The organism is Longispora urticae, assembly GCF_053902585.1.
Genome location: NZ_JAQZSH010000041.1, coordinates 1 through 227865, shown reverse-complemented (window position 1 = coordinate 227865; position 227865 = coordinate 1). Strand labels below are relative to the sequence as shown.

At 73.6% G+C, this 227865-nt stretch carries 210 protein-coding genes, 1 tRNA gene and 2 pseudogenes (1 of these 213 only partly in view); 103 read left to right on the top strand and 110 right to left on the bottom strand.

Annotated features, from left to right (window positions below; translation table 11 throughout):
* Positions 1 to 1909: the 3' portion of a helix-turn-helix transcriptional regulator gene (locus tag PT931_RS28750; RefSeq protein ID WP_456248835.1), read on the top strand. 848 nt of this gene lie to the left of the window's left edge; only the last 1909 of its 2757 coding nucleotides appear in the window; its start codon lies beyond the left edge, outside the window; it ends in the stop codon at positions 1907 to 1909.
* Here PT931_RS28750 and PT931_RS28745 read toward each other — a convergent pair.
* A complete protein-coding gene (locus PT931_RS28745) occupies positions 1796 to 2476 on the bottom strand; it encodes a DUF6328 family protein (protein ID WP_456248834.1) in 681 nt (226 codons plus the stop codon). The two genes, PT931_RS28750 and PT931_RS28745, sit on opposite strands and share 114 nt — an antisense overlap.
* Positions 2477 to 2724: 248 nt before the next feature.
* Here PT931_RS28745 and PT931_RS28740 point away from each other — a divergent pair, with 248 nt between their 5' ends.
* The 6 genes from PT931_RS28740 (at position 2725) to PT931_RS28715 (ending at position 10296) form a co-directional block, all read left to right on the top strand.
* A complete protein-coding gene (locus PT931_RS28740) occupies positions 2725 to 3663 on the top strand; it encodes a hypothetical protein (RefSeq protein WP_456248833.1) in 939 nt (312 codons plus the stop codon).
* Between the two features lie 4 nt (positions 3664 to 3667).
* Positions 3668 to 4816 (top strand): sensor histidine kinase, encoded by a 1149-nt coding sequence (locus tag PT931_RS28735; protein WP_456248832.1) that lies wholly within the window; start codon positions 3668 to 3670, stop codon positions 4814 to 4816.
* Positions 4813 to 5487, top strand: coding sequence for a response regulator (locus PT931_RS28730; protein ID WP_456248831.1), 675 nt, complete (start codon positions 4813 to 4815; stop codon positions 5485 to 5487). Before PT931_RS28735 ends, PT931_RS28730 begins: the two co-directional genes overlap by 4 nt.
* 189 nt (positions 5488 to 5676) lie before the next feature.
* Positions 5677 to 6879, top strand: coding sequence for a hypothetical protein (locus PT931_RS28725; RefSeq protein ID WP_456248830.1), 1203 nt, complete (start codon positions 5677 to 5679; stop codon positions 6877 to 6879).
* A 168-nt stretch (positions 6880 to 7047) separates the two neighbouring features.
* Complete coding sequence (locus PT931_RS28720) at positions 7048 to 8139, top strand: glycoside hydrolase family 19 protein (RefSeq protein ID WP_456248829.1); 1092 nt, start codon at positions 7048 to 7050, stop codon at positions 8137 to 8139.
* A 171-nt stretch (positions 8140 to 8310) separates the two neighbouring features.
* On the top strand, positions 8311 to 10296 hold the full coding sequence (locus PT931_RS28715; RefSeq protein ID WP_456248828.1) for a GTP-binding protein: 1986 nt from the start codon (positions 8311 to 8313) through the stop codon (positions 10294 to 10296).
* Positions 10297 to 10437: 141 nt separating this feature from the next.
* Here PT931_RS28715 and PT931_RS28710 read toward each other — a convergent pair whose 3' ends face one another.
* Together PT931_RS28710 and PT931_RS28705 are read right to left on the bottom strand one after the other, a co-directional pair.
* Complete coding sequence (locus PT931_RS28710) at positions 10438 to 12828, bottom strand: FtsX-like permease family protein (protein ID WP_456248827.1); 2391 nt, start codon at positions 12826 to 12828, stop codon at positions 10438 to 10440.
* A 1-nt stretch (position 12829) separates the two neighbouring features.
* The gene (locus PT931_RS28705; RefSeq protein WP_456248826.1) at positions 12830 to 13576 is read right to left on the bottom strand and encodes an ABC transporter ATP-binding protein; all 747 of its coding nucleotides are present in this window, start codon (positions 13574 to 13576) and stop codon (positions 12830 to 12832) included.
* Positions 13577 to 13686: 110 nt separating this feature from the next.
* On the opposite strand from PT931_RS28705, the gene PT931_RS28700 reads away from it, so the two are divergent.
* The 3 genes from PT931_RS28700 (at position 13687) to PT931_RS28690 (ending at position 16731) form a co-directional block, all read left to right on the top strand.
* Entirely contained in the window at positions 13687 to 14928 is a 1242-nt protein-coding gene (locus PT931_RS28700) for a sensor histidine kinase (RefSeq protein WP_456248825.1), read from the top strand.
* Positions 14929 to 14945: 17 nt separating this feature from the next.
* Positions 14946 to 15632: a LuxR C-terminal-related transcriptional regulator gene (locus PT931_RS28695; protein ID WP_456248998.1), complete on the top strand. Its 687-nt coding sequence runs from the start codon at positions 14946 to 14948 to the stop codon at positions 15630 to 15632.
* Positions 15633 to 15729: 97 nt separating this feature from the next.
* Positions 15730 to 16731 (top strand): acyltransferase family protein, encoded by a 1002-nt coding sequence (locus tag PT931_RS28690; RefSeq protein WP_456248824.1) that lies wholly within the window; start codon positions 15730 to 15732, stop codon positions 16729 to 16731.
* Between the two features lie 77 nt (positions 16732 to 16808).
* Here the strand turns inward: PT931_RS28690 and PT931_RS28685 are convergent, their stop codons facing one another.
* Positions 16809 to 17294 carry a hypothetical protein gene (locus PT931_RS28685; RefSeq protein ID WP_456248823.1) on the bottom strand — a complete coding sequence of 162 codons (486 nt, stop codon included), beginning with the start codon at positions 17292 to 17294 and terminating at the stop codon, positions 16809 to 16811.
* A gap of 158 nt (positions 17295 to 17452) precedes the next feature.
* Here PT931_RS28685 and PT931_RS28680 point away from each other — a divergent pair, with 158 nt between their 5' ends.
* Both PT931_RS28680 and PT931_RS28675 read left to right on the top strand, forming a co-directional pair.
* A complete protein-coding gene (locus PT931_RS28680) occupies positions 17453 to 18121 on the top strand; it encodes a PH domain-containing protein (protein ID WP_456248822.1) in 669 nt (222 codons plus the stop codon).
* Between the two features lie 205 nt (positions 18122 to 18326).
* Positions 18327 to 18674: a hypothetical protein gene (locus PT931_RS28675; RefSeq protein ID WP_363723525.1), complete on the top strand. Its 348-nt coding sequence runs from the start codon at positions 18327 to 18329 to the stop codon at positions 18672 to 18674.
* Positions 18675 to 18744: 70 nt separating this feature from the next.
* Here PT931_RS28675 and PT931_RS28670 read toward each other — a convergent pair whose 3' ends face one another.
* The 8 genes from PT931_RS28670 to PT931_RS28635 all read right to left on the bottom strand — a co-directional run bounded on the left by PT931_RS28670 (position 18745) and on the right by PT931_RS28635 (position 24936).
* The gene (locus PT931_RS28670; protein ID WP_456248821.1) at positions 18745 to 19566 is read right to left on the bottom strand and encodes a M48 family metallopeptidase; all 822 of its coding nucleotides are present in this window, start codon (positions 19564 to 19566) and stop codon (positions 18745 to 18747) included.
* Positions 19567 to 19604: 38 nt separating this feature from the next.
* Entirely contained in the window at positions 19605 to 20243 is a 639-nt protein-coding gene (locus tag PT931_RS28665) for an HAD family hydrolase (protein WP_456248820.1), read from the bottom strand.
* Positions 20244 to 20532: 289 nt separating this feature from the next.
* The gene (locus PT931_RS28660; protein WP_456248819.1) at positions 20533 to 20679 is read right to left on the bottom strand and encodes a hypothetical protein; all 147 of its coding nucleotides are present in this window, start codon (positions 20677 to 20679) and stop codon (positions 20533 to 20535) included.
* Between the two features lie 77 nt (positions 20680 to 20756).
* Positions 20757 to 21209, bottom strand: coding sequence for a S26 family signal peptidase (locus PT931_RS28655; protein ID WP_456248818.1), 453 nt, complete (start codon positions 21207 to 21209; stop codon positions 20757 to 20759).
* A gap of 3 nt (positions 21210 to 21212) precedes the next feature.
* Positions 21213 to 23048, bottom strand: a complete 1836-nt coding sequence (locus PT931_RS28650; protein ID WP_456248817.1) for an ABC transporter ATP-binding protein — start codon at positions 23046 to 23048, stop codon at positions 21213 to 21215.
* Positions 23045 to 23566 (bottom strand): hypothetical protein, encoded by a 522-nt coding sequence (locus PT931_RS28645; RefSeq protein ID WP_456248816.1) that lies wholly within the window; start codon positions 23564 to 23566, stop codon positions 23045 to 23047. Before PT931_RS28645 ends, PT931_RS28650 begins: the two co-directional genes overlap by 4 nt.
* A 40-nt stretch (positions 23567 to 23606) precedes the next feature.
* A complete protein-coding gene (locus PT931_RS28640; protein ID WP_456248815.1) occupies positions 23607 to 24149 on the bottom strand; it encodes a MauE/DoxX family redox-associated membrane protein in 543 nt (180 codons plus the stop codon).
* A gap of 145 nt (positions 24150 to 24294) precedes the next feature.
* Positions 24295 to 24936: an HD domain-containing protein gene (locus tag PT931_RS28635; protein WP_456248814.1), complete on the bottom strand. Its 642-nt coding sequence runs from the start codon at positions 24934 to 24936 to the stop codon at positions 24295 to 24297.
* Between the two features lie 334 nt (positions 24937 to 25270).
* Here PT931_RS28635 and PT931_RS28630 point away from each other — a divergent pair, with 334 nt between their 5' ends.
* The 8 genes from PT931_RS28630 (at position 25271) to yidD (ending at position 33236) form a co-directional block, all read left to right on the top strand.
* Positions 25271 to 26275: a glycosyl hydrolase gene (locus PT931_RS28630; RefSeq protein ID WP_456248813.1), complete on the top strand. Its 1005-nt coding sequence runs from the start codon at positions 25271 to 25273 to the stop codon at positions 26273 to 26275.
* A 166-nt stretch (positions 26276 to 26441) separates the two neighbouring features.
* Complete coding sequence (locus PT931_RS28625; RefSeq protein WP_456248812.1) at positions 26442 to 27245, top strand: Cof-type HAD-IIB family hydrolase; 804 nt, start codon at positions 26442 to 26444, stop codon at positions 27243 to 27245.
* On the top strand, positions 27242 to 28231 hold the full coding sequence (locus PT931_RS28620) for a Gfo/Idh/MocA family protein (RefSeq protein WP_456248811.1): 990 nt from the start codon (positions 27242 to 27244) through the stop codon (positions 28229 to 28231). Before PT931_RS28625 ends, PT931_RS28620 begins: the two co-directional genes overlap by 4 nt.
* Positions 28228 to 29136, top strand: a complete 909-nt coding sequence (locus PT931_RS28615) for an MBL fold metallo-hydrolase (RefSeq protein ID WP_456248810.1) — start codon at positions 28228 to 28230, stop codon at positions 29134 to 29136. Before PT931_RS28620 ends, PT931_RS28615 begins: the two co-directional genes overlap by 4 nt.
* A 53-nt stretch (positions 29137 to 29189) precedes the next feature.
* Positions 29190 to 30416 (top strand): serine hydrolase domain-containing protein, encoded by a 1227-nt coding sequence (locus PT931_RS28610; protein ID WP_456248809.1) that lies wholly within the window; start codon positions 29190 to 29192, stop codon positions 30414 to 30416.
* A gap of 62 nt (positions 30417 to 30478) precedes the next feature.
* On the top strand, positions 30479 to 31678 hold the full coding sequence (locus PT931_RS28605; protein WP_456248808.1) for a sensor histidine kinase: 1200 nt from the start codon (positions 30479 to 30481) through the stop codon (positions 31676 to 31678).
* Positions 31679 to 31689: 11 nt separating this feature from the next.
* On the top strand, positions 31690 to 32322 hold the full coding sequence (locus PT931_RS28600; RefSeq protein ID WP_456248997.1) for a response regulator: 633 nt from the start codon (positions 31690 to 31692) through the stop codon (positions 32320 to 32322).
* A gap of 173 nt (positions 32323 to 32495) precedes the next feature.
* Positions 32496 to 33236, top strand: coding sequence for a membrane protein insertion efficiency factor YidD (yidD, locus tag PT931_RS28595; protein WP_456248807.1), 741 nt, complete (start codon positions 32496 to 32498; stop codon positions 33234 to 33236).
* Here yidD and thpR read toward each other — a convergent pair.
* The 3 genes from thpR to PT931_RS28580 form a co-directional block, all read right to left on the bottom strand.
* Positions 33175 to 33669 carry an RNA 2',3'-cyclic phosphodiesterase gene (thpR, locus tag PT931_RS28590; RefSeq protein ID WP_456248806.1) on the bottom strand — a complete coding sequence of 165 codons (495 nt, stop codon included), beginning with the start codon at positions 33667 to 33669 and terminating at the stop codon, positions 33175 to 33177. The two genes, yidD and thpR, sit on opposite strands and share 62 nt — an antisense overlap.
* Positions 33670 to 33671: 2 nt before the next feature.
* Positions 33672 to 34577 carry an NAD-dependent epimerase/dehydratase family protein gene (locus tag PT931_RS28585; protein ID WP_456248805.1) on the bottom strand — a complete coding sequence of 302 codons (906 nt, stop codon included), beginning with the start codon at positions 34575 to 34577 and terminating at the stop codon, positions 33672 to 33674.
* 166 nt (positions 34578 to 34743) lie between these two features.
* Complete coding sequence (locus tag PT931_RS28580; RefSeq protein WP_456248804.1) at positions 34744 to 35598, bottom strand: exonuclease domain-containing protein; 855 nt, start codon at positions 35596 to 35598, stop codon at positions 34744 to 34746.
* Between the two features lie 52 nt (positions 35599 to 35650).
* On the opposite strand from PT931_RS28580, the gene PT931_RS28575 reads away from it, so the two are divergent.
* The 3 genes from PT931_RS28575 (at position 35651) to infC (ending at position 39181) form a co-directional block, all read left to right on the top strand.
* Complete coding sequence (locus tag PT931_RS28575; RefSeq protein ID WP_456248803.1) at positions 35651 to 36883, top strand: hypothetical protein; 1233 nt, start codon at positions 35651 to 35653, stop codon at positions 36881 to 36883.
* Positions 36884 to 36944: 61 nt separating this feature from the next.
* Positions 36945 to 38330, top strand: coding sequence for a hypothetical protein (locus PT931_RS28570; RefSeq protein ID WP_456248802.1), 1386 nt, complete (start codon positions 36945 to 36947; stop codon positions 38328 to 38330).
* 311 nt (positions 38331 to 38641) lie between these two features.
* Positions 38642 to 39181: a translation initiation factor IF-3 gene (gene infC, locus PT931_RS28565; RefSeq protein WP_456248996.1), complete on the top strand. Its 540-nt coding sequence runs from the start codon at positions 38642 to 38644 to the stop codon at positions 39179 to 39181.
* Positions 39182 to 39267: 86 nt separating this feature from the next.
* On the opposite strand, the gene PT931_RS28560 is transcribed toward infC, so the two are convergent.
* Complete coding sequence (locus PT931_RS28560; RefSeq protein WP_456248801.1) at positions 39268 to 40749, bottom strand: peptide MFS transporter; 1482 nt, start codon at positions 40747 to 40749, stop codon at positions 39268 to 39270.
* Positions 40750 to 41031: 282 nt separating this feature from the next.
* Here PT931_RS28560 and PT931_RS28555 point away from each other — a divergent pair, with 282 nt between their 5' ends.
* Positions 41032 to 41379: an RNA polymerase-binding protein RbpA gene (locus PT931_RS28555; protein ID WP_197004060.1), complete on the top strand. Its 348-nt coding sequence runs from the start codon at positions 41032 to 41034 to the stop codon at positions 41377 to 41379.
* Positions 41380 to 41620: 241 nt separating this feature from the next.
* Positions 41621 to 41746 (top strand): hypothetical protein, encoded by a 126-nt coding sequence (locus PT931_RS28550; RefSeq protein ID WP_456248800.1) that lies wholly within the window; start codon positions 41621 to 41623, stop codon positions 41744 to 41746.
* A gap of 65 nt (positions 41747 to 41811) precedes the next feature.
* On the opposite strand, the gene PT931_RS28545 is transcribed toward PT931_RS28550, so the two are convergent.
* The 3 genes from PT931_RS28545 to lnt are packed head-to-tail and all read right to left on the bottom strand — an operon-like array spanning position 41812 to position 44715.
* Entirely contained in the window at positions 41812 to 42279 is a 468-nt protein-coding gene (locus tag PT931_RS28545; protein WP_456248799.1) for an FxsA family protein, read from the bottom strand.
* Between the two features lie 7 nt (positions 42280 to 42286).
* The gene (locus tag PT931_RS28540) at positions 42287 to 43054 is read right to left on the bottom strand and encodes a polyprenol monophosphomannose synthase (protein WP_456248995.1); all 768 of its coding nucleotides are present in this window, start codon (positions 43052 to 43054) and stop codon (positions 42287 to 42289) included.
* Positions 43055 to 43074: 20 nt separating this feature from the next.
* Positions 43075 to 44715, bottom strand: a complete 1641-nt coding sequence (gene lnt / locus PT931_RS28535) for an apolipoprotein N-acyltransferase (protein ID WP_456248994.1) — start codon at positions 44713 to 44715, stop codon at positions 43075 to 43077.
* Positions 44716 to 45189: 474 nt separating this feature from the next.
* Between lnt and PT931_RS28530 the strand changes: the two genes are divergently transcribed.
* Positions 45190 to 45528, top strand: a complete 339-nt coding sequence (locus tag PT931_RS28530) for a YciI family protein (protein WP_456248798.1) — start codon at positions 45190 to 45192, stop codon at positions 45526 to 45528.
* A 1-nt stretch (position 45529) separates the two neighbouring features.
* Here PT931_RS28530 and PT931_RS28525 read toward each other — a convergent pair whose 3' ends face one another.
* Positions 45530 to 46690: an RNA polymerase sigma factor gene (locus tag PT931_RS28525; protein ID WP_456248797.1), complete on the bottom strand. Its 1161-nt coding sequence runs from the start codon at positions 46688 to 46690 to the stop codon at positions 45530 to 45532.
* Positions 46691 to 46796: 106 nt separating this feature from the next.
* Positions 46797 to 47471: a response regulator transcription factor gene (locus tag PT931_RS28520; RefSeq protein ID WP_456248796.1), complete on the bottom strand. Its 675-nt coding sequence runs from the start codon at positions 47469 to 47471 to the stop codon at positions 46797 to 46799.
* A gap of 37 nt (positions 47472 to 47508) precedes the next feature.
* Here PT931_RS28520 and PT931_RS28515 point away from each other — a divergent pair.
* A pseudogene (locus tag PT931_RS28515) lies at positions 47509 to 47775 on the top strand (carbohydrate-binding protein); the annotation flags it as partial.
* A 208-nt stretch (positions 47776 to 47983) separates the two neighbouring features.
* Positions 47984 to 48751 carry a trans-aconitate 2-methyltransferase gene (locus tag PT931_RS28510; protein WP_456248795.1) on the top strand — a complete coding sequence of 256 codons (768 nt, stop codon included), beginning with the start codon at positions 47984 to 47986 and terminating at the stop codon, positions 48749 to 48751.
* Between the two features lie 40 nt (positions 48752 to 48791).
* On the opposite strand, the gene PT931_RS28505 is transcribed toward PT931_RS28510, so the two are convergent.
* From PT931_RS28505 to kdd, 7 genes are all read right to left on the bottom strand, one after another.
* Positions 48792 to 49217, bottom strand: coding sequence for a DUF1761 domain-containing protein (locus PT931_RS28505; RefSeq protein ID WP_456248794.1), 426 nt, complete (start codon positions 49215 to 49217; stop codon positions 48792 to 48794).
* A 69-nt stretch (positions 49218 to 49286) separates the two neighbouring features.
* Positions 49287 to 50594 (bottom strand): glutamate mutase L, encoded by a 1308-nt coding sequence (locus PT931_RS28500; protein ID WP_456248793.1) that lies wholly within the window; start codon positions 50592 to 50594, stop codon positions 49287 to 49289.
* Between the two features lie 112 nt (positions 50595 to 50706).
* On the bottom strand, positions 50707 to 51078 hold the full coding sequence (kal, locus tag PT931_RS28495) for a 3-aminobutyryl-CoA ammonia lyase (RefSeq protein ID WP_456248792.1): 372 nt from the start codon (positions 51076 to 51078) through the stop codon (positions 50707 to 50709).
* On the bottom strand, positions 51075 to 51875 hold the full coding sequence (gene kamE / locus PT931_RS28490) for a lysine 5,6-aminomutase subunit beta (protein ID WP_456248791.1): 801 nt from the start codon (positions 51873 to 51875) through the stop codon (positions 51075 to 51077). Before kamE ends, kal begins: the two co-directional genes overlap by 4 nt.
* A complete protein-coding gene (kamD, locus tag PT931_RS28485) occupies positions 51872 to 53425 on the bottom strand; it encodes a lysine 5,6-aminomutase subunit alpha (protein ID WP_456248790.1) in 1554 nt (517 codons plus the stop codon). The genes kamE and kamD overlap by 4 nt, the downstream gene beginning before the upstream one ends.
* 3 nt (positions 53426 to 53428) lie before the next feature.
* On the bottom strand, positions 53429 to 54907 hold the full coding sequence (locus PT931_RS28480) for an amidohydrolase (RefSeq protein WP_456248789.1): 1479 nt from the start codon (positions 54905 to 54907) through the stop codon (positions 53429 to 53431).
* Positions 54908 to 54912: 5 nt separating this feature from the next.
* Entirely contained in the window at positions 54913 to 55941 is a 1029-nt protein-coding gene (gene kdd, locus PT931_RS28475; RefSeq protein WP_456248788.1) for an L-erythro-3,5-diaminohexanoate dehydrogenase, read from the bottom strand.
* Positions 55942 to 56043: 102 nt separating this feature from the next.
* On the opposite strand from kdd, the gene PT931_RS28470 reads away from it, so the two are divergent.
* Positions 56044 to 57447 carry a KamA family radical SAM protein gene (locus PT931_RS28470; protein ID WP_456248787.1) on the top strand — a complete coding sequence of 468 codons (1404 nt, stop codon included), beginning with the start codon at positions 56044 to 56046 and terminating at the stop codon, positions 57445 to 57447.
* Between the two features lie 103 nt (positions 57448 to 57550).
* On the opposite strand, the gene PT931_RS28465 is transcribed toward PT931_RS28470, so the two are convergent.
* Positions 57551 to 58408, bottom strand: a complete 858-nt coding sequence (locus PT931_RS28465) for a polysaccharide deacetylase family protein (RefSeq protein ID WP_456248786.1) — start codon at positions 58406 to 58408, stop codon at positions 57551 to 57553.
* 164 nt (positions 58409 to 58572) lie between these two features.
* On the opposite strand from PT931_RS28465, the gene PT931_RS28460 reads away from it, so the two are divergent.
* The 3 genes from PT931_RS28460 to PT931_RS28450 are packed head-to-tail and all read left to right on the top strand — an operon-like array spanning position 58573 to position 60771.
* Positions 58573 to 58788, top strand: coding sequence for a DUF1059 domain-containing protein (locus PT931_RS28460; protein ID WP_456248785.1), 216 nt, complete (start codon positions 58573 to 58575; stop codon positions 58786 to 58788).
* A 49-nt stretch (positions 58789 to 58837) separates the two neighbouring features.
* Positions 58838 to 59443 (top strand): PadR family transcriptional regulator, encoded by a 606-nt coding sequence (locus PT931_RS28455; RefSeq protein ID WP_456248784.1) that lies wholly within the window; start codon positions 58838 to 58840, stop codon positions 59441 to 59443.
* Positions 59440 to 60771, top strand: a complete 1332-nt coding sequence (locus PT931_RS28450) for an FAD-dependent oxidoreductase (RefSeq protein ID WP_456248783.1) — start codon at positions 59440 to 59442, stop codon at positions 60769 to 60771. The genes PT931_RS28455 and PT931_RS28450 overlap by 4 nt, the downstream gene beginning before the upstream one ends.
* Positions 60772 to 60871: 100 nt before the next feature.
* Here PT931_RS28450 and PT931_RS28445 read toward each other — a convergent pair whose 3' ends face one another.
* Together PT931_RS28445 and PT931_RS28440 are read right to left on the bottom strand one after the other, a co-directional pair.
* Positions 60872 to 61324, bottom strand: coding sequence for a DUF4442 domain-containing protein (locus PT931_RS28445; RefSeq protein WP_456248782.1), 453 nt, complete (start codon positions 61322 to 61324; stop codon positions 60872 to 60874).
* A gap of 13 nt (positions 61325 to 61337) precedes the next feature.
* Positions 61338 to 62513, bottom strand: a complete 1176-nt coding sequence (locus tag PT931_RS28440) for a lipase family protein (RefSeq protein ID WP_456248781.1) — start codon at positions 62511 to 62513, stop codon at positions 61338 to 61340.
* Positions 62514 to 62631: 118 nt separating this feature from the next.
* Here PT931_RS28440 and PT931_RS28435 point away from each other — a divergent pair, with 118 nt between their 5' ends.
* Positions 62632 to 63441: an SAM-dependent methyltransferase gene (locus PT931_RS28435; protein ID WP_456248780.1), complete on the top strand. Its 810-nt coding sequence runs from the start codon at positions 62632 to 62634 to the stop codon at positions 63439 to 63441.
* Between the two features lie 49 nt (positions 63442 to 63490).
* Here PT931_RS28435 and PT931_RS28430 read toward each other — a convergent pair whose 3' ends face one another.
* The gene (locus PT931_RS28430) at positions 63491 to 63940 is read right to left on the bottom strand and encodes an Lrp/AsnC family transcriptional regulator (protein WP_197004079.1); all 450 of its coding nucleotides are present in this window, start codon (positions 63938 to 63940) and stop codon (positions 63491 to 63493) included.
* A 104-nt stretch (positions 63941 to 64044) separates the two neighbouring features.
* On the opposite strand from PT931_RS28430, the gene PT931_RS28425 reads away from it, so the two are divergent.
* Positions 64045 to 64701, top strand: coding sequence for an O-methyltransferase (locus PT931_RS28425; RefSeq protein WP_456248779.1), 657 nt, complete (start codon positions 64045 to 64047; stop codon positions 64699 to 64701).
* A gap of 206 nt (positions 64702 to 64907) precedes the next feature.
* Positions 64908 to 65558, top strand: a complete 651-nt coding sequence (locus PT931_RS28420) for a LuxR C-terminal-related transcriptional regulator (RefSeq protein ID WP_456248778.1) — start codon at positions 64908 to 64910, stop codon at positions 65556 to 65558.
* 57 nt (positions 65559 to 65615) lie between these two features.
* On the opposite strand, the gene PT931_RS28415 is transcribed toward PT931_RS28420, so the two are convergent.
* The gene (locus PT931_RS28415; RefSeq protein ID WP_456248777.1) at positions 65616 to 66539 is read right to left on the bottom strand and encodes an RICIN domain-containing protein; all 924 of its coding nucleotides are present in this window, start codon (positions 66537 to 66539) and stop codon (positions 65616 to 65618) included.
* A 113-nt stretch (positions 66540 to 66652) separates the two neighbouring features.
* On the opposite strand from PT931_RS28415, the gene PT931_RS28410 reads away from it, so the two are divergent.
* Positions 66653 to 69718 carry a tetratricopeptide repeat protein gene (locus PT931_RS28410; protein WP_456248776.1) on the top strand — a complete coding sequence of 1022 codons (3066 nt, stop codon included), beginning with the start codon at positions 66653 to 66655 and terminating at the stop codon, positions 69716 to 69718.
* Between the two features lie 145 nt (positions 69719 to 69863).
* On the opposite strand, the gene PT931_RS28405 is transcribed toward PT931_RS28410, so the two are convergent.
* On the bottom strand, positions 69864 to 70748 hold the full coding sequence (locus PT931_RS28405) for a hypothetical protein (RefSeq protein ID WP_456248775.1): 885 nt from the start codon (positions 70746 to 70748) through the stop codon (positions 69864 to 69866).
* 165 nt (positions 70749 to 70913) lie between these two features.
* The gene (locus PT931_RS28400; RefSeq protein WP_456248774.1) at positions 70914 to 71237 is read right to left on the bottom strand and encodes a hypothetical protein; all 324 of its coding nucleotides are present in this window, start codon (positions 71235 to 71237) and stop codon (positions 70914 to 70916) included.
* Between the two features lie 170 nt (positions 71238 to 71407).
* Here PT931_RS28400 and PT931_RS28395 point away from each other — a divergent pair, with 170 nt between their 5' ends.
* On the top strand, positions 71408 to 71980 hold the full coding sequence (locus PT931_RS28395; protein ID WP_456248773.1) for a dihydrofolate reductase family protein: 573 nt from the start codon (positions 71408 to 71410) through the stop codon (positions 71978 to 71980).
* A gap of 88 nt (positions 71981 to 72068) precedes the next feature.
* On the opposite strand, the gene PT931_RS28390 is transcribed toward PT931_RS28395, so the two are convergent.
* Entirely contained in the window at positions 72069 to 73217 is a 1149-nt protein-coding gene (locus tag PT931_RS28390; protein WP_456248772.1) for an acyl-CoA dehydrogenase family protein, read from the bottom strand.
* A 135-nt stretch (positions 73218 to 73352) separates the two neighbouring features.
* On the opposite strand from PT931_RS28390, the gene PT931_RS28385 reads away from it, so the two are divergent.
* From PT931_RS28385 to PT931_RS28360, 6 genes are all read left to right on the top strand, one after another.
* Positions 73353 to 74096, top strand: coding sequence for a HipA family kinase (locus PT931_RS28385; RefSeq protein ID WP_456248771.1), 744 nt, complete (start codon positions 73353 to 73355; stop codon positions 74094 to 74096).
* Entirely contained in the window at positions 74093 to 74458 is a 366-nt protein-coding gene (locus tag PT931_RS28380; protein ID WP_456248770.1) for a DUF3037 domain-containing protein, read from the top strand. The genes PT931_RS28385 and PT931_RS28380 overlap by 4 nt, the downstream gene beginning before the upstream one ends.
* Before the next feature lie 83 nt (positions 74459 to 74541).
* Positions 74542 to 75012: a Dps family protein gene (locus tag PT931_RS28375; protein ID WP_363723616.1), complete on the top strand. Its 471-nt coding sequence runs from the start codon at positions 74542 to 74544 to the stop codon at positions 75010 to 75012.
* A 69-nt stretch (positions 75013 to 75081) separates the two neighbouring features.
* A complete protein-coding gene (locus tag PT931_RS28370; RefSeq protein WP_456248769.1) occupies positions 75082 to 76383 on the top strand; it encodes a GH1 family beta-glucosidase in 1302 nt (433 codons plus the stop codon).
* Between the two features lie 9 nt (positions 76384 to 76392).
* On the top strand, positions 76393 to 77061 hold the full coding sequence (locus PT931_RS28365; protein WP_456248768.1) for a hypothetical protein: 669 nt from the start codon (positions 76393 to 76395) through the stop codon (positions 77059 to 77061).
* Positions 77058 to 77930 (top strand): Gfo/Idh/MocA family protein, encoded by an 873-nt coding sequence (locus tag PT931_RS28360; RefSeq protein WP_456248767.1) that lies wholly within the window; start codon positions 77058 to 77060, stop codon positions 77928 to 77930. The genes PT931_RS28365 and PT931_RS28360 overlap by 4 nt, the downstream gene beginning before the upstream one ends.
* A 2-nt stretch (positions 77931 to 77932) precedes the next feature.
* On the opposite strand, the gene PT931_RS28355 is transcribed toward PT931_RS28360, so the two are convergent.
* A complete protein-coding gene (locus PT931_RS28355) occupies positions 77933 to 78358 on the bottom strand; it encodes a VOC family protein (protein WP_456248766.1) in 426 nt (141 codons plus the stop codon).
* Positions 78359 to 78447: 89 nt separating this feature from the next.
* Here PT931_RS28355 and PT931_RS28350 point away from each other — a divergent pair, with 89 nt between their 5' ends.
* Complete coding sequence (locus tag PT931_RS28350) at positions 78448 to 81681, top strand: NACHT domain-containing protein (RefSeq protein ID WP_456248765.1); 3234 nt, start codon at positions 78448 to 78450, stop codon at positions 81679 to 81681.
* A 10-nt stretch (positions 81682 to 81691) separates the two neighbouring features.
* Positions 81692 to 82414, top strand: a complete 723-nt coding sequence (locus tag PT931_RS28345; RefSeq protein WP_456248764.1) for an SOS response-associated peptidase — start codon at positions 81692 to 81694, stop codon at positions 82412 to 82414.
* A gap of 97 nt (positions 82415 to 82511) precedes the next feature.
* On the opposite strand, the gene PT931_RS28340 is transcribed toward PT931_RS28345, so the two are convergent.
* The 4 genes from PT931_RS28340 to PT931_RS28325 all read right to left on the bottom strand — a co-directional run bounded on the left by PT931_RS28340 (position 82512) and on the right by PT931_RS28325 (position 87699).
* Positions 82512 to 84017, bottom strand: coding sequence for an RtcB family protein (locus tag PT931_RS28340; protein WP_456248763.1), 1506 nt, complete (start codon positions 84015 to 84017; stop codon positions 82512 to 82514).
* A 94-nt stretch (positions 84018 to 84111) separates the two neighbouring features.
* The gene (locus tag PT931_RS28335) at positions 84112 to 85323 is read right to left on the bottom strand and encodes a PucR family transcriptional regulator (protein ID WP_456248762.1); all 1212 of its coding nucleotides are present in this window, start codon (positions 85321 to 85323) and stop codon (positions 84112 to 84114) included.
* Positions 85324 to 85355: 32 nt separating this feature from the next.
* Entirely contained in the window at positions 85356 to 86792 is a 1437-nt protein-coding gene (locus PT931_RS28330; protein ID WP_456248761.1) for a sigma-70 family RNA polymerase sigma factor, read from the bottom strand.
* A 154-nt stretch (positions 86793 to 86946) separates the two neighbouring features.
* Positions 86947 to 87699, bottom strand: coding sequence for an NBR1-Ig-like domain-containing protein (locus PT931_RS28325; RefSeq protein ID WP_456248760.1), 753 nt, complete (start codon positions 87697 to 87699; stop codon positions 86947 to 86949).
* Positions 87700 to 87836: 137 nt separating this feature from the next.
* On the opposite strand from PT931_RS28325, the gene PT931_RS28320 reads away from it, so the two are divergent.
* The 3 genes from PT931_RS28320 to PT931_RS28310 all read left to right on the top strand — a co-directional run bounded on the left by PT931_RS28320 (position 87837) and on the right by PT931_RS28310 (position 91320).
* A complete protein-coding gene (locus PT931_RS28320) occupies positions 87837 to 88787 on the top strand; it encodes a hypothetical protein (RefSeq protein WP_456248759.1) in 951 nt (316 codons plus the stop codon).
* Positions 88788 to 88838: 51 nt separating this feature from the next.
* On the top strand, positions 88839 to 89603 hold the full coding sequence (locus PT931_RS28315; protein WP_456248758.1) for a phosphotransferase: 765 nt from the start codon (positions 88839 to 88841) through the stop codon (positions 89601 to 89603).
* Positions 89604 to 89670: 67 nt separating this feature from the next.
* A complete protein-coding gene (locus PT931_RS28310) occupies positions 89671 to 91320 on the top strand; it encodes an FAD-binding dehydrogenase (RefSeq protein WP_456248757.1) in 1650 nt (549 codons plus the stop codon).
* A 69-nt stretch (positions 91321 to 91389) separates the two neighbouring features.
* On the opposite strand, the gene PT931_RS28305 is transcribed toward PT931_RS28310, so the two are convergent.
* The 4 genes from PT931_RS28305 to PT931_RS28290 form a co-directional block, all read right to left on the bottom strand.
* Positions 91390 to 92916, bottom strand: a complete 1527-nt coding sequence (locus tag PT931_RS28305) for an alkaline phosphatase D family protein (RefSeq protein WP_456248756.1) — start codon at positions 92914 to 92916, stop codon at positions 91390 to 91392.
* On the bottom strand, positions 92916 to 94004 hold the full coding sequence (locus tag PT931_RS28300; protein ID WP_456248755.1) for a hypothetical protein: 1089 nt from the start codon (positions 94002 to 94004) through the stop codon (positions 92916 to 92918). Before PT931_RS28300 ends, PT931_RS28305 begins: the two co-directional genes overlap by 1 nt.
* A 198-nt stretch (positions 94005 to 94202) precedes the next feature.
* The gene (locus PT931_RS28295) at positions 94203 to 96539 is read right to left on the bottom strand and encodes a M4 family metallopeptidase (RefSeq protein ID WP_456248754.1); all 2337 of its coding nucleotides are present in this window, start codon (positions 96537 to 96539) and stop codon (positions 94203 to 94205) included.
* Positions 96540 to 96677: 138 nt separating this feature from the next.
* Positions 96678 to 97091, bottom strand: a complete 414-nt coding sequence (locus tag PT931_RS28290) for a DNA-binding protein (RefSeq protein ID WP_456248753.1) — start codon at positions 97089 to 97091, stop codon at positions 96678 to 96680.
* Positions 97092 to 97189: 98 nt separating this feature from the next.
* Here PT931_RS28290 and mug point away from each other — a divergent pair, with 98 nt between their 5' ends.
* Positions 97190 to 97741, top strand: a complete 552-nt coding sequence (gene mug, locus PT931_RS28285) for a G/U mismatch-specific DNA glycosylase (protein WP_456248752.1) — start codon at positions 97190 to 97192, stop codon at positions 97739 to 97741.
* 14 nt (positions 97742 to 97755) lie between these two features.
* On the opposite strand, the gene PT931_RS28280 is transcribed toward mug, so the two are convergent.
* Positions 97756 to 98358 (bottom strand): class I SAM-dependent methyltransferase, encoded by a 603-nt coding sequence (locus PT931_RS28280; protein ID WP_456248751.1) that lies wholly within the window; start codon positions 98356 to 98358, stop codon positions 97756 to 97758.
* Positions 98355 to 101105, bottom strand: coding sequence for a M36 family metallopeptidase (locus tag PT931_RS28275; RefSeq protein ID WP_456248750.1), 2751 nt, complete (start codon positions 101103 to 101105; stop codon positions 98355 to 98357). Before PT931_RS28275 ends, PT931_RS28280 begins: the two co-directional genes overlap by 4 nt.
* Positions 101106 to 101222: 117 nt before the next feature.
* Here PT931_RS28275 and PT931_RS28270 point away from each other — a divergent pair, with 117 nt between their 5' ends.
* Positions 101223 to 101867 (top strand): phosphoribosyltransferase, encoded by a 645-nt coding sequence (locus PT931_RS28270; RefSeq protein ID WP_456248749.1) that lies wholly within the window; start codon positions 101223 to 101225, stop codon positions 101865 to 101867.
* Between the two features lie 7 nt (positions 101868 to 101874).
* On the opposite strand, the gene PT931_RS28265 is transcribed toward PT931_RS28270, so the two are convergent.
* Genes PT931_RS28265 through PT931_RS28255 form a run of 3 tightly spaced genes read right to left on the bottom strand, consistent with a single transcriptional unit; the run spans position 101875 to position 103230 of the window.
* The gene (locus tag PT931_RS28265; RefSeq protein WP_456248748.1) at positions 101875 to 102267 is read right to left on the bottom strand and encodes an ASCH domain-containing protein; all 393 of its coding nucleotides are present in this window, start codon (positions 102265 to 102267) and stop codon (positions 101875 to 101877) included.
* A 6-nt stretch (positions 102268 to 102273) separates the two neighbouring features.
* Entirely contained in the window at positions 102274 to 103047 is a 774-nt protein-coding gene (locus tag PT931_RS28260; RefSeq protein ID WP_456248747.1) for an arylamine N-acetyltransferase family protein, read from the bottom strand.
* Positions 103048 to 103056: 9 nt separating this feature from the next.
* A complete protein-coding gene (locus PT931_RS28255; protein ID WP_456248746.1) occupies positions 103057 to 103230 on the bottom strand; it encodes a hypothetical protein in 174 nt (57 codons plus the stop codon).
* Positions 103231 to 103620: 390 nt separating this feature from the next.
* Between PT931_RS28255 and PT931_RS28250 the strand changes: the two genes are divergently transcribed.
* Positions 103621 to 104670, top strand: a complete 1050-nt coding sequence (locus tag PT931_RS28250) for a methyltransferase (RefSeq protein WP_456248745.1) — start codon at positions 103621 to 103623, stop codon at positions 104668 to 104670.
* 62 nt (positions 104671 to 104732) lie between these two features.
* On the opposite strand, the gene PT931_RS28245 is transcribed toward PT931_RS28250, so the two are convergent.
* Both PT931_RS28245 and PT931_RS28240 read right to left on the bottom strand, forming a co-directional pair.
* The gene (locus PT931_RS28245) at positions 104733 to 105593 is read right to left on the bottom strand and encodes a class I SAM-dependent methyltransferase (RefSeq protein WP_456248744.1); all 861 of its coding nucleotides are present in this window, start codon (positions 105591 to 105593) and stop codon (positions 104733 to 104735) included.
* Positions 105587 to 106123, bottom strand: a complete 537-nt coding sequence (locus PT931_RS28240; RefSeq protein ID WP_456248743.1) for a hypothetical protein — start codon at positions 106121 to 106123, stop codon at positions 105587 to 105589. The genes PT931_RS28245 and PT931_RS28240 overlap by 7 nt, the downstream gene beginning before the upstream one ends.
* 279 nt (positions 106124 to 106402) lie before the next feature.
* Between PT931_RS28240 and PT931_RS28235 the strand changes: the two genes are divergently transcribed.
* Positions 106403 to 107755 carry a lanthionine synthetase LanC family protein gene (locus PT931_RS28235; protein WP_456248742.1) on the top strand — a complete coding sequence of 451 codons (1353 nt, stop codon included), beginning with the start codon at positions 106403 to 106405 and terminating at the stop codon, positions 107753 to 107755.
* A 111-nt stretch (positions 107756 to 107866) separates the two neighbouring features.
* On the opposite strand, the gene PT931_RS28230 is transcribed toward PT931_RS28235, so the two are convergent.
* The 3 genes from PT931_RS28230 to PT931_RS28220 all read right to left on the bottom strand — a co-directional run bounded on the left by PT931_RS28230 (position 107867) and on the right by PT931_RS28220 (position 110428).
* A complete protein-coding gene (locus PT931_RS28230) occupies positions 107867 to 108247 on the bottom strand; it encodes a hypothetical protein (protein ID WP_456248741.1) in 381 nt (126 codons plus the stop codon).
* 125 nt (positions 108248 to 108372) lie between these two features.
* On the bottom strand, positions 108373 to 109734 hold the full coding sequence (locus PT931_RS28225; RefSeq protein WP_456248740.1) for a sensor histidine kinase: 1362 nt from the start codon (positions 109732 to 109734) through the stop codon (positions 108373 to 108375).
* Position 109735: 1 nt separating this feature from the next.
* Positions 109736 to 110428 (bottom strand): response regulator transcription factor, encoded by a 693-nt coding sequence (locus tag PT931_RS28220; RefSeq protein ID WP_456248739.1) that lies wholly within the window; start codon positions 110426 to 110428, stop codon positions 109736 to 109738.
* Between the two features lie 112 nt (positions 110429 to 110540).
* Here PT931_RS28220 and PT931_RS28215 point away from each other — a divergent pair, with 112 nt between their 5' ends.
* The 6 genes from PT931_RS28215 (at position 110541) to PT931_RS28190 (ending at position 114847) form a co-directional block, all read left to right on the top strand.
* Entirely contained in the window at positions 110541 to 111512 is a 972-nt protein-coding gene (locus tag PT931_RS28215; protein ID WP_456248738.1) for a glutathione S-transferase family protein, read from the top strand.
* Between the two features lie 40 nt (positions 111513 to 111552).
* A tRNA-Gly gene (locus tag PT931_RS28210) sits at positions 111553 to 111625 on the top strand.
* Between the two features lie 116 nt (positions 111626 to 111741).
* On the top strand, positions 111742 to 112539 hold the full coding sequence (locus tag PT931_RS28205) for an HAD family hydrolase (protein WP_456248737.1): 798 nt from the start codon (positions 111742 to 111744) through the stop codon (positions 112537 to 112539).
* A 57-nt stretch (positions 112540 to 112596) separates the two neighbouring features.
* Positions 112597 to 112917, top strand: coding sequence for a hypothetical protein (locus PT931_RS28200; RefSeq protein WP_456248736.1), 321 nt, complete (start codon positions 112597 to 112599; stop codon positions 112915 to 112917).
* An 8-nt stretch (positions 112918 to 112925) separates the two neighbouring features.
* Positions 112926 to 114026 (top strand): DUF6745 domain-containing protein, encoded by a 1101-nt coding sequence (locus tag PT931_RS28195; protein ID WP_456248735.1) that lies wholly within the window; start codon positions 112926 to 112928, stop codon positions 114024 to 114026.
* 326 nt (positions 114027 to 114352) lie between these two features.
* Positions 114353 to 114847: an HIT family protein gene (locus PT931_RS28190; RefSeq protein WP_456248734.1), complete on the top strand. Its 495-nt coding sequence runs from the start codon at positions 114353 to 114355 to the stop codon at positions 114845 to 114847.
* Between the two features lie 740 nt (positions 114848 to 115587).
* Here the strand turns inward: PT931_RS28190 and PT931_RS28185 are convergent.
* The 5 genes from PT931_RS28185 to PT931_RS28165 form a co-directional block, all read right to left on the bottom strand.
* Complete coding sequence (locus PT931_RS28185; protein ID WP_456248733.1) at positions 115588 to 116514, bottom strand: STM4011 family radical SAM protein; 927 nt, start codon at positions 116512 to 116514, stop codon at positions 115588 to 115590.
* Positions 116511 to 118088 carry a radical SAM protein gene (locus PT931_RS28180; RefSeq protein ID WP_456248732.1) on the bottom strand — a complete coding sequence of 526 codons (1578 nt, stop codon included), beginning with the start codon at positions 118086 to 118088 and terminating at the stop codon, positions 116511 to 116513. The genes PT931_RS28185 and PT931_RS28180 overlap by 4 nt, the downstream gene beginning before the upstream one ends.
* Complete coding sequence (locus tag PT931_RS28175) at positions 118085 to 118912, bottom strand: STM4013/SEN3800 family hydrolase (RefSeq protein WP_456248731.1); 828 nt, start codon at positions 118910 to 118912, stop codon at positions 118085 to 118087. Before PT931_RS28175 ends, PT931_RS28180 begins: the two co-directional genes overlap by 4 nt.
* Positions 118909 to 120333 carry an STM4014 family protein gene (locus PT931_RS28170; RefSeq protein WP_456248730.1) on the bottom strand — a complete coding sequence of 475 codons (1425 nt, stop codon included), beginning with the start codon at positions 120331 to 120333 and terminating at the stop codon, positions 118909 to 118911. Before PT931_RS28170 ends, PT931_RS28175 begins: the two co-directional genes overlap by 4 nt.
* Positions 120334 to 120480: 147 nt before the next feature.
* Positions 120481 to 121413 (bottom strand): STM4015 family protein, encoded by a 933-nt coding sequence (locus tag PT931_RS28165; protein WP_456248729.1) that lies wholly within the window; start codon positions 121411 to 121413, stop codon positions 120481 to 120483.
* Positions 121414 to 121526: 113 nt separating this feature from the next.
* On the opposite strand from PT931_RS28165, the gene PT931_RS28160 reads away from it, so the two are divergent.
* The gene (locus PT931_RS28160; protein WP_456248728.1) at positions 121527 to 121907 is read left to right on the top strand and encodes a DUF1304 domain-containing protein; all 381 of its coding nucleotides are present in this window, start codon (positions 121527 to 121529) and stop codon (positions 121905 to 121907) included.
* Positions 121908 to 121925: 18 nt separating this feature from the next.
* Here PT931_RS28160 and PT931_RS28155 read toward each other — a convergent pair whose 3' ends face one another.
* Positions 121926 to 122585 (bottom strand): response regulator, encoded by a 660-nt coding sequence (locus tag PT931_RS28155; protein WP_456248727.1) that lies wholly within the window; start codon positions 122583 to 122585, stop codon positions 121926 to 121928.
* Positions 122582 to 123793 carry a sensor histidine kinase gene (locus tag PT931_RS28150; protein WP_456248726.1) on the bottom strand — a complete coding sequence of 404 codons (1212 nt, stop codon included), beginning with the start codon at positions 123791 to 123793 and terminating at the stop codon, positions 122582 to 122584. The genes PT931_RS28155 and PT931_RS28150 overlap by 4 nt, the downstream gene beginning before the upstream one ends.
* 301 nt (positions 123794 to 124094) lie before the next feature.
* Here PT931_RS28150 and PT931_RS28145 point away from each other — a divergent pair, with 301 nt between their 5' ends.
* Positions 124095 to 125546, top strand: a complete 1452-nt coding sequence (locus PT931_RS28145; RefSeq protein ID WP_456248725.1) for an alpha/beta hydrolase family protein — start codon at positions 124095 to 124097, stop codon at positions 125544 to 125546.
* 113 nt (positions 125547 to 125659) lie between these two features.
* Here PT931_RS28145 and PT931_RS28140 read toward each other — a convergent pair whose 3' ends face one another.
* From PT931_RS28140 to PT931_RS28125, 4 genes are read right to left on the bottom strand one after another with little or no spacing between them, the layout of a single operon-like run.
* Positions 125660 to 128755: a GH92 family glycosyl hydrolase gene (locus PT931_RS28140; protein ID WP_456248724.1), complete on the bottom strand. Its 3096-nt coding sequence runs from the start codon at positions 128753 to 128755 to the stop codon at positions 125660 to 125662.
* Between the two features lie 2 nt (positions 128756 to 128757).
* Positions 128758 to 129564, bottom strand: a complete 807-nt coding sequence (locus tag PT931_RS28135) for a carbohydrate ABC transporter permease (protein WP_456248723.1) — start codon at positions 129562 to 129564, stop codon at positions 128758 to 128760.
* Positions 129561 to 130448 carry a carbohydrate ABC transporter permease gene (locus PT931_RS28130; RefSeq protein ID WP_456248722.1) on the bottom strand — a complete coding sequence of 296 codons (888 nt, stop codon included), beginning with the start codon at positions 130446 to 130448 and terminating at the stop codon, positions 129561 to 129563. Before PT931_RS28130 ends, PT931_RS28135 begins: the two co-directional genes overlap by 4 nt.
* Positions 130449 to 130450: 2 nt before the next feature.
* Positions 130451 to 131719, bottom strand: coding sequence for an ABC transporter substrate-binding protein (locus tag PT931_RS28125; protein WP_456248721.1), 1269 nt, complete (start codon positions 131717 to 131719; stop codon positions 130451 to 130453).
* Positions 131720 to 131879: 160 nt separating this feature from the next.
* Between PT931_RS28125 and PT931_RS28120 the strand changes: the two genes are divergently transcribed.
* Complete coding sequence (locus tag PT931_RS28120) at positions 131880 to 133046, top strand: ROK family protein (protein ID WP_456248720.1); 1167 nt, start codon at positions 131880 to 131882, stop codon at positions 133044 to 133046.
* Between the two features lie 4 nt (positions 133047 to 133050).
* On the opposite strand, the gene PT931_RS28115 is transcribed toward PT931_RS28120, so the two are convergent.
* Positions 133051 to 134790 carry a hypothetical protein gene (locus tag PT931_RS28115; RefSeq protein WP_456248719.1) on the bottom strand — a complete coding sequence of 580 codons (1740 nt, stop codon included), beginning with the start codon at positions 134788 to 134790 and terminating at the stop codon, positions 133051 to 133053.
* Between the two features lie 127 nt (positions 134791 to 134917).
* On the opposite strand from PT931_RS28115, the gene PT931_RS28110 reads away from it, so the two are divergent.
* The gene (locus PT931_RS28110) at positions 134918 to 135367 is read left to right on the top strand and encodes a GNAT family N-acetyltransferase (protein WP_456248718.1); all 450 of its coding nucleotides are present in this window, start codon (positions 134918 to 134920) and stop codon (positions 135365 to 135367) included.
* Between the two features lie 94 nt (positions 135368 to 135461).
* On the opposite strand, the gene PT931_RS28105 is transcribed toward PT931_RS28110, so the two are convergent.
* Positions 135462 to 135917: an Lrp/AsnC family transcriptional regulator gene (locus tag PT931_RS28105; protein WP_456248717.1), complete on the bottom strand. Its 456-nt coding sequence runs from the start codon at positions 135915 to 135917 to the stop codon at positions 135462 to 135464.
* 88 nt (positions 135918 to 136005) lie between these two features.
* On the opposite strand from PT931_RS28105, the gene PT931_RS28100 reads away from it, so the two are divergent.
* Positions 136006 to 136890, top strand: coding sequence for an SMP-30/gluconolactonase/LRE family protein (locus PT931_RS28100; RefSeq protein WP_456248716.1), 885 nt, complete (start codon positions 136006 to 136008; stop codon positions 136888 to 136890).
* Positions 136891 to 137034: 144 nt separating this feature from the next.
* Here the strand turns inward: PT931_RS28100 and lpdA are convergent, their stop codons facing one another.
* The 6 genes from lpdA to PT931_RS28070 all read right to left on the bottom strand — a co-directional run bounded on the left by lpdA (position 137035) and on the right by PT931_RS28070 (position 143370).
* The gene (gene lpdA, locus PT931_RS28095; protein WP_456248715.1) at positions 137035 to 138435 is read right to left on the bottom strand and encodes a dihydrolipoyl dehydrogenase; all 1401 of its coding nucleotides are present in this window, start codon (positions 138433 to 138435) and stop codon (positions 137035 to 137037) included.
* A gap of 20 nt (positions 138436 to 138455) precedes the next feature.
* A complete protein-coding gene (ispH, locus tag PT931_RS28090; protein ID WP_456248714.1) occupies positions 138456 to 139412 on the bottom strand; it encodes a 4-hydroxy-3-methylbut-2-enyl diphosphate reductase in 957 nt (318 codons plus the stop codon).
* A 40-nt stretch (positions 139413 to 139452) separates the two neighbouring features.
* Positions 139453 to 140493, bottom strand: coding sequence for a family 2 encapsulin nanocompartment cargo protein polyprenyl transferase (locus PT931_RS28085; RefSeq protein WP_456248713.1), 1041 nt, complete (start codon positions 140491 to 140493; stop codon positions 139453 to 139455).
* A gap of 141 nt (positions 140494 to 140634) precedes the next feature.
* The gene (locus tag PT931_RS28080; RefSeq protein ID WP_456248993.1) at positions 140635 to 142038 is read right to left on the bottom strand and encodes a family 2B encapsulin nanocompartment shell protein; all 1404 of its coding nucleotides are present in this window, start codon (positions 142036 to 142038) and stop codon (positions 140635 to 140637) included.
* A 249-nt stretch (positions 142039 to 142287) separates the two neighbouring features.
* Complete coding sequence (locus PT931_RS28075) at positions 142288 to 142710, bottom strand: SRPBCC family protein (protein WP_456248712.1); 423 nt, start codon at positions 142708 to 142710, stop codon at positions 142288 to 142290.
* 294 nt (positions 142711 to 143004) lie between these two features.
* Positions 143005 to 143370 carry a hypothetical protein gene (locus PT931_RS28070; RefSeq protein ID WP_456248711.1) on the bottom strand — a complete coding sequence of 122 codons (366 nt, stop codon included), beginning with the start codon at positions 143368 to 143370 and terminating at the stop codon, positions 143005 to 143007.
* 317 nt (positions 143371 to 143687) lie between these two features.
* Between PT931_RS28070 and polX the strand changes: the two genes are divergently transcribed.
* Positions 143688 to 145409, top strand: coding sequence for a DNA polymerase/3'-5' exonuclease PolX (gene polX / locus PT931_RS28065; protein ID WP_456248710.1), 1722 nt, complete (start codon positions 143688 to 143690; stop codon positions 145407 to 145409).
* 383 nt (positions 145410 to 145792) lie between these two features.
* On the opposite strand, the gene PT931_RS28060 is transcribed toward polX, so the two are convergent.
* Positions 145793 to 146560: a TauD/TfdA family dioxygenase gene (locus PT931_RS28060; RefSeq protein WP_456248709.1), complete on the bottom strand. Its 768-nt coding sequence runs from the start codon at positions 146558 to 146560 to the stop codon at positions 145793 to 145795.
* A 156-nt stretch (positions 146561 to 146716) separates the two neighbouring features.
* Between PT931_RS28060 and PT931_RS28055 the strand changes: the two genes are divergently transcribed.
* From PT931_RS28055 to PT931_RS28030, 6 genes and pseudogenes are all read left to right on the top strand, one after another.
* Positions 146717 to 147127, top strand: coding sequence for an NUDIX hydrolase (locus PT931_RS28055; RefSeq protein WP_456248992.1), 411 nt, complete (start codon positions 146717 to 146719; stop codon positions 147125 to 147127).
* Positions 147128 to 147252: 125 nt separating this feature from the next.
* Positions 147253 to 148380 carry a helix-turn-helix transcriptional regulator gene (locus tag PT931_RS28050; protein ID WP_456248708.1) on the top strand — a complete coding sequence of 376 codons (1128 nt, stop codon included), beginning with the start codon at positions 147253 to 147255 and terminating at the stop codon, positions 148378 to 148380.
* Between the two features lie 4 nt (positions 148381 to 148384).
* Positions 148385 to 148786: pseudogene (locus PT931_RS28045) on the top strand (hypothetical protein); the annotation flags it as partial.
* A 30-nt stretch (positions 148787 to 148816) separates the two neighbouring features.
* Positions 148817 to 149314 carry a HEPN domain-containing protein gene (locus tag PT931_RS28040; protein ID WP_456248707.1) on the top strand — a complete coding sequence of 166 codons (498 nt, stop codon included), beginning with the start codon at positions 148817 to 148819 and terminating at the stop codon, positions 149312 to 149314.
* A gap of 127 nt (positions 149315 to 149441) precedes the next feature.
* On the top strand, positions 149442 to 150260 hold the full coding sequence (locus PT931_RS28035; protein ID WP_456248706.1) for a methyltransferase domain-containing protein: 819 nt from the start codon (positions 149442 to 149444) through the stop codon (positions 150258 to 150260).
* Positions 150261 to 150392: 132 nt separating this feature from the next.
* On the top strand, positions 150393 to 152024 hold the full coding sequence (locus PT931_RS28030) for a catalase (protein ID WP_456248705.1): 1632 nt from the start codon (positions 150393 to 150395) through the stop codon (positions 152022 to 152024).
* A gap of 81 nt (positions 152025 to 152105) precedes the next feature.
* Here PT931_RS28030 and PT931_RS28025 read toward each other — a convergent pair whose 3' ends face one another.
* Positions 152106 to 152858 carry a TetR/AcrR family transcriptional regulator gene (locus PT931_RS28025; protein ID WP_456248704.1) on the bottom strand — a complete coding sequence of 251 codons (753 nt, stop codon included), beginning with the start codon at positions 152856 to 152858 and terminating at the stop codon, positions 152106 to 152108.
* A 93-nt stretch (positions 152859 to 152951) separates the two neighbouring features.
* Here PT931_RS28025 and PT931_RS28020 point away from each other — a divergent pair, with 93 nt between their 5' ends.
* On the top strand, positions 152952 to 154139 hold the full coding sequence (locus PT931_RS28020; protein WP_456248703.1) for an FAD-dependent monooxygenase: 1188 nt from the start codon (positions 152952 to 152954) through the stop codon (positions 154137 to 154139).
* A 174-nt stretch (positions 154140 to 154313) separates the two neighbouring features.
* Here PT931_RS28020 and PT931_RS28015 read toward each other — a convergent pair whose 3' ends face one another.
* Positions 154314 to 155918 carry a discoidin domain-containing protein gene (locus PT931_RS28015; RefSeq protein WP_456248702.1) on the bottom strand — a complete coding sequence of 535 codons (1605 nt, stop codon included), beginning with the start codon at positions 155916 to 155918 and terminating at the stop codon, positions 154314 to 154316.
* A gap of 150 nt (positions 155919 to 156068) precedes the next feature.
* Here PT931_RS28015 and PT931_RS28010 point away from each other — a divergent pair, with 150 nt between their 5' ends.
* The 4 genes from PT931_RS28010 (at position 156069) to PT931_RS27995 (ending at position 161524) form a co-directional block, all read left to right on the top strand.
* Complete coding sequence (locus tag PT931_RS28010; protein ID WP_456248701.1) at positions 156069 to 157238, top strand: GNAT family N-acetyltransferase; 1170 nt, start codon at positions 156069 to 156071, stop codon at positions 157236 to 157238.
* Positions 157239 to 157474: 236 nt separating this feature from the next.
* Positions 157475 to 159238 carry a S8 family peptidase gene (locus tag PT931_RS28005; RefSeq protein ID WP_456248700.1) on the top strand — a complete coding sequence of 588 codons (1764 nt, stop codon included), beginning with the start codon at positions 157475 to 157477 and terminating at the stop codon, positions 159236 to 159238.
* A gap of 664 nt (positions 159239 to 159902) precedes the next feature.
* Entirely contained in the window at positions 159903 to 160814 is a 912-nt protein-coding gene (locus tag PT931_RS28000; protein ID WP_456248699.1) for a GNAT family N-acetyltransferase, read from the top strand.
* 131 nt (positions 160815 to 160945) lie between these two features.
* A complete protein-coding gene (locus tag PT931_RS27995; protein ID WP_456248698.1) occupies positions 160946 to 161524 on the top strand; it encodes a SecDF P1 head subdomain-containing protein in 579 nt (192 codons plus the stop codon).
* Between the two features lie 117 nt (positions 161525 to 161641).
* On the opposite strand, the gene PT931_RS27990 is transcribed toward PT931_RS27995, so the two are convergent.
* Positions 161642 to 162268, bottom strand: a complete 627-nt coding sequence (locus tag PT931_RS27990) for a dihydrofolate reductase family protein (protein WP_456248697.1) — start codon at positions 162266 to 162268, stop codon at positions 161642 to 161644.
* Between the two features lie 11 nt (positions 162269 to 162279).
* Positions 162280 to 165510 carry an AfsR/SARP family transcriptional regulator gene (locus tag PT931_RS27985; protein ID WP_456248696.1) on the bottom strand — a complete coding sequence of 1077 codons (3231 nt, stop codon included), beginning with the start codon at positions 165508 to 165510 and terminating at the stop codon, positions 162280 to 162282.
* Between the two features lie 235 nt (positions 165511 to 165745).
* On the opposite strand from PT931_RS27985, the gene PT931_RS27980 reads away from it, so the two are divergent.
* Positions 165746 to 166834 (top strand): carboxylate-amine ligase, encoded by a 1089-nt coding sequence (locus PT931_RS27980; protein ID WP_456248695.1) that lies wholly within the window; start codon positions 165746 to 165748, stop codon positions 166832 to 166834.
* A 106-nt stretch (positions 166835 to 166940) separates the two neighbouring features.
* Here the strand turns inward: PT931_RS27980 and PT931_RS27975 are convergent, their stop codons facing one another.
* Positions 166941 to 167426, bottom strand: coding sequence for a hypothetical protein (locus PT931_RS27975; RefSeq protein ID WP_456248694.1), 486 nt, complete (start codon positions 167424 to 167426; stop codon positions 166941 to 166943).
* Positions 167427 to 167739: 313 nt separating this feature from the next.
* Here PT931_RS27975 and PT931_RS27970 point away from each other — a divergent pair, with 313 nt between their 5' ends.
* The gene (locus PT931_RS27970) at positions 167740 to 168606 is read left to right on the top strand and encodes a SigB/SigF/SigG family RNA polymerase sigma factor (protein WP_456248693.1); all 867 of its coding nucleotides are present in this window, start codon (positions 167740 to 167742) and stop codon (positions 168604 to 168606) included.
* A 148-nt stretch (positions 168607 to 168754) separates the two neighbouring features.
* Here the strand turns inward: PT931_RS27970 and PT931_RS27965 are convergent, their stop codons facing one another.
* Positions 168755 to 169069, bottom strand: coding sequence for an STAS domain-containing protein (locus PT931_RS27965; RefSeq protein ID WP_456248692.1), 315 nt, complete (start codon positions 169067 to 169069; stop codon positions 168755 to 168757).
* A 209-nt stretch (positions 169070 to 169278) separates the two neighbouring features.
* Here PT931_RS27965 and PT931_RS27960 point away from each other — a divergent pair, with 209 nt between their 5' ends.
* A complete protein-coding gene (locus PT931_RS27960) occupies positions 169279 to 170316 on the top strand; it encodes an asparaginase (RefSeq protein ID WP_456248691.1) in 1038 nt (345 codons plus the stop codon).
* A gap of 95 nt (positions 170317 to 170411) precedes the next feature.
* Here PT931_RS27960 and PT931_RS27955 read toward each other — a convergent pair whose 3' ends face one another.
* Positions 170412 to 171584, bottom strand: coding sequence for a cytochrome P450 family protein (locus tag PT931_RS27955; protein ID WP_456248690.1), 1173 nt, complete (start codon positions 171582 to 171584; stop codon positions 170412 to 170414).
* Positions 171585 to 171749: 165 nt separating this feature from the next.
* Between PT931_RS27955 and PT931_RS27950 the strand changes: the two genes are divergently transcribed.
* The 5 genes from PT931_RS27950 (at position 171750) to PT931_RS27930 (ending at position 175104) form a co-directional block, all read left to right on the top strand.
* A complete protein-coding gene (locus tag PT931_RS27950) occupies positions 171750 to 172217 on the top strand; it encodes a ribonuclease domain-containing protein (protein ID WP_456248689.1) in 468 nt (155 codons plus the stop codon).
* Positions 172218 to 172503: 286 nt separating this feature from the next.
* Positions 172504 to 173016, top strand: a complete 513-nt coding sequence (locus PT931_RS27945) for a hypothetical protein (RefSeq protein ID WP_456248688.1) — start codon at positions 172504 to 172506, stop codon at positions 173014 to 173016.
* Entirely contained in the window at positions 173013 to 174164 is a 1152-nt protein-coding gene (locus PT931_RS27940; protein WP_456248687.1) for a sensor histidine kinase, read from the top strand. Before PT931_RS27945 ends, PT931_RS27940 begins: the two co-directional genes overlap by 4 nt.
* Complete coding sequence (locus PT931_RS27935; protein WP_456248686.1) at positions 174143 to 174790, top strand: response regulator; 648 nt, start codon at positions 174143 to 174145, stop codon at positions 174788 to 174790. The genes PT931_RS27940 and PT931_RS27935 overlap by 22 nt, the downstream gene beginning before the upstream one ends.
* Positions 174791 to 174867: 77 nt before the next feature.
* Positions 174868 to 175104: a hypothetical protein gene (locus tag PT931_RS27930; RefSeq protein WP_363723767.1), complete on the top strand. Its 237-nt coding sequence runs from the start codon at positions 174868 to 174870 to the stop codon at positions 175102 to 175104.
* 89 nt (positions 175105 to 175193) lie between these two features.
* On the opposite strand, the gene PT931_RS27925 is transcribed toward PT931_RS27930, so the two are convergent.
* Positions 175194 to 175613: a low affinity iron permease family protein gene (locus PT931_RS27925; RefSeq protein WP_456248685.1), complete on the bottom strand. Its 420-nt coding sequence runs from the start codon at positions 175611 to 175613 to the stop codon at positions 175194 to 175196.
* A 259-nt stretch (positions 175614 to 175872) separates the two neighbouring features.
* On the opposite strand from PT931_RS27925, the gene PT931_RS27920 reads away from it, so the two are divergent.
* Positions 175873 to 176580 carry an RraA family protein gene (locus PT931_RS27920; RefSeq protein ID WP_456248684.1) on the top strand — a complete coding sequence of 236 codons (708 nt, stop codon included), beginning with the start codon at positions 175873 to 175875 and terminating at the stop codon, positions 176578 to 176580.
* 134 nt (positions 176581 to 176714) lie between these two features.
* On the opposite strand, the gene PT931_RS27915 is transcribed toward PT931_RS27920, so the two are convergent.
* Complete coding sequence (locus PT931_RS27915) at positions 176715 to 179063, bottom strand: lamin tail domain-containing protein (RefSeq protein WP_456248683.1); 2349 nt, start codon at positions 179061 to 179063, stop codon at positions 176715 to 176717.
* A 312-nt stretch (positions 179064 to 179375) separates the two neighbouring features.
* On the opposite strand from PT931_RS27915, the gene PT931_RS27910 reads away from it, so the two are divergent.
* Both PT931_RS27910 and PT931_RS27905 read left to right on the top strand, forming a co-directional pair.
* Positions 179376 to 179846 carry an OsmC family protein gene (locus PT931_RS27910; protein WP_456248682.1) on the top strand — a complete coding sequence of 157 codons (471 nt, stop codon included), beginning with the start codon at positions 179376 to 179378 and terminating at the stop codon, positions 179844 to 179846.
* Positions 179847 to 179952: 106 nt separating this feature from the next.
* Positions 179953 to 181827 (top strand): FAD-dependent monooxygenase, encoded by a 1875-nt coding sequence (locus PT931_RS27905; RefSeq protein WP_456248681.1) that lies wholly within the window; start codon positions 179953 to 179955, stop codon positions 181825 to 181827.
* 134 nt (positions 181828 to 181961) lie between these two features.
* Here PT931_RS27905 and PT931_RS27900 read toward each other — a convergent pair whose 3' ends face one another.
* From PT931_RS27900 to PT931_RS27890, 3 genes are all read right to left on the bottom strand, one after another.
* Entirely contained in the window at positions 181962 to 182504 is a 543-nt protein-coding gene (locus PT931_RS27900) for an AAA family ATPase (RefSeq protein ID WP_456248680.1), read from the bottom strand.
* A gap of 62 nt (positions 182505 to 182566) precedes the next feature.
* Positions 182567 to 182932 carry a hypothetical protein gene (locus PT931_RS27895; RefSeq protein ID WP_456248679.1) on the bottom strand — a complete coding sequence of 122 codons (366 nt, stop codon included), beginning with the start codon at positions 182930 to 182932 and terminating at the stop codon, positions 182567 to 182569.
* Positions 182933 to 182953: 21 nt separating this feature from the next.
* Positions 182954 to 184315 carry a hypothetical protein gene (locus PT931_RS27890; protein WP_456248678.1) on the bottom strand — a complete coding sequence of 454 codons (1362 nt, stop codon included), beginning with the start codon at positions 184313 to 184315 and terminating at the stop codon, positions 182954 to 182956.
* Between the two features lie 242 nt (positions 184316 to 184557).
* Between PT931_RS27890 and PT931_RS27885 the strand changes: the two genes are divergently transcribed.
* The 3 genes from PT931_RS27885 (at position 184558) to PT931_RS27875 (ending at position 185916) form a co-directional block, all read left to right on the top strand.
* Positions 184558 to 184890: a hypothetical protein gene (locus PT931_RS27885; RefSeq protein ID WP_456248677.1), complete on the top strand. Its 333-nt coding sequence runs from the start codon at positions 184558 to 184560 to the stop codon at positions 184888 to 184890.
* A gap of 94 nt (positions 184891 to 184984) precedes the next feature.
* Positions 184985 to 185263: a hypothetical protein gene (locus tag PT931_RS27880; RefSeq protein ID WP_456248676.1), complete on the top strand. Its 279-nt coding sequence runs from the start codon at positions 184985 to 184987 to the stop codon at positions 185261 to 185263.
* Positions 185264 to 185343: 80 nt separating this feature from the next.
* The gene (locus PT931_RS27875; protein ID WP_456248675.1) at positions 185344 to 185916 is read left to right on the top strand and encodes a hypothetical protein; all 573 of its coding nucleotides are present in this window, start codon (positions 185344 to 185346) and stop codon (positions 185914 to 185916) included.
* A gap of 44 nt (positions 185917 to 185960) precedes the next feature.
* On the opposite strand, the gene PT931_RS27870 is transcribed toward PT931_RS27875, so the two are convergent.
* The 5 genes from PT931_RS27870 to PT931_RS27850 form a co-directional block, all read right to left on the bottom strand.
* Positions 185961 to 187598, bottom strand: coding sequence for an ABC-F family ATP-binding cassette domain-containing protein (locus PT931_RS27870; protein WP_456248674.1), 1638 nt, complete (start codon positions 187596 to 187598; stop codon positions 185961 to 185963).
* An 82-nt stretch (positions 187599 to 187680) separates the two neighbouring features.
* The gene (locus PT931_RS27865) at positions 187681 to 188253 is read right to left on the bottom strand and encodes a hypothetical protein (protein ID WP_456248673.1); all 573 of its coding nucleotides are present in this window, start codon (positions 188251 to 188253) and stop codon (positions 187681 to 187683) included.
* Between the two features lie 64 nt (positions 188254 to 188317).
* Positions 188318 to 188902, bottom strand: coding sequence for a hypothetical protein (locus PT931_RS27860; RefSeq protein ID WP_456248672.1), 585 nt, complete (start codon positions 188900 to 188902; stop codon positions 188318 to 188320).
* A 212-nt stretch (positions 188903 to 189114) separates the two neighbouring features.
* Entirely contained in the window at positions 189115 to 190101 is a 987-nt protein-coding gene (locus tag PT931_RS27855; RefSeq protein WP_456248671.1) for an LLM class flavin-dependent oxidoreductase, read from the bottom strand.
* Between the two features lie 109 nt (positions 190102 to 190210).
* Positions 190211 to 190561, bottom strand: coding sequence for a MazG-like family protein (locus PT931_RS27850; protein ID WP_456248670.1), 351 nt, complete (start codon positions 190559 to 190561; stop codon positions 190211 to 190213).
* A 47-nt stretch (positions 190562 to 190608) separates the two neighbouring features.
* On the opposite strand from PT931_RS27850, the gene PT931_RS27845 reads away from it, so the two are divergent.
* The 4 genes from PT931_RS27845 (at position 190609) to PT931_RS27830 (ending at position 195590) form a co-directional block, all read left to right on the top strand.
* Positions 190609 to 193110 carry an ABC transporter permease gene (locus PT931_RS27845; RefSeq protein ID WP_456248669.1) on the top strand — a complete coding sequence of 834 codons (2502 nt, stop codon included), beginning with the start codon at positions 190609 to 190611 and terminating at the stop codon, positions 193108 to 193110.
* 77 nt (positions 193111 to 193187) lie between these two features.
* Positions 193188 to 194027: a siderophore-interacting protein gene (locus PT931_RS27840; protein WP_456248668.1), complete on the top strand. Its 840-nt coding sequence runs from the start codon at positions 193188 to 193190 to the stop codon at positions 194025 to 194027.
* A 175-nt stretch (positions 194028 to 194202) separates the two neighbouring features.
* Positions 194203 to 194559: a DoxX family protein gene (locus PT931_RS27835; protein WP_363723797.1), complete on the top strand. Its 357-nt coding sequence runs from the start codon at positions 194203 to 194205 to the stop codon at positions 194557 to 194559.
* 491 nt (positions 194560 to 195050) lie between these two features.
* The gene (locus PT931_RS27830; protein WP_456248667.1) at positions 195051 to 195590 is read left to right on the top strand and encodes a hypothetical protein; all 540 of its coding nucleotides are present in this window, start codon (positions 195051 to 195053) and stop codon (positions 195588 to 195590) included.
* A 90-nt stretch (positions 195591 to 195680) separates the two neighbouring features.
* Here PT931_RS27830 and PT931_RS27825 read toward each other — a convergent pair whose 3' ends face one another.
* The 4 genes from PT931_RS27825 to PT931_RS27810 all read right to left on the bottom strand — a co-directional run bounded on the left by PT931_RS27825 (position 195681) and on the right by PT931_RS27810 (position 198950).
* Positions 195681 to 196739 (bottom strand): endonuclease NucS domain-containing protein, encoded by a 1059-nt coding sequence (locus tag PT931_RS27825; RefSeq protein ID WP_456248666.1) that lies wholly within the window; start codon positions 196737 to 196739, stop codon positions 195681 to 195683.
* A gap of 217 nt (positions 196740 to 196956) precedes the next feature.
* Positions 196957 to 197586 carry a hypothetical protein gene (locus PT931_RS27820; protein WP_456248665.1) on the bottom strand — a complete coding sequence of 210 codons (630 nt, stop codon included), beginning with the start codon at positions 197584 to 197586 and terminating at the stop codon, positions 196957 to 196959.
* An 87-nt stretch (positions 197587 to 197673) separates the two neighbouring features.
* The gene (locus PT931_RS27815; protein ID WP_456248664.1) at positions 197674 to 198405 is read right to left on the bottom strand and encodes a hypothetical protein; all 732 of its coding nucleotides are present in this window, start codon (positions 198403 to 198405) and stop codon (positions 197674 to 197676) included.
* A complete protein-coding gene (locus PT931_RS27810) occupies positions 198405 to 198950 on the bottom strand; it encodes a SigE family RNA polymerase sigma factor (protein ID WP_456248663.1) in 546 nt (181 codons plus the stop codon). The genes PT931_RS27815 and PT931_RS27810 overlap by 1 nt, the downstream gene beginning before the upstream one ends.
* 143 nt (positions 198951 to 199093) lie before the next feature.
* On the opposite strand from PT931_RS27810, the gene idi reads away from it, so the two are divergent.
* Entirely contained in the window at positions 199094 to 199612 is a 519-nt protein-coding gene (gene idi / locus PT931_RS27805) for an isopentenyl-diphosphate Delta-isomerase (protein ID WP_456248991.1), read from the top strand.
* 88 nt (positions 199613 to 199700) lie between these two features.
* On the opposite strand, the gene PT931_RS27800 is transcribed toward idi, so the two are convergent.
* On the bottom strand, positions 199701 to 200414 hold the full coding sequence (locus tag PT931_RS27800) for a PIG-L deacetylase family protein (RefSeq protein ID WP_456248662.1): 714 nt from the start codon (positions 200412 to 200414) through the stop codon (positions 199701 to 199703).
* Between the two features lie 287 nt (positions 200415 to 200701).
* On the opposite strand from PT931_RS27800, the gene PT931_RS27795 reads away from it, so the two are divergent.
* From PT931_RS27795 to PT931_RS27785, 3 genes are all read left to right on the top strand, one after another.
* The gene (locus PT931_RS27795; RefSeq protein ID WP_456248661.1) at positions 200702 to 201739 is read left to right on the top strand and encodes a prenyltransferase; all 1038 of its coding nucleotides are present in this window, start codon (positions 200702 to 200704) and stop codon (positions 201737 to 201739) included.
* 176 nt (positions 201740 to 201915) lie between these two features.
* Positions 201916 to 202353: a D-aminoacyl-tRNA deacylase gene (gene dtd / locus PT931_RS27790; RefSeq protein WP_456248990.1), complete on the top strand. Its 438-nt coding sequence runs from the start codon at positions 201916 to 201918 to the stop codon at positions 202351 to 202353.
* 170 nt (positions 202354 to 202523) lie between these two features.
* A complete protein-coding gene (locus PT931_RS27785) occupies positions 202524 to 203699 on the top strand; it encodes a serine hydrolase domain-containing protein (RefSeq protein ID WP_456248660.1) in 1176 nt (391 codons plus the stop codon).
* Positions 203700 to 203749: 50 nt separating this feature from the next.
* On the opposite strand, the gene PT931_RS27780 is transcribed toward PT931_RS27785, so the two are convergent.
* Complete coding sequence (locus PT931_RS27780; RefSeq protein WP_456248659.1) at positions 203750 to 204592, bottom strand: hypothetical protein; 843 nt, start codon at positions 204590 to 204592, stop codon at positions 203750 to 203752.
* 187 nt (positions 204593 to 204779) lie between these two features.
* Here PT931_RS27780 and PT931_RS27775 point away from each other — a divergent pair, with 187 nt between their 5' ends.
* From PT931_RS27775 to PT931_RS27765, 3 genes are all read left to right on the top strand, one after another.
* Entirely contained in the window at positions 204780 to 205871 is a 1092-nt protein-coding gene (locus PT931_RS27775; RefSeq protein WP_456248658.1) for a winged helix DNA-binding domain-containing protein, read from the top strand.
* Between the two features lie 169 nt (positions 205872 to 206040).
* Positions 206041 to 210264: an nSTAND1 domain-containing NTPase gene (locus tag PT931_RS27770; RefSeq protein WP_456248657.1), complete on the top strand. Its 4224-nt coding sequence runs from the start codon at positions 206041 to 206043 to the stop codon at positions 210262 to 210264.
* Positions 210261 to 214388, top strand: a complete 4128-nt coding sequence (locus tag PT931_RS27765; protein WP_456248656.1) for an nSTAND1 domain-containing NTPase — start codon at positions 210261 to 210263, stop codon at positions 214386 to 214388. Before PT931_RS27770 ends, PT931_RS27765 begins: the two co-directional genes overlap by 4 nt.
* A gap of 6 nt (positions 214389 to 214394) precedes the next feature.
* Here PT931_RS27765 and PT931_RS27760 read toward each other — a convergent pair whose 3' ends face one another.
* From PT931_RS27760 to PT931_RS27745, 4 genes are all read right to left on the bottom strand, one after another.
* The gene (locus tag PT931_RS27760; protein WP_456248655.1) at positions 214395 to 215969 is read right to left on the bottom strand and encodes an HD domain-containing phosphohydrolase; all 1575 of its coding nucleotides are present in this window, start codon (positions 215967 to 215969) and stop codon (positions 214395 to 214397) included.
* Positions 215970 to 215985: 16 nt separating this feature from the next.
* Entirely contained in the window at positions 215986 to 216732 is a 747-nt protein-coding gene (locus PT931_RS27755; protein ID WP_456248654.1) for a hypothetical protein, read from the bottom strand.
* A 55-nt stretch (positions 216733 to 216787) separates the two neighbouring features.
* Positions 216788 to 217438, bottom strand: a complete 651-nt coding sequence (locus PT931_RS27750; protein WP_456248653.1) for a YidC/Oxa1 family membrane protein insertase — start codon at positions 217436 to 217438, stop codon at positions 216788 to 216790.
* Positions 217439 to 217666: 228 nt separating this feature from the next.
* Positions 217667 to 217933: a DUF6412 domain-containing protein gene (locus PT931_RS27745; RefSeq protein WP_456248652.1), complete on the bottom strand. Its 267-nt coding sequence runs from the start codon at positions 217931 to 217933 to the stop codon at positions 217667 to 217669.
* A gap of 132 nt (positions 217934 to 218065) precedes the next feature.
* On the opposite strand from PT931_RS27745, the gene PT931_RS27740 reads away from it, so the two are divergent.
* Positions 218066 to 219370, top strand: a complete 1305-nt coding sequence (locus tag PT931_RS27740) for a DUF2252 domain-containing protein (RefSeq protein ID WP_456248651.1) — start codon at positions 218066 to 218068, stop codon at positions 219368 to 219370.
* Positions 219371 to 219460: 90 nt separating this feature from the next.
* Here the strand turns inward: PT931_RS27740 and arfB are convergent, their stop codons facing one another.
* The 8 genes from arfB to PT931_RS27700 all read right to left on the bottom strand — a co-directional run bounded on the left by arfB (position 219461) and on the right by PT931_RS27700 (position 224668).
* Complete coding sequence (arfB, locus tag PT931_RS27735; protein ID WP_363723829.1) at positions 219461 to 219886, bottom strand: alternative ribosome rescue aminoacyl-tRNA hydrolase ArfB; 426 nt, start codon at positions 219884 to 219886, stop codon at positions 219461 to 219463.
* A gap of 118 nt (positions 219887 to 220004) precedes the next feature.
* Positions 220005 to 220328, bottom strand: coding sequence for a hypothetical protein (locus tag PT931_RS27730; RefSeq protein ID WP_456248650.1), 324 nt, complete (start codon positions 220326 to 220328; stop codon positions 220005 to 220007).
* An 8-nt stretch (positions 220329 to 220336) separates the two neighbouring features.
* Positions 220337 to 221299, bottom strand: a complete 963-nt coding sequence (locus tag PT931_RS27725; protein ID WP_456248649.1) for an SPFH domain-containing protein — start codon at positions 221297 to 221299, stop codon at positions 220337 to 220339.
* A gap of 90 nt (positions 221300 to 221389) precedes the next feature.
* Entirely contained in the window at positions 221390 to 221959 is a 570-nt protein-coding gene (locus tag PT931_RS27720; protein ID WP_456248648.1) for a copper resistance CopC family protein, read from the bottom strand.
* Positions 221960 to 222037: 78 nt separating this feature from the next.
* Entirely contained in the window at positions 222038 to 222820 is a 783-nt protein-coding gene (locus PT931_RS27715; protein ID WP_456248647.1) for an HAD-IIA family hydrolase, read from the bottom strand.
* A 91-nt stretch (positions 222821 to 222911) separates the two neighbouring features.
* Complete coding sequence (locus PT931_RS27710) at positions 222912 to 223232, bottom strand: hypothetical protein (RefSeq protein WP_456248646.1); 321 nt, start codon at positions 223230 to 223232, stop codon at positions 222912 to 222914.
* A gap of 329 nt (positions 223233 to 223561) precedes the next feature.
* On the bottom strand, positions 223562 to 223768 hold the full coding sequence (locus tag PT931_RS27705) for a DUF397 domain-containing protein (RefSeq protein WP_363723839.1): 207 nt from the start codon (positions 223766 to 223768) through the stop codon (positions 223562 to 223564).
* A 30-nt stretch (positions 223769 to 223798) separates the two neighbouring features.
* Positions 223799 to 224668: a helix-turn-helix domain-containing protein gene (locus PT931_RS27700; RefSeq protein ID WP_456248645.1), complete on the bottom strand. Its 870-nt coding sequence runs from the start codon at positions 224666 to 224668 to the stop codon at positions 223799 to 223801.
* 117 nt (positions 224669 to 224785) lie between these two features.
* On the opposite strand from PT931_RS27700, the gene PT931_RS27695 reads away from it, so the two are divergent.
* Positions 224786 to 225487: a (2Fe-2S)-binding protein gene (locus tag PT931_RS27695; protein WP_456248644.1), complete on the top strand. Its 702-nt coding sequence runs from the start codon at positions 224786 to 224788 to the stop codon at positions 225485 to 225487.
* A 157-nt stretch (positions 225488 to 225644) separates the two neighbouring features.
* A complete protein-coding gene (lanM, locus tag PT931_RS27690; protein WP_456248643.1) occupies positions 225645 to 227858 on the top strand; it encodes a type 2 lanthipeptide synthetase LanM in 2214 nt (737 codons plus the stop codon).
* The last annotated feature ends 7 nt before the right edge of the window (positions 227859 to 227865 follow it).

Here is a 227865-nt window from a genome sequence, read left to right as displayed (position 1 = left end):
CCTCCTCGGCGGCGACTTCGCCATCACCGACCTCGCCGTGGTGGCCGGCCGGCCCGTCGCCGACCTGGTCGACGCCCTCGCCGAGGCCCGCGCCGCCGGGGTGCTCACCGAGTCCCTGGCGTTCCGGCACCCCCTGATCCGCACCGCCCTGTACGAGGACCTGCCCGCCCCCGTCCGCGCCGCCTGGCACCTCGACGCCGGACGCGCGCTCGCCGGGGCGGGGGCGTCCGTGGACCGGGTGGCCCGCCAGGTGCTGCCCGCCGTGCGCGGCACCGCCGACACCGACCCGGTCGACCCGTGGGTGCTCGACTGGCTGGCCGGCGCGGCCCCGGTCCTCGTCGGCCAGGCGCCCCGGGTCGCCGTCGACCTGCTCCGCCGGGCCGCGCCGGGCCGCGCCGACGGCGTCCTGGCCAGCCACCTCGCCGACGCCCTGTACCGGGTCGGCGAGGTGGTCGAGTCCGAACGGGTCGCCGGCCGCGCCCTGCTGCTGGCCACCGACCCGGACGTCCTCGTCGACCTGCACCGGACCCTCACCCAGTGCCGGGCCCTGACCGGCCGGTCCGCGGACTCGCTGCCCGCGCTGGAGGAGGCCCTCGCGGCCGCCGCCCCCGGTACCCGGCACCGGGCCCGGCTCCTCGTCCTCACCGCGCGCACGCAATGGGGCACCGGCCACGTGGCCACCGCCGAACGGGTCGCCGCCGACGCGCTGGAGCAGGCCGCCGCCATCGGCGACCGGTGGGCCACGAGCTGGGCGCTGCACGTGCTGACGATCGTGGCGATGACCCGGGGCGCGGTCGCCGACGCGCTGCCGCTGTTCGAACGGGCCCTCGCCGCCGCCGAGTCCGAGCCGGGGCTCACCGACCTGCGGCTGCTGCTCGGGATCAACCAGGCCGGCGCGTACGGGGAACTCGACCGGCAGGCCGAGGCGCTCGCCGCCGTCCAGCAGGTCGGCGCGCTCGCGGACCGGACCGGCAACGTCGTCCGGCTCGCCCAGGCGCACAGCGCGCTCGGCCAGCTGTCCCTCGACGCCGGCCGGTGGGACGACGCCCTCGCCGAGGTGGACGTGCTGCCCGCCGACCTGAAGGACCCGGCCGTCGCGTGCTGCGACCACGGCGTGGCGGCCGTCATCGCGTTCCACCGCGCCGAACCGGACCTGGCCCGCCGGCACCTGACCGCCGCCCTGCCGCACGCGGAACGGATCGGGGACCGGCTCGTCGGACCGCTCGCCCTGGCCCGCAGCCTCGACCGCGAACAGGCCGGCGACCCGGCCGCCGCGCTCGCCGTGCTGGCCGACGCCCGCGACCTGCTGCCCGAGGCCGTCCGGCTCGCGGTGGTCCTCGGTGACCGCGACCGGGCGGGCGACCTGACCCGGCACGCGGAGACCCTCGCGGCCGAGCAGCCCGTACCGCACCGGCGCGCCGTCGCCCTGCACTGCCGGGGGCTGCTCGACGGGGACCCGGCGGCGCTGCTGACGGCCGCCGACCGGTACCAGGACTCGGGGCGGGCGCTGCCCCGGGCCGCCGCGCTGGAGGCCGGGGCGGCGGCGCTCGCCGAGGGCGGGGACCGGACGTCGGCCCGGGCGGCGTACGCGCGGGCGTTCGACGCGTACACGGCGCTCGGCGCGGGCTGGGACCTGGCCCGGTTGCAGGCCCGGCTCCGCGCGCACGGCATCCGGCGCGGGCCGCAGGGCAGCCACCGGAAGGCGTACACGGGCTGGGACAGCCTCACCCCGACCGAGGTACGGATCGCCGCGCTGGTCGTGGAGGGGCTGTCCAACCCGCAGATCGGGGCGCGGCTATTCCTGTCCCCCCGGACGGTGGGAACGCACGTCTCGCACATCCTGGCGAAGCTGGGGGTGCACTCGCGGATCGACATCGCGCGGGAGTCGGGGCTGCGGGCCTCCAGCTGAGTCCCCGGGCCGGTCCTGGTCGTGCGGCGCCGCCAGCTCCCGCCGGGCGTGCCGGGCCCGGCTCCACAGCGGCACGATGTACCACCACAGGCAGAACCACCCGACGGTACCGGCCGTGAACCACGACGCCGGCCCGGTGCCGAGCACCACGTCGAGGATCAGCAGCATCGACGAGCTCAGCGACAGCATCAGCAGGGCCAGTCCGAACTGGACGAACAGCCCGCACGCCCGGACCAGCTGCCGCTTGAGCCGGCGCTGGAAGAACAGCCGGTGGAAGGACGCCGGGGCGATCAGGAGGGCGGTGGCCGCCGCGCCGAGGATGAGGCTGGCCACGTACAGGTTCCGCTCGAACACGGTCAGCGCCCCGAACCTGGGCGTGAATGCCAGGGCCAGCAGGAACGCGAGCAGCAGCTGCACCCCGGTCTGCGCGACCCGGACCTCCTGGAGGATCTCGCTGTAGTTGCGGTCCAGCCGCTGGGTCGGCGTCTCACCCCGGGCCCGGAGGTTCCAGTCGTCGTGCGGGTCGGGCGGGCGCGGTACCGGATGGTGGGTCAGCCAGTGGTTCATGGGGTGCTCCCGGGTGCTGGTCGCGGCGATCTGTCCGGTTCCAGAATCGTGGGTGTCCGGGAGGGAAACATCCGTTGACTGACGGATGTTGAACGCGGGCCCAGGGCGGGGCCGGCTCCGGAGTCTCCCGGAGCGGCCGTCAGGGTCGCATCCCCCTCAGGGGGTGGTCCGAACGACCGCTCCAGGGGGGCGTCCGGGGAGCCGCGCGGACATAGCGTTCGGGGCCACACAGAACGAAGGGGTGGCTCGTGACAACGATTTTGGGGTACTTCTGGGCCGCCGTGCGCCCGGTCAACGCCCAGCAGCGGTTCCTGTTCCGGTGCGGCACGCTCCTGGTGGCGTCGGGTCTGCTGCACCTCGGGATCGCGGCGGTCGACGACGCCGCGTGGTGGGGGCCGGTGTCCTGGCGGAAGCCGGCGGTCTTCGGCCTGTCGTTCGGCCTGCTGCTCTGGGCGTCGGCCTGGACGGTGCGCCAACTGCCGGTCAGCCGGTGGGGCTGGATCCCGGTCGGCATCCTCGGTGGTACCTCCGTGCTGGAGGTCTTCCTGATCTCGATGCAGCGGTGGCGCGGGATGCCCTCGCACTTCAGCCCCGACCCCACCTTCGACAACATCGTCTGGGGCGTGATGGCGCAGTCCGTGTTCCTCGCGGCGGGCGCCCTGGCCACGCTCATGGTGTGGGCGATGATCCGGTTCCGGGGCAGCCCGGCCAGCCGGGTCGCGGTCATCGCGGGGCTGGCGGCGCTGATGGTGGCCGGGAAGATCGGCGGGGACATGGCCGCGCTCGGCGAGTTGACGGTCACGGCCACCGGGGACGTGCCGCAGACGGCCGTGGTGTTCGGTGCGGCGGGCAGCGCGAAGCTCGCCCACGCGCTGGGCCTGCACGGGCTGCACGTGCTGGGGCTGCTCGCGGTCGGGCTCGACCTCGGCGGCCTGGCCACCCGGGCCCGGGTGTGGCTGATGCTGCTCGCGGTCGCCGGGTACGGCGCGGTGTTCGGCTCCGTCATGGCCACCGCGTACGCGGGCCGGGCCTGGACCTCCCCCGCCCCCGGTCAGGCCCTGCTCGCCGCCGCCGGGCTCGCCGCGCTGCTCCTGGTCGCGTTCGCACTGGTCAGGTCGTGGTCGCGGGGCCGGGACGACGGGGCCGAACGGGCGGTTGGGGCACACCGCGCCGGTGTGGTGGGCTAGGGGCATGGAACTGTCCCTCCGGCGACGGGTCAGCCGGGCGCTCGACCGTCCGGTGTCCGCGCCCACCGTGGACGTGGTCCTCGCGGCCGTCGCGCTGGTCGGCATGGTCTGGGAGCGGCTCGCGAAGGCCCCCGAACTCGGCGGCCGGCTCCCCGTCGCGCTCGCGCTGGCCGTGGTCATCGCGGGGGGCGCCGCGTTCCGGCACCGGGCGCCGCTGGCCGCGTACGTCCTCGGGAGCACGGCGCTGGGCGTCGAGGCGCTGTGGGTGATGACGAGCGGGCTGTCGCCGTACGTGAACCTGATCTGCCTGTACTCCCTCGGCCAGTACGGCTCCCGCCGGCAGGCGCTCTGGGGTCCCGTGGTGGCGCTGGCCGGCATCCTGGCGTACTTCGCGCGGAGCGAGACCGAGCCGGCCGTCCCCACCGGGGTGCTGTTCCTCTGGCTGCTCGGCTGGGCGGTCGGCTACACGAGCGCCCGGCGGCGGGAACGCCAGGAGGCCGCGCGCCGGATCCGGGCCCGGGAGGCGGTGGCCGACGAACGGGTCCGGATCGCCCGGGAGCTGCACGACCTCGTCGGGCACACCGTGAACGTGATGCTGGTGCAGGCCGGCGCGGCCCGGTTCGTGCTCGACAGCGACCCCGGGCAGACCCGGGAGATCCTGCTGGACGTGGAGCGGACCGGCCGCGAGACGCTCGACGAACTCGACCGGGTACTGGGCGTCCTGCGGCCCGACTCCGACGCCGACCTGCGCCCCGGGCTCGCGGAACTGCCCCGGCTCGCCGAGCGGATGGCCGGCGCGGGGCTGGACGTGACCCTGGACGTGCAGCCGGCGACCCGGGACCTGGCCCGCAGCCTGGACGTGTCGGCGTACCGGATCGCCCAGGAGGCCCTGACCAACGCGCTCCGGCACGGCCGCGCGGTGCGGGCCACGGTGTCGGTGCGCTGCGACGGCCGGGTCCTGGAGGTCGAGGTGCGCGACGACGGCCGGGGCCCGCAGCCCGGGTACCGGCCCGGCCGGGGGCTGCTGGGCATCGCCGAACGGGCGGCGGTCTTCGCGGGCAGCGTGACGCACGGCGCGGGCGAGCCGGGCGGCTTCCGGATCCGGGCGGTGCTGCCGGTGCCGGCCCCGGGGGCGCGGACGGTGGCGCCGTGACCGTCCGGGTGCTGCTCGCCGACGACGACGCCCTGATGCGCGCCGGCGTCGGCGTCGTCCTGCGTGCCGCCCCCGACATCGAGGTGGTCGGCGAGGCGGCCGACGGGCTCCGGGCCGTGGAGCTGTGCCGGTCGCTGGCCCCGGACCTGGTCCTGATGGACGTGCGGATGCCGGGCGTCGACGGCATCGAGGCCACCCGCCGGATCGTGGCGGCCGGGCTGCCGACCCGGGTGCTGGTGCTCACGACATTCCGGCACGACGAGTACGTCTGGGGCGCGTTGCGGGCCGGGGCCAGCGGCTTCCTGCTCAAGCGGGCCTCGCCGGAGCGCCTGGTCGACGCCGTGCACACCGTGGCCGCCGGGGACACCCTGCTGGACCCGTCGGTGACCCACGACCTGGTCGAGCACTTCGTCCGCCGGGGCGGCGCGCCCGCGGACCGGGGCGAGGCGTCCCGCCGGCTGGCCGGGTTGACGCCCCGGGAGGACCAGGTGCTGCGCCTGATCGCCCTGGGCCACTCCAACGAGGAGATCGCCGACCTGCTGGTCATCGCCGAGTCGACGGCGAAGTCGCACATCAAGCGGATCCTGGCCAAGATCGGGGCGCGGGACCGGGCCCAGGCGGTGGTCCTGGCCTACCAGTCCGGCCTGGTGACCCCGCACCGGAACCCCTAGACCCGCTCTCCGGGTACGCCGCCCGGCCGGCTCAGGACCAGCATCCGCGGCCCCTCGCGGGTCGGCCGGTCGACCTCGTCCCGTGCGCCCGACCCGGCCGGTGGACCACCCGGCCGGAATCTCCGTCCGGCGGGACAACCAAAGCACCGGCCCCGGGCGTCTCTCCGCGGAGACCACCGAGGAGCCAGGGTGAAACTGCCAGAGGACGAACTACGCGTGACCTTCGACGGTCCGACCCCCGCCGCCCGACCGGCCGGGGTTCCCGTCCGCGCCCGCCCGGCGCTCGCCGTCGCCGGGATCGCCGCACTGCTGGTGGCCCTCGCGGTGGCCGGCCCGTGGTCCGCCGACCCGGCCCGACACACGGCGGCGTCCCCGACCCCCGCGTACGTCACCTCCCCGGACCCGGGCCAGCCCCGGCCCGCCGCGCCGCCACCGGCCAAGGTGGACCTCGTCCTCGGCACGGGAACCGCGTGGATCGTCCGGGCCGCCGACGGGCGGGAGACCGTGCTGCCGCCCGAGCCGGTCCACACCGTCTACCGGGTGCCGGAGGGCCTGCTCGCCGTGACCGTCGGCCAGCACCTGCGGGTGTGGCTGGTCACGCCCGCGGACCGCGTGCTCCTCGTCGACGAGGACGACGCGGACGGCACCCGCGCCTCCGAGATCCTCGGCTCGGCCGCCGGGCGGGGCGGCCCCGATGTCGGCGTCTCCCCGGAGGGCCGGCGGGTGGCCTGGCGGTCGGGCACCGAGGTGCGGGTGGCGACCGTGACCCGCGGCGGGCTGACCGGGGTCCGGTCGGTGGCCGTACCGGTCGGGACCAGGGTGACCGGCTGGCACGGCCCGTACGTGGTGCTCGGCCGGATCGGGGAGGTGCCCCCGGGCGCGAACGGCGTGCTGCAACAGTTCGACCGGTACGACGCGTGGAACCCCGACCTGGGCGGCTTCACCCCGACGTGGAACACCGGGGTGCGCGGCGTGTGGGGGCTGGCCTCCGACGGGAGGATGCTGGTCGGCTCGACGGGCGGGGCCGGCGGGTGCCTCGCGCTCCTCGATCCGCTGCACGGCCTGCGCCCGGTCCGCGAGCGCTGCGGCACCGCCATGGACCACCGGTTCGACGGCGTCGTGTCCCCCGGCGGCCGGTGGCTGCTGGGGAACGGCCCCTCCGGTCCGCTGGTGCTGGACGTCGACGGGACGCTCGCCGACGGCCGGGCCGCGCGCGCGTTGCCCCCGGGCAGGGCCTGGGGCTGGCGGGACGCGGACACGGCGTTGGCGGAGGCCCGCGCGGACGGGCTGGGGGCCGGGGAGGGCGTGCTGACCCAGTACCCGTCGGAGGGTCCTCCGGTTGTGCTCGGCGGCACGGGCCGGGGCGGGCTACAGGTCGTGGCGCGCCCCTGAGCCGACCCCGCTGAGAGAGCGTTCTCTCAGAAGACGTGTCAACCCCCTTTCTGGAAACAAAGTTTGCAGATACGGTGATGCATGCGCATTCATCGTTGACTGCGCTCTACCGGGTCGATCCCCCTCGTCGATCTTGTGCGGCCCCCGCCGCACGAAGGAGTGATCACAGTGTCCAGACAACGCCTCATGGCCATCCTCACCGGACTGACCGTCGTCGGCACCCTCGCGGTCATCATGCCCATGACCAGCGCGAACGCCGCCGTCGACTGCACGACCGCCTGGAGTTCGAGCACCGTGTACGTGGGCGGCACCCGCGCCTCACACAACAGCCGCAACTGGTCCGCGAAGTGGTGGACCCAGGGCGAGACCCCCGGCGCGGCCGCCGTGTGGGCCGACCAGGGCGCGTGCGGCGGCGGCACCCCGACCCCCACCCCCACGGCCGGGAGCTGCAACTATCCCGCCTGGGTCCAGGGCCGCGCCTACGTCACGGGCAACATCGTGCGCTACACCGACGGCAAGTACTACATCGCCGAGCACGACAACCCGGGCTACGACCCGACGGTCAGCACCTGGTACTGGGACCCGTACGCCTGCACCGGCACCCCGCCGACCACCGCCCCGCCGACCAGCACGCCGCCCGGCAGCTTCGTCGTCTCCGAGGCGCAGTTCAACCAGATGTTCCCGAACCGCAACAGCTTCTACAGCTACGCCGGGCTGACGGCGGCCCTGAGCGCGTACCCGGCCTTCGCGAAGACCGGCACCGACACGATCAAGCGCCAGGAGGCGGCGGCGTTCCTCGCCAACGTCAACCACGAGACCGGCGGCCTGTACTACATCGTGGAGCAGAACACCTCCAACTACCCGCACTACTGCGACCCGAACCAGCCCTACGGCTGCCCCGCCGGCCAGGCCGCCTACTACGGGCGCGGCCCCATCCAGCTGAGTTGGAACTTCAACTACAAGGCGGCCGGTGACGCCCTGGGCATCGACCTGCTGCGCGACCCGTACAAGGTGGAGCGGGACTCGGCCGTGGCGTGGAAGACCGCCCTCTGGTACTGGATGACCCAGAACGGCCCGGGCACCATGACCCCGCACAACGCGATGGTCAACAGCCGGGGCTTCGGCGAGACGATCCGCAGCATCAACGGCAGCATCGAGTGCAACGGCGGCAACCCGGGCCAGGTCCAGAGCCGGATCGACGCCTACACCCGGATCACCGGCATCCTGGGCGTCGCCCCGGGCGGCAACCTGAGCTGCTGAGACTCCCCTGACGCCGGCCCGCCCGGGGCACCCGAATTCGGTTGCCCGGCGGGCCGGCGTTCTGCTGTACTCGCCCCCTACCCGCCACCGATCTACAGGAGAGACCCGTGCGCCGAGCTTCCCTGCCCTTCCAGATGGTCGTTTTCACCTATCTAGAGGACATGGAACTTCGTGCGGACCTTGAACCTGGGAATCCTGGCGCATGTCGACGCCGGTAAGACGAGCCTGACCGAGCGGCTGCTGCACGCCGCCGGGGTGATCGACGAGATCGGCAGCGTCGACGCCGGCAGCACCCAGACCGACTCGCTCGCCCTGGAACGCCAGCGCGGCATCACCATCCGGTCGGCCGTCGTGTCGTTCGTCATCGACGACGTCACGGTCAACCTGATCGACACCCCCGGCCACCCGGACTTCATCGCCGAGGTGGAACGGGTGCTCAGCGTGCTCGACGGCGCCGTCCTGGTCGTCTCCGCCGTGGAGGGCGTCCAGGCCCAGACCCGGGTGCTGATGCGCACCCTGCGCCGGTTGGGCATCCCCACGCTGGTGTTCGTGAACAAGATCGACCGGGCCGGCGCGCGGTACGGGGACCTGGTGGCGGACCTCGCCGCGAAGCTGGCCCCCGCGACGGTCGCGATGGGCACCGCCGAGGACCTGGGCACCCGCGACGCGCGCTGGACGCCGTTCGGCCCCGGGGACGCCGCCTTCACCGACCGACTGGTGGAGGTGCTCGCCGACCACGACGACGCGCTGCTCGCCGCGTACGTGGACGGGCCCGGGGTGCCCTACCCCCGGCTGCGGGCCGCGCTGGCGGCGCAGACCGGGCGGGCCCTCGCCCATCCCGTGTTCTTCGGCTCCGCGATCACCGGGGCCGGGGTGGACGCGCTGGTCGCCGGGATCGCCGCACTGCTGCCCGCCACCGAGGGCGACCCCGACGGCCCGGTGTCGGGCACGGTGTTCAAGGTGGAACGCGGGCCGGCCGGGGAGAAGGTCGCCTACGTGCGGATGTTCTCCGGCACGGTCCGGGTCCGCGACCGGCTGCGGTTCGGGGACGGCGCCGGCAACAAGGTCACCGCCATCGGGGTGTTCGACCGGGGGCCGGCCGTGCGGCGTGACGCCGTGGTCGCCGGGCAGATCGCCACCCTGTGGGGGTTGGGGGACGTGCGGATCGGCGACCCGGTCGGCGTACCCGGAACGGTGCTCCGGCGGCACTTCGCCCCGCCGACGCTGGAGACGGTCGTCGTCCCCGTCCGCCCGGCCGACCGGGGCGCGCTGCACGCCGCGCTCGCCCAGCTCGCCGAGCAGGACCCGCTGATCGACCTGCGCCAGGACGAGGTCCGCCAGGAGATCTCGGTGTCCCTGTACGGCGAGGTGCAGAAGGAGGTCATCCAGGCGACCCTGGCGGACGGGTACGGGGTCGACGTCACGTTCCGCGAGACGACCACGATCTGCGTCGAGCGGCCGGTCGGCGGCGGCGCGGCGGTGGAGGTGATCGCGAAGGGCGACAACCCGTTCCTCGCCACGGTGGGGCTGCGGGTCGAGCCGGGGCCCCTCGACAGCGGGGTGGACTTCCGGCTGGGCGTGGAACTGGGCTCGATGCCGTACGCGTTCTTCGCCGCCGTCGAGGACGCCGTGCGCGAGACCCTGGGCCAGGGCCTGGCCGGCTGGCAGGTCACCGACTGCGTCGTCACCATGACGCACTCCGGCTACTGGGCCCGGCAGAGCAGCGCGCACGGCGGGTTCGACAAGTCCATGTCGAGCACCGCCGGGGACTTCCGGAACCTGACCCGGCTGGTCCTGATGGACGCGCTCCGGCACGCCGGCACCGAGGTGTACGAGCCCCTGCACCGCTTCCGGCTCGAACTCCCCGCCGACCTGCTCGGACCGGTACTGCCCGTCCTGGCCCGACTGCGCGCCGTCCCGGGCACGCCGGAGGTGCGCGGCCCGGTCTGCCTGCTGGAGGGCGAGATCCCGGCCGCCCGGGTGCACACGTTGGAGCAGCTCCTGCCGGGGCTGAGCCGGGGTGAGGGCGTGCTGGAGTCCGCGTTCGAGCGCTACCAGCCGGTCACGGGCCCCGCGCCGACCCGGGCCCGGACGGACCACAACCCGCTCCACCGCGAGGAGTACCTGCTGGCGGTGCTGCGGCGGGTCGGCCGGTGAACCGGGTCCACAGCGGCGGAACGTGACCGGGTGCCGGCCGGGTCGGGTGGCGGAACGGGGCCGGGGCCGCCGGGTGCCGGTACCCGTCGACGGGGTCTGGTGGTGGGAGCCCCCGGGGCGTGCGCTCCGGGGGCTCCCGGGTCACTCGCGGTCGCCGGCCAGGGCGACGGCCCGGCGGCGGAGGGCCAGGCGGGCCGGCAGGACGCTCGCGCCCACGGCCAGGGCCAGGCACCCGGCGACCACCGCCCCGACCGTCCCCCACGGCACCAGCAGCGGCACCGGGGCACCCAGCGCCTGCGCGAGGCCGGAGCGCACCCCGAGCAGCGCGGCGACCGCCACCGCCATGCCCAGGGCCGCGCCGATCCCCACCACCATCGCCGACTCGGCGGCCACGGACCGCAGCACCTGGCCGACCGTGCCGCCCGACAGCCGGAGCACCGCGAAGTCGCGGCGCCGGCCCGCCGTGGCCATGACCAGGGTGTTGGCGACCGCGATGCCGGTGTAGCCGACGGACAGGCCGATCAGGGCCAGCACGAAGATCCGCACCAGGACGTCGTCGCGCGCGGAGCTGTCCGACTCGTAGTCGACGCCCCGGACCGCCGTCGCGCCCAGCCCCGCGACGGTCGCCCGCAGGTCGGCGAGCGGCACACCGTCCACATAGGCCAGCGGGGTCAGCGCCGACGGGTCGTGGGCGCGGACGGTCGCGCGGGGCACGAACAGCTCCGCCTCGTCCGAGGAGTCCAGGACGGCGACGACGCGCAGGGTGACGGTCCGGCCGTCGGCGAAGGTGACCGGCAGCCGGTCACCGACCCCGGGGCGCGCCTCGTCCGGCCCGCCGACCACGACCACCGTGTCGGGCGCGCCGAACCCGGCCAGGGACCCGGCGCCGACGGCCGGGCGGAACGCGGCGGGGTCCACGCCGGCCGCCACCCGGCTCCGCCCGGCGAGGTACACCTCGGTCGGGGTGTACGCCGTGGACCTGCCGGCGGGCAGCGCCGCGAGCACCGCGTCGGACAGCCCCGGCGTGCCCTCGGGGCGCACCACGGACTCGTGGGCCACGGCCGCCGTCCCCCGGCTCCGGTAGGCCGAGGACACCGTCGCCACCTGCCCCAGGATCAGCGCCGCGAACCCGACCGTGACGATCACCGGCGCGGCGATGGACGCGGTCCGCCGCACGGCCGTCAGGCTGCTCTCCCGGGCCAGGGTGCCAATCGCCCCGGCCAGCCGGCCCAGCGGCCAGGTCAGCGCGCGGACCACGGGCGGGATCACCACCGGCGCGAGCAGGGTCATCGCGACCATCAGGGCCATGGCCGCCAGCATCGACAGCAGCATCAGGTCCTCGTTCTCCGCCGCCGGGGTCGCGACGGCCAGCACGGCGCCCAGCACGGTGGCGGCACCGCCGCAGAGCCACCGGGCCCGGGTCATCGGGCGGGTGTCCACCGTGGCCTCGCGCAGCGCCTCGACCGGTCCGACCGCGCCGGCCCGCCGGGCGGCCGAGCCCGCGCCCAGCACCGCGACGGCCAGGCCGACGACGTACGCCACGGCCAGCGGCCACGCCGGCACCCGGGTGACGAAGCCGGGCGGCTCGAACCCCACGTCGACCAGGACCGCGCCCAGGGGCGGCGCGACCAGGGCGCCCACCAGGACACCGACGGCGGCGGCCAGCGCGCCGACGCCCAGGGCCTCGCCGTACACGGCCCGGCGGATCTGGCGCGGGGTCGCGCCCACGGCCCGGAGCAGCCCGAACTCGCGGCGGCGCTGGTTCGTCGCGAACGCGAACGTCGACGCGACCACGAACACCGTGGAGAACACCGCGAGCAGCACCATGGCGACCAGCACCTGCTCGCCGATCTCGCGGGTGCCGCTGACCGCGTCGTCCTCCAGCGCCGACCGGCCGTCGCCGGACAGCACCGTGCCGGCACCGGCCACGGCCGCGGTGATCGCGGGCAGGTCGACGTGCGAGGTGCGGACCCCGAGGAGGGGTACCCGGCCGGCGAGGCGGGCGGCGACGGTATCGGCGACGTACAGGCCGGGGCCGTCGATCGTGCCCGTCACCGTGTACGACGCGGGCCCGGCCGCCGTGAGCACCGTGACCGCCGCCCCGGGCGCGACCCCGGCCGACCGGCCGACGACGAGCTCGCCGTCCCGCTCCGGCGCCCGGCCGTCGAGGACCGGGTAGGGCGCCAGCCCCGCCGCCGACCAGCCGTGGCCCTGCGGGTCGCGGGGGTCCGGCCGGCCGACGGGGCGGCCGTCGAGCACCAGCTGGGCGTAGAACGCCCGGTCGGGGACCACGGCCGTCACCCCGGGCACGGCGGCCAGCCGGGCGGTGAGGTCCCGGAGCTGGTCCGGGGACCAGGGGGTCGTGCCGTCCTGGACGTACACGGCGGTGCCGGCGAGGCGTTCGGGGACCGCGGGGGTGGCCGACAGGTACACCAGGAGGGTGCTGGCGACCAGGGCGACGCCGAGCGCGAGGGTCACGAACGTGCCGACGAAGCTGACCCAGCGCTGCCGGATCGTGGCGAGGGGCGACATGTCAGGCCTCCAGCCGGGCCATGCGGGTGGCGATCGCCTCGGCGGACAGCGCCGGCAGCACGTCGGCGACCCGGCCGTCGGCGAGGAACACGACCCGGTCGGCGTACGCGGCGGCGACCGGGTCGTGGGTCACCATGATCACGGTCTGGCCGTGCCGGTCGGCGGTGGCCCGCAGCAGGCCGAGCACCTCGCGGGACGTGCCGGTGTCCAGGGCGCCGGTCGGCTCGTCGGCGAACAGCACCGCCGGCCGGGTGACCAGCGCGCGGGCGATGGCGACCCGCTGCTGCTGGCCGCCGGACAGCTCGCTCGGCCGGTGGCCGGCGCGGTCGGCCAGGCCCACCTCCGCGAGGACCGCCAGCACCCGGGCCCGGTCCGGCCGGCGGCCCGCCAGCCGCAGCGGCAGGGCGACGTTCTGCTCGGCGGTGAGCGCGGAGACCAGGTTGAAGGACTGGAACACGAACCCGACGGCCTCGCGGCGCAGCAGGGTCAGCGCGTGCTCGGTGAGCGGCCCGAGGTCGGTGCCCGCGACCACGACCGAGCCCCCGGTGGGCCGGTCGAGGCCGGCGGCGCAGTGCAGCAGCGTGGTCTTGCCGGAGCCGGACGGCCCCATCACGGCCGTGAACGTGCCGGTCGGGAACACCAGGGTCACGCCGTCGAGGGCCGTGACGGCATTGTCTCCCGTGCCGAAGGTGCGGCGGACCGCCGCGAGGCGCACCGCCTCGGCCTGGTGGGTCTGGGTGATCGTCATGCCGTCGAGCCTTCCGGGAACGGGGCCGCCGTTCACTGGCGCACGGGAGAGTCCCGGAGGTAACGCCAGCACTACCGCCGCCGGCGACCGGGCCCGCTACCGTCAGGGACGTGACCGTCCGTACCGGCTGGCAGGCCCTCACCCGGCACCCGCTCGGCTTCCTGGCCTCCGCCTGGCCGTGGCGGTCCCTGGCCTACCTCGTGTCCGGGGTGCTCACCGGCGTGGGCACCGCCGCGGTGCTGCTCGCGCTGCTCGTCTTCGGGGTCCTGCTCACCCCGGCCGTGGTCGGGCTCGTGCTGCTGGCCGCCGTCCCGCTGTCCGGCCTGGTGGTGGGCCGGTTCGAACGCTGGCGGATGCTGCTCGTGGACCGCGACCCCGCGCCCGACCCGCACCGCGCGCCCGACCGGCCCGGCGTGCGGGCCTGGCTGCGCACCCGGGTCCGCGAACAGCAGACCTGGCAGGAACTCGGCTATGTCGGCGTGTCCATGTTCGGGCTGTGGTGGCTGGACTTCGGCGTGCTGGCCGTGTCGTTCTTCCTGCCCGGGCTGTGCGTCGCGAGCATGATCTACGACCTGACCCTGCCGTGGTACGGGTACGTGTTCGACTCCGTGGCGTTCGTGCCGCTGTTCGTGATCGCCGCGTACCCGGTGACCGTGTGGGCCGGGGCGCGCGCCGCCCTGACCCGGGCCATCCTGTCGCCCCGGGAGGCGGAACTCGGCGCGCGGCTCGGCGAGGTGTCCCGGTCGAGGGCCCGCCTGGTCGACGCGTACGAGGTGGAGCGCCGCCGGATCGAACGCGACCTGCACGACGGCGCCCAGCAGCGGCTCGTCGCCCTGACCGTCCAACTCGGCCTCGCCCGGCTGGACCTGCCCCCCGGCTCCCCCGCCGCGCGACAGGTCGGCGGGGCGCACGAGCAGGCCAAACTCGCCCTCGCCGAGCTGCGCGAACTCATCCGGGGCGTGCACCCGCAGATCCTCACCGACCGGGGGCTGCCGGCCGCCGCCGCCGACGTGGCGGGCCGCTCCCCGGTCCCGGTGACGGTGGACCTGGTCCTCGACGGCCGGCTGCCCGCGTCCGTGGAAGCCGCCGCGTACTTCGTGATCACCGAGTCCCTGGCCAACGTCGCCAAGCACAGCCGGGCCGGGCGGGCCGTCGTCCGGGGCCGGGTCGCCGGGGACCGGCTGGTGCTGGAGATCAGCGACGACGGGGTGGGCGGCGCGGACGTCACCGCCGGCAGTGGACTGGCGGGGCTCGCCGACCGGGCCGCCGCCGCGAACGGCACACTGACCGTGACGAGCCCGACCGGCGGGCCGACCGTGGTCAGAGCGGAGCTGTCGTGCCTGGTGGAGTAGACGGTGCCCCGGGCAGGATGTGGGCGGGGGCCGGGAGCGGGTCGGGGCCCGGGCGGCGGTCGTTGCGGGTCGTCGTCGCCGAGGACTCCGTGCTGCTGCGCGCCGGCCTCGTCAGCCTCCTCGAACGGTTCGGCCACACCGTGCCCGCCGCCGTCGGGGACGCCGCCGACCTGGTCCGGGCCGTCGAGCGGACCGAGCCCGACATCGTCGTCACCGACGTGCGGATGCCGCCCGGGTTCACCGACGAGGGGCTGCGCGCCGCCGTGGCCCTCCGCGCCGCCCGGCCGGGACTCGCGGTGCTGGTGCTCAGCCAGTACGTGGAGCAGACCTACGCGAGCGAGCTGCTGGACTCCCGGCGCGGGGTCGGGGTCGGCTACCTGCTCAAGGACCGGGTCGGGGACGTCACCGAGTTCGCCGACGCCGTGGGCCGGGTCGCCGCCGGCGGGACCGTGGTGGACCCCGAGGTGGTGCTCCAGATGCTCGGCGCGCGCCGGGACCCGCTCCAGCGGCTGACCGCCCGGGAACGCGAGGTGCTGGCCCTGATCGCCGAGGGCCGGTCCAACGCGGCCATCGCGCGGGCGCTCGTGGTCAGCGACGCGGCCGTGGCCAAGCACATCAACAACATCCTCACGAAGCTGGACCTGCCCCAGGCGGAGGACGACCATCGACGGGTACTGGCGGTGCTCGCGTTCCTCCGGGGCTGACGTTTCCGCAGGTCGCCCCGTACCCCGTGATCGGGGCCTTACCCGATGTTGACCTTGTTCCTAGTTTGCGCCCAGGTTCGGCGGGCACGGTGCGGGTATGCGTTCAGGATATGTCGACCTGTTGCGCGCGGCCGCGCTCACGCGGGTGGTGCTGTACCACAGCATGGGCTGGGCCTGGCTCACCGTCGCCTTCCCGGCGATGGGCATGATGTTCGCCCTGGCCGGGGCCCTGACCGCCGCGTCGCTGGACCGCGCCCCCACCGGGGCGGTGCTCGGCCGCCGGCTCCGTCGGCTGCTGCCCCCGGTGTGGGCGCTCGCCGCCGTCGGGGTGACCGTGATGGTGTTCGGCGGCGAGTCGGCCTGGTCGCTGCTCTGGTGGCTGCTCCCGCTGCGCGACCCGCACGTCGCGGGCGTGCTGGCCCCGGCCCTGAGCATGATCTGGTACATCCGGGTGTACCTGTGGTTCCTGCTGCTCTCCCCCGTCCTGCTCCGGGTCCTGCGCCGGTACCCGGTGCCGACCCTGCTCACACCGTTCGCGCTGCTCCTGGTGTTCTCCGCGATCGGCGCGCGGGGCGGGTCCGTCCCGTCGGAACTGTGGGACGTCGCCCTGTACGGCACCTGCTGGCTGCTCGGCTTCGCCCACCACGACGGGCTGCTGCGCGCGGTACCCCGGAAGGCGTTCTTCGCCCTGGCCGGGGTGCTCGCGGCGGCCGGGCTCTGCTGGATCGCCACCCACCCCGGGCCCCGGGGCTTCGACCTCAACGACATCCCGGTCGGCAACGTGCTGTGGTCGGCGGCCGTGGTGCTGCTGATGTTCCGCGTCGCCCCGCGCGCCGACCCGCTGCGGGACCGGCCGCGCCTCGCCGGGGTCGTCGGGTTCCTCAACCGCCGGGCCATGACCGTGTACCTGTGGCACCAGATGGCCATTCTGGGCACGTTGTCCCTGGCCGCGGCGGTGGGGGTCACGTTGGACCGGGCCGAGGTGCTGGCGCTGGTGCTCGCTCTGCTGGCGGGGGCGGTGGTGGTGTTCGGGTGGGTCGAGGATGTCGCGGCCCGTCGACCGGTGCGGCTGCCACTGCCGGCCCTGGCGACCCGCTGACCCTCGGGCCCCGGCCACCATCCGAGGTGCCTCCCGGAGCCCCGGCCACCATCCGTGCGGCGGCCGGGGCTGTCGCGCTACTCCGGGCGGGTCCAGTCCATCACCCAGTTGACCTGCCACGTCACACCGTCGTCATAGGAGAACGCCTGCTCCCAGCGCGCGACGGCCGGCGACGGGTTGCGGTACTCGAACCGGACCCCCACCTTCTCGTCGCCCACCACGTCCTCGGCGAAGAACCGGCCCACCCCGTCGGTGAACCGCCCCTCGACGGGGACGTCCAGCTGCCCGGGCTGCGCGGTGGAACCCCACCAGATCCGCCACAGCCGGGTCGCCGGGTCGTACAGCCGCAGCGAGAAGCCCTCGAACGGGCCCCGGCCGGGCAGGTCCGCCACCCGGAACGTGTCGAGGTTGCCCAGCCCGCCGAGCAGGTGGACGCCCTCCGTCGTCGCGTCGAACTCGACCCAGTCGGCGCAGGTCCGGTCGGTCAGGTCGGTCAGCTTGCGGTTCCGGATCAGCCACCCGCCGACGATGAAGTCGAAGTCCGTGCGCCCGTCGTCCGTCATGTCCTATCCCCCTCGTGAGAAACCGTGCCCGGAGCATGCCCGCACTCCCCTGACACCTTCGGTCAGGGGAGCCCCCGGGTTCCCCGAATGCCGCCGGAGTTGTCGGCTTCGCCCCGGTAGGCGGGGCGGATGTGTAACACCTCCCCGGGCGGGTACCGATGTCCCAGCATCACGTCGACTCACCGACCAGGAAGGACACCACCCTGCCCGCCATCGGCCTGCCCCTGCCGCGCGCCCGCCCCGTCGCGGTACCCTCCCGGCTCCGGGCCCGACCGGCGCCGCCCCGCACCGCCACGGTCCCGGAACCCGCGCCCGCCGTACCCGTCGCACCGCCGTCCCGCCCCGCCGACCCGGAGGAGCCAGCCATGGTCGCGACTCCCCCGGCCCGGGACCGGGCGGAGGTCGTCGCCCGGCCGTGGTTCGCGCGCCTGGTCACCCGGATCGCCGCGTGCGCCCTGGCCGGCGCGGCCGTGCTGGCCGGCATCGGCTGGGACGAGTACGGACAGCCGTCGTTGTCGGCGGGCCACCTCGCGTGGTCGGCGACCGGCGCGGCGCTCGCCGTCGGGGTCGGCTACCTCGGCGCGCGGCCCCGGGTGCAGGTCGACCCGGCCGGCGTCCTCGTCGTCAACGTGGTCGGCGCGCGGCGGCTGCCCTGGTCGGAGATCCGCGCCGTCCGGTACGAGGGCACCCGGTGCGCCCGGCTGGACACGGTCACCGGGGAGCTGGTCCGGATGGACGCGGTCCGGGCGGTGGACCGCGAGTACGCCGACGACGCCGTCACCCGGCTCCGCCAGCTGCTGGCGGCGCACCGGGCACGGGGGAGATAGGGCCCGCGTCGTGGCGTCCGCAACGCGCGGCCCGCGTTCCCGCCCGACCCGGGCGCACGCGACCCCGCCGGTCCGGGGTCGCAGGATCCCCGCCGGCCCCGGGTCGCAGGATCCCCGCGCGGCGGTGGGTCCCCCGCGGGGCGCGGGCGTCGTAGAGTGCGACTGCGGGTGTAGTCGTCGCCCGCCGCGTGGGGAGGGTGACACCGTGACCGACGAGTCCGGGCCGACAGGCCGTGATTTGCTCGAACAGTGGCTGCGGGCGCTGACCATCCTCGGGGACGCGTCGCTGACCACCCAGGAGCGCCTCGACCTGATCACCGTGGTCAACCCGCCCGAGCAGCTGGACCTGCGGATCTCCACGCCGCTGCCGCAGGTGGACGTCGCGGCGATCCAGGAGGCGTTCGGGCGCGCGGCGTCGTTGCACAGCCGCAAGACGAGCGTGCACATCCTGGTGGAGAACCAGTTGATCGCGTGGCTGGGCGAGGCCACGGACTCCACCCGCGAGCAGGTGCTGCAACGGCTGGCGCTGAGCCTGGACGAGGCGCTGCCCTAGCGCCCGGCCCGGGAGGGTGCCCGGGCGACGCGCTCCGGCACGGGGCCCGCGCCCGGTGCCCACCCTGTGCCTAGAAGAACATCCGCCCCGGCCGGGTCCGGTCCCGCAGCGCCGCGAAGCGCTTGGTGTTCACCGGATGGCTGGCCAGCAGGTTGACGACGAAGACGAAGAACCCCCGGTCGGTGCGCGCCCGGTCGGCCATGGCGTCGAAGTCGACCTGCGGATACAGGTACTTGCCGGCCGCCAGCACCGTCATGCCGCGGTGCCCGCGCGGACAGACCGCGTACCCGTGGTTGTCGGCGGTGTACTCCTGCGACCGCGACAACGTGGCCCCCAGCGCGGGCACCATGTTCAGCACGGCGGTGCCCAGCTGCCGCCAGTAGGAGGCGTGCCCGGCGCGGACGTGGCCCAGCTCGTGGCCCGCGATGAACGCGAACGTGTCCGGGTCGCCGAGCCGGCCGCCGACCTCGAACAGGTCACTGTGGAACGCCAGGTACCGGCGGAAGCCGTGGCCGGACGCGAACGCGTTGATGACGCCGTTGCCGAGTACCACATAGGCGTCCGGGGTCTTCGCCAGTCCCATCGCCCGGGCGGCGTCGACGAGGATCCGGTGCGCGTCGGGAAACTGCGTCTCCGTGATCCGCACGCCGTTGACCCGCTGGGTCGCGTAGGTGCGGCCCCGGATGAAGTAGATCAGGAACGGCAGGCCGAAGACCGTGGCCGCGAGGCTCTCGTCGAGTTGGACGCCCTGGACCAGCAGCACGAACAGCACGCACAGCGCGCCGATGGAGACCACGACCCCGATGACCACCATCGGGATCTCCCACGGGTGCCGGTGGGGACGGGGGATGTCGTACTCGAGGTGCGCCCCGGACGGGCTCGGGTCGGACATCCGGCACTCCTGACCGCTATGTGGCTGTTCACGCCAGATTAGCGAGTTTGTCGGAGCAGCTCCGGCAGTTCCCGCATGTCGCCGAACAGCACCGTGCCCGGCCCGGCCAACGCGGCGGCGGGCGTGACGCCGCCGGTGTAGCCGAGGGAGCGCATCCCGGCCGCCCGCGCCGCCTGCACCCCGTACCGGCTGTCCTCCACGACCACGCACCGCCCGGGTTCGACGCCCATCGCCGCGGCGGCGTGCAGGAACAGGTCCGGGGCGGGCTTGCCGTGCGCGACCTCGGTGGCGCTGAAGATCCGACCCTCGAAGCGGGGGTACAGCCCGGTCCGGCCGAGCGTCAGCCGGAGCTTCTCGTGCGTGCCGCTGGACGCGACGCAGCTCGGCAGGGTGATCGCGTCGAGCGCCGCCACGATGCCCTCGACCGGCAGCACCGTCTCCAGCCCCGCCCGGTGCAGGGCGTCGAACCGGGCCGCCCACGCGTCGGCGCGCTCGACGCCGAGCTGGGCGACGACCTGGTCCTGGATCGCGGTGTGCGACCGGCCCACGAACCGGGCGATGATCTCGTCGTCGGTGAGCGGCCAGCCGAACTCGGCGAGGGAGACGGCGTTGGCCCGCAGCGCGAGGGGTTCGCTGTCGACGAGCACCCCGTCGCAGTCGAAAATCACAAGATCCACATCCGCACGGTACCGGATACCGGCAGCGCTCCGGCGCATCGCCCGCGCGGCACCCGACCGGTGGTTCACACGACTCGCCCGCCGATCGCCCGTTCGACACACGGTCGCGCCCGCCGCGCCGGCCGCTCACGGCGCCGTTGCCCGCCACCCAGGCCCAGTCCCCGACCGCGCCGCCGCCTTGCCCGCCGCCCCGGTGCCCGGCGCCCATCGCTCACGATGCCGCCGTCCACGATGCCCGCGCCCGTACGGAACAGGCCCGGCGCTCCGCGCCGGGCCTGTCGTCAGCGCACTAGCAACACGGGCGCTTGCCGGAGTTGTGCGAGGCCCAGTAGACCCCGTCGCCGCCGCATCCGGGCACGCAGCGACCCTTCGCCGGGGCGGCCTTCGCGGTGGCGGTGGGCAGGACCAGCTTGAGCACGCGGTCGATGATCTTCATTGGGCGACCTCCATAGTGGATCTTCCGATGTGTGAAAGAGTCTCCCCTTTGCATCGATCATCGTCAATGCCAATCCTTCACAGCCTTCGGAGAACCACGCCCCGGACCCGCCCGACCGCGACAAACCCCTCCTGCCGGGAGTCGTAGCTCTGCCCCGGGTTGTCCCCCACGACCACCATCCGGCCCGCACCGACGACCGTCCCCGCCGCGTCCGCGAGCGCCGGCCCCAGGCCCGGCGGAACCGGATCACCCGGCCCCGCCACCAGCCGCTTCACCAGCCACAGCCGCCCGGCCGCCCGGATCCGCCCGCGACGCCCCGCGAAGGTCCCCGGTTCGGCCGGCGGCGCGAGCACGATCACCCGCCCGGCGGCCACCCCTGCCGGCCGGACCCGCCGGACCAGCACCCGGTCGCCGTCCTCGTACGTCGGGGACATGCTCGCGCCCTCCACCGTCACCACGACGAACGCGCGCCGCACCCACAGCGCCCCGCCGAGGGCGAGCACCCCGACGCCGGCCAGGACCCACCACATCTCTCACACCCCCTGGTTCTGGTACCCGGCGGCCTGGAGGCCGAACAGGCGCGCGTACACCCCGCCGGCCGCGACCAGCGCGTCGTGGCCGCCCCGCTCGACGATCCGGCCCTCGGACAGCACCACGATCAGGCCGGCGTCGCGGACCGCGCCCAGCCGGTGGGAGATGAGCAGGCTGGTCAGGCCGGTGCGCCGGGACCGCAGCCGGGTGTGGATCTCGTGCTCGGCCTCCGCGTCCAGGCCCGCGCTGGGCTCGTCGAGGATCACCAGGTCCCGGTGCTCGCGGAGGAACGCGCGGGCGATGGCGATCCGCTGCCGCTGCCCCCCGGACGGGTTCACCCCGGCCTGCGGGGCCGCCGCCGCCGGATCGTTGTGGTAGCGGCGACTGAGCATGGTGCCGTACCCGTCGGGGAGGTTCGCCAGGGTCTCGTGCACGCCCGCCCGGTCGGCGGCGGCCTCGATCCGGGCCGGGTCACCCAGGGCCGTCAGGTCGCCGACGGCGATGTTCTCGGCGGCGGTCATCTCGTAGTTGACGTAGTCCTGGAACACGGCGCTGATCCGGGACCGCAGGACGCCCGGGTCCACGTCGCGGATGTCCACCCCGTCCCAGAGCACCGCGCCCCGGGTGGGGTCGTACAGCCGGCACAGCAGCTTGACGACCGTGGACTTGCCCGCGCCGTTCAGCCCGGCCAGCGCCACCGTCTCGCCGTGCGGGATGGTGAGGTCCACGCCGCGCAGTACCCACGGATGGTCGTCGGAGTAGCGGAACCACACGTCCCGCAGCTCGATCCCGGACCGCAACGCGGGCAGCGCGGCCGGGGTCTCCGCGACCGGCAGGTCGGGGCCGGCCCGCAGCACCGTCACGTAGTGCTCGAACAGCAGCAGCGCCTGGTGCGCGGTGGCGACCTGCTGGGCCACGGCGGCCATCGCGGCCTGCACCCCGACGACGCCGGCGATGAACAGCGCGATGTCGCCGACCGTGTGCTGGCCGCCCTGCGCGGCCCGGGCCACCCAGACCAGGCCGGCCCCGGCGACGACGGCGGAGAACAGCCCGAGACCGGCCTGGGTGGCCAGCTCCCGGCGGTCCATCCGGTGCTGGGCGGCGTTGGCCCCGCGCCGCTCCAGCAGCATCCGGCCCCTCAGGAAGGCGCCGAGGCCGAACAGCCGGACCTCCTTGGCGGCCCGCTCGGTGGCGAGCATGTCGCGGTAGAACAGCTCCCGGCGCTCGGCCGGCGTGATCTCCCAGTTGGTCCACGCCCGCTGCCGGCTCAGGACCAGCTCGGCGGCGAGGACCGGGCAGCCCGACGCGAGCACGACGACGGCCATCACGGGGCTGACCACCCACAGCGAGCCGAGGAACCCGGCCACGGTGACCAGCCCGCCGAGCACGCCGAACGCGCCGTCCACCACCCGGTTCGGGCCCCGGCCGCCGGACTCGTCGGCGAGTTCGAGCCGGTCCAGGAACGCGGGGTCCTCGAACCGGGCCAGGCCGGTGATCCGGTCCACGGCGGCGAACAGCCGTTCCTTGGCGACGAGCGCGACGGCCCGCTCCATCTCGTTGCGCAGGTACCGCAGCGCCGCCGGGACCGTCGCCGCGAACAGTCCGACGACCGCGAGCGCGACGACCTGGCCCGTCCACGCCGGCGTGATCCCGCCGGCCAGCCCGTCGACCACGGCCCGGGTCAGCCAGGCCGTGAGGACGGGCACGCCCGCCGCGACGAGGGTGCCGGCGACGTAGCCCGCCAGGGAACCGGGGGCCGCGCGCAGGGTGAGGCCGACGGCGCTACCGATCCGCGCGAGCACCTCGGCGGGCGACAGTCCGATGCGTCGGTCGGTCATGCCGGGGTCGCGACCTCGTGCCCGTACCCGTGGGCGACGACCGTCTGGCCCACGCCCAGCCGGCAGAACGCCGGGGTCGCCTCCACGTGGAACGCGCGCGCGACGGGGCCCCGGCGGCGCTCGACGACGACCCGGGCGGCCGGGGCGAGCACGGCCACCATCTCGTGGGACTCGTCGTCCTCGCGGACCACGCCGAGCGCCAGGCCCGGTCCGCGCCGGGCTGCCTCGGCGGCGAACAGCGGCAGGTGCGAGTGGCAGGTCTCGCACTGCGGGTCGAAGAAGCCGACCATCGTGCCCTCGGCCAGGCTCTCGCGGGTCAGCTCCTCGCCGTCGACCGTCACGGCCGCGAACGCGTCGATCCGCTCGCCGAGCGGCAGCATCGGCTCGGGCGCGCCCTGTTCGAGGGTGGCGAGGCGCTGGTCGTGGTCCCGCAGCCGCCGGACCAGGCCGATCGTGAGGGTCACGTTCAGCAGGACCAGCACGGTGAGCAGGGCGACCAGGGAGATCAGGAGCGGCATGGGTGTCCTCCGGGCGGGGGTGGGCGGGCGGTGGGACCGGTCAGCGGCCCCGGGAGGCCGGGGTCGGCCGGAAGAGTCCCCGGATGTCGTCCATGACGGTCACCAGGCCGCCGACGACCAGCCCGGCGACGGCCGCGACCAGCGCCTCGCCCAGCCTGAGCGACCCGCCGGACAGCACCGCGGCTCCGCCGGCGGCGGCGACGGCCACGAGCAGGAGATTGCGCACGACGTGGGCCGGCCCGAGCGGCACAGTGGACGCCCCGAAGCACCGGCAGGTGGTACGGGTCCCCCGCCGCACCGTCAGCGCGATCCCGCCCGCGAAGGCGAGCAGCAGCCCGGCCGCCACCGCGAACCCGGCGAGCGCCGTGGCCACCGTGGGGACCGCGACGAGGACGACGATCGCGGCCTCGGCCGCCACGACCACCGCCGCCACCGGCGCGACCAGGCCCGGGGGCAGCAGCAGCATCCGGCGCACCGAGCGCACGAACGCCCCGTACGCGGCCGGACCGGTGACCTTCGTGGACACCGAGGCCAGGAACACGACACCGAGCAGGCAGCGGGCGGCCAGCGCGAGGTACTGCATCGTCACCTCCCGAGCCGTGGTCCACGGGGCGCGGACGCACGCGGTGACGGGAGTATACGCACAAACATCCGCCAAGATCGATAGGTAGGTTCATCGATGCGACGGATCACCGGCGGCCCGGCGGGGTCGACCGGGCCGCCCCCGCTCAGCCCTCCAGGGCCCCCAGCTCCGTCGCCAGGTTCCGGCGCGCGTCGGCCTCCCAACGCTCCCGGCCGAGCGGCGTCCGGAACAGGGCCGGCAGGTCGCGCAGGTCCATCAGCACCGCGGACCGCCCGGCCCGGAACACCAGGTCGGGCACGAACGCGTACTCCTCGCGGACCGCCGCCGCGTACGCCGCGTACGCCGCCGGGGCGCCGGCCAGCACCGCCAGGTCCGCGTCGCAGAGCACCTCGCCGTTGGTGTCGCCGGGGGCCGGGTCGTGGGTGACGGTGAGCCGGACGAGCCGGGCGACCTCGGCGGTGACCGCGTCGGGCACCCCCGCCTCGGGCAGCGCGAGCTCGGCGAGCCGGGCGCTGCGCTCCTCGTTGCCGGACTGTTCGGGCCGGTAGACGGCGTCGTGGAACCAGGCGGCGAGCCGGACCGCGTCGGGGTCGGCGGCGTGCCCGGCCAGGTCGTCGATCCGATCCAGGACGGCCGCGAGGTGGTCGGCGGTGTGGTACCTGCGCTGGGGCTCGGCCCACCGGGTCAGCAGGTCCGCCCCGTACGGACCGGGGTCGGGCGCGCCGGGCCCCTGGTGGCGGCGGAGAGTCTCGGACCAACGGGTGAGCAGCGCGTCGCGGGTGACCATGCCGCCCATTGTGCGGGAATTGCGCCACCCCATTTCCGGTATTCATCCGGTTTTGTCAATGTGACTGAGAGCAGCGTCACACCGTCGATCTCCCGAGGGCCCTGAGCTGCGGAGATACGGAAGTGACCACGCACCGGCATCCTTGCGTCACGGACCGTCGAGAAACTACTGAGAGTAGCCAAATCCGCGCAAAACTGATCTGGTCATCGACCGTCCGTGATCGGTACCGTCGCGGTCTCAGCAACCCCAAACCCTCGCTGAGCTGCACAAAGGACCGACACAGATGCGCCAGACCCCTCGCATCGGTGCCCGAATCGCAGTGGGACTGACAGTAGTGGCACTCTGCCTCGCGTCGGCCACCACCGCGACGGCCGCCGCGCCCCGCGACTGCACTCCCGACAAGCTCCTCGTGAATCCGTGCCGCCCCCTGCTGGGCGCCCGGGCGACCGGATACACCCAGGTCTCCGCCTCGGAGAAGGCCCAGATCGAGTTCCACGAGCAGCGGATCGGCCGCAAGCTCGACGTCGCGCACACCTTCTCGCCGGGCGGCAGCCTGCCGCTGACGAACGCGGACGTGCGCGCCCTGGCCCTGCGGGACGGGACGACCCTCTTCCAGAACTGGAAGGCCGCCGACGTCTGGAAGGACGCGGGCGGCGGCAACGCCACCGTCAACGCCCGGATCGACAAGGCCGCCGACAACATCAAGAAGCTGGGCTCGAAGAAGATCTTCCTGACCCTGCACCACGAGCCCGAGAACGACGTCACCAGCGCGCCGGGCACCAACTGCAAGACCAAGGCCGACGCCATCGGGGGTACGCCCGCCGAGTACCGCCAGATGTGGAAGAACGTCCGGACCCGCTTCGACGCCAAGGGTGTCAGCAACGTCATCTGGGTCATGGACTACATGAACTACCCGACCTGGGACTGCCTGGTGCCGCTCATGTACCCGGGTGACCAGTACGTCGACTGGGTCATGTTCAACGCGTACGGCGCGAGCTGGAACCCCAACTTCGTCGCCAACGTCGACCGGTTCCAGAAGATCCTGGAGAAGAACACGGCCCCCGGGCGCAGCTACACCTCCAAGCCGTGGGGCATCGTCGAGTGGGGCATCACGCACTCGACGGCCGCCGAGGCCCGCTCGTACTTCCAGCAGGCCACCGCCGCCCTCGACGCCAACCGGTTCCCGAACCTCAAGATGTACATGATCTTCGACTCGCCCGGCTACGAGCCGTTCCCGGGCCTGCGGATCCGGTACGACGACTCCGGCAAGACGGACATGCAGGAGGAGAACCTCTACAAGAAGTTCGCCAACCACCCGAGCCTGACCGCCGGCCTCTGAGTCGACGGGCCGGCCGACCGTCCGCCCGTCCCGCCCGGCGGACCGACACCGACCGACCGCTCCACCGCGTGCCCCGAGCCCCTTCCCGGCCCGGGGCACGCGTCCGTCTGTCAGGACGCCCGGCAGGAGCCCACCCGGCCCCGGAACCCGCGTGCGATCATGACGGATGCGCCTGATCGCGACCGACCTCGACGGCACCCTCCTCCGCTCCGGCGGCGTCCTGTCCGACCGGACCGCCGACGCCCTGCGCCTGGCCCGCCGGTCCGGGGCGACCGTCGTGGTCGTCACCGCCCGACCGCCCCGCTTCACCGACGCGTACGCCGGCCTCGTCGACCTGGCCGTCTGCGGCAACGGCGCCGTGGTGTACGACCCCGCCGCCGGCCGGATCCTGAGCAGCAACTGCCTGGACGCCCCCACCGCGCGCAAGGTGGCCGACACCCTCCGCGCCGCCCTGCCCGGGGCCGGCTGCGCCGTGGAGACCGGGCACCGGGTGTTCCTGGAGCCGGCGTTCACCTGGCGGTGCGCGGCCGACACGGCGGCCTGCTGCGAGGACGAGATCCAGGTCGAGGTCGCCTCGTTCGAGGAGGCCCTCGACCGCGCCGAGCGGATCACCAAGATTCTCGTGCACCACCCGACGATGCAGGTCGACGCGATGCTGGCCACCGCCCGCGAGGTGGTCGGCCGGCAGGCCGAGGTCACCCACTCCGGGGGTCCGGGACTCCTGGAGGTCTGCGCCGCCGGGGTCACCAAGGCCAGCACCGTCGCCGCGGTGTGCGCCGAACGGGGCATCCCGGCCGCCGACGTGATCGCGTTCGGGGACGCGCCCAACGACCTGTCGGTGCTGCGGTGGGCCGGGACCGGGTACGCGATGGGCAACGCGCACCCCGACGTCCTCGCCGCCGTCGGGCACCGGACCGTGACCAACAACGAGGACGGCGTCGCCGTCGTCCTGGAGAGGCTGTTCGCATGAGCTCGAAGATCCGCTGGGGCATCCTCGCGACGGGCGGCATCGCCGCGACCTTCACCGAGGACCTGCTCACCCTGCCCGACGCCGAGGTGGTGGCCGTCGGGTCCCGCTCGGTGGAGTCCGCGCGGGCGTTCGCCGACCGGTACGGCATCCCGCGCGCCCACGGCACCTGGGCCGACCTGGCCGCCGACCCGGACGTGGACATCATCTACGTGGCCACCCCGCACCACGCGCACCGCGAGGCCACCGCCCTGTGCCTGGAGGCCGGCAAGCCGGTGCTGTGCGAGAAGGCGTTCACCCTGAACGAGCCCGACGCGCGGTACCTGGTCGATCTCGCCGGGAAGCGGGGCCTCTTCCTGATGGAGGCCATGTGGATGCGGTGCAACCCGGCCATCCTGAAGCTCGCGGAGCTGGTGGCAGACGGCGCGATCGGCGACGTGCGCACCGTGCAGGCCGACTTCGGGCTGGCCGGCCCGTTCCCCGCCGACGGCCGGATGCGCGACCCGAACCTGGGCGGCGGAGCGCTGCTGGACCTGGGCGTGTACCCGATCGCGTTCGCGCAGCTGCTGCTCGGCGCGCCGGACAGCGTCGCGGCGCACGCGCTGCTCACCCCGGAGGGCGTGGACGCCAACACGGGCATGCTGTTCGGGTACGACTCCGGGGCGAACGCCACCCTGACCTGCTCGATCACGAGCGACACGGCCGCGCGGGCGTACGTGGCCGGGCCCGGCGGCCGGTTCGAGCTGCCCCCGGTGTTCTTCCGCCCCGACCATTTCACCCTGCACCGGGAGGGCGCGGAGCCGGAGGAGTTCCGGGTCCCGTACCACGGGAACGGCATGGCGCACGAGGCGGTCGAGGCGATGCGCTGCCTGCGCGAGGGCCTCACGGAGAGCCCGCTGGTGCCGTGGCGCTCCACTCTGGACGTGATGGCCACGATGGACGAGATCCGCCGCCAGATCGGCGTCCGCTACCCCGGAGAGGACGCGTGACCGGCTACCGCGACCGGCTCACGGACCCGCTGCCGGGGCTCGGCACGATCCTCAAGGTGCTGCGCTCCGGCGGCCTGCGGCCCAAGGGCGAGGCGCTGGCCGACGTGCCGAACCTGCCGGTCCGCCGGGACGGTCTGCCGCCGCTGGCCGCCGGGGAGTCGTCGGTGACCTGGGTCGGGCACGCCTCCTACGTGGTGCGGACCCGCGGGCTGACCGTGCTCACCGATCCGGTGTGGTCGGACAAGATCCCGGCCGTGCCGAGGCGCTGGACCCCGCCCGGGGTCGACTGGGCGGACCTGCCGAGGATCGACGCGGTCGTGATCAGCCACAACCACTACGACCACCTCGACGCGCCGACCGTGAAGCGGCTGCCCCGGGACACGGCCGTGTTCGTGCCGATGGGCCTGCGGACCTGGTTCACGAAACGCGGCTTCACGAACGTCACGGAACTCGACTGGTACGAGCACGCGACGCTCGACGGCCTGCGCCTCGACTTCGTGCCCGCGCACCACTGGAGCCGGCGCACGCTCACCGACACGTGCCGGAGCCTGTGGGGCGGCTGGGTCCTCGACGGGCGGCTGTTCTTCGCCGGGGACACCGGATACGGGCGCTACTTCGGGGAGATCGGGGCCCGGTACCCCTCGTTGGATGTCGCCCTGATGCCCGTCGGGGCCTACGCGCCGCGCTGGATGATGAAGCCGGTGCACATGGATCCCGCCGACGCGGTGCGGGCGACCGCCGACCTGGGCGCGCGCCGGATGGCGACCATGCACTGGGGGACGTTCGGGCTGACCCGGGAGCCGGTCATGGAGCCGGTGCGGCGCGCGCGGGAGGCGTGGGCGGCGGCCGGCGGCGCGGCGGAGGACCTGTGGGACCTGGCGGTGGGCGAGTCGCGGATCTACTAGCGCCACGTGATCCCGGGTTCACGGAGCCGGCCCCCAACCCTTAGGTTGCCGGGATGACAGTTCACGGACACGCCGCCCCGGGCTTCGGGCAGGTCACCGACGCGTTCGCCCGCAACCTCGACGAGGGCCGGGAGGTCGGCGCGGCCCTGTCGGTGGTCCGCGACGGCGAGCTGGTCGTGGACCTGTGGGGCGGGTCCGCCGACCGCGACACCGGCCGGCCGTGGGCGCGCGACACCCTGCAACTCGTCTACTCCGGCACCAAGGCCCTCGTCGCCACCTGCGTCCTGATCCTGGTGGAGCGCGGCCGGATCACCCTGGAAGAGCCTGTTTCCGGGTACTGGCCGGAGTTCGCCGCCCGGGGCAAGTCCCACGTCACGGTGGCCGAGGTCCTGTCCCACCAGGCCCGGATGCCCGCACTCCACGCCCCGGTCACGCCCGCCGAGAGCCTCGACGGCCGGCGGATGGCCGCGCTGCTCGCCGCCCAGCCCCGGGAGACCGACCCGCGCGCGGACTTCCTGTACCACCCGCTGACCTTCGGCTGGCTCACCGCCGAACTGATCCGCCGGGTCGACGGCCGCGACCTGGGCGCGTTCTTCGCCGACGAGATCGCCGGGCCGCTCGGGCTGGACCTGTGGATCGGCCTGCCCGAGGAGCAGCACCACCGGATGTCCCGGATCTGCTACGCCCCGGACTGGTCGGACCCGCCCGCCGCCGGACCGGGCCCCGGTTCCGGGTCAGACCCTGCCGGCGGACCGGGTCCCGACAGCTCCGGCCGCACGGATCCCGGCGCGGCCCCGGCCCCGGCCACGGACCCGTTCGTCGCCTCCCTGGCCAACCCCGACGTGCTGCGCCCGGGCGACGAGTGGTTCTGGAACTCCCCCGCGCTGTGGCGGGCCGGGCTGCCCGGCGGGGGCGCGGCCGGCGACACCCGGTCGATGGCCCGGCTGTTCGGCTGCCTGGCCCTCGGCGGCACCCTGGACGGCGTCCGGATCCTGCGGCCGGAGACCCTGGCGCTGGGCCGCCGGGAGATCCGCCGGGGCCGGGAGCTGCTCGGCGGCACCGAACTCGCCTACGCCGCCGGGTACGCCCTGCCCACGGTGTCGCGCGACTTCGGTCCGCCGCGCGACGCGTTCGGGCACAACGGTTTCGGCGGCTCGTGCCACGCGGCCTGGCCGTCGCAGCGGCTGGGCGTGTCCTACGCCCCGAACCAGCTGTCCGCGCTGAGCCCGAACCCGACCCGCCCGCCGCTGGTCGACGCCCTCCACGCCGCCACCAGCTGACGGAGCGTCCCCGCGGCGCACGGTCGTCCGAGCCCGCCGCCCCCGTCTGGCAGGATCATGGGGTGCGCGGGCTCTGGGTACGGTGGATCTTCCTGATCATGGGCGGGGCGCTCCTGACCCCGTACGTGCTCCTCGGCCTGTTCGTCTCGACCCTGCTCATCGAGCTGCCGACCGACGGCCTGCTCATGCTCGGCGTCCAGCTGGTGGTCCTGTTCGGCTCCGTCCCCCTGATCATGGTCACGGCGTTCCTGCCGGCCGTCCGGGTGCTGGAGGGCGGGGCGGCGCACGCGCTCCTCGACGGCCCGCCGGACGTGGGGCCGCCGCGCGGCTGGGGCGACCGGTGGCGCACCGCGTGCTGGTTCGCCCTGCACCTGGTACTCGGCGGGATCGTCAGCGCGCTGACCCTGACCGTGCCGCCGGCCGCCGCCGTCCTGATCGGAGCGCCCGTCCTGTCCGGGGAGGGCCGGTCGCTCGTCGTGGGCGGCTACAACAGTGCCGAGTGGGGCACGGGTACCGCGCCGCTGGCCGGGATCGGCGCCCTCGCCGCGCTGGTGGCGCTCGTGGCCGGGGTCGGCGCGCTGATGGCCCGGCTCGCGCCGGTGTTCCTCGGGCCGTCCGCCGCCGACCGGCTCGCCGCCGCCGAGGAGCGCGCCCACCGGCTCGCCGAACGCAACCGGCTCGCCCGGGACCTGCACGACTCCGTGGGGCACACGCTCAGCGTCGTCACGCTCCAGGCGGGGGCGGCCGGCCGGGTGCTCGACCACGATCCGGCGTTCGCCCGGCGCGCGCTGTCGGCCATCGAGGAGTCGGCCCGGGCGGCGCTCACCGATCTCGACCATGTCCTCGGCCTGCTCCGCGAGGAGTCCGACGGGCCGGCCCCGACCGCGCCGACCCCGACCCTGGCGGCGCTGCCCGACCTGCTGGAACGGACCCGGGTCGGCGGGGTGCGGGTGCGCGCCGAGACGACCGGCGACCCGGAGGCGCTGCCGACCGTGGTGTCGCAGGCCGGGTACCGGATCGTGCAGGAGAGCCTGACCAACGCCCTGCGGCACGCCGGCCCCGTACCCGTCAGCGTGCGGGTGCACGCCGCCCCCGACGAACTGGAGATCACCGTGACCAACCCGTTCACCGGCCCCGCCGCGCCCTCGGGCGGCGGCCGGGGGCTGCCCGGCATCGTGGAGCGGGTCCGGACCCTGGGCGGCCGGGTGACGATCGGCCCCGAGGCCGGCGTGTGGCGGGTCGACGTGCGGCTGCCGCGGTGACGGCGGACGCGGTGACCACGGTCCTGATCGTCGACGACGAGGAACTGATCCGGGTCGGGCTGCGGGCCGTGGTCGACGCCGAACCGGAGCTGACCGTGGTCGGCGAGGCCGCCGACGGGGCCGACGCGCTGGACGCGGCGCGCCGGCTGCGCCCCGACGTGGTGCTGATGGACGTCCGGATGCCGGCCGTGGACGGGATCGCGGCCACCCGGCACATCCTGGACACGGTCCGGCCGGCCCCGAAGGTGGTGGTCCTGACCACGTTCGAGAACGACGACTACGTGTACGACGCGCTGCTGGCCGGCGCGCAGGGCTTCCTGCTCAAGCGGGCCCGCCCGGCGGAGATCGTGCAGGCGGTGCGGATCGTGGCCGCCGGGGACTCGCTGCTGTTCCCGGCCAAGGTGCGCGACCTGGCCACCCGCCGGACCCGGGAGCGGCGCGGGCTGGACCACGCGGGCCTCACCGAACGCGAGGAACAGGTCCTCCGGCTGATGGCGGAGGGCCTGTCCAACGCGGAGATCGCGGCGCGGCTGTTCGTGGGCGTGGAGACCGTGAAGACCCACGTCGGGAACATCCTGGTCAAGCTGGGGGTGCGGGACCGGACCCAGGCGGTGGTCGCCGCCTACTCCTCCGGCTTCGCCTGACCGACGCCGGCCCGAGTCCGGTGCCGGCGAGCCACGCGGTCCTCAGGGCGAGGTAGGGCGCCTCGCTCGGGGTGGCCCCGGGAGGCCTCCCGCCCGCGAGCGGTTCGGCTCCCCCGGGTGGGGACCCCGGGAGCCGCCATGGGGGTCGATGGAACGCGCGCTAGAGTCCCGCCATGAGATCTCGCTGGCTGTGGGCCGTGCTGGGTGCCCTCGGCGCGGTCGGGGTCGCCGCGCTGATGGTGCTGACCTGGGTGACCGGGTGGCGCCGGCACCCCGACTCCGGCCGGCTGGCCCCGCCGGACATCGACACCTCGCCGACACCCCCCGCGGTCCCGACGCCGTCGGTCGGCCCGACCCCGCACCGGGCGACCGGGGGCATGCCGGACGAGAGCTGGTCCTGCGACGACAGCTGCGCGGGCGAGGCGCTGGACTCCTGCGGCGAGGGCTGCTCGAACCAGGCGTCGAAGGCCTGCGACGACGTGGTCAACGACGCCTGCGGCGACCTCGGGGACTCCTGCAACGCGGGCGGCTGTGACTCGTCCGCCCAGTGCGGAGACGTCCAGGTCTGCTCGAACTCGGTCACCACCCTGTTCCACGGGCCGTGGCTGACCGCCGCGACACCCCCGCGACCCGGGCACGTCACCCTGGGTGCCCGCCTCGGCATCGGAGCCGTCCGGGGGTACCAGCGCTGGCTGTCCCCCCGCCTCGACAGCCACTGCCGCTACACTCCGACCTGCAGCTCCTACGGCATCGCGGCCCTGGAGGCGCACGGCCTGATCACCGGTAGCCGGCTCGCCGTGGCCCGGATCCGCCGGTGCACCGCCACGGTGCCGTGCGGCACGCCCGACCCGGTCAGCGCAGTGGCCAGCTGGCTACGTCCCGGTACGCGACGTCCGGACCCGGCAGGCTGCTGACCAGGGCGAGCCGGTCGATCGTGGACACCGGTCCGACGTAGCCCGCCAGGGCCGCCAGGGGCGCGTCCACCGGCCCGGACACCCGGCCGAGGGTGAGGTGCGCGCGGAACGGCCGTTCGTCGTAGTACACCCCGTACCGGTCGAGTTCGCGGCGCAGGGTCGCGGCCGGGCCGTCGAGGACCGGGGCGGCGAGACCCGCCCACAGCACGGTCGAGTCGCGCCCCGCGAAGCTGCCGCCGCCCGCCAACCGCAGGTCGAACGGGCCGGTCGCGGCGGCGGTCGCCTCCACCGCCGCCAGGGCCGGGGCCGGCGGCACCTCGCCGAGGAACGCGAGCGTCAGGTGCAGCGAGGCGCGCGGCGCCGGCCGGGGGCCCAGGTCGAGGCCCGCCGCGAAGGCCGACACGTGGTCGAGGGCCGCCGGCGACGGGTACACGGCTACGAAGAGGCGAACCCCTCGCGGTACGTCCGGTACGTCGGTTCCCATCCGAGCTCCCGCTTCGCCTTGGCGTTGGACACCCGCAGGTCCGAGCGGGTCATGATGGCCCCACCGTACGGGGCGACCAGGCGCAGCAGCCACCCGGGCAACCGGAGCGGCGCGGGCGCCCCGACGGCCTTCGCGGCGGCGGTGAACACGTCCGCCCAGGCCGCCGGCTCGTCGTCCACCAGGTTGTACGCCTCCCCCGCGCGCCCCTTCGTCACGGCCGCCACGGTCCCGGCCGCCGCGTCGGCCACGTGCACCCAGCCGGCCATCCCGCCGGCACGCGGCACCGGGATCTTCCGGCTCATCAGCATCGGGGTCAGCGCGTCGTCACCGCCGTAGAACAGCCCGTACCGCAACGCGATCCCCTCGATGCCCTCGGCCGCGAACACCTGCTCCTCCGTGGACCGGATCGCCGCCAGGTGCGGCCAGCACGGGGTGCCGTCGTCGCCCCCGAGCGGGGAGTCCTCGGTGACGGCGCCGACCGGGCCGAAGCCGTACGCGAAGACGATCGACTGGGTGAGGAACCGGTGCGCGCCCAGGACGCGGGCGGCGGCCAGCAGGTTCGCGGTGCCCTCGACGCGCAGCCGGTCGGTCATCGCCATGTCCGCGTGCCGCAGCGGGGGCTTCTTCAACGCGGTCAGCTCGTGCAGGACCACGTCGGCGGACAGGCCCTCGACCGCGCGGAGCAGGCCGGCGCGGTCGAGGGCGTCGGCGACGACCGGGGTCACGCCCAGCGCGGCCAGGCGCCGGGCGCCGGCGGCGTCGCGGGTGAGGCCGAGGACGCGGTGGCCGTCGTCGAGGAGCTGGCGGACCAGGGGACGGCCCAGGGTGCCCGTGGCACCGGCGAGAAAGATGTTCATGCGTACTGGACGGGACAGGCCCCGTGGATGTGACGGTGACGCCGGCCACAGGGTGATGCCCGCTCTCCGGGCTTCTGGAGCCCCGGGAGGGCCACCGGGCGGGGCCCCACCCCGCCCCCGGTGCCGACCTGGTTCGGGCCACGCGGCGGTGGCCCGAGCGGGCGGCCTACACCTCCGGCCACTCCTCGACCGTGACCGTGGCGATCGGCCACGCCGCCTCGTAGTGCCGCTCCGGGAAGCGTTCGGCGAAGTAGGCGACGGATTCGGCGTACCACTCCGCCTGGCCCGCGTGCAGGTCGGCGAGGCTCTGGTCGGCGATCGTCCGGTGGCACGCGGCGATCGCGATGGCCAGGTCCATGCACGCCTGGGTGTCCGCGTCGGCGCGGTGCGGGCCGGGGTGGGTCACGCCGTAGAAGGCGCAGACCACCTCGAGGGTCCGGCCGCCCTTGCGGTACCGGTCCACGTGCCGGTCGATGACCAGCGGGTCCACGATCGGCGCGAGGGTGCCGCCGGCCCGGTCGGTCAGGGAGCGCAGCCCGTGCCGGCGCAGCTCCGTCTCCAGCAGGGTCAGGTCGTAGACCGCGTTGTAGATGACGATCGGGATGCCCGCGTTGAGGTACCGGGCGAGCGCGTCGGCCAGCTCGTCGAGCGCCTCGGCGGGCGGACGGCCGTGCTCGCGGACCTGCTCGTTGGTGATCCCGTGCGTGGCGGTGGCCTCGGCGGGGATGTCCACCCCGGGGTCGACCAGCAGTTCCAGGGTGTGGCCGCTGGTGTCGCGGAGCGAGGCGGACACGATCCGGTCGACCCCGGTCCGCACCCCCGTACTCTCCACATCGAACGCCGCGAGGTGCCGGCGGTGCCAGCCGTCGTGCTCCCCTTGCCGCGGGGCGCGGGGCGCGGGCACGCAGTGCGGGTGGTACGTCACCCAACTGCCGGCATCGGTCCTGGTCAGCGTGCCTTCCCCGGCGGGCACTCGCTGTGCGCACGTGCCGCACTGTCCGGGATACTTGTTCGAAGCCATCGCGGGCAGCTTAGCGGAACGGACACAGGGCTCCCGACTAGACTTTCCGGCCGTGACCAGCGTTGAGCCTCCCATCACCCGGCCGTGTGCGCACTGTGGCCTGCCCGTACCGCAGAAGTCCTCGTCCGGCCGCCCTTTCCAGTACTGTCGGGACAACGACAGTGCCTGCCTGCGGGCCGCGCGCAGTGGCCGCCAGCGCGAACGCAGCTCCCCCGGTCTGGCCGGTCAGGTCACCAAGGCGTGGGAGCTCGTCGAGCGGATGGAACTCGCCGCCGCCGACCTCGCCGCGTCCCTGACCGGGGAACTCACCCCCGCCGGGGTGGAACGCCAGGCGGCCGAGATCCGCGCGGAGGCCGCGTCCGCCGTGGCCGCCGCGCACACCGAACGCGAGGCCGCCCAGACCGCGGCCGCCCGCGCCGAGGAGGCCGCCCGCGCCGCCCAGGCCCGCGCGACGGCGGCCGAGGCGGAGGCCACCACCGCCCGCAGCACCGCGGAACAGCAGGTCGGCGAGGCGGACCGGCGGGCGGCCGGGGCCGAGCGCGCCCGGATCGAGGCCGTCGAGGAGGCCGGCCGGCTCGTCGCGGGGGCCGAGGAGCGCCGGTCCCGGGCGGACCTGGCCCGGGCCGCCGCCGAGGAGGCCGCCGCGACCGCCCGGTCCGCGACCGCCGCCGCCGAGGCGCTGCGGGCCGACGCGGTGTCCGAACGGGACGCGACCCGCCGGGAACGCGAGGCGCTGCGGGCCGAGCGCGACGCGGCCACGGCGGAGGTGGCCCGGCTGACGGCCGAGGCGGACCGGCTCACCACCGAGGCCGCGCGGCTGGCCCGGGAGCACGAGGAGCTGTCGGTGGCGCACGAGGCGCTGGTCGCGGAGCTGGCCGCGACCCGGGAGGCCGCCACGACCGAGGCCACCCGCCTGACACGGGAACGCGACGAGCACGCCGAAGCGGTCACGGCGCTCGCAGCCGCGCGGGACACCGCCGAGACCCGGGCGGCGGCGGACACCCGGCGGGCCGCCGAAGCCGACGCGCGGTGTGCCGACCTGGCCGCGCGGCTCGCCGACGCCGAACACGCCGTGGCGACGGAGAAGGCCCGCGCGGACACCGAGGCCCGCCGCGCCGACGAGGCCGCCGGCTCGGGGAACGCCGAGGTCACCGACCTGCGCGAACGCCTCCGGACCGCCGAGGCCGCCACGGCCGAACGCGACGCGGCCCGGGCCCAGATCGCCAGCCTCAGCGAGCAGGTGTCCAACCTGGCCGCCGCCCTGGCGAGCCTCGGCAGGTCCTGACCGCGCCGCCCCGGGCGGTGCGCGTCGCGGCCATTGCCCCGATCTCTGCTATTTTTCCGAAATGCTTGGGCAGGACGAGAGAACCACCACCGCACCGCCGACCACGGCCCTGGAGGAGCCCGCCTGGGACCACCTCCGGACCAGCCGCCGCCTGGGCCGGGCCGCCGCCGTCACGGACTACGTCCTCATCGTGGGTGGTCTGGTGTCGTTGTGGTTCACCTCCCGGCACCTGATGGGCGACGGGGAGCGCCGGTTCGACGCGCTGACCCAGCTGTTGACGGGCGCGGGGCTGTCCACGGACCGGTACTCGCTGCTGGGTCCGCTCTTCGCCACCCCGCTGTGGTGGCTGGGCCGCGCGGCCGGCGACGCCCGGGGCTGGATCACGCACTACAACCTGGTGCTGTTCGTCGTGTCCCTCGGGCTGCTGTTCCTGCTGCTGCGCCGCCGGGTCGACGCGGTGCTGCTCCGCCGGTTCCTGCTGCTCCTGGTGGCCGGCACCATGATCGCCCCGCACGTGAACGACTTCTACGGCGAGACGTTCACCGCGATGACCGTCGGGGTGGGCGTGCTCTGCGCGGTGGCGCTGGTGACCCGGCCGGCGGTGCGGTGGGCCGGCTGGGTGGCGATGACCCTCGGCGGGGCGAACACGATGTCCAGCCTGCCGGCGCTGGGCCTGCTCGGCCTGCGGCAGAGCGCCCTCACCCACCGGCTACGCTACGTGCTCCCGGTGCTGGTCGCGGGCGTCGTGGCCCTCGCCGAGTCCTGGGCGCGCCGGGGCCACCCCCTCGACCAGGGCTACGGCGCGGAGCGGTTCGACTTCCCGGTACTCCTCGGCATCCTGGCCATCCTGCTGTCCTTCGGCAAGGGCCTGGTCTTCTTCACCCCGGGCCTGCTGCTGCCCGCCCGCCGCCGCCTGCGGGGCCTGTTCGACCCGGCCGCGGTGGACCTGTGGCGCGGCCAGGAGGCGTGGCTGGTCTTCGTCGCCGGCCTGGTCCTGGTCTACGGCGGCTGGTGGGCGTGGAACGGCGACTTCTACTGGGGCCCGCGGTTCTTCCTGATCGCCATCTTCCCCGCCTCCCTGGCCCTGGCCGCCTGGCTGACCCACCACGACTCGCGCCCGTCGCGGAACCTGGCGATCCTCGGTGTGCTGGCCCTGTCGCTGTGGGTGGGCGCGAACAGCACGGTCTTCGAGATGCTGCTGTCGCCGACCTGCTTCCCGCTGGCGACCAAGCAGGAGGACTTCTGCCGGTACGGGGTGCTGGAGAGCCGGCTGTGGTACCCGTGGCTGTCCTGGCCGGAGGGCCTGTCGGTCACCCAGTGGGCGCAACTGCACTACCACGCCCTGGTGCTGTACTGGCTGGCCCTGCCGGTGATCATCCGCTCGGTGCCCGAGGTGCTGCGCCGGCTCCGGCAGGCGAAGCGGCGGCTGCCCGAGTGGAGGCTGTGACCGGGTCGCGGGCCACGCCGCAGGGCCGGCCGGGCGGGCGGCGCCACGCTGGCGGGCCGGGCGGTTCCGCGCGCGAAATTCGGATGACAGCCGACCGCCGTTCTGGGATCGTCGGGCTCCACACGAGAGAAGGAGGTGACGCCGTGAACGCCGTGACCGCTTCCCCGGGCGCCGCCTCCCGCCGCTGATCCCAGCCGCTCGCGCCCGGGTCCCGTACCCGAATGTGCGCGAGAGGAACGATCTTTGAGACTGTGTGTACGCACCGCCCCCACCCGCCGGGCGGAGGTGCTCCGATGAGCACCGAACCACGACTGAACGACCAGATCCGTGCCCGCGAGGTCCGCCTCGTCGGTCCGGAGGGCGAGCAGGTGGGCATCGTCCCGCTGGCCCAGGCCCTGCAGCTGGCCACCGACGTCGACCTGGACCTCGTCGAGGTCGCGCCGAACGCCCAGCCGCCGGTGTGCAGGCTGATGGACTACGGCCGGTTCAAGTACGAGGCCGCGCAGAAGGCGCGCGAGGCCCGGCGCAACCAGCAGCAGACCGTCACCAAGCAGATGAACTTCCGGCCCAACATCGACGAGAACGACTACGAGACGAAGCGGGGCCACGTCTCGCGGCTCCTGCGCGCCGGGGACAAGGTGAAGATCGCCGTGTGGTTCCGGGGCCGGGAGCAGCGCCGCCCGGAGCTCGGGTTCCGGCTGCTGAGCCGCCTGGCGGAGGACATCGGGGAACTCGGGTTCGTCGAGTCCGCCGCGAAGCAGGACGGCAGAAACATGATCATGGTACTGGCGCCGCACCGCGCGGTCCGGGCCGCCGCCCAGCGGACCGAACCGGCCCCCGAGGGGACGTAGCACCAGGTGGGGGCGGCCCGGGTCGAACCGGGCCGCCCCGTACCCGTCGAAAGGTCTGTCGGGGTTTTCGCGCAGCGGGTGGCGGGCTAGTGGATGCCGCGCATCAGCCGGTGCAACTGCCGGGTGAACCCGACGGCGGCCACGCCGAGCACCACGGACGCGACGCCCAGCACCATGAAGTACGCCGGCTGGGAGTAGTCCTCCCCGATCTTCGCGACCTGCCCGCCGATCGCGTCCCCGACGGCCGTGGACAGGAACCACAGCCCCAACATCTGGCTCGCGTACTTCGCCGGGGCCAGCTTCGTCGTCGCCGACAACCCGACGGGCGACAGGCACAGCTCGCCGCAGACCTGGAGCGCGTACACGGCGACCAGCCACAGCGGGGACACCAGGTTCCCGCCGACGGCGGCCTTGGCGGCGGCGGCCATCAGCATGAACGAGAAGCCGTTGAGGACGAGGCCCATGCTGAACTTCAGCGGCGTGGACAGCCGGTGCCCGGCCTTGAGCCACAGGATCGCGAACAGCGGGGAGCCGATGATGACGAAGATCGGGTTGACGGACTGCAGCCACGAGGCGGGCATGTCCCAGCCGAACACGACCCGGTCGGTCTCGTCCCGGGCGAACCGGTTGAGCACCGAGCCGGCCTGGTCGTAGATGAGCCAGAAGGCGGCGGCGAACAGGAACAGCCAGACGTACGCCTTCATCCGGCTGCGCTCGTCGGAGTCGAGGGACTTGTCGAGGAAGATCCGGCCGAAGTACCCGATGGCGACCAGGACCGTGAAGACGGTGAGCCCGGTGACCACCCGGGAGACGCTGAGGGTGCCGGTGAGCGCCGCGACCAGCAGCAGCACGGCGACGGCCCCGACGCCGATCAGCAACCAGCGGATGACGGCCGGGCGCTCGGCGGCGGTCAGCGGGTTCGTCGGCTCGTCGCCGACCCCGTGCAGCCGCTGCCGACCCAGCACGTACTGGATCACGCCCAGGGTCATGCCGATCGCGGCCACCCCGAACCCGAGGTGCCAGTTGACCTTCTCGCCGAGGTACCCGGTGATCAGCGGCGCGATGAACGCGCCCAGGTTGATGCCCATGTAGAAGATCGAGAACCCGGCGTCGCGCCGGACGTCGTCGGGGCTGTAGAGCTTGCCGACCATGGCCGAGATGTTGGGCTTGAGCAGGCCGGTACCGATCGTGATCAGGCCCAGCCCGAGGAAGAAGGTCGGCACGCTCGGCAGGATCATCGCGTAGTGCCCGGCCGCGATGACCATCCCGCCCCACAGGACGGAGCGGCGCGCGCCGAGCAGCCGGTCGGCGACCCAGCCGCCGGGCAGCGCCATCAGGTACACCATGGCGACGTAGACCCCGTAGAGCGCGTCGGCGTCGCCGTCACCCCAGCCGAGGCCGCCGTTGGCCACCGTGGCGGTCAGGTAGAGGACGAGCAGGGCCCGCATGCCGTAGTAGCTGAAGCGCTCCCACATCTCCGTGAGGAACAACGTGGAGAGCGCCCTGGGGTGTCCGAAGAATCCTTCACCGTCCGTGGTTGCCTCGGCCGATGCCGTGATGTCGGACATTCGTTGTACCTCCTGTGGGGGTGACGCTAACCCTCAGTATCGAAGTGGCCCGGTGAGCCAGTCCGGTCAATCAGAATATTCGGCTGTAACAGGGACAAGTTTTCATTCGTTCGGTCACATTGGGGGGTGAGGGTACTCACGACTGGCCGCGAGGTACTACCCTCGACGGGGCCGGGGGCCGTAGTGACTCACCGTGAGAAATACCCTCAACGGGGAACATGAAACGGGCCACGATCGTTACACCCGTTGTACGCGCACGACAGCCGGAGGGGAAAGCCGATCATGGGCGAGCGCATGCTGCGCGGAAGCCGTCTCGGAGCTATCAGCTACGAGTCGGACCGAAACACCGAGTTGGCGCCTCGGCAGACTCGGGAGTACCTGTGCGCCAGGGGGCATCAGTTCGAGGTCCCGTTCGCGGTGGACGCCGAGGTTCCGCCGATCTGGGAGTGCAAGTTCGACGGCACGGTCGCCCGTCTCGTCGACGGTAGCGAGCCCGAGTCGAAGAAGGCGAAGCCGCCGCGCACCCACTGGGACATGCTGCTGGAGCGGCGGTCCATGTCGGAGCTCGAGGACATCCTCAACGAGCGTCTCGACGAGGTCCGCAGCCGTCGCGGTGGCCGCACGGTCTGACGCACGACGCCGTAGAGGCCCCGACCCGTCAGGGTCGGGGCCTCTCGCCGTGCCGGGGGCGGGACTGTCGCCGTTCCGGGGCGGGACTGTCGCCGTTCCGGGGCGGGACTGTCGCCGTTCCGGGGCGGGACTGTCGCCGTTCCGGGGCGGGACTGTCGTGAGACGACAGGACTCTTGACTTAATTCGAACGTCGCTCGATGCTTGATTCGGCCAAGCACATCCGAACAGGAAGGAACAGCCATGCGCGAAGTTCCCGTTGGTGGCGGCACCCGTCCCGGCACGCAGATCCCGCTGCGCCTCATCGAGGTCGAGCCCCGGCTGCCCAACGAGGTCGAGCCGGGCCGCGAGCAGTTCGAGTCGCTGTAAAGAGATCCACCGCAGGACCCACATAGAGAAAGAGCCTCCCCGCGGGGAGGCTCTTTCCATGTCCGTCAGACGATCTCACCCTCGATGGGCGCGTCCGGGCTGGTGCCGCGCTGCGTTCTGATCTTCACGGTCCGGGGGCCGAACAGGTCGTTCGTGAGCCGCGGGTCGAGCCGCCGGGTCGCCACCCGCTCCACCAGGCCCCGGAACAGCCCCCGGGTCGGCGGCGCGATCATCAGCATCCCGAACAGGTCCGACACGAAGCCGGGGACCAGCATCAGCACCCCGCCGACGAAGACCAGGAACCCGTCGGTCGCGTGCCTGCCGGGCGCCCGGCCCTCCTGGACGTCCGTCTGGACGGCCCGCCAGGCCCGGCCACCCTCGCGGCGGAGCAGCCAGCCGCCCAGCGCCGAGGTCGCCAGCACCAGCAGGAGCGTCCACCCCAGGCCGATCACCTGACCGACGGCGACGAGCGCCGCGATCTCGACGACGGGCACGATGATCAGTGCCGCGATGACCAGCCAGAGGGTACGCATGCCCGGTTCAACGCTCGGCGGACGCCTTCTTCTTCCCGCCGAGCCGGTCGCGGACGGCCCAGCCGGTGACCTTGAACAGCGCCTCCCGGATGATCGAACCACTCATCTTGGACACGCCGTGCACCCGCTCGTGGAAGGTGATCGGCACCTCGACGAGCTTGCAGCCGGTCTTGTAGGCCCGGTAGGTCAGGTCGACCTGGAAGCAGTACCCGTGCGAGATGACCGACGCGAGGTCGATCTTGTCGAGCAGGGGCAGCCGGTACGCCCGGTAGCCGCCGGTGGCGTCGCTGACCGGCATACCGAGCATGATCCGGATGTACAGGTTGCCGCCGCGGGACAGGAACAGCCGGCGCTTCGGCCAGTTCACCACGGAACCGCCCGGGATGTAGCGGGCGCCCAGCGCGCCGTCCGCGCCGGCCGCGATCGCGTCCAGGAGGCGGTGCAGCTGCTCGGGGGCGTGGGAACCGTCGGCGTCCATCTCGCACACGACGTCGTAACCGTGCTCCTTGGCCCAGCCGAAGCCCGCGATGTACGCGGCGCCCAGGCCCTCCTTGCCCTTGCGGTGCAACACGTGCACCTGCGGGTCGGCGGCGGCGAGCTCGTCGGCCACCGCACCCGTCCCGTCGGGGCTGTTGTCGTCAGCGACGAGGATGTCCACCTGGGGGACCGCACGGCGTACACGATCGACGATGAGCCGGACGTTCTCCAGCTCGTTGTACGTCGGGATCACCACGAGGACCCGGCCAACTCCGGGGTACCCCTCCTCCGCCGGGATCGACGGTGTGGTGTTCTCGGTCACGCTTCCTCCTCATCGGTGTGCTGGGCTGCGGCACGGCGACGGACGAATCCGGCCATGACCAGCCCAAACAGCGCCAGCCCCGCCAGAACGGCCTCCGGCGTGCCCCCCAGCGTAGTCGCCGGGGTCTTGACTACCGTCAGGTGTGTCGTCCTCACCAGCGCGGCGCGGGTGTTGAACGTCGTGGCGTCGTACGCGCGGCCGTCCGGGGACACGAACGCCGACACCCCCACGGTCGAGGCCATCAGGCCCGGACGGCCGTGTTCCACGGACCGCAGCCGCACCATGCTCAACTGTTGTTCGGCCTCCGCGGTGTTGAACGTGGCGTTGTTCGTCTGGGTGACGAGCAGCTGCGCGCCGCCGGTCACGGTGTCCCGGACGATGTCGTCGTAGGCCACCTCGAAGCAGATCACGTCGCCGATCGGGAACGCGCCGCCCTCGGCCGGCACGCTCATCACGCCGGGCCGGTCGCCGGCCGCGAAGTCCGAGCGGACCAGGTCCACCTTCTTGGTGATCTTCCGGACGAGCGGGCGCATCGGGATGAACTCCGCGAACGGTACCGGATGGCGCTTCGTGTACTCCTGCACCGGCCCCTTGCCGGCGACCCAGAGCAGCCCCACGTTCCGGACGTGCCCGTCCTTCGGGGCCAGCACCGCGCCGACCAGGATCGGGGCGCCGATCGCGCGCGCGGCCCGGTCGATGGCCTCGAAGGCGTCGGCGTTGACGTACGGGTCGATGTCGGAGGAGTTCTCCGGCCAGACCACGAGCGCGGGGCGGCGGATCTCCTGGCGGTCGACCTTCCCGGCCAGTTCCAGGGTGGCGTCGACGTGGTTGTCGAGGACCGCGCGGCGCTGCTCGTTGAAGTCGAGGCCCAGGCGGGGCACGTTGCCCTGCACGACGGCGATGTCCACGGCCCGGCCCTCGCCCGGCGCGACCACGGGGAGGAGCGCCCCGACCCCCATGACGGCGACCGCGCCGAGGTCGGCGAGCAGGGCCACCGTCACGAGCCGGCGGGCCGCCCCGGAACTGGCGGCGGCGTCCGCGCCGGCGGCCGGGCGCGGACCGAACGCGAGGTGCCAGGCCGCGTAGGCCAGCAGCCCACCGGCCCCCGCCACCACCAGGGTGACCAGCGGCGCGCCGCCGAGGTACGCGAACCGGACCGTGGGCGCGTCGGCCTGGCTGAACGCGAGCCGCCCCCACGGGAAGCCCCCGAACGGGGTCCGCGACCGGGCGTACTCCTGCGCGACCCAGAGCAGGGCGGTCAGGACGGGCCAGCTCCACGCGTACCGACGGAAAAGGGGGGTCGTGAGGGCCGCCGCCGCGCCCAGCAGGCCGACGTAGGACGCCTGGAGGTTGGCGAGCAGGATCCACGGCCACCAGCCGACCTGGGTCCCCGTCCAGCTCAGCAGGGGGACGAACAGCACCACGCCGGTGATCCAGCCGAACCCGAGCCCAGCCCACACGCTCCGGCCGCGCACCGCGCACGCGAGCAGGGCCACGCCGAGCGGCGCGCAGAACCACAGGCCGTAGGGCGGGAAGGACACCAGGAGAAGGCCGCCGGCCACCACGGCGGCGGCGTACGCCAGCCACCGGGGGATCCTCGCCGGCCGCTCGGGGGCGGGGGCGGCGGTCTCAGTCATCAGCACCGGCCCATTGTGCGGGTGGAAAAAAGATAACGGGGCGCGGCCCCCGCCGCGCCCCCTACATCACCCAGGTATCCCTGCCGGTCCGGCAGGATGTCCGAGGGAACCTTCGGACCAGTCCGACACGAGTTGGCTGCCCGCCCCGCACTGTTGTCTACTGGCTCCCCGCACATCCTGCCCGGAACCGACGTCGCGGCCACTCTCGCACCGCCCCGCCGACCTCCATCCTGTGGACCTGGCCGCTGGCGGACGACGCGACCTGTCGGCCGCCATGCCCACCGGATGGAGCGACGGAGCGAGCCGAGCCGCTCCGAAGTAGGACTCACAGACCGTACGCATCGCAGGCCCGTTAGCGCCAACCAAACCAGAATTTTGGCAATAGGAAACCGGCGTGTCGCCGGTGTGTCGTTTCGGAGGGCTCCCCGTTCGTCATACCCGTGACAGGCTCGACGAGAACGAAGGAGAACGATCATGCGGTACGCGATGCTCATCGTCAGCGACGAGGCCCTCGAGGACGCGGCGTCACCCGAGGAGACCAAGGAACACGAGGCCGCGGTGTGGGCCTGGTTCGAGCGCTGGGACGGGCACTTCGGCGAGGGTGGCGCGGAGCTGCAGCGGGTCGCGGGCGCGCGCACGATCCGTGGCGAGGTGGTCACCGACGGCCCGTACGTGGAGCTGAAGGAGGTCATCGGGGGCATCGTGTTCCTGGAGACGCCGACGCTGGAGGAGGCCGTGGCGATCGCGCGGACGTGGCCCGGGTTGAAGTACCCGTACGTGAGCGTGGAGGTCCGGGGGACGGTCTCGCGCTGACCTAGCGGCTCGCGCGGAGCCGGGCGTCGAGGAGTCGGCGTTCGGCGGGGTCGACGGCCAGGTCGTGCGCGGTGCGCGCGGCCCGGCCGGCCTCCTCGTCGCGGCCCAGCGCCGCCAGCAGCTCCGCGCGGGTGGCGTGCAGCAGGCGGTAGTGGCCGAGCCGGTCGGCGACCTCCTCCACCTCGGCGAGGGCCCGCTCCGGCCCGTGCAGCCGCCAGGTGGCCACCGCGCGGGACAGCCAGGTGACGGGGTCCGGGCGCAGGGCGTGCAGCCGGTCGTACAGCGCCCGGATCGCGCGCCAGTCCGTGTCCCCGGCGGTGGGCGCGAGGGCGTGCTGCGCGGCGATGCCGGCCTGCAACTGGTAGACCCCCGTCCGGCACAGCGCGACCGCTCTGCGCAGCCGGCGCAGCGCCGCCCCGATCAGGGCACCGTCCCAGCGGGACCGGTCCTGGTCGTCGAGCACGACCAGCTCCCCGGCCGCGTCGAACCGGGTCGCGGCCCGCGCCTCGTGCAGCTCCATCAGCGCGGCCAGGCCCGCCGCCTCCGGCTCGCCCGGCATCAGGTCCGCCAGTTCCCGGGTCAGCCGCAGCGCCTCGGCGCGCAGCGGCGGCCGGGACTGGTAGCCCTCGTTGAACACCAGGTAGAGCACGTGCAGCACCCCGTCGAGCCGTTCGGCGAGCCGCTCGGGATCGGGCACGACGAAGGGCGAAGGACGGTTCTTCAGGGTACGGCGCGCCCGGGTCAACCGCTGCGCCATCGTCGTCTCGGGCACCAGGAACGCGGCGGCCACCTCCGCCGTGGCCAGCCCGCCGACGGCCCGCAGGGTGAGCGCGATCTGCGCCTCGGTCGGCAGCACCGGATCGCAGCAGCCGAACAGCAGGCCGAGCCGGTCGTCCTCGGCCTGGTCCACGTCGGCGACCCGGGCGAGCAGTTCGCGGCCCCGGGCCTCGCGGCGCAGCCGGTCGACGGCGCGCCGCCACGCGGTGGTGAGCAGCCAGCCGCCCGGGTTCACGGGGACGCCGTCCGCCGGCCAGTGGTCCAGGGCGGCGGCCACGGCCTCCTGGAGCGCGTCCTCGGCGGCGTCGAGATCGCCCAGGCGGCGGGCGAGGGCGGCGCGGATCCGGGGCGCGTCGGCACGCCACACCTGGTCCAGGGCCTCCATCAGGGCAGGCTACCCCGCGTCGCGTTGGCCCCGTGCCCGTGCGCCGTCCCGCCTCGGCGCGGCTCCGGCCCGGCCCCCACCTCGGCTGGGCCCGCGGGCGGCCCCGTCAGGACCGGGAGTCGTCCGGGTGGCGGCGGGCCAGGGCGACGGCGATCTCGACGCGGGAGGCGAAGCCGAGCTTGGCCAGGATGTTGGACACGTGGCTCTGCACGGTCCGCGGCGACAGCAGCAGCTCGGCGGCGATCTCCGGATTCGACCGGCCCCGCCCGACCAGGGCCGCGACCCGGGCCTCCGTGGGGGTGAGCGCGTCCCACACGGCCGCCGGGCGGCGCTGGACGAGCCGGGGGCCGCGCCGGACCCCGTACCCGCGCAGTCGGGCGTCGGCCCGGGTGACGTCCCAGGCGGCGCCGAGCCCGTGGTAGGCGCGCACCGCCTCGGCGAGGGCCGCGCGGGCCCCGGGCACGTCCCCGGCCCGGCCGAGGACCACGGCCGCCTCCTCGCAGCACTGGCCGAGCGCCAGGGGGGCCGGGGCGAGGCGGTGCAGTTCCGCGACGGCGAGCAGCGCGTCGGCGTCGGCGTCGAGGACGGCCCGGGCCTGGCGGGCGGCGGCGACCCGTCGGGGCAGTGGTTCCCGGGCGGCGTCGGCGTCGGCGGCACCGGCGGCGGACCGGGCGAGCGGTTCGTCCCCGCAGGCCAGGGCGAGCCGGACCAGGTCGGGCAGCCACAACCACCGGTCGAACAGGTCCTCGCCGTCGGCCGGTCCGGTGGTGCCGGCGAGCACGGCCGCCGGTCCGCTTCACCGGCGGCGGCCTCGGCGGGGACTGGCGGGTCTCCGAGGGCACGTCCTACCCCGGCGGGCCGGCGCGACCGGCGGGGTGAGCGGGCTGGTCGAGGTGCGCCTGGACAGCCCGTCGGGCCCGCCGGTGGGCAGTTTCGCGGTCGCCGGCACCGGCGGGTGGCAGTCGTGGCGGACGGTGCCGGCGAACATCAGCGCCGTGACCGGCACCCACGACGTGTACCTGACCTTCGCCAGTGGCCAGCCGGCCGACTACGTGAGCGTCAACTGGATCACCTTCGGGCACTGACCGGTGGGGCCGCCCGTCCTCCCGGGGTGGCCCCAACCCCTTTTCCGGGGTACCGGAACGCGCGCCGGCCGCGGGACCTCGAGCCTCGCGCCCGGCGCGCACCGCGCGGCGCCACCTCGCCCCGCACGGCCTCCGCGCACCGGTTGTCACCGTGCCCCCGCCCGTGTACGGTCAACCAAGACGTACGTACGGTTTATAAGGAGCGCACATGTGGGACCCGAACACCTACGCCCGCTACGGTGACGAGCGCAGCCGCCCCTTCTTCGAGCTGGTCGCCCGGATCGGCGCCACCGCGCCCCGCACCGTGGTCGACCTGGGCTGTGGCCCCGGCAACCTGACCGCCACCCTCGCCGACCGCTGGCCGGACGCGGCGGTCAGCGGACTCGACAGCTCCCCCGAGATGATCGACAAGGCCCGGGCGTCGTCGGACCTGGAGTACGCGGTCGCCGACGTCAACGACTTCACGCCCGGCCCCGACGTGGACGTCCTGGTGTCCAACGCCGTGCTCCAGTGGGTGCCGGAGCACCAGGAGCTGCTCCGGCGCTGGTCACGGGCCCTGTCCCCCGGCGGGTGGCTGGCGTTCCAGGTGCCGGGCAACTTCGCCGCGCACTCGCACGAGACCCTGCGCGCGCTGGCGTTCGAGGAGCCGTGGCGCGACCTGCTCGACTGGCAGCCCCGGGTCGCCCCCGTGCTCGACGCCGCCGGGTACGCGCAGCTGCTGCTCGGCGAGGGGCTCGCGGTCGACGCGTGGGAGACGACGTACGTGCACCTGCTGCCGGCCGCCGACGTCCACCCCGTACTGACCTGGATGGAGGGCACCGCGCTGCGGCCCGTCCGGTCCCGCCTCGACGACGCGCACTGGGCGGCGTTCCGCGCCGAGCTGGGCGCGCGGCTCGCGGAGAGCTACCCGACGACGCACGGCGTGGTGGCGTTCCCGTTCGCGCGGATCTTCTGCGTCGCGCACAAGGCCGGCTGACCGTCGCCCGGCCGGCCGGACCAGCGGGGCCGGCCGGCCGCTACGTCCACACCGCGAGGATCACGGCGACGAGGACCAGCCCCACCAGGTGGTACCCGGCGGTGATCGCCACCCAGACCATCGGCCGGGCCTTCTGCGGGTCGAAGTACCCGGTCACGAACAGCACGGCGACCGCGAGCCCGAGGCCCACCACGAGCCCGAGCACCAGGCCCTCGGCGACCGTGTCCGTGCCGGTGGCGCGCGCGAGCACCGCCGTGGCGACCGTGGACACCGAGCAGGTGATCAGGGGCCCGATGTAGTACGAGGGTCCCGGGGTGGCGCCGCCGGTCATGTCCGTGCCGACGGCCCTGATCCACGGCTTCGCGATCAGGGGGACGGAGAACCACAGGCCGCCGAGGGCGAAGTACGCCAGCGCCGCGACGAGGACGGCCCACCAGTTGAGGTCGCCGAGCACACCGAAGGTCATGGCACTCCCCCGTTCCGGTCAGGGGTCCGCACCGCCGAGGATAGTACCCCCCGGAAGTCCTGTCCGGATTTATGCCTTTTCGGTGGCGACCCCGGCGAGGAGGGCGCGGGCCACGTCCGGGTGGTCCTCGGCGAGCAGTCCGGCGGCGGCCAGGACGTAGGCGCGGTCCACGTGCCGGTGGGCGGCGCGCGGCGTGGGCCAGGAACCGGCGTGGTCGGACAGCGCGGCGGCCAGCAGCGCGTCGGAGGCGTCGGCGGGCAGCGTGCGCAGGACCCCGCCGGAGCCGATCACCAGGCGGACCTCGCGCAGGTCCTTGCCGCCCCGCAGCGGCCCGTCGGCGAGCACCCGTTCGCCCCGGGCGTGCCGGCGCAGCGCCACGGTCACCGCCAGCTCGGCGAGCCGGGCGTCGACGGCCAGGTCGTCGGCGAGGAACCCGGGGTCACCGGCGCGGGCGTCGGCGGCCGGGGCGAGCACCCGGGCCTCGGCCTCGCCGATCAGCTTCTCCCGGACCGCCGCCTCGACGACGCCGGGCGCACCCCAGCGCACCCCCAGATCCCCTTCGACGGTACGGGACCGCCACAGGGTGCCGGCGACCTCGCCGTGCAGGCCGGCCTCGCGCTCGGGGTCGGGGGTGAGCACGGAGTACACGTCGGTGGTGGCCCCGCCGACGTCCACGACCACCACGTCCCCGTCGAGGAGTTCCACGGCCGACAGCACGATGTCGGGGGTCGCGCCCCGCACCAGCGAGGCGAACCGCGGCCCCCGCGACAGCTTCTTGCCGCCGATCACGTGCCGCAGGAACACCTCCCGCAGGGCCAGGCGCGCGGGCCCCGGGTTCAGGGTGCCGATCCGGGGCAGGACGTTGTCGCAGCCCACGGCGGTGCGGGCGGCCAGGAGCGCGCACGCCTCCTCCCGGGCGTCGGCGTTGCCGGCCACCACGACGGGTACCGCGATCCGGCTGATCCGGCGCGCGTTGTGCAGGATCGTCTCGGCGTCCCCGCCGTCGGTGCCGCCCACGAGGAGCAGCACGTCGGGCTTCGCGGCGCGGACGGCGGCCACCCCGGCGGCGTCGAGCCGGCCGGCGGAGACGTGCACGACCTTCGCGCCGGCCGACATGCCGACCCGGTAGCCGGCCTCGGCGGTGACCAGGGCCTCGTACCCGATGACGGCCAGCCGCAGCCCGCCGCCCGCGCTGGAACACGCCCGCAGGTCGTCGAGCCGCAGCCCCGTCGCGGCGACCGTGGCGTCCACGCCGCGCAGCACGTCGGTGTCCAGGGTGGTGGGGTGGCTGGCCGTGGCGACCAGTTCCCCGGTACCCGTGTCCACGACGGCGAGCTTGGTGAACGTGGACCCGACGTCGACGCAGCCGATCAGCACCCGACACCCGCCGGGAGGCCGCGCCACGTCCCCGTCAGCCGACCCGGGCGACGGCACACGGGGCCGGGGCCGAGGGTGCCGCGCGCCCGGTGGTGCCGGGAGGAACCGTGGCTCACTTCGCCGGGACGACCACGGTGCCGGTCGCCGTGACCGCCACGATCGGGGTCTCCAGGATCTCGGCGGCCGACTCCGATTTGTCCGGCCGGCCGCGCCCGACCACCCGGCACTCGAAGTCGATGGTCCGCGACCGGGTGCCCATCCGGGTCACGGTCGCCACGACCTCCAGCAGGTCGCCGGCCTTCATCGGCGCCTTGAACTGCACGTCGGAGTACGAGGCGAACAGGCCCTCGTCGCCGTCGAGGACGATGCACACCTCGGTGGCGACGTCGCCGAACAGGCCCAGGGCGTAGGCCCCGTCGACCAGGTTGCCGGCGTAGTGGGCGTGGCTGTAGGGGACGTAGCGGCGGTGGGTCACGGTGGTCATACGAGGGCTCCTGCTTCTTTGGTCGCTCCGACGCTCGGCACAGAACGCCTCGCGCCGTCGCTCGACTTCTCCACGAGTGCGTGCACGAGGTAGCTGGCCACCTCGCCGGGGGTGGTGCCGCGGCCGAAGATCCGGTCGACGCCGAGCTCCCCGGTGGCCAGTTCGTCGAACCGGGGTCCGCCGACGATGAGCAGGGGACGCTTCGCGGCCGGGAACGCCTCCCGGAACGCCGCCGACATCTCCTTGGTGTTGTGCAGGTGCGCGTCCTTCTGGGTCACGACCTGGCTGACGAGGACCGCGTCGGCCTTCTCGGCCCGGGCGCGTTCGACCAGTTCGGGGACGGCGACCTGGGCGCCGAGGTTGACGACCCGCAGTTCGCGGTAGTACTCCAGGCCCTTCTGGCCCGCGTACCCCTTGATGTTGAGGATCGCGTCGATGCCCACGGTGTGCGCGTCGGTGCCGATGCACGCGCCGACGACCACGAGCTTGCGGCGCAGCCGCTTCTTCACCACCGTGTTGACCTCCTTGGCCCCCAGCAGCGGGAAGTCGCGTTCCACGACGACGACCTTGTCGAGTTCGACGAGGTGGCGCACGGAGCCGTAGACGACGAAGAAGGTGAAGTTGTCGCCCATCGGCTTGGCGTGCACCAGCATCGCCGGTTCCAGGCCCATCTTGGCCGCCAGCTGCAACGCCGCGCCCTCGGCCCGCTTGTCGTGCGGGATGGGCAGCGTGAACGACACCTGGGTCATGCCGTCGCCGGTGGTGTCGCCGTACGGGCGGACGATGTTGCCGCTCACGCCTGTGCCTCCAGGATCTCCGTGGCGGGGTTGTAGTAGCCCTCGCCCTGCACGGCCACGCCCTCGAGGCCCTTGCCCCGGTCGGCGGGCCGCTTCATGATGCCGAACGTGCCGTCGGCGATCGCGTTGAGCAGCGTGTCGTCGGCGATGGCCTCCAGGAGCCCGATGGACTCGTTGAGCACCTCGTTGGCCCGGTTGCGGATGAAGCCGCCCGGGGCCGGCACGAAGTCCTCGTGCAGGTTGCCGGCCGCGCCGAGCACGTACCGGACGTTCTGCAGCGCGATGTCGCGGTCCGACAGCCACGGGGTGACCACGGCCTCGGTCATCATGCCGACGAGCAGGATGCTCTGCCCGGTCAGCGCGCCGGCCAGGTTGAAGAACCCGTCGAGGAGGTTGCCCTTGAACACGTCGCCGGTCATGTGCTTGGTCGGCGGCATCCACTTCAGGGGCGCCTCGGGGAACAGTTCCCGGGCGAGCAGGGCGTGCGCGAGTTCGAGCCGGAACGAGTCGGGCACGTCCGGGTTGATCTCGAACGCGTGCCCGAGCCCGAGCTGCCAGTCGGCGAGCCCGGCCTCCTTCGCGAAGTACTCGTTGAGCAGCTGCGACGTGGTGACCGTGTGCGCGGCCTCCACGGCGTCGGCGGTGGTGAGGTAGTTGTCCTCGCCGGTGTTGATGATGATGCCGGCCCGGGCGTGGATCTGCCGGGAGAACCGCTGGTCGACGAACGTGCGGATCGGGTTGATGTCGCGGAACAGGATGCCGTACATCGAGTCGTTGAGCATCATGTCGAGGCGTTCGAGGCCGGCGAGGGTGGCGATCTCGGGCATGCACAGGCCGGACGCGTAGTTCGTCAGCCGGACGTAGCGGCCCAGCTCCTTGGACGACTCGTCGAGCGCGGCGCGCATCAGGCGGAAGTTCTCCTGGGTGGCGTACGTGCCGGCGAAGCCCTCCCGGGTCGCGCCCTCGGGCACGTAGTCCAGCAGGGACTGCCCCGTGGACCGGATCACCGCGATGATGTCGGCGCCCTCGCGCGCGGCGGCCTGGGCCTGCGGGATGTCCTCGTAGATGTCGCCGGTGGCCACGATCAGGTAGATCCACGGCCGCTGCTTCGGGTCGCCGTGCCGCTTGACCATCTTCTCGCGTTCGACCCGGCGGCGGTCGATCTGCTTGATGCCCGCGCCGACCGCGCGCCGGGAGGCCTTGCGGGCCCGGGTCGCGTCGCCCCTGCCCGGCACCGTGAACCGGATCGACCCGGCGGCGGCCTTCTGGGCCAGCAGGGTCGGGTCGGCGAGGTTCTCGGCGGCCATGGCGTGGAACACGGGGACGGCGACCCCGTGTTCCAGGCCGATGTCCGCGCGGACGGCGTCGACGAGCCGGTTGACCCAGGGGATGCCGTCGGGGTCGGCCCCGGACACGCCGGCCAGGCGCAACAGGGCCCGCTCCACCGACACCGTCGTGTGGGTGCGGGCGATCTCCACCACGGGCGCACCGGCCCGGACGGCGAGCTGTCGGGCCCGGTCGACCAGGACCGGGTCGAGGTCGAGCTTCACTTCTCACTCCTCATGGATTGTCCTCCCACGCAGTACCGTCCGCAGGCAGCGGGGTGCGCCCTGGTCCAGATCCGGCAGGCCCTTGGCGTCGGTGTCCCACACCGCGAACGTGGCGGCCCCGCCGGGGGCCAGCACGCCCTCGTTGTCGTGCCGCACGGCGCGCCAGCCGCCCCGGGTGTGCGCGGCGAACGCGGCCTTCGCGCTGATCCGGTGCACCGGGTTGTGGTGCCGGGTCGCGGCGAGCACCGCCCCCCACGGGTCGAGCGGGGTCACGGGCGCGTCGGAGCCGAACGCCAGGGTCACGCCGACGCCGTGCAGGGCGCTGAACGGGTTGGCGGCCAGGGCGCGTTCGACGCCGAGGCGGGCGGCGTACATGCCGTGCTCGCCGCCCCACAGCCGGTCGAACACGGGCTGCACGCTGGCGATGATCCCGAACTCCACGAAGCCGGCGATGAGTTCCTTGTCGAGCAGTTCGGCGTGCTCGACCCGGTGGCCGGCCTCGCGGACCGCCTCGACCCCGAGCTGCTCGGCGGCGCGGGCGAACCCGTCGACCACGGCGCGCAGCGCCCCGTCGCCGATGGCGTGGAACCCGCCCTGCATGCCGTGCGCGGCGCAGTCCACCAGGTGCGCGGCGACCTGCTCGGCGGTCAGGTAGGCGTGGCCGTGGGTGTCGCCGTCGTGGTAGGCGTCGCGGACGCAGGCGGTGCGCGAGCCGAACGCCCCGTCGGCGAACAGGTCCCCACCGGCCCCGACCGCGCCCAGCTCCCTGGCCTTCGCGGCGGCGCAGAGCTCACCCCAGAAACCGAACACCTGGGGGTACTCCTCCCCCGCCGCCAACAGTCCGGTGAAGTCCGCCTCGGAGGACAGCACCGGCCCCCCGCACTCGTGCACGGCGGCGATCCCGAGGGAGGCGGCGTGCCGCAGGGCGAGCCGGCCGGCGGCGGTACGGTCGGTCGCCGCGAGCGCCGCGTAGGCGGCCTTGCGGATCTCGTGGTGCGCGTCGAGGCGGACCCAGCCGTCGGGGTCGTGCCCGATCCGGCCGGCCGCGTGGTGCAGCAGCGCGGTGGACGCGAGCGCGGAGTGCTTGTCGATCCGGGTCAGGTACACCGGCCGGCCGCCGGCCGCGGCGTCCAGTTCGGAGGCGGTCGGGGGTTCCGGCAGCTCCCAACCGTGTCCCATGATCAGGCCCTCGGTGCGCACGGCGCGGGCGGCGACCCGGGCGAGCAGGTCGCCGGCGCTGTGGCAGCCGGACAGGTCCAGCCCGGACAGCGCCAGGCCGGTGTCGGTCGCGTGCATGTGGGCGTCGACGAACGCGGGCGTGACGAGGCGGTCGCCCAGGTCGACGACGCGCGGGGTGCCGGGCGCGTCGGCGCGCGCGCCGAGCCACGTGATCCGGTCACCCTCGACGAGCAGGGCGTTGGCGGTCGGGTCGGCGGGGCTGTAGACCCGGCCCGAGACGTACAGGATGGGGGTGGTGTCCATGGTGTTCAGTCTGCCCGCAGCCGGCCCTCGAAAAGCGTCCTGACGCCCGGCTCGCCGCGCAGGAGTTGCAGGGCGACGTCGGCGTGCCCGGGCACGTATCCGTTGCCGACGAGCATGGTGACGTCGGCGGCCAGGCCCTCGGCGCCGAGCGCGGCGGCGGCGAACGAGGTGGCCATGGAGAAGAAGACGACGGTGCCCCCGGCGGCCGTGGCCAGGATCGCGCCGTGTTCGCAGCCGGGGACGTCCACGCACACGACGGTGACGTCGGCGGGCCCGCCGAGCGCGCCGGACACGGCGTCGGCGAGCGCGACGGGGTCCCGCGCGTCGGCGATGGCCACGTGGTCGGCGATCCCGGCGCCGGTGAGCAGCTCGGCCTCGCGGGCGTGCGGCACGATGCCGACGGTGCGCGCGCCGGCCTGCCGGGCGGCGGCCAGGGACAGCGAGCCGGACTTGCCGGCCCCGCCGATCACGGCGACGGTCGCGTCCCGGTAGCCGGCGACGACCCGGGCGGTGAGCGCGGGCGCGCCGCACACGTCGAGGACGGCCAGGGCCAGCTCGGGGTCCATGTCGTCGGGGAGCTTGGCGGCGATGGAGCGGCCGAACAGGATGGCGTGGCCCTCGGCGGGCACCTGCTCGCTGCGGCCGTCCCAGCCCTTGAGCCCGTCGGTGATCATCAGCGGGGTCAGGGTGAGCGAGACGAGGGTGGCGACCCGGTCGCCGACGGCCAGGCCGAGCGGGGAGTCGGGGCCGACGGCCTCCACGACGCCGATCAGCATGCCGCCGGAACCGGTGACCGGGTTCTGCATCTTGCCGCGTTCGGTAACGATCGCGCATACCTCGGCGCGCACGGCGGCCCCGTCCCCGGCGTGCTTCTCGGAGAGCTGGCGGAAGCTCGCGGCGTCCAGGTTCAGCCGTTCGACCCGGATCCGCACCTCGTCGGCGGCGATTTGAGGGCTGGCGTCCAGTTTCCGGGCGGCCTGGGGCAGCACCCCGGCCGGCTCGATCACTCTGTGCAGACCCACTGGCGACGACACGTAAAACCCCCTCCGACCGGAAATCCTCCGGCAGCGTACTTCCTACACGGGATATTCTCCAGTACGGTTCCGCAGGCATATATTTTTTGTAGGAGGGGTGACATGGCCGAGCAGCCTTACGAGTACCGGCGTCGGGAGATCGTCGAGCCGGACTGGACGCGGCTGCCCGGATACCGGACGGTGACCCGCGACCAGTGGGAGTCCGCCCAGTGGCAGCGCGTCAACTGCGTGAAGAACGTCAAGCAGCTCCGGGCCCTGATGGGCGACCTGCTCGACGAGTCGTTCTACGCGGACCTCGAGGCCGACCAGGCGCAGCGCGCGACCATGTCGATGCTGGTCCCGCCGCAGATGATGAACACGATGGTCCCGCACGAGGTGCCGACCACCGAGTCGTTCTACGCCGACCCGGTCCGCAGGTACATGCTGCCGGTGCTGTCCGACCGGCGCACCGACTTCCCCTCGCACCCGTACGCGACGCGCGACTCGCTGCACGAGCACGACATGTGGGTGGCCGAGGGGCTCACGCACCGGTACCCGACGAAGGTCCTCGCTGAGCTGCTGAGCACCTGCCCGCAGTACTGCGGCCACTGCACCCGGATGGACCTCGTCGGCAACTCCACCCCCACGATCGACAAGCTCAAGCTCTCACTCAAGCCGGTGGACCGCTACGACGCGCACATCAACTACCTGAAGTCCCAGCCCGGCGTGCGCGACGTCGTGGTCTCCGGCGGCGACGTGGCCAACGTGCCGTGGAAGAACCTCGAGTCGTACCTGATGCGCCTGCTGGACCTCGACACGGTCCGCGACATCCGGCTGGCCACCAAGGCCCTGGCCGGCCTGCCGCAGCACTGGCTCCAGCACGACGTGGTCGAGGGCCTGGAGCGGGTCGCCAACACCGCGCACCGCCGGGGCGTCAACCTCGCGATCCACACCCACGTCAACCACGCCAACTCCGTCACCCCGCTGGTGGCGAAGGCCGCGCGGACCGCGATCGACGTGGGCGTGCGCGACGTGCGCAACCAGGGCGTGCTGATGCGCGGCGTCAACGCCACCAGCGTCGAGCTGCTGGACCTGTGCTTCGCGCTGCAGGGCGAGGCGAACATCCTCCCCTACTACTTCTACATGTGCGACCTGATCCCCAACGCCGAGCACTGGCGGGTGTCGGTGTGGGAGGCCCAGCACCTCCAGCACGCGATCATGGGCTACCTGCCCGGGTACGCGACGCCGCGGATCGTGTGCGACGTGCCGTTCGTCGGGAAGCGCTGGGTGCACATGCTCAGCGAGTACGACAGGGACAAGGGCATCTCGTACTGGACGAAGAACTACCGCACGTCCATCGAGGCCACCGACACCGAGGCCCTCGAGCGCACCTACGCCTACTACGACCCGATCTACACCCTCCCGGAGGAGGGTCAGGCGTGGTGGCGCGAGCAGCACCCGGTCGAGGACCCGGCGGCCCAGATCGTGGCCCAGGCCTCGCGCACGGCCGCCGCGCTGGCCTACTAGAACGGCGGAACGCCCCCCGCGGATGATCCGTGGGGGGCGTTCCCGTGTCCGGCCGGGCGGCACCGCGCCGGCCCGGCGGCGCGGCGGGCGCCCGGCCTGCGGGTCAGCAGGGACCCAGGTCGCTCCACACCCACCACGCGGTCCGCGGATCCTCCAGCACCGTCCACCAGTTGGCCTGGTACACCCGCCCGGCCCGGGTCACCCGGTCGCCGGCCACGTGCGTGTCGTGCGTGCGCCAGGTCGGCGCGGTGCACGCGGGCGGGTACGGGCCCCCGGTCACGGCCGGCAGGTCGAAGCTCCAGCCGCCGGCCTTCCACTCGGGGATCATCGCCGCGTACGCGTCCAGGGTCGGCTGCCGCCAGCCCCCGCCGTCGTGGGACAACGCCACCGCCGTCGGGTACGCCTGCGCGCGCAGCCGGGTCGCGAGCACGTCGGCCGCGGAGCCGTCCCAGTCCTGCGGGTCCATCGTCCAGGCCAGGGAGGACATGCCCAGCTCGGCCGCGACCAGCGGGGCGTTGCCGAAGCCGCCGAACGGGGCCCGGAAGTACCGGATCGGCAGGGCCGGGTCCCCGGCGGCGGCCCGGATCGCCGCGTTGGTGGCCGCCAGGTCCGCGCGGATCGCCTCGGGGGTCCAGTCGGCGACGTAGTCGTGCTTCCAGGTGTGGTTGCACACCGCGTGCCCGTCGGCGACGATCCGGCGGACCAGCCCGGGGTTCGCCTGGACCTGGCTGCCGAGCAGGCAGAACGTGGCCCGGACCTTCTGCGCCCGCAACAGGTCGAGGACCTTCGGGGTCCAGTCGGGCGAGGGGCCGTCGTCGAAGGTGAGGGCGAGGACCTTCCCGCCGCCCCGGGTGGCGTAGACGACGTCGCCGGTCGGGCCGGCCGCGTGGGCGGGCGCGGCGGTGCCGACCACGGCGGCGAGGGCCGCGAGCAGGGCGAGGGCGCGCGTTCTCAGGCGCATGAGGGGGCCTTTCGACGTCCCGCCGGACGGCAGGAGTGAGGGGTGTCGATGCGTACCCTATGAGAAATGTTCTTTACAGTAAAGAACGCCAGCCCCGGGCCCGGCGCGCCTACGATCAGGACAGGGCCACCGCCCCGGACGGCCCCCGTTCCCAGGAGCCCGCCATGTTCGCACGCATGGTCGCCGACTGCACGACGACGCCCAACGAGGTCGGCTGCACCCTCGTCATCATCGGCGAGGAGGACGAGGTCATCCGGGCCGCCGCCGCCCACGCGGTCAGCGTGCACGGCGAGCACAACTCCCCGGACCTGATCGACACGATCCGCCGCGACCTGCAACCCGAACGCGCCTGGCTGGCGGCGCACACGATGCCGGTCTAGCCCGCCGCGCCCGTTGTATAGCTGCCAGGAAACTAGTATCCTGGCAGCTATGACGTTCCGCCGCTCTCCGTTGGCCCTGGCCGTCCTCGCGCTCCTCGTCGAGGAGCCCATGCACCCCTACCGGATGCAGCAGCTCATCAGGCAGCGCAACAAGGACCAGGTCGTCAACGTCGGCCACCGCGCCAGCCTCTACAAGACGATCGACCGGCTGCTGGCGGCCGGGCTGGTCGCCGTGCGGGCCACCACCCGCGACACCGCCCGGCCCGAGCGCACCGTCTACACGGTCACCGACGCCGGGGCCACCGCGTCCCGGGCCTGGATGGCCGAGATGCTCGCCAACCCGGCAGCCGAGTTCCCCGACTTCCCGGCCGCGATGAGTTTCCTGCCCCTGCTCACCCCCGCCCAGGCCGCCGAGCACCTCGGCCACCGCGCCGTCGCGCTCGCCGCCCGCCTCGAACAGATCGACACCGAGCTCCGGGAGTACGGGCCGGTGCTGCCCCGGGTCGCGCTCGTGGAGTCCGAGTACCTGCACGCCATCACCTCGGCCGAACTCGGCTGGGTGACCGCCCTCGTCGCCGACCTGCGCAGCGGAGCCCTCACCTGGAGCGAGGAGCAGCTCCGCGCGCTGGCCGCACAGTTCGGGAGTACCCCATGAGAGTCATCGTCATCGGCGCCGGCACCGGCGGCCTCTGTCTCGCCCACGGCCTGCGCCGCGCCGGCATCGAGGTGTCCGTGCACGAACGCGACCGCACCCGCACCGGCGGCCTGCAGGGCTACCGGGTCGGGATCAGCCCCTCGGGCAGCCGCGCCCTGTCGCGCTGCCTGCCCCCGGAGCTGTACCGGACGTTCCTGGCCACCTGCGCCCGCACTCCCCGGCACTTCACCATGTACACCGAGAAGTTCCGCGAGGTCCTGAGCCTGGATCTCGTGGAACAGCCCGTCCCCGAGGACAACGAGCGGTCCGTCAGCCGGATGACCCTGCGCCAGGTCCTCCTGACCGGCCTGGAGGACGTCACGCACTTCGACCGCGAGTTCACGCACTACGACCGGCACGCCGACGGCACGGTCACCGCGCACTTCGCCGACGGCAGCGCGGTGGACGGTGACGTCCTGGTCGCCGCCGACGGCACGAACTCGGCCGTCCGCCGGCAGCACCTGCCGCACGCCCGGCTCGAGGACGCCGGGATCGTCGCGGTCGGCGGCAAGGTCGCGCTCACGCCCGAGATCCGCGCCCTGCTGCCCGACCGGGCCCTCCACGGCATCTCCACCGTGTTCGCGCCCGGCGGCCAGTTCTGCATCCTGCACGTCATGGAGTTCCCCTGGGACCGGTCGGGCGCGGTGCGGACCGGGATCGGCGGCACCGACGCGGAACTCCTCGCCGCCTGGCCCGGCCTGCTGTTCGACAACACCCGCGACTACGTGATGTGGGGCTTCTCCGCCGCGACGGACAAGTTCCCGGCCGACATCGGCGACCGGCGCGGCGAACAGCTCCGGCGGCAGGTCCAGGCCATGACCGGCGACTGGCACCCCGACCTGCGCGCGCTGTTCGCCCGCACGGAGGACGACACGGTGTTCCGGGTGAACATCCGCACCTCGGTACCCGTCGAGCCCTGGACGCCCAGCACGGTCACGCTGCTCGGGGACGCCATCCACACCATGACCCCCGGCCGGGGGATCGGCGCCAACACCGCCCTGCGGGACGCGGCGCTGCTGACCCGGAAACTCACGGCCGTCCGCGACGGCAGGTCCGACCTCCTGACCGCCATCGGGGAGTACGAGACCCGGATGCGCGAGTACGGCTACGAGGCCGTGGCCGCCTCGAAGAAGCAGATGAGCGGCGCCGACCCGATCCACCGGCCGGTCCTCGGCCGGGCGGTGCTCGCCGGGATGCGCACCGGGATGCGGCTGGTCAACCACGTGCCGGCACTGAAGCGGCGGATGGCGGCGGCGGAGCAGTCGTTCCGGACGGCGGAGGACGAGTAGCGGGGGCGCCCGGCCGCGGCCACCGGTCCGCGCCCAGCGCCACGACATCGGGGAGGTCACCCGCGTGGGCGACCTCCCCGATCGAGTCGTGCTCCGGGGCTCAGACCCGGTTCGGCCGCAGCGTCCAGTGGATCGTCATCTCCCCGGTGGGGGTGCCGTCCTCCGTCCGCAGCGCGACGTGCACCGGGAACTCCGGCCGCTGCCCCGCGTCGAGCTCCGCGACGACCTCCTCGCGGGTCCGCCCCAACGTGGCCTCGGCGACCACGGGCCCCATGGCCAGCTTCGTGTACCGGATCTCCGCGCGCGCCGCCAGCGGGGTCGCCCGGGCCAGCTGGTCGGCGAAGCTGCCGATCACCACGGCCCCGGAGGCCGACTCGGCCAGGGTGAACATCGCCCCGGCGTGCGGACCGGCGACGTGGTTGTGGTGCGCCTCGTTGTCGGGCAGCCGCAGGACGGCCCGCCCGGGGGTCACCTCCAGGTACTCCAGCCCCAGGGTGCGCACGAACGGCACGGCGTCGCGCAGAGCCGACACGACGGCTTCGAAGGTCATCATGCCCGCCACGTTACTAGCCAGTAACCCGGTTGGCCAGCCACCCCACCACCGCCGGGGCCATGAACTCCAACGTCGTGATGTGCCCGCCGGCCGGGGTCGCCCACCACGTCAGGTCCGCGCCGCGGGCTCCCCAGCGGTCCCTCAGCCCCGTGGACACGTCGAACGGCAGCAGCTCGTCGGTCGGCGAGTGGTACAGCAGCACCGGGTCCGCCGGCCGCACGCCGCCGAGGCGCTGCTCGTCGAGCCGGGCCCGCCAGTCGGGCAGCGCCAGCACGTCCACCGTCGTGAACAGCGACAACTGCCGGAACGCGTACTTCACGCTGAACTCCGCCACGCAGGACTCGCGCACGTCCGCCACGGCCAGCGCGCCGAGCCGGTTGAGGTGGCTGTCCAGATCCAGCTCCGGGTACGCCGCGTCCAGGCCCACGCCCGCCGCCAGGATCAGCCCCGAGCCCCCCTTGCCGTCCTGGAACGCCGCGACCCGCGCCAGGTCGGCCGGCGGCGCGCCCACCGCGGAACCCCGGAGGTCCAGCTCCGGCGCGTACGAGCCCGCCAGTTCCGCCGCCCAGCCCGCCGCCTGGCCGCCCTGCGAGTAGCCGTGGATCGCGACCGGGGCGGCCGGGGACAGCCCGTCGAGCCGCCCGGCCGCCCGGACGACGTCGAGCAGCGCGTGGCCCGCGGACCGGCCCGCCACGTACGTGTGGTCGCCGGGGGTGCCCAGGCCCTCGTAGTCGGTGACCGCGACCGCGAAGCCCCGGTCCAGGAACATCCGCATGATGTTCGACTCGCCCTCGAGCCCGGTCGCGATCCGCCGGGACGGGGCGCACTGGTCGCCCATGCCGTGCGTGCCGACCGCGTAGCCGACGATCGGGCGGGTGCCCTGGTAGCCGCGCCTCGGCACCAGGACCGTGCCGCTGACGGTGTTCGGCTGGCCGGTCGCCGAGGTGGACCGGTACAGCAGCTGCCAGGCGGTCGCGTCGCCGAAGCCGGGGGCCCGGACCTGCCGCACCGACACGAGCTCGCCGGGGGCGCCGGCCGCGTCCGCCGGGCCGGTGGTCCACCAGCTGTCACCGGCCTCCTGGCCGGTCGCCGCGGCCCCGGCCCGGTCGGCGGCCTGGGCCGGCCCGATCTGCCCGGTCGCCACCAGCAGCCCCGCGACCAGCACGGCCGTCGTCCATTTTCGCGCCATGGTGCCTCCTCTGTGAGTTGCCCTCATGGTTAGCATGCAGTCTAGACTGCATGCTAGAGGGTAACGATGCCAATCGATGTCCAGGAAAACGGGCACCATATTGCATAGAGTTTCCAACATGGATGAAGCGGTTCAAAGCACCAACGACTGGATGGCCGCCATCCGCGCCCACGAGACGACCCGCGCCGACCGCTACCTGCGCGACCCGTACGCGAAGCTGCTCACCGGGCCGGACCCCGAGGGCACCCTGGCGGCGCTGCGCGCGCTGAACTGCCCGATCGACATCGTGGTGGTCCGGGGCCGGTTCGGCGACGAGGCGCTGGCCCGCTCACTCGACCTGGGGGTGCGGCAGGCCGTGTCCCTCGGCGCGGGCACCGACACCCGGGGCTACCGGCTCGACCTGCCCGAGGACCTGGTGCTCTACGAGATCGACCTGCCCGGCCAGCTCGCCGCCAAGCACCACGCGCTGGCCACGGCCGGCCTCACGCCGAGCTGCCGGATCTCGCCGGTGGAGACCGACGTGCGCGGGGACTGGACCGGCGAGCTGGGCGCCGCCGGCCACCGCGCCGACCGGCCCACGGCCTGGATCGTCGAAGGCCTGCTCTACTACCTGGAACCCGACGCCGCCGACCGGGTGCTCGGCCAGCTCACAGAGCGGTCGGCCCCGGGCTCGACGCTGCAGTTCGACATCCCGGACGACGGGTACCTGACCGATCCCGGGACGCAGGAGTTCCTCGCGTACCTGGTCGGGCGGGGCTCACCGTTCCTCGGGCACACCGCGGACCCGGTCGGCTGGCTCGGTCGGCACGGCTGGTCCGCCGAGGCCTACCAGTCCGACACCCTGGAAACGTGCGCGTGGCTGCCACCGGCCCCGGAGCGCCTCACCCGCACCTACCGCCACCTGTGGCACGTGCACGCGACCCGCTGAGAACCTTTTCCGGGTACGCGGGACGCGCGGCCCGAACCGGGGGCGGCGCCTACTCCTGGCCGATCCGCCCCGGCCGGCCCTCGTACGGAGTGGACAGCACCACCGTCGTACGGGTCGTCACGTTGGCCGCCGTGCGGATCTCCTGGAGCAGGCGCTCCAGGTGCGTCGGGCTGGCCACCCGCACCATGAGCAGGTAGAAGTCCTCCCCCGCGACCGAGTAGCACGACTCGACCTCGGGCAGGTGCGACAGCCGCTCGGGCGCGTCGTCGGGCTGGGAGGCGTCGAACGGCCGGATGGCCACGAACGCGGTCAACGGCAGGCCGAGGGCCTCGTAGTCGATCCGGGCCGAGTACCCCTGCAGGACGTTGCGTTGTTCCAACCGGCGGACCCGCTGGTGCACCGCCGACACCGACAGCCCGACGCGGTCGGCCAGATCCGTGTAGGACAGCCGGCCGTCCGAGCGCAGCGCCGCGACGATGGCGCGATCGATGTCTTCCATGCCGCAGACGTTACCGGTGGCGGCGATCCAGGTCACTGTGGCTTGTGCATCCTAGGAGACTGGCCCGCACCGGACAGGCGGACCCACGGAGGTAGCCTGAGGCCATGTCGAGCAGAAGCATCACCATTGACGCGAAACTCCAGGACTACATCGTCGCGCACAGCGGCATCGACCCCCTGGTCGCCGAGCTGATCGCCGAGACCCAGGCCAACCTCGGCGGCTCCGCCGGGATGCAGATCTCCGCCGAGCAGGCGGCGTTCACCACCACCCTGACCCGGCTGATCGGGGCCCGCAGCGCCGTGGAGGTCGGGACGTTCACCGGCCTGTCCGCGCTGTCCATCGCCCGGGGCCTGCCCGCCGACGGCCGCCTGATCTGCTGCGACATCAGCGAGGAGTGGACGGCCGTCGGCCGCAAGTACTGGGAGCGGGCCGGCGTCGCCGACCGGATCGAGCTGCGGATCGCGCCGGCCGCCGAGACCCTGGCCGCGCTGCCCACCGAGGCGACCATCGACCTCGCGTTCATCGACGCCGACAAGACCGGCTACCCGACGTACTGGGGCGAGCTCGTCCCCCGGATCCGGCCGGGCGGCGTGATCCTGGTCGACAACACGCTGTGGAGCGGCCGGATCATCGACCCGTCCGACACCAGCGAGAGCACCGTGGCGCTGCGCGCGTTCAACGAGCTGGTCACCTCCGACGACCGGGTGGACTCGGTGATCCTGCCGATCGGCGACGGCCTGACCCTGGCCCGCCGCAAGTAGCGACCCCGACCCGGGCGGCGCCCACCGGAAAGCGGGCACCGCCCGGGTGCGGATCGCGCGCGGGTGCCGCCGGGGCGTACCCGACGGATCCGGGTTTTCTTCTTCGTGCGTGCGCTCTTCCCGGGCGGACCTTGACCGGCGCCCCGGGGACCTGTGACCATCCCCGGAAACGTGAAGTTCGTTCCCCTCCCCCGGAGTGTGGACTGATGCGCCTGCTGCTGGTCGACGACGCACGCCTGTACGCCGAACCGCTCGCCGACAAGCTGCGCCACGAGTCCCGGATCGCGGCCGTGGACACCGCGTCGGACCCCGCGCAGGTCGCGCGCCGGGTCGCCGCCGGCCCGGTCGACGTGGCCCTCGTGAACGCGGCCATGGCCGAACTGCTGCCGGTGGTCCGGCTGCTCGCCGCGCACCGGGTGCCGGCCGTCGCGCTCGGCGTCACCGAGTCCGAGCCCGAGGTGCTGGCACTCGTCGAGGCCGGGGTGCGCGGGTACCTGCCGAAGGACGGGTCGTTCGAGGACCTGGCGAGCGTGCTCGACCACGTCACCCGGGACGAGCTGCTGTGCCCGCCGAGGATCGCCGCCGCGCTCGGCCGCCGGCTCGCCGCCCTGTCCGCCCAGCTCCCGCCCGCCCTGCCGTCGACCCCGCTCACGCCCCGCGAGCTGGAGGTGCTGGCCCTGCTCACCCAGGGCCTGTCCAACAAGGAGGTCGCGCGGGTGCTGTCGATCGAGATCCGGACCGCGAAGAACCACGTGCACAACATCCTCGACAAGCTCGGCGTCAACAGCCGGGGCGAGGCGGCGGCCCTGGCCCGTCAGGTGGCCGGAACCGCCGCCCCGCCGCTGCGCGCGGCCTGACGGTTCGCGCCCATGCGGGGGTGACTCCCGCCGCCGGGGGCGGCGGGAGTCACCGGTTCAGTGCCAGGCCTGGTTGCGGCCGCGGAGGTAGTCCCACTGGTTCACCCGGGCGCCGTTGGCCGTGCTCCAGCCGCCCACCTCGAGACTCTTGCCGGAGTGGATGTTGAGGTAGATCCACCGGCGGGCGGTGGCGTCGTACTGCTCCTGCCACAGCTGGTTGTTGCCGCCGTGGCAGTCCCACTGGTTGACGCCCGCGCCGTTGGCCGTGTCCCAGCCGCCGACCTCCAGGCACTTGCCGGAGTTGACGTTGACGATCTCGTAGCCATAGCCGCGGATCCGCTGGACCCACTTCTGGTTGTTACCGCCGTGGCAGTCCCACTGGTTGACGCCCGCGCCGTTGGCCGTGCTCCAGCCGCCGACCTCCAGGCACTTGCCGGAGTTGTCGTTCTTCACCTCCCAGGGGCCGCCCGCGCCGGCCTTGTACGTGAAGATCCACTGCTTGTCGCTCTCCTGGGACCCCTGGTAGCACACCGCGCTGCCGTTGCTGCCCGCGCCGAGGTAGCAGGTCGCCCCGGGACCGTTCGGGGCGAGCAGCGTCGGCGTGTCGTTGTCCATGGTCGAGAAGCTGAAGTTGTTGTAGTACCCGCCCTCCGAGCAGAGCGCCGTGTAGACGCCACCGGCCGGGGTGATGGTCAGGCACAGGATGTTGGGGTTCGAGCTGTTGCCGCTGATACCGAGGGCGAACCTCCGCTTACTGTTGGTATCCACGTAGATCCAGCGCTGGTTGATGTCGCCCTGGTCGCAGAGCACGGCCCGCACCTCGGTCCAGGCGGAGTTCTCACCGCGCAGACAGAGGTTCACCCCCTGGCTGCGGATCATGAAAGCGCCGGTGCCGATCGCCGAGGCCGGCTGGCCGGCCGTGACCAGCGTGCCGACCAGCATCGCGACGAGCGCGATACCGAGCGTGATAATGCGTCGCATGGAATCCCTCACTGTGTGGAGCTATGAGCGCCGTCGACGCTAGGGCCCGACGGTGGACCGGTTGTGGAAGAATTGCCAACGATCAATGCCATGAGCTGCGGTATCGTGCCGAGGTGAAGATCGGGCTGCTCGGTTCAGTGGAGGCGTGGCACGACGGCCGGCCCATCGATCTCGGCTCACCCCGGCAACGCTCCGTGCTGGCCATGCTGGCGCTGGAGCCCGGCCGGATCGTCTCCGTCGACCGGCTCGTCGACACCCTGTGGGACGGTGAGCCGCCGACCGGTGCCCGCCGGGTGCTGCAGACGTACACCTCCCGCCTGCGGGTCGCCCTCCGGCCGGCCGGGGTGGCGCTGACCCGCCGGCCGCCCGGCTACCTCCTCGACCTGCCCGACGCGGAGGTCGACCTGCACCTGTTCCGTTCGCTGGCCGCCGCCGGCAGCGCCGAGGCCCTCACCGGGGCGCTGCGGCTGTGGCGGGGCAGCCCGCTGGCGAACCTGCCGGAAGGCCTCCTGGACCGGGTCCGCGTCGACCTCGCCGAGGAGTGGGCCACGGTGCGGGAGGAGTACCTGCACACCCGCATCGAAGCGGGCCGGCACCTGGAGCACCTGGCCGAGCTGCGGCAGTTCGCCGCCGAGTTCCCGCTGCGGGACCGCCCGCTGAGCCTGCTCATGCTGGGCCTGCACCGGGCGGGACGGCAGGCGGAGGCGCTGGAGGCATACCAGGACGCCCGGCGGTTCCGGGCCGAGACGCTGGGCCTGGACCCGGGGCGGGAACTCGCCGACCTGCACTCCCGGATCCTCGCCGACGACGCGGGGCTCGCCGCCGGGCCCGCCCCGCGGCGGGTCGTGCCGCGTTCGCTGCCGCTGGGCCTGCCCGACTTCACCGGGCGGACCACGGAGACGGCCGTACTCGCCGACCTGGCCGCCCGGGCCACGGACGCGGTGGTGGTCGCGGCGATCGGCGGCATGCCGGGCATCGGCAAGACCACGACCGCGGTCCAGGCCGCGCAGGCGCTGTCGGGGCGGTTCCCGGACGGGCAGCTCTTCGTCGACCTGCACGGGTACACGGCGGGCCGCCGGCCGGTGGACAGCGCCGTCGCGCTGGGCGTGCTGCTCCGCTCCCTCGGCGTCAGCGAACGGGACGTACCGGCCGACGCCGACGAGCGCGCCGCCCGGTGGCGGACCGAGCTCGCCGGCCGGCGCGCGCTCGTCCTGCTGGACAACGCGGCCGACGCCGAACAGGTCCGGCCGCTGCTGCCCGGTACCCCCGGAGTCCTGGTCCTGATCACGAGTCGGGGCGACCTGTCGGCGGTCGACGGGGTGACGCCGCTGCCGCTGGACGTGCTGCCGTCCGACGACGCGCGGGCGCTGCTCACCGCCATGCTCGGCCCCCGCGTGGACGCCGAGCCCGACGCGACGGCCGAACTCCTCCGGCTGTGCGGCCATCTGCCGCTCGCGCTCCGGATCGCCGCCGCCCGGCTGCGCGGCCGGCCGGAGTGGAGTGTCGCCCGGCTGGTCGACCGGCTCCGCGCCGAGCACCACCGGCTGCCGGAGCTGGCCCTCGGCGACCGGGGTGTCGAAGCCGCGTTCACGCTGTCCTACACCGGGCTGCCGCTCCCGGCCCGCAGGCTGTACCGGCTGCTGGGTACCCATCCGGGCACCCACTTCGCGCCGTCCTCCGTCGCCGCCCTCGCCGCGACCGCCGCCCCCACCGCCGAACGGCTCCTCGAACAGCTCCGCGACGCCCACCTGCTCCAGCCGCACGGGCCGGACCGCTACGCCTTCCACGACCTGCTGCGGGTCTTCGCCGCCGGCCGGGCCGCCGCCGAGGAGACCGCCCCGGAACGGCACGCGGCCCTGGCCCGTCTCCTCGACCACTACGTCGAGGCGAGCCGGCGGGCGGTACGCGACGCCGGTTTCGGGTCCGGCGCGGTGCCCGCGGGCCGGGAGTCCGCGCTCGCCTGGCTCGACGCCGAACGGGCCACGCTGGTCGCCGCCGCGGAGCACGCCGTCGACGCGGGCCTCGGCCGGTACGCGCGCGACCTGTCCCTGGCCCTGTACCGCTACCTCGACGAGCACTGCCACTACCACGACGCGACGGCCCTGCACCTCAGCGGCCAGCGCGCGGTACCCGCCGACGGTCGGATCCTGCGGCTCCTCGCGCTGACCGACCTGGGCCTCGGCGCCGTCGACCGGGGCGGCGAACGGGCGGCACGGGCCCTGGAGCTGTGCAGCGCCGCGGGCGACCGGGCGGGCGAAGGGCTCGCGTTGGAGCTGACCGGCCGGTTCAGCCTGATGCGGGGCGCGCTCGACCGGGCCGTCGGCGAACTCGGCGCGGCCCTCGACCTGCACCGGTCCGTCGGCGACCTGGCCGCCGAGGCGACCTGCCTGATCAACCTGGGCACCGGGTACGGGATGCTCGGCGACCTGCCCCGCGCGGCCGGGCACCTGCAACGCGGCCTCACGCTGTGCCGGACGACCGGCAGCCGGTCGGCGGAGGCGGCGGCGCTGGCCAGCCTCGGCATCGTGCACCAGCGCCTCGGCCAGTACGCGGAGGCCACCGACCGGCTGGAGCAGGCGTTGGACCTGCACCGCGCGGCCGGCCGGCGCAACGGTGAGGCCAACGCGCTGTCCAACCTCGGGTTCGTGTACAGCAGGATGGGCCGCTACGAGCAGGCCGTGCGGCACTTCGACGAAGCCCGGCGGCTCCACCGGGAGACGGGCAACCGCGTCTCGGAGGGCCGCGCGCTGTGCGGGCTCGGCCGCGCGTACCACGGACTCGGCCGGCCCGACCTGGCCCGCGGACACGTCGAGCACGGCCTGGCCCTCAGCCGCGAACTGGGCGAACGGATCCTGGAGACCCAGGCCCTCGTCGACCTGGGCCGGATCAACCTCGCCGACGGCCGGACCGAACTCGCGACGGGCCAGGTCACGGCGGCGGCCGCACTGGCCACCGCGAACGGGGACCGCTACGGCCTCGCCCAGGCGGAGGAGGGGCTGGGCGAGGTACTCGACGCCGTCGGCGATCCCGGCGCCGGCGGGCACTGGCGGCGCGCCCTCGAGCTCTACACGGGCCTCGGCGTACCCGAGGCCGCGGAGCTGTCCGCACGCCTGGGCCGGCCAGCCGGTGAACCCGCCGGCCCGGAGCAGGCGGCGGGCCCTGCCGTGGACCATCGGTAGCCAGCTCGCGGGCCGGCGGCGCGGGGATCCGCTCCCGCACGCGCCGAACACCGGGCGGCCGGGCCCTGGTGGGTCACGCGCCGCGGCCCGGTAGGTCCAGCCCGTGGCCCGGGGCGTCGCACGCGGAGCCCCGGGCGAGCGGCGGTCAGGAGTTCCAGGGCATCTGCGGGAACCACCAGTAGCCGAACCGGGAACCGGCGCGCACGCCCCAGTACACGATCATGAAGACGCCGCCGACCAGGAACGACGCGGCGGTCACGGCGGCCGCCCTCGACGGCACGGCGACCAGCCAGCGGGCGAACCGGCCCCGGGTGCCGTACGCGAGGAGCAGGAACACCAGGGCCATCACCACGATGTTGCCGAGGGACTGGAGCACGAACGCGGACGCGCCGTATAACGGGTTGTGGGTCTCGGCGGCGTACGCGAACATCTTGCGGAACAGGCCGAACGGCCGGCCGATCAGGAACGCCCCGATCAGCGCGCCCATGAAGATCATCCGGCCGTTGCCGGACAGTCGGCGGAGCGGGTCGGGCAGCACCCGGACGGCGGCCAGGCCCAGCCAGACGAAGATCAGGCCCAGCACGGTGAAGACCACGATGGCCTGCACCGACCGGACGTTGACCGCGCCGATCTTGGCGGTGGACAGCTGGGGCATGCCGGTGCCGACCAGGGCGCCGACGGCGCCGTACACGGCGGAGACGACCACCGCGCCGATCGCGAGGTAGCCGAGCGGGCGCAGCACGGTGCCGAGGCGGGTGCCCACCTTCTCGTCCCGGGCGAGCATCGGCGCGACGGCGCTGAACGCCATCACGTTGCACGCGGTGAACGTGCCCGCGAGCCCGGAGACGAACGCGAACACGATGCCGGCGAGCCCCGAGGAGATCGCGGCGTCGGCGTCGGAGCCGAGCGCCGTGCTCATCACGGTGCCGCCGATCTCGCGGTCGACGAGTTGCGCGGACCAGGTCACCGCGATGGCGAGCCCGGCCAGGACGCTGCCGAGGATCAGCCAGCCGCGGTGCCTCGGTACCACGGAAAGGTTGTCAGGTCTTGTCTCTATGAGGCGAGTCATAGATGTCAGGCTATGGATGGCCCTGCCGGGCGGGAATAGGACAAAGGACACGCGGGGGTACCAGACCCGGCATGGACCCCGGGTCCAGGCGCGCCCCCCGACCGCGCGGCCAGGGGGCGCCCCGACCTAGCGCGGCGGCAGGCTGCTGCAGCCCACGCTGCGGCCCTCGGTGGTGGTGACGCCGGCCTCGGTCTTCGTGAACTTGATCGAGTAGGTGCCCCGGCCGCACGAGAAGTGCAGGACGAACTTGTTGTCGAAGGCGGTCCAGTGCGAGCCGTTGACGGTCCACGACGTGCTGCTGGCCGGGCCGTTCGCGCTGCACTCGATCGTGTTGTACCAGGACTCGCAGGACAGGTAGCTGGGCGACGCCTGGGCCGGGGCCGCGACGGCGAGGGCGGCCCCGAGGGTCGCGACGGACAGGCCCACGAGGGCTACGGGAGAGACGCGCACGGATATCCTCCAGTGGTGGGTACATGCCGGGCGATCCGGCGGACCACAGTATGGTCCACTATGGATAGTCAGCGGAACGCCTGGAAGATGGATGCTTCTCACAGTGCGGATCCCAGGGAAATCCCAGGTTGTGGTGCCCCCGCCGGCGACCCGCGCGGCAGAATGGGCGGGTGACCAGGACCCAGTACTTCACGGCGACCAGCATCGACGGCTTCATCGCCGACCAGCACGACTCGCTCGACTGGCTGACGACGATCGAGCGCCAGGAGCCCGACCGGTTCGCGGAGTTCTTCACCGGGATCGGCGCGTTCGCGATGGGCTCGACCAGCTACCGGTGGATGCTCGAGAACCTCAACCTGCTCGAGGAGCCGGAGAAGTGGCGCGGCTGGTACGGCGACGTGCCCTGCTGGGTGTTCACCCACCGCGACCTGCCGGCCGTCCCCGGCGTCGACATCACCTTCGTGCGGGGGGACGTCCGGCCGGTGCACGCGGCCATGGTCGAGGCCGCCAACGGGCGCAACGTGTGGCTGGTGGGCGGCGGCGACCTGGTCGGGGACTTCGCCGACCACGGGCTGCTGGACGAGATCCATCTCCAGGTGGCGCCGGTCAGCCTCGCCGCCGGGGCGCCCGTGCTGCCCCGACGACTGCTGTCGGACCGGTTGACGCTGTCGGAGGTGTCCCGGGGCGGGCAGTTCGCGTACCTGACGTACTCCGTGAATCCGGAGCTGCCGCTGGACGGATGACACGGGCCGGCCCACCCCTCCCTGCCGGTGGAGGCGTGGGCCGGCCCGCGACGCTTCCCCGCCGGTGGGCGGCGGGGCTACCCGGTCGCTACGGCTTCCCGGCCATCGACCGGGAGATCACCAGCCGCTGGATCTGGTTGGTGCCCTCCACGATCTGGAGCATCTTCGCCTCGCGCATGTACCGCTCCACCGGGTGGTCGTGCACGTACCCGTACCCGCCGAGGACCTGCACCGCGTCGATGGTGACCTTCATGGCCACGTCGGTCGCGAACAGCTTCGCCTTGGCGGCCTCCACGCTGTAGGGCCGGCCGGCGTCACGCAGTCGCGCCACGGACAGGTACAGCGCGCGGGCGGCGGCGATCTGGGTGGCCATGTCCGCGAGCATGAACCCGAGACCCTGGAAGTCGATGATCCGGGTACCGAACTGCTGGCGGCCCTTCGCGTACTCCACCGCGTAGTCCAGCGCGGCCTGGGCCAGGCCCACGGCGCAGGCGGCGATGCCGAGCCGGCCCGAGTCCAACGCGCTCATCGCGATCGTGAACCCGATGCCCTCGGCGCCGACGAGCCGGTCGGCGGGCACCCGGGCGTCGTCGAAGGCCACCTGGGCGACCGGGGAACCGGTGAGCCCCATGGTCTTCTCGCGCTTCTGCGGCACGATGCCCGGGGTGGCCGCGTCCGCGAACAGGCAGGAGATGCCCTTCGGGCCGGGGCCGCCCGTGCGGGAGAACACGTTGTAGAAGTCGGCGACGCCCGCGTGCGTGATCCACGCCTTCGTGCCGTTGACCACGTAGTCGTCGCCGTCCCGGACCGCCTTCGTGGTCAGGTTGGCCGCGTCGGAGCCGCCGGCGGGCTCGGACAGGCAGTACGCGCCGAGGAGTTCGCCGCCGATCGCGTCCGGGAGGAACCGGGCCTTCTGCTCCTCGGTGCCGAACGCGGCGACCGGGTAGCACGCGAGGGTGTGCACGGACACGGCCTCGGCGACCGTGAGCCAGCGGGACGCGAGGATCTCCAGCACCTGGAGATACACCTCGTAGGGCTGCTCGCCGCCGCCGAACTTCTCCTCGTACGGCAGGCCCAGCAGGCCGGCGCGGCCCAGGGTGCGCAGCACGTCGCGGGGGAACTCGCCGCGCGCCTCGAAGTCGCCCGCGCGCGGCGCCAGCTCGGCGTCGGCGAGCTCCTGGGCGAGACCGAGCAGGGCCCCGGCCTCCTCGGTGGGCAGAATTCGCTCGACGTTCACTGGGCTCAGGCTCCCCGGCATCGTTGAAGGGTGTCACCGTCAGCTTAACGGTCGTTAGGGAGGCCCGCCACGCGGCCGGGAAACCGGTGGGTAATACGGCGGGCGGTCCTCTACGCTCTCAGGGTGCTTCCTGAGGTGAGAGCGATCCGATACGTCACGCCACTGCGCGAGGGCGGTTCCCTGCCGGGGCTCCTCGAGACCGACGACCTCGGCACGTACGTGGTCAAGTTCCGGGGTGCGGGGCAGGGTACCAAGGCCCTGGCCGCCGAGATCATCGGCGGGGAGCTGGCCCGCCGGCTCGGCCTGCGGGTGCCCGACCTCGCGTTCGTCGAGCTCGACCTCGCCATCGCCCTGGGCGAGCCCGACCCGGAGATCCAGGCCCTGCTCAAGGCCAGTGTCGGGCGGAACCTGGGCCTGGACTTCCTGCCCGGCTCCCTCGCCTACGACCCGGCCGTGCTGCCGCCGTCCGCCGAGCTGGCCACCACGATCCTGTGGCTCGACGCGCTGATCGAGAACGTCGACCGCAGCTGGCGCAACCCGAACCTGATCGTCTGGCACAAGGAGCTGTGGCTGATCGACCACGGCGCGTCGCTGTACTTCCACCACAACTGGCCGCGCGCCGACCGGCACGTCCAGCGCGCCTTCAAGGCCGACGACCACGTCCTGGTGTCCTACGCCCGCGACCTGCCCGCCACCCACGCGCGGCTCGCCCCGCAGGTCACGCCCGAGGTGCTCCGCGAGATCGTCGCGCTGATCCCCGACGCGTGGATCGACGACGAGCCCGGGTTCGCCGACGCCGACGCCGTCCGCGAGGCGTACGTGGCGCACCTCACCGCCCGGCTGGCCACGTCCTCCTGGCTACCGGAGCTGGCCGCATGACGCCGTTCTCCTACGCACTGGTCCGGGTCGTGCCCCGGATCGAACGCGGCGAGTGCGTCAACGTCGGCGTGCTGCTGTTCTGCAAGAGCCGGGACTTCCTGTCCCTCGGGATCGCCCTGGACGAGGCCCGGCTGACGGCGTTCGCCCCGGCCCTGGACCTGGACTCGGTGCGCGCGGCCCTCGCCGGCTGGGCGGGCACCTGCGCGGGCGCGGGGCCGGCGGCCGGCAAGTCGCTCGGCGAGCGGTTCGGCTGGCTGACCGCACCCCGGAGCACGATCGTGCAGCCCGGGCCGACCCACCTCGGCCTCACCGCCGATCCGCGCGCCGAACTCGACCGGCTGGTGGAACTCCTCGTCGGATGAGGCCTGTTCCCTAGATCACTGGGTCGGCGGCGGCCGGGGCGGGTATGTCTGAGGGGTACAACCGCAACGACATAGGGGGAAGCATGCCGAAGATCAGTTCAGCGCTGTCCGACGACGCCCGCGCGGTCACCGGCGAGGCGCTGCAGGGCGCGCTCGTGGACCTGATCGACCTGTCGCTCGTCGCCAAGCAGGCGCACTGGAACGTCGTGGGCCGCAGCTTCCGCTCGGTGCACCTCCAGCTCGACGAGGTGGTCACCACGGCGCGGCTGTTCTCCGACCAGGTCGCCGAGCGGGCCTCCGCCATCGGCGTGAACCCGGACGGCCGGGCGGCCACCGTGGCGCAGACCAGCGGGGTGCCCGACATCGCGCTCGACTGGCTCGCCGACACCGACGTGGTGGCGGGCTTCGTGAAGACGTACCTGGCCGTGGTCGAGCGGATGCGGCAGCGGATCGCGGCGACCGGCGACGCCGACCCGGTGACGCAGGACCTGTTCATCGGGATCACGGCCGAGCTGGAGAAGCAGGGCTGGATGTTCCAGGCCGAGGCGGCGTAGCCCGGTACCCGAAAAATTTGAGAAGTTTTCGTCTTTCGGTGGCCGTCGCCGGCCGATAGCCTCTGATGGATGAGCGACTGGCCGCAGGTCCCGCGTTTCCCCGACGGCTTCCGCTGGGGCGCCGCGACCGCCGCGTACCAGATCGAGGGCTCCCTCGCCGCCGACGGCCGGGGAGCCTCGATCTGGGACGACTTCCCCACCACCACCGGCGACACCGCCGCCACCGCCACCGACTCCTACCGGCGCTGGCGCGAGGACATCGACCTCCTCGACGGGCTCGGGGCCAACGCCTACCGGTTCTCCGTCGCGTGGCCCCGGATCCAGGCCGACGGCACCGGCGCGCCCAACCCGCTCGGCCTCGACCACTACGAACGCTTCGTCGACGAACTGTGCGCGCGGGGCATCGACCCGGCCGTCACCCTCTACCACTGGGACCTCCCGCAGGCCCTGGAGGACGCCGGCGGCTGGCTGCACCGGGACACCGCCGAACGGTTCGCGGAGTACGCGGGGCACGTGCACGCCCGGCTCGGCGACCGGGTCAAGCTGTGGATCACGCACAACGAACCGTTCGTGCACGCCGCCTACGGGTACACGCTGGGGATCCACGCGCCCGGGAAGGCGCTGCTGTCGGGGAGCTTCCCCGCCGTGCACCACCTGCTGCTCGGCCACGGACTCGCCACGGCCGCGCTGCGCGCCCAGGGCGCGACCGGCATCGGCATCACGCACAACCTCGCGCCCGTCTCGCCGGCCAGCGACTCCCCCGCCGACCAGATGGCCGCCGCCCGGCTCGACGGCTGGCAGAACCGGGTGTTCTGCGACCCGGTGCTGCTCGGGCACTACCCCGACGGCCTGGAGGACCTGTTCCCCGGCGCGGCGGAGGTGATCCGCGACGGCGACCTGGCGGTGATCGGCGCGCCCCTGGACTTCCTCGGGGTCAACTACTACAACCCCCATCTGGTACGCGCCTCCGACGCCAGCCCCCTCGGTTTCGAGTTCGCCGAACACGAGGGCGTCGCGCACACGTCCTTCGGCTGGCCCATCGTGCCCGCCGGCCTCACGGACCTCCTCCTGCAACTCCGCGACCGCTACGACCTGCCTCCCGTCTACATCACCGAGAACGGGGCGTCCTTCCCCGACACCCTCGACGACCGCGACCGGGTCGACTACCTCGCCGGGCACCTCACCGCGCTGCGGGCGGCCATCGACGCCGGTGTGGACGTCCGCGGCTACTTCTGCTGGTCGCTGCTCGACAACTTCGAATGGGCCGAGGGGTACGCGCAACGGTTCGGCCTCGTCCGCGTCGACTTCACCACCGGCGAGCGCACGCCACGCGACTCCTATGCGTTCTTCCGCAGCCTGGCGACCCGATAACCTGGCCGCATGACCGTACGCGTGATCTGCGCCAACCCCTGCCTGATGCTCACGGTGGACGACGAACGGGTCGCGTTCGCCTCCGCCTGGCGGGTCGACTGGTCCGAACGGGGCGCCGGCAACGCGCTCGTCCTCTGGCACGCCGGCCGGCCCCGGGTCATCGCGGCGGACCCCGACCTGGGCCGGTGGCTCGCCGACGACTTCGTCCGGCACTTCACCGAGACCAAGGGGCTGCCCTGGGCCGGGCTGGAGGTCACCGTCGCGGACGTGACGTTCGAGCTGGACCTGGCCGTCGGGTTGCGGGCCGCCGGCGGGGGCGTGGAGGTGACCATCGGCGGGCCGAAGGGGATGAGCCTGGAGCGGGCGGAGGCGTACCCGTTGGGGGAGGTCTCCAATGCCCTGACGCTCGTGTACGTGCCCTGCGGGACGGGGAGCCTGAGCGTGGACGGGGTGGTCGTGGAGGGGGAGCCGACGGCGGCCTTCCTGACGGACGCGGAGGTGTGGAGTCACCTGCCGGGGGCGGTGGACACGGAGGTGTGGAGCCATCTGTCAGGTGCGGCGGACGCGGCCTCCGACGCGGTTCCGGGCGCGGCAGCCATTGTGGTGACCGGCTCCGGGCCCGGCGTGGACGGGGGGTCGGATTCCGCAGCGGTCTTGGGCTCCGGGGAGGGTCGGTGAGGTTCGGGCTGCTCGGGACCGGACACTGGGCCGCCGAGACCCAGGGCGCGGCGCTCGCCGCACACCCCGACGTCGAGTTCGTCGGCGTGTGGGGCCGGTCGCCGGACAAGGCCGCGGCCCTCGCCGACCGCTACGGCACCCGCGCCTACCCCGACGTCGACGCGCTGCTCGCCGACGTGGACGCCGTGGCCATCGCCCTGCCGCCCGACGTCCAGGGCGACCTGGCGCTGCGGGCCGCCCGCGCCGGCCGGCACCTCCTGCTGGACAAGCCCGTCGCGCTCACCGTCGAAGCCGCCGACCTGCTCGTCGCCGAGGTCGGAGCCCGCGCGCTGGCGTCCGTGGTCTTCTTCACCAACCGGTTCCACGCCAACGTCGCCGAGTTCCTCGCGCACGCGGCGACCCGGCCGTGGGCGAGCGCCCGCGCGACCCTGTACGCGTCGATCTTCACCCCCGGCGGCCCCTACGCCGACTCCGCGTGGCGGCGCGAACACGGCGGACTCTGGGACCTCGGCCCGCACGCGCTGTCCCTCCTCCTGCCCGTCCTCGGACCGGTCGACCGGGTCGAGGCGCTGGCCGGCGCGGCCGGGATCAGCCACGTACTCCTCCGGCACACCGGCGGCGCGACCAGCACCCTGTCCCTGAGCCTGGACGCCCCGACCCCCGTCAACGAGGTCGTGTACTACGGGGCCGACGGCGCGGTGCCGCTCGTGGAGGGGCGGCCGGGGTCGTCGGCCGACGCCTTCGGGACGGCGATCGGGGAGCTGATCGGACAGGTGGGGTCGGCGGCGCCACGGCACGCGTGTGACGTGCGGTTCGGGCGGGACGTGGTGGCGATCCTGGCGGACGCCGAGGCCGCGATCCGGGCCTGACGTCAGGGCTGGTCGGGGGCCACGTCGGCGGAGAGTTCACCCAGTTCCGTGAACAGGGTGAGTTGCAGGCCGGCCGGGCCCTCCAGGCGGGAGTTGAGGGAGTTCCACGGGGTCCGGGTCGGCGGGGCCAGCACGGTCGCCCCCGCCTTCGCCAGCTCCTCCGTGGTCGCGCGGGAGTCCGGCACCTGGAAGGCGACCCGGATGTGGCCCGCGACCCGGCGGCCGACCTCGACCTCGTCGATGAACGCCGCGTGCCCCGGGTCGGTGATCTCCAGGGTGGCGATGCCCGCCTCCAGGATCGTGACCCGGCCGTCCGGGGAGGAGTACGCCTCGCGCTCCGTCAGGCCGAGGGTGTCGCGGTAGAAGCGCAGGGCCTCGTCGTAGTCGGCGGCGGTGACGACGAGGCGCAGTTCACGGACTTCAGTCATGATCCGATCGTAGGCGGGCGTTCCGCGCACAGTGGACCGTTCCGGTAGAGTGTTCCTTTCCGCTTCCGCGCCCCCACCCCGGAGTAGGCATGCGTCGCGAACCTCCCGTCACCCTGCGCGGAGCGTTGAAGATCCTCGGCCACCACGACCGGCCGTGGCTGGACAGGCTGAACACCCTGCTCGGTGGGGCGATCCTGGCCGGCGGTGCGGTGACGATGGCCACGGGCGGGTTGCCGGCCCTGGCCGCGGGCGGGTTCCTCGCGGCCGTCTGGGGCTGGGTGGACCAGAAGAACGAGGCCTTCGGGGTACTGCGCACGGGCCTCGACAAGCTGTCCGACCGGCTGGCCGGCACCGGCGGCTACGAGCGGCACCAGCTGATCGCGGCGGCCCACACCACGATCGTGCTGTCCGCGTACTTCCAGTGCCTGCGCGAGCAGCTCGGAAAGAAGCAGTTCCGGGATCTGGACCTGACCGACCGCGAGAAGGTGACGCTCGGCACGAACGAGTGGCACGCGATGAACGTCTCCCAGGTCGCCCGCCTCTACGAGAGCACCGTCCCGGCCCCGTCCGCGGCCTGCGGTTTCGAGGAGAACCTCACTGCCGTTACCGCGTTCCTCAAGTCCATCGACGACCGCGTGCACGCCTTCCGGCACGAACTCGCCGGGTCCCCCGGCCAGGACCGGTGGTCGAGCCTGGGGCTGATGGACAGGGCGGTCGGCCGGTACCGGTCCCATTTCCTCACCCTGGCCGCCACGGTGCCGGAGTTCGCCATCTGGGCCCACCTCACCGAGCATGCCGCGACCCGGACCACTGTCGTCGGCCTGCGGGCGGAGGTCGGCGCCGCGCTGACCGAGCACGGTGGCGCGCTGGCCCGGGTGGAGAACCTGCTGCGCCTGTGCGGCCCGGCGCGCCCCGCGCCCACCGGCGCTCTGGAGACCCTGCGGCGGGCGAACCGCGGCGTCCTCGACGAGCCCGTGATCGACGCCGACACCGCCCGCCTGGACAGCGGGATCACCTTCCCCGAGATCGGCCGCAGCTACGTCGACCCGCGCTACCGGCTGACCCGCTACCAAACGGGCATCCAGCCGGCGGACGAGAGCCAATGGGAGGAGTGGCCGGTCCGCGGCGACGTGGACCTCCTGGTCGCCGGGCACGTGGTCTCCCCCGACGCCACCCGGCTGCCGCTACTGCTCCTCGGGCACCCCGGGGCCGGCAAGTCGCTCCTGACCAAGGTGCTCGCCGCCCGGCTGCCCTCCGCGTCGTTCACGGTCGTGCGCGTCCCGTTGCGCCGGGTCGGAGCCAACGCGCCCGTGTACCGGCAGATCCAGGAGGCCCTGGATCTGGTCACCCACGAACGGGTCAGCTGGTCGGACCTGGCCGAGCAGAGCGCCGAAACGGTCCGGGTGGTACTGCTCGACGGGCTGGACGAGTTGTTGCAGGCCACGAACAGCGACCGCACCGGGTACCTGCGGGAGGTCGCCGAGTTCCAGCGCACCGAGGCCGTCCAGGACCGGCCGGTGATCGTCCTCGTCACCTCGCGGACCGTGGTGGCGGACCGGGTGGAGATCCCGGCGGGTACCCCGATCGTGCGGTTGGAGGCGTTTGACGACGACCAGATCAGGACCTGGGTCGCAGGATGGCGCGAGGCCAACGCCGCTATGGTGCAGTCTGAGCGGCTCCGTCCGATCAGCACCGAAACCGCGTTGGGGTTGCGGCACCTCGCCCGGCAGCCTGTGCTGCTGCTCATGTTGGCGCTGTATCTCGCGGATCCACAGGCCCCGGACCTCGACTCGGGTTTGTCCGAGGCGGGACTGCTCCGGCAGTTGCTCCACGAGTTCGCCGTCCGCGAGGTGCGCAAGAAGGCGCCGGGCCGGCTGGTGGGCGAAGCCTTGGAGGAGCAGGTCGCCGAGCAACTGCGCAGGCTGTCCGTCGCCGCGCTCGGCATGTTCAACCGGGGCCGGCAGGACATCGCCGAGGACGAACTCGGCGCGGATCTCGTCGGCCTTGGCATTCCCGTGCCCGTCGGACTACGGGCCGACGAGATCGGGCAGCGGGTCCTCGGCGAGTTCTTCTTTCTCCATACCGCCGAGGCGACCGTGCCCTCGGAGGCGGCCCCCGGCCGGGTCCGGCGGCGCTACGAGTTCTTGCACGCCACCTTCGGCGAGTACCTGGTCGCGGCGCACGTGGTGGACACCCTCGCGGACGTGGCGGACGCGGCGCTCGGCGGGAAGCGGGCGCGGGAACCCCGGGACGAACTGCTGTTTGCGCTGCTGTCCAACCAGCCTCTGGCGATCCAGCGCCCGCTGCTGACGTTCGTCGGGCAGCTCGTCTGGGAGCATGGCGACGGTGACCGATCGGCGATGGCGCGAACCATAGAGATCCTGATCTCCCGGTACCGGACGAGGCGAGGCTCCGACGAGCACGCCGGCTACCGGCCCACGGAACCGGACCAGGTCCGCCAGCTGGCGGCGTATTCCGCAAATCTGGTACTGCTGCGCCTGGCGCTGATGTCGGGCGGAGGACTTCCTCTGGCGGAGCTGTGGCCGGAGGAGCCGGATCCGTTGGGGTTGTGGCGGTCCACGGTGACACTGTGGCGGTCGGGGCTGGACGCTTCGGGTTGGCGATCCATGTTGACGACCGTGGATCTGACCGGCAGCGAGATCTGGGCGGTGGACAACGACGGCTTGCCTGCTGTCTTCGATGACGGCCGATTCGCACGCCTTCTCGGCGATCGTGCCCTCGGTACCCGGATACGCATCGGCATGGCTGCACGCGACGCGGCATACACAGCACCGCATCCGTCAGGAGAAGACTGGTTCGAGGACATGGTCGAATTTCTCTTCACCGACGCCATGGTCGATTCGCGTGAATGGCCCAGTGGGCTGACCATCTTCCGTCCGCCCACCGACGTGGACATAGATGATCTGGACGAAATTACTCAGCTGATGTGCTGGTCCGTGCGCAAAAGCAGTTCGAGCTGGACCTTCGAGAAGGCTCTGGCGGCCTCCGTCTGGCTCATGGAATACGGATACCGGTTGGCTCTCGACCCGCTTGCACTCGCTCTGCTCATCACCCAGTTCCCGGCCACCTTGCGGCAGGTTCCGAAACTCCGGGATCCCCGCCTCTACGAGGGCTCCGCCGAAGCATCGCTGCTCATGTTCGGCGCAAGTCACGCGATCGAGCCGGAAGAACCACTGTTGCGGACACTCATCGCGTCGCTCGACGGGGAGAACAGCTTCCCCGAGATGACAGCGGACGAGTCGGCACACCTGTTCCGCGTGATCAGGCGATTGCAGACGCCGCCGTCGTTTCTCACCCGGTAGGCTCGGGCGCATGTGTGGGAGGTTCGTCAACAGTCGGTCGCCCGAGGATCTGGGTGTGGAGTTCGACGTCGACCAGTCGGTGCTGTCGGAGCGGCTGGCCCCCGACTACAACATCGCCCCCACCAAGAAGGTCTATGCCGTCCTCGACCGCCCCGGCGACGTCCCCGAGCGCCAGCTCCGCGTCCTGAACTGGGGCCTCGTCCCGTCCTGGGCGAAGGACCGCTCGAACGCGGCGAAGTTGTCCAACGCGCGGATCGAGACGGCGGCGGAGAAGCCCTCGTTCGCCCGGGCGTTCAAGAGTCGGCGCGCGGTCATCCCCGCCGACGGGTACTTCGAGTGGCGGCGCCAGGACGGTGGCGTGAAGCAGCCGTTCTACCTGCACCGGCCCGATAGCGCGTCCCTGCGCCTGGCGGCTCTCTACGAGCTGTGGCGGGACCCGACCCGGGAGGCAGGGCACCCGGACGCGTGGTGGTGGAGCGCGACGATCCTGACCACGGAGTCGACCGGGGAGCTGCGGGACATCCACGACCGGACCCCTCTGACGGTACGGCCGGGGGCGCTCGACGCGTGGCTCGGTACGGGGCCGAGCCATCCGGATGAGTTGCGCGCACTCCTGGCACCGTCCACGGAGGAGCTGGTGGCGCGGCCGGTGTCGACCCTGGTGAACAGTGTGCGGAACAACGGGCCGCACCTGCTGGAGGAGTACGTGGAAGCGGCCCCGACCCTGTTCTAGGCGACAGGCTTCCCCCGCAGCCGTCCACCGTCGGCAGCCGGGAGGCGCCCCCGCGCGGGCCGACTTCCGGGCGCGCGGGGACCCGTACCCGTCGAGGTCAGCCCTTGATCGTGAGGAGGGGGCGGAGTTCGGCGACCGGGGCGGCCACCCCGGCGTGCGACAGGCTCGACACCACCGGCCCGATGTCCTTGTACGCCCACGGCGCCTCCTGCTTGAGGTCCCGCCGCCACGCCGCCATCACGTCGGAACGCCGGCTCACGGCCGGGTCGCGGTGGTCGAGCGGGGTGACGACCCGGAAGTCGCGGAGGAACGCGTCGAGTTCGGCGTCACTGCCCTTCGCCGACGCGCCCCGGGGCACCCGGCGGCCGGCCCCGTGGCACGCGCTGGCCAGGGTCCGGTCGTTGCCCTGGCCGCGGAGCACGAAGCTGGCCGCGCCCATCGAGCCGGGCACGATGACCGGCTCGCCCCACTGGGCGTAGGGGCCCGTCTCCGTGTAGCCGCCGGCGGGGGTCGCGCCCTTGCGGTGCACCACGGAGCCGTCGTCGTGCTGCCAGAGCAGGTTGTGCGGGGCGTCGTAGACCAGGTTCGCGTCGAGGTCGCCGCACTCGGCCGCCAGGCCCGCGCGGGCCATCAGGGCGAGGAAGAACCGGTTGCCGACGGCGAAGTTCGCCGCGTTGCCGAACGAGTCCAGGTACCGGCGCAGGCGGGGGGCCGTGCGCTCGTCGAGGAGCATCGGCAGGATCCGGTTGTCCGGCAGCGGCATGCCCTCCGGCCACGCGGCCCGGGCCTGGTCGGCGCCCGAGGCGTTCGCCTGGTGGCCCAGGGACAGCGAGCCGCTGTGCACCATGAGGACCACCCGGCCGGGGGTCAGGCCCCAGGCGTACGCGGCCGGGCCGTCGTGCACCGCCGCCACGTACTGCAGCTCCACGAAGTGGTTGCCGCCCCCGACGCTGCCGATGATGCTGTCGTAGCTGGTGCCGCCGGCGCTGCGGACCCAGTCGGCGAACGGTTCGGCCGTGGTCGTCGGGTAGGACGGGCGGTGGATGCGGTGCTCGCGGTCCAGGTCGCCGGGGCGCAGCGCGGACCAGATCCCGTCGGCGGGCCGGTCCGGCTCGGCGAGCAGGCCGGGGAGGCCGTCGCGGAGCAGGGCCTCGCGGTGCGCGCCGGACAGGGCGATCTGGCGGCCGCCCTCGAAGAACAGGTGCCGCAGCCGGCGTTCGAGGCCGTCGAGGCGCGGGCGGACGTCGTCCACGGTCAGGGTGGTGGTCTCCAGGCGCATCCCGCAGTTGATGTCGTTGCCGACGGCCTGCGGGATCAGCGCGCCCCGGGTCCGCAGCACGGTGCCGATCGGGATGCCGGCTCCCTTGTGGACGTCGGGGGTCAGGACGACCCGGTCGAGCGTCGCCGGGTGGCCGGTGGCGGCGGAGAGGCGTTCGAGGGTGTCGGCGGTGCGGAGCACGGTGAGGATCTCGTCGACGGCGCTGGGCTCGACGGGGACGTCGGCGCGCGCGCAGATGTCGACGGGGACGCCCCAGGGGTTGGGGAGTTCCAGCCAGTTGTCGTCGGTCCGGACGAGTCGGGGGTCCTGCTTGTGCGGTGTCATGGTGCGGCCCAGAGTAGCGGGACGTTTGCGACGTCCCCACCGGTTTTCGGCCGCGCGGGCCGGGTCCGCGGCCGACGCGGCGTCGCGGGGCGGGTCAGGTGATCTGGAGGAGATGACGGGCCACGTCGAGGGCCAGACGCTGCCAGGGGGTACGCGGGTCGCGGCCGGTGCACTCGCGCACCCTGCGCAGCCGGTACCGCAGGGTCTGCGGGTGCACGCCCAGCTGCCCGGCGGCCCCGGTGGCCGTACCCGCGGCGAGGAACGCGTCGAGCCCGTCGAGCAGGTGCGCGTTGCCCGGGTCGGCGAGCGGGCCGAGGACCAGGTGCGCGATGTCGGCCGGGCGGGCGGCGGGGCGGCCGGCGAGCAGGGCCAGGAGGTGGGCGTCGCCGGTGTCGAGGAGCCGGCCGCCGTCGTGGGCGTGCGCGGGGGCGGTGTCGAGGGCGTCGACCGCGAGCCGGTACCCCGCGGGCGCCTCGACCAGGGCCGTCTCCAGCCGGCAGCCGTGCCAGGCGCGCCGCGCGACCGCCGGGTCGACGGGCCCGGGCGTCGTGGCCGCCGCCGCCCCGGACGCGGTCACCGGGGTGCCGGGCAGGAGCAGGACCAGGCGCCGGCCCCGCACCGTCAGCAGGTACCGGCGCGGCTCGTCCCCCGCCAGCCCCAGTTCGGCGGCCAGGTCCGCCCCGTCCGCCTCGGTGAGCACCCCGGCCGGGTCGGCCGGCTCCACGAGCAGCAGGGTCGGCCGGGCCGGGATGTCGACGCCCAGCTCGCGGCACCGGTCGGCCCACGCGCCGGCGGACGCCTGCCGGCCGACGAGCAGGTCGTCGAGGAGTTCGCGCAGGGCCCGGCCCCGGTCGCCGGTGAGGCGTTCGGCGGCGGAGGTGTAGCCGGAGTACACGGCCTCGGACAGGGCGTCGATGCTGGCGAGCCACAGCCGGGTGAGCGCCAGGGTGTCGGCGACGTCGAGGCTGCCCCGGCCCCGGCCGACGACGATGTCGATGGCGAGGGTGGCGGCGACCCGGTAGGCGCGCAGCACGGCCGGGAGGGGTCTGCCGTCGGCGGCCCTGGCCGCCCCGATCCCCCGGAACCGGGCCAGGTCCGCGTCGTCGAGCGCCCCGTCGCGCACCCACAGGTCCACGACCCGGGTCAGGGCCCAGCCGGCGATGGCCCGGACCTCGGCGAGCTGGGCGGGGGCCAGGCGCTGGTAGGCGGGGATCCGGCCCTGGACGGCGGCCGCCAGCTCCTCGCCGATCGCGGCCAGCTCGGCGGACACCTCCCGCTGGACGGCCAGCCGCTCCCGTACACCCATGGCTTTATCATGCACTGATAAGCGGGGCCGGCCTACTTGTAGCCGAACATCTGGGTCCAGTAGTACCGGTAGGAGCCGCCGGTGGCCCGGCCGACGCCCATCGCCTTGGACGAGCAGTTCAGGATGTTCGCCTTGTGGCCCGGGGAGTTCATCCACTGCTTCATCGTGCCCTCGGCGGTGGCGTTGCCGGCCGCGATGTTCTCCGAGGACGGCTCGTTGTAGCCGGCGGCCTTGGCCCGGTCCCAGGGGCTGACGCCGTCGGGGGTGTCGTGCGAGAAGTAGTTGCGGGCCACCATGTCGGCGCTGTGGTCGTAGGCGGCCTTGCCGAGCTTCGTGTCGTAGTGCACGGGCCCGCAGCCGGCCTCGGCGCGGCGCTGGTTGACGAGGACCAGGATCTGGTTCTCCAGCGAGCCGGTCGCGGCGGGCTTGGGCGGTGCGGTGGTCGGCTTCTTCGTCGGGCTCGGGCTCGGAGTGGGGCTCGGGGTGGGCGATACGGACGGCGTCGGGTTCACGTCCATCCGTGCCTCCTGGACCTCCGGTGCCGTGGCCTGGGTGCCGGCGTTCGCGGCGCCGTTCTGGCCGGGGCGCAGGGCGTAGGCGCCGACGCCGCCGAGGGCGAGCACGATCGCGACGGCGGAGGCCGCGCCGACCAGGCCGTTGCGGCTCGGGCTGGCGTGCCGGGCCGCGGCGTTCTCGGTGAGCGGGGTCCGGGCGGCGACGGGTACGGGGGTGCCGGCCGGGCCGGACAGGGCGGCGTCGGCGGCGGCGTACAGGGCGATCAGGAGGGTGGCCGAGCCGACCCGGGCGCCGAGTCCCCGGCACGCGGCGCAGCGCCGGATGTGGTGGTCCACACTGGACCGCTGCCGGGCGGAGAGCCGGGAGCTGCGCTCCACCAGGGCGTCGAGGCCGTCGCACCGGCCGTGCTGGCGGGCGACGAGCAGGGTGCGGACGGCGTTGCCGAGGGCCGAGCGGGTCCGGTGCACGAGGACGGAGGCGTGCGCGCGGCCGACGCCGAGCACCTGGCCGATCTCGGCGCTGGACAGGTCCCAGCGGACGGACAGTTCCAGGACGGCGCGCTGGCGGGGCTCGAGGCCCTGGGCGGCGGTCCAGACCAGGGCGGCGGCCTCGCGCTGTTCGGCGACGGTGTCCGGGTTGGCCCCGGGCGCGTTGTCGACCACGTCCGGGACGTCGGCGACCGGGGTCGGGCCGGCGTGCCGGAACTGCTCCATCGCGCGCCGGTAGGCGATGCCGAACAGCCACGATTTCACGGCCGCCGGGTCGCGCAGGCCGGACAGGTCGCGCCAGGCGACGAGGAAGCAGTCCTGCACCACGTCCTCCGCGAGGTGCCGGTCGCCCGTCAGTCGCGTGACGAAGCCCAGCAACTCCGGAGAGTGACGGGCATACAGTTCGCCAAACGCGCCGCGGTCCCCGAAGGACGCGGCGGTGGCCAGTGACGCGTCGGTCTGCATCTGGTACCTCCCGGCTCGTTACGGTCGTCGACACTACGTCGTGTGACGGGCCCGGGGATTACGCCCAGTGCGCCAACTTCTTTTTCAGTCTTCAGTCCGGGCCCGCTCAGGGCCTCCCACAGGTGTGATGACCGACTTGACCGACATCGGCGTTTCAGACCACCACGTGCACGAAGAGGTACACCGGGCGGTAGCTGGCGAAGTACGACCGGCCCGCCTCGTCGACCATCTTCCACCCGGCCCAGAAGGTGCCCGGAGTGGGCGGGGCCAGCACCGGCACGCTGATCATCACCTTCTCCCCCGGGTCGGTGTCCCCGATCGGCACCCGCTCCGGCATCAGCCCGCCGGGGGTGTGCTGCGCCTGGAGGTACCGGTTGCGCCACGCCACCGACCCGGCGTTCTCCAGCGACCAGACCTTCACGAACCGGGAGTTGACCCGCACCCGCGTCCCGTCGGGGATGGTCACGTCGCCCAGGAACTCGCTGGAGTCGCCGACGACCAGCGTCCCGGCGGCGGGCCCGGGTTCCGGAACGGTTCCGGCCCCGGGTTCCGGCGCCCGCCCGAGACTGACCGCGATCCGGGCGGTCACCCCGCCGAACGCCAGGGACACCGAGCCCTCCACCATCCGGCGCAGCAGCCCCACCACCCCGGGCTCCCCCGCCGCGTTTCCCAGCCGCTCCCAGCGGACCCGCCACTCGGCCTCGTCGCCGCCGCACACCCGGACGAACTCGCGGGTCGTCTCCCACGACGGGTACCTCGACCCGCTCGCCGCCTCGAACAGCGTGGTGTGCGAGATCCGGCCCGACCGGCCGGCCATGGTCCGGAACGACGGGTTGCCCGCGTCGGTCCTCAGCTCCCGCAACAGCCCCGCCAGCCGCGCGACGTCCTCCGTCGACCGCCTGTCCATGCGCACCTCGCACAGTTGTCAGATCGTGTCAGAACCTGTCGAACGGCACCCCGTCCCGATCATCGTGATTGGACCATGGCCCACCCGGCGTGACCAGCCGGCGGGCCTGCCACTTTTCGTGACTGGAGGCGGAGCACATGCACCGGAGACTCACCGTGGGACTGTTGGCCGTGGCGTGCGCGGCGGCGGGGCTGGCGTTCACCGCGGGCCCCGCGCAGGCGGCGGCCACCTACCCCGTGAAGACCACACTGGACGGTCGGACCGTGAAGGACCCGGAGGTGCCGGTCGGCAGCCAGCGGGTCGCGGACAGGTACCTGGCGGGCAGTTCGGTCACCATCGTCTGCCAGGACGACGGGCCCAGCTACGGCGGCAGTTCGCTGTGGGACCTGACCAGCGACGGGCTGTACGTGCCCGACGCGTACGTGAAGACGGGCTCCTCGGGGCGGGTGATGGGGGCGTGCGCGATCCCGAGGTCGTTCCCCGCCAAGGTGACCCTGAACGGGCGGCGGAACAAGGGCGACGCGGCCGACGCGCCCGGCTCCGTGGTGGACCGGTACCCGGCGGGCGGCACCGTGCCCATCGTGTGCCAGGCGGTGGCCGGGGGCGCGATCTGGGACCGGACGTCGCACAACCTGTGGGTGCCCGACGAGCAGATCAAGACCGGCACCACGGGGTACGTGTCCGGCCTGCCCCGCTGCGACACCGACGGCATGACCGGCGGCGGGGGCGGCTTCCCCGCCGACCCGAACGCCGCGTCGGCCGTGGCGTTCGCCCGCGCCCGGCTCGGGCACACCGACTGGAACAACCAGTGCGAACTGTTCGTGGAGCGCGCGCACGGCACCAGCGGCCGGTTCGCCACCGCGCTGGCGCACTACCGGTGGCAGCGCGACAACGGCCGGATCCACACGGGTTCGGTGCCGCCGGCCGGCACGGCGGTGTTCTTCACGTCCACGACCTCGGCCGGGCACGTGATGCTGTCGATCGGCAACAACAGCGCGATCAGCACGGGGCCGTCGGTGTACCAGACGAACTCGTTCCGGGAGCGCTCCGACTACCTGGGCTGGGCGTACGTGCCCGCCGGTTGGTGAGCCGGACTCCCGGGGTGGCAGGGGCGGCCCGGCGCGTCTAATGTCGGCCGGATGTCCCCGACCCACGAGGTGCTCGCCAGCGGCGGCCTGCTCACGAAGAGGTACCTGTCCTGGGACCGCGACGAGCACCGCCGGGAGTGGGCCGTGCTGTCCCTGGTGCACGCGCACACCCGGGACCTGGCCCCGCTCCCGGTGTCCGCCGACCTCGACGCGGACCCGCCGACGGTGACGATGAGCCTGCTGCCCGGGCGGCCGTTGTCGGGGGCGCTGTCGCCGGCCGAGCTCGACGGGCTGGCGGCGGCGCTCCGGGCACTGTGGTCGGTGCCGTGCGCGGACCTGCCGCCCCGCCGCGACGCCCCCGACGAGTTCGCCGGGATCGTCGCGGACCGCCTCGCCGCCGCCGACCGGCCCGCGGGCCTGGCCGGGGAGGCGTACGACGTGGCGCGGGCGTGGCTGCGGGGCGCGAAGTTCGGGCCGGGCCACACCGAGGTGCTCGGCGGCGCGGACCCGAACCTCGCCAACTACCTGTGGGACGGCGAACGGGTCCGGATCGTCGACTTCGAGGACGCGGGCCGGTCGGATCCGGAGATCGAGCTCGCGGACCTCGTCGAGCACCTGGAGGCGCGGGCCACGGACTGGTCGGCGTTCCTGGCCGGTTTCGACCCCGATCCCGACCGGTTGCTCGCCGGGCGCCGGCTGTTCGCCGCGTTCTGGCTGCACCTGTTGTTGCCCGGTGGCCTCGCGGCGGCCCGCAACCCGCCCGGCACCCTCGACCGGCAGGCGGCCAGGGTACTCACCCTCTTTATCAGTACCTGATAAATCGGTTGGGGGTTTGTGCGCACGGTGCTTGCTTCGCGGGGCCGCCGGGTCCAGGCTCGTGCGCATGGACGCTGACGTCATTGTCGTGGGAGCCGGCCTCGCCGGACTGGCCGCCGCCGCCGAGCTGGCCGACGCCGGCCGGTCGGTGATCCTGCTCGACCAGGAGCCGGAGTCCAACCTCGGCGGGCAGGCGCACTGGTCGTTCGGCGGGTTGTTCCTCGTCGACTCGCCCGAGCAGCGCCGGATGGGGATCCGCGACTCCCGCGACCTCGCCTGGCAGGACTGGCAGGGCAGCGCCGGCTTCGACCGGGACACCGACGACTGGGGCCGGCGCTGGGCGGAGGCCTACGTCGACTTCGCGGCCGGCGAGAAGCGGGCCTGGCTGCGGCAACAGGGCATCGGGTTCTTCCCCGTGGTCGGCTGGGCCGAGCGGGGCGGCTACACGGCCACCGGGCACGGCAACTCGGTGCCCCGGTTCCACGTCACCTGGGGCACCGGTCCCGGGGTGGTCGCGCCGTTCGAGCGCCGGGTCCGGGCCGGGGTGGCCAAGGGCCTGGTCACGTTGCGGTTCCGGCACCGGGTGGACGAGCTGACCGTCACCGGCGGCGTGGTCGACGGGGTGCGCGGCACGGTCCTGGAGCCGAGCCCCGCCGGCCGGGGCGAGCCGAGTTCGCGGGTGGCGGCCGGGGAGTTCGCGCTGCGGGCGCAGGCCGTGATCGTGACCAGCGGCGGGATCGGCGGCAACCACGACCTGGTCCGCAAACAGTGGCCGGCGCGGCTCGGCACCCCGCCGGCCCACATGCTGTCCGGGGTGCCCGCGCACGTGGACGGCCGGATGCTCGCGATCACCGGCGCGGCCGGCGGGCACCTGGTCAACGAGGACCGGATGTGGCACTACACCGAGGGCATCACGAACTGGGACCCGATCTGGGCGCGGCACGGCATCCGGATCCTGCCCGGGCCGTCCTCGCTGTGGTTCGACGCGACCGGCCAGCGGCTGCCGGTGCCGCTGTTCCCCGGGTTCGACACGCTCGGCACCCTGGAGCACATCATGGGCACCGGGCACGAGTACACGTGGTTCGTGCTCACCCAGAAGATCATCGAGAAGGAGTTCGCGCTGTCGGGCTCCGAGCAGAACCCCGACCTGACGGGCAGGAGCATCCGACAGGTACTGAAGCGGGTGCTGCCCGGCGCCCCCGGCCCGGTCGAGGCGTTCAAGAAGCACGGCCCGGACTTCGTGGTCGCCGACACCCTGCCCGAACTGGTCGCCGGCATGAACGAGCTCACCGACACCCCGCTGATCGACCTCGCCGACCTGGAACGCCAGATCGTGGCCCGCGACCGGGAAATGGCCAACACGTTCACCAAGGATCTCCAGGTCACGGCCCTGCGCGGGGCGCGCAACTACCGGGGCGACAAGCTCGTGCGGGTCGCCACCCCGCACCGGATCCTCGACCCCAAGGCCGGGCCGCTGATCGCCGTCCGGCTGCACATCCTCACCCGCAAGTCGCTGGGCGGGCTCCAGACGGACCTGTCCTCGCGGGTGCTGCGCGCCGACGGGACACCCCTGCCCGGGGTGTACGCGGCCGGGGAGGTCAGCGGGTTCGGCGGCGGCGGGGTGCACGGGTACCGGTCGCTGGAGGGAACGTTCCTCGGCGGGTGCCTGTTCACCGGGCGGACGGCGGGGCGGGCGGCGGCGGAGGCCACGGGGTAGGCGCCCGGACCGGACGTGGGGCCGGTCCGGACAGGTGGCGGCCGGCCCACGGGGACGGCCGCCACCACGCTACCGCCGGTACTGCGCCGGCTGACCCTTCGTCCCCGGGTCCTCGTACGCCCCGACCCGGCCCCGGTCCACGTGCCAGGTGGACACCGTGCCCATCGCGGCGTTCGGGTCCGCGCGGTCCGCGGTGACCCGCATGTGGGTGGTCCAGCGCTGCGGGGTCACCTCGTACAGGTCGTAGCCGTACCGGTTGCCCTCGAAGTACTGCAGGTGCGGGTTGCCCGCGCCCATCTTCGGGCCGTTGGTCGCGTTCCACGAGGACGAGTACGCGCTCGACGTGATCGAGTGCGCGACGAACTCGGTGCCGATCACCGGCGAGGACGTGTTGTCGAAGTCCGGCCGCAGGTCCTGCACGAACGCGCTGTGCCAGTCGCCCGTGATGGTCACGAAGTCGGCGAGCCCGGCCTGGTGCGCCCGGGTCAGGATGTCCTTGCGCTCGGCGAGGAACCCGTCCCACTGGTCGGTGAACATGTAGCCGCCGCCCGGACCCGAGCGCAGCTGGCCGAGCATGATCGAGTTGGCCCAGCAGTGCCAGCCGCCCGAGCGGTGCTCGATCCTGTCGATCAGCCAGTTCTTCTGGGCCGCGCCGAGGATCGTGCCACCGGTGATGTTCTGCGCGGACCGGTACTGGCGCAGGTCCAGCACGACGAGTTCCAGCAGGTCGCCCCACTGCCGGTACCGGTAGATCTGCGGGTCGGGCAGCGCCGAGTCCTCGCCGTCGATCCGCAGCGGCATGTTCTCGTACCAGGCCTGGTAGGCCGCCGCCCGGCGCGCCACGAACGGCGCTCCCCCGGACGAGCCCGAGTAGTCGTTGACCACCTCGTGGTCGTCCCAGGTGAGGAACCACGGGTGGGCGGCGTGCGCGGCGCGCAGCAGCGGGTCACCCTTGTAGAGGGCCTGCGCCTTGCGGTAGTCGTTCAGGGTGTACTGGGTGCCCAGTTCCGTACCCTCGTAGGTGTAGTCGCCCAGGTGCACGACGAAGTCGAGGGCGGTGTCGGCGGCGATCTCCCGCATGCCGGAGTACTCGCCGGACTGGTAGTTCTGGCAGTTCAGCGACGCGAACCGCACCTTGTTCAGCGCCCCGACCGGAGCCGTCCTGGTCCGGCCGACGACGCTCTTCTTGCCGAGCGCGGAGAACTGGTAGTGGTAGCGCTGCCCGGCGCCGAGCCCGCGCACCGGCACGTGCACGCTGTGCCCGAGCAGCACGCTCGCCGCCACCGAACCCGAGGCCACGACCTGGGTCATGCCCGGGTCGGTGGCCACGGCCCAGTCGACCTGCACGATGTCCGCGAGGGGCTGGACGTCGGCGAGCGGCTCGGGGGCCAGCCGGGTCCACAGCACGACGCTGGTGGGCAGCGGGTCGCCGGAGCCGACACCCAGGGTGAACGGCGCCGGGTCCCAGCTGGCCCCGAGCGCGGCCGCGGCGGCGTGCGCGGCGACCGGGCCCAGGTTCGGCATCAGCGGCCAGGCCGCGCCCATGGCCCCGGCGGCGAGCGCGCCCCGGAGGAGGTCACGACGGTGGACGGTCATCAGGCTGCTCCGATGGTGAGGTGGAGGGCGTCGGCGTACCCGTCGTTGGCGGTGCCGGAACCGTCGCGGGTGAACAGGAGCAGGACCCGGGCGGTCCGGCTTCCCGGGGGCACGGTGCCCTGGGCGGTGCGCTGGAGCAGGCCCGACCTGCTGCTCCGCTCGGCGGCGGTCACGGGGCCGAGGACGACCACGCCCAGCGGGGGCCCGTCGGCCGGCAGGAACTCCACGGACAGCCGGACGCCGTCGTTCTGGGTGGCGTACCCGCCGAGCCAGCCGCCGAACGTGAACCGGGACCGCCCGGCGTCGATGTCGGCGGTGCCCGGGAGCGTGATCAGCTGCGCGAGCCGGGTGCGGACCGAGTTGCCGCCGGTGAGGAAGTTGGTGCCCCGGTCCGACGGGCCGGGGTCGCTGGTCGTCGGGTAGCCGGAGGCGCCGTATCTGACCACCGCCGCCGCGCCCTCGACGGTCGTCCAGCCGGGGATCTGCGGGCTCGGCGTGCCCGTGCCGCCGGCGCTGGCCTCGCCGGAGCCGTTGACGATCAGGTTCGACACCGTCGGGCCGCCGATCGTGAGGGTCAGGGACAGGCCGTCGGCGTACCCGTCGTTGCTGGATCCGCCGGAGCGGGTGAACACCAGGGTCAGACGGGCCGTGCGGCTGCCGGCGGGCACGGCCCCGGTCGCGGTGCGCGCCCACAGCCCGGTGGCGTCGCCCCGGTCCGCCGGGGTGACCGGGCCGATCGCGGCCGTGGCCAGCACCTGGTTCGACGCGGACAGGAACTCGGCGGTCAGCGACGCGTCGTCGGCCTGCGAGGACCAACCCCCCAACCAACCACTCAGGGTGTACCGCGCCCGGCCCGCGTCGATCTCCGCGGTGTCCGGCAGGGTCACGTCCTGGGAGCTGCGGGACTTCGCGGCCGTCCCGCCGGTGAAGAACGCGGTGCCCCGGTCGGGCGGGCCGGGGTCGGTCGGGGTGGGGTAGCCGCCGCCCGCGTCGTACCTGGTGACGGCCATCGCGCCCTGGAGGCTGGTCCAGCCGCTGGAGCCGGACTCGGCCCCCGGATTGACGAGAAGGTTGGGAGTTGTGTGCACAGCGTCTCCGACAGTAGAGGTGAACTCATCCCAGCTTCCAGGCATGATGGACGCTGTTCAATTCCCTGTCGGTCAACGTTGTATGAACAACTGTCGGGTAGCCAGGCGCGGATCCGGCCATCCTGTGCACACGTGCGCCGCGCACACGCGTGCGGGGGCCGACCCGGATGGGCCGACCCCCGCACGTTCGTCGAACGGCTACGACACCGTGAGGGCGGCGTCGTCGATGACGAAGTTGGTCACGAGGGAGACGTCCTCGGTACCGGTGAAGGTGATCGTCACGGTCTGGCCCGCGTACGCGGCCAGGTCGAACGTCTTCTGCGCGTACCCGGTGGCCTTGTTCAGGTTGCTGTACGTGGCCAGGGTGGCGCTACCGACCTTGACGGTCAGCTTGTCGTACTGCACCGAGGTGGTGGTCTCGGTGGTGTCGATGTGCAGCCAGAACGACAGGCTGTAGCTGGCGCAGCCGACCGGGACCGCCACCTGCTGCGACAGGGTGGTGGTGTTGGTGCTGCCCTTGCCGCCCAGCAGCGCGAGCTTGGTGCCGCCGTGCGCCGGCTGCGCGGTGGTGCCCGCGCGGATCACGCCGGTCGACGCGGTCCACGGGGTGGCCGTGGCGTCCTCGAAGCCCGGGTTGCCGAGCTTCTGGCCCGCGCCGGTGCAGCCGGGGCCGCCGTTGACGGTCAGGCTGTACGTCGCGGTGTGGGTGGCCGTACCGGTCCCGGTCACCGTGATCGTGTAGGTGCCCGGCGCGGCCGAGGACGTGGTCGCGACGGTCATCGTGGACGACGCGCCCGAGGTGACCGACGAGGGGCTGAAGCTCACGGTCACGCCGGCCGGCGCGCCGCTCGCGGTCAGGTTCACGGTCTGCGCGTTACCCGAGGTGGTGGCCGTGTTCACGGTCGAGGTCGCCGAGGCGCCCGGGTTGACAGCGCCCGACGCCGGGTTCAGCGCGAGGGAGAAGTCGTTCGACGGCGTGCCGGAGCACGTCGGGTCGGCGGTCTGCGCCGGAACGCTGACCGCGTCCCACGCGGCCTTGGTCTTGTTGAACAGACCACAGGTCGAGTCGAGGTTCTTCGCGGCGGTCAGGGTGCCGGTCCGGTACTTCGCGTGGGTCTGGCCCGACACCTTGGTCAGCATGGCGCCGTAGAAGATCTTGCCGGCGTTCTGGATGCCCATGCCCGTGAGGGTGGTGTTGTTGCAGGTCGGGCTGACCGGGCCGCCGGCCGGGTTGGTGCCCTGCGACATCAGGTAGAACCAGTGGTTCAGCGGGCCGGCCGCCGCGTGCACCTCGGTGTTCGGGATGGCCGAGGAGTAGCAGTTCGGGTGGTTGTTGACCAGCGACGGGTTGGCCATGTTGCGGATCGGGCCGTTGCCGGAGAGGTTGATCTTCTCGCCGACCAGGAAGTCCGGGTCGTCGTACGGGGCGGCCTGGTTGGCGTACGCCTCGGTCAGCGCGCCGAAGATGTCACCGGTGGCCTCGCCGAGCCCGCTCTCGTGGTTGGCGCCACCCGGCGTGTTCGAGTCGATCGCGTGCCCGTACTCGTGGCCGACGACGTCCATGGAACCGATCCACGAGCCGGCGTTGTTCTTGCCGATGGACACGAACGAGCCGTTCCAGGTCGCGTTGATGGCGTTGAGGCCCACCTTGACCGGGAACCCGGTGCCGTTGCCCTTGAAGCCGCTGCGGCCCAGCCAGGACGAGAGCATGTCCCATTCCTTCTGCGCCGCGTACAGGGCGTCGACGCAGCCGGTCTCCTTGCTGGTGCCGTCCCCGTTGCCCCAGTTGTCGTCCGGGCCGGAGAACACGGTGTTGGTCGAGTAGTCCTGACACTCGACGCCCGTGCGGGTCGGGTCCTTCATCGTGTACGTGGCGCCGGACTGCGTCGTGTCGAAGGCGAGGGGGTTCGGGCCGCTCCACTTCGCGGTACCCGAGCCGGACACCACGTCGTCGTGCTTCGAGAGGACCTTGCCGGTCTGCGCGTCGACCCACACGTGCAGGTGGCTCGGCGACGTCTCGGTCAGGCCGGTCATCGTGGTCTCCCACGCCAGTCGGGTGCTGTCCCCGCGGACGAGGACGACGAGCCGGCTGGAGTCGACCCGGTCCACGCTGGCCAGCTGGCCGCGCGAGGTGGCCTCGGCCGCGGCGGCGGTGACCGACGGGGTGACCGACACGTCGATCCGGGACGAGGTCGCCGAGGTGGTGCCCCGGACCCGGCCCTGGGCGTCGGCGAGCACGACAGCGTCGCCCCCGACGACCGGGAGGCCCCGGTAGGTGCGGTCGTAGTCGATCGCGAACAGGCCGTTGACCCACGGGGTCACCGAGCGCTGCGCGTACGCCTCGAACGGGCCCTTGGCCAGGGCGTCGAGCCCGCTGGCGGCGGCCCGGTCGGCGGCGGACACGGCGAGCGAGCGAGCGTCACCGAGGTTGTGGTCGGTGGTGTTCGTCGCGGTGGCGGGGGCGGCGGCGAGGGTGAGCGCCACTCCCGCGAACACGGCCAGGGATAGCCCGGCCGTCATCGTTCTGCGCTTCATGCATTTCTCCCTTGAGGGGTGAGAGACCGCGCGTGTGCGGCAAATACATCGAAGCAGTTGCATGTTTAACGGAACCGTAACGAAGGCTTATGTTGTCCATAGGAATTCGGGGTCCGACCTCTTCGGACACCCCGGACCTCACGGGGCCGTGCGGCCCACCAGACGCTCGTAGCGCTGCCGGGCCGCCTGGGGGGTGCCGAGCCCGAGGCCGAACGCGATCTGCTGCCAGGTCAGGCCCCGCCCCCGGGCCAGCTGGAGCAGGCCCATCTCCAGCTCGTCCACGCCCGCCCGCACCCGGGGGATCAGGGTCAGCGCGGCCACGAGGTCGTCGGCGTCGACCTCCGGGGCACCCTCGGCCGCCGGGCCGCCGGCCGCGCCGCGCACGACCCGCTCGACGGCCTCGACCGGCTCCAGGGTGAGGCCGAGCTGGTCGAGCCACGGGTTGGCGGGCGGGGCGGCGGAGTGCCGCTCGCTGATCCGCTGGAGGGCGGCGAACTCGCGCCAGGACCGGTTCTGCTCGGGGTCGGGCGCGGTGAAGGGGTTCTCGGTCATGCGTCCACCCTGACGGAGTACACCCATTGTTGTCAACTAAACGTTGTGAACGATCTGTTTAAGTGAGCACGGCCACCCGCGACGGATACGATCCGTGGATGGACAAGCCCACCCCCGCCGAGGTCGCGGCGGCCGCCGGCCGGACGATCCCCGACGTGCTGGCCCCCGACCTGGACGTGCTGTTCTGCGGCATCAACCCGGGCCTGTGGTCTGCGGCCGTCGGGCACCACTTCGCCCGGCCCGGCAACCGGTTCTGGCCCGCGCTGCACCGCTCCGGGTTCACGCCGGAGCAGCTGTCCCCCATCGACAGCGGCACCCTGCCCGCGTACCGGCTCGGCCTCACCGACCTGGTCGCGCGCGCCTCCGCCCGGGCCGACGAGATCGGCTACGAGGAACTGGTGGCCGGCGGGAAGAGCCTGGTCACGAAGCTGGAGGAGTACCGGCCGGCGTGGCTGGCGGTGCTCGGCGTGGGTGCGTACCGGTGGGCGTTCGGCACCCCGGCCGCGACGGTCGGCCCGCAGCCCGCGCCCCTGGGCGACACCCGGGTGTGGGTGCTGCCCAACCCCAGCGGGCTCAACGCGCACTACACGTTGGAGCGGCTGGTGGAGGAGTTCGGGAAGCTGCGCGCGGAAGTGGGCGCGGCGGGGTAGCGCGCCCGGGTCGCCTAGCCGGCCAGCCGGTGCACGCTCACCGCGTACGGCCCGTCTTCGTAGGGCGCGCCCTCCCAGGTCGCGTACCGCTCCGTGGGGAGCAGGCCCGCGTCGGCGCACCAGGTGTCGTAGGCGGCGAGGTCCACGGGGGCCGACGCCAGGGGAAGGTGCGCGGGGTCGAGGCCGAAGCCGGCGACCAGCAGGCCGCCCGGTCGCAGGTGCGCGGCGAGCCGGGCGACGGCGTCCGGTTCCGTGCCGGGGGCCAGCAGCGGCACCACGTTCCCGGCGGCCACCACGAGGTCGAAGTCGCGGACGGGCAGGTCGAGGTCGGTGAGGTCCGCGAGGACCCAGCGCAGGTCGGGGGCCGCACGGCGCGCCTCCGCGAGCATGGAGGCGTCGAGGTCCACGCCGACGCACGCGTACCCGAGCTCGGTGAGGCGGACCGTCACCCGGCCCGTGCCGCAGCCGGCGTCGAGCACCCGGGACCCGGGCGGCACCAGCCGGGCGCACAGCCGCGCCTCGCCGTGCACGTCGGCCCCCGAGGCGGCCAGGTCGGCGAACCGCGCCGCGTACCGCACTCCCGGGTCCCCGCCCGCTACCTCGCTCCAGCGACTCATGGGCTGACCGTACCGTGCACGACGAGTTCCGAGGCGGATACGTAGGTGCAGGCCGAGAACGCGCCGGGGCAGGTCCCGCCCGCGTCGGCCAGCTGGTTGCCGGCCATCGTGAACCGCACCCACCGGACCCCCGCCCCGGTGCCGGCGGCCAGCGGCACGGCGGTGGGCCGGTTGCGGTCGGCGATCCCGAAGTGCCCGCTGGCGGCGGCGCGCCAGGTGACCCCGTCCGCCGAGGTCTCCAGCCGGTAGTCGCCGACCGAGCCGCTGGGGCCGACCCCGCAGGCGGCGGCCGGGTCGACCGTGACCTCGGTGACGTCGACGGCGGCGGGCAGGCCGAAGGTCATGACCCGCGGTTCGATCCCGCCGGGTACGGCCACCGCGTCGGCCACCCAGCCGCTGCCCAGGGACTGGTCCAGCAGCCCGCCCGGCCCGCAGCCGTCGCCGGAGTAGTCGTCGCCGGTGAACGCGCCGACGGTCGCGCCGCCGGAGGTCGCGGCCCAGTCGCGGCGCAGCGCCCAGTCCCGGGTGTTGGGGCCGGCGGCCACGGTCAGCGGGTCACCGGAGCGGTCGTAGCCGGGCGCGGTGGCGAACACGGCCGGGTACCGACCGGGGCGGATGTTGCGGACCTGGTACGTGCCGTCGCCGTCGGCCACGCCCACGTACCCGCCGGCCACGGTCTGCCGGTGCCCGCCGAACACGACGGTCGCGCCGGACAGCGGCTTGCCGGTCCCCGCGTCGGTCACGGTCCCGGTCAGGGTGCCCGGGTTCCCGGCCGGCGGCGGGGTGCTGAAGTCCTCGACGGGCGCGGTGTCGTCCACGTCGTACGTGCCGGCGTACCAGCCCATCCCGCGCGCCGCGAACACCTTCCAGATCGCGGCCGTGTTCCGTCCGCCGGAGACGAGCCGGTCGGCGCGGAGGATCGCGTTGCGTTCGTCCAGGTAGGACGGGTTGGCCGGGGACAGTTCCATGGCCCGGGTGACGAGGTTGCGGGTCAGCGGGCCGCCGAGCGCGGTGCGCAGGTCCCACAGGGTCTCGGCCCAGATCTCGCCGTCGGCGTGCGACTCGGGCCGGCCGGCGACCTTCGCGTACCGGCCGTAGGTGTACCCGCCCTCCGGGCACGCCTTCGAGATCCTCCCGACGGCGCAGTCCAGCGGCTGGGTGCGCAGGGCGTCCTTGCCGTGGCTGATGTAGCGCCCCATGGCCACGTCCCCGTCGGCGGCCGTGTCGGTGACGTCGCCCTGGCTGACCAGCAGGTCCATCGCGTACCAGTCGCTCCACGCCTCACCCAGCGCGGTCGCCTGGAGGCCGCCGAGGGTGGACACCCCGTTGACGTCGACCACGAGCCGGTTGGACAGCCCGTGCGCGTACTCGTGGTAGACGATGTCGGCCACGTCCCCGGAGTTGGCGGCCACGTACGGGTCGTCCTGGAACAGGTACATCCGCATCCGGGGCGGGGTGCCGTCCGGGTAGGTGGACATGTTGGCGTTGTTGCGGTGGTCGGCGTCGGGCAGGCCGTCGAGGGTGGCCGCGCCGTCGAGGGCCGCGATCGTCACCGCGTCGCCGTCGCGGCCGTCGAAGTTGCCTGCGGCCCGGGAGAAGCCGATCGGGGCGGCGGCGAGGTGGTCGTGGAAGACCCCGGCGAAGTAGAGGAGCTGGACGGCGTTCTGCGCCGCGTTGCCCTGCCAGGACTTCGCCTTCGCCGGATCCCACGTGCACGGGTACGCCGCCGCGCACGGCGTGCCGACCGCCTTGTTGGTGTCCCGGAACGGGTAGTGGAACCTCCCCGGGGCGCTCGGTCCGATCTCCTCGGCCGGGGCCGCCTCGCCGTCGTCGTCGAGGTCGAGGTGGACGTGGGCGACGTTCCCGTTCAGGGTCCTCGCGCCGGCCGGGAGCCAGCCGGGGCCGGTCAGGTCGCGGACCTGCTGTTTCCCGCCCTTCGGCGCGCCCGGGTGGTTCGACCAGGCCAGGCCGGTGTCGTGCTGCCGCAGGTCGCGCCGGAACAGGATCCGCCCGGTGTCGGCGTCGACCACGTGCAGGTAGCTCTCGGCGCGCAGGATGGTGCGCCAGGCGAGCCGGGGGCCCTCGGCGGTGGGGAACACGACGAGCTGGGTGTCGGCGGGGGCGTCCGACGTGCCGGACACGTCGCGGACGGCCGTGGCACCGGCCTCGGCGGCGGTCAGGCGGGGCGCCGGGAGGCTGGTCGGCAGCAGCCGGACCGGGGCGCCGTCGACCTGGGCGAGCCGGCCGTCCCGGGACACGTGCGCGCGGACCCCGTTGCCGAACACCGGCACGTCCCCGACGTGCTGGGTGAAACTCAGATGACGGGTACCCTCCGGGTCGGTGTGCTCCCGGCCGAGCCTCAGCGCCGCCACCTCCCGGGGCGACAGTCCGAACAGGTCGGGATGGTCGCGGAGGTAGTTCAGCGCGACCGTGGCGGGTTCGGCGCGGCCCGGCCCGGTCAGGAACCCGTCGAGCGGGGCGACGAGCCGCGGCGTACCCGTCAGGGGGTCGATCCCGATCTCGTCGGGGGCGGTGCGGACCGTGGTGGCCTCGGGTCGCGCGGTGATCCGGCGGGCGTCGTAGTCGCCGGCCCGGGCCCCGGGCTCCGGCGGGGTCCACGCGCCGGGGAGCACCCCGGGCGGGGCGGCCGGCGGCGCGGCGCTGACGGGGGCGGCGGACAGTGCCGCGCCGAGGAGGGCGGTGACCAGGACGGTGACGGCCGCCCGCCGCGTCCGGGGTGTACGCATGGCGCCTCCTCATCCAGTTTCGCACACTCTATTACCGAATAAGGTGATTCTCGGAGGAGAACACGCGGGGGTGGCCATTCCCCGACGGCGCCCCGGGTCGCGGCGTAGAAAAGGGAGGTGAGGTACCGCGACCGCGAACACGCCGGGCTCGTCCTCGCCGAACTCGTGGCCGCCGAGGCCGACCTCGGCCCGGAGCCGCTGGTCCTCGGCCTGGTCCGCGGCGGGGTACCGGTGGCCGCCGCCCTCGCCGGCGCGCTGCGCCTCCCGCTGGACGCGCTCGTGGTCCGCAAGCTCGGCGTCCCCGGGGCCCCGGAGGTCGCGTTCGGGGCGCTCGGCCCGGGCGGGGTCCGGATCATCAACGAGGACATCGCGGTGCACCTCGACGAGCGGGAGATGGCGACCGTCGAACGGCACGAGGCGGCGGAACTGGTCCGCCGCGAGGACCTCTACCGGGCCGGCCGGCCGCCGCCCCGGCTCGGGGGCCGCACCGCCGTGATCGTGGACGACGGCCTGGCCACCGGGGCCACCGCGCGGGCCGCCGTCGCGGTCGCCCGGACCCTGGGCGCGGAGCGGGTGGTGGTGGCCGTGCCGGTCGGCTCCCCGGAGGCCATGGACCTGGTGCTGGCGGAGGCCGACGGCGTGATCTGCCCGGAGGTGCCGTGGCAGTTCCTCGCCGTCGGCCTGGGGTACGAGGACTTCGAGCAGGTCACCGATGCGGAGGTGCTCGAACTCCTGGCCGCCGGACACGCGCCGGCCCCGTGACCCGGGCTCAGACCAGGCGGAACCGCACGCACACCACCCGGGACCGGTCGTCGACCTCCTGGCCGCGCTTCGCCCAGTACTCCTCGTAGGTGCGCCGCCACTCCGCCACGGACGTGAACCCCTCGCCGAGCGCGTCCGCGAACTCCCAGGTCACCTCCCCGAGCCGGGTCAGCTCCACGTCGGTCACCTCGACCTCCGCGACCCGGTCCCCGACGTCGTCGACGAGCACGAGGCGCTCCCCGACGTGTTCGGGCCGCTCGGCCTCGTCCAGGTAGTCCAGGTCCATCAGGCCGGCCGTGGCGCGCTTGCGGCCGAGCAGCACCAGGGCGTTGAGCCGGGTGCGCAGGTCACCGGGCGTGCCGAGGTCCAAGGTGCGCAGTCCGTCGATTCTCCCCCACATGGCTCGTCAGCCTACGGGACCGGCGACGGTAGGGACTCTGTCCAGAACAACCCCGAACTCCCTTGTGTACGCCGCGAGCACCTCGTCGGGCGCCAGGACCCGCTCGGTCCGGTCGTCGCCGGCCGTGTGGATCAGGGTCGAGCCGCTCAGGGTGACCCGGCCGGTGTCGGTGAGCCGGGAGCAGACGAGCGACCGGGTGAAGTGCGATTCGGGCGAGGTCTGCTGGTACCAGCACGTCGGGGCGAAGTCGGCCAGCGCGCGGGGCCGGGCCTCCAGCCGGTACTCGGGGCGGCCGTCGCGGAGCACGTCGGTGTCGCCGAACTCGGCCGGGACCAGCCGGAACACCCCGTCCGGGTCGGCCTGGTCGCCGGGCACGTCGAGGCTGAGCGGGTAGTGGCTGTGCCGGCCGAACCCGACGTCGACGAGCCACAGCCCCTCGGCCCGCACCGCCAGGGCCATGTGGTCGAACGGCGGACCGAACCCGGAGCCGCCGTGCACCTTCGCCGACAGCAGGGTCACCGGGAAGCCGAGCCCGGTGAGCAGGGCGGCGAACAGCCCGTTGAGCTCGTAGCAGAAGCCGCCGCGCCGCCGGGTGACGATCTTGTCGTAGAGCGCGTCCTCGTCGAGGCTGACCGGTTCGCCGAGGTGGATGCTGAGGTTCTCGAAAGGAACGGCGCGCAGGTGCCGCACGTGCAGCTCCCGCAACGCCGCCCCGTCGACCCGCTCGGGGCGGGCCGCGTCCATCCGGTCCAGGTACGCGTCGATCTGTCGCTCGTCCACCCGGTCATGCTAGGCGGGCGGGGCGTCGCGTACCCCGAAAGGGTCCGGTCTTTCCGCACTGACCAGCCGGAACGTCAGCGCGATCGTGCTCCCGCGCCGCGCCCCGGTCAGGACGAGCCGGGCGGTGAGCGGCCCGGGGTCGCCGGTCCGGGCCGGCCGTCCCGGGCAGCCGTGGTGCGTCACGGGCGGCCACCCTCGCATCCAGCGCCCCCGAGGCGCTGGCCCACGCGGTGCGCGACAGTGCCGACCACCGCACACCTCCCCCGTTCCGGGCGCCGCCCGCTCGACGCCCCGTCAGTGTGCCGACCCGCGCTTACATCCGACTTACACGCGGACTCCACGCCCCCTTGAACGCGTTCAAAAGGGCCCCGCCGCACCCTCTCGAACGCGTTCGACCGAGGGGTGGCGGAGCCGTCGATCCTCGTTCACCGTCGCATCAGGACAGTGGAACACCTCATTCATCCCTTGTGGACCGAACCACCATTGACGCGGGTGTGCGCGCATCGCTACCTTGCGTTGTCGGTGCCCGAAATGCCACGACGCCGGCCTTCACCCTCCCGGAAGGACCCAGACGTGCGACTCGAGAACGCGAACCCACTCACGCCCGACGACCTGACACTCCTGCTGTTCGGCGCCGCGGCGTTCCAGCAGCTCAGGGCCGGTTGTGAGCTCGGCCTCTTCGAGCTGCTGCACGCCGAACCCGGCCGGACCCGCGAGGAGATCGCCCGCCGTCTGCACCTCGCCGACCGGGCCGTGGACACCCTGCTGCTCGGCACCACGAGCCTGCGGCTGACCACCCTGAGCGCCGGCTCGTACAGCAACTGCGCCGTCGTGGACGCCCTGTTCGCGTCCGGCGACTGGGACCGGTTCGCGCACGTCGTCGGCTTCGAGCAGTACGTCGTCTACGCCGGCCAGGTCGACTACACCGAGTCCCTGCGCGCCAACGCCAACGTCGGGCTGCGCCGGGTGCCCGGCGAGGGCCCGGACCTGTACCACCGGCTCGCCGAGGACGAGTTCCTGGGCGGCGTGTTCTACCGGTACATGCGGTCGTGGTCCGAGCTGGCCAACCGGTCCCTCGTGGAACGGGTCGACTTCGACTCCGTGTCCCGGGTGCTCGACATGGGCGGCGGCGACGGGGTCAACGCGCTCGCGCTGGCCGAGGCGTACCCGCACCTGTTCGTCACCGTCGTCGACCTCCCCGAGAACCTGCACGTGGCCCGGGGCCGGGTCGAGGAGGCCGGGCTCACCGACCGGGTGACCGTGCACGCCGCCGACATGTTCACCGACGACCTGCCCCGCGGCCACGACTGCGTCCTGTTCTCCCACCAGCTGGTGATCTGGACGCCCGAGGAGAACGTCGCGCTGCTGCGGCGGGCGCACGAGGCCCTGGAACCCGGCGGCCGGGTGGTCGTGTTCAGCTCCATGTCGCGCGACGACGGGACCGGGCCCGTGATGGCCGCCCTCGACAGCGTCTACTTCACCGCGATCCCCGCCGAGGGGGGCATGATCTACCCCGCCGGGCGGTACCTCGAATGGGCCAAGGAGGCCGGCTTCGACAACGCGGAGTTCACGGACTGCTCGGCGTGGACCCCGCACGGGATCGTGCAGGCCACCCGGGTCTGAGGCGGTTGGGGGGAGGGCCGCGACCCGCCCCCCACAACCCTCACACGGGTACCGCGGGCGCGCTACCTCGGCGTGCGGCCCGAGGTGACCGTGGCCGCCCGGTACAGGATGATGGCGTCCTTCTTCGCCAGGTCCTTGACCAGCCGGTCGTGGAACTCCGCCCGACGGTCGGCCGACAGCCGCTCCAGACAGGCCGCCGAGCCGTGCGAGGACAACCACCGCCAGAACGTCTCCGGGTCGGGCACCGGGATCCGCACCGTGATGTGCTCCTCCCGGATGTCGACGAAGCCGCCGGCCACGAGCAGGGCGCGCGCGTCGAACGGAGTACCCGCCGTGCAGCCCTCGCCGCGGTGCTCGGCGAACTCGCCGGACAGCTCCGCGGCCAGGTCCGTCGGGCCGTCCGCGTCGAGGGGCTCCGCCGGGGTGGTCAGCGCGAACACGCCGCCGGGCGCGAGGACCCGGCCGACCTCGCGGGCCGCCGCGCCCGGGTCGTCGAGGAGGGAGAAGACGAAGCCCGCCGCCACGGTGTCGAAGGAACCGTCGGGGAAGTCGAGGACGTGGGCGTCCATCACCCGGGTCTCGGAGACCCCCGGGTGCAGCTTCGCGACCCGGGCGACCATGGCCGGGGCCGCGTCGACGGCCGTGACCCGGCAGCCGGCCTCCAGCGCCCACCCGGTGAGGGCGCCGTGGCCACAGCCCAGGTCCAGGAACCGGTCCCCCGCGTCCGGCCGCAGGACCCGGAGGAACTCCCGGCCGAACTCGGTGAAGAAGGGCAGGTGCTCGTCGTAGTCCCCGGCGAGCCGGTCGAACACCTGGGGCACGGTCTCGGCACCGGACGGGTCCGCCGCGCAACAGCGTCCCGACAGCTCGCGCCACCCGTTGAGCTCGGGCTGGAAGTAGAGCAGCAGACTCGGACCTACCATGACGGGACTCCTGACAGGACGGCGTCGACGGGGTCCGCGACGGTGTGGGGAGGTGGACCGCGCAGGGTGGGCGGGGCGGCGACCACCAGGGAATCGGGCTGCGCGGCGGTGGGGGTGGTCACGACGGGGAAGTCCGCCCGGCGGCCGCGCTGAGCCGCGGTGACCTGGTGGACCGTGAGGGCGCAGCACAGGGCGGCGAGGGCGTACACACCCAGCGCGGTGAACTCGGAGGTGTCCGATGCCGCCGACGCGCCGCCGTATTCCGGCACCGCGCCCAGTTCGTACGCTTCGAGCGCCGCCGCGCCGTAGTCGGCGGCGACGAGGAAGAGGACGTGCCCGAGGAACAGGGCGCTCCACCAGCACACCACCAACGCCGGGAACAGGCGTCTCGCCCACGCTCCCGGCGCGCGGTGCCGGGCCAGGTCGACGAAGGTCAGCGGCACGACGGCGAGGGGGCGCCAACCCTGACCGCCGCTCATGTCGTGCCAGAACAGCGGAGCGGCGACTCCGGGGGCGACACGGTTCCACACGTCCGGCAGGGCACGGGACTCCTTGGCAGCGACTGTCAGGTCCGCACACGCTACGTGTGGCCTGAGACGTCTCACATCGCCGGAAGGGCTCAATTTTCCCGCCGGCACGGTGGAGTTCACAGGTTCGCCGTCTACTGTGCGCACCCGCCCGGCGCGGCACGCCGTGCCACCGCCCGACCGGTGCCCACCATGGTCGGCCACCCCGCGACAGCGACGGGTTCGGCGCCGCCGGGGACGCGTTCCGCCGTCGCGGCATCCGGGACTGGGTAGTCTGGGCCGGTGGTGGCGGCGGGCGGATATCGGGACCTGGGCGAGGCCGCCTGGGCGTGGGTGCTGGGGCACGTCCGGGACGACGACGGCCCGTGGCTGCCGGTGGCCGTGGCGGACGGCTGGCGCGACGAGGCTCCGCCCGGGGACCGCGACTCGCTGTACGCGGGGATCGCCGGGCTCGCCCCCGTGCTCGCCGAGATCGCCCAGGTCCGGGCGCTGACCGGGGCCGAACGGGAGCTCTCCGACCGGATCGCCGCCCGGTTGCGCGCCGGGGCCGCCGTGCGCGCGGAGCCCTCCTGGTGCGACGGGCTGGCCGGGGACGCGACCGCGTTGCGGCTGCTCAGCCCCGGTGCCGAGGCGCTCCCGCTGCGCCGGTTGGCCGAGCTGGCGACCCCGACCGGGTGGCGGAGCACCCTGGAGACCGTGCCCGGTTCCGACGAACCCGTGACAGACCTCATCTCGGGTACGGCCGGAATCGTGCTCGCCGCCGTCTGGGCCGGCGGTCTCCCCGCCGACCGGGTCGGTGACGGGCACGCCGCGCGGATCACGGCGGTCGGTGGCGAGGCGCTGCTGCGGGCGGCCGACCCGACGGAACACGGCCTCGACTGGGCGATGGTGCCCGGCCGCGCGTCCCGGGCCCCGAACTACTCGCACGGCACGGCCGGGGTCGGGGCCGCGCTCGCCGTCGCCGGGGCCGCGCTGAACCGGCCCGAGTTCGTGGCCGCCGCCGTCGAGGGCGCGCGGCACCTGCTCGCGGTCGGTTCGCTGGACGGCGGCGGGTTCGTCGTACCGCACACCATTCCGCCGTCCACCCGGGAGGTCGAGCCGGTCACCTACACGTGGTGCCACGGGCCGACCGGGACGTCGTACCTGTTCGCGGCGCTCGCCCACGCCGGGGTGGCCGAGGTCGGCGGGTTCGACGTGGCCGAGCTGCGGCGGCGGTGCCTGCGGGCGGTGCTGACGTCAGGGGTGCCCGCGCGGCTGCGGCCCGGGTTCTGGGACAACGACGGGCGCTGCTGCGGTACCGCCGGGGTCGGCGACGCGCTCCTCGACGCCGCCCAGGACACCGCCGACCCGGCCTGGGCCGACACCCTGCTGCGCGGGGCGCTGACGATGGGCGACGCGCTCGTGGACCGGGCGTTCCGCGAGCACGGCGGCGCGTACTGGCGGTTCGTGGAGCACCGGCGGGATCCGTCGCTGCTGCCGCCGGGGACGTCGTGGATGCAGGGGGCGGCCGGGATCGCCGCGTACCTGTTCCGGCTGGCCCGGGTGGTCGAGGGCGGGCTGGGCGCGCCGGTGGTCGACCGTCCGGACCAGTGGTGGGGCGTCCCCGCCCACCTGCGCGCGGTCCACACGGCCTGACAGTCCCCCGCACGTGGGCGGCGGCCCGGTGGGGCGATGCGGTCGGCCGGCGCCGAGCGAACATGCGCGCGCCCCGACCGTCGGCTGCCGGGCGGGGCGGAACGTCGGGGGCTACCTGGCGGGGAAGCCGTTCGCGGTACACCAGGTGATGGTCTGGTCGAGCTTGGTCTTGCGGGTTTCGATCTTCTTCGCCCGGTCGCCCCGCTTCGTGGCCGCCGCGTCGAGCTTGTCCGCCTTCTTCGTGGCGCCGGCGGCGCGCGCCTTCGCGGCCTCCGCCCGGATCCACGGCACGGAGCCGCGCTGGGTGGCGTCGCCGTTGATGATGGCCAGCCGGTCGTCGAGGACGGGGCGCAGGTCGCGGGCGAGCTGGCAGCCCTTCGCGTCCCGGGTGACCGGTTTGTCCCCGCCGCCGGGGCCGGCGAACGCCGGGATGGCCGCGCCGCCGAGGACCACCAGGGCGGTACCGCCGATGATCGCCAGTTTCTTGTACATCGTGTGCTCCTCGTCGTCCGAGTCCGGTCGTGCCGGCTCGTCCCTGACGGTAGGGGTGTTCCTTGGGGAAATACTGGGAGGTCAGCAGCCTATCCGGTGGGCGGCGGGCCCGCGCGGCCCCAAGGTCAGGATCCGATCCGGAGCCAGTCCACGGGGGCCGGGCCGCCGGTCACCGGGAACCGGACGTCGAAGCGGGCGCCGCGCTCCCCGCCGATGGTGACCGTGCCCCGGTGCAGTTCGGCGACCTCGGCGACGAGGGTCAGGCCGAGGCCGGAGCCGGGGCTGCCGGGGCGGCGGTGGAAGCGTTCGAAGACGCCGACCCGGTCGGACGGGGGGATGCCGGGGCCGGAGTCGACCACGCTCAGGGTGACGACGCCGCCCGGGGCCGGGGTGCCGCCGACCCCGGGGCCGGTCCCGTCCGGAGCCGCGGACGCCACGGAGATCTCCACCCTCACCGGCGAGGCCCCGTGCAGCACCGCGTTGTCGAGCAGGTTGTCCAGGCTCATCCGGATCCCGTCGGGCCAGCAGTCCGCGAGCAACGGACCCTCCCCCACCAGCCGGAACTCCGCCCCCGGATGCCGCCGCCCCGCCGACTCCACCGCGGCCCCGGCGATCTCCGCCAGGTCCGTCCGGACGAACTGCTCCGGCTGGGCCAGCTCGGCGTGGGTCAGGGCCCGCAGCACGCTGAGCAGCCCCAGCATCCGGGCGTGCTCGGTCGACAGGTCCGCGAGCACCTCGCCGCGTTCCGGTTCCGACAGCCGGGGGTGGGAGAGCAGTTCCAGATTGGTACGCATGCTGGTCAGCGGCGTCCGCAGTTCGTGGGCCGCGGCGGCGGCGAACGAGCGGGCCGCCTTCAGCGCGTGCGCCGTGCGGGCCTGCTGGGCGTCGCGCTGGGCCAGGCTGGTGTCCAGGGCGCGGGCCACGTCGTCGACCTCGGCGACCCCGGTGTTCAGGTCCATCCGGGTGCCGGGGCCCTCGCCGGCGACCGCCGCGCGCCGCTGGAGCCGGCGCAACGGCCGGGTGGCGGCGCTGCCGAGCGCGAAGCCGGCCAGGGCCGCGAACGGGACGGACAGGCCCGCGACCACGTACATCCGGCGGCGTTGCTGGCCGAGCCGGTTCGTGAGCGCCGCGTTGGGTTCCAGCGCGTAGACCCGGTGGTCGTCGGGGCCGGTGACGGCGTACCCGCGCCAGACCTGGCCCCCGCTGGTCAGGGTGAACGGGCCGGTTCTGTTGGGGAGGCGGCCACCGGCGGGCACCTCGCCGACCGCGCGCTCCCCCGCCCGGGTACTGACGATGACGCCGCCGGCCCCGACCACGCCGGCCACGTCGGGCGCGGCGGCGGCGGCCACGGCGCGGTCGTGCAGCCGGTCGTCGCGTTCGAGGCGCAGGTCGGCGCGCAGCCAGGCGAGCAGGCCGAAGCTGGCCGTCAGGACGAGGACCGGCACCGCGACGGCCGCCAGGAGCGCGAACCGGGTGGACAGCCGCATGTCACCAGTTCCCGTCGTCGCGGAGGACGAACCCGGTGCCGCGCACGGTGTGCAGGATCCGGCGCCGCCCGTCGGCCTCCAGCTTGCGCCGCAGGTACGAGATGATGGTGTCCACCGCGTCCGTGCGCACGTCGAAATCGTAGCCCCAGACCCGTTCGAGCACCTGGGACCGGCCGAGGACGATGCCGGCGTTGCGGGCGAGCAGTTCGAGCACGTCGAACTCGCGGCGGGTCAGCTCCACCGGGGTGCCGTCGAGGGTGACCCGGCGCGCGTCGGTGTCGACCACCAGCCCGCCCACCCGGTGCACGCCGTGCGGGGCGGCCCCGACCCGGCGGACCAGGGCGGCCAGCCGCAGTTCGACCTCGGCGATCGCGAAGGGTTTCACCACGTAGTCGTCGGCCCCGGCGGCCAGGCCGGCGACCCGGTCGTCCACCTCGTCGAGGGCGGAGAGCATCAGGACCGGCAGGTCACAGCCCGCGGCGCGCAGCCGGCGGCACACCTCGATGCCGGAGATGTCCGGCATGGACACGTCGAGGACGACCGCGTCGGGGGCCGCCGAGGCGACCAGGTCCAGGGCCTGCCGCCCGCCGGAGGCCAGCTCCACGACGAAGCCGGCCAGGGACAGGCCGCGGCCCAGCGCCCGACCGATCGCCGGGTCGTCGTCCACCACCAGGATCCGCCATGCCCGCGTCACGCTCTCATCATCCCGCACGCGCCCACGGGTACACCCTGGTCGGAGATCTTGGGAATTTCCTGTGGCTCTCTGCGAGTCGTCGGCGGACTTTCCATCGACCTACAGTGATCTCATGCCTGTGGCCAGCCCGGTGGACTTCGCGACGTTCGGCGACTACGCCTTCACGCCCCCGACCGGCCCCCGGGACGCGCCGCCCGGCCACTTCCTGGGCAGGGTCACGGCCGACGGGAGCAGCGGCTGGCGCGCGGAACCGGGCCGGTACCACCTGTACGTGTCCCTCGCCTGCCCGTGGGCGCACCGGTCGATCATCGTGCGCGCCCTCAAGGGCCTCGACGACGTCGTGGGCATGACCGTGCTCGACCCGGTGCGCGACGGGCGCGGCTGGGCCTTCCGGGACGACGCCGACCCGGTCAACGACTTCGCGCTGCTCCGCGACGCCTACCGGGCCACGGACCCGGACTTCGACGGCCACGTCGCCGTCCCCGTCCTGTGGGACAAGGAGCAGGGCGTGATCGTCTCCAACAACTACCCGGACCTGAGCCTCGACCTGGGCGGCGCGTTCGACGCCTGGGCCACCCCGCTCGACCTGTACCCGGCGGCGCTGCGCCCCGGGATCGACGCCCTCAACGCGAAGATCTACACCACGGTCAACAAGGGGGTGTACCGGTGCGGCTTCGCCCGCTCCCAGGGCTCCTACGACCGCTTCGTCGGCACGGTGTTCGCCACCCTCGACGAGCTGGAGGAGCGGCTGGCCACCCGCCGGTTCCTGTTCGGCGACCAGCTCACCGAGGCCGACGTCCGGCTGTACGTGACCCTGGCCCGCTTCGACGCCGTGTACGCGCCGCACTTCCGGGCCAGCCTGCGCCGCCTCGCCGACTACGACCACCTGTGGGCCTACACCCGCGACCTGTATTCGATCCCCGCGTTCGGCGGCACCACCGACCTCGACCACATCCGCCGGCACTACTTCCGCACCCAGCCGGCCCTGAACCCGTCCCGGATCGTGCCGGCCGGCCCGGTGCCCGACTTCACCGCCCCGCACGGCCGGGGACCCCGTTTTGTCCCCGGTGCCGAGGTCCGGTAAAGTTCACCCGTCGGCAAGGGGCACCTGACCGGGCCGACACGCGGATGTAGCGCAGCTGGTAGCGCATCACCTTGCCAAGGTGAGGGTCGCGAGTTCGAATCTCGTCATCCGCTCTTCTGATCGACCCGGGCCCGCAGCCACTTCGGTGGCGGCGGGCTTTTCTGTGCGCCCCGGGCCGCCGCGTGCTCCGGGGGCGCGGGTGGTCCGCCCCTTCTGGTTGACTGCCCCCGTGACCCCTCCCCGCGTCGTCGCCGTGGACCTCGACGGCACCGTGCTGCGTCCCGACAAGTCCGTCTCCGCCCGCACCCGGGCCGCGCTCGACCGGGCCCGCGCCGCCGGGGCCCGGGTGGTCGCCGTCACGGCCCGGCCGCCCCGGTCCGTGGACCTGCTGGTCGCCGCGACCGGGCTCGGCGGGCTGGCCGTGTGCAGCAACGGGGCGATCGTGCAGGACCTCGACGCGGGTACGGCCCGGATCATCCACCCGCTGCCCCTCGACGTCGCCGAGCGCGCCGCCCTGGCAGTCGCCGCCGCGCTGCCCGGGGCCGGGTTCGCCGTGGAGACCGGCTGGCGGGTGCTCTGCGAACCGGCGTACGGCCACCACGGCACCCTCGACCCGTCCCGGATCCCGGTGGACTCGGTGGCGCGACTGTGGGCCGAGGCCGAGTCCGCCGTGAAACTGCTGGTCTGGGCCCCCGACACCGGGGTCGACCCGGCGCTGGAGCTGCTGCGCGCGGTGCCCGGGATCGCGTGCACGCACTCCGGCGCGCCCGGCGTCCTGGAGATCAGCGCGGCCGGGGTGTCGAAGGCGGCCACCCTCGCCGAACTGTGCGCCGGGTGGGGCGTGGCCCCCGGGGAGGTGCTCGCGTTCGGGGACATGCCCAACGACCTGTCGGTGCTGCGCTGGGCCGGCACGGCGTACGCGATGGCCAACGCGCACCCCACCGTGCTGTCCGCGGTGGAGCGGCACACCGCCAGCAACTCCGACGACGGAGTGGCCCTGGTGCTGGAGGAGTACTTCGGGCGCTGAGAACTGTCGGGGGGTCCCGCTACGGTTCGGGCAACTGCCAGGACAGGGAGACCCAGGGTGTACCGACAAGGCGATGTGCTCGTCGTGCCGATCGACGCGGCGGAGCTGCCGCAGAACCTGGTGGCCGCCCCGCGCGACCACCGCAACCGGATGGTGCTGGCCCGGGGCGAGGCCACCGGGCACGCGCACGTCGTCACCGGTGAGCGGGTGTCGATGCTGTGCCCGGCCGACGCGCCGGGGCAGTTCTACCTGCTGATCGAGGGCTACGGGCGGCTCGGCCACGAGGAGCACGGCCCGATCGCGCTCTCCCCGGGGGCGTACCGGGTGCTCCACCAGCGCGAGTACGTGCCGGGCGCGGTCCGCCCGGTCGCGGACTAGGGGGCACCGTGGACGACGTGACCCTGGCCGGCGCGGCCGAGGACTGGACGGAGGCGGGGCTGTCCTGTGCGCCCGCCCGGCGGCGGTCGGCCGAGACTGCGGTCCGGAAGGCGTACACCCTCGCGGGGTTGAAGGCCCCGACGCGGATCGTGTGGCTGGACTCCCCCGAGGCCGGGGCCCTGGCCGTGGCGCTGCTCGCCGAGCCCCGGACCGCGCGGTTCGCCGGGCCCGGGGCGGCGGCGCTGGCGGAGCTGCGGGCCCAGTTCTGCGTGGACGTGCCGCTGGGCCGGTCGGTGCGCCCGCTGGTCCGGACCAGGCCGTGGGCGCAGGCCCGGGCCGCGCTCGTGCGGGACCTCGGCCCGGTCGGGTTCGCCCGGCACTGGGCCGCCGCCGCCCGCCGACCCTGGCAGCAGGTGATGGAACAGCTGGTCACGCCCCTGCGGACCAGGCTCGACGCCCAGTTCGCGGTGAACACCCACCCCGTGCACGTGGGCGCGCGGGCGGCGCTGCTCGACGTGGTGCACGGCCAGCACGACGCGGCCTGGCTCGGCGCGTTCCCCACGACCCCGGCGCTCGCGGGCCTGGCCGGAGTGGCCCGCTCGGCCGGCTGGTGGTGGGCCTACGAGAACGTCGCCGTGCTCACCGAGCGGCCGACCGCCGTGCACCGCGACAACGTCGGCCGGCTGCACCGGGGCGACGGTCCTGCACTGTCCTACCCGGACGGCTACGGGCTGCACGCCTGGCGCGGCATGCCGATCCCGCCCGAGGTCGCCGACGAACTGCCCCGGCTGACCGTCGCGCGGATCCGCGCCGAGGACAACGCCGAGGTGCGCCGGGTGATGCTCGAACACTTCGGATTCGACCGGTACCTGGCCGAGTCCGGCGCCACGAAAGCCCATTCCGACGGGTACGGGACCCTGTGGCGGGTCGACCTCGCCCGGGACGAGCCGCTCGTCATGGTGGAGGTGCTGAACTCGACCCCGGAGCCGGACGGGACCCGGCGGACCTACTTCCTGCGGGTGCCGCCGGGGACGCGGACGGCGCGGGCCGGGGTGGCGTGGACGTTCGGGCTCACCGAGGAGGAGTACGCGCCGCTGGCCCAGACCTGACGGGGCGCCGGCCTGACCACCGGGGTCCGTCAGCTTGCGGCCGGGTCGGCCGGGTCGGCCGGATCCGGTGGGAGCTGCGCGGCACGGGTGGGCGGCCGGATGGGAACCACTCGGCCCGGCTGGTCGGGCCGGGTGAGAGCTGCTCCGCGCGGCTGGTCGGGTCGGGTGGGACCGCTCGGCACGGCTGGTCGGGCCGGGTGGGGGCGCTCCGCACGGCTGGTTGGGCCGGGTGAGGGTCGCTCCGCACGGCTGGTCGGAACTCGGCGGGCCCGGTCGGTCCGGTTACTGTCGGCGTCCGATGACCGCACCGAGCACAGGGGATGACCATGGAGGAACGCGTACCGTTCGACGTCGGGGCCTACCTCGAGCGGATCAGGACCGCGCCGTGCTACATCTGCGCGCTGGTCGCGGGCGCCCCCGGCTTCGAGAAGGAGGTGACCGTCTACGACGACGGCGAGGCCATCGCGTACCTCGGCGGCTACCCGACGATGCCCGGCCACGTGCTGGTCGCGCCGAAGCGGCACCTCGAACACGTGGTCCGCGACTTCACCGAGGACGGGTACCTGCGGCTCCAGGCGGTGGTCTACCGGGTCGCCCGCGCCGTCGAGGCCGTCGTACCGTCGGAACGGACCTATGTCCTGTCCCTCGGAAGCCAGCAGGGCAACTCACACCTGCACTGGCACATCTCGCCCCTCACCCCCGGCATCCCGCTGGAACGGCAGCAGTTCCACGCCCTGATGGCCGAGAACGGGCTGATCCCGTGGACCGAGGAACAGGCCGCCGAGCTGGGCGCCCGGATCCGCTCGGCCCTGGACGCCTGAACCGGGGTCGGGTTGCACGTACCGGGCACAATGGACTAAACCGGAAGCGTTCAGGGTGCGGAGGGGGAGCCGATGTGGGCGGCGGTCGCGGTGCTGCTGGTGGCGGTGGGGGTGGTCGGGGCGCTGGCCGCCCGGTGGGCGTGGTCCGACCGGCCCAGGCTGGGCCCGGATCCGCGCGGGTCGCGGGCTCCGGCCAACCGCGGCCCCGCCGGGCCACCCGGGACACTCGGGACGCCACCCGAGCCAGCTGGGTCATCCGGGCCACCACCCGGGCCATCCGGGCCATCCGGTTCGAACGCGACCTCGCGCCCGGTCGGTCCGCGCGGCCCACGGCTCGGACCTGAACAGACCGCCCCCCTGTCGGATGATCGGGGCAGCGGACGGCGGTACTGCTCCTGTGGGCACGGCGTCGCCGACCACCGTTCCGGTACCGGCGGGTGCGCCGCGCGGGTGGGCGGTAGGTGGCGACGCCGGCACGAGCGGGGCGACGCGGGCTGGACCCCGAACGAGTGGGTGGACGACCGGTGCCCGTGCCCGGGCTACAACGGCCCGCACCGCGATCTACTGGACCAGCGCCCGGACCGCGGCCCCTCCTAGGAGCCGACCAGGGCTTGGCAGGCCGAGACCAGCCGCCGGGTCGGCCGAAGCCAGGGCCGGGCGGACCGAGAATCAGCCTCGCGGACCCTGGGCCGCGCGGACCGGGATTCGGCACGGCAGAACCGGGGCCGGGCACGCGGGGACTAGGGGGACGGGCGGGTCGGGATCTGGACGGGGGTCGGGGCGCCCCAGGTCGCCGGGCGGGGTGCGGTCGCTGACGTGGGCCACGCGGCGGGGATGCGTTCCAGGATGCCGCCCGCGAAGATCTGGTGCAGGTCGAGGCGTTTGAGGTGCACGTACCCGATGTGGCAGTCGCATTCGGTCTTCGGGCAGGCCCGGGGGCCGAGCGCGCGGCGGTAGGAGCCGTCGTAGAGGTTGCCCAGCGGGGTCTGGACGAAATGGCAGCGCCGGACCGTGCCGTCGCCGATCACCGACAGCGCGGTCTCCCCGGCCCGGCACTCGTGGCCGGCGGAGGCGTGCGGCCGGACGCTGTACCCGAAGAGGGGGTCGATCTCCGTCCAGTCCGCCTCGGCCGACGCGTCGTAGGTGTGCCCGTCGGCGGCGTTGATCCAGAGGTACGTCTCCGGGGGCAGGGCCGCGCGGAGTGCCCGGGCCTCGGCCAGGTGTTCGGGGAGGCCGACCATGCCGACGGACAGCCGGATGCCGTGGGACGCGGCGGTGGCGCACGCGCGGAGGAAGCGGTCGCGGGTCACCTGGCCCGGGTGGTACGTCGCCCACAGCGCCAGGGTCCCCGGGTCGGCGTCGGCGAGCCAGGTCAGGCGGCCGGCCAGGTTGGTCTGGATCGCCACCCGGTCGACGTGCGGGAGGTGGGACAGGGTGACGAGCGCGGTCCGGTACCAGGAGCGGGTCAGGCCCTCGCCCCACGGGGTGAACAGGACGGACAGCCGGTCGCCGTGCGGGTTGGCGGTCGCCCAGTCCACGAAACGGGCCAGGGCCGCCCGGTCCTCGCGGAGCTGGGCGGTGCTGTCGCGGCGCTTGGCGAAGGGGCAGTACGGGCAGTCGTAGTTGCAGCTGGACAGGGGGCCCCGGTACAGGAGGGAGAGGTTCATCGGGGGGTGTGTCCCGCCATCGCGGCGCGGACCTCGCCGGAGACCAGCCACGGGCCGATGAGATCACCGTGCGCGAGGCCCTCGTCGGTGAGGACGAGCCGGTCCGGTGGGGTGCCGAGGGGAGGCCGGCCGGGGGCCGTGCCGGACGCGGCGGGTTCCGTGCCGGACGCGGGTTGTGGCGGGACCGGGACGAGGGGGCCTGTGTTGGGCGCGGCGGGTTCCGCCACGGACGGCGCCGTGGTGAGCCAGCCCCGGTCGGACAGGGCCGTGAGCTGGGGGAAGTCGTGGGCGACGGTGGTGCCGAACCGGGCGGCGTACCCGTCCGGGTCGACGCCCTCCGCGCGGAGCAGCGACTTGAGCAGCCAGCGCCGGCGCTGCTCGGTGCCGTCGAGGGTGAAGCCGAACTCCGCGTGCCGGAAGTCCTCGGCCGGCCGGCTCACATAGTCGTCGATGATGGCGCGCACCTCGCCGACCCCGACGGCGTAGTCGAAGGAATAGTGCAGGTCACGGGTGTACGAGCGGGCGCCGCAGCCGAGCCCGACCATCCCGTCGTCCTGGCAGCAGTAGTCGACGCCCCCGGGGTCGGGCACGTCGGCGCGGCGGAACTGGCGCATGGACAGTTGCCGGTAGCCGGCGGCGCGCAGGGTGTCGCGGCCCTGGCGGTAGAGGGCGAGGCGGGCGGCGTCCCAGGCCGGGTCGGAGTCGGGCTCCCCGGTCCGGCCCGGGTCATCAGCCCGGCCCGGATCGTTGGCACCACCCAGGCCGTTGGCCCTGCCCGGATCGTTGGCGCCGCCCAGGTCGTTGGTCCGGCGGCCGGGCCCGACGAGCAGGTCGCCGGCGCGCCGGCCGAGCCCGGTGAGCGGGCGCACGTACAGCGGGTAGAGGTAGATCTCCTCCGGGTTCCAGGTCAGGGCCGTGCGCAGCGACTCGTCCCAGGTCCGGGCCGTCTGGCCGGGGATGCCGTAGATCAGGTCCAGGTTGAGGACGGGCAGGGCCACCTCCCGGATCGCGCCCAGCGCCCGGTCGACCTCCGCGCGTTTCTGCGGCCGGCCGGCGGCGTGCGCCTCGGCGTCGAGGAAGCTCTGCACGCCGATGCTGACCCGGCGGGTGTGGTGCGCGGCCAGCACGGCGAGCCGGTCGGGGGTGGCGGTCGCGGGGGACGTCTCCACGGACAGTTCCGCGCCGGCCAGGTCCACGCCGAGCTCGTCGGTGAGTATGGAGAAGAGGTCCGTGAGCTCGGCGGACGTCAGGTAGGTCGGGGTGCCGCCGCCGACCGCGGCCCGGGCGAACCGCGCGTCGCCGAGTTCGCGGGACACGACGGTCGCCTGGGTGCGCAGCTGGGCCAGGTACGCCGACACCTGCTCGGCGGGCGGGCGGGTCCGGGTGAACAGGTTGCAGAAGCCGCACCGCATCTCGCAGAACGGGATGTGCAGGTACAGGAACAGCGCGGTGCGGTCCTCGGCCGCCCAGACGTCGCCGAGCGCCGGGCGGGGCCGCAGGGGCCGGTACGCCGTCTTGTGCGGGTACGCGTAGAGGTAGCCCTGGTAGGGCGAGCCGTCGAGCAAGGTCGTCACCAGTCCCCCGGTCGGAGCGTGAAGAGTGCGTACGGCACGGTCCACACGACCTCGTGGCCGAGCCGGTGCCCGTGGTGCCCGTCCTCCCCGTACGCGGTGCCGTGGTCCGAGCACAGGATCGCCAGACAGGGCCGGCCGCGCCGGGTGGCCAGCGCGAACAGGCGGGCCAGATGTCCGTCCACATAGGCCAGCGCCGCCGCGTGGCTGTCGCGGGTGTCCGCCGGCGCGCCGGGCAGGAAATGCCGGTTGGGCTGGTGCACCGCGGCCACGTTGAGGAAGGTGAACAGGGGTCGGCCGCCCTCGGTGTCGGCGACGACGCGTTCCAGTTCGTCGAGCTGGGCGGTCAGCGGGTCCGGGGACGTGACACCGAACTCGGGGCGCCAGTGGTCCTCGGCGAACAGGTCCGGCAGCACGCTGCCGAGGGGCGACTGCCGGTTGAAGAAGCCGACCCCGCCGAGGCACACCGTGTGGTACCCGGCGCGGGACAGGCCCGTGACCAGGTCCGGGGCGTCGAACACCCAGGTGCCGTCGGCGGTCGACTCGCTGCCGGGGAACGCCGCCGCGAACAGGCGCGGGTGCGGGCCCGGGCCGGTCGGGGTGGGCAGGAAGCCGGCGAAGAAGGCGTGGTGGGCGGCGTAGGTGAAGCTGGCCGGGGAGTGCCGGGGCTCCCAGCGGCCGCCGGGGAGCACCCGGGACAGGGTGGGGGTGCGGCCGGTGGCGGCGAGTTCGGCGGCCACGTCGAAACGCAGGGTGTCCAGGGTGACGAACAGCAGGTCATGGGTACCGACGACGGCGTTCATGTCGACGGGGGCGGAGACGGTCACGGGCGGCCCGCCGGGAGGAGGGCCGCGGCCTGGGTCTCGTAGGGGTCGCGGCCGTCGACGAGCAGGCCCGGCAGCAGGTCGCCGAACGCGTTGACCTCCGCCACCGCGTGCCGGGTCCAGCCCGGGGCGAACATCAGGTCCACGCCGACGTGCGGGCTGCCGGGGAACTGGGCCGCGACCCGCGCGCAGGTGGCCATCGCCGCCGCGTAGGCGTCCGGGCCGGCGGCGCGGCGGAGTGCGTCGAGGTCGCCCCGGGCGCCGCCGAGGTGCAGGTTCGTCATCGGGGAGTGGCTGGCGCGCACCACCACGTGGCCCGGCCGGCCGGCCAGGACGAGGACGCGCAGGTCGACGGTGCGGCCGTCGAGGCCGGCCTTGGGGAACCAGCGTTCGACGTGCAGGCCGTCCGGGGCGAGGTGGTCCACGATGGCGGCGACGTCGCGCTCGTCGCGGTAGGTGCGGACCCGCAGCGAGTTGAACAGGCGCACCCGGCCGCCGTCGCGGACGAGTTCCACCGAGGTGGTGGCCCAGGTCCGGCCGGGGGCGCGGCGCAGGGCGAGGACGCCCGACGCGGAGGAACCGTGCCGGGGCTTGACGAACACCCGCGACCAGCCGACCGCGTCCATGGCGTCCCGCAGCGGCTCCCACCCGGCCGGTCCGGCCCCGGCGGTGGTGGCCGCGCGCCCCGCCCCGGCTTCCGCCGCCAGCCCTGGCGCGGTCGGGTCGCCGATGGCTTCGCACGGTGGGAGGACGCCGAACGCTCCCGGCCCGGTCCCGGCCGGACCTGGCGCGGGTGACGCGGGCACGCCGGCAGCGGACCCGGGCGGGACCGGCCCGATCGACGCGGCGGGTGCGTTCGGGTGCGCCGCGGTGCCCGACCGCGCGTCGCGCCCGGAGCCAGGTGCGCCGGGCAGCGAGCCGGGTGCGCCGGGCCGGGCGGACGGGCCAGTCTGGGAGCCGGACGGACCGGACCGGGAGCCGGACAGGCCGGTCTGGGCCAGCACCCGACCGGTCGTGGGCAGGGCCGGGGGAACCGGGATGCCGGCGGCGGTCAGGCGGGTGTGGCAGGCGGCCTTGTCGAAGAGGACCGCGATCTCGGCCGGGTCGCCGAGGAGCGTCGCCCCGGCGAGGTCCGCCGCCGCCCGCAGGCGCCCCAGCGCCCGGCACAGCCCGAGATACCAGGCCCGGCCGCCCACGATCTCCCCGTGTTCGGCGACGCCGCCGGTGAACAGCCGCCGGACCTCGGCGTCCTCCCCGGGCGACTCGATCCGCACCAGCGACCCGGGGGCGAGCGCGAACGGCTCCCCCGCGGCGACGACCCGCCACGGCAGCACCTCGGGCGCCGGCAGCCCGGCCGCGACGACCGCCGCCGAGAACAGGGTCACCCGCCGGTTGTCCGGGTTGCCGACGATGGTCAGCCGCACGGGACGGCCACTCCAGAACCCGGGGAACGTCGGCCGCACCAGACTGCCACGCCAGAACCCGGGAAGCGTCGGCCACGCGGGACGGCCACGCCAGGACCCGGGGAACGGGTGGTCACTCCGCACCCCGGCCGGCGGCGGCCCGGGTGGTCACTCCGAGACCTCGATGTAGCGCTCGTCCTCGTCGTCGGGGTCGCCCGCGTCGGACAGGTCCACGTCCACCCCTGCCGCGACCAGCTCGGCCGTGATCCGGTCGGTGACGGCCGCGCTGAGGTAGTGGTGGTGCAGGTCCAGGACCCGCAGGTGGGTGAGCGGCTGGCCGGCGAGCAGGGCGGAGGCGCCCGTGTCGGTGAGGATGCCCATCGACAGGTCCAGCGTCTCCAGCTGGGCGACGACGCCGGCACCGGCGAGGGCGGCGGCGACGTGGTCGACGATCTCGGCGTTGCGCAGGCCGAGGTGGCGGAGCGCGGGCAGCCGGGTGCCGGTGAGCAGGGGCGCGACGTCGTCCACGGTGGCGTCGCCGCCGTACTCCTCCGTGCCGAGCCACAGTTCGAGGCGGGTGAGCGCGGGGAGGTCGGACTCGCCGAGGGCGCGGACCACGGACGCGGGCAGGCCGCCGCACTCGATGGTGAGTTCGCGGAGGCGGTCGTGGCGGACGGGCTTGAGTTCGAGGTTCTCGCCGCCGCGCACGCCGAGGACCTCCAGCGCCGGGTAGGCCTCCAGGAGGGCGGTGATGTCGCCCTGCTGGATCCAGGAGATCTCCGACTCCTCCATGACCTGGTCGCCGAGGAACAGGGCGCGCAGGCCCGTGAGCCGGCCGGCCGCGGCGACGAGCTGGCCGATCGGGGCGGAGCAGTCGTAGGCGTTGTCGGTCCACTGGCCGATGACCAGGGCCTCGACCCGGCCGGCCCAGTCGGCGGCGAGCAGGGCGTCGAGGCGCAGCGCGAACAGGGCGTCGCCGCCGTCGTAGTCGGTGTCGACCCGCCAGGCGCGCGCGGCCGGGTCGGCGGGCGGCGCGGCGTGCGGGTCGAACGCGGCCACGGGCAGGCCGGCGAAGACACGGAGATGCTCGTTGATGGTCATGCGGTCTCCACGGCGGTCGGGTCGAGGTGCCAGGACCCTAACAGCCCCCTCCGACAACTCCGGTTCCGCCAGTCCCCGGACCGCCGGGCGTGCCGGCGTAGATACTGACCACCATGAACATCGCCGCTCAGGTCCTCGTGGTCGTCGCCGGCCTCCTGCACGTGCTCATCTTCGCGATGGAGAGCGTGCTGTTCCGCCAGCCGAAGGTGCACGGCCGGTTCTTCGTCCGCGCCGACGAGGTGGCGTCCGTCCGGCCGTGGGCCCTCAACCAGGGTTTCTACAACCTGTTCCTGGCGCTGGGCGCGCTCGGCGGGGTGGTCGCGGTGCACGTGGCCGACCGGGCGACGGCCGGCGCGGCGATCGCGCTGTTCTCGGTGGCGTGCATGCTGGGCGCGGCCCTGGTGCTGCTGGTGACGGACCGGCGGATGGCGCGCGCGGCGGTCATGCAGGGCACGGCCCCGCTCCTGGCCCTCGTGTGCGCGGCGGTCCTCTAGACCCGGGGCGCCGTGGCGTCACGCCGGGTGGACGAGGCGGCTGTCGTACGCGAAGACGACCGCCTGGATCCGGTCGCGCAGTTCGAGCTTGTGCAGGACGCGCCCCAGATGGGCCTTCACGGTGGCCTCCGCGAGGAACAGCGCGGCCGCGATCTCGCTGTTCGACAGGCCACGCCCCACCTGGACGAGCACCTCGCGTTCACGGGCGCTGAGCCGGCCCAGCCGTTCGCCATGGTCGGTGCCGCCGTCGGGGGTGTACGGGCGGAGGCCCTCCAGCAGGCGTCGGGTGATCCGTGGGGAGACCACCGCGTCCCCCGCGTGCACGGCGCGGATCGCGGTGAGGAACTCCTCGGGCCGGGTGTTCTTCAGCAGGAAGCCCGAGGCTCCGGCGCCGAGCCCGGCGAAGGCGTACTCGTCCAGGTCGAAGGTCGTGAGGATCAGCACCCTGCTCCGTGGGGAGACCTCGATGACCCGCCGGGTCGCCCCGATCCCGTCGGTGCCGGGCATCCGGACGTCCATGAGGACGACGTCGGGGCGCAGTTCCCGGGCGAGGAGGACGGCCTCGTCGCCATCCGCCGCCTCGCCGACCGGCGCCATGTCGGGCTGGGTCTCCAGGACCGTGCCGAAGGCCATCCGGAGCAGCGCCTCGTCGTCGACGATCAGGACGCGGATCGTCACGCGCCCCCACCACCGTCGAGAATCAGGCGGGTACTGACTCCCCAGCCGCCACCCGGCAGCGGTCCGGCCAGCAGGGTCCCCCCGTAGCCGGCCGAGCGCTCGCGCATGCCGGGGATGCCGTGGCCGGACGGCGGGCCGGCCGCCGCCGACCGGGGCCCGTCGTCGGTGACGTCCACGGTGACGCTCCCGGTGGAGCACTGGATCCGGACCCGCGCGCGCGTACCCGTCGGCGTGTGTCTGAGGGTGTTGGTCAGGGACTCCTGGACCAGGCGGTAGACGGTGAGTTGCGCGGTGGCCGGCAGGTGGGCGTGTCCGCCGCGGACGTCGAGGCTGGTCGGCAGCCCGGCGGCGCGCATCTGGTCGGCGAGGGCCCCCAGGTGTGCGATGCCGGGCAACGGGTGGCGGTCCGCGTCCGGCTCGTCGGTCCGCAGGACGCCCAGCGAGCGCCGCATGTCGGTCAGGGCCTGCCGGCCGGTCTCGGAGACCTGGAGCATCGCGGCGGTGGCCCGCTCGGGCGACCGGTGCTGCGCGTAGACGGCGGCGTCGGTGAGCGCGACCATGACGGACAGGTTGTGGGTGACGATGTCGTGCATCTCCCGGGTGATCCGGGCCCGCTCCCCGGCCACGGCGAGCCGCGCCTCCTGTTCCTGTTCCCGTTCCCGCCGCGCGGCCCGTTCCCGCACGGCCGCGAGGTAGGCGCGCGTGGTCCGCGCGTTCACGCCGAGGACGGCGGCGGCGACGACCATCGCGGTGACCGCGACGAACAGGGTCGGGAACGCGCCCTCCCCCGCCCAGCGCAGGCAGGCCAGCAGGACCCCCGCCTCCACGACGGCGCAGGCCAGGAGCGTGCCGCGCCGGCCCGTGCGCGCGGCCACCGTGTAGAGGGCCACCAGGACGGCGATGTCCGCCGGCAGCTGGACGTCGGCCAGCCACTGGACGAAGGCCGCCGCCGCCACGAGGCCGAACACGCCGAGCGGGAACCGGCGCCGCCAGATCAGGGGCAGGGCGAGGGCCGCGGTGAGGGCCACGGTCAGCGGCGGCTCGTGCGGGGCGCGCGCGGTCACGGCGTTGACGAGGAGAAGCGTCAGCAGCAGCGCGTCCCATGCCATGGGCGGCGGCCGGGAGCCCCAGCGGCGGGTCAGCGCCGCCAGTCGCGCCACCCGGTCGGTGTGCCTCGACCGCGCCGGATCCGCGACCGCCTCGCTCATCGCACGTCCTTGTCCGTTCAGCATCATGGTGGCCCCGCCGCCCTGGGCTCTACCCCAGCCCTGTCACGGTAGGCCGCCGGCCCCGCGCGGCGCATGGGTCCACCGTCTGACGGCTCCGTGCCGGGGTACGACCTCAGGTGGAGCCCCACCACCTCCCCCGGTCGCAGCGCGGCCCCCGATCCGGCGGGCCCGACTGCCGCTCCGGTCGCACGGCGCCCCGCCGCGGAAGGCGACCACGGTCGAACCCCGGGGCGACCCCGGACCGATGCGGCGGCCCGTACCCCGCGCCGAGGATGGACAGGTGACCGAGACCATCCCCGGACTGCCCATGTCCCCCCTGGAAATCCTCGCCCTGCTGGGTGCCGTCGCCCTGGTGACGGCGCGCTGGACTCCCCCGGCCGCCCGCCCCCGCGTCACGATCGCGGCGGGGGCGGTCCTCGTGCTCTCCGCGGTCCCGCTGGCCGCGACGGGGCTGCGCTGGCAGCTGCTGCCGGTACTGGCGGGCGCCGCCCTCGCGTCCCCGTCCGCCTTCTCCCCGCTGCTGCGGCGCCGGACCGGCCGGCCGGCGTGGCGGGCGCGCTGGTGGCTGGCGTTGCCGGCGACGGTGGCCTGCGTGGGCCTGATCGCCACGGGCCCGGTGGCCGCGTGGGCCCTTCCCGTGCCCGTGTTCCCCGCACCGTCCGGCGGTTTCGCGGTCGGCACCCGGGTGGAGCAGTGGACCGACCCGGCGCGCCCCGAGACCTTCACCGCCGATCCGGACGACCGGCGCACCGTCGTGGTCCAGCTCTGGTACCCCGCGCGGCCGAGCCCCGGGCACGTGCGGCGGGCCCGGTACCTCGGGCGCACGGAGCAGGAGGCGCGCACCGTCTCCGACGCCCTCGCCCGCTCGGCCGGCCTGCCGGGGTTCCTGGTCGACGGGGTTCCGCTCGCCCGCACCCGGGCGGTCGTCGACGCCCCGGTGGAGCCCGGCGGCGGGCGGTTCCCGGTCGTGCTGTTCTCGCCGGGGTCGGGCGGGGTGCGCACCCAGAACACCGCGTGGGCGGAGGAACTGGCCAGCCACGGCTACGTCGTCGCCGCGCTCGACCACCCGTACGACTCCGCCGCCGTGGTCCTCGCCGACGGCCGGACGGTCACCACCCGGCTCGCCTCCACCGGCGACCCGGCCAGGGACGACGAGCTGGCGGCCGGCTGGACGGCGATCCGGGCCGCCGACCTCGGCTTCGTCCTCACCCGGCTGGACGGCCTGGACCGGGACGGGACCGGCCCGCTGGGCGGACGCCTGGACACCGGCCGGGTCGCGGTGACCGGTCACTCCATGGGTGGGGCCGCCGCGTTCCAGGCGGCCCGGCAGGACCGCCGGTTCGACGCCGTCGTCGATCTGGACGGCTACCCGCACGGCCCCGCCTCACCGGCCCTCGGCCAGCCGACGCTCGCGCTCACCCAGGCCGTCACGGAGGGGACCGATCCGCGCTACCTGCCCCGCCTCGCCGAGGTGCTCAGGTCCGGCACCGCGACGAGCTACCGGCTCACCGTCCCCGGCGCCGCGCATCTCACCTTCATGGACGGTCCCCTGTACCTGCCGCCCGTGCCCTCGATCGTCGGCTCCCTGGGCCGCACCGGGGGCCTGCGCGTGACGGCGGGGGCCACCCTCGCCTTCCTGGACTCGGTCCTGCGGGACGAACCCGGCGACCTGTCGGGGGTACTGCCGGCCTACGGCGACCTCACCGTCTACCGCCCGGACGCGAGCCGCTGACCAGCCGTTCCGGGACACGCGCCCGGATCGCTGGCAGCCGGCCACCCCGCCCACCGTGACGAGGCCACAGCCCGGGAGCTGAAGCCTCGTCACGGTCGGCACCGGTCCACCTCTCAGGCGTACACCTCCACCTCGTAGATCCGGGCGGCCGCGTCGCTCGTCTGCGTGGGCGTCACCACGTTCACCCGCACGTACCGCCCCGACCCGCTCACCGGATGACTGGACACGTCGGCGGTGTTCCCCCGAACGGTCGCCACCGTGGTCCACCCCACCCCGTCCGCGCTGACCTGCACGTCGAAGTCCCGGGTGTTCCAGGTGGCCGACTCCCCCCCGGCCCCGGCGTGCCGCACGGTCACGTTCCCCACGGGCACCGTGCTCCCCAGGTCCACCTGCCACCACTTCGCGGCCCCGGCCGAGCACCACTTGTCGGTGTTCCCGCCGCCGACCGACCCGTTGACGGCCTTGGCGGGGCCCTCGTTGGCGTTGCACGAGGAGTCGGCCGTGGCGGGCCGGTTGAGGGCCAGGTTGACGGCGCCGGGGGCGTACACCCCGAACTCGTAGATCCGGGCGGCGGTGTTGCCGTTGTTCGTCGGCGTGGTCACGGAGAGCCGCACGTAGCGCGCGGTCCGACCGGCCACCGAGTGGTACGTCCGGCTGGCCCGGGACCCGGTGACCGTGGCCGCCGTGGTCCAGGTGGTCCCGTCGGTGCTGGTCGCGACCGTGTACCCGCCGGTGTTCCAGCCCGTGGTCTCCCCGCCGAGTCCGGCGTGCTCCAGGACGAACTGCCCGACGTTCACGGCAGCCCCCAGATCCACCTGGAGGAAGGCCCCCGAGGCGGAGGAGCACCACTTGCTGTTGTTCGCGAGGCTGCCGTCCACGGCCCTGCCCGCGGTCTCCGTCGCGGAGCAGGTGGCCGAGGAGGTCGCGGCCCTGCCGAGCGCCAGGTTCGTGCCCAGGGCGGGCGCGGCGGGCACCGGGGTGGCCCCGTCGTCGAAGGACGGCGGCACGTCACCGGCCCCGGTGCCCCAGGATCCGGCGGTCCCGCCCATGGTGTAGTTCACCGTGCCGCCGGCTGCCAGGTCCGGGTAGCGGACGTAGTTGCGGCTGGTGGCGGCGCCGTTCACGGTCAGCCCCTGCACGTGGGAGCCGGTCCCGGTGGCGGTGAGCGTGACGTTGCCGGCCGCGCGTTGGATGAGCACGGACGGGAACGTCGGGCCGTGCAGGGCGAGGGTGTCGGCGCCGGGGGTGACCGGGTACATGCCGAGCGCCGCCCACACGTACCAGGCGGAGGTGGCGCCCAGGTCGTCGTTGCCGGGCAGGCCGCCCGGGCCGGTGGTGAAGGACTCGGCCATCACCCGGCGCACGGCGGTGGCGGTGCCGGCGGGGTGACGGGCGAAGTTGTACGCCCAGGGCACGTTGTGTTCGGGCTCGTTGCCGATGTAGAAGTACGGCCGGGTCAGTCCGCCGTTGAGTTCGGTGAAGTGGTGGTCGAGCCGCCGGACGGCCTGCGCGGGCCCGCCCATGAGGTTGACCAGCCCGCCGAGGTTGTACGGCACCATCCAGGTGTACTGCGAGGCGTTGCCCTCGGTGAAGTTGCTGCCGCTGGCCGGATCCAGGGGCCAGGGCCAGGAGCCGTCGCTGTTGCGGGTGTGCACGTACCCGGACTCGGCGTTGTAGACGTTGCGCCACCACTGCGCGCGGGTCATGTAGGTGTTGTACTTCGCCGTGTCGCCCTGGGAGCGGGCGAACTGGGCGACGGCGAAGTCGCTGGCGGAGTACTCCAGGGAGTCGGAGGACTCGCCGTTGATGAAGTGCTGGTTGACGTACGTCGACTGCCGGCCACGGATCGCCCCGCCCTGCGCGGTACCCCCGTTGGAGCTCTTGTCCATCAGGGCGAGGGCGGCGGCGGTGTCGAAGTCGCGGGCCCCGAAGGCGTACATGCTGCCGACGATGATCGGGCCCGGGTCGCCGGTCATCACGAAGTCCTCGTTGGTCTGCTGGGACCACTTGGGCAGCAGGCCGCCCTGCTGGCCGTCGAGGACCATGGACTTCGCGATGTCGCTGGCCTCGGCGGGGGCCACGAACGCGATCAGCGCGGCCCAGGACCGGTAGATGTCCCAGCCGGAGTAGTTCTGGTAGACGGGGTGCGAGGCGGTGTGCACAACGTTGTCAAAGCCGAAGTACTGGCCGTTGACGTCCGAGGAGATGTTCGGGTTCTGGAACACGTGGTACAGCGCGGTGTAGAACTTCTGCTGGTCGGCGGCCGTTCCGCCCGTAGCCTGCACCTTGTTGAGGACCGTGTTCCACGCGGTGTCGGCGGCGGTGCGGGTGCCGGCGAAGTCGAAGCCGGCGATCTCCGCGGCCAGGTTCGCCGACGCGTTGGCGACGCTGACGTAGGACACGGCGACCTTGACCTGCACGGTGCGGTTCGTCGAGGTGTCGAACGTCAGGTAGGCGCCGGTGTTCACGCCGGACGTGGACGTCGAGCCGGCCGTGACCGTGCCGCCGTTCCAGGTGCCCGAGCCGGTCGGGGTCCGGTCGGCCTTCAGCGCGAAGTAGATCCGGTAGGTCTTCGAGGAGCCGCAGAAGCCGCCGGCCGTCACGTAGCCGGTCACGGTGTCCCCGGCCAGGGAGACGCTGCCCGACCGGTTGCCCGTGGCGCTCCGCGAGGTGTTGATCAGGACCCGCGAGGTGGTGGACGCGGGATAGGTCAGCTTCGCGAAACCGGCCCGGGTGGTCGCGGTCAGTTCGACATCCGTGGAGTACCGGTCGAGGCGGGTCCTGTAGTAGCCCGGGGCGGCCTGCTCGTTGGTTTTCGTGTACGCCGAGGCGTAGCCCGTCCAGCCGGTGCCCGGGGAGGTGCCGAGCGCCCCGGTCACCGGCAGGATCCCGAGGTCCTCGTTGTTCGCGCAGCCGGCCCCGTTGAAGTGCGTGAGGGAGAACTCCTCCACCGTGGAGTCGGAGTACCGGTACCCGGAGGGCGAACCGTTGGGCGTGTCCGGGCTGAACTGCACCCCGCCGAACGGCACGGTCGCCCCCGGATAGGTCGAGCCGCCGGCCCCGCCGGGAACGGGGTTGGGCGAGTTGCTGTCGTCGGTACCGATGAACGGGTTGACGTGTTGGGTGAGGTTGAGGGGCGCGGCGGCGGCCGTCCCGGGCACGAGGAGTGCGCCGAGCAGGACCACGGCTGCGAACAGTGGACGTTTCATGGTCAACCTTTCAGGGCACCCGCCATCAGGCCGCGCATGAAGAACCGGCCGAGGAGCAGGTACACGAGGAGGGTGGGCAGGCTCGCGAGCAGCGCGGCGGCCATCGCCTGGTTGAACGGCACGGTCTGCGCTCCCGCGATGTTGTTCAGCCCCACCGTCACCGGCCAGAACTCGGTCCGGGTCAGGATCAGGCCGAACAGGAAGTCGTTCCACGCGGACGTGAACTGCCAGATCATCGACACCGCGAACGCCGGGGCGGCGATCGGCAGCGCGATCCGGAAGAAGACGCGCAGCATGCCCGCGCCGTCGATCTCGGCCGACTCGACGAGCTCGTCGGGCAGGCCCAGGAAGTAGTTCCGGAAGATCAGGGTCGTGATCGGCAGCCCGTAGACGACGTGCACCAGGATCAGGCCGTCGAGGCCGCCGACGAGTTTCAGGTCGCTCATCGTCTGGAACAGGGGAATGATGATCGCCTGGTAGGGGATGAACATGCCGAACAACATCACCGGGAAGACGACGTCGGCTCCCGGGAAGCGCCACTTCGCCAGCACGAACCCGTTGGCCGCGCCGAGGAACGAGGAGATCAGGCTGGCCGGTACGGCGAGCAGCACGCTGTTCACCATGCCGCCCTGCAACTTCGGCCACACGATGGCGAACGTGTCCAGGGACAGGTGTTCCGGCAGCGCCCACATGTGCGCCACGTCCACCTCCGCCGGGGACTTGAACGCCGTCACCAGCATCACGTAGACGGGCATCAGGAAGAAGCAGGCCAGGGCGAACAGGGCCAGGTGGCGCAGCGTCCTGCTCATCGGGTCCGCTCCTTGCGCGACGTGTACCAGATGTAGGGCACGACCACCACGGCGATCGCGAGGAACAACAGGGTGGCGATCGCCGCGCCCCGGGCGAAGAAGCCGCCCCGGAACGAGGTGAGCCACATGTACAGCGCCGGGGTCTCCGTCCGGGCGTCCAGCGGCGCGATCGCGTAGATCAGGTCGAACGTCTTCAGCGAGATGTGCGCGAGGATCACCAGCGCGCTCATCAGCACCGGGGTGAGCATCGGGCGGACCACCGACCAGTAGACCTGGCGCTCGGAGGCCCCGTCGACCCGGGCCGCCTCGCGCAGTTCCTCGGGGATGCCGCGCAGGCCGGCCAGGAACAGCGCCATCACGTACCCCGACAGGGCCCAGCCCGCCGGCAGCGCGATCGCCGTGATCGCGCCCGCCGACGGGGACTTGTGCCAGTCGGAGTGCAGCCCGAACCAGTCGAGGAAGGTGTTCAGCCCGGTGGTGCCCGCCCCCGGGTCGCTGTTGAGCAGCCAGCGCCACACGATGCCCGTCGCGATGAACGAGATCGCCATCGGGAACAGGAACACGCCCCGCCACACCGACTCCCCGCGCGCGCCCTTGTCCAGCAGCAGGGCGAGCAGGATCCCCATCAGCAGCGCGCCGCCGATGAAGACCACGGTGAACACGACGAGGTTGCGGGTGTCGTTGCGGAACGTCTGGTCGGCGAACAGCTCCCGGTAGTTGGCCAGGCCCACGTAGGTGTCGCTGGGCGTGAGGCCCTTCCAGTCGGTGAGGGACACCTTCGCGTTCCAGCCGATGAAGCCGTACACGAAGATCCCGAGCAGGACCAGGGACGGCGCCACGAGCAGCAGCGCCGGCCCCCAGGAGCGGAACTTCCTCTTTCGCATGGCTACTTGTTCGCCGCGTACGCCTTGGCGACGGCGTCGGCGAACGTGGCAGTGTTCCTGTCCTGCACGAACACGCCGTACGCCTTCTCGATCTCCGACTTCCAGGCGTTGTTGGCGACCACGCCGTGCGTGAACGAGCCGACCACGATCGTCGTGGTGTTCTGCCACTCGGCCAGCGCCCAGGCCAGGTAGTCGGTGTACTTGGACTTGTCCGAGTCCAGCCGGGCGGGCACCGAGCCCTTCTTCGGGTTGAACAGGTCCTGGCCCTCCGCCGACGCGCACAGCTTCAACCAGGCCTCGGCCTGCGCCCTGTGCGGCGCGCCCTTGGGCAGGGTGAACGAGTCGGCGAGGAAGTTGTACACGCCGGTGGAACCCGGGGTGGCCGCCACGTCGAAGTCCGTCTTGTACTTCAGGGCCTTGGCGCCCTGCAGGTATCCCGCGGCCCAGTCGCCCATCACGTTGTACGCGGCCGAGCCGGCGACCACCTTGTCGATCGTGGGCTGCCAGTCGTCGGTGGACACCACGGACACCGCGAGGATCTTCTTGAAGGTCTCCAGCGCGGCGAGCACCTCGGCGGACTTCCAGTCGGTCTGCCCCGTCCACAGCCCGTTGTACTTCGGCACGCCCAGCTCGCCGAGCAGCACGTTCTCCAGCAGGTGCAGCTGGGTCCACGTCTGGCCCACCGACAGGGGCACGATCCCCTTCGCCTTGAGCGACTCGGCCTGGGTGAGGAACTCCGACCAGGTCTTCGGAGGGGCGGTGATCCCCCACTCGGCGAGCTTCGCCGGCCGGTACCACAGCAGGTTGGAGCGGTGGATGTTCACCGGCACCGCGTAGGTCCTGCCGTCGATGGTGAGCTTGTCGACCAGGCCCTTGGGGAACTTCGTCGTCCAGCCGTTCTGCGTGTAGAGGTAGGTCAGGTCCTCCAGCTTGCCGGCCTTGATGTCGGTGGCCGCCTCCAGCCCGGCGTGCAGCTGGTAGGAGTCCGGCGGGTCGTTGGCGAGCAGCCGGGTGGTCAGGGCCTGCTTGGCCTGGGTGCCCGAGCCGCCGGCCACGGCCGCGTTGACGAACTCGACGCCCGCGTTGTTCTTCTTGAACTCCGCGATGAGCGCCTCCAGGCCCTCGCCCTCACCGGGGCCGGACCACCACGAGTACACCTCGATCTTGTTGGCGGCCTTGCTGTCTCCGCCCGAGTTGGAGCAGGCGGGCAGGACGGCCACGGCCGACGCGCCGAGAGCCGCACCGAGGAGTTTCCTGCGACTGAGCTGCATTGCGCCCTCCCGGGCAAGTCGATTGATCGGCGGGTATCGCTGGACCACCATCCACCCGGCCAACGGGCTCTGTCAATACTTAGCAATACCTCTGACATGACTGGGACTTATAGCCGTGAGTTCCGTTCCTGATTGACATAACCTGCCCGGAGACGGCAGCATGCGGGAGGTGACGGTGTCCGCGCACGAACTCGGCCAGACCGCCCGCCGCGTCGTCGACGTGCTGCGGGCCCACGGCGCGCGCACCCGCGCCGAGCTGATCAGCCTCGCCGGCCTGTCCCGCCCCACGGTGTCCGCCGCGCTCGCCGACCTCGCCGCCACCGGCCTGCTCACCGAGGACGCCCCCGGCACCACCGGCCCGGCGGGCGGCCGACCGGCGGCCGTGTTCCGGCTGTCGCGGGCCGCGGGCCTCGCCGTCGGGGTCGACATCGGCCGCCGGCACCTGCGGGTCGCCGTCGCGGACCTGGGGCACACCGTGCTCGCCGAGGAGGCCGTCCGGCTCGACCGCGACGCCGACGACCACCCGCACGCGGCCCTGGACCTGGCCGTCCGGCAGATCGACGCGGTCCTCGCCAGCGTCGGCGCCGACCGGTCGGAGGTGCTCGGCGTCGGGCTCGGCATCCCCGCCCCGGTCACCGACGCCGGCCGGATCGGCTCCCCCGCCCTGCTGCCCGCGTGGGCCGCGCTCGTCCCGCGCGAGGAACTGTCCGGCCGGCTGTCCGGGCTGCCCGTCCGGGTGGACAACGACGCGAACGTGGCGGCCCTCGCCGAGTACGTGTGGGGGGCCGGGCGGGACTGCGCCGACCTGGTCTACGTGAAGGTGGCCACCGGCATCGGGGCCGGCATCATCCTCAACGGCCGGCTGTACCGGGGCACCGACGGCACCGCCGGCGAACTCGGCCACGTCACCCTCGACGTCAACGGGCCGGTCTGCCGGTGCGGGAACCGGGGCTGCGTCGAACTGTGGGCCGGCGGCCGGGCGCTCCTCGACCAGGCCCGGGTGACCCTGCCCGACCTGGGTGGCCTGACGGACCTGGTCGCGCAGGCGGCGGCCGGCGACCCCGGCTGCCGGCGGCTGCTCCTCGACGCGGGCAGATATCTGGGGTACGCGCTGGGCGGGCTGTCCAACCTGGTCAACCCGGGGCGGATCGTGGTCGGCGGGGAGCTCGGGGTGAGTGAGCTGCTGCTGGAGCCGCTCCGGCGGGGGCTGGCGGAGACCGCGATGGCGGCGGCGGTGGAGGCCGTGGAGGTGGTGCCGGCGCAGTTGGGGGCGCGGGCGGCGGCGCTGGGTGGGCTGGCGCTGGCGCTGGGCGTGAACGCGGCCTGACCGCTCACCCCGCGAGCCGCCACACCCGGACGTCCGCCACGTCCGTCCCCGGCCCGTAGAGCTGGTCGAGCACGAGCCGCAGCTCCGCGCGGTGCGGCGCCGGCCCCAGGACGACACACGACGCGCGCCAGTACCGCGCGTCCTCCCGGGCCTGGTCGCGGTGCGTCGCCCCGATCCCCGGCGCGACCCCGGTCGACTGGACCCCGGCCAGCAGGCTGGAGGTCGGCCGCCTCGGCGTGCCGTACCCCCAGGGTCCGATGTAGTGCCCCTCCGGCACCCCGAACGCGGCCCCGGCGGCGGCCGCCCAGCGCAGGGAGTCGGCGTTCGCCGGGTTCGGCAGCGGGACGGGAACCAGGACCCCGCCGGGCCGCACGCAGTCCGCCCACCCGCCGTCGGCGAAGAACGCCGGTACGGGCGGGCGGGCGGCGGTGAGCATCGGCATCGGGTACAGAGGCACCAGCGCGGCGAACACGGCGACCGGGAGCAGGACCGCCCGGCGCCGGCCGGACAGCAGTACCTCGTGCACGGTCAGCGCGAGGACGGCCGCCATCAGGGGCACCAGCGCCAGGGCGAACCGGCTCGGCAGCGCCCACTCCAGCACCGGCGCGCCCCGGATCAGCTCGTAGGGGCCGGTGAGCCCGGTCCGCACCCCGTTGACCACGATCTCCGGCCCCAGGGAGACGGCGGACAGGACCGCGCCGACGACCACCGCGGCGCGGACGAAGGTGTGGTGCCACAGCCGGACGACGCAGAGCACGAGGACGAGCAGGACCGGCCAGCCGAAGAAGGTGTTCATCTCCGCCGGGTGTCCCGCGAGCCGACCCGCCGCACCGCCCCAGCCGCCGACCGTCAGCGGGGAGAAGCTCCAGTAGCTGGCGACGTCGGCCGGGAAGTACTCGGGCGGCAGCAGGCCCTCCCAGCCCCGTTGCGGGCCCGCGAACTGCGTCCACAGTGGCCGGGCCAGGAACGGCGCGGCCGACGCGAGGGCCACCCCGAGGCCCACGGCGAGCGGCCGGGCCACGCCGAGCACCACCCGCGGGGCGAGGGCGGTGTACGCGACGAGCAGCAGCGCCAGGGTGACAGCCGTCAGGAACAGCACCTCCTCGCCGGTGAACACCTGCGCGGTGACCGCCAGGCCCAGCCCGACCCCGGTCCGGGCCGGCGTCTGCCCCCGGACCAGCCGGAGGACGCAGTACACGATCACGGGGACGAGCCACCACGCGGTCAGGTTGATGTGCGCCTGGGAGTGCGAGATCATCGGCGGCGCGAACCCGCAGAACAGGCCGCCGACCGTCGCGGCGAGCCGGGTGAGGCCGAGGGGCCGCGCGAAGAGCAGGTACCAGGCCGACGCCGTGCCCGCGAGGTTCAGGGTGATCAGGGTGACGTAGGTGACCGGGACCCCGAAGGCCCAGGTCAGCGGGGCGAGCAGCGCGCCGGGGAACAGGTTGTTCGTGTTGGCCATCATGTTGACGCCGTCGGGACTGTTCATCCGGTCGGTGAGCAGCGCGAGGTCGCCGCTCCACACCCGGGCGGACCAGGCGAGGAACCACTCCGCGAGGCTCTGGTCGTTCAGGTTGACGGCCACGCCGCGCAGGTGCGGGTCGCGCCAGAGCTCGACCGTGAAGAAGGCCGCGACGGCCAGGAACAGCAGGCACGGGCCGAGGTCGGCGGGCAGTCGCACCCGGCGGGCCGGGACCTCGTCCTCCACCACGGGAACATCGACGAGTACGCCTGTCCCAGCCATGCACTCTCCCCGCCGCCGACACCTCCGAGCAGGGTACTATTTCATGGGGTTTTTCCCCTTTCACGGCACTGTGTCGGGCCCGAAAATCGATCGGCGGTCCCGGGCGCGGGCGTCTAGGGTGCCGGGCATGCTGATCTGCACCCCGGCGACCCTCCGCGCCCCGGCCGAGGTCCCCGGCCTCGCGTTCCAGGTCGTGTCCGCGACCTCCCCGCTCGCCGCCGTCCTGGACAACCTCAACGTCAACACCTGGGGCTTCGACCCGGCGGCACCCGGCGCGACCGTCGAGGACGCCGAGTCGTTCCGCGACGGCCTGACCACGCACCGGGCCCTGAACGCGGTGCTCGACGGCCGGGCCGTGGCGGCCGGCATGTTCCTGGACCTGGTGGCCGGCCGCACCGAACTCGTCGGCATCGCCACCCTGGAGGACTTCCGGCGGCGCGGGATCGGGGCGGCGGTCACGGCGGCGCTGGCCCGGGAGGCGTTCGCGTTCGGCGCGGAGGTGTGCTTCCTGACCACGGACAACCCCGGGGCGCTCCGGGTGTACGAACGCCTGGGCTTCGCGCCCGAGGCCGCCTGAGCAGCCGGCCCGGCGGCGGGCACCCGGCTCGCGGGGCCTCCGGGACGGGCCGCCTCGTCGGGTCCCGCCTGGCGGGGTCTGCGGGTGCTCGCGGTCAGGCCTGCTCGCCCCCGGTGTCCACCGGCCGCTCGAAGAACGTCTCCAGCACCACGATCGTCCGCGTCCCCGTCACCCCGGGGATCTCGAAACACCGCCGCAGCGTCGCCTGCAACTGCTCGGTCGTCGCCGTCCGGATCTTCACCATGAGCGACGCCGACCCGGCCACGATGTGCGCCTCCTGGATCTCCCGGATCGCCGCGAGCGCCGCGTGCGTGGGCGGGTCGCCCATCCACGCGTTGGACTCCAGCATCACGAACGCCAAGACGCCCCGGTCGACGGCCGCCGGGTCCACGTCGACCGTGGTCCGGCGGATCACCCCGCGCTCGCGGAGTTTGCGGACCCGCTCGTGCGCGGCCCCGGCGGACAGTCCGACTGCCTGCCCGAGGGCCGCGTACGCACGGGTGGCGTCGGACTGCAGCGCGGCGAGGAGTGCCCGGTCGGTCTCGTCCACGTCGTACCCCTCGAATGTGAGTTGAAGAACCCTTGGGTTGACCATATCTCATTCGGTGTTGTTAGCTGAAGACCGAAGGAGGTTCGTGATGATCGACAGGATCAGGGCACGGTTCGAGCAGCTGGACGACCGGTTCGCCGGGTGCGGCGGCGACGAGTGGATCGAGGTGCTGCACGCGGGCAGCCGCAAGACCGAGGGCCCGGCCTACTTCCCGGCGGGCCGCTACCTGGTGTGGAGCGACATCCCCAACGACCGGATGCTCCGCTGGGACGAGACCACCGGGGCGGTCGGCGTGTTCCGGCACTCCTCGGGCTTCGCGAACGGCAACACCGTCGACCGGCAGGGCCGCCTGCTGACCTGCGAGCAGGGCGCGCGCCGGGTCACCCGCACCGAGCACGACGGCACGGTCACGGTGCTCGCCGACTCCTACCAGGGCAGACGCCTGAACAGCCCGAACGACCTCGTGGAGCACTCCGACGGTTCGATCTGGTTCACCGACCCGCGCTACGGGATCACCGGCCACTACGAGGGCAGCCCGGCGGACAGCGAGATCGGGGCGGACCACGTCTACCGGCTCGACCCGGACGGCACACTCACCGTGGTCGCCGACGACTTCGACCGGCCGAACGGGCTGGCGTTCTCGGCCGACGAGTCCGAGCTGTACATCGTGGACACCCGCCGGCGGCACCTCCGCCGGTTCCAGGTGGCCGACGGGACGCTCACGGGCGGGGAGGTGTTCGCGGAGGGCTGGTTCGACGGGATCCGGTTCGACCACGCGGGACGGCTGTGGTGCGCGGCGCTCGACGGCCTGTGGTGCCACGCACCGGACGGCACGCTGATCGGGAAGCTGCTGCTGCCGGACTCGGCGTCCAACCTGGTCTTCGGCGGGGCGCGGCGCAACAACCTGTTCATCACGAACAGCGCCGGGGACCTCTACTCGATCCGGGTCACCTTCGCGGGCGCGAACCGCTGAGACCTCCATCCGGGTACGGGGGGCCGGAGACTGTGCCGGTCGTCGCGCCGTCGGCTCCCGTCCCGGACGACAGGTCGACGCGGAACCGCCCGCTCCCCGGGCGCGTGGCCTGCGAGCGGGCGGTCGGGTGAACGCGACGGCGGCCTACATGTTGATCATATGGCCGGCCAGGCCGTGGATGGCCTCCTTGACCGCCTCGCCCAGCGTCGGGTGCGCGTGGATGTTGCGCCCCAGCTCGTGCACCGTCAGGTCCCACTGCTGGGCCAGGGTCAGCTCCGGCAGCAGCTCGGTCACCTCGGGGCCGATCAGGTGCGCGCCGAGCAGCTCGCCGTACTTCCCGTCCGAGATCAGCTTCACGAAGCCGACCGGCTCCCCCAGCCCGTGCGCCTTGGCGTTCGCCGTGAACGGGAACTTCGCCACCTTGACGTCGAACCCCTTCTCCCGCGCCTGGGCCTCGGTCCAGCCGAAGCTGGCGATCTGCGGCTGGCAGTACGTGGCCCGGGGGACCATCACGAAGTCGATCTCCATCGTCTCCGCGTTCGCGATGGTCTCCACCGCTACCATGGCCATCGCCTCGGCGGCGTGCGCGAGCATCAGCTTGGCCGTGACGTCCCCGATGGCGAAGATGTGCGGCACGTTCGTCCGGCCCCGGCCGTCCACGTCGATCGCGCCGCGTTCGGTGAGCGCGACGCCGGTGGTCTCCAGCCCGTAGCCGGTGACCCGGGGCGCGAAGCCGATGGCCTGGAGCACCTTGTCGGCCTCCAGTACCTGCTGGGCGCCGTTCTTGGAGACCGTCACCCGCACCTTGTCCCCGGAGTCGTCGATCGACTCGACCCGGGTGGAGGTGTGCACGGTGACGCCGAGCTTGCGGTACCGCTTGGCCAGCTCCGCGGACACCTCGGCGTCCTCGAGCGGGACGAGCCGGTCCAGGAACTCCACGATCGTGACGTCCACGCCGTAGGAGCGCAGGACGTAGGCGAACTCGACGCCGATCGCGCCCGCCCCGGCGATGACGATGCTGCCGGGCAGGTCGGAGGAGAGGATCTGCTCCTCGTAGGTGACGACCCGCTCGCTGAGCGAGGTGCCGGGCAGCAGCCGGGTGGTCGCGCCGGCCGCGATGACGCAGTGCCCGAACGTGACGGTCTCGGTGCCGCCGGACGACAGGGTCACCTCCAGGGTGTGCGCGTCGGTGAACACGCCCCGGCCGTCGTACTGCGTGACCTTGTTCTTCTTCATCAGGTAGTGGATGCCCTTGACCCGGCCGTCGGCGACCTGCCGGCTGCGGGTGTAGGCGGCTCCGTAGTCCACGCTGACCTTGCCCTCGACCGTGATGCCGAACTTCTCCGCCTCGTGGGTGAAGATCTGGGCCAGCTCGGCGTTGCGGAGCAGGGCCTTGGAGGGGATGCAGCCGACGTTCAGGCAGACCCCGCCCCAGTACTTCTCCTCCACGACGGCCACGGACAGCCCGAGCTGGGTGGCGCGGACCGCGGCGGTGTACCCGCCCGGCCCCGCGCCCAGGACCACGACGTCGAAATGTGCGCTCATGGGCCCGATACTGCCAGGTGTCAGGCCGGCCGGAGGCTGGTGGGCAGTGTGAAGTGCACCGTCTCCCGGCTGGTCTCGCGCTCGGTGACGGTCACCGGCCCCATTCCGGACAGCGCGGCGACGACCTCCTCGACCAGCCGGGGCGGCGCGGAGGCCCCGGCGGTCAGTCCGACGACCCGGACCCCGGCCAGCCACTCGGGCCGCAGGTCCGCCGGGCCGTCGATCAGGTAACCGGGGGTGTCGTGCCGGGCGGCCAGCTCCACCAGGCGCTGCGAGTTCGACGAGTTGGCCGAGCCCACGACCAGGACCAGCTCGGACTCCGCCGCGATCGCCGCGAGGGCCTCCTGCCGGTTCGTGGTCGCGTAGCAGATGTCGTCGGAGGCGGGGCCGCGCAGCTCCGGGTACCGGGCCCGCAGCGCGTCCACCACCTCCGCCGCCTCGTCCACGGCCAGCGTGGTCTGGGTCAGGTACGACACCCGGGACGGGTCGGCGATCCGGAGCGCGGCGACCTCGGCGGCCGACCCCACCAGCACCGTACTGTCCGGGGCCTCGCCCATCGTGCCCTCGACCTCCTCGTGCCCGGCGTGCCCGACGAGCACGACGGTGTCGCCCCGGCCGGCGAACCGGCGCGCCTCCACGTGCACCTTGGTGACCAGCGGACACGTCGCGTCGATCACCTCCAGGCCCCGGTCGGCGGCCTCGGCGTGCACCGCCGGGGACACCCCGTGCGCCGAGAACACGACGGTGGCCCCGTCCGGTACCGCGTCGAGTTCGTCGACGAACACCGCGCCCCGGTCCCGCAGCTCGGCCACGACGTGGGTGTTGTGCACGATCTGCTTGCGCACGTAGACCGGCCCCTCGCGCTGGTCCAGCGCGAGTTCGACGGCCTCGATGGCCCGTTCGACCCCGGCGCAGAACGACCGGGGCGCGGCGAGCAGGATCGTGCGGTGCACCCCGTCGGGGACGAGTACGGACATCGGCGCGTTCCTCTCAGTGGTCGCGGCCGGGGTCAGCCGGTCAGTGGTCGCGGCGGGTGACCAGTCGGGCGAGACCGCCCAACTCGGCGGCCACCCGGTCCGTGGGGCCGGCCGCGTCGAGCCGTTCCAGGGCCCGCCCGAGCAGGTCGTGCGCCTGGTTCTGGCTCCAGGTCCGCGCGCCGGCCCCGTCGATCAGGTCCGCGGCGCGGGCGAGTTCCGTACCCGTCAGCGGCTCGTCGCGGTCGTAGAGCACCGCGAGCTCGCGGCCCTCGTCGGTGCCCGAGGACAGCGCCGCGACCACCGGCAGCGACTTCTTCCGGTTCTGCAGGTCGGAGTAGACCGGCTTGCCGGTGACGGCCGGGTCGCCCCAGATCCCGAGCAGGTCGTCCACGAACTGGAACGCCAGGCCCAGGTGCTGCCCGAACGCGCCGAGGTGCTCGACCTGCTCCGGCCGGCCGCCGCCGAACAACGCGCCGAGCGCGCACGACGCCCCGAGCAGAGCGGCCGTCTTGCCCTCGGCCATCCGCAGGCACTCGGCCACGTCCACGTCGGCGCGGGTCTCGAAGGCGAGGTCGGCGAACTGCCCCTCGACCAGGTCCTGGACGGCGGCGCTGAGCATCCGCAGCCCGGCCTGCGACGCCGGGTGCCCGCTGGCGGCGAGCACGTCGAACGCGACGGTGAGCAGCGCGTCCCCGGCCAGGATCGCCGGCCCCGAACCGAACACGGTCCAGGCGGTGGCCCGGTGCCGGCGGGTGACGTCGCGGTCCATGACGTCGTCGTGCAGCAGGGAGAAGTTGTGCGTGAGCTCGACGGCCACCGCCGCGGGGACCGCCGCGTCCGTCCCGCCGCCGACCGCCTCCGCCATCAGCAGCACCAGCGCGGGCCGGATGGCCTTGCCGCCGGAGGCGTCGTCGGGTTCGCCGTGCTCGTCGCACCACCCGAAGTGGTACCCCGCGATCCGCCCCATCGACGGCGGCAGCCCGTCGACGGCCGCGCGCAACGCCGGACCCACGGTGTCGCGGCTCCAGCTCAGCACCTCGCGGGCGGAACGCCCGGCGGTCCTCTCATCCACAGTGGTCATCTGGTCACGACCTCTCTGAGCAGGGCTCGACGAAGCTGTTGTCTCCGAGCGTCGCCGCAGAGTCTCCCACGGTGACGGGCTCAGGTATCGCTGGCCGGGAAACGGGTGCCGGCCAGCGACGCCGGCACCCCACGGGCCCCGTCAGTCACGCCCCCGACCGATCTCGACGTTCTCCAGGATGCCGAGCGCGTCCGGCACGAGGACGGCCACCGAGTAGTAGGCCGTGACCAGGTACGAGATGATCGCCTGCTCGCTGATGCCCATGAACCGCACCGACAGGCTGGGCTCGAACTCGTCGGGCAGGCCGGTCTGGTGCAGGCCGATGACGCCCTGGTTGGACTCGCCGGTCCGCATCGCGATGATCGACGTGGTCCGGGTGTTGCTGACCGGGATCTTGTTGCACGGCAGCAGAGGCACGCCGCGCCACGCGGGCACCATGTTGCCGAGCAGGTCCACATTGGTGGGGTAGATGCCCCGGGCGGTGCACTCGCGGCCGAACGCGGCGATCGCCGACGGGTGCGCCAGCATGAACTGGGTGTTGCGCCGGCGGCTGAGCAGCTCGTCGAGGTCGTCGGGGGTCGGGGCGCCGCTGTGGGTGTGCAGGCGCTGCTTGAGGTCCGCGTTGTGCAGCAGGCCGAACTGCCGGTTGTTGATCATCTCGTGCTCCTGGCGTTCGCGCAGGGCCTCGACGGTCAACCGGAGCTGCTGTTCGATCTGGTTCATCGGCTCGTTGTAGAGGTCGGCGACCCGGCTGTGCACCTTCAGCACGGTCTGCGCGACGCTCAGCTCGTACTCGCGCGGGGCCAGCTCGTAGTCCACGAACGTGCCGGGCAGCACGGGCTCGCCGGTGTGGCCGGCCGACAGCTCGATCGCCGCCTCGCCGTGCTTGTTCTGCGGCAGGAGCGAGGCCTCGCGGTGCACCTCGATCTGGGCGCGCAGCTCGGGCGAGGAGTCGGCGATCTCGGCGAACGCCTGGCGGGACAGGGTCAGCACGGTGCAGCTGGTGACGGCCTTGACCGTGTACTCCCAGATGCCCTGGTCCTCGACGAGCGACTGGTCGCCGAAGTAGTCCCCGTCGGCGAGCATGCCGAGGACGACCTGGTCCCCGTACTCCCCCACGCCGACCTTGTTGACCTTGCCGTGCGCGACGAGGAACACCTGGTCGGCCACGTGGCCGAACTCCACGATCACGTCGCCGGGCTCGAACTCCTGCTGGGTGAACCGGCCGGCGAGCGCGCCGAGCACGTCCTGGTCGTCGAAGCCGCGCAGCAGGGCCAGCTCGCCGAGCTCCGCCGGGACCACGGAGACGTTCGATCCGGTGCTGACGAAGGAGACCCGGCCGTCGCCGACCGCGTAGGTCATCCGGCGGTTCACCCGGTACGCGCCGCCCGCGACCTGGACCCAGGGCAGGACGCGGAGCAGCCACCGGGAGGTGATCTCCTGCATCTGCGGCACGGACTTGGTCGTCGTCGCCAGGTTCCTGGCCGCCGCCGTCGCGAGGCTCTGCTGGCGCTGCTCGCCCTCTACACCCGTTCCGGACCCCATCAACGACGTCACGACGCACCACCGATCTCTTCCGAAAGGATGGCCGGATTGGCCAGGAGTATCCCCAACATCACCGGCATCCAAAGTGTCACCGGTTGTCACCATGCTATGGACAATCCGAGATCTAGGGCAAGGGCCCCTTCGGTATGTAAATCGGACAGCTGTGCGTGATAGAAAATCGAAATTGGTGGTACAGGTGAGACGGGTGTGACAGAACGGAGGGGCGCGGGCGGCCCCTCCGTCGACCGGTCAGCCCAGGCTGCGGGCGTAGCGGGCCAGCGCGGCCAGCTCGTTGGGCAGGTTGCCGCTCACCCCGGGGCCGGCCTGCTGGGCGCGCGGCCCCTCCAGCCGCACACTGAAGGTCACCCGGGACCCGCCCGATCCATCCGGGTCGATCCGGTGCGTGAACCGGGTCGGGATGCCGAAGATGTCGACGTCGTCGCTGTACCCCACGCCGTCGAGCACGTCGACCAGCACGGTCCGTACCGGCTGGGGCGCGAACGTGAACGAGATCCACTGGACGACGCCGTCGACGAACGCGCCGTCGAGCGCGACCTTCTTGACCCGGACGTCCCACCGGGGGTGGTGGTACACCGGGTCGGAGAGGATCGACCACAGTGTCCCCGGTGGGACGTCCGGGATGTCGATGGACTGAGAATGCGTGTAGACCATGCCGACCAGCCTAGGGCTTCCGTCCCGTTTTCCGGCTCCCGTGAATACGGGATGCGCGGGAGGACCTGGCCGCCTCCATGGTGCCGGGGCCCACGCGCCTGCGGGCCACCCGGCATGGGCGGGCCGGCTCAGCGCGTCGATCGCGCGCCCGGCGCGCCCGCGCGGGCCGCCCCCGTCGGACGGCCCGCGGAAACGGGCGGCACTCAGTCGTCGCCCACCGCGCCGGGATCCGCGCGCACGGACCCGCGCGGCGCGGTGGGCGACCCGGCCCGTGTCGGGGCGGGCCGTGTCGGGTCAGACCGGGTTCGGTCCGTTGCACCAGAACATGGCGGTGCCGGACGCCGTCCGGCCAGCGCTGTCGGTGACGGTCACGTTGGCCCAGGCCATCGTGTCCGGGGTACAGCCGCCCGAGGCCTCCTGGCCCGGGCCGCTGATGAAGGTGTTCGAGCTGCTCGACCACTGGTACGAGTACGGCGCGGTGCCCCCGGCCGCCCAGGCGGAGCAGTCCATGCCGCCGTAGAACCAGCCGGAGCGGCTCATGCAGTCGGCGCTGACGGACAACGGGGCGTCGGCCTGGGCGGGGGTCGCGCCGAGCAGCGCTCCACCGAGGACGGCGGCCGCGACGGCGACCCTTCCGACGGTGCGGACCATACGGGACATCGCGTGTTCTCCCTCGTGTCGGGGCTGTGAGTCCACAGTGTGCGGAGGCCCGCCGGGGGCCGTCCGCCTTCCCGAACATTCCCGAACGCCCGGTTCGTTCGGGGTCGTTCGGAAGAGCGGCCGACCCCGGCGCCGCGGGCCCGGACTCCCCGGACGGGAACCGGACGACGGCTCACCGACCGCGCGGGGACGGCGTGGGCCGGGACTCCCCGGACGGGATCCCGACGACGGCTCACCGACCGCGCAAGGCTGGCGTGGGCCCGCCCGGCTGCCCCGAACCCCGGGTGTCGGCCGGTCCGGGGCTCTAAGCTGGGCGTATGCCCCGGGCGAACGAGGCCGTAGCGGCGGTGCTCCGCGAGTACGCGGACCTGTTGGCCATCACCGACGGCGAGGCGTTCAAGGCGCGGGCGTACGAGAAGGCGGCGCGCGCCGTCAGCGGGTACCCCCAGGACGTCTCGACCCTCGACGGCGCGGCACTGCGGCAGATCCCGCAGGTCGGCGCCTCGATCGCGGACAAGATCGCGGAGTTCCTGCGCACCGGGGGCCTGCCGGCCCTCGACCGCGCCCGCGAGCAGGTCCCCGCCGGGGTGCGCGAACTGACCCGGATCCCCGGCCTGGGCCCGAAGAAGGCCCGCCAACTGTACGAGGACCTCGGCGTCACCTCCGTCGCCGCACTGCGCGCGGCCATCGAGGCGGGCGAACTCACCGACCGGCGCGGCTTCGGCGCGAAGACGGCCGAGAACCTCCTGCACGGCATCGACCTGCTTGCCCGCGACGCAGGCCGGACCACGGTCGACGTCGCGCTGACCGTGGCGGAGGAGGTGGTGGCCGCGCTGTCGGCCGTCCCGGGCTGCGTGCGGTGCGCCCACGCCGGTTCGCTGCGCCGGATGCGCGAGACCGTCGGGGACGTGGACCTGCTCGCCGTCGCCGAGGACTCCGGGCCGCTGATGGCCGCGTTCGTGGCCCTGCCGCTGGTCGGGGAGGTGATCGTCCACGGTCCGACCAAGACGTCGGTGCGCACCACGGCCGGGCTGCAGATCGACCTGCGGGTGGTGAGACCGGAGTCCTGGGGCGCGGCACTGCAGTACTTCACCGGCAGCCAGGGGCACAACATCCGCACCCGGGGCATGGCGGTGCGCGCGGGCCTCAAGCTGTCCGAGTACGGGCTGTTCCGGGTCGACGACGGCACCCTGGTCGCCTCCGAGACCGAGGAGGACGTGTACGCCGCCCTCGGCCTGCCCTGGATCCCCCCGCCCCTGCGCGAGGACCGGGGCGAGATCGACGCCGCGCTCGCCGGCGAGCTCCCCACCCTCGTCACCGCCGCCGACATCCGGGGCGAACTGCACAGCCACACCGACCTCACCGACGGCGTCGCCACCCTCGCGGAGATGATCGCCGCCGCCCGCGCCCGCGGCTACTCCTACTACGCGGTCACCGACCACGCCAAGGACATGCCCATGCAGCGGATGACCGACGAGAAGATGCTCGCCCAGCGCGCCCAGCTCCGCGCGCTCGGCGAGGGCCGGAAAATGGTCCTGCTGCACGGCACCGAACTCAACATCGGGCCCGACGGCGACGTGGACTGGGGGCCGGAGTTCCTCGCCGGGTTCGACGTGTGCGTGGCGTCCGTGCACTCCCACTTCCAGCAGACGACCGAAGAGCTGACCCGCCGACTGGTACGCGCCTGCGAGAACCCGTACGTGAACGTGATCGGGCATCCCAGTACCCGTCTCCTGGGTCGACGGCAGGGCATCGAGCCGGACTGGGACGACGTGTTCGCGGCCGCCGCCCGCACCGGCACCGCGATGGAGGTGAACTGCTTCCCCGAGCGGCTGGACCTGCCGGACACGCTGATCCTGCGGGCGAAGCGGGCCGGGGTGAGGTTCGCGGTCGACACGGACGCGCACGCGGTCGGCCACCTGGACAACCTGCGGTACGGGATCGGGACGGCGCAGCGGGGGTGGTTGACCGCGGAGGACGTGGTGAACGCGTGGCCGTTGCGGCGGCTGCGGGCGTTCATCGCGGCGAAGCGCCCCTGAGCGGCGGGGCACCTTGCCTGGTCCTGGCAGACGTACCCCGCCGGGTGGTTCAGTGTCTTTCTGGGATGCCGGGGAGGCCTGCTCGGGTGAGGGTGTTCTTGGCGGTGGTGTAGTCGGGGCAGGGCCAGTGGGTTCGGCAGCGTCGGCAGCGGCGGAAGAGCCACCAGGCGGGTCGGTGCATGAGGAGTTCCCCGAAGGCGTGGGCGAGGGTGTAGGGGTGGGGTTCGGCGCGGAGGTGTGCGGGGTTCATCGTTGCCACCATTCGAAGCGGGTGCGTTGGGCCCGGTAGGTCGGGCAGGGGAACCGGTATCGGCAGCCGAGACACAGACCGATCAAGACCAGAGATTCGATGTGTACCGGCAGGGGCGCGGTCACCGGGCGCCTCAGACGTGGGCCGGCAGGTGTCGCAGGGGGGTGAAGCCTCGGGGGATGGCGTGTTCGGGGAGCAGGTCGCCGAGGACGCGGTACATGGTGCGGCCGCCGGTGTAGGCGCGTCTGCCGTGCAGCATGCGGTGGTTGGCGATGGCGTAGCCCTGGCCGGCTTGCAGGGGCAGGACCTTCGTGTGGCGGGTGATGGCTTCGCGGAGTTCGGGGAGGCGCTGGTCGATGCCGGGGGTGAAGCGGGCGAGTTCGTCCAGGCGGAGGCGGATGGCCAGGCGGTCGGGGGTGGGGTGTTCGAAGACGGAGCCGAGGTGGCCGGGGCCGGTGCCGAAGTAGGCGGAGTGCGCCTGGTCGAGTACCCCCAGAAGGTCGGGGTTGTTGGTGGCGAGGTCGGCGTGCAGGGCGCGGCCGTCGACGATGAGGGACTCGCCGCCGCTGATGCCGGGGCGGGCGCAGACGAGGACGACGACCTCGGGCGGGTGCCGCACCGCCGAGCCGTCGGTGTACGGGGTCAGCGGACCGGTGCCGAAGGCGGAGTAGCCGGCTTTGCGGGACAGGTCGCCGCGGTCGGCGATGAACGTGACGCCGTCGGCGTCGGAGTCGCGGTGCTCCACGATCAACAGGAGTTGTCCGGCGAGGCGGAGGGTCTCACCGCGGCCGAACACGCCGTCGAACGTGGCCAGGCCGTCGCGGGCGAGCGCTGCGGAGAGCTGGTCGGGGGCGTCGTCGGAGGTGATGGTGACGCGGTGCTGGTCGAACACGCTGAGCATCTCGTACCCCTCGAAAGGTGTTGTTGGTGAGATGAGCGTCAGCCCGACGGACGGCGGTCGTCCAGTGACAGGTTGTCAACATGCGGTGCCTGCTGGGGTGGGGTCCGGCGTGCTAGTTTCCGGACAGATCAGTCCTCACACGACAGGTGCGTCATGGTGTATCGACCTCACGCTTTCCCCGTTTCCGTCAAGGGCGTCGTCGTCCAGGACGGCAGGGTGTTGTTGTTGAAGAACGAGCGCGACGAGTGGGAGCTGCCCGGCGGGAAGCTCGAACTCGGCGAGGAGCCGCCGGACCGGTTGCTGCGGGAGATCACCGAGGAGTGTGGGTGGGAGGCGACGATCGGGCCGATCCTGGACTCCTGGCAGTACCACATCCGTGAAGGGGTGGATGTGTTGATCGTGACCTACGGGGCTCATGTCACGACGGATGCGGCTCCGGTGGTCAGCCACGAGCACAAGGAAGCGGCGTTGTTCGCCGAGTCCGAGGTCGCTGGGTTGAACATGCCTGAGCCTTACAAAAGATCGATCGCTGACTGGTACGGGCGGTTGCGCGAGTCGGTGCGGTAGCCGTGAAATGCGCGGCGTGCGGGGTCAGCGTCAGCCGGTGGAGCGTGTCGCCGCTGTGTCCGGCGTGCCACGCGGTTTCCGGTGGGCCGTTGCCTCTGCCTCCGTCCGGTCGGGGCGGGTCGCCGTTGTGGTTGTGGACCGCGCCGAACGCCCGGGCGGCTATCGCCACCCGGAACCTGGCGGTCATTCTGCGGGCCTATCGGGCGGCCGCCGGGCAGAGTCAGCGGGCCCTGGCTGAAGCGTTGGGGTATGACCCGACGTATGTGTCGATGATCGAGACCGGGCGGCGTGACATCACCGACGTGGTGGCGTTGCGGCGGATCGCCCGGCATCTCGGCCTGCCGCCGCACGCGCTCGGGGTCACCGACGCCGAGGCGGCTGACTTCGCGGCGATGCTGCAGTTCGGGGAGTCCACGATCCGCCTCGCGGGCCTGGCCCGGCAGTCAGGACACGGGGCCAGCGCGATCAACGAACTCTGGCCCCTGGTCGCCCGCCTGGAAGCGCGTACCGCCGATGGGCACGTCGACCGTGATGTGCTCCTGCTGCTCGGGCGGGCCAGGGCCATGCTGGGGGTGGCGCTAGGGGACGTGCTACCCGAGGAGAAGCTCAACAGCGCCGCCAGGTGGACCGGTCGGGCGCTGCGGATCACCGAGCGACTCGATGACCCGGATTTGTTGAGTCATACGCTGCGGGTGCACGGCAACGAGCTGCGCAAAGTCGACCGCAAAGCAGCCGCCGCACTACGCCTCCAACACGCGGCGCACCTGGCGCCAGCCGGCGAACGTGGGGCGGTGTTGATCCAACTCGCCCGCACGGTCGGGGACCTCGGTGATCCGGAACTCTTCGACACCGTGATCGCCGACCTGCTCCGTTTCGTGGACGACGCGGCGCCCACCCCGCTGGTCAACCCGTTCGTCGCCCGCGAGGTGCACCTACGCGGACTCGTCGGTACCGGCCGCGCCACACTCGCCGCACAACTCCTCCAACGGCCCTCGGCGGACCCGGGCACTGCGGCACCCCAGTGGCGGGCAATCGAACGCGTCACCGCAGCCGAGGTCTACCGCGCCCAGAACGACACCGACGGAGCAGAAACAGCCCTCCGCGAAGCCATCACCACCGCCGAGACCTACCGCCTCCCACACCAAATCCAACGAGCCATCCGCGCAGCCAAAGGCACACTCCCAGCCATCACGGAACTGGGAGAAACGGCCCTCACCAAAATCCGACGCTTGGCTCCGACCTCGACCAGATAGCCTCATACAATGGGTTCAGCCGCCACACATCCGCGGGGAAACTAACCGCTGGTCCAATACGGGTCCGTATCAAATTTCGTCTCACGACTTCACACCGATCACCGTGTCGACCCGCTGGGGAAGCCTTACCCTGGGACAAATACGGGGCCACACTGGCGACGGCTTGAACTCGCTAACGCTTACTCAAGAACTATACTTTCGAGCCCAACTAACAAGCGCCGCACCCATCGGATCCGTCACCCACATCGCTCGTGACATCCAAGACTTGCTTTCTATTGTTTCGAACCGTACCGCCGCATTCAAATACATGCATCTTTCCCATCCAATTCTTGGATGGAACGATTCAGCTGGGGCCTTTCACTTGTCCCCTGTCCGCTACCTAGCCGCTTGGCTGGCTACGAGCGAGTCGAACAAGAAGGCCCCCCACCATTCCGACATGCTGTTCACATTCCAAGAATTCGGAGGCATGGAGTCGATAGGACGATGGCTTAACGTAGCCGAGAGTCATCGTTCAATGCTGACACGAGTGATGTATACACGGTATAAGTGGATGTTTACAGACGACCGGTTTTTCAGCCGGGTTGCCGCACTGGAGGCTCTTCATAAATCCACAATTCGGAAAAGGGCGACTTTCAAAGAGCGCCTCATGGAGTTGGCAAACTTAGTACGAGACCCATTTGAGAACATGGTGGGCGACGTAGACTATTGGACCAGCGCCGTGCGGGAGCAACGCAATAAGCATGCACACCACCAAATCAGCGCGGTACATCACGAAAGCAAAGACCTATTTGCTCTGAGTGAAAGTTGCTACTGGCTTTTTGTTCTTAGCATGTTTCATTTCGCCGAGGTGCCTGCGGACGCGATCACCAAGCTTGCTAGCAGCGCGGATTTCCAGTGGGCAAGCGACCTGGTACTACGAATGATTCGTGGTTGATTTCGACAGCGCAAGCCTGCCCTAGGCCGAGCCAGGGGGCAGCGGCCCTCCGCCACTTGTGCGCTGCGCCGGTCTCCGCCAGGGAGAACAGGAACATGCACGAGCCAGGGTGGGTGACAATCGGGGGATGACTGAACCGGAGCGGCCCTTCTCGCACGTCGACCAGAGCCCCGAGGAGCTCCGCCGCGACATGCTCGCCTACCTCGACGCCGCCGCCGGCAACCCCGAGATCCTCCGGGTCCGCGCTGTCGCGCTCGACGCCCTGGCCCCGGCCCCCGGTCAGCGGCTCCTGGACGCCGGCTGCGGTGCGGGCGAGGTGGCCCGGGAGCTGCGCCGCCTGGTCGGGCCGGACGGGGCGGTGACGGCGCTGGACTTCTCGAAGGAGTACGTCGCGGCGGCCGCCTCCCGGCACGACGGGGACCCGGTCGACTACGTGGTCGGCGATGTCTGCGCGCTGGAGTTCCCCGACGCGCACTTCGACGGCGTGCGGTCCGAGCGGGTGTTCCAGCACCTCGACGACCCCGACGCGGCGGTCCGCGAACTGGCCCGGGTCACCGTGCCGGGCGGGGCGGTGTGCGTGGTGGACACCGACTGGGCGTCGCTGCTGTTCGACGGGATCGACCAGACGGTGGTCGCGCGGGTCATCGCAACGCTGGGCGGGACGGGCATGATGCGCAACGCCACGATGGGGCGGTCGTTGCGGGGGCGGATGGTCCGGGCCGGGCTGGCCGATGTCGAGACGATGCCGGTGACGCTGCGGTTCACGGAGCCCGACGGCGCGGGGCAGGTGCTGCCGCTGGTCAGCCGCACGTTCGCGACCCCGCTGGCGGCGCTGCTGCCCGGGGGGCTGGTCGAGGCGTTCTACGGGACCGTGGACGAGGCGGTGGCCCGGGGGGACTTCCTGGCGGCGTTCACGATGTGGGTGACCGTGGGCCGGGCCGTCTGATTCTCCCCCGCCCCGGCCGGTCGCGCGGCGAATTTGGGGGGATTCGCTGTCATCCGTGCGGGTAGGGCAGACGATAGCGGTAGCGACACCGCCATCGACGCCCCATTCCGCGGGAAGGGACAGCGAACGATCATGACTGACGACGAGCGCCCGGTACTCACGAACCGGCAGGGTCACCCCGTCCACGACAACCAGAACCAGCGGACCGTCGGGGCGCGCGGCCCGGCGACGCTGGAGAACTACCAGTTCCTCGAGAAGATCGCGCACTTCGACCGCGAACGGATCCCGGAACGGGTGGTGCACGCCCGGGGCTTCGTCGCGTACGGGTACTTCGAGGCGACCGGAAAGGTCGGGGACGAGCCGATCGCGCACCTGACCCGGGCGAAACTGTTCCAGGAGCAGGGGAAACGTACCGACGTGGCGATCCGGTTCTCGACGGTGATCGGCGGGCGGGACTCCTCGGAGGCGGCCCGGGACCCGCGCGGCTTCGCGGTGAAGTTCTACACCGAGGACGGCAACTGGGACCTGGTCGGCAACAACCTGGCCGTGTTCTTCATCCGGGACGCGATCAAGTTCCCCGACGTGATCCACTCGCTGAAGCCCGACCCGCTGACGTTCCGGCAGGAGCCCAACCGGATCTTCGACTTCATGTCGCAGACCCCGGAGAGCATGCACATGCTGGTCAACCTGTTCGGGCCGCGCGGCATCCCCGCCGACTACCGGCACATGCAGGGCTTCGGGGTGAACACCTACAAGTGGGTGAACGCGGCCAACGAGACCGTGCTGGTGAAGTACCACTGGATTCCGAAGGTCGGGGTCTCCAGCATGACCGCCGAGGACGCGGCGCTGGTGCAGGCCGACGACCTCGGGCACGCGTCCCGGGACATCTGGGAGGCCATCGAGCGCGGCGAGTACCCGGAGTGGGAGCTGCGGGTCCAGGTGATGAGCGACGAGGAGCACCCGGAGCTGGACTTCGACCCCCTCGACGACACGAAGACGTGGCCGGAGAACCTGTTCCCGCCGCGCCCCGTCGGCCGGATGGTGCTCGACCGCACCGTGGACAACGTCTTCGCGGAGAACGAACAGATCGCGTTCGGTACCGGGGTGCTGGTCGACGGGCTCGACTTCTCCGACGACAAGATGCTGGTCGGCCGCACGTTCTCCTACAGCGACACCCAGCGGTACCGGGTCGGCCCGAACTACCAGCAGCTCCCCGTGAACGGCGCGAAGCACGCGGACACCCGGACGAACCAGCGCGACGGGTTCATGGCGCACCACGTGGACGCCGGCGGCGCGAGCCCGCACGTGAACTACGAGCCGTCGATCACGGGCGGGCTGCGCGAGGCGCCGTACCCGGTGCCGGACGAGCAGGGGCCGGAGCTGCGCGGCCGGCTGACCCGGGCCCGGATCCCCCGGACGAACGACTACCAGCAGGCCGGCCAGCGGTACCTGCTGATGGAGCAGTGGGAACGCGACGACCTGGTACTCAACCTGGTGACGCTGCTCGGGCAGTGCGACCGGGAGATCCAGGAACGCATGGTGTGGCACTTCCTGATGGTGGAGAACGAGCTCGGGACCCGGATCGGCGACGGGCTGGGGATCAGCCCGCAGGACGTGGCGGGGCTGCCGCCGCTGGCCACCCAGAACCTGTCCGACGAGGAGCGCGAGCGGCTCGCGAACCTGGGGAAGAACCCGCCGCGGGACGTCACCGGGCTGGTGATGACGCACTGCGTGCCGGACGTGCGGCGCGCGGTGGACCGCTAGGAGCGGAGAGTCGGCGGTCGTCCGGGCGGTGTCCCGGGCGACCGTCCGCACGACCGGTGCCGTCGCCGGCAGGGCGGGCCGTCACTGCCGCCGGGCGGTCCGGCGCCGGTCGATCAGGTGGGCGAGGCCGTCGAGGATCCGGGTCAGGCCGAACTCCAGGGCGTCGCCCTGCCCGCCGGGCGCGGCCCCGGCCACCGCCGCGTCCGCCATCGCCGCCGCGAGCGCCGGGAACCGCTCGGCCCGCTCCGCGAGCAGCGCCGCGATCAGCGTCCCGAGCTGCTGCTCCGTGGCGCCCGGCCGGTCGGGCGGGAACGCCATCGTCTGGTGGGCCAGACCCCGCAGGTGGCTGGCGACGGTCACGAGGGCGTCGAGCTGTTCGCCGCCGGTGAGGCCCGTGTCCGCCAGCGCGGCGATCCCGACCTCCATCCAGTCGAGCTCGTTCGGGCCGGGCACCCGCACCCCCTCGGTGGCGGTCAGCGCCCACGGGTGCCGGCCGAACGCGGTCCACAGGGCGCGGGCCCAGGTGTGCAGCCGGGGCCGCCAGCCGCCCGGTTCCCCGGCCGGGTCGAGGTCCGGGGGCGGCCCCATCGCCGCGTCGACCATCAGGGCGGTGAGTTCGGCCTTGCCGGGCACGTACCGGTAGAGGGACATCTTGGTGAAGTCCAGGTCGCCCGCGACCCGTTGCATGGACACCGCCGCGAGCCCCTCGGCGTCGGCGACGGCGATCGCGGCGGCCACGATCCGCGCCAGGGTCAGGCCCGGTTTGGGGCCGCGACTGGGCCGGGGGCCGGGACCCCAGAGCAGTTCGGCGGTACGCGTCTGGTCTCCGAGCACGTCGCGGCCCTTCCTGTTGCCGTTCCCTCGGAACTGTGTCTACCATACGCGAAATAGTGTCCGGTGGACACAGTTAGTCGATGGAGGCACCCCATGGACGTCCTGATCTCCGGCGCGAGCGTCGCCGGCCCCGCGCTGGCGTACTGGCTGGGGCGCGCCGGGCACCAGGTCACCGTCGTGGAGATCGCGCCCGCGCCCCGGACCGGGGGCTACTCGGTCGACTTCCGGGGCGGTACCCATCTGTCCGTGCTGCGCATGATGGGGGTGCTCGACGAGCTGCGCGCGCTGGACACGGGCGGGACGCCGTACCGGTTCGTGGCGGCCGACGGCTCCCGGCGCTCCGGCCTGCCGGGGACGTTCGCGGGCGGCGACCTGGAGGTGGCGCGCTCCGAGCTGTCCCGGGTGCTGCGTGGACACTCGGCCGCCGAGTACGTGTACGGCGACGCCATCGCGGCCATGACGGAGACCGCGACCGGGGTGCTGGTCGACTTCGAGCGGGGCGAGTCCCGGGTGTTCGACCTGGTGGTGGGCGCGGACGGCATGCACTCGGGGGTGCGCCGGCTCGCGTTCGGGCCGGAGGAGCGGTTCGTCCGGCATCTCGGGTGCCACGTCGCGGGCTGGGAGCTGCCGTGCCCGGCCGGGGTGGACCGGACCGTGCAGTTGTACAACGAGCCCGGCCGGATGGCCAGCGTCGGCGCGCACCACGGCGACCCCTCGCGGGCCAGTACGTTCTTCGCGTTCCGGGCCGGCCCGCTCGACGTGGACCGGCGCGACGTCGACGCGCAGAGGAAGCTGCTCGCGGACCGGTTCGCCGGGATGGGCTGGCGGACCGGGGAACTGCTCGACGCGCTGTGGAACTCCCCCGGGCTGTACTTCGACGCGGTCAGCCGGGTGGACGCGCCGTCCTGGTCGCGGGGCCGGATCGTGCTGCTCGGCGACGCCGGGTACGGGGCGACCGTGGGCGGGATGGGCACCGGGACGGCGGTGGTGGCCGCGTACGTGCTGGCCGGGGAGCTGGCCCTCGCGGGGGCCGGGCACGGGGCGGCGTCCGCGCGGGGCGGGCACGAGGTGGCGTTCGCGGCGTACGAGCGGCGGCTGCGGGGGTTCGTGCGGCGGTGCCAGCGGGGCGGGCGCGGGACGGGGGCGTTCCTGGCGCCGGCCACCGCGTTCCGGATCCGGATGCGCGACCGGGTACTCAACTCGCGCCGGCTGTCGGGGATGCTGATGGCCGAGAGCCAGAAGAACTCCACCGGCGTGGCGCTGCCGTCCTATCCACTGTGAACCGGGGGCGACCGGCCCGCCGCCGAGCGCCCCGGGCCGACCTGACGCCGCGCGCCGCCGAGCGCTCCCGCCGACCCGCCGCCGCCCGCCGCCGAGCGCTCCCGCCGACCCGACGCCGCGCGCCGCCGCGCGCCCCCGGCCGACCCGCGAAGGCCGGCCGGGAGCGCGTGCCGGTCAGGAGGTCGTGCCGTACACCCGCATCTCGAACAGGGAGTAGCCGTAGGCCGTCCCCCGGGCGGTGCCGTGCACCCGGACGTAGCGGCCCGTGCCGGACAGCCCCGTCAGGTCGTCGGTCGCGCCGTTGCCCGAGGTCGTCGAGTAGATCGTCGTCCAGGTGGTGCCGTCCGGCGAGGTCTGGACGGTGTACGCCTTCCCGTACGCCGCCTCCCAGTTCAGCAGTACCCGGCTGACCGACGCGGTCGCGCCCAGGTCGACGCGCAGCCACTGCGGGTCCACGCCCTCCTTGCTCGCCCACCGGGTGCCGGTGAGGTTGCCGTCGAACGCCGCGCCCGCCGGGAACGAGCTGGTCTCCACCGAGGACGCCGTCGCCGGCCTGCCCTGGGACAGCAGCACGGGGGTACCGCCCGGCCCGTTCACGGTCAGCGCGTAGCCGACCGGGTGGCTGGCCGTGGCCGACGTACCCGTCACCGTGATCGTCGCCGGGCCCGGGGTCGCCGAGGCCGCCGTGGTCACGGTCATGGTGGCGGTCCCACCGGCCGGCACGGACGCCGGGCTGAACGACACGGTCACCCCGGACGGGGCCCCGGTCGCCGACAGCGCCACGGTGCCGGGCGTCCCCGACACCACGGACGTGGCCACGGTCGAGGTCACCGAGCCACCGGCGGTCACCGAGCCCGAGGCGGGGCTCAGCGCCAGCGCGAAGTCGTTGCCGGGCTGGCCCGACGCGGTGAACACCCACTGGCTCGCGGTCCCCGAACAGCTGCCGGCGGTCACCGTGCCGGCGGAGTCCCGGAAGCACTTCTGGCCGGTCTGCATGTCGGAGATCGTCAGGTTCGGGTTCACCGACCACTGTTGGGTGGGGCCGCCGGTGCAGGTGGCGAGCACGACCTTGTTGCTGGAGTTGGCGGCGCACAGGTCGCGGATCTGCATGAACGCGCCGTGGAAGGTGAACTTCTGGCTCGCGCCGCCGGTGCACGGCGCGGTCTTGAAGGCGGTGGAGGGCGCGTCCATGCACAGCCCCGTGGACACGTTCTTGTACTGGCCGACCGTCGTGTTCGGCTGCGCCCCGCCGTAGCAGGCACCGGTACCCGTGTCGAAGATCGGGGTCGGGTCGTAGGGCTCGTTGGCCGACGGGTTGACGACCACCGGCTCCATCGTGGGGGTGCTGTCGGCGTTGTAGTGGGTCAGGGCGTCCTCGCAGTCGATGGCGTTCATCGCGTTGCCGCCCTTGCCGCCCAGCCACAGGTCGATGTGCCGCAGGCCCGGCCCGCCGTTGGGGCCCTCCTCGCTCCAGTCCGACTCACATTCCTGACAGGAGTCCTCCATGATGAAGTACTTGCGGACCCGGGGCACCCAGACCTTCGTGCCGGGCGCGAGCTCGTCGGAGGACGTGGCGAACGTGATCGGGTCGGCGTAGGTGCCCTTGCCGCCGGCGGTGCTGTGGATCTGCGGGTACGCGATGTCCCCGCCGGGCGGGGTGTTGTCCCACCAGCCGTAGAAGGTCAGGAACGTCTGCTGGGTCGTGGCGGCCTGGGCCGGCGCGCCGACGAGCAGGCTGGCGAGCAGGGCCAACAGGACGAGCCAGGGTGCGCGCTTCATGGTGCCTCCATGCGCGAGGGGGTGCCGTCGATGCAGCGTCGGTCCGGGCGGGCCGGGAGTCAAGAGAATTGACAGTAAACCTGACTGTCAATCCGTGGGACGGAAAGAAACAGGGCGGAGAGCGGTCGTCCGCCCCGCTAGGCTGACCCGGTGATCATCAGGTCTGTGTCCCCCGAAGAGCGGCCCACGGTGTCGCTGCCCATCCAGCAGTACGCGTTCTCGGCGACCCCGGGTCCGGGTTTCCCGTACGACCCGCGCTACCACCGCGACAACGCCGTCCTCGCCGCCTACGACGGGGACCGGGTGCTGGCCTGCGCCACCCGGATCCCGATGACCCAGAACGTCCGCGGCAGGATCCTGCCGATGGCCGCCGTCGCCGGGGTGGCCGCCGTGCCCGACGCGCGCCGGGGCGGCCACGTGCGCGCCCTGCTCGACCGGCAGCTGGCCGACGCGGTCGCGGAGGGCTTCGCGGTCAGCACGCTGTACCCGTTCCGCACCTCGTTCTACGAGCGGTTCGGCTACGTCAGCTTCCCCGAGCCGGCGCGGGTCACCATCGACCCGGCGAGCCTGGCCCCCCTGCTGCGCGCCGACCTGCCGGGCGAGGTCAGCTGGCACCCGGTCGCCGACGTGTACGACGACCTGCGCGCCCTGCACACCCGGCTCCAGCGGACCACGCACGGGATCGCACTGCGGCCGGACTACAACGCGGAGTGGGTCCGGGACGGCAACGAGTCGTGGGTGGCCCTCGCCCGGGTGGCCGGCGAGGTGGTCGGCGCGCTGCTGTACAAGATCACGGGGCACCACGGCGAGCTGGCCGGCGGCCCGCTGCTGGCCGTCGACCCGACCGCCCGCCACCTGCTGCTGTCCTACCTGGCCCGCCATGTCGACCAGATCGACGCCGTCACCCTCACCCCGCACCCGGACGAGCGCCCCGAGCTGTGGTCGACCGACATCGCCGTGACCTCGGCCGTCCGGTCCACCCCGACGGACGTGTTCGCCCCCATGGCCCGGGTGCTGTCCGTGCCGGCGCTCGCCGGGATCGACGTCGGCGCCGGGGACGTGACCGTCGCCGTGGACGACCCGCTGACCGGGGGCACGTGGCGGCTCGGGTCCGACGGCGGCGCGCTCGTGGTGCGGCCGTCCGACGCGGAACCCGAGGCGGCGCTGACCGGGCACGGGCTGTCCGCGCTGGTCTACGGGGTGCTGGATCCGGCCGAGCTGGGGGTGCGCGGTTTCGCCACGGCGCTGCCCGCCGACGTCGCCGACCGGCTGCGGACCCTGTTCCCGAGGGTCACGCCCTGGCTGGTGGAGAACTTCTAGACGGGTACCAGTCGGGCGCGCCGGAACAGGTCCCACCGGGCCGGCGCGCCCCGCGACGTCGGTACCCATCTCACTCTGTGCGGTTGCATGGCCGCCGTGGGTGACCCGACCCTCGCGTTCTCCCTACAGACGCCCCTCGATGTCGCACCGTGCCGCCCCGGTGTTCCTACGCTCCGGGAACCGACCGGACACCGTCTCCGCCGGTCGGACACCCCTCAGACAGGCGAGGACACCTCATGCGACAGAGACACTGGCCCGCGTCCCGCGCGGCGCTCATCGGCATCGCCGTGGCCACCGCCATGGCGGGCGCGACCACCGCCTGGGCGGCGGCCGGCCCGGCCCCGGGCGGCGGGGCGCCGACCGCCCCGGTCACCCCGCCCTACTCCCCCAAGCACGCCACCGCCCCGGCCCCCGACCAGGGCACGCTGGCCGCGGCCGGCAGGGCGGGCTGGGCCGCCGGTACCCGCGCGTACTTCGTGCTCTCCGCCCCCGGGGACGTGGCGGCGGCGAAGAAGGCGGTGACCGACAACGGCGGCACGGTCTTCGCGTCCTACGACAGCATCGGCGTCCAGGTGGCGCACTCCGCCGGGACCGGGTTCGCCGCCGCCGTGCGCGGGGTGGCCGGCGTGCAGAAGGTCGGCGCGACCCGCACCTCCGACGTGCCGGCCGCCGCCTACGACCCGGCCGTTCCCGCGTCGCCGAGCCAGCAGGCGACCACCAAGGAGGAGAAGGTCCTCTGGGACATGTCCATGATCGGCGCGGACAAGGCGTGGGCCAGCTACCAGGGCTCCGCCGACGTCACGGTCGGCGTCCTCGACACCGGGGTGGACGACCAGCACCAGGACCTCAAGCCCAACTTCGACGCCGCCCGCTCGGTGTCCTGCGCCTACGGCAGGGCCGACACCCGGGCCGGCGCGTGGCGGCCGGTGGACCGGCACGGCACCCACGTGGCGGGCACCATCGCGGCGGCGAAGAACGGCAAGGGCGTCGTCGGCGTCGCCCCGGGTGTGAAGGTCGCGTCCGTCCGGGTCGCCGAGCCCGAGGTCGGCAACCTGTTCTTCCCCGAGAACACGGTCTGCGCGTTCCTCTGGGCCGCCGACAAGGGCATCAAGGTCACCAACAACAGCTACTACACCGACCCGTGGCTGTTCAACTGCCCGAACGACCCCGACCAGGACGCGATCCTGGAGGCGTCGAAGCGGGCCGTCGCGTACGCCGAGGGCAAGGGCGTCGTCAACATCGCCGCAGCCGGCAACGAGTCCTACAACCTGGCCGACAAGAAGTCCGACAGCAAGAGCCCGGACGACTCGAAGGCCGTCACCCGCACGGTCACCAACGACTGCCTGCAGATCCCCGGCGAGCTGCCCGGCGTCGTGTCGGTGTCCTCGCTCGGCGAGCAGAGGAACAAGGCCTCGTACTCCAACTACGGCACCGGGAAGATCCAGGTCACGGCGCCGGGCGGCACGTACGGGGTGACCTCGACCCTGCCCGGTGGCACGTACGGCGACCTGACCGGCACCTCCATGGCCTCCCCGCACGTCGCCGGGGTCGCCGCGCTGCTCGTGTCGAAGAACCCGGGTCTGTCCCCGGCCGACGTGCGCACGCGGCTCGCGCAGCAGGCCACGGACCTCGGGTGCCAGCAGTCGGACTTCGGCTGCACCGGTACCGCCGCGGTGAACAACTTCTACGGCGAGGGGATCGTGGACGCGCTCAAGGCGGTCGGCGGGGCGTCGCCGTCGCCGAGCCCGAGCCCGACCGGGTCGCCGAGCCCGAGCCCCAGCCCGACCGTGGGGCCGACCGTCAGCCCGACCTCCGGTCCGACGACGTCGCCGGGGTCGTGCACCGTCACGGCCTGGACCGCGACCAAGTTCTACTGGTCCGGTGACCAGGTGTCGCACAACGGTCGCAAGTGGACGGCCAGTCAGCCCAGCTACAACCGGGCTCCCGGCACGACCGATCCGTGGGGCGGTTCGCCCTGGCAGGACAACGGGGCCTGCTGAACCCGCCGGCCGGCCCGACCTCCACCGGGCCGGCCGGCCCAACGCCCGCGACGCCCACCGGCCGGGGCGGCTCAGTCCACTGTGGCCCGGCAGCTGTCCACTACCGTCCGGTAACCGCCCCACAGCGCCGTCCCCGATGCGAAACCCACTGAAGCCACCCATCGCGGCAGGAAGCCCCGAACGCCACATATGCCAGCTAAGTCCTGGTACTTATGTGAGTAACCCAATTAGGGGAGGGGGTGAACGTCATGTGGTGGTGGTGGAATCACGGAGTGGACTTCTGGGCTAACGGACCCCACTGGTTCTTCTGGCACAACTGGCCCTGGTGGTGAGCTGCCGGAGAACGTGCGACCCCGCCCGGTGATCGTCCGGGCGGGGCCACACGGACCAGAGTAGGACAAGGAAGCGCGGATCGAGGGTTGATCGTCGACCCTCGATCCCCGCGCGTCGTCGGGCCGTTGGCGGCCCGGGGTGCCTCGCGTCGTCCGACCGGTGCCGGCCCGGGTGCCGGGCGTCGTCCGACCTGGGCCGACCCGGGTGCCGGGCATCGTCCGGCCGGCCGGCATCCCGGTTCCCCGCGCGAAATTCGGTACCCGTGCGTCCCGGTTCGTGGCTACTCTCCCGCCGTCGACCGTGCAGCGGTCACCGACCGTGGAGGAACACCGTGCGACTGCGCCCGTACAACGCCCCCGAGGACCTGGCCGCCGTCGAGGCGGTGCGCGCCGCCGTGCTCGCCGTCGAGGGCGACGTGTGGCTGCCCGGCCCCGGCGACGACGACGTGGCCGACAACCTGCCGCACTGCGTGCTCGCGGAACTCGACGGCCGGGTCGTCGGGTACACGTGGATGCTCTGGTGGACCGAGGCCGACGGCACCCGGCTGTACCTGCTCACCGGCGCGGTCGCCCCCGACAGCCGGGGCCGGGGCGTCGGGCGCGCGCTGCTCGCCTGGCAGGAGGCCCGGGCCGCCGAGCTCGCGGCGGCCGAGGGCGCGGCCCGGCCCGTGCTCGGCGGGAACGCGGACGAGTCCCAGCCCACCGTGCGGGCCCTGCTGCTGGCCGCCGGCTTCGAGGTCGCGTTCACGAAGGTGCACCTGGAGGCGGCCACCGGCCGGTACGACGCGGCGCTGCCCGCCGGCTTCGAGCTGCGGCCCGTGACCCCCGACCAGCACCCGGCGCTGCACGCCGCGATCGAGGCGTGCTTCGTGGACTCCCCGAACGGCTACGTGGAGCGCACCCTGGAGGAGTACCTCGAGGAGGTCGCCGAGGAGCAGTCCGACCTGGGCCTGTGGCTGGCGGCCTGGGACGGCGACGAGCTGGCCGGCGTCGTGGTCAACACGATCGGGGCGGACGGCACGGGCGAGACCCCGTGGGTGGCCGTCCTCCCCCGGTGGCGGCGGCGCGGCCTGGCCCGGGCCCTGATGTACCGCAGCCTGGACCTGCTCGCGGCGCGCGGCGTGACCCGCACGGCCCTGCACACGGTGCTGGAGAACGAGAACGACAGCGTGGGCCTCTACGAGAGCGTCGGGTACGGGGTGGTGGCCCGCCGGCCGCGGTACCGCAAGCCGCTCGCCGGCTGACCGTCCCCAGGGGACCGGGCGGGCCGCCCACCAGGGTCGCCTGCCGTGCCGGGCGGCCGGGGCCGGACGACGTGGACCGGGCGGGCCGGCGGCTCTGGCGGGTGTCCGGTTCGCCGGATAGGTTGGTTCGCATGGAACCGGAGCCCCCGTGGAGCGCGACCGCTCCCGCCCGCCCCGCCAGCGGCCTCGCGCCCGGCGTGATCGTCCTCGTCGTGCTGGCCTCGGTCGTGGTCCTCGGCCTGCTGGTCACCGTGGGCCTCGTGTTCTCCGGCGTGCTCGGCGCGGACGAGGCACCGGCCCCGAGCAGGGGCGGCATCGCGCGGCCGGTCAGTCTGCTGCCGGTCGAGGAGGAGTACGCCGAGCCGTGCCGCACCGGGGACCAGCCGGCCGGCAAGGACGACCCGGGGAAGTGCCACCACCTCGGCGCGGGCATGGTGATCACCGCCGTCGAGGAGATCGGGGTGCGCATCCGGGACGCCCGCAACGTGATCTACCTGGGTCTGAGTGCGGAGGACGCGAGGAGGTTCGGGGACCTGACCACGAAGGTCGCGGCCGAGGCGCCGCCGCGTAACCGGATCGCGATCGTGGTCGACGGGCAGGTGCTGTCCACGCCGAACGTCGCGACCCCGATCACCGGCGGCCAGATCGAGATCTCGGGGACCTACACGGCCAAGGAGGCCCGCGACCTCGTGGCGAGGATCAAGGGCTGACCATCCGGGTACCGGGGGGCCGGGGCCCCGCCCGGCGCGCTCCGGCCGGCCCCGAGCTGGTCGGCCGGCGCGGCCGGCGTCCCGGGACCGGCGCGGTGGGAGTCCCCGGGAGCCGGGTCAGGCGTCCGACCAGTCCCGGGCCACGCGCGCCGGCGGTTCCGGCGCGACGGGCCGGCGCACCGCGTACCGCAGGTGGGTGACGAGGGGCGACTCCAGGACCCGGGTCCGTTCCAGGGTGACCCCGGCGTCGGCCAGGCCGTCGAACAGCCGGGTGCCCCCGCCGAGCAGCACCGGCGCGAGCTGGAGGTGCACCTCGTCCACGTGGCCGGCCAGCAGGAACTGCCGGGACACGTCCGCGCCCATCAGCGTGACGTCGCGGTCCCCGGCGGCGGCCCGGGCCCGGCGGAGCGCCTCCCCGGCCCCTCCGGTGACGAAGGTGAACGTGCCGCTGGCCATGACCAGGTTCTCGCGGGGCTGGTGGGTGAGCACGAAGCTCGGCGCCGGGTACGGGGTGTCCTCCCAGGCCCCGACCCCCACCTCGAAGGTGCGCCGGCCGAGCACCACGGCCCCGGTGGCGGCGAACAGTTCGGCGATCACGGCCGCGTCGTTCTCGTGCGCGGGCCGGTGGAACACCCACTCGTGCAGCCGCATGCCGCCCTCGCCGAGCGGCTGGTCCACGCTCACGTCGGGGCCGGCCAGGTAGCCGTCCAGCGACACCGTGGCGTGCACGAGTACCTTGCCCATCGCGTCCCTCCCTAGTGGTCCGCCCCACTGTACGACCCGGCCAGGGCCTCGCGGGCGTACCGCGCGAGCCGATGGTGCTGCGCGTCCCCCGCGAGCGCCTCCGCGTCCCGGGCGTGCCGCCGCGCGTGCTCGGCGCGCCCCTCGGCCGCGTACGCCAGGGCCAGGCCGGTGTGCGCCATGATCCCGGCGCGCGGGTAGCCGAGTTCGGCGCTGAGCCGCAGGGCCGCCCGCAGGTCGGCGAGCGCGCCCGGCACGTCCCCGAGCCCGAGCAGCACCGCGCCCCGGGTGGTCAGCGCCTCGGACTCCAGCCGGCGCCGGCCGACCCGGCGGGCGAGCACCAGGCACTCGTCGACGAGGGTCAGGGCCTTCGCGTGGTACCCGAGGTCGGTGTAGCTGGCGGCGAGGCCGTCGAGTTCGTTGGCCACGCCGTAGTCGTTGCCGAGCCGGCGGCGGATGGCCAGCGCCCGGGTCAGGTACACGACGGCGAGGGCGGGGCGGCCCTGGGCGTGGGCGGCGACGCCGAGGTTGTGCAGGGCGGTACCCGTGTCGTCGTCGAGCCGGGCACCGTACCCCTCCAGCGCTGTCGCCTGGGAACGGATCGCGGCGTCGATCTGGTCGAGTTCGAGCTGGACGACGCCCAGGTTGCTGAGGGTGCTCAGTTCGGCGCGCCGGTTGCCGAGCGCGCGGTAGAGCCGCAGGGCGCGGTCGTAGCAGGTCCGGGCCTGGGCGAGCTGGCCCTGTTCGCGGTGCACGATGCCGAGGTTGTTGGACACCGAGGCCTGGCCGGGGAGGTTGCCGAGGTCGGCGTACAGCTCCAGGCTGGCCTCGAACCGGCGTTGCGCGTCGGTGTGGTCGGCCCGGCTGGCGCTGAGCGTGCCGAGGCTGAGCTGCATCGTGGCCTCGCCGAGCGCGCTGCCCTCCCGGCGGGCCCGGGCCAAACCCGCCTCCGCGCCGGCCCGCCAGTCGGCGTGCGCGCCGAGTTCCTGCTGGTAGCCGCGGATCCGGTCGGCCAGCTGCCAGGCGAGCCCGGGCGGGCCGTGTTCGGCGGCGTGCCGGACGGCGGTGAGCAGGTTGCGGTACTCCTCCGCGACGAACCAGCGTTCGAGGTCCAGCTCGGCGGGCACGGCCCCCTCGGGCGGCGGCAGAAAGGTCATCCGGGGGTACCGGCGGCGCGCGGCCGCGTCCGTGGCCACCAGGTAGTGGCCGAACAGCCTCGCGAGTCCCGCCGCGCGCTCGGCGGGGGTGTCCTCGGCGAGGGACCGCTCGGTCGCGTACAACCGGATCAGGTCGTGCAGTTCGTACCGGCGCGGGCAGAGCTGGCGGACCAGGTGCGCGGTGGCCAGTTCGCGCAGCACGGCCTCGGCCCCGGCGAGGGCGTCGCCGGAGCCGCCGGTCGGGGCCGGGGCACCGGTCGGGGCGGGGGCACCGGTCGGGGCGGGCGCACCGGTCGGGGTGCGGACGTCGCCGGAGCCGCCGAGCAGGGCCGCCGCGTCGAGGACCGTGAAGTCGTCGGTCGGCGCGGACGCCAGCAGCCGCAGCGCGCGGCGGGCCGGCTCGCCGAGCCTGCGGTAGGACGGCTCCAGCGCGGCGCGGATCCCGACCCGGGAGTCGCCGTCCACGGCCAGCGCGCCCAACCGGTCGCCCCGCAGCTGCCGCACGTACTCCCCCGGGGCCTCCGGCGCGTTCGTCGCGATGTTGGCCGCCGCGATCCGCAACGCCAGGGGCAGGTGGCCGCAGAGGGCCGCCAGCTCGGTGACCAGCGCCGGCTCCGCCGCCGTACCGTGCTCGGCGAACACCGCGCGGAGCAGGTCCGCCGCGTCGGCCGGGCTCAGGGTGTCCAGATTGGTGGCCCGCGCGCCGTGCAGGGCCACCAGGCCGCCGAGCTTGGTCCGGCTCGTGACGAGGACGGCGCACCCGGCGTCGCCCGGCAGCAGCGGCTCCACCTGCCGGGCGTCCGCCGCGTCGTCGAGGACGAGCACGACCCGCCGGCCGGCGAGCGCGGCCCGCCACGCGGCGGCACGGGCGTCGAGGCCCTCGGGCACGGCGGAGCCCCGGACGCCGGCGAGCCCGAGCAGCTCGGTGAGCAGGTCCGCCGGGTCGCGGTCGCCGGACTGCTTGCCCCGGAGCCGGACGTACCACTGGCCGTCGGGGTGGCGGGGGCCGAGCAGCCGGGCCACGTGCACCGCGAGGGCCGTCTTGCCGACGCCGGGCGCGCCCGACAGGCACACCAGGGGTAGTCGGCCCCGGTCGGCGGCCGCCGCGAGCTGGGCGAGCAGGGTGTCGACGAGCGCGGCCCGGCCGTGCAGGGGGCCGGGGTCGGCGGGCAGCTGGAAGAGGGGGCTGGCCTCGGGCGGAGGCTCGGCCCCGGGGGCCGACGCGGTGCCCGGCGCGCTCCCGGGTGCTGGCCCGTCCCCGGGCGAGGTCGGGATCCCGGGCGGGGTCGGGAGCCCGGGCGGGGTCGACGCCGGGCCGGGCTCCGGCGGGCTGTGGCGCAGGCGCGGGTCGGCGTGCAGGATCGCGCGCTGGACCTCCCTCGCCCCCGGCCCCGGATCCAGCCCCAGCTCGTCGGCGAGCACCCCGCTGAGCCGCCGGTACGCGTCCAGGGCCTCGGCCTGCCGTTCGCTCCGGTACAGCGCGACCATCAGCCGCGACCACAGCCCCTCGCGGAGCGGATGGCGCGCGGTGGCCTCGCGCAGCGCGGGGACGACCTCGGCGTGCCGGCCCAGGGCGAGCTCCGCGTCGAAGTACTCCTCGGAGGCGTGCAGCCGGCGTTCCACCAGCGCCGGCACCTCCTCGCGGCGCAGCACGTCGGAGGCGATGTCGGCGAGCGGTTCGCCGCGCCACAGGCCGAGCGCCTCGCGGAGCAGGTCGGACCGCCGGAGCTGGTCACCGGCGCGCTCGGCCTCGCGGGCCAGCTCCCGGAGCGCGTCGAACCGGGCGAGGTCGACGGCCGCGGCGGGGACCTCCAGCGCGTACCCCCGGGCGCGGGTGCGGACCAGGCCCTCGCCGTCGGGGCCGAGCGCCCGGCGGAGCCGCATGACGAGGGACTGCACGGCGGCCGTGGCGTTGCGGGGCGCGCCGTCCGACCACAGCCTGTCGACGAGGTCACTGACGGTGACGGTCTCGTTGACGTCGAGCAGAAGGGTGGCGAGCAGGGTCCGTTGCCGCTCGGCCGGGATGGGGACGACGGCGCCCCGGTGGCGCACGCTGAGAGTGCCGAGCACGGCGAATTCCCAGTCCATTGCTGTGTCTGCGCTCATTCCTGGAGTTCTGGAGCGAGTTCCCAGCCTAGCTCGGGACGGCCGGGCGCACTGCGCGCCGGGATCCAGAGTGGCCGCTCGCCGTCGGGGGCGCGGGACCGTCATGTACCACTCGGTGGACTCCGCACACCGGCCCTCGGCCTCGAACACGCGTCCCAGCCCAGCCAACCGCGCTCCCGGCGGCATGACTTCGGGCCGGACCGGGTAGGGAGACGCCATGACTGCCACAGCCAGCACGTTCGGGGTCGAGGAGGAGTTCCACATCCTCGACGCCGCCACCGGCCGGCTCGCGCCCGGCTCCGCCACCCTGCTCACGGACAGTGACGGTGCCGAGAAGGAGTTCCAGCGGTCCATGGTCGAGACCGCCACCCCGGTGTGCACGGATCTCGACGAGCTGCGCGCCGAGCTGGTCGCGTCCCGCAAGGCCCTCGTGGCGGCGGCGGACCGGGCGGGCCTGTGCGTGGTCGCGGCCGGCACCGTGCCCGACTCCGGGGTGGCGACCGCCCCGGTGTACCCGGACGACCGGTACCGCCGGATCCGGGACCGCTACCAGAAGCTCGCCGTCGAGCAGCAGGTGTGCGCCACCCAGGTCCAGGTCGGCGTCGAGCACCCCGATCTCGCGGTCCGGATCATCCCCCGGTTGCGCGGCTGGCTGCCGACCCTGCTCGCCCTGTCGGCCAGCTCGCCGTACTTCCAGCATGCCGACACCGGCTACGCCTCGTACCGCAACATCGTCGCCTCCCGGTGGCCCACGGCCGGCCCGCCCCCGGTCTTCCCCGACCACGCCGCGTACCGGCGCAGCGTCCGCCGGCTGATCGACACCGGGGTGATCGACGACGCCCGGATGATCTACTACGACGCCCGGGTCTCGGCCCGGTACCCCACCCTGGAGCTGCGGATCTGCGATTCGACCCCCCGGCTGGACGACGTGGTCCTGCTCGCCGGCCTGGGCCGCGCCCTGGTGGCCACCGCCGCCGCCGAGGACGAGGCGGGCGCCCCGCCGGCCGACGTACCCGACGAGCTGTTGCGCGCCGCCACCTGGACCGCCGCCCGCGACGGGCTCCGCGACCGGCTGGTCGACCCGGTGGCCGGCGAGGCGGTGAAGGCCGCCGACCTGGTGGGCCGGCTCGTGGCGCACGTCCGGCCCGCGCTGGAGGCCGCCGGCGACCTGGGGACGGTGGAGGCCGGGGTGGCGGACCTGCTGCACCGGGGCACGTCCGCCGAGAGCCAGCGCCGGTCCCTGGTGTCGGGGGGCGGCGAGGCGGGGGTGACGGCGGCGTTGGCGGCGCTGACCCGCCAGGGCTAGTCCGGCGCGTCCACCCGCGGGCCCGGCCTGCCCACCGGCCCCCGCGAACTGGTGCCGAGTGCCCTCGGCCCGATGCCGGCGCCCCGCCCCGGACGCCGCGCCCCGGTCAGGCCCTGCGCGGGGGCTCGGCCGTGCCGTCGCGGTTGAACACCCCGCCCGGCTCGAACATCAACGGGGCCACCCGGTGCCCGTGTTCGGCGGCCCGCCGGAACCACCGCTCCGAGGCCGCCAGCCCGTCCCGGTCCTCGACCAGGCGCCCCATGTCCCACATCGCCTCCGGGTCACCGGCCTCGGCACCCCGGGCCAGCCAGGTCTCCGCCTCGGCGACCTCACCGGACAGCTTGTGCAGCGCGGCCGTGCCCCGGATGGCCCCCGGGTCCCCCGCCTCGGCGGCGGCCCGCATCCGGACCGCGGCCACCTCGCCGCGCCGGGTCGCCAGCGCCCGCAGCCCCCACCGGCCGGGCCAGGTCGCCCAGGCGGCGAGCACGCCGACGCCCCACACCACCCAGCCGATCGTGGTCAGGGTGTCGTTGTCGTCGAGCAGGCCGATGACCGTGAACGCGGCCGCGACCACGAAGAGCAACGCCGCCATGTGTACTCCTCGCTGAAGGGACTCCCCAGCAGATTTTGCCCGGTACCGCCCACACCGGCACCTTGTGTGCTGTGTCACCAATCGGCATACCCCAGGGGCTTTCCTATCCACCGTTCGGCCGATACTGTGTACTCCACGCGACGGGTTTTCCGCCGGGGTCTAGACCAGGCTCCGCGCGCGCCGTCCGTTCGACGGACTCGTGCCGTTTCTGTGGTGCTCGAGCAACGGGCCCAGCTGTTTCTCCCCACTTCCGCGCCACACGTCCGTGCGCGCGCATCTGCGGTGCCCTTCACCGCTGGAGGTCTGGTCAACCATGTCTGTCATCACGCTGCCCACCCGTACCGCCCGGCTCTCCGCCGCCCCGACCGGCGGGCTCGCCCCGGTCGTGGGCCTGTTCGACGGCCGCGAATCGCTCAACGACACCCTGCGCGCCCCGCTCGCCCGGCTGGCGACGATGCCGGCCGGCCCGGCCCGCGACCGGCTGCGCGACGACGTGATCGGGGCGGCGCTGCCGCTCGCCGGCCGGCTGGCCCGCCGGTTCGCCAACCGGGGCGAGCACCTCGACGACCTCGTCCAGGTCGGCCGGCTCGCGCTGATCAAGGCCGTGGACGGCTTCGACGCGGCCACCGGCAACGACTTCACCAGCTACGCGACGCCGACGATCGTCGGGGAGCTCAAGCGGCACTTCCGGGACAAGGGCTGGACCGTCCGGGTGCCGCGTTCCACCCAGGAGATCCACCTGCGGATCAAGCAGGCCACGGGCGACCTGACCCACACGCTCGGCCGGACGCCCACCGTGGCGGACCTCGCCGAGCACCTCGAGGTGGGCGAGGCCGAGATCCGCGACGGCATGCGGTGCGCGGGCGCGTACGCGCCGAGTTCGCTGGACGCGCCGGTCGACGCGGCGGGTACCGGGGGCGGGCTGGCCGACCTGCTCGGCGACAACGACCCCGGGTACGACGTCGTCGAGGCCCGCGCCGTGCTCCGTCCGCTGCTGGAGCGGCTGCCGATCCGCGAGCGCCGGCTGCTGACCATGCGGTTCGCCGAGGAGCTGACCCAGTCGCAGATCGCCGAGCGGCTGAACGTGTCCCAGATGCACGTGTCGCGGCTGCTCACCCAGACCCTGACCCGGCTGCGGGGCTGGATGCAGGCGGACGAGTCCCGCGCGATGGCCGCGTAGCACGCTAGTCGAGTCCCGCCCCGGGTACACCGGGGTGGGACTCGCCGTGTCCGGAAGACGGAGCCGACACCCGGCACGCGCAGATGGTGCGAAAACTGGGACTGCCCGGGGAGACAGCCGAACCGGTGCCCCGGGACGCGCGGACGGACTACGGGGCGTTCGTCAGGACATCCAGGACGCCGACCGCGTCGAGGACGTTGCGGATGTGCCAGCGGGCCCGGCAGACCTCGTACCCGATGCGGTGGTTCTGGGCGGCCGTGCGGCCCGCGATCAGGATGCCGATCCCGCCGGAGTCCAGCATCGGAACGGCGCCGAGGTCGACGACGACGGCCGTGATCCCGGGGGTGCCGACCGCGCCGAGGATGCCGTCGCGGAGCTGGTCGTGCACAGCGAGGTCGATCTCGCCGAAAACCATGAGGCGGACCACGCCGCCGGTCTGTCCGTGCAGGATCCGAAACACCACGGCGGGACTCCTCCCCAGCGACGCGACTGCCCTGTCTCTTCCCCACTGCCGTGCATCACAAACCCGACCGGGTCAGGCTCCACGGTACGGTCTGCGCGCCCGTCCCGCTGCCCCGCCCGGCGCGCACGCGCCGTTGCGCCCGACCAACGCGGAGATCGACAGCCATCGCGCGGGCGACTGCTTGTGCGTACATGTCCTACGCTCGGGGCGTGACCGCACATCCCCGGATCGTCCTGTTCGGCCTCGGCGGCACCATCGCCATGGCCCCCGTCGAGGGCGGCGGGATCGCCCCGGCGCTGTCCCCCGCAGACCTGGTCGCCGCCGTACCCGGGCTGGCGGAGTCGGGGATCGATGTCGAGGTGGTCGACTTCCGCCGGCTGCCCGGCGCGTCGCTCGACTTCGCCGACGTGCACGCCCTGTCGGTCGCGGTCGAGCGGGCGCTCGCCGACGGGGCCGACGGCGTGGTGGTGGCCCAGGGCACCGACACCCTGGAGGAGACCGCGTACCTGCTCGACCTGTGGCACGCGGGCCCGCGCCCGGTCGTGGTCACCGGCGCGATGCGCAACCCGACCGTCGCCGGGCACGACGGGCCGGCCAACCTGCTCGCCGCGCTCCGGGTCGCCGCCGATCCCGGGTCCGCCGGCCTCGGCGTCCTTGTGGTGCTCGCCGACGAGATCCACGCGGCGCGCCGGGTCCGCAAGACGCACTCGACGAGCGTCGGCGCGTTCACGTCCCCCAACGGCGGCCCGCTCGGCTACCTGGTCGGCGGCCGGCCGTGCGTCCTGCACCGGCCCGACGGCAGGTTCACGGTCCCCCGGCCGGCGGGCCCGCCGACGGCGCGGGTCGGGCTGGTCACGGTGACCCTCGGGGACCGGGGCGAGCTGCTGCACGGGGTGGAGGACCGGCTCGACGGGCTGGTCGTCGCGGGAATGGGGGTCGGGCACGTACCGGAGCGGCTCGTGGGCCGGCTGCACGGGATCGGCGGGCGGATCCCGGTGGTACTCGCCTCGCGGACCGGGGCCGGGCCGGTGCTCACCGACACGTACGCGTTCCCCGGGTCGGAGCGGGACCTGCTCGCCCGGGGGCTGGTGCCGGCCGGGTTCTGCGATCCGGTGCGCGCCCGGCTGCTGCTGTGCGCGGCGCTGGCGGCCGGGGCGGACCGGGCGACGGTGGCGGGGGCGTTCGCGGCGGCCGGCGGGTACACGGCGGCCGGTTCGTGGCCGTGGGCCCGGAGACCCGGGGGCTAGCCGGTGGGCGGGGGCATGGGGCCATGCGCGTCGGGGGCTCCGGACAGCCGATGCGTGCCGGGTCGGATCCCTCCGTAATCGGATGAGGGTTTTGATCAGGGGTTGAGGCGGACCGGGATGGCGGCCAGGCCCCGGACCCGGAACGTGGGCCGGTTGTGCAGCTGGTCGGCGGGCACGGCGAGCGCCACGTCCGGGAAGCGCGCGAACAGGGCCGCGAGCGCGATCTCCGCCTCCAGCCGGGCGAGCGGCGCGCCGAGGCAGTAGTGCACGCCGTGCCCGAAGCCCAGGTGGCCCTGGTCGGGGCGGCCGGGGCGCACCACGTCCGGATCCGTGTACCGCGCGGGATCGCGGTGCGCGGCCCCCAACGACAGCAGCACCGCGTCGCCGGCCGGGACGAGCGTGCCCCCGAGCACCATGTCCTCCGTCGGGAACCGGCGCACCGCCAGCCCCACCGGGCCGTCGTGCCGGAGCAGCTCCTCGACCAGGTCGGGCGCGCCGCGCAGCGCCGGCTCGCGGATCAGGGCGACCGCGCCGGTGCCGATCAGCTGCACGGAGGTCTCGTGCCCGGCGAACAGCAGCAGGAACGCCATCGACAGCAGCTCGTCCTCGGACAGCCGGCCGCCGTCGCCGTCGCGGGCCGCGATCAGGTCGGAGAGCAGGTCGTCGGCCGGCTTGCCGCGCTTCGTGGCGATCAGCAGGGTGAGGAACGCGAGCAGTTCGCCCAGCGCGGACCGGGCGTCGACCCGCTCGCCCGCCTCGGCTGCCAGCATCGTGTCGGTCCAGCCCTTGAAGTCGCCCCGGTCGTCGGGGGCGACGCCCAGCAGGTCGCCGATCACGGCCACGGGCAGCGGGGCCGCGTAGTCGGCGACCAGGTCGGCGGTCGTCCGGCGGGTCATCGCGTCGAGCAGGGCCCCGGCGGTGGTCTCGATCCCGGGGCGCAGGCCGGCGACCCGGCGCGCGGTGAACGCGCCCGCGACGAGGCGGCGGAGCCGGGCGTGGTCCGGGCCGTCGAGGTTCAGCAGGTTCGCGTCGAGGGCCGGCGGCAGCTGGAGGCCCTTCCAGCCGCCCGGGGCCGCGTGCCGCTTGTCGACGGACAGCCGGGGGTCGGCCAGGGCGGCGCGCACCTCCTCGTGGCCGACGACGAGCCAGACCCGTTGGCCGTCGGGCAGGACCGCCGGGTGCACCGGTCCGAGGGCACGCAGGCGCTCGTACACGGGGTACGGGTCGCGGACGAACGCGGCATCGAGGGCGACGGGGACGGTCTGCACGCCGCCAGGGTACCCATCTCCGCGGTGGGTTGACGGCCATCGGGGACCGCCGGACGGCCACCCGCGGGCACCGCAGCGTTCATGCGCCGTCCGTTGCCCGCCGCGACCTGCTAAGCCACGATTTCGGCATCAGGATCCCTCGATATCACCATTCTGGAGGTTCCCATGGCGCTTTCCGTGTTGCGGCGGCTGGTCCTGGCGGCGGCGGTGGCGACCGTCCTCGTCGGAGGGCAGTCTCCGGCGACCGCCGCCCCGTCCCCGGTGTCCACGGCATCCACGGTCCCGTCCGCCACGGCCCCGGACCGCGCCGGCGCCAGTCCCGGTGCCGTGGTCGGCTCCTGCACCATCTCCGGCTGTGCCGCCGCCCGCGACGCCTACCAGGGCTGGAAGAACCTCAACTTCCCGAAGACCCGCACGTGGTACCAGTGGACGGGTGGGAAGTGGAACTTCGCGGGCGGCCAGTTCCGCAACTCCGAGGGCCAGCTGCCGGCGGGCCACACGTTCTGGGAGTACGACGTCGTCCCCCGGGACAAGGGCGCGGCCCGCGACGCGAAGCGGATCGTGCTGGACGCCACGACCGGCGTGACCTGGTACTCCCCCGACCACTACGCGAACTTCCACCGCATCGTCTGACGCCCGGGCTCCGGCGTTCGGCTCCGCGAGTGCCAGGCGGCCGGGATCCAGGCGTCGGCACGGCGAGAGCCGGGCGCCGGGTTCCGGCCGTCGGCACGGCGTGAGGCGGGCGCCGCGTTCCGGCCGTCGGCACGGCGAGAGCTGTGCGCCGCGTTCCGGCCGTCGGCGCGGCGAACCGGGCCGGGACGCGCCCCGGGTGGAGCCCGACCCGCACCCTCGGGTGGAGACCGCCGCTCCACCCCCGCGTCGATGTGCGGGGAGGGTCCGGATTCGTAGCGTCGTACCCATGACGACCTTCGTGTTCTGGACCGTGTACAGCCTGCTCATGCTGGGCCTGATCGCCTTCCTCATCCGCCGCCAGGTCCGGGAGGGCCCCTTCCGGGTCCGCCGCGCCGTGGTCCTCCCCGTGGCCATGCTCGCGGTGGGCCTGTTCACCGACCACGACATGTGGAACCGGCTGCGCACCCCGGTCGCGGTCGCCATGCTGGTCCTGGGGCTGCTGGTCGGGGCCGGCACGGGCGTGGTCCGGGCCCGCACGATGGCCGTGTGGCGGACCGCGTCGGGCGTCGTGACCCGGGGCGACCGACGTACGGTGGCCTGGTGGGTCGCGTCCATCGCGCTCCGGATCGCGATCATGGTCGGGGCCGGGGCGCTCGGGGCCGCGGAGGGCTTCGGGGAGGCGATGGTGTTCGCGGGGGTCACGTTCGGGGTGCAGAGCCTGGTGGTGGCCCGCCGGGCCGGGATGCTCGGCGGCCGGCCGTTGCCCCTGCTGCCCGAGCGGGACGGGATCGCGGCGTGACGCGCCGGCTGCCGGCCCTGTTGCGCGGGTTCGGGCTCCTGCTGTTCCCCGTGTTCTGCGTGAGCATCTCCTGGCCGGTCCACTGGCCGCTGGTGCTCGTGCTGTCCCTGCTGGTCCCCGGCGGGCTGCTCTACGCGCGGTACCGGGGCGGGGTCGCCATGTCCCGGATGGCCTGGCGGGACCCGTCCGGCATGGCCGACCCGGACCGCGAGTGGCACGCGCTCGGCGGCCTCGCCGTCACCGTGGCGGCCGGGGACCTGCTGCTGCTCGTCGACGGGCAGCTGCCCGGCTACGTGGCGTCGATGGCCGTGATGCCGTGGGCGCTGGCCCGGGTGAGCTGGCCGAAGGCCCCGGCGTTCTGCCTGGTGGCGGCGGTCCCGCTGTTCCTGATCACCCTGCGGTACGGGGGCGGCTGGGCCGCCTTCGGCCTGGCGACGGGCATGGCCGGCTCGGCGCTGATCGGGCTCCTGATGCGCGACGCCCGGCAGAAGGTCGCCGCCGCCCAGCAGCTCCTGGCCTCCGAACGCGAGACGCGGTCGGCCACCCGGCGCGCCGAGACCCTCGCCGAACGCCAGCGCCTGGCCCGCGAGATCCACGACATCCTCGCCCACACCCTGACCGCGCAGGTCGTGCAGTTGGAGGGCGCGCGGATGCTGCTGCACCGGGGTTCCGACCCGGCCGAGGTGCTCCGCCGGGTCGAGCAGGCCCAGCGGCTGGCCCGCGACGGTCTGGACGAGACCCGGCGCGCGCTGGAGTCGCTGCGCGGCGACGCCCGGCCGCTGCCGGAGCTGCTCCGGACCCTGGCGGGGTCCTCCGACGCGCTGTTCCGGGTCGCGGGCCCCGAGGCCCCGCTCGGGCCCGAGGCGGCCCTGGCGCTGGAGCGGGCCACCCGGGAGGCGCTGACCAACGCGCGGAAGCACGCGCCGGGGGCCCGGGCGTCGGTGACCCTGACCTATTCTGGGGACGCGGTCGAGGTGGAGATCCTCGACGACGGGACGGCGGCGGCGCACCCGGAGCTGGGCGGCACCGGCGGCGGCTACGGGCTGGCCGGCATGCGGGAGCGCGCGGAGCTGCTCGGGGGCGCGCTGGAGGCCGGGCCGCGCACGGACGGAGAGGGGTACCGGGTGTGGCTGCGGGTTCCGAACTGAGGGTCGTGGTCGCCGACGACCAGCGGGTGATCCGCGACGGGCTCGAACTCCTCCTCGGCCTGGTCGACGGGGTGACCGTGGTCGCGACGGCCGCCGACGGGCTGGCCGCGGTGGCGGCGGTGGCCGAGCACGCCCCCGACGTGGTGCTGATGGACCTGCGGATGCCCCGGTGCGACGGGGTGGAGGCGACCCGGCGGGTCCGGGCGGAGTACCCGGGGACCCAGGTGGTCGTGCTGACCACGTACGCGGACGACGCGGACATCCTGGCGGCGCTGCGGGCCGGGGCGCGCGGCTACCTGACCAAGGACGCCGGCGTCGAGGAGATCACCCGGGCGCTGCGCCGGGTCGCGGGCGGGCAGGCGGACCTGGACCCGGACGTGCAGCGGAAGTTGTTGGAGCTGATCCCGGGCGAGCACCTGCGGGCGCCCGCCGCGCACGACCTGACGGACCGGGAGGTGGAGGTGCTGCGGCTGATCGCGCAGGGCCTGTCCAATTCGGACATCGCGGGGCGGCTGTTCATCTCCGAGGCGACGGTGAAGACGCACGTGAACCACATCTTCGCGAAGATCGAGGTGCGGGACCGGGCGCAGGCGGTGGCGTACGCGTTCCGGCAGGGCATCACGTAGCCAGGAGTGCTCACAGGGTTCCTGAGCTGCGCTTTTTCGAGGGCGCGGCGGGGCTCCGGGGCGGGCATACTGGAGGCATGAAGGGCGACCGGGTAGAGGTAGTCATCGATGCGGGTAGCGGCTCGCGGACGTACGAGGTGGTGGCGACCCGGGCCGGCCGACGGGTCGAGGTGTCGGTGGGCCGGGGCGTGGTCGAGGTGTCCGAGGTGACCCGGGGCGGCACGACGGTGCGCACCGCCCGGTTCATGGCGAGCCGGATCCTGGCCCTGGTGGAGCACCCGGCGCAGCGGGTGGCGGAGCCGGACGACGCGTAGCGGCGCGGGTGGCGGCGCCGGACCACGCGTAGCGGCGCGGGTGGCGGAGCCGGACCATGCCCGGCGGCGCGGGTCCCGGCGCCGAGCGGCTAGCCGGTGCTCTCCCTGTCCTCCAGCCCCACGGACTCGCGGAGTTCGAGCATGTCGTGCCGGAGCTGGGGCGTGTCGGTGTGCTCGGCCTGCGCCGCCATCAGATCGGCGAGCCCGTCGGCGATGGCGTTGAGTTTGTCCTGCACGGCGCGGTCGTTGCGGCTCTGGGTGTTCTGCAGGAGCGCGACCATCAGGAACGTGACGATCGTGGTGGCCGTGTTGATGATCAGCTGCCAGGTGTCGAGGTTGCCGATCAGGAAGTAGGACGGGGCCCAGACCAGGACGAGGAGCACGCACAGGGCGAAGAACCAGGCCTTGGAGGCGAAACGGGCGGCCGCGTCGGCGAAGTGGTCGAACACGCCGACCTTTCTGGTGACGTCCGACGGCATGTGGGCGTGCGGCCCGGGTGCGCTGCTCATGCCCGCTCCCTACCCGGCGGGGCCGCCCGGCAAACGAAGACCGTCACTACATGAAAACCTTTCACAAACATCCCTTTCGCGGTACCGCAGTCACCCCACAATGGAGCCGGCGCGCGCCCCCCTCCCGCGCGGCGCCGGTGGCGTGGACGTCGGTCGGCGCGCGGAGGCTCCGTGGTCGGCGTCGTCGGGATCCGGGTGACATCATCGGCAGGGGGCCGCACCGGTGGCCCCCTGGCGGCCCGGACCTGAGAGGACGAGCATGGACCACGAGGAACTTCGGCACCGGTTCGCGGCACTGACCACCGCGCACCTGGCGGACGCCTGCATCCGCGCGCAGGTCCCGGTGCGGTGCGCCCCGGCGGGCACCCGCGCGGTGGAACAGGGCACCCGGGTCGCCGGCCGGGTCGCCCCCGCGCGGCACGTCGGCAGCGTGGACGTCTTCCTGGAGGCGTTCGAGGAGGCCGCGCCCGGCGACGTGCTCGTCGTCGACAACGGCGGTCGGGTCGACGAGAGCTGCGTCGGCGACCTGGTGGCCCTGGAGGCGCAGGCCGCCGGCCTGACCGGGATCGTGATCTGGGGCCTGCACCGCGACAGCGCCGACATCCGCGCGATCGGCCTGCCGGTCTTCAGCGCCGGGACCCTGTCCACCGGCCCGCAGCGCCTGGACCCGCAGCCGAAGGACGCCCTGGAGTCCGCCACGGTGGGCGACTGGACCGTGGGGCGCGCGGACCTGGTGCTGGGCGACGACGACGGGGTGCTGTTCGTGCCGGCCGACCGGGCCGGGGAGCTGTTCACCCTCGCCGAGGGCATCCGCGACACCGAGCGCCGGCAGGCCGACCGGATCCGGGGCGGGGAGTCGCTGCGCTCCCAGGTCGGATTCGACGGGTACCTGGCGCGCCGCCGCGCCGAGCCGACCCTGACGTTCCGCGAGCACCTGCGGTCGGTCGGCGGCGCGATCGAGGAGTAGCGGGGATCGGCGGGTCCCGGGCGGGCCGATGTCCGCACAGCCCGAGCGTGCGCGCGTGCGGCCGGGGCCCGGCTCCCCTCGTACCCATCGGAAAGGGGCCGCACCGAAACGGCGCGGCCCCCTCTCGTGGGGTGTTACGGCTGCGGGGTCGCGAGCCGGATCACCTGCGGGTCGTGGTCGGACGCCTGGTCCGCGAACTCGCTGTTGATGTGCACGATGTCGTAGTCCTCGCCGGCCAGGTACAGCGGCCGGGACACCAGGATGTGGTCGAGGACCTGCGAGTTGCCGTCGAACACGTAGGTGTAGCTCTGCCGCGCGGTCACCTTCTGCGGCAGGTCCACCAGGAACCCGTCGCCGACCAGGATGTTCGTGGTCTGGGAGAACGCGAAGTCGTTGATGTCGCCGAGGACGACGACGTTGGCCTTGGCGTCGATGGCGCGAACGCTGTCGACGAACGCCCGCACCGCCGTGGCCTGGCCGTGCCGCTGGGTCTCCGAGGAGCGGGTCGGCGGCTGGAACCGGCCGAACAGCGGCTGGTCGCCACCCTTCGAGTTGAAGTGGTTGGCCACCACGAAGTACGTCTTCCCGCGGTACGCGAACTCGCCCGCGAGGGGCTTGCGGGACGCGCTCCACACGGTGTTCGCCGGGTCGATCCGGCCCGGGGACACGGTCAGCGCCGCGCCGCCCGCCGCACCGGCGGTCACGCCGACCGGGGTGGTCGCGTCGCCGCCCGGCCGGTCCACGAAGGACAGACCCTTGTCGGTGCGGAACAGGAAGCCGGTGCGGATGTTGCCGCCGGGCTGGCCGCCGTCGGCGTTGTTCACCGGGTCGATGGACCGGTAGCTGTACGCCGGGCCGCCGGCCGCCGTGATCGCGGCGATCAGCTTCTGCCAGGTCAGGCTCGCCGAGACGGTGCCGTCGCTGGTCGCGCCGGAGTTGTCCTGGATCTCCTCGATGGCGAGGATGTCCGGGGCGGCCAGGTTGACCACGATGCCCTGCGCCAGCCGGTCGAACTTGGCCTGCGGGTCGCCCGGGGCCAGGTTCTCCACGTTGTACGTCGCGATGGCCAGCTCGTCGGCGGTCGCGGCCCGGGTCACCTCGCGCTGCAGGTCACCGGGGATCACCACGGGGGTGGCGGTGACGAGGAGCTTGAAGTTGCCGAACGAGTAGTCCAGTACGCCGTCGACGTTGCCCTTGAGCGTGTCGCAGACGTTCACGGCCGGTACCGGGGCGAGCAGGTCGTCGATGATGACCCGGTCGGTGTTCGGGTGGTCGTAGGAGTCGTACCGCACGCCGTTGCGCTCGGTGCGCGGGTCGTCGGAGCCGACCGCCTCGACCGCGATCTCGCCGTTGGAGGTCGTCGGGCCGACCGCCTTCGGGTTGACCAGCCGCAGCCGCATGCCCTCCAGGGCCTCGTAGAAGTCGAGCGCGTTGGTGGCCGGGTCGAACGCCGCGGAGGTCTCGACGTCGCCCGGGTTGTCGGCGCGCATCGCGGTCGGGGCGAGGATGCCGCCCCGGCCGATCAGCACCGGCTCGGGCAGGGCCACACCCTGGGCCGTGACGGTGATCTTCGGGCTGGTCAGCTCGGTGGTGCTGAGGTTCGTGGCCGTGTTGCCGGGCCGGAACTCGGTGACCTTGCCGGTCACGTCGACCGCGTCGCCCACCACGACGGAGGGGGCCGCGCTCGTGAAGACGAAGACGCCCTCGCTGGTGGCGGGGTCCGCGTCGGGGGCGGTGTCCTGGATCCAGAACCCGTTGGCGGCCACGGCGGTGACGACCCCGGCCGTGATGACGACCTTGCCGGCCAGCGCGGACTTGTGGGTCCGGCCCTGGATGTCGTGCACCCGGGCGGCCGTGGGGTCCGGGATCGGCGGGACGCCGCCGCTGCCCGGGGTGGGCGCGCCGGCCACGAAGTCCGTGCCGTTGTTGTCGGTGTCCGCGCCCTGGCGGAGCGCCGCGGTGGTGTTGGACAGGGCCGGGGTCGCGCCCGCGCCCTCGAAGTCGTTGGCGGTGCCGTAGCCGACGAAGTCGCGCACGCCGGCCGCCGCGTGGCAGACCGCGCCGCAGGTCAGCGCCGTACCGTTGGTCACCAGGGCGACCTTGCCGGCGGTCGCGCTCATCGCGATGGTGCCGGTCGCGTTCGGGGTCGGCAGCGGGGTGGTGCCGCCCGCGCCCTGCGCCTCGGCGACCAGGTAGCTCGCGCCCGGGGCGATGGTGCCGGTCAGCGGGGTGCGCGCCCAGGAGGTGCCGGCCGCCGACGCGTACTGCACGCTCCAGCCGTCGACGCTCACGGGGGCGGTGCCCCGGTTGGTCAGCTCGATGTAGTCGGTCGTGTAGGTGGCGCCGGAGTTGCCGCCGCCGCCGTACACCTGACTGATCACGACGTCCGGCGACACGGCGAGGGCCGGTTCGGCGGACAGGACCGTGGCGGCGATCGCGGTGGCGGCCGCGCCGGCCAGAATGCGGCCATAGGAAATAGTCACCGGCACTGTCTACCAAACTACAAGTCCTCCGTCACCTCGCAGTAGGTGACGGAGAAACGACTGTGCGGTGGCCAATCAGGACTTCGGCGTGAACTTTGTCCATCTTGTTGGGACATATGCGCGCCAAGGAACGGGCCGGACGGGGGCTTGACGGACTCGCCGGTAACTGTGGGAAATTCTCGTCGCGGGGAATCGTCGGGCGCGCCGCCACCGGCCCCGGCGAGCCGGCCGCCGGGCTCTCCCCGGACCAGCACCCGGGCCCACCGCGACCGCTCCCCGCGTCCTCCCGGGCCGACACCGGAGAATGGGGACATGACAGCCACCCACACCTACGACGTGACGGTCACCTGGAGCGGCGACCGGGGCACCGGCACCAGCGGCTACCGGGCCTACGACAGGGCCCACGAGGTCGACGCCCCCGGCCGGCAGCGGATCGCGGGCAGCTCCGACCCATCGTTCCGGGGCGACCCGTCCCGGTGGAACCCGGAACAGCTGCTGGTCGCGTCCCTGTCACAGTGCCACCTGCTGTGGTACCTGCACGTGTGCGCGGCGGCGGGCGTCGTCGTGACCGGCTACACCGACGACGCGCTGGGCACGATGGCGGAGACGGCGGACGGCGGCGGCCACTTCACGGAGGTGCTGCTGCGGCCCCGGGTGACCGTCGCCGAGCCCGGGATGGTGGCGACGGCCGTGGCCCTGCACGCCGACGCGCACGCGAAATGCTTCATCGCCAACTCGGTGAACTTCCCGGTCCACCACGCCCCGACGGTGACCACCCCCTGAACCCGCCATCCGAGTACCGATGCTCCGATGTGGACTGTTCCCGAACGCGCCCGCCCACCCCTCCCGGAAGCTAGAGTAAAACGGGATATGGGACGCGGGAGGGCACATGGGTGACATTCTCGTCGTGGGGGCCGGGCCGACCGGGCTGACCATGGCCGCCGAGCTGGCCCGGCACGGGGCGTCCGTCCGGATCGTCGACCGGCTGCCCGTCCCGGCCACCACGTCCCGGGCGCTGATCGTGCAGCCGCGCACCCTGGAACTGTTCGACGACATGGGGATCGTGGACGCGGCCCTGGCGGCGGGCACCCGGGCGGAGAGCCTCAACGTCGTCTTCGACCGGCGGCGGCGGATCCGGGTGGACGTGTCCGGGCTGTTGACGGAACCGGAGACGACGACGGCGTACCCGTGGCTGTTCAGCCTGTCCCAGCACGAGACGGAGCGCGTGCTCACCGCGCACCTGGCGACGCTGGGCATCGGGGTCGAGCGCGGGGTGACCGTGACCGGGCTGGACCAGGACACCGACGGGGTCACCGTGCGTTTCGAGGGGCCGGGTGAGCCGGACGGCACCGGGGCCTCGTGGGGCGCGGGTCCGGACGGCGGGGCCGCGTGGGGCGCGGGGCCCGGAGGCGGGGCGGCCTGGGGCACGGGCCCGGCGGTCGGCGGAACCGCGTGGGGCGGCCTGGCGGAGGCCGGAGAGGGCCGGCACGGCGGGGTGTCGACGCCGCTGGGGCCTGAGGACAGCGAGCCGGCGGGCGGCGGGACCCGGGAGTGGAGCGAGCGGTTCGACTGGGTGGTGGGGTGCGACGGGGCGCGGAGCGCGGTACGGGCGGCGGTCGGGATGCCGTTCGACGGGGCCACGTACGCGGAGGAGTTCATCATGGCCGACGCGCGGCTCGACTGGGAACTGCCCGACGGCGACCTGTACGTGTTCCCGTCCCGGTCCGGGTTCCTGGCCGCGTTCGCGATGCCCGGCGCGGGCCGGTTCCGCATCTTCGGCAACGTCGGCACCCGCGAGACCGCCCCGTCCGGCGGGGAGGCCCCCCGGAGCCCCGGGCCGTCCGCGACTGGTCCGGCACGGGCCGCCGGCCCCGAGGACCACAGCGCGGCCGGGTCGGGGGCGACCGCTCCCGGGGCGGCGGACTACTCCGAGCCGACGCGCGCCGAGTTCCAGGCGATGCTGGACGAGCGGTTGCCGTTGCCGGCCCGGGTGGTGGAGGAATACTGGGTGAGCAGGTACCGGCTGCACCGGCGCGGCGTGCCCCGGTACCGGGACGGGCGCGTCTTCCTGGTCGGGGACGCCGCCCACGTGCACAGTCCGGCCGGGGCCCAGGGGATGAACACGGGGATCCAGGACGCGTACAACCTGGCGTGGAAGTTGGCGCGGGCGGCGCGGGGGCCTGCGCCGGAGCAGCTCCTCGACAGCTACCACGCGGAACGGCATCCCGTCGGGCAGCGGCTGCTGCGGACCACGGACCGGATGTTCTCCGTCATCTCCGGGCAGGGGACGGTGGCGCGGTTCGCGCGCGGGCACGTCGCGCCGGTGCTGGCCGGGCGGGTGCTCGGGCGGGAGTCGGTGCGGCGGTGGCTGATCGGGACGTTCGCGCAGCTGCGGATCGCGTACCCGGACAGCCCGTTGAACGCGCGGGACGGGGGTGGCGGTGACGGGCCGGCGCCCGGGGACCGGGCCCGGGAGGCCCCACTGGGGGCCGGGCGGGTGTACGACGTGCTGCGCGGTACCCAGCACACGGTCTTGCTGTTCGGGGCGCCCACCGAGTGGGGCGGGCTGGCCGAGCGGGTGGAACTGGAATATCCGGGGCGGGTGGTCGCGCGGGTGATCGGGCCGGAGGAGACCGCCGCCTGGGCCGCCTACGGGGTGAGCGGGTCGGGGGTGTTCGTGGTGCGGCCGGACAAGTACATCGCGTACCGGGCGACCCCGACCGACGCCGGCCTGTTGCTGGCCGACCTGGCGGGTCGGTTGTAGCCCGGCCGGCGGTCGGCCACAGGACGCGGGCTGCGGGCGTGCGGCTGCGGCTGCGGCTGCGGCTGCGGCTGCCAGGGGCTACTTGAGCGCGGACGCCGTCGCCGCGCGGACCGGCGACGCTGCCGACTCCCGTGTCAGCGCCCCAGGCCCTGCCGCACGGCCCGGGCCACCGCCGTAATGTCCACCGGGCCACTCGTGTCCACAGGGACGACCGGGGTCAGGGCGAGCGGTGCGGCCTCGGCGGCCCAGCGGGGCCAGTCGGTGGCCAGGCGGTGGCCGTCCTGGTGGACCGGGTGTCTTTCCCTTGTCGCGCAACGGATTCGCGCCGTTTCCGTCGGGACCTCACACCAGATCTCCACCGCCGAGATCGCGCCTGTGGTGGCCAGGCCTTCGCGGGCGTGTTCCAGGTCGCGGGGGCGGAACCACCAGGAATCGACGAGTACCGTGCCGGGGTGGCGCGCGGCGAGCCCCCATACCGCGCCCATCGCGACGGCTCCCAGGATGGGACCGGTCACCGTGACGCCCGAAGTGGACGCTGGCGCCACGGCATCGGCCAGGGCCTCCTTCAGCCGGTCCTTGGACAGCGCGAGCGCGCCGAGTTCGACGGCCAGCAGCGCGGCCAGGGTGCTCTTGCCCGCCCCGGGCACCCCGTTGACGAGAACGATGTCACGTGCCATCCGAGCACACTGTCATACGTGTACCCCTCGCCGTGGCCCCACGCCCACCAGCCACCGCCCGCTTACTGTCGCGGCTCCCGCTCGATGCGCTCGAAGATATCGGCGTCCGTCTCCCGCTGCCACTTCGGCAGCTCGTCCCAGTCGGCGACATAGGCGGGCTTCGGGTCCGGGAAGTGTTTGAAGATCTGCCCGATCCAGCACAGCGCGACGAAGCGACTCTTCTGGTCCCGGGTGAGCTTGGCTGTCTTTCCGTCCGTCGCCTCGATGAACGCGCTCACCTGGTCGTAGACGGCCGCTGCGCTCTCGCGCTCCCACTCCGGGGTCTCCTCCCACGGCGTGACATAGCCAGGCTTGGGCTCGCCAGGAAAGTACTTCCCGACACCGGCGATCCATGCCTCACGGAAGACTCGTCCTCGTTCGACCGGCAACGTCTCGTTCCTCCATGCTCGTCAGACGACTGTTCCGAAGAATGCGCGCGCTTGGGCACGGAAACCGCTGACCTGGTCGACGTTTTCGTACCCCGTGAGGCGGCGGTCGAGGTCGCGGACGGCTTCGGTGCACCGGCTGGAGTCGACCTGGCGGGCGAGCTGGAGCACGCGATTGGCCTTGGCCGCGGCGGATTCGACCTGGCCTCGGTGGAGGTCTCCGATGGCCAGGGCGGCGTGGCTGAGAGCTCCTCGGCGGGCGCGGCCCTGGCGTTTGGCCTCTGCTGCGGATTCTCCGGCGAATCGGTCGATCTGGTCGGGCTGGTCCAGGTCCCGGAACGTGTGGGCGGCTTCCCCGAACAGGTACGCCTTGTCGATGAAGCGGGCCCACTCGGGTTCGTTGGCGTGGTCGACGCTGCCGAAGGTCTGCTCCGCGCGCACCACAGCCTGAGAGGCCGCTCTGACATCGCCAAGGGAGGCGTGGGCTCGGCCTTCGAGGATCTGGAGGTCCGCCAGGCACGCCGGGGAGTCGTCGGCGGTGATGCCGCGCTGTCCAGCTCGTGCGAGCGAGAGGGCTTCGCGCGGGTGCCCCAGGAGGTTCGCCTGGTCGGACATGCCGGCGAGCACGTGGGCGCCGAGGACGACGTTCCCGGAGGCCTCTGCCAGGCGCAGCGACTGGATCAGGTAGCGCTGGGCCAGGCCGTGCTGGCCGTTGTCGTAGGCCATCCACCCGAGAAGGTAGGTCTGCTCCGCGGCTGCCTCGTAGAGGGCCTGCTGGACCTCGGGTGTGTGGGTCTCGTTGACCAGCGGCATGACGTTGGCATTGACGTAGGCGACCAGTGCGCCCCGGGCGGATCCGCCGCCGCGCATGACGTCCATCTCCTGGAAGTGGCGGAACGTGTCGCGGATGTGGTCGACCTCGGTCATGCCGATGTGGCGCACCGACCGCTGCTGGGTCCCGGCGTCGAACGTCGACAGCAGCCAGTCACGGCTGGCCGGGCCCAGGGCGGCCAGGATGAACGGTGCGGCGAGGACGCTCCTGCGCTTCATCTCCGCCCTGCCCAGATCCATGACCGTCTTGACGGCGGAGGACGTGTCGTGCGAGTACTCCAAGGAGGTGCTGAGCAGGTCATCCGCATCGACCATCCCGCAGTCACCAGCCGACACCCTGCGGCCCAGCTTCTCACTGAGAGCCTGGGCGATGAGCGCCGGTACCGGGTGACGCGGACACTGGCCCTTCTTGATCCAACGATCCACCGACGCGTGGTCGTAGTTGGTGCTCCTGCCGAAATGGTCGCCCAGGACGTTCACCCGGCGGGCCAGTCCTGCCCAGGACCAGCCAGCCTCCAGGATCAGGTTCGCGAGTAGGTTGTTCGGCTCGCTCACGCTCAACCTCCCAAGTCGGATCGTCTAGCACCGTACCCCGAAAGTTTCGGTGCCGATATGCCGTATACGCCCGCACACACTTCACACGACCATTCACACGTTTCCGGTCTGTCGAATCGTCGCTTTGATTGGTACATGGCCCGGGGCGAGCGCTGGGCAACGGTTGGATCAGTCCCTTCCCTACTGGTCCGTTCGCCCCGCCCGTCCCGGGCCTCCCATGTAGATCACAGGAGGACGACCGAATGAGCGTTCAACCCGATTCTCCGGAGTATCCGAGCGAGGTCCCACGGCTCTTCGGGCTGTATCGCGAGGAGGACCCGTCCGGGGTTTCGGGGACTGGCCTGGTGGCCTGGGGCGTCCAGTTCTGGGACGGCATGACCGTGACCCGCTGGCGCGGGAACCTGACCGGGGTCAGTCAGGTCTCCATCTGGGAATCCTTGGATCAGGTCCTCAGAATCCACGGGCACGACGGCAGGACCCGGGCGGTGTTCTGCGACGACGAACAGGGATCACTCATGCTGGGAGCGATTCTGTTGGTGGGCGGGTTTCACGAGAGGTTCGGGACCGATGTCTGAGCCCGAGCCGGTCTGGCGGATGGTCGCTCCCCCGACCTGGGGCGAACGGCCTACCCGGATCGCCGTGAGCCGGTCACAGGCAGCGGAGCACTTCGTGTTCATGATCGATGTCGAACGGCGGTATCTGCTGCTGAGCGAGATGGAGGCCTGGGCGGTGTGGGCCGTGATGACCGAGGCCGTCCACTCGATCGGTGACCCGCCGGCCTGGGCGGTGGACACCGCGACCGGAGCGACGTCGACCCTTGTCACGACCATGGGCGGTGAACGGCGAAACCCCGATGGCGGCTCGACCACCACTCTCGACATCCGTGGCCCGGGCTATCCGACCTGGGAAACGAGGCCGGGCACCGTGCGCCCACCAGTACCCGGATGAGGGGTCACAGGGGTTGGGTGTCTGGGAGCCGTCGGCGGGACGGGCAGCGGGGTGGCCGGTTCCGGTGCGACCCTGGACGGGTGGCGACAACGGGGAAGAAAACGAAGGAGCCGCCGAGCCTGGCCATGGTGGTGGTCCAGGTGCTGTTGTGCGTAGCCGGAATCGCCGTGCTCGGTGGGCTCATCGCCCGAGAGCGGGGGATCGAGGCGGATCTCGCGGAGCGGGGGGCGATCACCGACGCGACGGTCGTCGCCGTGAGTCGCGGCAAGTCCAGGACCGTCACCGTGGACGTCGGTCCGCCGGTCGACCGGAGGGTGCGGCTCCGGGAGTCCGCGAGTCGACTGGAGGTCGGCGACCAGCTGCGGGTGCGCTACGACTCGGCGAACCACAATCATGTCGAGGACGCCAGACTGGCCCCGGGGCGCAGTCCCGGGTTCGAGCTGATGCTGTGGCTGGCCGCCTTCGCGGCCCTGGCCACCGGCGTGGGCATCGTCGTGGGACACCTCCGGCGGCTGCACCCCGCCCCCGCGCCGGATCGGGCCGCCCTCGACCGGGACAAGGACCTGGCTGTCCTGGAGTGGCGGCGGCGGCACGGGAAGGTGGGCGCGGAAGAGTACGCCGAGCAGCGGGAGCGGTTGCTGGGCGAGGGGTGACCGTTTCGGACGGAGGCTCCGGGCGGCGGGCGCACAAGTACCCGTCAGAGGGTTGTGACCTTGCCGTCCGTGACCGAGATGCGGCGGTTGACCTCGACGACGTCGAGCATGCGGCGGTCGTGGGTGACCAGGAGCAGCGTGCCCGGGTAGGTGGACAGGGCCGACTCCAGTTGCTCGATCGCCGGCAGGTCGAGGTGGTTGGTGGGCTCGTCCAGGACCAGGAGGTTCACGCCCGACGCCTGGAGCAGGGCCAACGCGGCGCGGGTGCGTTCCCCCGGTGAGAGGGTGGCCGCCGGGCGGGTGACGTGCGCGGCCTTCAGGCCGAACTTCGCCAGGAGGGTACGGATGTCCGCCGGCGCCAGGTCCGGTACCACCGCGGAGAACGCGTCGATCAGCGGCTCGCCGCCGAGGAACAGTCCCCGGGCCTGGTCGACCTCGCCGACGATCACGCCCGGGCCGAGCGCGGCCGAGCCGGCGTCGAGGGGCAGCCGGCCGAGGAGGGCCGCGAGCAGCGTGGACTTGCCCGAACCGTTCGCCCCGGTGATGGCGACCCGGTCCGCCCAGTCGATCTGGAGGTCCACGGGGCCGAGGGTGAAGTCGCCGCGGTGGGCGACCGCGCCGCGCAGGGTGGCCACGACCGCGCCCGACCGGGGGGCCGCGGCGATCTCCATCCGGAGTTCCCACTCCTTGCGGGGCTCGTCGACCACGTCGAGGCGTTCGATGGCGCGCTGGGTCTGGCGGGCCTTCGCGGCCTGCTTCTCGGAGGACTCGGCGCGCAGCTTCTTGCCGATCTTGTCGTTGTCGGTCGCCTTGCGGCGGGCGTTGCGGACGCCCTGGTCCATCCAGTTGCGCTGCATCTGGGCGCGGCCCTGGAGACCTTCGAGCTTGTCGGCGTACTCCTCGAACTCCTCGCGGGCGTGCCTCCTGGCCACCTCGCGCTCTTCGAGGTACGCGCCGTAGCCGCCGCCGTACTGGCGGATCTGCTGCTGGGCCAGGTCGAGTTCCAGCACGCTGTTGACCGTGCGGGACAGGAACTCACGGTCGTGGCTGACCAGCACGGTGCCGGCGCGCAGGCCGGTGACGAAGCGTTCCAGGCGGTCCAGGCCGTCGAGGTCCAGGTCGTTCGTGGGCTCGTCGAGCAGGAAGATGTCGTACCGGCTGAGCAGCAGCGACGCGAGCCCCGCCCGGGCCGCCTGGCCGCCGGAGAGGCTGGTCATGGCCTGGTCGAGGTCCACGGCCAGGCCCAGGTCGGCGGCCACCTCGCCGGCCCGTTCGTCGAGGTCCGCGCCGCCCAGGGCGAGCCAGCGGTCCAGGGCGTCGGAGTACTCGTCGTCGGACCCGGGCGCGTCGTCGGCGAGGGCCTCGGCGGCGGCGTCCATCGCGGCCTGGGCCGCCGACACGCCCGTGCGGCGGGCCAGGAACTCCCGGACGCTCTCCCCCGGGCGGCGGTCCGGCTCCTGGGGCAGGTGACCGACGAGCGCGCTGGCCGGGCTGAGGCGGATCGCGCCACCCTCCGGGGGTTCGAGGCCGGCCAGGAGGCGGAGCAGGGTGGACTTGCCCGCGCCGTTGACGCCGACGAGTCCGACGACGTCACCGGGGGCGACGACGAGTTCCAGGCCGGAGAACAGCAGGCGGTCGCCGTGGCCGGCGGACAGGTCCTGGGCGATCAGTGTGGCGCTCACGGAAATCGACCCTACCGGGCCGGCCGGGGCGGGATCGGGCGGTCGGCCCTGGCCGGCCCCGCGTTCCCGCCACCGGGCACGGTCAGGGCACGGGGTCCGGGCTCACCAGCTGCGGGAGCTCCGTGTCGCGGGGTGTCCACGGCGGTTGTTCGTCCGTGAGTGTGTCGCCCTCGATGACCAGCTCCCGGCGTGCCTCATTGTAGAACCGCTCCCGGGCCTCAATCGCCTCCGACATGGTCCTGTTCCACTCGGCGGCGTCAACGTCGATGCCGCAGGCGATCTGTTCCAGCCGCCACACGTGCCGGTGCCATACCCGGGCGGCCTTTCCTGTCGCCGGTCCCGCGAGGAGGAGCATCGTCTCCCACCGGAGGCTGCGCTCCTCCTCCAGGTTCCCGAGATCCCGGAGGCCCTCGTCCAGCGGCATCGGCTGGGCGCTCAGGCTGATGCCACGGCCGGCGGCCACCTGCATCGTCGTGTAGATCATCTTCTTGACGATGTCCGCGTACGCCGTATATGCGTCGACACGCCGTTCGTCCCACCTGCCCGGCTTCCCCGGTCGGCGCCGTGCCCTCGCGGCGACGAGGGTCGACGTGACGCCGACCGCGACACCGACGAGCACCGGGACGAGCAGGTTTCCCTGGCGGAGCTGCTTCATAGTGCTTCCTCCCGTGGATGGGTGTTCGCGCCCCGCCCTGGTCCGCCCCTGACGGGCGGCGCCGTCAGGACGTGACCGCGTGGGGGGCCGGGCTGGGCAGTTGGGGGTGTTCGGTGTGTCGTGGCGTCCACGGCGGTTGCTCGCCGGCCAGCGTGTGACCCTGGATGGAGAGTTCGCGGCGGGCCTCGTTGTAGAAGCGCTCCCGGGCCGCGACCGCCCCTGCCATGGTGCGGTGCCACTGTTCGATGTCGAACTGCCTGGCGCACGCCAACTGTTCGAGGCGCCACACGTACCGGTGCCAGACTCGGGCCGACTCGCCGGTCGCGGAGCCGGCCAGCAACAGGAGGGCCTCCCACCGAAGGCTGCGCTCCCGTTCAAGGAAGCGGAGGTCCAGAAGGCCCTCGTCCAGCGGCATGGGGTGGGCGTCGAGGTCGGCGCCACGACCTGCCGCCACCTGCATCGCCGTGTAGATCATCCTTTTGACGACATCGGCGTACGCCGTGTAGGAGTCGACGCGCCGCTCGTCCCACCGGGTCGTCTGTCCGCGCCGCCACCGGGTGCGCTCGGCCAGGCTCGTGGCCACATAGGTTCCGGCGGCGCCGATCGAGACACCGATGAGAGCGGGAAGCTGTTCGAGGAAACCGGCCACTCTCCGACCCCTTCATGACGGGGACAGCCACGTATGTCTATGTTTACATGTCGACGGAGGGGGCGCCCGTCGTTGACGTGTGTCGGACACCGACGATCTGGGGCACGGACGGCCTTCCGGCCACGGATGAGGCCGGCCTCACCTCCGGCCGAGGACGGCCATCAGGCGCTGGGGCGAGACTCGGGTAGGGGCGGCCGGAGTGTCGAGCCAGGCTACCGAAGGACCTTGCCCGCGATCAGTTCGAACGACCGCGCCCGGTCCTCGATGTCGTACACGAACGCGGTGAGCATCAGCTCGTCCGCGCCGGTGCGCGCCACCAGCTCCCCCAGCTGCCGCTCCACGGTCTCCGGCGACCCGAGGGCCTGCCCGACGCGCCGGTCGGCGACGAACTGCCGCTCCATGGGCGTGAACGGGTACGCCGCCGCCTCGTCCGGGGACACCAGCGGTTCCGGGCGGCCCTGGCGGAGCTTGAGGAACGACAGGGAGCTGGGGCCGGCCAGCCACTCGGCGCGCTCGTCGGTGTCGGCGCAGATCGCGCTGACGGCGACCATGGCGTACGGCTCGGCGAGCCACTGGGAGGGCTGGAAGTGCCGCCGGTACAGCTCCAGGGCGGGTTCGGTGTTCTGGGCGCTGAAGTGGTGTGCGAAGGAGAACGGCAGGCCGAGCATGCCGGCGAGCTGGGCGCTGAAGCCGCTGGAGCCGAGGAGCCAGATCGCGGGCATGTCGCCCCGGCCGGGGGTGGCGACGATGCGTTCCTGGCCGGTGAAGTACCCGATCAGGGAGGCCAGTTCCTGGGGGAAGTCCTCGGCGGACAGGCCGTCGGCGGTGCGGCGCAGGGCGAGCGCGGTGCCCTGGTCGGTGCCGGGGGCGCGGCCGATGCCGAGGTCGACCCGGCCGGGGTGCAGCGCCTCGAGGGTGCCGAACTGTTCGGCGACGACGAGGGGGGCGTGGTTGGGCAGCATGACGCCGCCGGAACCGACCCGGATGGTGGAGGTGTGGGCGGCGATGTGCGCGAGGAGCACGGCCGGGGAGGAGCTGGCGATGGCCGGCATGTTGTGGTGCTCGGCGACCCAGAACCGCTGGTAGCCGAGGGCCTCGGTGCGGCGGGCCAGTTCGGTGGTGTTGCGCAGGGCCTCGCCGGGGGTGGTGCCGGCGGCGACGGGCGCGAGGTCGAGGACTGACAGGGGTACGTCGATCACACTGTGCGGCAACTCCCCGGCCGCCCGGTTTGTTCCTCCGGAGTGGCCGGCGCCACACCCGCGTCGGCCCCGCTCCCGCCACCGGGCGCCCACGCGAGCCGCGATCGGTTCAGCCCCCGCCCGGGACCGCTCCGGGCCGCGCGCCCGCTTCCGCGTCGAGCCGTGCCCCCACCTTCGCCACGCACTCCCCCAGCACCTCCCCCGGGTCGAACCCGAGGCTGCCGATCGCAACGAGCGCCGTCAGGGCCACGTCGGCGAGTTCGTCGGCCACGTCCCGCCGGGTGTGCGTGACCCCTTTGCGGGGGTTCTGGCCGATGGTCCCGATCCACGCGCCGGCCGCCTCGCCGGCCTCCTCGGTGACCTTGAGGATCCGCAGGGTGAGTTCGGCCTGGTCGGTGCCGTTGTGCTCGTCGAGCCAGGCGACGGAGCGGGCGACGCCGCGCCGGAGGGTGTCGTCCATCCGCCCACCGTAGTGTCGAATCGCCGAACGCCGGGCACACTGGTGCGATGCTGCGTGTCGCACTCGCCGGCCTGCGCGCGCACACCGCGCGGCTGCTCCTGACCGCCTGCGCGATCATGGTCGGGGTCAGCTTCCTGGCCGGTTCCCTGGTCTACGGCGACACCGCCCGGGCCGCGTTCTACGACGACCTGGCCCGGTCGGCGCGCAATGTCGACGTGATGGTCCGGCCGTTCTCGGGGCTGCTGGACCCGTCGGTGGCCGAGCGGGTGCGGGCCGTGCCGGGGGTCGGGGCGGTGGACCCCCGGGTGGTGGGCGCGCTCGGGGTGCTCGACCGGGACGGCCGGCTGCTGACCCGCGACGGGCACGTCGGCTACGGTCTCTCACTGCCCGGCGATCCGTCGTTGCGCCGGTTCGACCTGGCCCGGGGCCGGCTGCCGTCCGCGCCCGGGGAGATCGCGCTGGACCGGCAGACGGTCGAGGAGCAGAAGTTCCAGGTCGACACCCTTCTGGGGGTACTGGACCGGCAGGGCGCCCGGCACGACCTCACCCTCGTCGGGGTCCTCGACCTCGGGGTGAACCGGCAGTTCAACGGGTCGGCCGTGGCGGCGCTGACCCCGGGTGACCTGACGGCGTTGACGGGCACGACGCGGTACACGGAGATCGCGGTGGCCGCCGCGCCCGGTGCGGATCCGGCGGAGGTGCGGGCCGCGGTGGCCGCCGCGTCGGGGGCCCGGGCGCTGCCGGCGTCGCAGGTGCGCGCGGAGCTGGCGTGGCGGGCGGGCAAGTACGTGGACGGGTTCCTGCGGGTGCTGGTCGCGTTCGGGCTGGTGGCGCTGACCGTGTCGGGGTTCGTCATCTACAACACGTTCGCGATGCTCGCCGCCCAGCGCGGCCGGGAGCTGGCCCTGCTGCGGTGCGTGGGCGCGTCCCGGCTCCAGGTGTTCGGCATGGTGCTGGCCGAGGCCTCCGTACTCGGCGTGCTGGCCTCCCTGGGCGGGCTGGCCCTGAGCCTGCTGGTCGGCTGGGGGCTGCTGGTGTCGCGGGAGTTCGTCGGCGCGCAGATCCCGAGCCATCCGCTGGTGGTGGGCGCGCCGACCGTGGCGGTGGCCGTCGGGTTCGGCACGCTGCTGGCGCTGGCCGGGGCGCTGGTGCCCGCGTTCGGGGCGAGCCGGGTGCCGCCGTTGACGGCGATGCGGAAGGTGGCGGCCCTGGAGGCGCGGGGCCGGCCCCGTACGGTCCGGCTGGTGGCCGCCGGCACGCTCGGGGCGGTCGGGTTCGGGTCCGGGGCGCTGGGCATCGCCGGCGGGTTCGACGGGCTGCCGCTGGTACTCGGCGGGGCGATGGTGGTCTTCCTCGGGTTCGCGGCGGCGGCTCCGTTGCTGGTGGGCCGGCTGGTAGCGGCGGTCGGGTGGCTGCCGGGCCGGCTGTTCGGGGCGCCGGTGCGGCTGGCGGCCGTCAACGCCCGGCGCAACCCGCGGCGCACGGCCGCGACGACCACGGCGCTGATGATCGGCGTGACGCTGATGTCGCTGTTCAGCGTGCTGCTGGCCACGGCGCGGGTGCAGTCCGGGGCGGAGCTGCGGGAGAACTTCCGGGTCGACTTCCGGGTGGCGCCGGCCGCCCCGGTCGGGGTGGCCTCGGAGCGCAGCAGGGTCCGGGCGGTGGTGCCCGCCGAGGTGGTGGGCGCGCTGCGGACGCATCCGGAGTTCGAGGTCGTGGCGCCGGTGCGGACCGCGCCGCTCAGCGGGGGCCGGGCGGTCTGGGCGGTGGCCCCGGACGGGCTGGTCGGCTCGATCCGCCCCGAGGTGACCGACGGGGACCTGACCGCGCTCGGGCCGGGCACCGTGGCCCTGGGCCGCGACCAGGGCCGGCGGCTCGGCGACCAGGTGACCCTCGGCACGCTGGGCCCGCTGACCGTCGTCGCCCTGTACGACGACGCGCCCGTGGCCGGCGGGGTCCTGGTGTCCTGGGACCAGTTCGCGGCGTCCTACGGGGCCGGGGATCCGCATCTGGTGCTGGTGACGACCGCTGCCGGGAGTACCCCGCTGGAGGCTCGTCAGGTTGTCGACGAAGTGGTGCGGGCGTACCCGTTGTTGCAGGTCACCGGGGAGGCCGACCAGGCGGACGCGCTCGCCGGGTCCCTCGACCAGCTGCTGGGGATCTTCGCGGCGCTGCTGGGCATGTCGGTGCTGATCGCCGTGTTCGGGATCGGCAACACCCTGGCGCTGTCGGTGCTGGAGCGCACGGCCGAGTCGGCGACCCTGCGCGCGCTGGGCCTGTCCCGCCGGCAGCTGCGCGCGATGTTGCTGGCCGAGGCGGCCCTGATGGGCGCGGTGGGCGCGGTGTCCGGCGCGGTGTTCGGCGGGGCCGTCGGCTGGGCGGCGGGGCTAGGCTTGATCAACGCCTACGGTCACGGATTGCCGACCGTGCCGTTAGACCAGTTGGCGCTGTTCACGGTGGTCGCCACGGGGGCGGCGATGATCGCGGCGGTGCTGCCGGCCCGGCGCGCCGCCCGGGCGTCGATCGTGGCGGCGGTGTCCCAACCGTGACCTGGCGGCCGGTGACGATCGCGGAACTGTGACTTAGGTTAGCCTAAGACTTTGAGGAACCCAGGGGGCGTACAGGCATGGCAGAGCGTAAGAGACCACAGCCCAGGCGCGCGATCGTGCTGCGCACCGAGCGGATCACCCCGCACATGATCCGGGTGACCCTCGGCGGGGAGGGCCTCGCGGACTTCCCCGCCGGCGCGTACACCGACCACTACGTGAAGATCCTCTTCGCGGCGGACGGCGGCGCGCTGCCCGAGCCGTTCGACCTGGAGGCGCTGCGCGCGTCCCTGCCGCGCGAGGAGTGGCCCCGGACCCGGACGTACACGGTGCGCAGCTGGAACCCGACCGCCCAGGAACTGGCGATCGACTTCGTGCACCACGGCGACGAGGGCCTCGCCGGCCCGTGGGCGGCCCGCGCCCAGCCCGGGGACGTGCTGTACTTCTCCGGCCCCGGCGGCGGCTACACCCCCGACCCGGCGGCCGACTGGCACCTGCTCGTCGGCGACGAGAGCGCCCTGCCCGCCATCGCGGCCGGCGTCCAGCGGCTGCCCGTCGGCGCGACGGCCCACGTGTTCGTGGAGGTCGCCGACGCCGAGGAGGAGCAGAAGCTCGACACGTACGGCGCGGCGGAGATCCGCTGGGTGCACCGGGGCGACCGGCCGATCGGCGAGGCGCTGCTGGAGGCCGTCAAGGGCCTGGAGTTCCCGGCCGGCACGGTGCACGCGTTCGTGCACGGCGAGGCGACGTTCGTGAAGGACCTGCGCCGCGAGCTGTTCATCGAGCGGGGCGTGCCCCGGGCGGGCCAGTCCATCTCGGGGTACTGGCGGCGCGGCGCCGACGAGGACGGCTGGCAGTCGTCGAAGTCGGAGTGGAACCGGCAGGTCGAGGAGGACGAGGCGAAGGCCGCGTCCGCCTGACCCCGGAGGGGACTCCACCCGGCCCGGGACGCGCGGGGGCGCGGGGCTGCTTCCCGGCCGCGCCGCCCGGCGTACCCGTCGCGATCTGATCTTGGTTGTGACGCCTGTCACCGCGCGTCACGATCCGGGGGGCCACCTCGTCCATGGGGAACACCTCCACGGAAAAGGGAAGCCCATGAACACCGCCTACGTCACGGTCACCATCGTCGCCGCGTTCCTCACCGGCGGGGCGGCCGTCACCTACCTGATCGGCCACGAGTACCCGAAGACCCAGGCCGACATGAAGGGCATCCCCCGGTCCTTCGTGCCGGTGCTGGGCCTGCTCCTGGCCGCGGGCACCGTGGGGCTGCTGGCCGGGTTCGCCGTGCCCCTGCTGGGCACCCTCGCCGCCGCCGGCCTCGTGCTGTACTTCGTCGGCGCGCTCACCGCCCACCTGCGGGTCGGGTCCCGCCAGCTCGTCGGGCCGGCCGTGTTCTTCGCCGTCATGGTGGCCGCCCTGGTCCTGAACGTGCGGCACCACGGCCTCGGCTGACGACCCGGCCGTCGCGCCGCACCAGCGCCGGGTGCTCCGCCAGGAAGAGCGTGCCCGGCCGCGCCGCCCGGTCCACGGACCAGGTCCTGGCGGCGCCCCCGAGCCGGCCCGCCGCGCAGTCCCCGACCGTGCCGACCTCCACCTTGTGGGTGGAATCCGATGCCCAGGTGGTCGGAAAACGGACAGGCCAGCCGGCGAACCCCGCCGGCGGCTCCCGGGCCGGCAACGCGTCGAGAGGCCGGCGGCCGCCCCGTCCGCCCCGTCCACGCGCGGGGTCGGCCGGCGGCCCCGCGGCCGCGGTCGTCGTCGGATCCGAGCACGTCGGAGCCCGAACCGAGCCGGGCCGCGGCTGCCGCGACCCGGGCGGCCGGCGGGCCGGCAACGGCCCCTCGGCATGGTGGCGGAAGTCCCGGGCGAGCGCGGTCCCAGTGGTCCCGGACTCGATTCCGCGGCCGGCGGCGCACTGGACATACCGGGTTACCGTGGAGCGCGTGACGGGGATCGGTTTCGACGCGGACATCCGGCGGTGGCGGGCCACCGGGTGGGTGGTCGGCGGCGTCGGGCTCGGCGCGCTCGGCGGCGTCGCGCTGGCCGCCTGGCTCGAATCGGTGCCCGCGCTGTGCGTGCTGCTGCTCGTCGCGGGCATCTGCGGCGTCTCGCTGGCGAGCATGGCCTCCACGATCGCCCGGCCGCCCCGGCTGACCGTCGACGAGGGCGGGCTGACCATGGCGGCGGCCCAGCACGAGACCCGGCTGCTGTGGGGTCAGATCGAGCAGGTCCGGATCATCGACCGGCAGCTGCCCCCGGGGTTCAAGGGCCGGCCGGTCACCGGCAGGGGCTGGCTGGTGGTGTGGCTGGTGCCGGGGGTGCCCGTGCCGACCCCGCACACCTACCTGCCGGTGTGGCAGCCCACGCTGGCCGGCGTGCGGTTCTGTGACCTGGCACTCCTGGCGGCACCCGAGGCGGAGGTCGCCGCGGCCGTCCGGCAGCATGCGGGCGAGCGCTTCGATCCTGCGAGGGCGCCCCGTTGAGCTCCCACGCACCGCGGTACGGCTGAGGGGACGGGCCGCGGTGCGTGGGTTCACCACAGAACAGCCGGGTACGTGGAGACGTCTCGCCGGCTAGCCCTCGAGCCCGAAGTACTCGATCAGCTTGTCCAGCGTGAAGCGGTTACGCAGCTTGCAGGCGGAGTTCTGGTTGGCGAACATGCCCTTCGCCCGCAGCGCCCCGGCTTTGTCCCGGACCGCGATCCAATCGACCGTCACCACGAACTCCTGCTGGTCCGGACCATCGCCGTGGTGGTAGCGCCCGTGGAGTTCGAGATCCGCGAGCTTGCGCTCGACTCCGTCGACCGTGACGACGGCGTCGTCGAACGCCTGCGGCTCCCCCGTGACCGTGGCCACCGCGATATAGCCCACCTTCGGGATGTAGACGAAGATCCGCGCGCCGACCGGCAGCAACCGCAGCGTCCGGGAGAACCAGGTCCCACCGCCGGCGGAGACGAAACCGTACCGACGGGCGTCCTCCCAGGAGCGCGAGCCAGAGTCGTCGCCGAACGACACGTACCAATCATGTCCGTTCCATGGCTCTTTCGTGCCTTTACGGCGTGAACCGGTGTCCGTGGGCGCCGACTCCGGCAGCAGCCACGTCCGGGCCAGGTAGGACCGGCCGTCATCCGTGAAATACCGGAACAGGGCCACGTTGATCGGAATGTCGAACCCGGCCAGGTAGCCCAGGATCCGCTCCGTCGCCGCATCCGTGTCGCTGGCGACGATCGTCAAGCGGTGTGAGGCGTTGAGCTCCTCGGGGGGCGCCACGCCGAGCCGGTCCTCGAACGCCTGCTCGAACGGCACGTCCGGGCAGTAGGCCTTGAAGAGATCGAGAACATCCTGGTGACCGAGCTCCCGCACCCAGGAGCCGTAGTCCAGCACCTGCGCCACAACCTCGCGGGGAGTCTTGTCACGCTTCAACTCCAGCAGGTGCAGAGCACCCTCGCCGTCGACGGCGAGCAGATCCAGCGGACCCCCTGTGGTCTGCACCTGGCGTCCGATCATCAGCAATGGAATCCCCAGGATGGTGGGATCCGCCTCGATCAGGTCCTCCAGCCCCTTCTCGCGGGGGTGTCCCGCTGGGGTCAGCCGGACCGGGTCGCCGTCCACCCGCCACAACGCGATCTCCATGGGCACTGCGTGACTCCCCACACCGGACGGAAGAAGTGCTCCCGTCACCCTACAGAGCCAAGGGACCCGACGATCCCCGGACGCACCACGGCCCGCCAGCTGAGGAGGCGGCGGGCCGTGGCGCATGGGTCGGGTCCAGGTGTCACGTGGGAGGCGACGGACCCGTCCCAGGTCGGAGGGAGCTCAGAGCTCCCCGTTCAGGGGTGGGGTACCAGCTCTAGAGGGAAGCGGCCAGCGCCGACACCAGGGGCGTGAGCTGGTCCACCCCCGGGGCGGGCAGGGTGGTCGGCAGGCCCTCGACCCCCGGCACCCCGGTGACCTTCGCGCCCGCCGTGAACGCCACCCCGTCCGCCCGGACGAGGCGCACGACGCCCCCCGCCTCGGTCGGCACGGTGTTGATGTCCGGCGCGCCCGGGGTCGCCACGACCGTCAGGACGACCTCGGCCACGCCGGCCCGGGCCAGCAGCCCGGTCACGGTGAGCTTGTCCGCGTCGCAGGCGGCCGTGACCTGGGCACCCGGGAAGCGGTCCTTCAGCGCGGCGGTGGCCTTCTCGGCGGCCGCCCCGCAGTTCCACGTCTTCGGCAGGCCGGTCGGCAGCGGCGGGACCGCCGTCGGTACGGCCGTGGGCAGCGCCGTGGGCAGGGCGGTCGGGAGCGCGGTCGGGAGGGTGGTGGGGACCGGCAGTTCGGGGGTGCTCGGCAGGGTGGCGGGGACCTTCGCCGAGGTGGGCACGATGTCCATGGCGTTCGCCGTCACGGCGACCCCACCGGCCAGTGCCACGGCCACGGCGCCCATCAGGACCCCGCGCGAAAGCCAGCCCCGACCTGCGACCTTGTCGTTGTTCACAGCGTTCCCTTCGTTACTTTTCTCGACCCTTCACCACATAGGTGCGGGGCGACGGGAGGAACGGTTGCCCGGAAGTACCAGAAGAATCTAGATTTTTCCGGCGAGTGCCAGGGCGACCCCGCGGAGCTGCTCCGGAGTGGACACCGGGACCGGCCCGCTCCACAGGCCCTCCACCTGAGTGGACACCGCGATGACCGTGCCGTCCGGGCGGCCCAGCCGGACCTCCGGCGCCGCCGCGCCCCACACCCCGAGCGGCCCGAGCGCGGTGTCCTCGCACCGCACCGACTGCCCGGCCACGCACGCCACGCCCTTGCGCACCTCGACCGTGATCGTGACCTTCGTGGGCCCGCTGCGGCCGGTCGTCGCCACCACCTTCAGGATGCCGTTGGCGCAGGTCACCACGGCCTCGGTGCCCCCGGCGTGCTGGGCGAGCACCGCCGTGGCCGCCTTCCCCGCCGCCGCGCAGTCCCAGGCGGGCGGGGCCGTGGTCCGGGCCGGGGTGGGCCTGTTCGTCGGCGGGGTGGCGGTGGCGCGGGCACTCGGGGCGGCGGAGGTCTCCGGGGCGCCCGAGGACCAGGGGGTGGCGACCACGGCGACCGGTGCGGGCTCGTCGGGGGCGAACCCGCCGGTCAGCGCGTACGCCGTCGCCCCGGCCCCGCCGACCGCCACCGTCGCCGCGAGCCCGGCCAGGAACGCGCGCAGTCCGAACCGCCGGCGATCCGCCCGCTGCCGGCCGGCCGCGTACAGCTCCGCCGCGACCAGCCGCGACGGCGGGGCCGGGGACGAGCCGACCTCGTTGAGCAGCCTCTCGACGTTCATCAGATCGCCTCCCAGGTCGGTCGGGTGTTCACCAGGTCACGGACGCCGCCGAGGGCGACCCGCAACGTGGCCAGGCCCTTGGCGGTCTGCGACTTCACGGTCCCCTGCGAGACCCGGAGCACCTCGGCCGTCTCGGCGACGTCGAGGCCCTCGTAGTACCGGCAGACCAGGACGGCGCGTTGTCGCCTGGGCACGCTGCGTAGTGCTTCCACGACGGCCATCCGGGTGGCCACCGCGTCCCCGCCGTCGTCCACCGGCGGCGGCTCGGGCGGCGCGGCGGCCGTGAACTCCCGTCGCCGCCACGCCCGGCCGGTGTCCGCGATGTACGCGCGCACCAGGCACGTGCGGACGAACGCGTCCAGGGCCTGCCGGTCGCGTACCGTGTGCCAGCCCGCCGCGAGCCGGACGAACGCCTGCTGGGCCAGGTCGTCCGCCCGGTGCCAGTCGCCGCACAGCACGTAGGCCGTGCGGCGTACGACGTCGCGGCGCGCCGTGAAGTACGCGGTGAAGCCTTCCAGTCCGTCGCTGTCCGCCAGCGCTCTCACCTCCCCCACCGGTGTAGGTGCCTCGCGGGCGCCTCATGCGTTGCCCGGGTGTCGGATATTTCTCAGCGGTCCTTCGGCGGGTCGATCTGGTGGGGAAGGATAGCCTTTGGGCCCTACTTCAGCCGCGAGGAGCCCCCGTGATCATGGTCGAACTCGTCGACGAGACCGGCACCCCGACCGGGCAGGCCGAGAAGCTCGCCGCGCACGTCGCCCCGGGGCGCCTGCACCGCGCGTTCTCCGTCTTCCTGTTCGACGCCGACGGCCGGATGCTGCTCCAGCGCCGGGCCGACGGGAAGTACCACTCGCCGGGGGTGCTGTCCAACGCCTGCTGCGGGCACCCGCTGATCGGGGAGGAGCCGGTGGTGGCCGCCGCCCGGCGGACCCGGGAGGAGCTGGGGTTCGATCCCGCCCTGAGCCCCGCCGGGACCGTGGTCTACCACCTGGAGCTGGCCGCCGGCATGACCGAGCGCGAGTTCAACCACCTGTTCGTCGGGCGGATCGACGGGGCGTGCGCGCCGGACCCGGCGGAGGTGTCGGAGGTGCGGTTCGTGACCCCGGCCGAGCTGGGCGCGCTCGGGCCCGAGGCGTTGTCGCAGTGGTTCCCGGTGGTGTGGGAGGCGGCCCGGGGCGCGCTGCCGGCGGACCTGGCCGGCTGGCGCTGAAACCCGAGATCAACTGCTTGTGACGGTTACGAGTCGGGGACCGGCCCGGGTTCCGGAGGGCTTCGGGGCCGTGGCCGGTCGCTGTCCCCTAGAACTCGATGAGCTCGAACGAGGTGGACGGCACCCCGCCGAACCGTTCGCCCGTGCGCTGCGCCATCCCGCGCAGGAAGCCGTCCGCGTCGGCCAGCGGGGAGTCGGCCAGCCCGCGCAGGTACGCGGCGTGGGCGCGCAGCGAGGCGACCGCCACGTCCAGGGTCGCGGAGATGTCCACGGCGTGCCGCGCCTCGGGCGAGCCCGCGACCAGCACCGTCCGCACCCCGCCCCACGCCGGCCCCGCCTCCGGGAAGATCCACTCGTTGCCGGCGTCGCCGACCGCGTCCAGCACCGCCTCGCCGACGTTGCGGTGGTCCGGGGAGTTCCGGTTCCCGAACGGCCAGGACGCGCGGTGGTTCAGGGTGATCAGCACCTCGGGGCGGTGCCGGCGGATCGCGGCGGTGATGTCCCGGCGCAGCGGCACCCCGTACTCGATGACGCCGTCCGGGTGGTCCAGGAACTCGACCGTGTCCACGCCCACCAGGCGCGCGGAGGCGACCTGCTCCTCGCTGCGCAGCGGGGCGCACTCCGCCGGGGGCAGCCCCGCGATGCCGGCCTCGCCCCGGCTGACCATGACGTAGCCGACCCACTTGCCCTGGGCGGTCCAGCGGGCGACGGCCCCGGCGGCCCCGTACTCCAGGTCGTCGGGGTGGGCCACGATGCCCAGGGCACGGGTCCAGTCCTCGGGGACGGGCGTCAGGTCGGTCATCGGGTCCTCCCACCGGTCGGGTACCTCTCCGGGAAGCATAGGCCGCCGGCCCGTGTCCGGCGGGGCGTTGCCGGGTCCGGGCGGGCGGGGCCCGGAGATGCCCCAGCGCCTCCCCGTTGGTCCTGAGTGGACGGTGTGCGCCGCGCGGCGTACCCCTCTGGGCTGGTCTGACGCTCTTGTGGGGTGGAGCCGACACCCGTTGTGCCGCTATCTGACCCTTCGGCCCGCTCGGGCCCTTGATGGGAGGAGCTACCCTTTCGGCCAGGTACGGGGGAAGGGGAACGTCCATGTCCGACAGTGTCGTCACGCGCGCCGACCGGGTGCGCGGCTTCGTCCGCCTCGCCCGGCTGAAGTTCCTGCTGTACAACGTCCTCCCGGTCGGCCTCGGCGCGGCCGTCGCGGTGGGCACCGGCCACCCCCTGGACCTGCGGTGGTACGCGGTCGCCCAGGTCTTCGCCTGGGTGGTGCACCTGATGACCCACTACTGCAACGAGTACTTCGACCTGGAGGCCGACCGGGCCAACGTCTACTACACCCCGTGGACGGGCGGCAGCCGCGCCCTCGTCGACGGCCTGGTGGACCCGCTGACCTCGCTCGGCGCGTCGTTCCTGCTGTGGACGGCCGCCGTGTTCCTGGTCGCGGCGATGCCGACCTGGCCGGCCCGGGTGCTCGGCGCGACCACCGTGGCCCTGGCCTGGTTCTACACCGCTCCCCCGCTGCGGTTCAACTACCGGGCCCTGGGCGAGGTGACCGTCGCGGTCATCCTCAACGGACTGTGGCCGGCGGTCGCGGCGGTCCTGATCGCGGGCACGGTGCCGTGGACGCTGCTGGCGATCCTGGCCCCGACCGCCCTGTTGCAGGCGGTCCGGATGATGGTGATGAACCTGGGCGACCGGGTGTCCGACGCCTCGGTCGGCAAGCGGACCGTCCCGGTCATCATCGGGCACGACCGGTCCGTGGCGGTGATCTGCGCGGCCCAGGTCGTGGCGTACGCGGGGCTGACGGCGTTCGCGATGGCCGGCTGGGTGCCGTGGCTGGTGTGGCTCGCGATGGTCGCCACGACCCCGCTGTCCGCGCTGCTCGTGCTCCGGCTCCGGCGCGGCGACATGCGGGAGGTCGTGGCCGCGCGGATGACCCCGGTGGTGTTCCTGGCCTCCAACCACGTGTCGCTCATCGTGGGGGCGGCCCTGGCCGGGGTGCTGGCCGACCTCGTGGTCCGCGACGGGTACGGGCGGGACGTGGCGGTGCTGTCCGGCGTCCTGGCGGCGTACGCGGCCCTGTTCGCGCACCGGATGTGGCTGGCCCGCCGGGCGTCCCGCCGGTGACCCCCGCTCCCACCCCGACGCACGGCCGGGCCTGACGGCTGGCGCCCCGCCCCGACCACCCCCACCCCACCGCACAGCCGGCCCAGGGGCTGGCGCGCCGCCCCCGCCCCGCCCGGCCCCGGCCGCACCCCGGCCGGCATGCTGATCCCGGTACCCATCTGATGGAGGTTCTCGGGATGCGGGTCGTGGTGCAGACGGTCGGACGGGCCAGCGTGACCGTGGACGGGGAGGTCGTCGGCGCGGTCGCGGACGGCCTGCTGGTGCTGGTCGGCGTGACCCACACGGACACCGCCGCCGACGCGGACCGGCTGGCCCGCAAGGTCTGGGAGCTGCGGATCCTCGACGGCGAGCGGTCGGCCTCGGACCTGGGCGCGCCGGTCCTCGTCGTCAGCCAGTTCACGCTGTACGCCGACACCCGCCGGGGCCGGCGGCCCAGCTGGTCGGCCGCCGCGCCCGGCGCGGTCGCCGAACCGCTGGTGGCGGCGTTCGCGGCGGCGTTGCGGGCCCGGGGCGCGACGGTGGCGACGGGGAGGTTCGGGGCGGACATGCTGGTGGAGAGCGTCAACGTCGGCCCGCAGACCCTGATCCTGGACTCGGACGCGCTTCCCGGCTGACGCCGGGGCACGAGCCGCCCGGCGCACGGGAACGACGCCGGCCGGCGGGCCACGGGTCCCCTGCACTACCCCGGTTGGGTCACTGCCTGTATTGGGCGCGACGTCCCCGTCGCACAGGCTGGACGGGACAGTTCGGCGACGCACCCACGGGTGCCCCATGGAGGATTCCCATGTCTGTTCGTTCTCAGCGATCGTGGCGCGCGCGCCGCTCGTCCGGCCCGCGCAGGGGGCTCGCGCTGGTGGCGCTGGTGGCCGCCGCGGCGGCCGTGGTCGGCACGGTGCCCGGGTCCGCGCAGGCCCACGGCCAGGGCGATGTCGTGCGGCAGGGGCTGGACCGGCTGGTGGGCAAGGACAGGTACCCGGCGGCGCTGGCCAGCACCGTCGACCGGAACGGGCGGACCCGCGACTACGCCGCCGGGGTCGCGGACCTGCGTACCGGGAGGAAGGCGCCGGTCGACGGGCAGGTCCGGGCCGGCAGCAACACCAAGACGTTCACCGCCACCGTCGTGCTGCAGCTCGTCGGCGAGGGCCGGGTGGAGCTCGACGCGCCGATCGAGCGGTACCTGCCGGGTCTGGTCCGGGGCGAGGGCATCGACGGCCGGGACATCACGGTGCGCAACCTGCTCCAGCACACCAGCGGGCTGCCCAACTACACCGCATACATGATGGCCGAGCTGATCGACAGGTCCGGCCGGCACACCTACTACCAGCCCCGGGCCCTGGTCGACGTGGCCCTGGCGCACAGGGCGAGCTTCGAGCCGGGCAAGGGCGTGGAGTACAGCAACACCAACACGGTCCTCTCCGGTCTGATGGTCGAGAAGGTCACCGGCCGGCCGCTGGCCGAGCAGATCACCCAGCGGGTCATCGACCGCGTCGGCCTGCGCGACACCTACTTCCCGGGCGTCGGCGAGCAGGGCATCCGCAAGGCCCACCCCAGGGGTTACATCGAGGCGACGCCCGGGGCGCCGCTGGAGGACATCACCGAGCTGGACCCGTCCTGGGGCTGGGCCGCCGGGCAGCTGGTGTCCACCCCGGGCGACCTGACGAAGTTCTTCACCGCGCTGCTCGGCGGGAAGCTGCTCCAGCCGGCCCAGCTGGCCGAGATGCGCACCACGGTGGCGGGGCCCTGGCCGACGGGCGAACGGTTCGGGCTGGGGCTGATCAGTGTCCCGCTGAGCTGCGGTGGCGTGTCGTGGGGGCACGGCGGGGACATCCCCGGGTACAGCACGCGGGTCGGGGTCACCGAGGACGGGCGGGCCGTCTCGGTCGCGGTCACGTCGGTCGGGAGGCCCACCCCGGACGGGGATCCGGCGACGAAGGTGGTCGACGCGGTGCTGTGCCAGTGACCTGGCGGGGATAGAAACGGCCCGGCCCCTGGGAGGGGTCCGGGCCGCCGCTACCGGTACCGCGCCACGTAGGCCTCGGCCCGCGCCCACGGGAGCTCGAAGAACCGCTCCGGCAACCGGTGGCGGTGCTCGGCGCAGAACTCCTCGAGGCTGGACGTCACGGTCATGACCTCCGCCCGGTACGCCTCGTCCAGCTCCGTCTCCAGCGTCCATCCACAGTGGTCGAACGCCCAGCGCCCGTCGCTGACGTAGCAGTGGAACGGGTGGGCCTCGCCGGGGGCGCGCAGGGCCCGGATCCCGAAGCCGCTGTCGGGATGGGCCGCCAGGAACGCCCAGGCGAGGATGTGGCAGGCGCCGGCCGCGAAGAACGCCTGGTCGTCGCGGTGCCAGGACAGCGCCTGGTCCGCGCGCTGCGCGTCGGTGCGGCGGAACAGCCCCGCCGGCCGGTAGTTCGCCTGCCAGGTGTGCCGGCGGGTGTAGACCCGCCAGCCGTCGCAGGTCGGGGAGCAGGTGGCGCACGCGCCAGCCCGGTACAGGCTCTCCCGCAGCGGTTCGGGCGTGTTGGGGTGGTGCACGACGCGGTCCCGGATGACGAACCAGCGCCCGCCGTACCTGCGGTTCTCGTCCTCGGTCAGCCGTTCCAGGGCCGGGGCGGGGGTGCGCGGATGCAGCAGCGCGTTCCACTGCACGATCTCGTCGGGGTCCCGGGTCAGCAGGTCCAGCGCGTCGGGCGGGGTGTTGAGGTTCCGCGCCGCCCAGACCCGGACCGGGCGCACCTCGTCACGGGCCAGCGCCCGGAGCCGGTCCGCGGAGGTCGTGGTCGCCCTGGCCTCGACGACCCGGCCCAGGCCGGCCGTGCGCTCGGCGGGGGGACGGACGACGCGTTCGGACACGGCCGCCATCCTCACACGCCGGCCTCCGTTTCCTGGCATCCTGGGCCCCGCCGCCGAGAAGCGGTCACTTTCTGTCCGCTTCTCCTGGGATCGTCAGGAACGACACCGAGACGGGTACCACCCGAGGGAAGGAACGACAAACCACCGTGAGGAACCTTTCCCGCCCGGCGCGACCCGGGCCGCGCCGATGACCGTCCTCGGCCTCCGGGCGCTCAACCGCGCGACCCTCGCCCGACAGCTGCTGCTCGACCGCGCCGACCTGCCCGTCCTCGACGCCGTCGGGCACCTGTGCGGCCTGCAGGCCCAGGAGCCGCAGGAGCCGTTCGTCGGGCTGTGGTCCCGGCTGCGCGCGTTCGACCCGGCGGTGCTGTCGGGCCTGCTGACCGGCCGGGAGGTCGTGCGTACCCATCTCATGCGCCGCACCGTGCACCTGCTGGCGTCCGGCGACGTACTGGCCTGGCGGGCCCGGCACGACCCCATGCTGCGCCAGAAGGTGCTCGCGACCTACCGCACAGAGCTCACCGGCGTGGACCTCGACGAACTCGCGGCTGCCGGCCGGGCGGTGCTGGCCGACGACCAGCCCCGTTCGATGACGGAGCTCGCCCGGGCCGTGGCGGAGCGCTGGCCGGCGCCCGGGCCCCGGCCGCTGGGCGAGATGCTGGTCGCCGCGCTCCTCCCGATGGCCCAGCTGCCGCCGCGCGGGCTGTGGCGCACCCGCGCGGGGGTACGCAACCTGCCGCTGTCCTCCTGGCTGGGCCGCGAACCCGACCCGCCGGCCCCGGACGGCACCGACCCGGTCGGCGAGGCGCTGGTCCGGCGCTACCTGGCCGCGTTCGGCCCCGCCGCGACGGCCGACCTGCGCGCCTGGAGCGGCCTGGCCGGACTACCGGCGGCGGTGGCGGCGGTGCGCGGCGAGCTGGTCTCCTTCCGCGACGAGCGGGGCCGGGAACTGCTGGACCTCCCCGACGCGCCGCGCCCCGACCCGGACACCCCCGCCCCGGTGCGGTTCCTGCCGGCGTTCGACAACGCGATCCTCGGGTACGACGACCGCGACCGGATCATCGACCGCGAGCACCGGGGCCTGTCGGTCGCCGGCACCCGCGTCGTCCTGGTCGACGGCCGGGTCGCCGCCACCTGGACGGTCGAGGCCGGCACCGTGACGGTCACCCCGCTGGGGCGGTTCTCCCGGGCCGACCGGGCGGAGGTGGCCGAGCAGGGCCGGGAGCTGGCGTCGTTCCTCTCGGACGGCGGGGAGGACGGCGTGCGGATCACCGACTGACGGCCGGGGCGTGTTGGCCTCCCGACAGTTTCCCGCCCCGGACGATAGCCCCGCATACTGTGGTAGACAGGGCGCGGACGCGACCCGTAAGTCCTCTTTGGTGGTTCACCGCCCCCTGCGCGCCGTCAGGCCGACCAGTGGCGCCGGGGTTCCGGGATACGGAGGCGGTGTGGCTGTCGTCGAGGTCCTGGACGGTGCCGACGCACTCAGGGGATCGATCCTCTCGGTTCGGGACGGGGCCGGCAGAACCGTCGGCCTGGCCTTCCTGGTCACCGACACGCTGGCGTTCACCTGCGCCCACGTCGTCAACAGCGCGACGGGCACCCCGCGCGACGCGGACGCCACGGGAGTGTCCGTCGAGCTCGCGCCCGTCTTCGGCCCCGACGGCGGCGCCGTGGTGCGGGCCACTGTGGAGCACTGGTCGGCGGTGGGGGTCCCCCGGCACGCCGCGGACGACGTCGCCGTGCTGCGGCTGCACGACGCCGTGGCCGGAGGCACGCCGGTGCGGCTGGGGAACGCGCCGGCGGTCCAGGGGGAGCTGCCGGTCTGGGCGTTCGGGATTCCCGCGGGACGACCGCTGGGGGTCTGGCACGCGGGGACGCTGCGGGGCGTGGTCGCCTCCGGCTGGCTCCAGATCAACCAGGGTGCCGATCCGGGCTACCGGGTCGAGCGCGGCTTCAGCGGCGGGCCGGTCTGGGACGAGGCGCGACAGGCGGTGATCGGCATGATCGCCGAGGCGGACCTGGGGAAGGTCAGCGCGGCCTACGCGATTCCCTCGGCGCACCTCCTCGCCGCGGTGCCCGAGCTGCGGCAGCCGTCGCCGTACCCCGGCCTCGCCCCGTACCCGGAGACGATGCGCGCGGCGTTCCTCGGCCGGGAGGCGGAGACCCGCGCCGTGGTCGACCTGCTGGACGGCGAGCGGTGGGTCACCGTCGCCGGGCCGTCCGGCTCCGGGAAGTCGTCGCTGATCCTGGCGGGGGTGGTGCCGTGGCTCCGGGAGTCCGGAGCCGACGTGGTCGTGCTGCGCCCCGGCGACGGCCGGCCGCCGGTGGTGGACAGTGCGGGGTCGCACCGGACGGTGGTCGTCGTCGACCAGCTCGAGGAACTCTTCGAACTGCCCGGGGAGGTACGGGACGAGTTCGCCCGGGCGCTGTTCGGCGACGGACTGCCGTCGCGGGTCCGCGTGCTGTCGACGTTGCGGCACGACTTCCTCGGCCAGGCCCTCGCGCACCCGCTCCTGCGGCGCGCCGTGCGGGGCGGACGGCTGTACCTGCTGGGCCCGCTCCAGGGCGAGGGGTTGCGTGCCGTGGTGACCCGGGCGGGCACGTCGGAGCCGCCCCGCTACGAGGACGGCCTGGTCGACCGGATCGTCGCCGACGCCCAGGCGAGCCCCGCGCCCATGCCGCTGCTGAGCCACACCCTCGCGGCCATCTGGGACGGAGCACCGGGGAGCCGCCTGACGCACCGCGCCTACGACGACGCGGGCGGGGTCGGCGGAGCGCTCGACCGGGCGGCCGGGCACTGGCTCGACCAGGTGCCGGTGGGGCTCGCCGAGGAGCACCTGCCGCACCTGCTCGCCAAGTTGGTCCGCATCCCGTCGCCCACGGCCGAACCGACCCGCCGGGCCGTCAGCGCCGCCGAGCTCACCGAGCCGGAACGGCACCTCGCCCGGCGGTTGACCACGGCGGGCGTGCTGGTGTCCGGGGGCCCGCTCGACACCCCGGCGGAGGCGGTCGGCGGGAGTGACGTGCTCGTGGAACTCGCCCACGACGCCCTGTTCGGCGCGTGGGGCAGCCTCCGCGCGTTCGTCGCCGGGAACCGGTCGTTCCTGCTGTGGTCGGAGAACCTGCGGCACGACGCGCAGCGCTGGGCCGAGCGCGGTCAGGGGCGGGCCGAGCTCCTGCCCAGCGACGCCGAACTCGCTGTCGCCACCCGGTGGGAGCGGGAGCGCGGCGACGGCCTGATGACGGTGCAGCGCGACTACCTGGCCGCCGGCCGGGCGCGGCGGGCGGCCCGCCGTAGGCGTCGGCGCCTGGTGCTCGCGGGCACGGCGATCGTGACGGTGCTGCTGCTCGCCCTGGTCACCGTGGTCGTCGCGTCCCGGGCCAGCTCGGCGGAACAACGGAGACTGACAGCGTCGCGGGTGCTGGCCGAGAGCTCGGCGGAGGTCGAGCGGGCGGACCCGGCCCTCGGGATCCTGGCGTCCGTAGCGGCCTGGCGGACGGCCCCGACGGACGAGGCACGCGACCAGCTGCTGGCGCTGTACGTCAGGTACCGGCCGTACGCGCGGGTGCTCCCGGCGGGGCTGGGCACTCCGGGAGGGATGGCGCACAGCGCGGACGGCGACGTGGTGGCGGTCGTCAGCCAGTCGGCGCGGCTGACGGTACACGTCAATGTGCTCTCCGGGACGATCAGGTTCGCGCATCTCACGGATCAGAGGCGCATCAAGGTCGCCGACGTGTCGGCGGACGGATCCCGGATCGTCGCGTTCCGCGAGGACGGCACCGCGTTCTGGTTCGATGTCCGCCGCGACGCGCCCGACCTGCGCGGGCCGGTGCACGACCTGCAGGACGCCAAGGAGCGGGTCCCCACCCCCGCCGACACGTCCAGGTACAACGGGTGGCACCACCTGCAACGGCCGGTGATCTCCCCGGACGGCCGGTTCGCGGTGGCCCGGGTGTGGGACCGGTTCGTCCGGTGGGACCTGCGGAGCGGTCGGATCATCGGCGACGCACCCGCGTCCTACGACACCATGTGGGACCTCTGGCCCGGCGGCACCGACGCGGCGACGGTCCTCGTGCCGGTGGTGACGGAACCGGCGGCACTCCGGCAGGCCGTCTTCGAGGTGGACCTCGGAACGGGAGCCAGCCGGGTCGTCGCCCGCGGTGGCGACGAGTGGCTGCTGTCCGGCGACCGCACCACGCTGGTCCGCTGCCAGAAGGGCACGTCCAGGGTGGAGTACTCGAGGTTCCGGGTGGCCGACGGCGTCGAGCGCGGCACCCCCTTCGGGTACGACTCGTCCGTGTGCCTGATGGGGGGAACCGACCGTACCGGCCAGCTGCTGGTCACCAACGCGAACATCGGCCTGAGCGACGGACTGGCGACCATCGACCTGGAGAAGGGGGTGACGGCCGCGCGGTTCCCGGTGCCGAAGGGGTGGATCGGCGCTGCGGGCGAGGACGTCCTCGCCGAGCGGGGCGGGCGTTTCTACCAGCTCGGGAGACCTTCGGGGGACGTGCCTGTGGGTTACATCGAGGTCGCGACATCGGACGACGGCGCCGGCAGGTCCGCCGACCAGGTGCTGCTCGGCGACGGCACCCGGACCGTCAGCATCTCCGACCGGGCCGCATCCGCTGCCAGGTCGGCCGACCACAGGCTCCAGCTGCGCTCCGAGGAGTTTCCCGGCCGGGTGGTCGCGGAGGCCGAGGTCCGGGTACCCGGGTGGGAGCTGGGCGTGGCGGACGGCATCCGGGTCGATCCGCGGGGCGAGCTGGTCGCGGACCGGGAGGGACCGACCGTGGTCGCCGTCCGTGACTCCGCGACGCTGCGCACACGGGCGACGGTCGAGGCGGTCCCCGCACCGGCGGGCGATCCACCGGACGAACGCGTCGCCGTCCGGGACCTGGCGGGGAACTCCGGCGGGACCGCCGGCTACCGCCGGAGCGGGTTCACGTACTTCTTCGACGCCACCGGGGACCTGGTGACCGTCTCCCACGACGTCGTGCAGTACTGGCGCGCCCAGACCGGTGCGGAGGTCGCCCGGTTCGACCTGTCGGCGTCGCGCCCCGCCGGCGCGGCGGACCTGTTGGCGAGTGTCGCGCCGACGGCGTCGCCGGGGCGGATCGCGGTGACGTACCCGGGTTTCGCGGGGACCCGGGTGCTCGACATCGCCGCCGGCAGGATCGTGGCCGACCTGCCGACCGGTCCGCAGACGGCGTCGGTGCAGTTCGACCCCGCCGGGAAGCATGTCGTGGTGCGGCACTACGACGGGACGGTCGAGGTCCGCCGATCCGGGTCGTGGGACCTGGTCCTGGGACCGCTCCAGGTCGGCAGGGACGCCGAGTACGTCGCACGCTTCCCCACCGGCGGGCGGTTCCTGCTGGCGGCGGACAACGGGGTCCGGACCTACGACCTCGGCCCGGGTACCCAGATCGGGTCGTTCCGGTTCGGCGGCCAGAAACCCGGGCGCACGCTCGACGTGTCGGGCGGCGGCGAACGCGTCCTGCACGAACGTTCCGACGGCCAGACGCTGGTCGTCCCGCTCCGACCGGACCAGTGGCGGCGGACGTTGTGCGCCGTGATCGGACACCGGGTCATCACCGCCGCCGAGCTGGCCTACCTGGCGAAGGGCACGACCGGCACCGGCGGCACCTGCGGACAGGGGGACGCATGACGGCGACCGGGGACACCGCCCACCTGCTGCGCGTGGTCGGCGACGCCGGGCGGACGGCCGGCCCCGCCTTCCTGGTGACGGAGACCCTCGCCGTGACGGCGTCGGCCACCACCGGGACCGCGTCCAGGGTCACCGTGGAGACGGTCCCCGGCGGTCCGGGCCAGCAGGTCGAGGCCGTCGTCGTGGCGGGCGCCGAGTCCGGGGTCGTGCTGCTGGAACTCGTCGGGCGCCTCCCCGGCACGAGCCCGGCCCGGCTCACGTGGACGCGTCCGGCGTGGGGTCGGCCCGTCGAGGCCCTGGGGTTCCCGGACCGGATCGACACGGGCGCCTGGGTCGGGGCGACGCTCCGGGCCGCCGACTCCTCCGGCCGGGTCCAGCTCGACCCGGAGCCCGGCGGCTACGGGTTCGGCGGCGGACTCGTCGGCGCGGCGGTCCGGGACGCCACCGGCGGCGTGCTCGGGATGATCGGTGACGCGGCCGGAACCCTGATCCCGACCCGCGCCCTGCTCAGCGCGGTGGCGAGGCTCGCCGGGCGCCCCGAACTCGCGAGACCGCGCTCGCCGTTCCGCGGGCTCGCGGCCTACGGCGAGTCGGACGGTGCGGAGTTCCACGCGCGCGGCCGGGAGTCCGCGGCGGTCGTCGAGCTGCTCCGGAACCACCGGTGGGTCAGCGTCGTCGGGGACTCCGGGTCGGGAAAGTCGTCCCTGATCCGCGCCGGGGTCATCCCGGTGCTCCGGGCCCGGGGGTACGCGGTCACGGTGATCGAGGGCTCCGCGCGCCGCGCACACGGCGACGGTGACCTGCTCGAACGCGTCCTCCGGGAGCTCGCGTCCCCGGGTGACCGGCGGCTGGTCGTCCTCGACCAGGTGGAGGAGATCCTGGCGGCCCCGGACGGCGGGGAGCTGCTGGGTCGCGTCGCGGCGGTCGACCTCCCGTCCACCGTGCGCGTCGTGCTGGCGATGCGGCCCGATGCCCTGGGGACGTTGCTCGGCGACCGGCGTTACGCGCGTCTCACGAGCTCCGAGAGCCTCTACACCCTGAGCCCGCTGGATGTCGCGGGACTGCGGACCGTGCTCGACGCGGCGGGGCGGGCCGTCCCGGTCGGGTACGAGGACGGGTTGGTCGACCTGGTCGTCCGCGATGTGGCGTCGGCGTCCACACCGATGCCGATGCTCGGCTACCTGATGGAGCGGCTCTGGGAGCACTGCTGGGACGCGTCCGCGCCGGCGGAGGCACCGTTCGTGCTGACGAAGGCGGCCTACCACTCGCTCGGCGGCGTGGCGGGGGCGATCGGCCGACGGGCGGAGCGGGTGTGGGCGGGACTCGACGACGGGGAACGGGCGCACGGTCGCAGGCTGTTGCGCCGGCTCGTGGACGTCCCGGACACCGACGCCGCCCCGGTGCGCCGGACGGTGGCGCGGTCCGACACGGATCCCGCGCAGTGGCGGGTGGCCCAGCTGCTCGCCACCGAGCGGCTGCTCGGCATCGGCGGCGGGGCGGGGCGGGAGGTCGTCGAGGTCGTCCACGAGGTGCTCCTGCGGGAGTGGGGCCGGTACGCGCGATGGATCGACGACGACCGCGCGTTCCTGCTCTGGCGCGCGGGCCTGACCCGCGACGTGGCGCGCTGGGAGAAACACGGGCGCGACGACGCCCTGCTGCCCGGCGACGCGACGATCGGGGAGGCCGACGTCTGGGAACGGTTCGCCGGGGGCGATCTCGACGACGCGGAGCGCGGGTTCCTGGACGCCGGGCGCGCGGCCCGGCACCGGCGCGCCCGGGCCCGGCGGTGGCGCCAGGTCGGCGTCGCCGTCGTCACGGTCGCCGCGGTGGTGCTCGCGACGCTCGGCGGTTTCGAGTTCGTCCAGGCGCGGGAGAACAGGGCGATCGCGGACTCGCACGCCCTCGTCCGGGCGGCGCAGGGCCTGGAGGTCGCCGACCCGTCGCTCGCCGTCATGACGGCGCTCGCCGCGTACCGGGTCGCGCCGACCCGGGAGTCCCGCAACCAGCTCATGCGCATGTACGGGACGTTCGACGAGGCCGACCGCCTCGTGTCGGCGAAGTCCGAAGGGACCCAGCGGGCCTACAGCCGCGACGGTGACGTCGTCCTCGAGTGGTCGAGCCGCACCATGGAGGTGCTCACCGGCGTGTTGTCCGGCCCGCTCACGAGACACCGGGTCCCGTTGACCGGGTCGGTCCGGCACGCCCAGCTCGCCGCCGACGGCCGTCGCGTGATCGTGTTCCGGAGCGACGGGAGCGGGGTCTGGTTCGATGTCGCCCCGGAGCGCGGGGCGGCGGTCGGGCCGGTTCGGGACCTGCCGGATCCCGCCGTTCCCCGGACCCGGCCGGAGGACGGGGAGGCGCTCACGTTCTTCGGTGGGCCGACGAGCATGGAGAGCCTCTGGGGCTGGAGTGTCAACGTCGAGCCGGCGATCTCGGCCGACGGCCGGCACGTCGCCGCCCGGGTGTGGGGACGGATCGTCGTCTGGGACCTGGCACAGGGGGCCGGCGGCGCGGTCACGCACCGGGTCCGCGCCCTCGACCGGATGCGCTGGGACCTCTGGTTCGGGGCGGATCCGGGGACGCTGATCGCCCGCGTGGACGATGCCAAGACGGGCGGCGACACCCGGCTCGTGTCGGTCGACGTGGAGACCGGCGCCGCGCGGGACGTCACCCCGCTCGTCACCGGAGTGGCGGTGTCCGGTGATCGCAGCACGGTGGTGACCTGCCGGGTGCAGGACGGTCGCGCGGTGATCGAACGCTACCGCGCCGCCGACGGGACCCGTGCTCCCGCGCCGTACGTCCTGGACGCGAAGGCGACGTGCCCTTCGAGTCTGCTGGTCGATGCCCCGGCCCGTCTGCTGTACCTCCGGCCCGCGCTGATCGACCTCGAACGGCGCGAGGTGCTCGCCCGCCCGGGGGTCTCCGTGGCCGGCGAGTTCCTCATCGAGCACGACGGCACGCTGTACGGGACCGCGACGATCGGGGACGCCGTGGCCTACGTGGAGGTGCCGCGGGAGGGCGACGACCACCAGGCCGCCCTGTGGTCGACGATCTCCGGGGACGGTACCCGGATCTACACCGTCCTCGGGGACGGCCGGCTGTCGGTCCGGTCGCTCGCCGCCGGGACGTACGGCGACCAGCTGGCGGTCACCGGACGGCTGGTGCCGCACTGGAAGTTCGAGGGCGCCGACCACCTCGAGTTCGACGCCACGGGTACGCGGCTGCTCGAACGCGCGGGCCCCGACGTCCTGGCCGTGCGGGACGCCAGGACCCTGGAGCTGTTGACGACGATCCGGGCCGAGACACCGCGGACCGGGGAACCGCCGTCGAGCCTGTTCGACCCCGCCGGGGCCGGTCCGTCGATCATCGCCCCCGGGACCTCGGACTTCACCTACTTCTTCGACGGCCACGACGTCGTGACGGTGTCCGACACGACCCTCCAGCGCTGGGACGCCACCACCGGCGGGGAGCTCGCCCGGCTGGACATCGCGCGGTACCGGCCGGCGGCCGGCAAGGACGACGTGCGCGCGGGCAGGTCGCCACGGCCCGGGACGGTCGCCGTCACCGCCGTCGGGTACCCGGACGTGTCGCTCGTCGACGTCGGGTCGGGCGAGGTGGTCGGGACGATCCCCAGTTCCCCGGACACGATCGCCGTGCAGTTCGACGACAGCGGCCGCTACATGGCGTTGCTGCTCAGCGGCTCGATCCTCGAACTGTGGCGGCTGGACCCGCTCCGGAAGGAGGTCGGTCCGCTGCCGAGCATCTCCGAGAGTACCCGGGTGCCGTTCGTGGCGGGGTTCGCCGGGAGCGACGGTACGTTCGTGCTCGGGACCCGGAACACGGTGAGCGTGTACGGGATCGAGGCCGGCGGACTCGTGGACTCCTACTACTTCGGACACCCGACCGCGGACGAGGGCGTCGGCGCGTTCATGCAGGTGACGAGGAGCCTGAGTCACGTGATCCGGATACGCCCCGACGGCACCGGCGGACCGTTGTCCCTGGACCCCGCGGTGTGGCGGAAGCAACTCTGCGAGATCCTCGGCGGCCGGGACTTCACCGACGAGGAGATCGCCACGCTCCCGGGTGGCCTGCGGCGCGGCCAGATCTGCGTCGGCGGCCGGTGACGGCGGCTAGGAACCGCCTGGCGGCCGGCTCCCGTCCGGCGCCGCCACGAGCCCCCGCCGCAGCGCGTACAGGCTGGCCCCGACCCGGTTCGTGGCGCCGATCTTGGCGTAGGTCCGTTCGACGTGGTTGCGGACGGTCTTCTCGCTGAGGACGAGCCGGGCCGCGATCTCCCGGTTGGACAGTCCCCGGGCGACGAGCCCGAGGATCTCGGCCTCCCGGGGCGTCAGGGTGTCGTCCCGCCGCACCCTCGCCCCGCTGTGCCCGGCCGCACCGAGGACCGCTTCGACGCACTCGCCGTCGAGCACCCCCCGGTCGGCCCGCTTCTTCAGCCGCGCGGCGGCGTCCACGGCGGACAACGCCGCGCGGTAGGGCCGCGGTTCGAGTGCCGACCGGTACGCGACGGCGGCCGCCAGGAGCCGTTCGGGGCGCCCGAGCGCGGTGCCGGCCAGTCCGAGCGGGTAGCCCGTGCCGTCCACGTGCTCATGGTGGGCGCGCGCGATGGCGGCGACCCTGGCGAGCCCCGGGATCCGGGTCAGTACCCGGTCGGTGAGGTACGGGTGCAGCCTGACCCGTTCCCACTCGGCGCCGGTGAGCTCGCCGGGCTTGGACCACACCTGGTGGGACACGCCGAGCCGGCCCGCGTCGTGCAGGTGGCCGGCCCGGCGCACCGCGACCCGCTCGCCGTCGGGAAGTCCGAGGTGGGTGGCCGCCGCGTGGGCCAGGTCCGCCACGGCGCGGGAGTGGCCGACGGTGAAGGGGCATGTGAGGTCCACGAAGTCGCCGACCGCGATCAGGAGTCCGTCCAGGCCCTGGTCGTCCAGTCTCGTCCCGGCGTCCGGGGCGAGGGAGAGCGCCAGGTCCCAGGGGTCCTCGTCGGGGGCCGGGAAGAGCGGCTCCGGGTCCGTGGTGAACGCGTCGACGACGTCGGGGTCGAAGTGGCCGCCCCGGCGGCTGCGGGCCATCGCGACGGCGCCGGCGACGCCGTACATCCGGTGGTGCACCTCGGCGACGTCGGCGAGCTGGGCGACGCGCATCTCGATCGGGATCGCGTTCCCCGAGGCGCCCGCGGGCAGGCCGGCACCGTCGTACCTCTCGAAGGTGTGCGCGAGTGCCCGCACGACCTCCTCGCCGAGGCCGATGTGTCCGGCCAGCGCCGCCGCGGACGTGCAGTGCGAGTGGATCATCGCGCCGAGCTGGCCCCGGGCGTCCCGGAACAACGAGGCCATCGTCTTGACCCGCTGCGCCACCGGCTCGCCCCGGGCGACGTTGCCGAGCAGGAAACGCAGGTAGGGCGCCCCTGTCCAGTCGACGAGGTAGGCGTCGCGCCGGACCGCGATGTCGTCCCCGAACCAGCGGGCGTACTCCTGGGAGTCCGCGTGGCAGCCGATCCACATGACGAGCGACGCGTGGTAGACGGTCGCCCGCTGTCCGGGGCCGAGTCCCAGCCGGTCCGCGAGCCGGCACGCGAGGACGGCGGAGCGGAGCATGTGCTCGGCGGGCTGACCGAGTCCGAGGTCGATCGCGACCGACAACCCGGCCAGCACCTCGACGCGGCGCGGCAGCGGAGAGTTGTCAGCCATATCGTGATTGTGCCGTTCAGTCGCGGGGTGCGGACAGCACTTGCGGCCGGGACCCCGCTCCGGTTCCCGGGGCCGGCGGCGCGAACCGGGCGTGTCCGGCGAAGAAGACGCCCCGCTGGGGCATCCAGAAGTCGCCCAGCCGGGTCTGCTCCGCGAGCGGCGCCGGTTCGCCCAGGTCGTGCCCCCGGAGTGCCGCCCCGCCCGCGACCCGCCAGATCGACAACGGGGCGGCCTGGAACCCGTGGCCGTTCGGCGTGCTCCCCCGCAGCCGCACCCGCCCGGAGCGCAACATGGCCCGGGCCATCGGGCCCATCGACGCGAGGACCGCGGCGCTGGTCCACGCGGCCGCGGGCATCGCGCCGCCCATCGCGGTCATCATCCGGGTCGCGGGGGTCGCCGCGAGCTGGACCCGCCAGGTCAGCACACCCGCGAGGACCACGGTGAACGCGAAGTCGCCGTCCCAGGAGACGTCGATGGCCGCCACCCGCTCCACGTCCGTGGCCGCGCCGAAGTAGCGCGGACAGGACAGCTCGGGCGCCGCCGTGGTGCGGATCGTCCACCGGCCGGCCGGGTCCCGGTGCCAGAGCGCCCGGTACGCCGGCCCGACCGAGCTGGCCACCATGTCCCGCAGAGCCAGGTAGTGGCCCGAGGCGAACGGCATCCCCATGATCCCGTAGCCCGTGAATCTCTCGTCGTCGCCGTCGGGCAGGCGCCGACCGGCGGCCAGCGCCTCGACGGCCTGCCTCGGAGTTGTTCTGGTCATGGCTCAACAGTGGCCCCGGCGCACGGCTCACCGCATGGGGCGGATGCCTCAACCGTCAGCCCCAGAGGTGCCGGAGCACCACGGTCTGGGCGACGGTCCAGGCCGTGGTGGTGACCAGGTACAGGCTCGCGGCCAGGGGGAGGAACAGGGCCGTCACGACGGACGCGTACGGCAGCACCCGGGACAGGACGCCGGCCACCCCGGCCGGTCGGGGCCCCGCCGGGCGCAGCACGCGCGAGGAGGCGTACCCGATCGCGGCCAGCAGCGCGAGCAGCGTGCCGAAGACGAGCAGCTCGTGGCCGGTGGCGGCGGTGAGGTGCGTGCCGAGCGGTACCCCGAACAGGGTCCGGTCCAGGAGGGTGTTGACGTGCCCGCCGACGCTCGGGGACACGAACAGCTGGTAGAGGCCCATGAACACCGGGATCTGGACGAGCATCGGCAGGCAGCCGCGCAGCAGACCGCCACCCTCGGCCCGGGCCAGGGCGGCGACGGCGTCGCGGTCCTCGCGCACCTCCGCGAGCCGGGCCAGGACGGTGGTGCGGCGCAGGTCGGCACGGTGCTGGGCGAAGGCGACGGGCAGCAGGCAGAGCCGGACGGCGAGGGTGCCGAGGACGATCGCGGCGGCCGTCGCGGCGGTGCCGAAGGGCGTGGCGACCCAGGCCGCGAGGGTACTGATCAGCTCGAACGCGAGGCTGGACGGGGACATGACGGTTCCTCCCGGGGAAACGACAGGACTGAGGACGGGGCCAGGGAAACCCGACCCGCGGGACACACAAAAGATCAACAGACTTCGACGGGTACGCCGGCGGCGCGGGACCACCCGGTCCGTGCGCGGGGTGCCGCGTCCAGGACGCCGTCCACGCGGCGCGCGGGGTGTTGCCCCGGCCCTGGGCGGATCGGCATCGCGTGTCGGAAGGGCCCGGGTGGTGGGACGTCAGGCGGTGGCGGGGGCCCTGGGCCGCGGCCGGCCGGCCGTGCCGGGGTCGCCCTGCCGGAGGAACGTCGCGCGCCGGGCCCGGTGCCGCAGCGCGCCGCCGGAGACCGAGGGGGAGGCGGGCGCGGCCGTGAACCGGGCCGTGAGGAGTGCCACGCAGAGGGCGGCGACGGTCAGCGCGACCGTGGAGGCCAGCCCGAACTGCCCGCCGACGAGCGCCTCGGCCAGCAGCACGAGGCCGAGCGACGGGAGCAGGGAACGCGGCACGCCGACAAGTGTACCCATCGGCCGCACTGCGCTTTTTGTCCGTTTCTTCACTCTCCATTGTCGGGGGTCCGTCACCGGCGACCTGGCGAAACAGGGGTACCGTGCAGCGTGGTGAACACCGGGGAGGGTGACATGACGCAGGATCGCGCCGCGCGGATCGTGGACGTGCTGACCGCCGAGTTCGGCACGCTGATGGCGGCGGACCCGACCGCGTTCCGGCGCAAGTTCCGCAAGATGGCCGCGTCGCCGTTCGCGTTCTACCGGGGCACCGCCTGCCTGTTGTACGCGGACCTGGCCACCGACGACCCGTCCGCGAAGTTCCTCGACGAGCAGACCAGCCGGGTGTGGATCCACGGCGACCTGCACGCGGAGAACTTCGGCTCCTACATGAACGCCAACGGCGTGCTCGTGTTCAACGTCAACGACTTCGACGAGGCGTACGTCGGCCCGTTCTCCTGGGACGTGCTGCGGTTCTCGGCGAGCGTGGCCCTGATCGGGTACGCGAAGGCGCTGTCCGACGACGTGATCAGCCGCCTGGTGACCGCCTACGCGCGCAGCTACCTGACCGAGCTGCGCGCCCTGGCCGCCGGCGGGGACGACGCGATCGGTTCCCTGACCCTGGACAACACCGAGGGCCCCCTCCGCGAGGTGCTGCAACGCGCGCGCCTCAACACCCGGGTCGCGCTCCTCGACGAGCAGACCACGATCGTCGACTACGAGCGCCGGTTCTCGATGCGCGACGGGGTGTACGAGGTCGACGCGCCCACCCGCGCCCGGGTCGAGGCGGCGTTCACCGCGTACCTGGCCACGTTGCCGCCCGCGCGGCTGGAGCGGCCGACGGAGTACCGCGTCAAGGACATCGTGCTGCGCAAGGGCGTGGGCATCGGGTCCGCCGGGCTGCCGTCGTACAACCTGCTGCTGGAGGGCCGCACCCAGGCCCTGGAGAACGACGTCGTCATCTACATGAAGCAGGGCCAGGTGCCCGCCGTCAGCCGGGTGATCGACGACGCCCGGGTCCGGGGGTACTTCGCCGACCAGGGGCACCGCACCGCCGAGTCCCAGCGGGCCCTCCAGGCGTACGCGGACCAGTGGCTCGGGCACACCGTGCTCGACGGGGTCGGCCAGCTCGTCGCCGAGGTGTCCCCGTACGCGGCGGACCTCGACTGGTCGGAGATCAGCGAGCCGGAGGACCTGGAGCAGGTCGTCACGTACCTGGGCCGGGCCACCGCGCGGATGCACTCCGTCGCCGACGACGAGTCGAGCCACGACCTGGTGGACTTCTCGACGGAGGAGGCGATCGTGGCGCGGGTGGACGAGGACCCGGAGGGGTTCGTGACGATGCTGGTGGACTTCGCGCACGCGTACGGGGACCGGGCGCGTACCGATCACCAGATCTTCGTGGACCTGTTCCGCAACGGCCTGTTCCCGGGGATCTGACCCGGCCCCGTTTCCGCCGCGTCCACTCCTCGCGGAGCGCGGAGCGTGTCTCGTGCGGGGGTCTCCTGACGTGGCGCGAGCCGGCGTGCCCTACTCCCCCTTGTCGCGCCGCCCCTTCTTGATGTCGGCGCGCGCCTTCTTGTTCCGCAGCCGCGCCTGGACCGCCCCGCGCGGGATCCGGGTCGGCCGCCGGGGCGCGGCGGGCGGCGCGAGGGCGTCGGCCAACAGGTTGACGAGCCGGGCCTCGGCCGCGCGCCGGTTCTGGAGCTGGGAACGCTGCTCGGAGGCGACGATGACCAGCACCCCGTCGAGGAGCCGGTCGCCGAGCCGGTCGAGGGCGCGGGCCTTGAGGTACTCGGGGATCGCCGTCGAGTTGACCAGGTCGAACCGCAGCTCGGCCTTGGAGTCGGCGGTGTTCACCGACTGGCCGCCGGGGCCGCCGGACCTGCTGAACTTCCATTGGAGTTCGGCGCGGGGCAGCGCCACCGTGCCCGTCACCCGCAGTCGATCATCCACGCGAGCATGATGCCACAGGGTGACGGGCGACCCGGACCGAGTTTCGTTCCCGGCCCGGGTCGGCCCGGCCTGCCGGATCGACGGGGATGACCAGCTCGGCCTCGCGTCCCGGCTCCCGCTATTCCGGTGCGGGCCCCGGCTCCGAGTCGGTTTCCGACTCCGGAACCGAGCCACCTCCCGACGCCGGGCCACCTCCCGACTCCGGCCGCGCCCCGGTTCGCGCGGCCTGGGCAGGGTCCGTGACCCCGGCTCCGGGCGGCCTCCCCCGCCGCGGCAGCCCCCCGACGTTGCCGGGCAACCTTCCCGCCTCGGCCAGCGCCCGCCGCAGCACGAACTCGATCTGCGCCGTCGTGCTGCGCAGCTCGTCCCCGGCCCACCGGGCCAGCGCGTCGTGCACGGCGGGGTCCAGCCGGAGCAGGATCTTCTTGCGTTCGGTCGGCACGGCGTTCCTCAGTGGTAGAGCGAGCCCGCGTTGACGACCGGCTGGGTCGAACGGTCGCCGCACAGCACGACGAGAAGGTTACCGACCATCGCGGCCTTGCGTTCCTCGTCCAGCTCCACGACGTTGTTCTCGGCGAGCCGGTCGAGGGCCATCTCCACCATGCCGACGGCGCCCTCCACGATCCGCTGCCGGGCGGCGACCACGGCGCTGGCCTGCTGGCGCTGGAGCATGGCGTGGGCGATCTCCGGCGCGTAGGCCAGCCGGGTGATCCGGGACTCGATGACCCGGACCCCGGCGGAGGCGACCCGAACCCCGATCTCGGTGGACAGTTTGAGGGTGATCTCGTCGGCGTTGTCGCGCAGGGACATGTTGGCGCTGTCGTGCGCGTCGTACGGGTAGTTGTTGGCGATGTGCCGGACCGCCGTCTCGCTCTGGATCGCGACGAACTCCAGGAAGTCGTCGACCTCGAACACGGCCTTCGCGGTGTCCTCGACGTGCCAGACGACCACGGCGGCGATCTCGATCGGGTTGCCGTCGGCGTCGTTGACCTTGGCGACCTCGGTCTCCAGGTTGCGGATCCGGGTGGAGATCCGCCGCCGCTGGGTGAACGGGTTCACCCAGCGCAGGCCGTCGGCCCGGATCGTGCCGGTGTAGCGGCCGAGGAACTGCACGACCCGGGCCTCGCCGGGCGCGACCGGGGTCAGCCCGAGGCCGGTGACGACCGAGGCCAGCGCGATCACGAGGCCGAGGATGCCGAGCGGGAGGTTGACGGCGTCAGCGCCCCGGTCGGAGGCGACGGCCGTGAACACGACGAACAGGGCGCCGCCGCCGAGCACGCCGAGCACGCAGCCGGCGAGCACCGGCAGCCCGGACATGCCGTGGGCGATCCGTTCCCTGACCTGGGGGGTGGGCATCTCGACGGAGGGCGGGTCGAGGGCCATCGAGGGCCTCCTTCGCTCGTAGTGGAGCACCAATCTATCATAGTGATATCACATTTTTGAACAGCGAAAACCCGGACCACACCCGCTGACGGGTACGCGGATCCGGGTCGCCCCGAACAGTCAGCTCGCCGACGAGCGGCGGCGCCCCAGGGCCAGCCCGCCGCCGAGTACGGCGAGGATCGCCAGCGCCCCCACGACGTACGCCCACACCGGGATGCCGCCGTCCTCCTTCTCCGGGGTCGCGTTGGCCGGCCCGACGACCGGCGTGGTCGGCGCGGGCGCGCTGGTCACCGGCGCGGCGGTGGTCGGCGCGGCGGTCGGCAGGTTGCCCGCCGTCGCGGTGAAGGCGAACGTCTCGCTCACCGGGTGCCCGTCCTCCCCCGTGATCTTGTACGTCACGGAGTACTTCCCGGCGGCGCCCGGCTTCAGCTTCGCCGTGGCGGTGGGGCCGGCGACGGTCACCGGGTCACTCGCGGGCGCGCCGTCCGGGCCGGTCACGACGACCGAGGTGCTGGCCGCGTCCAGGTCCTCCATGAACGTCAGGGTCACGCTCTCCGGAGGGGTGGCGACGGTGGCGTTGGCCGCCGGGTTGCTGGTCCTGAGGGTGTTGTGCGCGGCGGCGGGGCCGGCGAGGACCCCGACACCGGCGAGCGTTGCGACGGCGATCACGGCGGCACGACGAAGCCACACGGGGGTTTCTCCTCTGGTACCAAGGGAAGGGTTTCCGGGTCTATAGTCGCCCGCCGCCCCGCCCTGGTTCCCGGCGGACTACTTGACGTAGCTCACGAGGTCCGCGACGGAGTCGACGACCTTGGACGGCCGGTACGGGAACCGCTCGATCTCGTCGGGCTGGGTGACCCCGGTGAGCACCAGGAACGTGCGCAGCCCGGCCTCGATGCCGCACAGCACGTCGGTATCCATCCGGTCGCCGATCATGGCCGTGGACTCCGAGTGCGCCTCGATCTTGTTCAGCGCCTCGCGCATCATGAGCGGGTTGGGCTTGCCGACGAAGTACGGGTCGACGCCGGTCGCCTTGGTGATCAGGGCCGCGACCGAACCGCAGGCCGGCAGCGCGCCCTCGGGGGCCGGGCCGGTGACGTCCGGGTTGGTGGCGATGAACCGGGAGCCGTCGTTGATCAGGCGGATCGCGCGGGTGATGGCCTCGAACGAGTAGTTGCGGGTCTCGCCGAGCACCACGTAGTCGGGTTCGGTCTCGGTGAGCACGTAGCCGGCCTCGTGCAGGGCGGTGGTCAGCCCGGCCTCCCCGATCACGTACGCCGACCCGTTGGGCCGCTGGGCGTCGAGGAACTGGGCCGTGGCCAGCGCGGACGTCCAGATCGACTCCTCGGGCAGGTCGATGCCCGTGGACAGCAGCTTGGCCCGCAGGTCGCGCGGCGTGTAGATGCTGTTGTTGGTGAGGACCAGGAAGCGGCGGCCGGACTCGCGCAGCGCCCCGATGAACAGGTCCGCCCCGGGGACCATGTTGCCCTCGCGGATCAGGACGCCGTCCATGTCCGTCATCCAGGTCTCGATCGGCTTGCGCTCCGTCATGACGATCATGCTAGTCGCCGGACGGGTCCGGGGGCACGATGTCGCCCGTCAGGTGGGACGGTCGCGACGCAGGTCACGTCGGCGGGGCCGGTCAGCCCCTCGGCACGATGTCCACGCCCCGGTGCTCGGCGTGCACGACGATCGCCCGGTACAGGTCGGCGAAGACCTGGGGGTGGCACTGTTCGGGCACGCCCTCGATCAGCTCCGGGGCGTGCCGGCGGGCGTCGGTGAGCACCATGAGTTCCAGCACGCTGGCGACCGTCCCGCCGGGACAGCAGCCGGCCGCGCAGTGGTACACCCGGGTCAGGGTGCCGGGGCGGATGTCGGCCTCCATGGTCCGGGCGCAGCCGCCGCAGAACACCAGGCCGCGCAGGCTCCACATGTCGGTCAGGGCCGAGGCCGTCGTGGTCACGACTCCCCTCCCGTCGTCCGGAGGGACGCGGCCGGCGCGCTGGGGGGAGCCGCCGGCCGCGTCCGACCCCGGGCCCGGTGGGCGGTCACGGGAGGTGGGGACGACAGCTTCTCCTCGGGGGTACGCCTGTCCGCCCGACTGCAGATGATCACGGAGATCCTCCTGGCTGCATGTCCCACTGGATGCTTCTGCGTTTTGGAACTGTTCCCAGCCTGCAACGCGAGGGTCCAAGGTCACAAGTAGCATCGCCGGGGCCACGCTCAGCGATCATCGAAAATGGCACACAGGGCCGGCACCGTGGCGGTGCCGGCCCTGTGGACAGTCGGGGATCAGACGGCGTCCGGGGCGAACGCGCCACTCTGGACGCGCCCGAGGAAGCTGACCCACTCGTCGGCGGTGAACTCGAGGATCGGACCGGACCGGTCCTTGGTATCCCGCAACCCCACGGCGCCGTCGTGGCCGAACGCCACCTCGACGCAGTCCGGGGTCGCGCTACCGCTCTTGGTCGACTTCCGCCAGTTGTCGTAGTTGCCCATTGCGCCCACGCGCCTTCCTGCTCCGGCGACTCACGCGCCGGCCTTCGCGAGACCGGCGATGTGCGCCGCGCTTCTCGATGGGGACAGTGCCCCCTCGATGAGCCGCTCAAACAGTTGGGCGTAGGGGGCCACCTCGTCAGCATCCCCTGACACGACGTCCGCCGTCAGGTTATCCGCTAACAGGACAACCGGGTCATTCGGGTCGGAAAAGGAAAACAGGTTGTATGGTCCGCGCGGGACGTACACGGAGATCACATCGATCTCGATCGGCAGTACCCTGATCGTGACCTGCGGGTGTTCGCACATCCGGGCCAGGTGCGCGAGCTGCCCGGCCATGATGGCCGGCGGGACGGCCAGCCGGCGCAGCGACTGCTCCTCCAGGATCACGTCCAGGGTGGGGCCGCCGGGGCGGAACACCTCCTGCTGCCGGCGGAGCCGCCCGTGCGCGGTGGCCACCGGGTCGAACGCGTGCCCGTCGGTCGCGGCCATGGTGTCGTTGCGGGCCCGGATGAAGCCCTCGGTCTGCAGGACGCCGGGGACGGCCGCAGGCTCGTACATCCGGATCGAGGTCGCGCCGGCCTCCAGATCGGCCCACAACGCCTGGCGGGGGCCCATCCCGGTGAACGCGGGGCGCTCCCACCAGCCGCGCTCCGCGCCGTCCCGGGCGACCGTGACCAGGTCCATCCACCGGTCGGAGCCCGCCTCGACGCCGAGCGCCTCGAGCACCTTCATCACGTCGCCGATGTCGGGTTTGCGGGCACTGGTCTCCAGGCGGGAGATCTTCAGCCGGGAACCGCCGACGATGAGCCGGGCGAGGGCCTCGGAGGTGAGGCCGGCGGCCTTGCGCAGTTCGCGGATCTCGGTGGCCAGCCGCAGTCTGCGGACGTAGGGACTGGGCACGTTCCCGGCTCCGTTCTCTGGTTCGGAACTGTTCCGAAGTGGAACTCGACACGCCCCGCGAGCATACGCCGCCCGGCGTGTCGCGTCGACAACCGCGCGCCGTGCGAGGATCAGCCGGTGACTCCCCCGGCCCCGGACCGCGCGCGTGCGGGCGCGTCCGCCGTGGTGGCCGCCCTGGCCAGGGCCGGCCGGCACAACGCGTACTTCCTGGTGGAGACCATCGACGACGACGGCGCCGACGACTGGCGGCCGGTCACCGGACTGTTCGGCGCGGGGCTCGACGACCTGCTCGCCGCCGTCGCCGCCCGGCTCGGGCACGACGAGCCCCGGGTGGCCGCCTCGATCGCCTTCCAGGGGTACGCGGCCAAGATCTGGTCACCCGTTCTCGCGGCGGTGACGGAGTCCGGGGTGCTGCCGGACCTGGCCCCGGAGGCGCTGCGCTGGCGGTACCGGGCGGGCGAGCCCGTGGGCCTGCTGCTCGGCCCGGCGACCGGCTGGCACACCACGGACCCCGTCGACGTGTACGAGCTGGCCGTCGAGCGGCACCTGGGCCCCCTGCTGGCGGCCGTGCGCGCCCGGGTGAGCGTGTCCGAGCGGCTGCTGTGGGGCAACGTGGCCGCCGCGCTGGCCGGCGCGGGCCGGGTACTCGGGCCGGGGTCGGCCCCGCTCCGTTCGGCGCTCCTCGGCCTGGGCCGGCTGGCCGGGACCGTCGACGAAGGTACCGGCCTGCGCCGGACCTGTTGCCTGTTCTACCGGATCCCGGGCGGCGGCACCTGCGGCGACTGTGTCCTGCGCGGCCGCCGGACCGGACCGGGGTGACCGTGGCCGACCGGCGGCCCGAGGGCCGGAAACGTCACCCTACGGGTCACCGGCGACAACGGTCGGTGGGATCGGTGGCCGCTGATCCCGGGCGGCGCAAAAATGCGGGGGCGTGTCCCCCATGCCCCCGTCAGGGCCCCAGTGGCAGGATCTGGGCGTGACTCCCAACTGGTGGGCCCGTGGCCTGACGCTGGCCGAGCGGCTCGCCCTGCCCGGGACGCCGGCCACCGCCGGCCCCGACCGCCGCCGCTTCGACCTGTGGCGGCGGGACCACCCGACCGGGCCCGACTTCACCGCCCGGCTCGCGGCCCTGGGGCTGGACGAGGACGGCCTGGCCGCGCTGCTCGACGAGGACTCCGACGCACTGGCGGACCGGGCCGAGCGTCCACACTGGGCGGACCTCGTCGAGGAGATCCTGTCGACCCTCCCGGAGACGGCAGCCCGACCGCCCCTCGGGGCGGCGGACGGCGGGCCCGCGTTGTCGTGGGCCGACGGGTTCGGGACCGTGGTCGCGCCGTTCACCCGGTGGGCGTCCGCCCGGCTGACCGCCGACCCGGCACTGGTGGCGGCGTTCGAGGTGCGGCTCGGGCGGGCCCTGATCAAGCTGGCCGCGCGCTGCCTGGTCCTCGAACTCAACGTCGCCCGGGTCTCCGGCCGGCTCGCCGCCGACACCCCGGCGGGACGGTTCGCGGAGTTCGTCGGGCGGGCGGCGGGACGCGAGGGCCTGGCGACCCTGCTCGAGGAGTACCCGGTGCTGGCCCGGCTGCTGGTCGGCGAGGCGACGAACGCGGCGGACGCGTACACCGAGCTCCTCGAACGCTGGGCCGGCGACCGCGACCGGGTCGTGGCCGAGCTCCTCGGCGGCGTCGACCCCGGGCCGCTCGCCGGGATCGAGCTGAGCGCCGGGGACGGGCACGAGGGCGGCCGCAGCGTCGCGATCCTGCGGTTCGCCAGCGGCGCGCGGGTCGTCTACAAGCCCCGGCCGATGGCCGTGCACCGGCACTACACCGAGGTCGTGCGCTGGCTCAACGCGCTGCTGCCCGAGCCGGGTCTGCGGCCGGTGCCGGTGGTCGAGGGCCGGGGGTACGGCTGGTCGGAGTTCGTACCCGCCGAACCGTGCCGCACCCCGGAAGACCTGGACCTGTTCTACCGCCGTCAGGGCGTCCTGCTCGCCCTGCTCTACGCCCTGGACGGCACCGACATCCACTACGAGAACCTGATCGCGCACGGCGCGCACCCGGTACTCATCGACGTGGAGACCCTGTTCCACCCGGCCCTCAAGCAGGACTCCGACAGCGACCACGACCCGGCGGCCCAGGCGCTCTACTCCTCGGTGCACCGGGTCGCGCTCCTGCCCCGGATCTACGTCACCGACGCCGGGGTGCTCGACATCTCCGGCCTCGGCGGCGACCGGGGCGCGGTGTCGCCGTTCGACTCGGTGGACTGGGACGCCGCCGGCACCGACGAGATGCGGCTGACCCGCCGGCCCCGGGTCTTCCGGGGCTCGCACAACCGGCCCACCCTGCACGGCCTGGACGCGGTGCCCGAGGAGTTCACCGGGGCGCTGCTCGCCGGCTTCCGCGCCGGGTACGACACGATCGTCACGCACCGCGAGGACCTGCTGGCCCGCAACGGCCTGCTCCGCCGGTTCGCCGGGGCCGAGGTGCGGGTGCTGGCCCGGACCACCCGGTGGTACGTGCGGATCCTCGACGAGAGCACCCACCCCGACGTCATGCGCGACGCGCTCGACCGCGACCGGCTGTTCGACCAGCTGTGGATCACCGGCTCCCCCGACCCGGTCCGCCGCGCGCTGCTCCCGCACGAGACCGCCGACCTGTGGGCCGGCGACGTACCCCTGTTCAGCGCGCGCCCGGCCGCCACCGAGCTGTGGCACGGCCCCGGCCGGCCGGTCGGCGGCCTGCCCGAGACCAGCCTCGACCGGGTGATCCGCAAGCTGCGCTCCCTGGACCGGATGGACCGCTACGACCAGGAATGGATCATCGAGGCGGCGATGCTGACCCGGGGCGCGCGCCCCGAACACGCCGTGGGCCCGGCGACCCTGGACCAGGCGCCGTCGGCCACCCCGGACCCCGACCGGCTGCTCGCCGCCGCGCGCCGGGTCGCCGACCAGCTGGTGGGGACGGCGTACCAGGGGGACGGCCGGACGAACTGGCTCGGCCTGGAGCCGCTCGACGGGCTGCACTGGGAGATCCAGCCGCTCGGCGCGGGCCTGGCCAGCGGGTACTGCGGCCCCGCCCTGTTCCTCGCCGAACTCGCCACCCTGACCCGCACCGAGCGGTACGCCGAACTCGCCCGGCAGGCCGTCCGCCCGCTGCCGGCGATCCTCGGCGCGCTGGTGGTCGCGTGGTAGCCCCGGG

Excerpts from the sequence above, each read along its gene's own strand:
- PT931_RS27760 (WP_456248655.1), bottom strand. The coding sequence starts at position 215,969 with ATGGCTGACAACTCTCCGCTGCCGCGCCGCGTCGAGGTGCTGGCCGGG.
- PT931_RS28555 (WP_197004060.1), top strand. The coding sequence starts at position 41,032 with ATGGGCGAGCGCATGCTGCGCGGAAGCCGTCTCGGAGCTATCAGCTAC.
- PT931_RS28125 (WP_456248721.1), bottom strand. The coding sequence starts at position 131,719 with ATGCAGCTCAGTCGCAGGAAACTCCTCGGTGCGGCTCTCGGCGCGTCG.
- PT931_RS28190 (WP_456248734.1), top strand. The coding sequence starts at position 114,353 with ATGGAGGAACGCGTACCGTTCGACGTCGGGGCCTACCTCGAGCGGATC.
- PT931_RS28585 (WP_456248805.1), bottom strand. The coding sequence starts at position 34,577 with ATGAACATCTTTCTCGCCGGTGCCACGGGCACCCTGGGCCGTCCCCTG.
- PT931_RS28225 (WP_456248740.1), bottom strand. The coding sequence starts at position 109,734 with ATGCGGCTGTCCACCCGGTTCGCGCTCCTGGCGGCCGTCGCGGTGCCG.
- PT931_RS28695 (WP_456248998.1), top strand. The coding sequence starts at position 14,946 with ATGTGGGCGGGGGCCGGGAGCGGGTCGGGGCCCGGGCGGCGGTCGTTG.
- lnt (WP_456248994.1), bottom strand. The coding sequence starts at position 44,715 with ATGACTGAGACCGCCGCCCCCGCCCCCGAGCGGCCGGCGAGGATCCCC.
- PT931_RS27755 (WP_456248654.1), bottom strand. The coding sequence starts at position 216,732 with ATGACCAGAACAACTCCGAGGCAGGCCGTCGAGGCGCTGGCCGCCGGT.
- PT931_RS28150 (WP_456248726.1), bottom strand. The coding sequence starts at position 123,793 with ATGAGCGAGGCGGTCGCGGATCCGGCGCGGTCGAGGCACACCGACCGG.
- yidD (WP_456248807.1), top strand. The coding sequence starts at position 32,496 with ATGAGATCTCGCTGGCTGTGGGCCGTGCTGGGTGCCCTCGGCGCGGTC.
- PT931_RS28185 (WP_456248733.1), bottom strand. The coding sequence starts at position 116,514 with ATGAACCTCTCCCTCCTGTACCGGGGCCCCCTGTCCAGCTGCAACTAC.
- PT931_RS28110 (WP_456248718.1), top strand. The coding sequence starts at position 134,918 with ATGCTGATCTGCACCCCGGCGACCCTCCGCGCCCCGGCCGAGGTCCCC.
- PT931_RS28325 (WP_456248760.1), bottom strand. The coding sequence starts at position 87,699 with ATGGACAGGCGGTCGACGGAGGACGTCGCGCGGCTGGCGGGGCTGTTG.
- PT931_RS28440 (WP_456248781.1), bottom strand. The coding sequence starts at position 62,513 with ATGGCGCGAAAATGGACGACGGCCGTGCTGGTCGCGGGGCTGCTGGTG.
- PT931_RS27765 (WP_456248656.1), top strand. The coding sequence starts at position 210,261 with ATGACGGCGACCGGGGACACCGCCCACCTGCTGCGCGTGGTCGGCGAC.
- PT931_RS28340 (WP_456248763.1), bottom strand. The coding sequence starts at position 84,017 with ATGACACCGCACAAGCAGGACCCCCGACTCGTCCGGACCGACGACAAC.
- PT931_RS28510 (WP_456248795.1), top strand. The coding sequence starts at position 47,984 with ATGTGGGACCCGAACACCTACGCCCGCTACGGTGACGAGCGCAGCCGC.
- PT931_RS28070 (WP_456248711.1), bottom strand. The coding sequence starts at position 143,370 with ATGTCCCGTATGGTCCGCACCGTCGGAAGGGTCGCCGTCGCGGCCGCC.
- PT931_RS28080 (WP_456248993.1), bottom strand. The coding sequence starts at position 142,038 with ATGGGGTCCGGAACGGGTGTAGAGGGCGAGCAGCGCCAGCAGAGCCTC.
- PT931_RS27865 (WP_456248673.1), bottom strand. The coding sequence starts at position 188,253 with ATGAAGCAGCTCCGCCAGGGAAACCTGCTCGTCCCGGTGCTCGTCGGT.
- PT931_RS27900 (WP_456248680.1), bottom strand. The coding sequence starts at position 182,504 with ATGGCACGTGACATCGTTCTCGTCAACGGGGTGCCCGGGGCGGGCAAG.
- PT931_RS28215 (WP_456248738.1), top strand. The coding sequence starts at position 110,541 with ATGCCTGTGGCCAGCCCGGTGGACTTCGCGACGTTCGGCGACTACGCC.
- PT931_RS28015 (WP_456248702.1), bottom strand. The coding sequence starts at position 155,918 with ATGAAGCGCGCACCCTGGCTCGTCCTGTTGGCCCTGCTCGCCAGCCTG.
- PT931_RS28650 (WP_456248817.1), bottom strand. The coding sequence starts at position 23,048 with ATGACCGACCGACGCATCGGACTGTCGCCCGCCGAGGTGCTCGCGCGG.
- PT931_RS28335 (WP_456248762.1), bottom strand. The coding sequence starts at position 85,323 with ATGGGTGTACGGGAGCGGCTGGCCGTCCAGCGGGAGGTGTCCGCCGAG.
- PT931_RS27930 (WP_363723767.1), top strand. The coding sequence starts at position 174,868 with ATGAAGGGCGACCGGGTAGAGGTAGTCATCGATGCGGGTAGCGGCTCG.
- PT931_RS28355 (WP_456248766.1), bottom strand. The coding sequence starts at position 78,358 with ATGACTGAAGTCCGTGAACTGCGCCTCGTCGTCACCGCCGCCGACTAC.
- PT931_RS28040 (WP_456248707.1), top strand. The coding sequence starts at position 148,817 with ATGCTGTTCACATTCCAAGAATTCGGAGGCATGGAGTCGATAGGACGA.
- PT931_RS28370 (WP_456248769.1), top strand. The coding sequence starts at position 75,082 with ATGAGCGACTGGCCGCAGGTCCCGCGTTTCCCCGACGGCTTCCGCTGG.
- polX (WP_456248710.1), top strand. The coding sequence starts at position 143,688 with ATGCCCCGGGCGAACGAGGCCGTAGCGGCGGTGCTCCGCGAGTACGCG.
- PT931_RS28455 (WP_456248784.1), top strand. The coding sequence starts at position 58,838 with ATGACGTTCCGCCGCTCTCCGTTGGCCCTGGCCGTCCTCGCGCTCCTC.
- PT931_RS27905 (WP_456248681.1), top strand. The coding sequence starts at position 179,953 with ATGGGTGACATTCTCGTCGTGGGGGCCGGGCCGACCGGGCTGACCATG.
- PT931_RS27845 (WP_456248669.1), top strand. The coding sequence starts at position 190,609 with ATGCTGCGTGTCGCACTCGCCGGCCTGCGCGCGCACACCGCGCGGCTG.
- PT931_RS28480 (WP_456248789.1), bottom strand. The coding sequence starts at position 54,907 with ATGGACACCACCCCCATCCTGTACGTCTCGGGCCGGGTCTACAGCCCC.
- PT931_RS28460 (WP_456248785.1), top strand. The coding sequence starts at position 58,573 with ATGTTCGCACGCATGGTCGCCGACTGCACGACGACGCCCAACGAGGTC.
- PT931_RS28450 (WP_456248783.1), top strand. The coding sequence starts at position 59,440 with ATGAGAGTCATCGTCATCGGCGCCGGCACCGGCGGCCTCTGTCTCGCC.
- PT931_RS27800 (WP_456248662.1), bottom strand. The coding sequence starts at position 200,414 with ATGACCGACCTGACGCCCGTCCCCGAGGACTGGACCCGTGCCCTGGGC.
- PT931_RS28545 (WP_456248799.1), bottom strand. The coding sequence starts at position 42,279 with ATGCGTACCCTCTGGCTGGTCATCGCGGCACTGATCATCGTGCCCGTC.
- PT931_RS27740 (WP_456248651.1), top strand. The coding sequence starts at position 218,066 with ATGACGCAGGATCGCGCCGCGCGGATCGTGGACGTGCTGACCGCCGAG.
- PT931_RS28710 (WP_456248827.1), bottom strand. The coding sequence starts at position 12,828 with ATGTCGCCCCTCGCCACGATCCGGCAGCGCTGGGTCAGCTTCGTCGGC.
- lpdA (WP_456248715.1), bottom strand. The coding sequence starts at position 138,435 with ATGAGCGCACATTTCGACGTCGTGGTCCTGGGCGCGGGGCCGGGCGGG.
- PT931_RS28035 (WP_456248706.1), top strand. The coding sequence starts at position 149,442 with ATGACTGAACCGGAGCGGCCCTTCTCGCACGTCGACCAGAGCCCCGAG.
- PT931_RS28140 (WP_456248724.1), bottom strand. The coding sequence starts at position 128,755 with ATGAAACGTCCACTGTTCGCAGCCGTGGTCCTGCTCGGCGCACTCCTC.
- kal (WP_456248792.1), bottom strand. The coding sequence starts at position 51,078 with ATGACCACCGTGACCCACCGCCGCTACGTCCCCTACAGCCACGCCCAC.
- PT931_RS28645 (WP_456248816.1), bottom strand. The coding sequence starts at position 23,566 with ATGCCGCTCCTGATCTCCCTGGTCGCCCTGCTCACCGTGCTGGTCCTG.
- PT931_RS28435 (WP_456248780.1), top strand. The coding sequence starts at position 62,632 with ATGGATGAAGCGGTTCAAAGCACCAACGACTGGATGGCCGCCATCCGC.
- PT931_RS28735 (WP_456248832.1), top strand. The coding sequence starts at position 3,668 with ATGGAACTGTCCCTCCGGCGACGGGTCAGCCGGGCGCTCGACCGTCCG.
- PT931_RS27795 (WP_456248661.1), top strand. The coding sequence starts at position 200,702 with ATGTCCGACAGTGTCGTCACGCGCGCCGACCGGGTGCGCGGCTTCGTC.
- PT931_RS28660 (WP_456248819.1), bottom strand. The coding sequence starts at position 20,679 with ATGAAGATCATCGACCGCGTGCTCAAGCTGGTCCTGCCCACCGCCACC.
- PT931_RS27885 (WP_456248677.1), top strand. The coding sequence starts at position 184,558 with ATGAGCGTTCAACCCGATTCTCCGGAGTATCCGAGCGAGGTCCCACGG.
- PT931_RS27840 (WP_456248668.1), top strand. The coding sequence starts at position 193,188 with ATGGCAGAGCGTAAGAGACCACAGCCCAGGCGCGCGATCGTGCTGCGC.
- PT931_RS28625 (WP_456248812.1), top strand. The coding sequence starts at position 26,442 with ATGCGCCTGATCGCGACCGACCTCGACGGCACCCTCCTCCGCTCCGGC.
- PT931_RS28120 (WP_456248720.1), top strand. The coding sequence starts at position 131,880 with ATGCGGGAGGTGACGGTGTCCGCGCACGAACTCGGCCAGACCGCCCGC.
- PT931_RS28745 (WP_456248834.1), bottom strand. The coding sequence starts at position 2,476 with ATGAACCACTGGCTGACCCACCATCCGGTACCGCGCCCGCCCGACCCG.
- PT931_RS28380 (WP_456248770.1), top strand. The coding sequence starts at position 74,093 with ATGACGCCGTTCTCCTACGCACTGGTCCGGGTCGTGCCCCGGATCGAA.
- PT931_RS27835 (WP_363723797.1), top strand. The coding sequence starts at position 194,203 with ATGAACACCGCCTACGTCACGGTCACCATCGTCGCCGCGTTCCTCACC.
- PT931_RS28705 (WP_456248826.1), bottom strand. The coding sequence starts at position 13,576 with ATGACGATCACCCAGACCCACCAGGCCGAGGCGGTGCGCCTCGCGGCG.
- PT931_RS28230 (WP_456248741.1), bottom strand. The coding sequence starts at position 108,247 with ATGTACAAGAAACTGGCGATCATCGGCGGTACCGCCCTGGTGGTCCTC.
- PT931_RS28265 (WP_456248748.1), bottom strand. The coding sequence starts at position 102,267 with ATGTGGGGGAGAATCGACGGACTGCGCACCTTGGACCTCGGCACGCCC.
- PT931_RS28655 (WP_456248818.1), bottom strand. The coding sequence starts at position 21,209 with ATGTGGTGGGTCCTGGCCGGCGTCGGGGTGCTCGCCCTCGGCGGGGCG.
- PT931_RS28345 (WP_456248764.1), top strand. The coding sequence starts at position 81,692 with ATGTGTGGGAGGTTCGTCAACAGTCGGTCGCCCGAGGATCTGGGTGTG.
- PT931_RS28560 (WP_456248801.1), bottom strand. The coding sequence starts at position 40,749 with ATGTCCGACATCACGGCATCGGCCGAGGCAACCACGGACGGTGAAGGA.
- PT931_RS28425 (WP_456248779.1), top strand. The coding sequence starts at position 64,045 with ATGTCGAGCAGAAGCATCACCATTGACGCGAAACTCCAGGACTACATC.
- PT931_RS27970 (WP_456248693.1), top strand. The coding sequence starts at position 167,740 with ATGTCTGTCATCACGCTGCCCACCCGTACCGCCCGGCTCTCCGCCGCC.
- PT931_RS28635 (WP_456248814.1), bottom strand. The coding sequence starts at position 24,936 with ATGGTCACCCGCGACGCGCTGCTCACCCGTTGGTCCGAGACTCTCCGC.
- PT931_RS27815 (WP_456248664.1), bottom strand. The coding sequence starts at position 198,405 with ATGAACGTCGAGAGGCTGCTCAACGAGGTCGGCTCGTCCCCGGCCCCG.
- PT931_RS27995 (WP_456248698.1), top strand. The coding sequence starts at position 160,946 with ATGGAACCGGAGCCCCCGTGGAGCGCGACCGCTCCCGCCCGCCCCGCC.
- PT931_RS28465 (WP_456248786.1), bottom strand. The coding sequence starts at position 58,408 with ATGCGCCTGAGAACGCGCGCCCTCGCCCTGCTCGCGGCCCTCGCCGCC.
- PT931_RS28580 (WP_456248804.1), bottom strand. The coding sequence starts at position 35,598 with ATGGCTTCGAACAAGTATCCCGGACAGTGCGGCACGTGCGCACAGCGA.
- PT931_RS28165 (WP_456248729.1), bottom strand. The coding sequence starts at position 121,413 with ATGACCATCAACGAGCATCTCCGTGTCTTCGCCGGCCTGCCCGTGGCC.
- PT931_RS27990 (WP_456248697.1), bottom strand. The coding sequence starts at position 162,268 with ATGGGCAAGGTACTCGTGCACGCCACGGTGTCGCTGGACGGCTACCTG.
- PT931_RS27825 (WP_456248666.1), bottom strand. The coding sequence starts at position 196,739 with ATGGAGATCGCGTTGTGGCGGGTGGACGGCGACCCGGTCCGGCTGACC.
- PT931_RS27715 (WP_456248647.1), bottom strand. The coding sequence starts at position 222,820 with ATGACGGAGCGCAAGCCGATCGAGACCTGGATGACGGACATGGACGGC.
- PT931_RS28130 (WP_456248722.1), bottom strand. The coding sequence starts at position 130,448 with ATGCGAAAGAGGAAGTTCCGCTCCTGGGGGCCGGCGCTGCTGCTCGTG.
- PT931_RS27945 (WP_456248688.1), top strand. The coding sequence starts at position 172,504 with ATGACGACCTTCGTGTTCTGGACCGTGTACAGCCTGCTCATGCTGGGC.
- PT931_RS28115 (WP_456248719.1), bottom strand. The coding sequence starts at position 134,790 with ATGGCTGGGACAGGCGTACTCGTCGATGTTCCCGTGGTGGAGGACGAG.
- PT931_RS28550 (WP_456248800.1), top strand. The coding sequence starts at position 41,621 with ATGCGCGAAGTTCCCGTTGGTGGCGGCACCCGTCCCGGCACGCAGATC.
- PT931_RS28275 (WP_456248750.1), bottom strand. The coding sequence starts at position 101,105 with ATGCGTACACCCCGGACGCGGCGGGCGGCCGTCACCGTCCTGGTCACC.
- PT931_RS28570 (WP_456248802.1), top strand. The coding sequence starts at position 36,945 with ATGCTTGGGCAGGACGAGAGAACCACCACCGCACCGCCGACCACGGCC.
- PT931_RS28350 (WP_456248765.1), top strand. The coding sequence starts at position 78,448 with ATGCGTCGCGAACCTCCCGTCACCCTGCGCGGAGCGTTGAAGATCCTC.
- PT931_RS27925 (WP_456248685.1), bottom strand. The coding sequence starts at position 175,613 with ATGAGCAGCGCACCCGGGCCGCACGCCCACATGCCGTCGGACGTCACC.
- PT931_RS28135 (WP_456248723.1), bottom strand. The coding sequence starts at position 129,564 with ATGAGCAGGACGCTGCGCCACCTGGCCCTGTTCGCCCTGGCCTGCTTC.
- PT931_RS28315 (WP_456248758.1), top strand. The coding sequence starts at position 88,839 with ATGTCCCCGACCCACGAGGTGCTCGCCAGCGGCGGCCTGCTCACGAAG.
- PT931_RS28415 (WP_456248777.1), bottom strand. The coding sequence starts at position 66,539 with ATGCGACGCATTATCACGCTCGGTATCGCGCTCGTCGCGATGCTGGTC.
- PT931_RS28290 (WP_456248753.1), bottom strand. The coding sequence starts at position 97,091 with ATGACCGAGAACCCCTTCACCGCGCCCGACCCCGAGCAGAACCGGTCC.
- ispH (WP_456248714.1), bottom strand. The coding sequence starts at position 139,412 with ATGTCCGTACTCGTCCCCGACGGGGTGCACCGCACGATCCTGCTCGCC.
- PT931_RS28245 (WP_456248744.1), bottom strand. The coding sequence starts at position 105,593 with ATGGTAGGTCCGAGTCTGCTGCTCTACTTCCAGCCCGAGCTCAACGGG.
- PT931_RS28305 (WP_456248756.1), bottom strand. The coding sequence starts at position 92,916 with ATGACCGTCCACCGTCGTGACCTCCTCCGGGGCGCGCTCGCCGCCGGG.
- PT931_RS28280 (WP_456248751.1), bottom strand. The coding sequence starts at position 98,358 with ATGAGTCGCTGGAGCGAGGTAGCGGGCGGGGACCCGGGAGTGCGGTAC.
- PT931_RS28620 (WP_456248811.1), top strand. The coding sequence starts at position 27,242 with ATGAGCTCGAAGATCCGCTGGGGCATCCTCGCGACGGGCGGCATCGCC.
- PT931_RS28445 (WP_456248782.1), bottom strand. The coding sequence starts at position 61,324 with ATGATGACCTTCGAAGCCGTCGTGTCGGCTCTGCGCGACGCCGTGCCG.
- PT931_RS28470 (WP_456248787.1), top strand. The coding sequence starts at position 56,044 with ATGGCCGAGCAGCCTTACGAGTACCGGCGTCGGGAGATCGTCGAGCCG.
- PT931_RS28085 (WP_456248713.1), bottom strand. The coding sequence starts at position 140,493 with ATGACCACTGTGGATGAGAGGACCGCCGGGCGTTCCGCCCGCGAGGTG.
- PT931_RS28310 (WP_456248757.1), top strand. The coding sequence starts at position 89,671 with ATGGACGCTGACGTCATTGTCGTGGGAGCCGGCCTCGCCGGACTGGCC.
- PT931_RS28320 (WP_456248759.1), top strand. The coding sequence starts at position 87,837 with ATGCACCGGAGACTCACCGTGGGACTGTTGGCCGTGGCGTGCGCGGCG.
- PT931_RS27920 (WP_456248684.1), top strand. The coding sequence starts at position 175,873 with ATGGACCACGAGGAACTTCGGCACCGGTTCGCGGCACTGACCACCGCG.
- PT931_RS28330 (WP_456248761.1), bottom strand. The coding sequence starts at position 86,792 with ATGCAGACCGACGCGTCACTGGCCACCGCCGCGTCCTTCGGGGACCGC.
- PT931_RS28430 (WP_197004079.1), bottom strand. The coding sequence starts at position 63,940 with ATGGAAGACATCGATCGCGCCATCGTCGCGGCGCTGCGCTCGGACGGC.
- PT931_RS28505 (WP_456248794.1), bottom strand. The coding sequence starts at position 49,217 with ATGACCTTCGGTGTGCTCGGCGACCTCAACTGGTGGGCCGTCCTCGTC.
- dtd (WP_456248990.1), top strand. The coding sequence starts at position 201,916 with ATGCGGGTCGTGGTGCAGACGGTCGGACGGGCCAGCGTGACCGTGGAC.
- PT931_RS28670 (WP_456248821.1), bottom strand. The coding sequence starts at position 19,566 with ATGTCCGACCCGAGCCCGTCCGGGGCGCACCTCGAGTACGACATCCCC.
- PT931_RS27785 (WP_456248660.1), top strand. The coding sequence starts at position 202,524 with ATGTCTGTTCGTTCTCAGCGATCGTGGCGCGCGCGCCGCTCGTCCGGC.
- PT931_RS28060 (WP_456248709.1), bottom strand. The coding sequence starts at position 146,560 with ATGCTCAGCGTGTTCGACCAGCACCGCGTCACCATCACCTCCGACGAC.
- PT931_RS27750 (WP_456248653.1), bottom strand. The coding sequence starts at position 217,438 with ATGTCCCCGTCCAGCCTCGCGTTCGAGCTGATCAGTACCCTCGCGGCC.
- PT931_RS28420 (WP_456248778.1), top strand. The coding sequence starts at position 64,908 with ATGCGCCTGCTGCTGGTCGACGACGCACGCCTGTACGCCGAACCGCTC.
- PT931_RS28295 (WP_456248754.1), bottom strand. The coding sequence starts at position 96,539 with ATGAAGCGCAGAACGATGACGGCCGGGCTATCCCTGGCCGTGTTCGCG.
- PT931_RS28100 (WP_456248716.1), top strand. The coding sequence starts at position 136,006 with ATGATCGACAGGATCAGGGCACGGTTCGAGCAGCTGGACGACCGGTTC.
- PT931_RS28020 (WP_456248703.1), top strand. The coding sequence starts at position 152,952 with ATGGACGTCCTGATCTCCGGCGCGAGCGTCGCCGGCCCCGCGCTGGCG.
- mug (WP_456248752.1), top strand. The coding sequence starts at position 97,190 with ATGGACAAGCCCACCCCCGCCGAGGTCGCGGCGGCCGCCGGCCGGACG.
- PT931_RS28680 (WP_456248822.1), top strand. The coding sequence starts at position 17,453 with ATGTCCCAGCATCACGTCGACTCACCGACCAGGAAGGACACCACCCTG.
- PT931_RS28690 (WP_456248824.1), top strand. The coding sequence starts at position 15,730 with ATGCGTTCAGGATATGTCGACCTGTTGCGCGCGGCCGCGCTCACGCGG.
- PT931_RS28365 (WP_456248768.1), top strand. The coding sequence starts at position 76,393 with ATGACCGTACGCGTGATCTGCGCCAACCCCTGCCTGATGCTCACGGTG.
- PT931_RS28610 (WP_456248809.1), top strand. The coding sequence starts at position 29,190 with ATGACAGTTCACGGACACGCCGCCCCGGGCTTCGGGCAGGTCACCGAC.
- PT931_RS28030 (WP_456248705.1), top strand. The coding sequence starts at position 150,393 with ATGACTGACGACGAGCGCCCGGTACTCACGAACCGGCAGGGTCACCCC.
- PT931_RS27705 (WP_363723839.1), bottom strand. The coding sequence starts at position 223,768 with ATGGGCAACTACGACAACTGGCGGAAGTCGACCAAGAGCGGTAGCGCG.
- PT931_RS28685 (WP_456248823.1), bottom strand. The coding sequence starts at position 17,294 with ATGACGGACGACGGGCGCACGGACTTCGACTTCATCGTCGGCGGGTGG.
- PT931_RS28005 (WP_456248700.1), top strand. The coding sequence starts at position 157,475 with ATGCGACAGAGACACTGGCCCGCGTCCCGCGCGGCGCTCATCGGCATC.
- PT931_RS27985 (WP_456248696.1), bottom strand. The coding sequence starts at position 165,510 with ATGGACTGGGAATTCGCCGTGCTCGGCACTCTCAGCGTGCGCCACCGG.
- PT931_RS27980 (WP_456248695.1), top strand. The coding sequence starts at position 165,746 with ATGACTGCCACAGCCAGCACGTTCGGGGTCGAGGAGGAGTTCCACATC.
- PT931_RS28075 (WP_456248712.1), bottom strand. The coding sequence starts at position 142,710 with ATGGTCTACACGCATTCTCAGTCCATCGACATCCCGGACGTCCCACCG.
- PT931_RS28525 (WP_456248797.1), bottom strand. The coding sequence starts at position 46,690 with ATGGAGGCCCTGGACCAGGTGTGGCGTGCCGACGCGCCCCGGATCCGC.
- PT931_RS27775 (WP_456248658.1), top strand. The coding sequence starts at position 204,780 with ATGACCGTCCTCGGCCTCCGGGCGCTCAACCGCGCGACCCTCGCCCGA.
- PT931_RS28160 (WP_456248728.1), top strand. The coding sequence starts at position 121,527 with ATGAACATCGCCGCTCAGGTCCTCGTGGTCGTCGCCGGCCTCCTGCAC.
- idi (WP_456248991.1), top strand. The coding sequence starts at position 199,094 with ATGGTCGAACTCGTCGACGAGACCGGCACCCCGACCGGGCAGGCCGAG.
- PT931_RS27850 (WP_456248670.1), bottom strand. The coding sequence starts at position 190,561 with ATGGACGACACCCTCCGGCGCGGCGTCGCCCGCTCCGTCGCCTGGCTC.
- PT931_RS28375 (WP_363723616.1), top strand. The coding sequence starts at position 74,542 with ATGCCGAAGATCAGTTCAGCGCTGTCCGACGACGCCCGCGCGGTCACC.
- PT931_RS28530 (WP_456248798.1), top strand. The coding sequence starts at position 45,190 with ATGCGGTACGCGATGCTCATCGTCAGCGACGAGGCCCTCGAGGACGCG.
- PT931_RS27975 (WP_456248694.1), bottom strand. The coding sequence starts at position 167,426 with ATGGCGGCGTTGCTCTTCGTGGTCGCGGCCGCGTTCACGGTCATCGGC.
- PT931_RS27910 (WP_456248682.1), top strand. The coding sequence starts at position 179,376 with ATGACAGCCACCCACACCTACGACGTGACGGTCACCTGGAGCGGCGAC.
- PT931_RS28640 (WP_456248815.1), bottom strand. The coding sequence starts at position 24,149 with ATGCAGTACCTCGCGCTGGCCGCCCGCTGCCTGCTCGGTGTCGTGTTC.
- PT931_RS27950 (WP_456248689.1), top strand. The coding sequence starts at position 171,750 with ATGGCGCTTTCCGTGTTGCGGCGGCTGGTCCTGGCGGCGGCGGTGGCG.